The following is a 230,686-nucleotide window of genomic DNA, read 5'->3' as shown; positions in this document are numbered from 1 at the left end:
GCCGCGTCATCTCGTCGGGGCCGAAGGTGAGCGGACGGTTGGCGCCCATCTTCACGCCGGTCCAGCCATTGTCGTTATGCGAAGCGGTGACCATGGCGACGCAGGGCACGTCGAGGTCGAACTGCGCGAAATAGGCCATCGGCGTCACCGCGAGCCCGATGTCGTGCACCTTGCAGCCCGCCGCCATCAGGCCCGAGATCAGCGCGTATTTGATCGAGGCGGAATAGCCGCGGAAATCGTGGCCGGTGACAATCTCCTGTTTGACGCCGAGTTCCGCGATCAGCGCGCCGAGCCCCATGCCCAGCGCCTGCACGCCCATCAAATTGATCTCCTTGTTGAACAGCCAGCGCGCGTCGTATTCGCGAAACCCGGTCGGCTTCACCATCGGCTCGGATTCGAAGGCATAGGTGTTCGGGACCAGCGCGGATTTCGGCTTGGGAAACATGGGTCGGCCTTATGGTCGCATGCAGAAAGACATCACCGCAGCCTTAGCGAATGCGCAGGCCGGGCGAAAGGTGGGACCGGGGCTGGTGGCCGACAATTACGGCGAAAATCGCGGCGGATAGCGAGACAGGCACAGGCCTATCCGATCAGAGCGCGATCTCGTGCTCGATCACTACTCTCAGCGGCGGCAATGCCTGCTCAACCGTCTCCCATACTAACTGCGCTGCAACATCCTCATAGTCGTGCCGATACACGTTGCCGGCCCCGGCCATCTGTTTCCACGCAATCCCAGGATGCCGCGCCTTGAGGTCGGCTGGGAGACGCCGCGATGCCTCCGAAATGATCTCGAGGCAGCGCGTTACAGCATAGACAGAGCGAATATCGGCCTTGAACTTTTCGCGATCGAGGCCTTCGACAAACCGCATCGCCATATCGATGTGATACAGGATATCACGGAGCGCGCCGTCTACGCGATCAGAAGGCATAGATCGCGTCGGCCGTTGCGGCAGGACGGACATAGGGCTTCAGGGCATCACGATTGACCACATCGACGGGCCCTTCGAATAATCCCGAAATATACTCCTTGATGTCCATGTAGTCGAAAACCGTCAGGCGTGCGCCCGGATCGATTTCGATCATGATATCGATATCGCTATCAGCGCGGTGGTCGCCCCGTGCAACCGAGCCAAACAGAGCCGCATGCATCACCCCACGCCCGCGCAAAGCCCGCTCGGAACGCCGCAACGTATCGATCGCATCGAACCTGTTCATCGGATCAATATAGCACCGCGCAGCCGCGACCGGGAGGGGGCACCAAGCGGCCGGACTTATTGCTCCAGCAACAATTTGCCGTTGGCGTATTCGAAGCGCTTCAGCTTGGACAGGAAGGACAGGCCGAGCAGGTTTTCAGACAGCGCCTCGTCCGGCAGCACGAGCGCATCGACGTCGCGCACGGTGAGGCCACCGATCTCGACCATGGCGAGGCGAGCCCGTGCCGCCTTGATGGTGCCATTGGCGGTGGTGACACGCGAGGTGTAATCGCCCGGTACCGGACGCAGGCCGAAGCGCGCGGCGGAGGTCTCGTTCAGGGCCACCACGGAGGCGCCGGTGTCGACCATGAAGTTGATGCGCTGGCCGTCGATCCGGCCGTCGGTCGCGAAGTGACCGCGCGGATCGGGCGCAATGCTGAGCGTGCGGGCGCTGGCCTGCGCCACCGTGACGGCGGGGGCCATGGTCTGCTTGGCGGTGGTCGCGGCGGCGGGCGACATCTTGCTGGCCATCTGGGCCATGAAGGTGCCCAGCCCGATCAGGATGGCCGCGAAAATCATCAGGTTACGCATGACACCATACTCGGAAAACCGAACACGCAATTTCACCACGCCAGCCGCCCCGCCGCGAGCGAGGGCGGCAGCGCGAGGCTGCCATTTTGGCGAAAAGGATGAGCGAAGAGTTAATGCGACCGCGCTGAGGCGGCCGAATGTCATCGGCCGCCTCCTCTAGAGGGAATTTGCCGGTCCCCAGATGGTCCCTAAGGCATGATGAGATTAGGTTTGATCTGTAGCGGCGGCGGAAGTTCACCTCTCCCTTGGGAGAGGTCGGCGCGTAGCGCCGGGTGAGGGGTTACGCTCTCTCGTTGGAGCCGCGGCCCCTCACCCGATTTGCTGCGCAAATCGACCTCTCCCCAATGGGGAGAGGTAAACCCAGTCTGCGGACCCTGTTCAACCCAGACTCATCTTGCTTTAGGCCGCCTTTCAGGCGACCTGCCCTCAGGCAGTCTTCGCGACCGGGCTCGGCATCGCAACGCGCAGCGCGTAGTAGACCGCGCCTGCGATGGCGACGCCGAAAAACCAGCCATAGACCGCCCACCAGGCCGGCAGGATCGAGGTGAAGTTCGGCAGCACCGACGAGAACAGGGCGCCGATCGCGGCCGCGATCAGCGCGCTGACGTTCCAGCCGTTCTGGAAGCGATACTCGCCATCTTCCTGGTACAGCGCCGGCACGTTCACGCGACCTTTGGCGATCAAATAATAGTCGACCATCATGATCCCGAAGATCGGCCCCATGGTCGCGCCGATCAGCCCGACGAACGAGGCGGCGCTGCCCTCCCAGGGCGCGAACGGATAAAGCGCCAGCGCGATCAGCGCCGCGATGTAGCCGCCCTTCTTGAAGTCGATATGCCGTGGAAACACGTTCGAGAAGTCGAACGCCGGCGAGACGAAATTGGCCACCACATTGATACCGAGCGTTGCCACCGCGAAGGTGACCGCGGCGAGCAGCGCCAGGAACCAGCTGTCGAACTTCGCCGAGATCTGGTCGGGATGCAGCAGCACCTCGTGATAGACGTTGAACGCTGCGATCGTGGTGACGCCGGCGACCAGCGAGAACAGGATCAGATTGACCGGCAGGCCCCAGATATTGCCCTTGCGCAGCGCCTTGGCGTCGGGCGCGTAGCGCGAGAAGTCGCAGAAATTGAGATAGAGTGCCGCGAAATAGGTGATCCAGGTCGCGGCGACGGCGCACAACGCCGGGAAGGTGCCGGGTTCGCCGGGCACGCCGGCATCCTTGGTCTTCTCCAGCAGCACATCCTGCGGGATCGGCGCGGTGAGCGAGATGCCGCCGGCCGCGATGCAGAGATAGATCGCGAGGATCAGCATCATCAACCACACCGCCGGCCCCGCCCAGTCCTGGAAGCGGCGCACCGTCTCCATGCCGCGCTGGATGATCAGGAGCTGCAGCGCCCAGATCACGACGAAGCAGATCACCTCGAGCCCGGAATGGCCGAGCACATGGCTGGACTGGTGGAACGCCTTGAAGCTGTCGATACGCGTCAGCAGCGCGACGATCGCGCCCGAGGCCGCCGCGGTCTGCGCGCCGTACCAGAAGCAGGCGACGATGGCGCGCACCAGCGCCGGAATGTTGGCGCCCCAGATTCCGAACGAGGCCCGCGCCAGCACCGGATAGGGCACGCCGGTCTTCACGCCGGCATTGCCGATCAGGCTCATCAGCACGAAGATCACCAGCGAACCGGCGCCGATCGCGAGGATGAAGTTGACGAAGCTGCCGCAGAGCAGGAACAGGCTGGCGGCGAGGTAATAGCCCCAGAGGCTGTGAACGTCCGAGGTCCAGACGTTGAAGATGCTGAAGGCGCCCCAGTTGCGTTCTTTGGCCGGCGCCAGGTCTTCGTTGTACAGCGACGGCGATGCGTTCTTGATCTCCAGGTTCTTGAAGTCCATGGCGGCCTCCCCAAAGTGCGAGCCCGTGATCCCATCCCAGCATCCAAATCTAACCACCGTTTGCCGGCGCTCGCCAGCGCAACCGGTCAGCATGATCGGGAAAAGTGGGGACCGGATTGCGCGCGCGACAACCGCTGCGCGTTTGCGCTGATATTAGGTGCCGCGCGGTTTCACGCGCCTGGTCGGCATCGCGCTGGCGGGATCTTCCGGCCAGGGATGGCGCGGATAGCGGCCGCGCAGGTCAGAACGCACCGCCGCGTAACTGCCGCGCCAAAAACCCGGCAGATCGCGCGTCACCTGCACCGGCCGCTGTGCGGGCGACTGCAGTTCCAGCACCAGCGGCACCGCGCCCTTGGCGATCGAGGGATGGGTGTTGAGCCCGAACAGCTCCTGCAGCCGCACCGCGATGGTCGGGCCCTGCTCAGCCTCGTAATCGATCGCAAGCTGCGTTCCGGTCGGCGCCTCGAAATGCGTCGGTGCCTCGCGATCGAGCCGCGCGCGCAGGTCCCACGGCAACAGCGCCGTCAACGCGTCCGACAGGTCGCCGGCGGACAGATCCTTCAGCGCGGTCTTGTCGTAGAGCGCGGGCACCAGCCAGTCGTCGGCCCGCGCTGCGAGTGCAGTGTCCGACAGATCGGGCCAGCTGTCGTCCTCGGCCTTGCGCAGGAACATGACGCGGTCGCGCCACTGTTTCGAATGCTTCGACCACGGCAGCCGGTCGAGACCCACAGCGATCAAGCCGTCGGCGAACACGCGCGCGGTCTCAGCCGACGGCTTGAGCGGCATCGGCGCTTCCGACAGCGTGATCGCGTGCAGCGAACGCCGGCGGCGCGCGCGCAGCGCCATCGCGCCGCGGTCGAACGCCACCTCTTCGATGTTTTCGATCTGGTCGGCGAAACGCTGCTCGATCTCCTCCTGGGTGATCGGCGCTGCCAGCAGGATGCGGCCGCTCGCCGCCGTGCCGGTCAGTTCGGCAACCGTGATAGTGGGCAGCCGCGCCAGCGCCGCGGTCTGCTCCACGGCGGCGCCGCGGCCATTGGCCAGCACGAAGCTGCCATTGCCGCGGTTCTTGGCAACGCGATCCGGAAACGCGAAGGCCAGCATGACGCCGGTCGAGAGATCCTTCTGCTCGCTCACCGCCGCCTTCACCTGCGAGGCCCAGCGCGCGGCCATGCTCCGCGCGCTCGATGCCCGCTGCGAGCGGTCGCGGCGGAACTGGTCGAGCCTGTGGTCGAGATCGACGCTGTCGCCGCCGAGCCCGCGCTCGCTCAGCACGGCGGCAATCTCGGCCGCCTCCTCGCCCGCACCGAAGCGCGCGGAGTCCACGATCATGCGCGCCAGCCGCGGCGGCAGCGCCAGCGCGCGCAGGCTCTTGCCCTCCTCGGTGATGCGGCCGTCATCGTCGAGCGCACCGAGTTCGCCGAGCAGCGATCTCGCTTCCTTCAGCGCGGGCCCGGGCGGCGGATCGAGGAAGGCAAGGCTTGCGGGATCGTTGACGCCCCATTGCGCGAGGTCGAGCACCAGCGAGGACAGATCGGCGGAGAGGATCTCGGGCGCGGTAAAGGCCGGGAGCGATGCGGTCTGCGGCTCGTCCCAGAGCCGGTAGCAGACGCCGGGCTCGGTACGGCCGGCGCGGCCGCGCCGCTGATCGACCGCGGCGCGCGAGGCCCGCACCGTCTCGAGCCGGGTCAAGGCAATGTCCGGCTCGTAGCGCGGCACCCGCGCCAGGCCGCAATCCACCACGATGCGCACGCCCTCGATGGTCAGCGAGGTCTCGGCGATCGAGGTCGCCAGCACCACCTTGCGGATCCCCTTCGGCGCCGGCGCGATGGCGCGATCCTGCACGGCGGCATCGAGCGCGCCGAACAGCGGCACGATCTCGACCGAGGCGTCATGCACGCGCTCGGCGAGGAAGGTCTGGGTGCGGCGGATCTCGGCCGCACCCGGCAGGAAGGCCAGCACCGAGCCGGCATCCGCGCGCAGCGCGGTCGCGATCGTCTCGGCCATCTGCCGCTCCAGCGGCGCGTCGACCTTGCGGCCGACGTAACGGGTCTCGACCGGGAAGGCGCGGCCCTCGCTCGCGACAACAGGCGCGTCGCCGAGCAGCCTTGCGACGCGCGCGCCATCGAGCGTTGCCGACATCACGAGGATGCGCAGGTCCTCGCGCAGGCCGGTTTGCGCGTCGCGCGCCAGCGCCAGCCCGAGATCGGCGTCGAGCGAGCGCTCGTGGAATTCGTCGAACAGCACCGCGGCGACGCCGTTGAGCTCCGGATCGTCGAGGATCTGGCGCGAGAAGATGCCCTCAGTCACGACCTCGATCCGCGTCGCGCGCGACACCTTTGAGCCGAAGCGCACCCGATAGCCGACGGTCTCTCCGGGCCGTTCGCCGAGCGTCTTCGCCATCCGCTCGGCGCTGGCGCGCGCGGCGATGCGGCGCGGCTCCAGCACGATGATCTTCTTCCCCTTGGCCCACGGCGCATCGAGCAACGCCAGCGGCACGCGCGTGGTCTTGCCGGCGCCCGGCGGCGCGACCAGCACGGCGGCATTGTGGCGATCGAGCGTGCGGTCGAGTTCATCGAGCACGGCGTCGATCGGCAGCGGGCTATCGAAATGGTGCGGCAAGGAGTCTCATCGCGGCAGCGGCCCTCGGCCGACCTGCGTCCTGTGGTTAACAAAACACGGCTTCTTCTAGGATTTCAGGGCCTCTTAGACCATTCGCCCGGTCCAGGGAACCGGGGAAAGGTCCCCGGGTTCGGCGGCACATCCTTTGTATGGATAAAGGAGAAAGCAACCGATCGGGCCGATGATGAGCCCGATCACGCCGGAACGGGACAAGGATGACCACAAACGGCACACAGGCTGCGACAGATCGTTCCGCCGAGAACGCGGCCGCACGCGTCGATTGGGTCGACTATGCCAAGGGCATTTGCATCGTCATGGTCGTGATGATGCATTCGGTGCTGGGGGTCGAGAAGGCCGCCGAGCAGACCGGCTTCATGCATTATGTCGTGATGTTCGCGAAACCGTTCCGGATGCCGGACTTCTTCCTGATCTCGGGGCTGTTCCTGTCGGTCGTGATCGATCGCGATTGGCGCACCTATCTCGACCGCAAGGTGATGCACTTCGCCTATTTCTACGTGCTGTGGGTGACGATCCAGTTCGGCTTCAAGGCACCGTCGCTGGCCGCTGAGGCAGGCTGGGCCGCGGTCGGGCTGCAATATCTCGAGGCCTTCATCGAGCCGTTCGGCACGCTGTGGTTCATCTATCTGCTGCCGATCTTCTTCGTCGTCACCAAGCTCACGCGCAATGTCCACCCGCTCGCGATCTGGCTCGTCGCCGCGGCGCTGGAGAGCGCGCATGTCGTGACCGGCTGGACCGTGATCGACGAATTCTGCGCCCGCTTCGTCTACTTCTTCACCGGCTACGTGCTCGCTGCTTACGTGTTCGCGCTGTCGGACCGCGCGCGCGCGCGGCCCGCATTTGCGCTGCTCGGGCTTGGGCTCTGGGCGCTCGTCAATGGCAGCCTGGTCGCGCTCGACATCAGTGAGTGGTCGGTCGTCTCGCTGGCACTCGGCCTGGCCGGCGCCTGCGCGATCATCGTGACCGGCACGCTGCTGGCGCGCGCGCACTGGCTCGGCTTCCTGCGCTTCTGCGGCGAGCACTCGATCGTGATCTACCTCGCCTTCTTCCTGCCGATGGCCGCGACGCGCACCCTTCTGCTGCGGTCCGATGTCATCCACGACATCGGCCTGGTCGCGCTGATCGTCACCGCGGTCGGCGTCGCCGGCGCGCTCCTGATCTGGCGGCTGGCGCTGGCGGCCCGCGCCAATTTCCTGTTCGAGCGGCCCGATGCGTTCTGGATTGCCCCGAAAAAGGCAGCGCCCGCGCTGCAGCCGGCCGAATAGTGCGCGGGTAGTGCCGGAAGTCATGGGCCGGATTCGTTCCAACAGCGGCGAATCCAGCCATTCCAATTTTCCGTATGTTGAAATGACTGGCTTTTTGGTCCCGAATGTTTCGTCGCCGGGGCCGCGACGAAACAATTCTCCCGGTCACGAAACCATTTTCCGCCTTTCGCGCAGACATCCGGAAACGGGCGCTAACTAACAATTCTCCCAACGAACCGCCGCCCAACGGCGAACTGGGAGCCTGTCATGCCGAACGTCATCGCCATCAACTCTGCAGCCAAGAAGCACATCGACGCTGCACGCGCGACCTCGGATGAAACGCTGCTCGCGCATATCGCCAAGAATGACCGCACCTCGATGCACACGCTCTATGCCCGTCACAACGTCCGGGTTTACCGCTTCGTGCTCCGCATGGTGCGCGACACCACAATGGCCGAGGACCTGGTGAGCCAGGTGTTCCTGGACGTCTGGCGCACCGCGGCCCAGTTCGAGGGCCGCTCGCAGGTCTCGACCTGGCTGCTGTCGATCGCCCGCTTCAAGGCGCTGACCGCGCTGCGTCAGCGCAGGCATGAGGACATCGACCAGGACGACGTGCTGGAGATCGCCGACGGCGCCGACACGCCGGAAACCTCGCTCGATCGCGCCACCACCAGCGAGATCCTGCGCGCCTGCGTGGCCAAGCTGTCGCCGGCCCACCGCGAGATCATCAATCTGGTCTACTACCATGAGAAGTCGGTCGAGGAGGCCGGCCAGATCATCGGTATCCCGCAGAGCACGGTGAAGACCCGTATGTTCTATGCCCGCAAGCAGCTCGCCGACCTCCTGAGGGGCGCCGGCGTGGACAGCGTCGCGGCCTAAAGTAAAGCAAATCCAGCTATTTAGGAGGAGATCAAGCAACCCGGGCAATTGTCCACGAAGCCAAAAAAGGTCGGCGACGAAACAATTGAAACAATCGACGACATCACCCGGAAAAACGCGATCTCTATACCAATATCCAACGACGCAACCCCAACCCCAATTCACTGACCCAGGTTTCGATACCTCGCTAGTTCTAACCTCCCAAGTAACCTCCAACGACCCGGCCGGGATGCCCCCCAGCCGGGTCGCTCTGTTTTTGGCGCGCGGTCGTGAGGCCGAACGCAGTTCGTCTCACACGGACGTGACGTCGTCCGCGGCCAACTCTCCGTAACGGCCACGCCGTCCTGGCGAAGAACATCAGGCGTACCCGGCACGGCCCTCTGGCGCGCTGGGACTTCTGATGGACGGACGACGATGCTCAGCCTTGCCCTTGCCCTGCTTGCCGGTGTCGCCACCGTCGCCGCCCCTTGCACCCTGCCGATGCTGCCGATCCTGCTCGGGGTATCGATAGGCCAGACCGGCAAGGCGCGGCCCGCGATGATCGCGCTCGGCTTCGTGATGTCATTCTCCGCCGTGGCATTGCTGCTGAGTGCGATCACGCGTGCCTTCGATTTCGATCCGAATCTGCTGCGGACCGGCGCGGCCATCCTGCTCGCAGGCTTCGGCCTGTTGATGATCTGGCCGGCGCCGTTCGAATGGCTGTCGACCCGGTTGACCGGCGCCACCGGCAGCCTCAGTCAGGCCGGGCCGTCACCGAGCCTGTTCGGCGGCTTCGTGCTCGGCTCTACGCTCGGCCTGGTCTGGACACCGTGCGCCGGTCCCGTGCTCGGCTCGATCCTGACCATCGTCGCGACCTCGAAGGACACGGCGTGGGCGAGCCTGCAGCTCGTCACCTACGCGATCGGCGCCGCGATCCCGATGCTGGCCATTGCCTATGGCGGGCAGGCCGTCACCACCCGCGTGCGCAGCATGGCGCGGATCGCGCCGCGCCTGCAGCAAGGCTTCGGCGTCGTGATCATCGCCTTCGCCGCGCTGTCCTACCTGCAATACGACACGCTGATCGTGGCGTGGCTGACCCAGTTCTATCCCAACGGCCAGATCGGCCTGTGAGCTCATAAGGAGAGATCGATGTCCCTGCGCTTGATTGCTGTATCCGCTCTGGTGGCGGGCCTTGGCCTCGGCGGCGCCGTCATCCCCGGCCTCTGCACCGAGTCGAACGCGCCGGCCGTGCCCGTTCCAATGGCCACCGCGATGACCACCGCGCAGAGCCAGGCCGCGCCCGAATTCGCAGGGATCAGCAACTGGTTCAATTCGCAGCCGCTGAAGCTCGCCGATTTGCGCGGCAAGGTCGTGCTGGTGGATTTCTGGACCTATGGCTGCGTCAACTGCGTCAACACGCTGCCGCACGTCACCCAACTTTATTCAAAGTACCGGGATCGCGGCCTCGTCGTGATCGGGGTCCACACGCCAGAATTCCCGTTCGAGCATTCGGCCTCCAACGTGCAGGCGGCGCTGAAGCGGCACGGCATCCTCTATCCGGTGGCGCAGGACAACAATTCGCAGACCTGGAACGCCTACGGCAACCAGTACTGGCCGGCGCAATACATCATCGACCAGAACGGCAAGATCGTGTTCCAGCACGCCGGCGAGGGCCAGTACGACGAGATCGACCGCACCGTCGCCCGGCTGCTCAACGCCAATAGCTGATTGGACAATTTGTCAGCTAATTGGACAATCCGCCGTCATTCCCGGCATGATAGGCTCAACGCCGGGAATGCGCGATCCCGAACGTGATCGCGCCCGAAATTGACGACGGACGGTGCGTGATGTTCGAAGGCTGGGATGCGGTCGTACTCGCCCGCGCGCAATTCGCTTTCACGATGTCGTTCCACATCGTGTTTCCCGCATTCTCGATCGGGCTGGCGAGCTATCTCGCCGTGCTCGAAGCGCTGTGGCTGGCCACCGGGCGCGAGGTCTACATCAACCTGTTCAATTACTGGCTGAAGATCTTCGCGGTCGCGTTCGGCATGGGCGTGGTCTCGGGCATCGTGATGTCCTACCAGTTCGGCACCAACTGGTCGTCCTTTGCCGACAAGACCGGGCCGGTGATCGGCCCGATGATGGCCTATGAGGTCTTGACCGCATTCTTCCTCGAGGCGGGCTTTCTCGGCGTGATGCTGTTCGGGCTCGAACGCGTCGGCCCCAGGCTGCACTTCGTGGCGACGTTGATGGTCGCGATCGGCACGCTGATCTCCGCGTTCTGGATTCTGTCGGCGAATTCCTGGATGCAGACGCCGACCGGCTATGCCGTCAATGCCGACGGCCAGTTCGTCGCCGCCGACTGGCTGAAGGCGATCTTCAATCCCTCCTTCCCCTATCGCCTCGTGCACATGGTGCTGGCGGCGTACCTCACCACTTCGCTGGTGGTCGGCGGGGTCGGCGCCTGGCATCTGCTGCGCGACCAGCATCTGGCCGGTCCGCGCGTGATGTTCTCGATGGCGATGTGGATGGCAACCTTGGTGGCGCCGATCCAGATCCTCGCCGGCGACCAGCACGGCCTCAACACGCTGGAGCACCAGCCGGCCAAGGTGATGGCGATGGAAGGCCACTACCAGAGCCACAAGGACGGCGCGCCGTTGATCCTGTTCGGTTGGCCGGACCAGGCCGATGCGAAAGTTAAATATGCGATCGAGGTGCCGAAGCTGTCGTCGCTGATCCTGAAGCATTCGCTCGACGCGCCGCTCGCCGGCCTCGACACCGTGCCACGTGAAAACTGGCCGCCGGTGCCGATCACCTTCTGGTCGTTCCGCATCATGGTCGGGCTCGGCTTCCTGATCATGGGGCTCGGCCTGTTCAGCCTCCTGATGCGCTGGCGCGGAATGATGTACCAGTCACCGCTGCTGCATCGCTTCGCGGTCCTGATGGGCCCGGCCGGCTTCATCGCGGTGCTCGCCGGCTGGATCACCACCGAGACCGGGCGGCAACCGTTCACCGTCTACGGCCTGCTGCGCACCACCGATTCGGCATCGCCGCTGGCAGCGCCGGCCGTGGGCTCCTCGCTGATCGCCTTCATCATCGTCTATTTCGCCGTGTTCACCGCGGGCGTGATCTATATCCTGCGGCTGATGGCGCAGCCGCCGCATCCCGGCGAGCAAGGCCCGACAAAGGACCTTCCCGCCCGTGCGGCCGGCATCACGCCGGCAGCAGGTGCAGCCGTGGAGGGCGTGCGATGAGCATCCCCATCGACCTCGCCACGATCTGGGCCTTCATCATCGCCTTCGCCGTGTTCGTCTACGTCGTGATGGACGGCTTCGATCTCGGCCTCGGCATCCTGTTTCCGCTGTTTCCGCAGAAGGCCGACCGCGACGTCATCATGAACACGGTGGCGCCGGTGTGGGACGGCAACGAGACCTGGCTGGTGCTCGGCGGCGGCGGCATGATGGCGGCGTTTCCGCTGGCCTATGCGGTGCTGATGCCGGCGCTCTATACGCCGATGATCGCGATGTTGCTCGGCCTCGTGTTCCGCGGCGTCGCCTTCGAATTCCGCTGGCGGACCCAGAAGGCGCGCAACAAATGGGACCTCGCCTTCGCCGGCGGCTCGCTGGTCACGACGCTGGCGCAGGGCATCGCACTCGGCGCCATCCTGCAGGGCATCCATGTCGACGGGCGCCACTATGGCGGCGGCTGGTGGGACTGGCTGACGCTGTTCAGCGTCCTGACCGGCATTGCACTCGTGATCGGCTATGCGCTGCTGGGGGCGACCTGGCTGGTGATGAAGACCGAAGGCGAGCTGCGCGAGCGCGCCTATCATCTGAGCTGGATGTTGTTGGTCGCGATGCTCTGCGCGATCGGCGCCGTCAGCATCGCAACCCCGTTCCTGAGCGTGCAGTACACCCAGCGCTGGTTCGCCTGGCCCAACATCATCCTCACCGCGCCGGTGCCGATCGCGGTCGCCGCCGTCACCGCGCTGTTGCTGCGCGCGCTCGGCAACAAGAACGACCACCAGCCGTTCTTCCTGACCCTCGGGCTGTTCGCACTGTCCTATGCCGGGCTCGGCATCAGCATGTATCCGTACATCGTGCCGCAGAGCATCACGATCTGGCAGGCGGCAGCGCCCGCCAACAGCCAGATATTCATGCTGGTCGGGGTCTCGATCCTGGTGCCGCTGATCCTCGGCTACACCGCCTGGGCCTATTGGGTGTTCCGCGGCAAGGTGCGCCCCGGCCACGGATACCACTGATGCTACCAGAGCGTTTTCCAGCGAAGTGGATCCCGGTTCGCGTCAAGAAAACGCGTCAAAAAGAGAATCGAGAGCCTCGTTCCGATTCCATCGGAACGGAAATGGCTCTGGTGCCGAATCAGCGGCCGCTCGGCCAGCGTCTGTTGTGGTTTGCAGCGCTCTGGCTCGGCGGCGTCGGCACGGTGACCCTGGTCTCCTTTGCGCTGCGACTCTGGATTGCGCCGAAATAAGGCCGCCCACGCGGCGTGCCACGGGTCCAATGACAAAAAACAAAAGCATTACAGTGATATAGTGTGACGCCCGCCCTAAACTTGCCATCAAGCTGCCGCTGAGATTTGATGCTCCTGCGATTTGGGTGGAGCAACCATTGGCCGCTGCGCCACAAGGAGAGCTTTGCATGACGAAACTTCGTCACCTGGTCTGGATGTTGATCGCCACGGGCGCGCTCGTGCTGTCGACATCGCAAGGCTTTGCCCAGAGCCGCCCCGATGCCGACGAGCCGGGCCTGGTCGCCGACGACAGCTACGAGCTCGATCCGGAATGGCAGAAGCAGGTTGTCTACTACCGGACCAACGAGGCGCCGGGCACCATCATTGTCTCCACCGCCGAGCGCCATCTCTACCTCGTGCAAGGCAACGGCCGCGCGCTCCGCTACGGCATCGGCGTCGGCCGTGACGGCTTCCAGTGGCAGGGGCTGGTGACCATCACCCGCAAGGCCGAGTGGCCGGATTGGACCCCGCCGCCGGAAATGATCGCCCGCCAGCCCTATCTGCCGCGCTTCATGGCGGGCGGCCCGGGCAATCCGCTCGGCGCGCGCGCGATGTATCTCGGCACCACGGTGTACCGCATCCACGGCACCAACCGGCCCGACACCATCGGCACCGCGATCTCGTCCGGCTGCTTCCGCCTGGTCAACGCCGACGTCGCCGATCTCTACAATCGCGTTCCCGTCGGCACCAAGGTGATCATCCGGCAGAAGCCCGAACTGTAATCTCGACCCACCCGCCTTCGATATCCGACCTGTTTTTCCCCGATCATTCGCGAGAGAGAACCCATGCGTACATTTCGAGGCGGCCTGACGATCGGGCTCGCGGTCGCCGCGCTGGTTGCGGCCGCCGCCATCACTTATGAGCGCTACGACACCCGCACGCTGAAGCGCACCGTCCGCCGCGGCGACGTGCTGTGCGGCGTCAACAAGGGCCTGCCGGGCTTCTCGATCCCGGACGACAAGGGCAACTGGACCGGCTTCGACGTCGACTTCTGCCGCGCCGTGGCCTCGGCGATCTTCGACGATCCGTCGAAGGCAAAGTTCGTTCCGCTCGACGCCAGCGAACGCTTCAAGGAGCTGCAGAACCGCAAGGTCGACATCCTCTCGCGCAACTCCACCTGGAGCATGTCGCGCGAGACCAATTACGACCTCTATTTCCCGGCGGTCGCCTATTATGACGGCCAGGGCTTCATGCTGCCGCGCTCGCGCAACATCGATTCCGCGCTCGACCTGAACGGCAGCAAGGTCTGCGTGCAGGCCAACACCACGACGCAGCTCAACCTCGCCGACTATTTCCGTGCCAACAACATGAAGTACACGGAGATGAAGTTCGACAAGCTGGAGGACGTCGTGAAGGCCTATGACACCGGCCAGTGCGATACGCTGACGTCGGACGCCTCGCAGCTCTATGCGCTGCGGCTCAACCTCTCCAAGCCGAGCGACCACACCATCCTGGCCGACATCATCTCCAAGGAGCCGCTGGCGCCGGTGGTCCGGCTGCGCGACGACGACTGGATGATGATCGTGAAGTGGACGCTCTACGCCATGATCAACGCCGAAGAGCTCGGCATCACCTCGAAGAATATCGACGAGGCGCTGAAGTCGAAGAAGCCGGAGGTGATGCGGCTGGTCGGTACCGAGGGTTCCTATGGCGAGGATCTCGGCCTGACCAAGGACTGGGCCGTGCGCATCATCCGCCATGTCGGCAATTACGGCGAGGTGTACGACCGCAACGTCGGCGCCGATTCCAGGCTGAAGATTCCGCGCGGCATGAACCAGCTCTGGAACGCCGGCGGCGTCCAATACGCGCCGCCGATTCGCTAGACTCTTTCCATCGTCATTGCGAGGAGCGAAGCGACGAAGCAATCCATTTCTCCGCACGTGGAAAGATGGATTGCTTCGCGTCGCTCGCAATGACGAGCCTATTCCGATCCACCTCACCGCTGTCATCACCCGCGAACGCGGGTGATCCAGTACGCCGCGGCTTCTCCGCTCAAATACGACTGTCTCTGGAATACTGGATCGCCCGGGCGAGCCGGGCGATGACAGCCTGTTGTGTGGCGACAGCGCGTTGCGCGGCGCCGTCGCCCGCGCTCAGTAGCCCTTGCCGCTCGCCAGCTGGTCGGTGTGAAAATTGCTGTCGCCGAACAGCTCCTGGCAGACGCGGGCGCGCTTCATGAAGAAGCCGATGTCGAATTGGTCGGTCATGCCCATGCCGCCATGCATCTGCACACCCTCCTGGACGGCCAGCGTCGCGGTGGTGCCGGCGCGCGCCTTGGCCACCGCGACCGCATTGCCCGCCTTGCCCAGATCGGCATCGAGCGCCTGCAGCGCCTTCAGAACGGCGGCGCGGGTGATCTCGATATCGATGTAGAGCTCGGCGGCGCGGTGCTGCAGCGCCTGGAATTCGCCGATCGCCTTGCCGAACTGCTTGCGTTCCTTAAGATAAGTCACGGTGCGGCCGAACACCTCTTCGGAAAGACCGACCATTTCGGACGCGACCGCGCCGCGGCCGATATTGAGCACGCCCTCGAGCAGCCCGCCCCCCTGATCGACCTCGCCGAGCACGCTGTCGGCATTGACCTCGACATTGTCGAACACGATGCGCGCCGCGTTGTGCGAATCGACCATCGCGGTGCGCTCGACCGCGAGGCCCTTCGCCTTCGGATCGACCAGGAACAGCGTCAAGCCGTTCTTGTCGCCGGCGCCGCCGGCCGTGCGCGCCGCGACGATCAGCAGATCGGCGGTATGGCCGTCGACCACGAAGGCCTTGTCGCCGGACAGCCTGAAGCCGTTGCCGGAGCGTGTCGCCTGCAATTTCGTCTGCAAGGGGCGATGCTTCGCACCTTCATCGATCGCCAGCGCCGCGAGCAGCGAGCCGTTGGCGATCTTTGGCAGATGCTGCGCCTTCTGCGCCTCGCTGCCGCCGCGCGACAGCGCTGAGGCCGCAAGCACCGAGGTGGCAAGGAATGGCGACGGCATCAAGGTGCGGCCGATCTCCTCCATGACAATGCCGGCCTCGACGCAGCCAAGCCCGCTGCCGCCGAAGGTGTCCGGCACTAGGAGGCCGGAGAAGCCCATCTCGGCAAAGGTCTTCCAGAGCTCGCGCGAGAAGCCGGTGGTGTCCTTGCTGTCGCGCAAGGAGCGCAGATGCGCCACCGGCGCCTTGTCGCTGATGAGACCGCGCGCACTGTCGCGCAGCATGGATTGTTCTTCGGTGAGGACGAGGGCCATGGGTGGATCCGGTAACTCTGTGTTGGTCGTTTGTTCAGTTGAATTCCAAGATGTCGTCATGCCCGGCCTTGAGCCTGGCATCCACGTTTTGAGCCTGCCGCCACAAAGGCGTGGATGGCCGGGTCAAGCCCGGCCATGACGGCGGAGAGTTTACGCGCCCGGCAGGTCGAGGATGCGCTTGGCGACGATGCCGAGCATCACCTCCGAGGTGCCGCCCTCGATCGAGTTGGCCTTGGTGCGCAGCCAGGCGCGCGGACGGGCGCCGCCCCGGGAGCGGTCGCTCTCCCATTCCAGCGCGTCGATGCCGCCCGCCGACATCAGGATCTCGTAGCGCCGCTTGTTGAGCTCGGTGCCGTAATATTTCATCGCCGACGAGAACGCCGGATGCGACTGCCCGGCCTTGGCGAGATCGACCGCGCGCTCCGCCGCCGCGGCGAGCGCGGCCTCGTCGACCTCGAAGCTCGCGATCTGGCTGCGCAGCTGGGCGTCGTCGAGCTTCCCTTGCGCGTCCGCGCCGACCGAGTCGGCCGCGATCTGGCCGAGCGGACGGCCGACGCCACGCTCGCCCATGCCCGAGATCATCGCGCGCTCGTGCTGCAACAGATACTTCGCGACATCCCAGCCGCGATTGACGGTGCCCACGACGTGCGACTTCGGCACGCGGACATTGTCGAAGAAGGTTTCGCAGAACGGCGAGTAGCCCGAGATCAAAAGGATCGGCTTGGTCGATACGCCCTTCGAGGTCATGTCGAAGAGAATGAAACTGATGCCGTCGTGCTTCTTGGCCGCGGGATCGGTGCGCACCAGGCAGAAGATCCAGTCGGCATAGTTGGCGTAGGACGTCCAGATCTTCTGGCCGTTGATGATGTAGTCGTCGCCGTCGCCCACCGCGCGGGTCTGCAGCGAGGCGAGGTCGGAGCCGGCGTTCGGCTCGGAATAGCCCTGGCACCAGCGGATCAGGCCCGCAGTGATCTTCGGCAGATGCTCCTTCTTCTGCTCCTCGGTGCCGTATTTCAGCAGCGCCGGTCCGAGCATCGAGATGCCGAACGAGGTCAGCGGCTGGCGCGCGCCGATCGCCGCCATCTCCTGGCGCACGATCTTGGCTTCCTCGCCGTCGAGGCCGCCGCCGCCATATTCCTTCGGCCAATGCGGCACGGTCCAACCCTTGTCGCGCATCCGCTCGAACCAGGCCCGCTGCGCGTCCGACGAGAATTTCGTGTTGCGGCCACCCCAGAAGGTGTCGCCATCGGAGGTCATCGGCTTGCGCATCTCCGCCGGGCAGTGCTGCTCCAGCCAGGCGCGGGTCTCAGCGCGGAATTTCTCGAGGTCAGCCATGGTGCGTTTCCAGTCAAAGTCGTCGAATTGGAATCGACCTTAGCCCCGCGCGGCCGCCGAGTTCAATATGCCTCGCAGCCGCGCCATGCTCTGGCGTCGCTACTCACCTCACGCGATCGGGTGTATCGCCGAGACGGGGTAACGATTGAAAAACAAGAGGAAACGGACATGCGGCTGAAGCTGCTTTCGCCTAGCGAAATGAACCCCGCCCAGAAAGAAACCTACGACGAGTCGATCTCGGGCAAGCGCGGCGCGCCACCGGCACCGATGATGGCCTGGCTCAACAGCCCGGAGATGGCGCGGCATGCCACGCGGCTCGGCGAGGTGCTGCGCTTCGACACGGTCTTCCCGCCGAAGCTGTCGGAGATTGCGATCCTCGTCACCGCCCGGCACTGGACCGCGCATTACGAATGGTATGCCCACAAGCGCCTCGCGCTGAAGGGTGGCCTCGATCCGAAGATCATCGAGGACATTCGGGTGCGCCGGACGCCGAGCTTCGACGATCCCAAGGCCAAGATGATCTACGACGTCGCCAAGGCGCTGCATGAAGGTCACGGCCTGCCGAAGGGACTGTATGACGAGGCGGTCGAGGTGCTGAGCCTGCGCGGCCTGGTCGAGGTGATCGGCCTCTGCGGCTACTACACCATGGTGTCGATGACGCTGAACACATTCGAGTTCCAGCTGCCGGGCGGCGAGTTGTCGGAGCTCTGCTAGGCTCAGCCGGCCGTGGCGCCGTTCGGAAACGCTGCGTTTCAGCATGGATTGCTCCGGCGCCGGCAAATCCGGACTATATCAGGCGGCGAAGCCTTGCACCTGACGGCACGGCATTGATGCCAACGGAGCCAGCTCATGCCAGAAAATCCCCCAATCATCGCGGGCACGCGGATCGGGCATGTGCACCTCAAGGTCGCTGATCTCGAGCGGGCGCTCGGCTTCTACTGCGGCGTGCTCGGCTTCGAGTTGCAGCAGCGCATGGGCGCGGACGCGGCCTTCATCTCGGCCGGCGGCTATCACCACCACATCGGCCTCAACACCTGGGAGAGCAAGGGCGGCCATCCACCGCCGCACGGCACCACCGGCCTGTTCCACACCGCCATCCTTTATCCGACCCGCCCGGCGCTCGCCGATGCGCTGCATCGGGTGCTGTCGGCCGGCATCCAGCTCGATGGCGCCAGCGACCACGGCGTCAGCCAGGCGCTCTACCTGCGCGACCCCGACGAGAACGGCGTCGAGCTCTATTGGGACCGGCCCGAAGCCGAATGGCCGCGCAGCGCGGACGGCAAGCTTTCGATGTTCACGCGACGGCTGGACCTGGAGGATCTGCTGAAGCAGCGGGCGGCATAATTCCGCAACGCGGAAGGAACGCGGTTCTACTTCGCCTTCATCATGATCGTCACCGCCGCGATCAGCTCCAGGCCGATGCAGCCGTAGAACGGCAGCGTGTAGCTGCCCGAGAGGTCGTGCAGCAGCCCGATCACGCCGGGGCCGAAAGCGTAAGTGATCTGGTTGATCGCGGTGATCAGGCTGACCAGCACCCCGAACGCGCGCGGATCGAATTCGCGCTGCACGATCAGCGCCGGCAGCGTGATCAGATTGCCGACGGAGAAGCCGAACAGCGCGCAAGCGGCGATCTGCGCGACGTCGTTGCGCACATTGATGATGATGACGAGCGCGATCGCCTGGCTGACAAAGGACAGCGCCGACGCCAGCCGCTGGTTGAGCCGGTCGATCACGAAGGAAAACGAGACGCGGCCGACCACCGCCATCGCGGTCAAGAGCGCCATCGCCACCGTCGCGCGCTCGCGCCCGATCACCTGATCGAGATAGGCGATCAGATGCACGATGAAGCCGACCTGGGCGAACAGCACCAGCGCGAAGGCGATCGACACTGAGAGGAACCGGATGTCGCGCAGAGCCCGGGCGCGCACCTGGGTCGCCGACGGCGCATCGGCCGCCGCTGAAGTCACCGCATGCAGATGCACCGGTGGCGGCCCGACGAAGATCAGGATGACCGGCACCATCACCACGACGAGCAGCACGGCGGCCGCGATCATCGCGCCGGAGAAGCCGAAAGCGCCGATCCCCGCCACCAGCAGCGGCACGCCGACAATGCCGCCGAAGCTGGCGCCGTTCAGCGCCAGGCTGATCGCCATGCCGCGCTTCCTGTCGAACCACAGACCGAGCGTGTTGGTGATGATGCCGAGGCTGGTGCCGGCCCAGCCGAACGCCAATAGCGCGTCGGCGAGATAGAGCTGCCAGGGCTCACGCACCTCGCCGATCGCAATCGCCGCAACCGCCATCGCGAGGGTGCCCGCGATCAGGCAGCTGCGCGCACCGAACGCCTTGATCGCCTCGCTGACGAAGGCCACCAGCGCGGCGCCGAACAAATAGAAGAAGGTCGTGCCCGACGAGATCAGCGACGCCGGCCAGCCGTGCAGCCGTTGCAGCTCGGCGACGTAGACGCTCTGTCCATAGAAGCCCAATCCCCAGCCGAAGGTGGCAAGCAGGAAGCAGACGACGACGATGCGCCAGCCTTCGTAGCCGAGCGAGGATTCGTCATGCAGCGTGGGCGATGATGCGTCCATTTCTTGCTCTTGCTTCTCACATCGTCAGGACCGGACCAATCCGTTCCCACGATGTGAGCAGCCTTGCAAGCCGATCATTTCGAAGTCGATCGAAGTGTCAGCAATTGGCAGCAGGAGCATGATCCGGAAAAGTGCGAAGCGATTTTCCGAAAAGATCATGCTCAAACAACAAGGTGGAGCGCGATGACGATTCAACCGGTTGTCATCGCGCCTCAGATGCTGGGGTCTGGAATCTCGTCCACCGCGCGCAATTTCGCCCGCCGCTTGGCGAATGACGCCAGCGACAACACGGCAAGGCCAAGCAGCACCGGCGGAAACACCACCATATTGACGGCGTTCCAGCCGTAATGCGCGAGCAGCTGGCCCGACGAGAACGAACCGATCGCCATCATGCCGAACACCAGGAAATCGTTGAACGCCTGCACCTTGTTGCGCTCCTGCGGCCGGTGCGTTTCCAGCACCAGCGCGGAGGCGCCGACGAATGCGAAGTTCCAGCCGATGCCGAGCACGAACAGCGTCGCCCAGAAGTGCGGTGCCGTGATGCCGGACAGGCCGATCATCGCGGCGACCGCCTCCAGCGCCAGCCCTAGCGCGACGATGACGGGCGCGCCGAAGCGGGCGATCAGCGAGCCCGTGAAGAAGCTCGGGCCGTACATCGCCACGATGTGCCACTGGATGCCGAAATTGGAATCGCTGACCGACAGCCCGCACATCTTCATCGCGAGCGGCGCCGAGGTCATCACCAGATTCATCATCGGATAGGCGATCACGCCGCACAGCGCGGCGGCAATGAAGCGCGGCTGCCTGGCGATCTCGCGCAGAGGGCGGCCACCATGCAGATCCGCCGCCGCGGGCTTCGGCGCGTCGACACCCGACAGCACCGCCATCGCCACCAGCGCGACCAGCGCCTGCATCACGAAGGAGAACGCGAACAGATAAGGCGGCCAGATGTCCATGGTCCATTGCACGAGCTGCGGCCCGAGTACCCCGGCGAACACGCCGCCGGCCATCACCCACGACACCGCCTTGGGCCGGAACGCGACACTGGCGCCGTCGGCGGCGGCAAAGCGATAGGACTGCGCGACGGCGCCATAGAGCCCGCCGAGGAAGGTCGCGCCGCAGAACAGCCAGAACGACGAGTGCAGGATCGCCCAGGCGCCGAGCGCACCGGTGAGCGTGCCGCAGAAGGTGCCGACGATGAAGGCGACCCGCCTGCCATAGGCGCGCGAGATCGCGCCGGTCGGCAGCGTGCCGGCGGCAAGCCCGAGCACATACATCGAGAGCGGCACCGTCGCGAGCGAGATGTCGGGTGCCAGCGTCGCACCGACGATCGAGCCGGTGGCGAAGATCACGGCCGAATTGGCGCCGGTCAGCGCCTGCGCCGCCGCAAGCCGCCACACATTGCTACGCGCCCGCGCGTCATCGCTGATTTCGTCCGCAGCCGTCACGTCGATCATCGGTCGTCCCGCCTTGAAGCCCCAGCGGGAGCCTCCAATCGCGCGCACTATGGAGAGCAGGTGCAGGCCGATCAACCGGCGCAAACGGACGTAGGCCATGCGGGAGGCGCACGAGGGTTGGCCTGGTCGAATACTCACACCCGGCGTCGTCCTGGCGAAAGCCAGGACCATAACCACCGAGTTTTGTCGTGAGAGGAATCGCGGCCCCAGCTACGCGCAACAACCAGCATTTGGGGTAATGGGTCCTGGCTTTCGCCAGGACGACGTCACGCGTGTTACATCGCGCGTCACCTACCGCGCAGGCTTCTTGCCCGGCCGCTTCTCGGCGCGCAGCGCGCCGGTCTTGTGCACCTTGGAGCGCGGCGCGATCGGGGCGCCGCGCGGATATCCGCCCGGCCATTCGAGCGCGAGCGAGCTCGCAAAGCCGAAGAAGCTCGAACGGCTCATGCCGAGCTCGGCGGCGCGCTTGTCGATGCGCGCAATCAGGCTTTTCGGCAGATAGACGTTGACGCGCTCGGATGGATCGGGCGGATCGACGCCAACCATGAAGAAGGCGGCGACGTCGGAGCCCTTGGGCGGCACGATCCGCTCGATCGGCGTCGGCTCCGGCAACCCGTGGCCCTGCTCGACCCAGCCGTCGACCGCCTGCGCCAGCGCCCGCTCGGCCCGCTCGATCGCCTCTTCCTGCGACTTGCCGCCGGCAACGCAGCCGGGAAAGTCGGGAAACCACGCCCCGAACGCGCCGCGCGGCCCGCGCTCCAGCACAGCCGGATAAAGTCGCCTCGTCATTCTGGCCTCCGTCGTCCGAGTATGCTATTTCACACACTACCGGTGTGTCAAATGACACATCTTGGATCAACGAGGAAAGCCTGGCGATCGACGACGGCGGCTGACAAAGGTGAAGCAGCAGTGCCGGGATTGCCGACGAACGTTGCCGGCTGCGCGGGGACTGATGGTGCCCGGGTTATAGCTAAGCCAATATTGGTCTTGCAGGGCGAGCTAGCGAAGCATAACCCGCCATCGTTCGCGGCACGTCACAATGGTGGATTACGCCTTCCGCCTTCGGACGCTGCGCTACGGCGGACGCAGTCGGCTAATCCCTCTACGATTGAGCCGCATCCTTCCGGACGAACATCAGGATCATGTTGTTGGCCGGCATCTCGAAGGTACCGTCGAGCTTCAGGCCGACACTCTCCGCAAGAGTCTCGACATCGGCGATGTCGCGCACGCCCCACTCGGCGTCGCGTTCGCGCAGCGACGTGTCGAACACCGCATTGCTGAGCGCGGTGTGCTTGCCGCCGCGCTTGAACGGGCCGTAGAGGAACAGCCGGCCGTCGGCGCGCAAATGCCGTGCGGCGCCGGCGAACAGGCCCTCGGCGACGCGCCACGGCGCGATGTGGATCACATTGGCGCAGAAGATCGCGAGCAGTTTGTCCGGACCCTTGCCGTCCAGCGGCGCCGGCGACCAGGCGGGGTCGGACAGATCGATCGGTTGCGGCGGCTGGATGTTTGGCAGGCCGGCATGCACGCGCCAGGCTTCGATGCTGCGCAGATGCGCCGCATGGAGGTCGCTCGGCCACCAGATGATGTCGGGCGTTCGACCGGCGAAATAGACGACGTGCTGGCCGGTGCCGCTGCCGGCTTCCAGCACGTCGCCGGATCGGCCCGCGAGGTAGTCCTTCAGGACCGCCCAGATCGGCTGGTGATTGCGGTGGAATGCCGCCGCGTCGAGCCGCCCGTCCGCCTCGACCGGCCTGCCGTCCTTGCCGAACTCCACCACAAACTCCGCCACAGCGCCTTCTCCTGTTAGAACAGCCACTCGTAAATCGTGCACATCCATCCGCAAAAGCGGAACCCGCATCGCATACAGCCCAACCCGTCATCGCCGCGCAAAGGCTTTGCCGTTGCGCTGGGGTGACGGGTCTGATCTCGTCTAGGCTGACCACCTCTCCGGCATTAACCCCGTCGCAACGCGCCTATTCTCCGAGTTGCCAGCCGATGGCCTTTGTGCTTTCCACTCTTATATTGCGATGGGATCATCGAGATTGAAGCCCGGGAAACGTCCTTGATCGCCACTTTCTCCAAGCCAGCCCTTGTCCTGGCGCTGCTGGCCGGCACCGCCATGGCCGCGCCCGCGCAGGCCCAATCCGCCGCCGAGGGCCAGAAGCTCGCCTTCGACCGCGGCAAGGGCAATTGCCTGACCTGCCATGTCATCAAGGGCGGCGAGCTGCCCGGCACGATCGGCCCCGAATTGACCGGCCTCAAGGCGAAATACAGCCGCGACGAGTTGATCGCGATCGTGACCGATGAGACCAAGCGCAACCCGCAAACAGTGATGCCGCCGTTCGGCCGAAACCGGATTTTGAGCGAGAAGGAAATCGGCGCGGTGGTGGACTTCCTGCAGACGCTGTGACGCGGCGACATCAGCTTGAGGAGATTTTTTCGATGAACATCACGACCAGCGAATTTTTTAGGGACCGCCGCCTGGTGTTGAAGGGCGCGGGCGTCGCCGCGCTGATCGGCCTCGGCGTCATTCCGTTCGACGTGCCGCAGGCGCTCGCCGCCGCCAACGACAAATATCCGCAAGAGGCGTTCAAGCAGAAGAACGAGGCCGATGCGATCAAGGCGCTGTACGGCAAGACCGCCGAGCCCTCGGATAAGGTCAAGATGGACGCACCCGAGATCGCCGAGAACGGCGCCGTGGTGCCGATCTCCGCCACCACGACGCTGGCCGACGTCACCTCGATCTCGTTCCTGGTGAGCGAGAACCCGATCTCGCTGATCGCCTCGTACAGGATTCCGGCCGGCACGCTGCCGAGCGTCGCCAACCGCATCAAGATGGCCAAGACCAGCAACGTCACCGTGATCGTCGAGGCCGGCGGCAAGCTCTACAGCGCGAGCAAGGAAATCAAGGTCACCGTCGGCGGCTGCGGCGGCTAGTGCACATGATGAGCATCGATCGAACCCGCAAACTCGCTGCGCTCCCTCTCCCGCTTGCGGGGGAGGGTCGGGGTGGGGGTTTTGCCACGATAGATGCTCTTCGTTTGGAGAGAGCCCCCACCCGGATCGCATCTTGCGATGCGATCCGACCTCCCCCGCAAGCGGGAGAGGTGAAGCGAACCCGCGGACGGGCCGTTGCGATAACAGAGGAATAAACCAGATGGCATCGAGCATTCGCGTGCGCGCCACGTCAAACGGCGACACCACCGAGGTGCAGGCGCTGATCCAGCATCCGATGGATTCCGGCTTCGTCAAGGACGCCAAGGGCGAGATCATCCCGCCGCATTTCATCCAGGTGCTGACCTTCGAGTATGACGGCAAGCCGGTGTTCGTCGCCGACTGGGGCGGCGGCGTCTCCAAGGACCCCTATGTCAAATTCGCCTTCAAGGGCGGCAAGAAGGGCGACGATCTGAAGGTCAGCTGGGTCGACAACAAGGGCGCGACCGACACCACCACGGCGAAGATTCAATGACGCGGCGCCTCGCAATCCGCGCGGCAGTCGCGACGCTTGCACTCGGCGTGCTGGCCTGCGTGCCGGCGCGCGCGGCCAGCGCCATCGATCCCGCCGCCGACAAGGTCGCGTTCCAGAAATTCTTCACCAGCAAATTCCCCAAGCTGAAGCCCGAGGATTTCGTCAACGGTCCCTATTCGATGAATGAGGATCTGCACAAGCAGTGGGAAGAGAAGGAACAGTTTCCGCCCTACGAGTTCTCGCTCGAGGCCGGCAAGGAAATGTTCTCGAAGCCGTTCAAGAACGGCAAGACCTACGCCGACTGCTTCCCGAACCAGGGCATCGGCATCCGCCAGAACTATCCTTATTTCGACGAAAAGGAAGGCAAGGTCGTCACGCTCGAGCTCGCGCTCAACCGCTGCCGCGAGGCCAATGGCGAGGCGCCGTTCTCCTATGTGAAGGACGACATGGCGGCGCTCACTGCCTACATGGCCTTCACCTCGCGCGGCAAGCCGATGGACATCAAGATTCCGGACGATCCGCGCGCGCTGGAGGCCTATCAGAACGGCAAGGAGTATTTCTACACCCGCCGCGGCCAGCTCAATTTCTCCTGCGCCACCTGCCACATCCAGAGCCCGGGCGAGCGCATCCGCGCCGAGGTGCTGGCGCCGGCGCTCGGCATCCTGAACGCGATGCCGATCTACCGCTCGGAATGGTCAGGCATGGGCACGACCAGCCGCCGCTTCACCACCTGCAACAGCCAGATTCGCGGCGTGCCGCTCAATCCGCAGGACGACGAGTACCGCAACCTCGAATACTACCTGTCCTATGTCAGCAATGGCCTGCCGATTTCGGGTCCGGGAGCAAGGCCATGAGTGCGGCCATCAGAGCCATCTTCGCGGCATCGGCCCTGCTGATCGCGACGGCAACCGCAGCCCTCGCCGCCTCCGAAGCCGACTACAGGGCGGCCTACGCCGCGGCTGAGGCCGCCAACAAGGAAGCAGGCCTGCTGCGCAACCAGTGGACCACGACAGCCTCGACGCTATCCGCCGCAAAAAAGGCCGGTGAGGCTGGTGATTTCGACACCGCAGTCACCCAGGCCAAGGAGGCCGAGGCGCTGGCAAAGGCATCGATCTTCCAGGCGACCAGCGAAAAGGAACGCTGGAAGGACATGGAAGTTCGTTGATGAGTTTGGGATGAGGTTGACCCGCGAGCTCCCTGCGCCCCCTCTCCCGCTTGCGGGGGAGGGTTGGGGTGGGGGTTTCGCAGCGATTCACCCCGTTCATTGTGTGGAAAGAGCCCCCACCCGTATCGCATCTGCGATGCGATACGACCTCCCCCGCAAGCGGGAGAGGTGAAGAGGGGCGCGGAGAGAGTGATGATGATCCGCCGCCGCGATTTCCTGAGCGCTTCGGCCGCCGCAACGCTTGTGGCCGGCCTGCCCCGACTCGCGCGCAGTGCCGATACCGCCAGCGTCTACGACTTCGAACGCTTCGGCAACGCCCGCATCCTGCACATGACCGACACGCATGCGCAGCTCAAGCCGGTGTTCTTCCGCGAGCCCGGCGTCAATATCGGCGTCGGCGCGATGGCCGGCCAGCCGCCGCATCTGGTCGGCAAGGCGTTCCTCGACCGCTTCGGCATCCGGCCCGACAGTGCCGATGCCTATGCCTTTACCTGTGTCGAGTTCGAGAAGGCCGCCGTCCGCTTCGGCCGGCTCGGCGGCTTTGCGCATCTGAAGACGCTGATCGACAAGCTGCGCGCCGATGTCGGCGAGAAGCGTTCGATCCTGCTCGACGGCGGCGACCTCTGGCAGGGCACCGGGCTTGCCAACGCCATGAACGGCGCCGACATGGTGGAGGCCGCCAATCTGCTCGGCATCGAGGCGATGACCGGGCATTGGGAGTTCACCTATGGCGAGCAGGTGCTGCGCGACAATCTCTCCCGCTTCAAGGGCGAGTTCCTGGCGCAGAACGTATTCCTGACCGAGGAGGCCGCGTTCAACGACGCCAAGGCGTTCGATCCGGCCTCGGGTCGGGTGTTCAAGCCGTCTGTCATCAAGGAGATCGGCGGCCATCGCGTCGCGATCATCGGCCAGGCCTTTCCTTACGTGCCGATCGCCCACCCCAAGCGCTTCACGCCGGACTGGAAGTTCGGCATCCGCGACGAGGAGCTGCAAAAGCTCGTCGACGGCCATCGCAACAACGACAAGGTCGAGGCGGTGATTTTGCTGTCGCACAACGGCATGGACGTCGACCTCAAGCTCGCCAGCCGCGTCACCGGCATCGACGTCATCCTCGGCGGCCATACCCATGACGCGATCCCGATCCCGATCACGGTGACCAATGCTGGCGGCGTCACACTGGTCACCAATGCCGGCTCCAACGGCAAGTTCATCGGCGTGCTCGATCTCGACCTCACGAAGGGCAAGGTCGCCAATCTCCGCTACCGCCTGCTGCCGGTGTTTGCCGAGCTCTTGAAGCCCGATCCGGCGATGCAGACGCTGATCGACAAGATGCGCGATCCGCATGCCGACGAATGGAGCGACAAGCTCGGCACGGCCGACCGCCTGCTCTACCGCCGCGGCAATTTCTCCGGCACCATCGACCAGCTGATCTGCGATGCGCTGCTGAACGAGCTCAACGCCGAAATCGCGCTGTCGCCCGGCTTCCGCTGGGGCCTCACCACACTCGCCGGCCAGCCGCTGACCATGGAAGACGTGCTGTCGGAAACCGCGATCACCTATCCCGAGACCTACGTCGCCACGATGACCGGCAGCCAGATCAAGGATGTGCTGGAAGACGTCTGCGACAACCTGTTCAACGTCGATCCCTATTATCAGCAGGGCGGTGACATGGTCCGCGTCGGCGGCCTCGCCTACACCTGCACGCCGGGCGAGACCGTCGGCAAGCGCATTTCCGAGCTGAAGCTCGGCAACGGCAAGCATCTCGAAGCCGGCAAGCATTACAAGGTCGCGGGCTGGGCCTCGGTCAACCAGCAGAACGGCGCACCGATATGGGATGTCATGGCCAGGCATCTGCGCTCCGGCCGGCCGCCGAACCGCGACGAACCCGGCGTGACGCTGAAAGGCGTCGAGGACAACCCGGGCATTGCGAGGCACGGATGACGCGGCGCGCGCTCATCGCGGCGCTCGGCCTTACGGCCGTCGCGCTGGCAACGCCGCCGGCCCGCGCCCAGCTCGCGCCGCTGCAGGACAAGCCGTTCGCCGAGCACAAGGTCGTGCTGCAGCTCTCCGACAACGATCCGAAGAAGCAGGGCCTCGTCATCAGCGTCGCGAGCAATCTGATGAAGCACTACGACCCCGACAAGGTCGCGGTCGAGATCGTCGCCTTCGGCCCGGGCACCGAGCTGCTCAAGCCTGACAATGCCAACCGCAAGCTGGTCGAGAGCCTAGTCGCGCAGGGCGCGCGGGTCGACATCTGCCTCAACACCGTCGACACGATCGAGCGCGACACCGGCAAGCGGCCGGACTACATCGCAGCCGCCACCCCGTGCAGGTCGGCGTCGCACAGATCCTGCTTCTCACCGAGAACGGATACACACTGGTCCGTCCTTAACACCGCCGTCGCCTGAACGCGCATAACCCCTCCCGCAGAAGGAGCCGGGCCGTTCACCCTTCGAGACGCCGCTAGGCGGCTCTCAGGAGGACGGGGATGGGCTTAGTTGGGGGATGGATTTGCTTTGAATCGACCCTATCTATGGAATAATATCCTCCATGTGACTCGACCCGGAGAACAGGTAAGCCGTCATGATCTTTCGCCAGCTCTTTGACAGCGTGTCCGGCACTTACAGCTATCTGCTCGCGAGCCGCGCCGGCGGCGAGGCGCTGATCCTCGATCCCGTGCTGGAGAAGGTCGACCGCTACTGCAAGCTGCTGCAGGAACTCGACCTCCGACTGGTCAAGGCCGTCGATACGCACCTGCATGCCGATCACATCACCGGCCTCGGCGAGCTGCGCGACCGCACCCAGTGCATCACCATCATGGGCGAGCAGAGCAAGGCCGACGTGGTGTCGATGCGCGTCTCCGACGGCGACAAGGTGACGATCGAGGGCCTCTGCCTCGAAGCGCTGTACACGCCTGGCCACACCGACGATTCCTATAGCTATCGGATGGGCGACCGCGTCTTCACCGGCGACACGCTCTTGATCCGCGGCACCGGCCGCACCGATTTCCAGAACGGCAGCGCGCGGGCGCAGTACGATTCGATCTTCAACCGCCTGCTCAAGCTGCCGGAGGAAACCCTGGTGTTCCCCGCGCATGACTACAAGGGCGACACCGTCTCCACGATCGGCGAGGAGAAGCGCTACAATCCGCGGCTGCAGGTGAAATCGATCGACGACTATGTCGAGCTGATGAACAACCTTCATCTCCCGAATCCAAAGATGATGGACGTCGCGGTACCCGCCAACATGCATGTCGGCCTGCACCAGGACGAGCTTGTCAGGGAAGGCCTCTCCCTCAGCGCGCGCGATGCCATCGCGAGTCTCGGCCGGCCCGATATCCTGCTGGTCGATTTGCGCGAGAGCGGCGAGCGGGCCAAGCACGGCATGCTGCCCGGCGCCCTGCACGCGCCCTATCCCGGGATTTGCGCCACATTGCAGCCCGGCGGCATGCTGCGCGAAGTCGCGGCCGCGACCGGCCGCCGCGTCGTGTTCTTCTGCGCCTTCGGTGAGCGCTCGGCGATGGCCGTTGCCGCCGCGAAGAAGGCGGGATTGGCGAACACCGCCCATATCGAAGGCGGCATCGACGCCTGGAAGAAGGCCGGCGGGCCGGTGGTGCAAGGGTAGGTCACTTCCCGTCATTGCGAGGAGCGAAGCGACGAAGCAATCCATGCTGCAGCAAGCGGAAGGATGGATTGCTTCGCTTCGCTCGCAATGACGATAGAGATTCCTACCGCGTCACCCGCTTGAGCTCCTCCGTCAGCCGATCCAGCGCATCGGCCAGCATCACGCCGCCGCACACGGTCAGCCGCTCCGGCAGCACGATCCGCTTGTCGGCCGGATAGAATCGCTCCAGCGCCGGATGCAGCAGGAAGGCGCGGCCCTCGTCTTCGGCACGATCGCCGGCCTCCGACACCAGGATGAAATCCGGCCGCAGTTTTACGATTGCCTCCAGCGAAGCAAATCCGCCCGCGTCGAGCCCGAGTTCGCCGGCCACGTTGCTCAGGCCGGTTGCCGCCAGCAGCGAGCTGATCAGGCTGCTGCGACCTGCGACAAAGCCGCGGCGCTCCACCGGCAGCACGCGATAGTGATGACCATCAGCCGCCGCCCGGGCCCGCGCGATCGCCGCATCGAGCCGCGCGATCTCGGCCCGCGCGCGATCCGGATGCTGCAACACGTCGCCCATCGCGCGGATCTGGTCCCTCACCTCATCCAGCGTGCGCGGCACCGTGAATTCGATCAGGTGCAACCCGTTGGCCTTCAAGAGATCGCGCGTCGCGCGCTTGTCGAACAGGCTGACCACGACAAGGTCGGGCTTGACCAGCAGCACATCCTCGGCCTCACCGGACAGAAGCGGATAGTTTCGCGCCTGCTCGGCGGCCCAGGATTGCCAGGCATCACGCGAAAAGCGGCTGAGGCCGAGGATCTGGTCCGGGTCGGCCAGCGACAGCACGAGCTGGTCGCTGCAGACATTCATCGAGACGATGCGCGGGCCGGCGGCGGACGCGGCTGCACACGGCATCAGCCATGCCGCTGCGGCCACCGCTGCGAGACGCCGCATCCTCACCACACGTCCGCCCACGGCACGATAACGGCCTCGCGCTGAAATTCGGCGCGATAGGCGCTGACCCGGAACACGCGGGCCAGAACATTCTCGGACAACGCCTCAGCGGGCGCACCTTGCGCCGCCAGCCGCCCGTCCGACAGCACCAGCACGTGATCGGCAAAGCGCGCGGCGAGCCCGAGATCGTGCGTCACCACGACGACCAGCACGCCGGTATCGGCGACGTTGCGCAGCTTCTGCATCACGTCGATCTGGTGGCGCGGATCGAGCGAGGCGGTCGGCTCGTCGGCGAGGATCACCGGCGCCTCCACCGCCAGCACCCGGGCCAGTGCGACGCGGCTGCGCTCGCCGCCGGACAGCTCGGTGACGCGGCGGTCGCTGAATTCAGTGACGTCGACCGCCTGCATTGCCCGCAGCACGGCCTCGATATCCTTCGGCGACAGCCGCGCGGGATCGGTCGCGCCATGCGGATAGCGGCCGAGCGCGACGATATCGCGCGCCGGCAGCGGCCAGTGCACCATGTGCCCCTGTGGCAAATAGGCGAAACGCTTCGCCCGCTCGCGCAGCGCAAGCGACGCCAGCGCGTCGCCGCCAATCCGGATCTCGCCGTCGGATGGAATCAGCCCGGCGAGTGCGCGCAGCAGCGTGGTCTTGCCGGCACCGTTGGGGCCGACCAGCGCGACCAGATGGCCCGCTTCCAGCGACAGCGAGACATCGTGCAACACCTTGCGGCTGCCGAGCGAGGCATTGAGCGCGGTGGCGGACAGCAGCGTCATGCCACGCCTCCGCCGAGCGCGCGGCGTTCGCGCATGATCAGATAGAGGAAGAACGGCACGCCGATGATCGAGGTCAGCACGCCGACCTTGATGTCCGACGTCGAAGGGATGATGCGCACCGCGATATCGGCCGCGAGCAGCAGCGCCGAACCGGTGAGCGCGCTCGGCACCAGCAGCCGCGCCGGATCGTGACCGATCAGAGGGCGCATCAGATGCGGCGCGACGAGGCCAATGAAGCCGATCGTGCCGGTGACCGCGACCGCGCCGCCGACGCCGAGCGCGACGCCCGTGATCACGAGGAGCCGCAGTCGTCCGACATCGACGCCGAGGCTCTGTGCGGCCTCCTCGCCGAGCGTCAGCGCGCGGAACGCGTTCGCCTGGCTGAGCAGGATGGCCGCACCCGCGATGATGAAGGGCAGCGCCAGCGCCACGTGCTGGAAGCTGCGGTCCTCCAGCGAGCCGAGCAGCCAGAACGCGATCTCCAGCACCACGAACGGATTGCTCGAGAGGTTCATCACCAGCGCGGTCGCAGCTCCGGCAAAGCTCGAGATCGCGAGTCCCGCGAGGATCAGGATCAACAGCCCGGCATTGCGGCCGGCAATCACCAGCAGCGCGAACACCGAGCCGAACGCGGCGATGATCGCCACCACCGGCAGCGCGTAGGAACGCACATCGGCGAGGCCAAGCGCGATCACCAGCACGGCACCGAATGCCGCCGATTGCGGCGCGCCGAACAGCGACGGCGAGGCCAGCGGATTGCGCAGCAATCCCTGCAGCGCCGCGCCCGATAGCCCGAGAATACCGCCGATCGCGAATGCCAAAATGGTGCGCGGCAGCCGAATCTCGCGCACGATCACCTGCGCCACGTCGCTGCCGCCGCCGAACAGCGCCTCGATCACCGCAGGCGGCGACAGCCGCACCGGCCCGATGCCGAGCGAGAGCACCAGCAGCACGACCACGAGCGCGAGCAGCGCCGCGGTGGCGCCCCACCGGCGCCGCGCCGCGACCTCGGCCGCCAAGGCAAAATCCTGCACGCTCATTGGATCCATGCTCTTACAGCGATCGCCGTGGCAGACAAGCGACACCCGACAAAAACCGTGGCCAGCTGGCGGCCGCCCCACCTCCGCCGGATTGACTTTGCTGCCCGGCCGAACCCTAGATGAACATGACGGTTCTTTCATGAGATGAAAAGGGAATGCGGTGCGGGGAAACTTCCCCAACGCCGCGGCTGCCCCCGCAACTGTATGCGGTGAATCCTTCGTCACAGGCCACTGGGAATCTCGGTCCTGGGAAGGCGACGAAGGGTAACGACCCGCGAGCCAGGAGACCTGCCGTCAGCCGTGGTCACACGCGAAGATGCCGGTCGGGGAGTACAGGCATGAGCTTCACTTGAGGCTGCAAGCAGCTGGGCCTGCGAGCACGATGGTGAGACTGGTTCGCGGTGACGTGCCACTGACGTTACCGAGGTCTCACTTAGATGTTCTCCAACTCTTCCTCCCGGCGCCGCCGCGTGCTTCTGCTCGCGTCGACGATGATCGTGCCGACCATCATCATCTCGACCGCACGGGCGCAGCAGGCGCCCGCTCCCGAGCAACTTCCGGCGATCGAAATCACCAAGCCGGGCGACCAGAATGTCACGCGCGCCAGGCCGGCCGCTGACGAAGCGCCGGCCCCGCGCCGCCCGGCGCCGGGCACAGGACAGGGCAGCGGGAGCGGATCGGGCTCGACAGGGACCGGATCGGCCACCGGAACGGGCGGCACAGGTGGCCGCCAGTTCGCGGGCATTGTCGGCTCTTCCTCGACCGTGATCACCGCCGACGACATCGCGCATTCGCCGGTGCAGTCGCTGCCGGAGATTCTCGCGCAGGTACCGGGCGTGCAGTTGCAATCGCTTTATGGCGGACCGAACGGCGCCAAGACCGCGGTCGACCTGCGCGGTTTCGGCGCATTCGCCTCCGACAACACCCTGTTCCTGCTCAACGGCCGCCGCCTCAACGACTTCGACAAGGCCGGCTTCGATCTCACCACGATCCCGCTCGATTCGATCGAACGCATCGAGATCACGCGCGGCAACAGCGGTGCGGTGCTCTACGGCGACAACGCGGTGGGCGGCGTGGTCAACATCATCACCAAGACCGGCGCCGGCGGCCCGCCGGCCACGATCCGGGCCGAAGGCGGCTTCGGTTCGTTCAACACCCGCATGGCCGCGGTCTCCGCGGCGCTCAATTCCGGCCCGTGGTCGACCTCGTTCTACGGCAACGGCATCAAGTCCGACGGCTACCGCGTCAACAATGCGCTCAACCAGCGCAACGCCGTCGGCAACGTCAACTACACGACATCCGATTTCACGGCCTTCCTCACCGTCACCGGCAGCGACCAGAAGCTCGGCCTGCCCGGCGGACGGCTGGTCGATCCGTCGATCGGCGTCAACGAGCTGTTCACCGATCGCAGAGGAGCAGCGACGCCATTCGACTATGCCAACCAGCAAACCGCCAGCGTCACCACCGGCTTCACCAAGACGCTGATGAATGGCGTCGACCTCATCGTCGACGGCGGCTGGCGGCAGCGCGAGACGCAAAGCGGCTTCTTCGGCACCGCGCCGACCATCAGCTTCGCCTCGACCTATAATGATGCCGCGCTACAGACCTGGTCGATCACGCCGCGGCTCAGCGTCAAGAACGTGATGTTGGGGATGCCGTCCACGGTCCTGACCGGCATCGACTATTACGATTCGACGTTCCGTGAGGCACGCGGCGCCTATCAAGGCGTCGATCCCTACCACATCTACAATATCGAGCAGCAGACCGTGGCCGGCTACTGGCAGCATACACTGGGCGTGCTGCCGACCACCGATTTCTCCTACGGCGCGCGCGTCCAGAATACCAGCGTGTCGGCACGCGATCGCTACGATCCGAATGCACCGTTCGCCTTCGACACGCAGGCGGCGCCGCTCGACAGCAACGAGACGCAATACGCGCTGCATGTCGGCGCCGAGCATCGCTTCACCGACACCTTCTCGGTGTTCGGCCGCGCCGCGCGCGCATTCCGCACGCCTGATGTCGACGAGCGCGTCGCCTCGGGTCCGTCATTCGATCCGCTGACCTTCGCCCCGATCCCGCAGAACTTCCAGCTCAAGACCCAGACATCGCAGGACGTCGAGGGTGGCTTCCGCGTCAAGACCAACCTGTTTCAGGTCCAGAGCAGCGTCTATCTGATGGATCTCGAGAACGAGATCCATTTCAACCCGGTGCTGTTCTACAACGTCAACCTCGATCCCACCCGCCGCTATGGCTCAGAGACCAGCGCCTCGCTCAAGGTCAGCGACAGCGTCACCCTGCGCGGCGGCATGGCGATCACCCGCGCCGTCTTCCGCGAAGGAATGTGGGCCGGCAACGACGTGCCGCTGGTGTCGCGCTACACCGGCAATCTCGGCGTGACCTGGAATATCTGGCAGAACTATCTGGTGTTCGATGCCACGGTGCGGGCCTGGAGCTCGCGCATCATGGACAACGACCAGGCCAACACCCAGAACCGCATTCCCGGCAACGCCACCGCCGATCTCAAGCTCAGCGGGCGGGTTGACCGCTTCTTCTGGTCGCTCAGCGTGAACAATCTGTTCAACGCGCTCTATTACGACTACGCCATCGCGAGCTCGTTCACGGCCGGCCGCTTCTCGGCCTATCCGCTGCCCGGCCGCACCTACATGGTCAAGGCGGGCGCGACGTTTTGAGCTATCGGCGCGGCGGGTGTGACCGGCCGCGCCCATCTCCTTACGTTACAAGCACCGGCGAACTGGGGTAGAATTCCGGCTGCTGATTTGACCCGCGCAGGGGAAACGGATGGCCAAGGCCGGAAAGAAGAGCAAGGGCGGCGGCAAGATCGACGACAAGACCGACGACAAGTCGAAAAAGCCTGCGCCGCCCGCGGCGCCACAGGACGACGACTATTATGAGGACGGCGACATCGCCACGCCGAAGCTCGATCGCTACGGCAATGATGACGAGCCGTTGTAGGGGTTGACCGAAATCCATCCCAGGTCGTCCCGGGCAAGCGAAGCGCGACCCGGGACCCATAACCACAGGATTGGATTGTCTCGCAATGCTGGGGCCACAGCCTTCCTCGACAATTCAATCCTGTGGTTATGGGTCCCGGCCTTCGCCGGGACGACGTGTTGAGAGATCGCGCAGAAAATGCTTCCCCTCGATCTTCTCGATACTCGTGCGATCGAGCAGATGCGCACCGAAGCCGCCGCGCGCCAGCGATGCGGCGATCGGCGGCGATGCCAGCAGCAGCGCTGTGGTCATCGCCAGCGGCACGGCACTGAGCCAATCGAGCCGCACCGGCGTCAGCTCTTCGCTGCTGCCCCGATAAAGGCCTTCGCCCGCGGCGATGCGGCCGCATTCCCGGATCAGGTCTCGCCGCGTGCCGTCGCGCGATGCGCTGCCGAGCAGCGCCTGCATCGCGAGATGCGTTCGTACCCCGCTGCGGCTCTCGGAAAGCGGCGCCGGCGTCTCGCCAAGCGAGACGCGCAGCAGCAGGTCGACCAGATCAGTGCCGGCGCGATACGCGTTGACAGGCTCGACCAGCCGCGGATTGCAGTCGATCAACAGCGGCGTTGCGCTGTCGAGCGGCATGATGACGTCGACCGAGAGCGCGCCGTGCCAGCCGAGATGCGCGCCGATGGTCTCGAGCGCGGCACGGATCGCCGGCCGGCTCACGCTCTCCTTGATCGCCTCGCCGCCGCCGACGCCGGCCGCGATCTGCCGGTAGGCGTGAAAGCCGACTAGCGCGCCGCGGCAGAACACCGACTGGGCCTTCTCAACGGTGCCGGTGATGAGATCCTGCGTCAGCACCTCGCCGGCAAAATCGCCGGCGGATACGAGATCGTAGAGCGCGCGGTTGAGATCGCCGGCATCGCGCACGAACCAGACGCCGCGGCTGGCGGTGCCGACCGACGTCTTGACCACGGATGGAAACCGCACCACCTCGCGCAGCTCGTCGGCCGAGTTCACGATCCGGGTCGGCGGCTGCGGCAGGCCGAGCCGGTCCAGCAGGCGGCTGAAGCCGGCCTTGCTGTGCACCGCGCGATAGCTGGCGAAATCCGGCAGCGCCAGGCCGGTGCGCGACGTCAGCCGCGCCGCGGCGCGGGCGAACAGGAAGCCCTCCTCGTGGGTCGGCAGCAGTACGTCGAAATGCCGCGACGCCAGCAGCCGCTCGACGAAACCCAAGAAGCCGGCCGGATCCGACCGCAGCGGCGGACAATGGTGGTATGTGCGGACAAAGCGGGAATAGCGCGCCAGGCACCAGCGCGAGGGGTCGCAGACCTCGACGTGATGGCCGGCCAGCCCCAGGATCGTGATCGCCTCGCGGCCGGAGGTGCTGGAGCCCTCTGACACAAGCACGCGGAGCGGCTTTTTGGCGTCGATCATGGCCGATCATCACCGCAGGACCACACTTTGTCGCCGCCTTTAATGCCGCATGTGTCGATCCGGCACGCCCGCGCCGGGGGCAGCCATGCAGGCGCGTTCATGGACAATTAGCGCCCAGCCTTTATTTTCTGCCCGCCCTGCCGGGCATTTTTTTGACGCGTTTTCTTCACGCGAACCGCGACCCACTTCGCTCGAAAACGCTATGGAATTAGGGTTTCACTGACATGGTCGACATTCTGGCCGCACCGCAGCAAGCGAAAGCCGACAGCGCGCTGCGCACGCTGACGGGGATTTCGGTCGCCCATTGGGTCAGCCACTTCCATATCTTCGTGCTGCCGATGCTGTTCCCGTTCCTGAAGCAGCAGCTCGGCGTCGGCTATGTCGAGCTCGGTTTCGCGCTGACGGTGTTTGCGGCGGTCTCCGGCCTGACCCAGGCGCCGATCGGCTACCTCGCCGACCATATCGGGGCGCGCAAGATCCTGCTGATCGGGCTGACCATCGGCGGCTGTGCGCTGATCGGGCTCGGCCTGCATCTGAGCTATACTTCGCTGATCGTCTGTGCGGTGGCGCTCGGCCTCGCCAACAGCGTCTACCATCCGGCCGACTACGCGATCCTCTCGGCCCATATGGACGAGGCGCGGATGGGCCGCGCCTTCTCGATCCACACCTTCGCCGGCTTCCTCGGCGGCGCGGTGGCGCCTGCGATCATGGCAGCACTGGTCGCCTCGATCGGCGGGCTCGGCGCGCTGATCGTTGCCGGCGCGGTCGGCCCGCTGGTGGCGCTGTTCCTGATCGTGCTCGGCATTCCCGATGCCGGCGCCAACAAGAGCAAGTCGAAGGACGACGCGGCGCCGAAGGCGAGCGTGATCACGCCGGCGCTGATGGTTCTGACCGCCTTCTTCACGCTGCTCAGCCTGTCGACCTCGGGCATCAACAATTTCGGCGTGGTCGCGCTGATGGGCGGCTACGGCGCGTCGTTCTCGACCGCCAACGTCGCACTCACCGCCTTCCTCGGCGCCAGCGCCGCGGGCGTGCTCGCCGGCGGCTATCTCGCCGACTGGACCCATCGCCACAGCCAGCTTGCCGCGGCCTGCTTCGCGGTCAATGCCGTTCTGGTGCTGCTGATCGCGCTGATGAACCTGCCGCCGGTGGCGCTCACGCTCGCGATGGGGCTTGCCGGATTCCTCGGCGGCGTGATCGCGCCCTCCCGCGACATGATGGTGCGCAACGCCGCGCCTCCCGGCGCCGCCGGCCGCGCCTTCGGCATCGTCTCCACCGGCTTCAACTTCGGCGGCATCGTCAGCCCGCTGCTGTTCGGCTGGATCATGGACCAGCACATGTCGCATTGGGTGTTCGGCGCCTCGGTGGTGTTCATGGTGCTGACCGTGCTGCTTGCACTGGTGACCGAGCGCAAGCCGCAGGCCTCCGCAGTTGTAATGCAGGCGCAGTCCCGCTAGGGCATCCCGCTCTCACCGCGCATCGAGCCGTCGTCGACGAGAGGCGCGGCCAATACTTGCCGCCGCCAAACTCATCGGCCCCAGAATGCAGGCGTCGTCTTGAACCGCCGCCAACTCTTGCGCAGCGCTTTCGTCACCGCGATCTGATCACGGGCCAGCCAGCCGGTTATCGCGCCGATGCCGAGATGAAGCGCGGGCTGGTCGTCCTGCCGGATCGTATGGAGCAGCACGCGCGTGCTTCCGATGTCGCACACCCGCCCCAGACTGGTCTGCAACCCGGCGAGCCGCTTCACGTAGCGCTTCGCCGGCGCGTGGGACGCATAGAGCGGCAGGAAGAACTCCGCCGCATAGCGCAACTTCTTGAGGTTGATCCTGAGATTGTGCTGCGCGTGGATATCGAGCCGCCGGAAGCCCGCACCCCGCTTCAACGTCTTGCGATGCAATCGTTCCAGAATCTTGTCGGCGAGCACCGGCATCGGTTGCGACAGGACAGCCAGCGCTTCGCTGTCGATCTCGTTACGCCAGCCGCGACGTTCCACCAGATGCCCGAGCGAGAGCAGGAAGCGGCTGCACCGGGGATCGGCCAGGACGTTCTGCAAGGTGCCGTAACTCGACTTCCGTTGCTGCTGAACCGCCCGGCGAAGGCCATCCAGGTCGATATCCGGAACCGCGCTGACCAAGCGGGTGATCGTCGTTTCGGCGAAGACGTCCCAATCCCGGGCCTGGCCGAGCTGCCGCATCAGCCATTTTGCTTCGCTGTTGACCGCCAGAAATGCCGGCGATGGAATGTCGCGCCGGAACAGCGCGCAGATCGTCCGCAAGCGTCGCAAGGCCACGCGCATCTGGTGCACGCCTTCGGGGTCCGATCCCTGCTCGGCCACCGCGTGATTTTTCAACAGATGATGCCAGCAGGAGCCCACCAGCAACGCGATGACGTCGTCGACCACGAGCTCCGCGGTGATGCCTGACAACTCGGCCTTCGCTGCCGATGGCACGACATCGAACGCGAGCGCATAGCCGCGTTCCGCCTTGCTGCGCGTGCCGATCTGGAGCGGCGCCGCATCGAGCAACTGCGTTCCGAGATCGAACAGGACGCCGGCATTGCCGCTCTTCAGTTCAAGCTCGATTTCCGACAGGACCTCCTGGCGCGCATCGGCCTCGATCGTCCCCTCGTCGAATGCGATTTCAACCGACGCATCGGGCAGGTCGAGCTGCCGCGCGTGCCGGCGTACCTTTGTCGCGAAGACCGACACCAGCGCATCGTTGCTCAGCGCCGCCACGGGATCGCCGACCTCGTCGGCGGGCAATCGCGCCAGATCAGGGGCGATGCTCTCAAGCGGCACCTCCCATTGGCGCCGCCTCAGAGGCTGCGAGCCATTGGGTGAAAGCTTCAGCGTTTGGATGAACGTGTTGCCGCTGCGTCGCACGCGCAGTGACATGCCATGCCGAAACAACAGCCGCTCCGGCGTGTCGTAATAGACGGTTTCCAGCCGGTGAAATGCGCCGCGGTTGCGCGCATGCTGCACGATGCAGGCTGCCTCGCGCAGCTTTTCGAGGCTTCCTTGCGGTGCAAGCAGCTTGAGTTCGATTTCCGCCTGATCGCCATGCCTGACGGCAATGGCAGTCCCCGCCTCGGTCACGACCGGCCGCCGTCCATCTACTGATATCGCCCCCAGCATGGTCTATGAAGGTTTCGTGACAATGACAAGGCATATCGTTGCATCGCAGCGTGCATTAAAATCCAAGTTTTACATGCTCAAGTTGTAGGTAACGACACCGCCAGTCCCGGGCGATGGACGCCGGTTGCGTCCAGCGTCGTGCACGCTGCGCATTCATTCCGATCGCCGCGACAGCACCTGCTTCAAGAGCGGCTCGATCCGCGACAGCTCATCGAGATGAACCGCAGACAGTTCGGCGAGATGATCGGCCGCGAGGCCGGTTAGCTTCAGCAGCACCCGCCGCTGGTCGGCGGGGTCGAGCACGCGCTCGACCAGGCCCGCCTCGGACAGCCGGTCGACCAGTTCGACGGTGGTGTGATGACGAAGCCGCAGCCGCTCGGCCAGATCGCCGATCGTGACCGGCCCGCCGCCCGGATAGCCCCTGATCGCCAGCAAGGCCTGATGCTGCCGGGGCGTCAGGCCCTTGGCTTTCGCGGCATCCTGGCTGAATTCCAGAAAGCGTCGGATCAGATAGCGAAATTGCGACAGCGCCTCGTAATCGGCCTGGCTAGGAACCCGTTTTCGGGCCTTGTTCGGTGCTTTGGCCTGCGATTTCGGCGGACCTTTCAACGCTGCCATTCGATGTCTCCGGCTTGTAATTATATCGCAATGCGATATGACGCCCACGTCCACTTCACCGAGCCTTACGCCACCAATGAGCGTCATTTCCACCAAATCGAGCACCTCCGCCAAAACCAGCGCCAAGATCGGCGACAAGGCCAGTCACCTGCTGAGCGACTTCACCACCGATCCGCGCGTCGTGGTGATCTCGGCGATCGCCGTGTTTGTCTCCGCCGCCGGCGTGCTGGCCGGTGCAGGACTTCTGCAGCTGATCAAGCTTGCCACCAACATCGCCTATTTCGGCCAGTTCAGCTTCGCCGACCTGAAATTGCAGGATTCGCCGCTTGGCCTCTGGACCGTGCTGGTTCCGGTCGCGGGCTCGCTGATCATCGGCCTGATGGCACGCTTCGGCAGCGAGAAGATCCGCGGTCACGGCATTCCGGAGGCGATCGAGGCAATCCTCCTTGGCCGTTCCCGGCTCGACCCCAAGGTGGCGATCCTGAAGCCATTGTCGTCGGCGGTGTCGATCGGCACCGGCGGTCCGTTCGGCGCCGAGGGCCCGATCATCATGACGGGCGGCGCGATCGGCTCGCTGATCGCGCAGATGCTTCCGGTGACGGACAACGAGCGCAAGACCTTGCTGGTGGCCGGCGCCGCCGCCGGCATGACCACCGTGTTCGGAACGCCGATCGCTGCGATCATGCTCGCCGTCGAACTCCTGCTGTTCGAATGGACGCCGCGCAGCTTCATTCCCGTCACCGTCGCTGCCGTGGTGGCCGCGGTCGGCCGCACCTTCCTGCACATGCCCGCGCCACTGTTTCCGTTCACGGGCGGCGTCGACATCTCCGTGCTCCAGCTCGGCGCCTGGATCCTGATCGGAATCCTCTCCGGGCTGCTGTCGGGCGTGCTCACCCAGCTGGTCTATGGCTGCGAGGACATCTTCCTGAAGCTGCCGATCCACTGGATGTGGTGGCCGCTGATCGGCGGCCTGGTCGTGGGCCTCGGCGGGCTGATCGAACCGCAGGCGCTCGGTGTCGGCTATGACAACCTTGCTTCGATGCTGAACGGCGAGGTGGTGCTGAAAGCCGCGCTGCTGCTGCTGGTGGTGAAGGCCGTGATCTGGTCGGTTGCGCTCGGCTCCGGCACGTCGGGCGGCGTGCTGGCGCCGCTGCTCATCATGGGCGGTGCGATGGGAACGGCGCTGAGCGGCTATCTGCCGGCGGCGAGCCCCGGCTTCTGGGCGCTGCTGGCGATGGCGGCGACGATGGGTGGCACGATGCGCTCGCCGCTGACCGCGACCTTCTTCGCGGTCGAGCTCACCGGCAACACCCATGTACTGCTGCCATTGATCGCAGCCTGCGGCACCGCGCACGGCGTCACGGTGCTGCTGATGCGGCGCTCGATCCTGACCGAGAAGGTCGCGCGGCGCGGCCATCACCTGGTGCGCGAGTACCGGGTCGATCCCTTCGCGCTGACGCGCGTGCGTGACGTGATGACCAAGGCGGTCGAGACCGTCTCCGACAGCATGACGCTGCACGGCGCCGCGGCCTTCCTGACCAACCCGAAGACCGGTCATCCGAGCTTCCCCGTCGTCGACGCTAACCGTCACGTGCTCGGCGTGATCGATCCGCCCTCCGTGCTGCGCTGGCGCCGCGCCGGCAAGCATCGCACCGCGACGCTCGGCCAACTGCTAACGGGCAGCAAGATCACGGTCGCCTACCCGGATGAATATCTCGACCGGCTCGCCGACCGCCTGATGCAGGTCAACGTCTCGCATCTGCCGGTCATCTCGCGCGAAGACCAGCGCCTCGTCGGCTACATCGGCTGGAAGGACCTGATGCGGGTGCGCGCCCGGCTGCAGGCCGAGGAGACCCAGAAGACGGCCTTCTTCGGCGCGCGATAGTCCGCGGAAGCTTGCCTGGCGGAACAAATTTCCGCCGGGCGGCAACGATTGGTTCTCGCTGGCAAATCATCGCCAGTGCATCCCAGGGCTTCATCGGCGCTGGTTGACAGCATCAGGGGCTCACCCATGATGCCGGCAACCAAGAACAGCCACGGGATGAAACGCCATGACCTCGACCCCAGACCTCGTGATCCGCGGCGGCAACATCGCCGACGGCAAGGGCGGCGACCTCTATGAAGCCGATGTCGCGATCACCGGCGGCAAGATCACCGACGTCGGCAAGGTCGCCGCAAAAGGCAAGGAAGAGATCGACGCCCGCGGCAGACTGGTGGCGCCCGGCTTCGTCGATGTCCACACCCATTACGACGGCCAGGTGACCTGGAGCCAGGACATCACGCCGTCATCGCAGAACGGCGTCACCACCGCCATCATGGGCAATTGCGGCGTCGGCTTCGCGCCGTGCCGGCCGAGCGACCACGGCAGGCTGATCCAGCTGATGGAAGGCGTCGAGGACATTCCGGAGCCGGTGCTGAGCGCCGGCATTCCCTGGGCGTGGGAGAGCTTCCCCGACTACATGGAGTGGCTGTCGAAGCGCAGCTTCGACATGGACATCGGCGCGCAACTGCCGCACGCGGCGCTGCGCGTCTATGTGATGGGCGAGCGCGGCGCGCGCCGCGATCCCGCCACGCCCGAGGACAATAAGGCGATGGCGGCGCTCGCCGGCGATGCGGTGCGATCGGGCGCGCTGGGTTTCTCGACCTCGCGCACGCTCAATCACCGCACCTCGACCGGCGACTACACGCCGACACTGAAAGCAGGCGAGGATGAATTGACCGCGATCGCCGGCGCGATGCACGGCGTCGGCCGCAGCGTGCTGCAATTCGTGCTCGACCAGAGCACCGTTCACGAAGACCTGCCGATGATGCTGCGGGTCGCCGAGAACACAAGATGCCCGATTTCGTTCTCGGTCGCTCAGGCCGACAAGGCGCCGCGGCGCTGGCGGCAGACCATGGACACCATCAATGAAGCCGCCGCGCGCGGCCTGTCGATCACGACCCAGATCGCGGCGCGGCCGGTCGGGCTGCTGCTTGGACTGGAATTGTCGCGCAACCCGTTCCAGACCCATCCGAGCTATCGCGAAATCGCAAAGCTGCCGCTGGCGGAGCGGCTGACGCATCTGCGCCGGCCCGAGGTGCGCGCGGCGATCCTGGGCGAGAGCGCGACGGCAACCGACGATCCGCTGTTCTTCCGGCCGAACTACGACAAGATGTATCTACTGGGTAATCCGCCGGACTATGAGCAGCCGCCGGAGAACGCGCTCGGCCCGCAGGCGCGCCGCCAGGGCCGCCAGCCGGAAGAGCTCGCCTATGACGCGATGCTGACCGACGAGGGCCGCGGCATGCTCTATGTGCCGTTCCTGAATTATGCCGACGGCAATCTCGATGCCGTGCATGAGATGCTGCGCGAACCCAGCGCCGTGCCCGGCCTGTCCGACGGCGGCGCGCATTGCGGCATCATCTGCGATGCCAGCTTCCCGACCTATCTCTTGACGCACTGGACGCGCGACCGCAGCCGCGGCGAGAAGCTCTCGATCCCGTTCGTGATTGCGGCGCAGTCGCGCAAGACCGCGCTGTCGGTTGGGCTCACTGATCGCGGCGTGATCGCGCCGGGCTTCAAGGCCGACGTCAACGTGATCGACTACGACCGGCTGCACCTGCATCCGCCGAAGGTGCATTACGACCTGCCGGTCGGCGGCCGCCGCCTCTTGCAACAGGTCGACGGCTACGACGCCACCATCGTCTCCGGCGTCGTCACCCAGCTCAAGGGCAAGGCCACCGGCGCGCGGCCGGGCAGGCTCGTCCGCGGCGCGCAGGGGGTGATGAACTAAGGTAGCTTGCAGCCCGGATGAAGCGAAGCGCAATTCGGGGCAGCTCTATCCGCGGATAGCAAGGCCCCGGATTTCGCTGCGCTTCATCCGGGCTCCAGAGAGTCCGGGCTACAGAGAGCTCGACATTGACGCGAACCGCGGCCGCCGCGTCACCCTCCCCTGGAGGGGGAGGGTCGCTGGGCATGTAGCGAAGCGGAATGCGCAGCGGGGTGGGGTGACGGTCTCTCCACACGGATGCTGCCCGTGTTGAGAGATCACCCCACCCCGTCTCACATTTCGCTGCGCTCAACGTAATCCGACCCTCCCCCTCCAGGGGAGGGTGGAAGGCACGCCCCTACGTCGGCGACATCGCGCCCTTGATGGTGCCCGCCGGCTGCGACGCGCCGGTCAGCCGCGCACGCTCGGTGTTCGGCCACAGCAACAGCAAGCCGAGCAGGCCGGAGCCGGCCATGATCGCGGCGTTGATGGTGAAGCCGCTCATGTAGCCGGCCATCGGCGTGGCGGCGTGCTGGATCACACTGCCCATCACCATCGGCGCCAGGATGCCCGAGATGGTGTAGAGCGCACCGTAGATCGCGATGATCGCGCCACGCTGCGACACCGGCGTGAACTCGCCGAGCATCGGCGGGCACACCACATAGATCGAGCCGCACAGGCCGGAGCCGATCACCAGCAGTGCGATCATCAGCGCGCCCGGCGGCGCATAGGGCAGCGCAGCGAGGATGCAGCCGCCGGCGATCAACGGCACCGAGCCGAGCACGCCGCGCGCGCCGCGGGTGGTGAAGCCGCGCGCCAGCATCAGCTGCGAGATCCAGCCGGTCAGGATCACGATCGTCGCACCGAAGATCCAGGGCAGGATCGAGACGAAGCCGGCTTGCTGCTGCGAGAAGCCGAGCCCCTCGATGATGAACGACGTGAACCAGGTCAGGCCCAACGACAGCGCCCAATAGGCGCCGAAGGTCGCGACCACGCAGCCAACGAAGGTGCGCGACGTCAGCAGCTTCCAGTAGGGAATCCGTGGTTCATCGGCAACAACGGCAGCCGTCGACACCAGCGGCCCTTCCTTGCCGAGCGCGAACCAGGCGACGGTCCAGAGCAGACCGACGATTCCAAGCGCGCCGAAGGCGTGATGCCAGCTGTGATTGACGATGATCCAGTTCAGCGCGGGCACCGCGAGGATCACGCCAAACGCCGAACCCTGCGACAGGATCGCGGTCGGCAGCGTGCGCTTCTCATCCGGAAACCATTTGTAGATCGCGTGCGCGGCGACAGAGAAGGCCGGTCCCTCGCCGGCGCCGAGGATGATGCGGCAGATCGTGAGCGTCGTGAGGCTGACGGTGCCGATCATCGGAAATTGCGTCAGCGACCAGATCACCGCCAGGATCAGCAGCACCCAACGCGTGTCGACGCGGTTGACGATGAAGCCGACCACGATCGCCGAGATCGAGAACAGATAGAAGAAGGATGAGCCGAGATCGCCGAACTGCTCCGGGGTGAGACCCATCTCCTTCCGGATCGGCACGCCGGCAAGCCCGACCACGATCTTGTCCGCAAAGTTCACCACCATGTACAGGAACAGAAGGAAGGTGATTTGCCAGGCGCCTTTGGGCGTCCCCTTCGACATCCCTTTGGGCGTCGGTTGCGTTGTCATGTCTGGCTCCCCGTCGTTTCGTTTTTTGGCTTCGTAAGATCGGCCTCGGCAGGATGCTAGCCACGCCTCGCCGCGCAACGCAACCCGCATTTCCTCGGGTTCTGTGGCCGGCGCGACACGATGGCCGGGCAAGCGCGCCCCGATCACGATCGCGTCGTCGCGGCCAGTGAAGCGGTGATCTGTCATCGGCCGGCTGCTATGCTCGGGGCAACGAAAAGCCGAGGTTATTGAAGGTTGGGTTATTTCATGAACAGATCGATCCTTCGCGCGGCCGCCTGTCTTGCACTTGTATCCGCCGCACTGCTCGCCGTGCCTTCTGCCCGCGCCGACGACGCGGCAAGCCCAGACTACGCGGCGATCGTCGCCGCGCCCGATCGCAGCGATGCGGATCGCCAGGTCGACCAGCGCCGCCAGCCGGCAAAGATGCTCGCCTTTGCCGGCGTCAAGCCCGGCATGACCGTTCTCGACATGGCGGCGAGCGCCGGCTACAGCACCGAACTGTTGGCGCGCACGGTCGCCCCTTCGGGCAAGGTCTACGCGCAGGATTCGGCTGCCGTGCTCGAGCGCTTCGTCAAGGACAAGTTCGACACCCGCGCCAAGGCACCGGCGATGAAGAACGTCGTCCATCTGGTGCGCGACTATGACGACCCGATCCCGCCCGAGGTGAACAACCTCGACATGATCACCTTGTTCTTTTTCTATCACGACATCAGCTATCTGCCGGTCGATCGCGCCGCGATGAACAAGAAGATGTTCGCCGCGCTGAAGCCGGGCGGCTTCCTGGTCATCGCGGACCACTCGGCCAAGGTGGGCGAAGGCACAAGCGTCGCCAAGACGCTGCACCGGATCGAGGAGAGCACCCTGAAGCAGGAGATCGAGGCGGCCGGCTTCAAGCTGGTGGCCGAGGCCGATTTCCTGCATCATGCGGAGGACCCGAAGGACATTCCCGTCTTCAAGGCGCCGGTGCCGATCGACGAGTTCGTCCTGAAATACCAGAAGCCTTGAATGAGGCACGGCCATCGCTTCACCTGACCAGACCGCCGCGGTGCTTCGCGTCACCGGCCTGACCAAGAGTTACCGCTCTGCCGGTGAAGACGTCGCGGTGCTGCGCGGCGTCGATCTCACTGTCACGACCGGCGAGAGCGTGGCGCTGTCAGGCGAATCCGGCAGCGGCAAGAGCACGCTGCTGCATTTGATCGCGGGGCTCGATGCCGCCGACAGCGGCGAGATCAGGCTCGCCGACATCACCGTTTCCGGTCTCAACGACGCCGGCCGCGCCGAGCTGCGCCGCGACCGGCTCGGCCTCGTGTTCCAGCAGTTCAACCTGATCCCGAGTCTCACGGTTGCGGACAATCTCGTGTTCCAGTCGCGCATCGCCGGCCGCCACGATGCGGCCTGGCATGACGAACTGGTCGAGCGCCTCGGGCTCAAGCAGCTCCTGAAGCGCTATCCCGAGCAATTGTCCGGCGGCCAGCAGCAGCGCGTCGCGATCGGCCGCGCGCTGGCGCCGAAGCCGCTGTTGCTGCTTGCCGACGAGCCGACCGGCAATCTCGACGAGGACACCGCCGACGAGGTGCTGCTTCTGGCGCGCGATCTGGTTGCTCGCACCGGCTGCGGCTTCCTGATGGTCACCCACAGCGCGCGGCTCGCCGCGACGCTCGACCGCCAGGTCACCCTGCATGCCGGGGTCATCGCATGAGGCGGGCGCTCTGGATCCTCGCCGTGCTGCTCAGCCATTGGCGACGGCATCCGATGCAGCTCGCAACCCTGCTGATCGGGCTGATCTCGGCCACCGCGCTGTGGAGCGGCGTGCAGGCGCTGAACCAGCAGGCGCGCATCGCCTATGACCGCGCCGCCGCGACCTTCGGCGGCGCGCGCACCGCCATGCTGGTGAGCCGCGACAGCGCGACTTTCCCGCAAAACCTGTTCGTCGATCTGCGCCGCGCCGGCTGGCCGGTGTCGCCGATGCTGGAGGGCCGGGTCCAGATCGACGGGCGCAGCTTGCGCCTGCTCGGTGTCGAGCCGGTGACGCTGCCGTCCGAGGTGGGCAACGCACCGGCGGTCGGGCGCGGCAGCCTGTTATCCTTTGTCACGCCGCCGGGCGAGATGCTGGTGGCGGGCGAGACGCTGCGCGATCTCGGCCTCAAGGAGGGCGAACGGCCGCAGGCCAACGGCACGAGTTTGCCGCCGCTGCGCGTGCAGGCGGAGCTCGCGCCCGGCGCGCTCGTCGTCGATATCGGCATCGCGCAGGACATCCTGAAGATGCCCGGCCTGGTGTCGCGCCTGCTGGTCGGCAAATCGAAAACGCCGCGCGCGACGCTTGAAAGCGTGGCAGGCGAAAAACTTCGGCTGGTGGAGCCGAGCGCCGAGAGCGACCTCGAGCGGCTAACCGACAGTTTCCATCTCAACCTCACCGCATTCGGCCTGCTGTCGTTCTTCGTCGGCCTGTTCATCGTCAACTCCGCGATCGGCCTCGCTTTCGAGCAGCGGCTGCCGATGCTGCGCACCTTGCGCGCCTGCGGCGTCTCGGCGCGGCTACTCAACACCGTGCTGGTGATCGAGCTGGTGTCGCTGGCGCTGGTCGCCGGCCTGATCGGCCTCGTCTGCGGCTATTTCATCGCGGCAGCCTTGCTGCCCGATGTCGCGGCCTCCCTGCGCGGGCTCTATGGCGCGCAGATCCCGGGACAGCTTTCGCTCAAGCCCGTCTGGTGGTTCGCCGGCATCGCTATCAGCATCCTGGGCGCGCTCGCAGCCGCCGCCGCGAGCCTTGCCAAGGCGATCCGGATGCCGGTGCTGGCGACGGCGCAGCCGCAGGCCTGGCAGCAGGCGCAACGGCGCTGGCTCATGTTCCAGAGTGCCGCGGCGCTCGCGGTGTTTGCGGTCGCAGCGGCTCTTATTCAGTTCGGCGATTCCCTGATCGCGGGTTTTGCGGTGCTGGCCGCGCTGATGCTCGGCGCGGCGTTGATCCTGCCGATGGTGCTGCAAATCGCGCTCGCATTCGGCCAGCGCAGCGCACGGGCGCCGGTCGGCATCTGGTTCTGGGCCGACAGCCGCCAGCAGCTCTCGGGCCTGTCGCTGGCGCTGATGGCGCTGTTGCTCGCGCTCGCGGTCAATGTCGGCGTCAGCACCATGGTGGAAAGCTTTAGCCGCACCTTCCTGGTCTGGCTCGACGGCCGCCTCGCCGCCGACGTCTACATCAGCGCCGCCAGCGATCAGCAGGCAAAGGAGATCAAGGCGTGGCTGCGCGATCGGCCCGAAGTCGCGGCGATCCTGCCCGGCGGCCGCGCCGATACCCAGCTTGGCGGCGCGCCGATCGAGGTGCTGGGCCTGCCGGACCACGCCACCTATCGCGACAACTGGCCGTTGCTGGAGAGCACGGCGAATGCCTGGGTGCGCTTGCGTCCCGGCGACACTTGTCTGGTCAGCGAGCAGCTGTCGCGGCGGATGAAGCTTGCGATTGGCGATCATATCGAGGTGCCGGCCCCGGGCGGCAACTGGCCGCTCGAGATCGTCGGCATCTATGCCGATTACGGCAACCCCAAGGGCCAAATCGCCGTCAACTTCGCTGCGCTGACCCGGCGTTTCCCGCAGACGCCGCAGACCCGGATCGGACTCCGCGTCGCGCCAGATCACATCGCGCCGGTGATCGCGGCGTTGCAGGAGAAGTTCGGCCTCGACGACCGCAACATCGCCGACCAGGCGACGATGAAGCGGGAATCCAAACGGGTGTTCAACCGCACCTTCTCGGTGACCGCGGCGCTCAACGCCTTCACGCTCGGCGTCGCCGGCATCGCGCTCCTGACCAGCCTGCTCACGCTGGCCAATTCGCGGCTGCCGCAGCTTGCGCCGCTGTGGGCGATCGGCCTGACGCGGCGGCGGCTCGCGGCGCTCGAACTGTTGAAGACCATGGCGGTCGCATTGATCACCGCGCTGTTCGCGCTGCCGCTCGGCCTTCTGGTCGCCTGGTGCCTGCTTGCGATCGTCAATGTGAAGGCGTTCGGCTGGCGGCTGCCGTTCCAGGTCTTCCCGTTGCAGCTGATCGAGCTGCTCGCGGTGGCGCTCGTTGCCGCCTTCTGTGCGGCGGCGCTGCCGGTCGCTAGACTGGCGCGCATGCAGCCAGCCAGCCTGATCAGGATCTTCGTCAATGAGCGCTGAGACGCGATGAGGGCAATCAGCGACCGCAAGGAAACTCTATTCCCTCTCCCGCTTGCGGGGGAGGGTCAGGGTCGGGGTATCTCCGCGAGTCGCATTGCGGAAAGAGCCCCCACCCGTATCGCATCTTCGATGCGATACGACCTCCCCCGCAAGCGGGAGAGGTGACATGAGGTTGCGGATGCGCCGGTCCATACGACGTACAGTCGCCGCTCGCGCGATCATCACGCGCCGCACCTTTGCCGGCGGTGCGCTGGCGCTCGCGCTCGGCGGCAAGAGCCTTGCGCAGGGCTTTGCCGGGCTCGGCGAGAATGCCGAAGGTTTTGCCGCCGTCACGCCGGGCAAGCCATTCGCATTCCCGATCGATCACGGCCCGCATCCGGAGTTCCGGATCGAGTGGTGGTACGTCACGGCGAATCTCTCCGACGCGAATGGTGCGGCCTATGGCGCGCAATGGACGCTGTTCCGCCAGGCGATGAAGCCGGGCGGCCCCAGCGAGGGCTGGGCCAATCAGCAGGTCTGGATGGGCCACGCTGCCGTGACCAGCGCCACCACGCATCGCTTCAGCGAAACCTTTGCGCGCGGCGGCGTCGGTCAGGCCGGCGTCGAGGCCACGCCGTTCCGTGCCTGGATCGACGCCTGGGAGATGCACGGGCTCGACCCGTTCGATGCGCAGCGCGCCGCACCGCTCGAGCTAACGGCCTCGGCTGCCGACTTCAGCACCGCGCTCCACCTCGACGCCAATCGCCCGCTGGTGCTGCAAGGCGACCATGGCTACAGCCGCAAGTCGGATCGCGGACAGGCCTCCTATTATTACAGCCAGCCGTTCTACAACACATCCGGCCGCATCGTGATCGACGACAGACCGGTCGACGTCACGGGTATGGCCTGGATGGATCGCGAATGGAGCAGCCAGCCATTGGCGGCGGATCAGACCGGCTGGGACTGGTTCTCGCTGCATCTGCCCGGCGACGAGAAGCTGATGCTGTACCGGCTGCGCCAGAAGGATGGCCGCGAGAACCTGTTCGGCAACTGGCTCACGCCGGACGGCCGCTCGGCCGAGATCGCTGGCCCCGGCAACAGCATCACGCCGGTTGCGACCACCGAGATCGACGGCCGCAAGCTGCCGACATCATGGCGCGTCGCCCTTCCGGCGCACGGCCTTGCCATCGAGACCACGCCGGTCAATCCGAAGGCCTGGATGGGGACGAGCTTCCCCTATTGGGAAGGCCCGATCCGCTTTGCGGGCAGCCACGCGGGAATCGGCTATCTTGAGATGACCGGGTACTGAAACGCCGACAGAAGATCGGCGCGCCCAAAATCGTCCAGCCTGTCACACCGGTCGCTGCCGCCCCGTCATGACATCGGGGCCAATGAAACAAGAGGACACGCCTGACATGTATCACTACACGACCATCGTCACCTGCCTTGCGGTCGCGTTCTATTTCTTCACCTCGACACAGGTCGCGCGCGCCCGCGTCGCCTATGGCGTCAAGTTGCCGGCGATTTCGGGCAATCCGGATTTCGAGCGCATCTTCCGCATCCAGATGAACACGCTGGAATGGATGCCGATCTTCCTGCCGTCGCTGTGGCTGTTCGCTATCTATGTCGGCGATGCCGCGGCCGCAGCCGTCGGTGCACTCTGGGTGATCGGCCGCATCGTCTACTTCATCGGTTATCGCGAGGCGGTGGCGAAGCGCAGCCGAGGTTTTGCCATCCAGGCCGCAGCGTGCATCATCCTGTGGATCGGCGCGCTCGGCGGCGCGGTGTGGCGGCTGGTGCATTGAGGGCGCGATCGCGCCACACACTCCGCTGTCGTCCCGGGGCTTGACCCGGGACCCATAACCACAGGGTCGAGTTTTGCGATGGCTGGGGCCCCAGCCTGATCTCACAACCAAGTTCGGTGGTTATGGGTCCCTGCTCCAGTGCGCAATTGCGCACAAGGCAGGGACGACGGTGATGTTGTGTCGCGAGCTGCGTGATACGTCAGCTGCGCGTCACTTCGTCAGCGGGCAGCCGCTGTCCTTGGCGCTGAAGAACGCCTTGTCGCCCGGCACCACGGCGAGCTGCTTGTAATAGTCCCACGGCTTCTTCGATTCCGACGGCTTCTTGACCTCGAACAGGTAGAGGTCGTGGACCATGCGGCCGTTGGCGAGCACCTTGCCCTTGGCAAAGGCGTCGTCGACCGGCAGCTCCTTCAGCTTCGCGGCGACCGCTTCGCTGTCCTTGGTGCCGGCGGCCTTCACCGCCTTCAAATAGCTCAGCGTCGCCGAATAGGTGCCGGCATGGATCATGCTCGGCATGTGGCCGGTGCGCTTGATGAAGCGCTCGCTGAAAGCGCGCGAGGCGTCGTCGTGATCCCAGTAGAACCCTTCGGTGAGGACAAGACCCTGGGCTGCCTCCAACCCGAGACCGTGCACCTCCGACAGCGTCATCAGCAGGCCGGCGAGTTTCTGGCCGCCCCTGACGATGCCGAACTCGGCGGCCTGCTTGATCGAGTTGGTGGTGTCGAGCCCGGCATTGGCAAGCCCGATGATCTTGGCCTTCGAGCTCTGCGCCTGCAGCAGGAAGGACGAGAAGTCCGACGAGTTGAGCGGCACGCGGACCGAGCCGACCACCTTGCCGCCCTTCGAGGCGACGATGTCGCTGGTGTCCTTTTCCAGCGCGTACCCGAAGGCGTAGTCGGCGGTCAGAAAGAACCACGTGTCGCCGCCCGCTTCCGTCAGCGCCCCGCCGGTGCCGACCGCCAGCGCGCGGGTGTCGTAGGCCCAGTGGAAGCTGTAGGGCGTACAGGCATCGCCTGAAATGCGCGAGGTCGCCGCACCCACCACGATGTCGATCTTCTTCTTTTCCTTGGACAGCTCCTGCACCGCGAGCGCGACCGACGAAGTGGTGAGCTCGGTGATCATGTCGACGTTCTCGACCTCGTACCAGCGCCGCGCGATTGCGGTCGCGAGGTCCGGCTTGTTCTGATGGTCGGCGGTGACGATCTCGATCTTCTGGCCCAGCACCTCGCCGCCGAAATCCTCGACCGCCATCCGCGCCGCCTCGAGCGAATACTTTCCGCCGTAGTCGGCGTAGACGCCGGACTGATCGTTCAGGATGCCGATCTTGACACCTTGTGCCGCCGCCGGCGCCGCAAGCATCAGGCTGCAAGCCGCGACCGCAGCCAAAAATCCCGACTTCATTTTTGTGCTCTCCCAGCAGTCTCTCATCAGGAAAAATCGGCGCGACATTATTTTATAACCCCGCGCCTGCCCATCGATTTCCGCCTCGGTCCGATCAGCCAAAAGTATGGGCTGGCGTCGTCGCGCGCCTATAGCTCCCCGTCACCCTGAGGAGCGCGGAACGCGCGTCTCGAAGGGTCGATGGCCCGGCAGGGGCCGTGCATCCTTCGAGGCTCGCAAGAGCTCGCACCTCAGGATGACGGGGAAAGACTTGCAGCCGCGGAACGTCAGGTCGCGCTACCCCACCACAGCCGCGGGTTCCTTCGGTTTGCCCTCGTTCTTTCCTTCCGCGAGGTTGCGCACCACCATGTAGAAGATCGGCGTGAAGACCAGGCCGAACAGGGTGACGCCGAGCATGCCGAAGAACACGGCGACACCGACCGCCTGGCGCATCTCCGAGCCCGAGCCGGTCGACAGCACCAGCGGCAGCACGCCGAGGATGAAGGCGAACGACGTCATCAGGATCGGCCGCAGGCGAAGCCGGCAGGCCTCGATGACCGCCTCCAGCCGTGGCCTGCCCTCGAGCTCGATATCGCGCGCGAACTCGACGATCAGGATCGCGTTCTTGGCGGCGAGGCCCACCAGCACCACGAAGCCGATCTGGGTCAGGATGTTGACGTCCTGGCCCATGATGCGCACGCCGATCGTGGCCGCGAACAGGCACATCGGCACGATCAGGATCACCGCGAACGGCAGTGTCCAGCTGCCATATTGCGCGGCCAGCACCAGATAGACGAACAGCACGCAGATCGGGAACACGTAGAGGCCGGCGTTGGCGCCGTTGATCTGCTGGTAGGACAGATCGGTCCATTCGAACGAGAAGCCGCTCGGCAGGGTTTCGTCGGCGAGCTTCTTGATGGCGTTGAGCGCCGTCGTCGAGCTGACGCCCGGCGCCGGCTCACCCTGCAGTTCGGATGCCGAGTAGAGATTGTAGCGTGCGACACGGTCGGGACCCGAGATGTCCTTGAAGTCCACGACACTGCCGAGCATCACCATGTCGCCGGCGGCGTTGCGGGTGCGCAGCCGCGAAAGATCGGTGGTCTCCTTGCGGAACGGCAGATCAGCCTGCGCCGTGACGTGATAGGTGCGCCCGAACAGGTTGAAGTCGTTGACATAGGTCGAACCGAAATAGGTCTCGATCGTGTCGGTGATGTTGGCGATGGGAACGCCGAGCTTCTGCGCCTTGACGCGATCTATATCGACGAACAATTGCGGGGTGTTCGCGGAATAGGGCGAGAACACCGAGGTCAGGCTCGGCGACTTGCGCGCGGCCAACACCAGTTCGTCGGTCGCGGACGCCAGCAATTCGGGCCCGCGCCCCTGTCGATCCTGGACGCGGATGGTGAAACCACCGCCGGTGCCGATACCGGGCACGGCCGGCGGCGGAATGACGATGATGAAGGCGCCCTGGATCACCGACAGGCGCTTGCGCAGGTCGGCCGTGATCGCGGTCGCCGTCAGTCCCTTCTTCAGGCGTGCCTCCGGCTCGTCGAACACCGGGAACAGCGCCGCGGCATTACCCGCCTGCGTGCGCGTCGCGCCGGAGAAGCCGGCGAAGGCCGCGACGCGAACGATACCGGGCGTATCCAGCGCAATCCGCTCGATCTCGCGCACGACAGCCGTGGTCCGCGCCAGCGACGCGGCGCCCGGCAGTTGCGCCGAGATGATGACGTAGCCGCGATCCTGCGCCGGAATGAAGCCCTGCGAGGTGGTCGCGAGCAGCCAGCCGGCGCTGCCGATCAACACGAGGTAGATCGCGACCATCACCACGGTGTGCCGGATCACGAAGTCGGCGACCGCCGCATAGCCATGCGCCAGCCGGTCGAATACGCGGTTGAACAGCGCGGTGAAGCTGTCCCAGCCGCGCGCGATGATGTTCCAGCGTGCCGGCGGGCGTTTCTCCTCGTGCGGGACCAGGATCTGCGAGGCCAGCGCCGGCGACAGCGTCAGCGAGCAGAAGCAGGAGATCGCGGTCGCGACCGCAATCGTCACGGCGAATTGCTGGAAGAACTGCCCGGAGATGCCGCCGAGGAAGGCGGTCGGCACGAACACCGCGCACAGCACCAGCGCGATCGAGACCAGCGCGCCGCCGACCTCCTCCATGGTCTTGAGCGCAGCCTCGCGCCGGCTCATGCCGTGCTCGAGATGCCGCTCGACATTCTCGACCACCACGATGGCGTCGTCGACCACGATGCCGACCGCGAGAACCAGGCCGAACAGCGTCAGATTGTTGATCGAGAAGCCGAGCGCGGCCATCACCGCGAAGGTGCCGACCAGCGACACCGGTATCGCGATGATCGGGATGATCGCAGGCCGCCATCCCTGCAGGAACACCAGCACCACGATGACGACGAGCGCCATCGCCTCGTAGATCGTCTTGATCAGCTCATGAACCGATTGGGCGATGAACTCGGTCGGGTTGTAGCCGATGTTGTAGTCGAGCCCCTTCGGGAAACCCGCCTTCATCCGCTCCATCGTGTCGGAGATGCTCTTGGCGGTGGCGAGCGCGTTCGATCCCGGCCGTTGCGTCACCAGCAGGGCGACCGCCGATTTGCGCAGCAGGAAGCTGTTGGTGGCGTAGGACAGCGCACCGAGCTCGACGCGGGCGACGTCGCGCAGCCGCACGGTCCGGCCGTCGGAGCCGGCCTTCACCACGATGTCCTCGAACTGCCTGATGTCCTTGAGGCGGCCGGTGAACACGAGGTTCGGCTGGAAGGCGCGATCGGCGATCGGCGGCTCCGCGATCTGGCCGCCCGCGATCTGCAGGTTCTGCGCCCGGATCGCCGCCAGCACCTCGGCCGAGGTCAGGCCGAGATTGGCGATCCGGTCGGGATCGAGCCACAGCCGCATCGAGTAATCGCGCGCGCCGAACATCTGGATGTCGCCGACGCCGTCGAGCCGCAGCAGCTGGTCGCGGACCTGCAGCAGCGCGTAGTTGGAGATGTAGAGCTGGTCGAACGTGTCGTCGGGCGACAGCATGAACACGACCATCAGGATGTCAGGCGAGTTCTTGCGGGTGACGACGCCGTTGCGCTGGACTTCTTCGGGCAGCCGCGGCTGCGCGATCGCGACGCGGTTCTGCACCAGCACCTGGGCCTTGTCGAGGTCGGTGCCGAGCTTGAAGGTCGCGGTGATGGTGAGCTGGCCGTTCGAAGTCGCCTGGCTGTAGAGATACAGCATGTCCTCGACGCCGTTGATCTCCTGCTCGATCGGAGCGGCGACGGTGTCGGACACGGTCTGCGCCGAGGCACCCGGATACTGCGTGGTCACCGTGACGGTCGGCGGCACGACCTGCGGATATTCCGAGACCGGCAGCGTAGGATAGGCGATCGCGCCGACGATCAGCAGCACGATCGACAGCACCATCGCGAGGATGGGCTGGTTGATGGAGAGCCTGCCGAGATTCATGGCTTGGCACCTGCCGCCGGCTTGTCTCCAGCCGGGGGCTTGTCTCCTGCCGCGGGCTTGGCAGCTTCCGCGGGCTTGTCGCCGGCCGCCGGCTTATCGCCTGCCGGGAGCTTGGCTTCGGCCGGAGCCTGGGCCATCTTCGGCGTCACCTTGGCGCCGACGCGGGCGCGTTGCAGCCCGTCGACGATCACATGGTCCTCCGGCTTGAGGCCTTCGCGGATCACGCGCAAGCCCTCATCCAGCGGTCCGAGCGTGACCGCTCGTGCTTCCACCGTGTTGTCGTCCTTGACCACGAACACGATCTTGCGCGACTGGTCGGTGGCGATGGCGGTATCCGGGATCAGCAGCGCCTCATAGGGCGAGGAGCCGATCAGGCGGACGCGGCCGAACTGGCCGGGCAGGATCGAGAGGTCCTTGTTCGGGATCACCGCGCGGCTGCGCAGCGTTGCGGTCGAGACGTCGAGGCGGTTGTCGAGGAAATCCATCTTGCCCTCATGCGAGGGCTTGGTCTCGCCGGTCAGGGTCACCTGCACCGGGTTCGCCGTATCGCGCGAGCTCGGCCGCCGGCCTTCGAACCACAGCTTGCTGTTGCGCTGATAGGTCGCCTCGTCGACGTCGAAATAGATGTAGATCGGATCGAGCGACACGATCGAGGTGAGCAGCGTCGCTCCGCTCTCGCTGCCCTGCACCAGGTTGCCCGGGGTCACCAGATGCCGGCTGACGCGGCCGGTGATCGGCGCCAGCACATGGCTGAATTCGACGTTGAGCTGCGCGGCCTTCAGCGTGCCCTCGGCCTGTGTCTCGGCGGCGCGCGCGGCCTGCAATGCCTGGCGGCGCTGGTCGACGACCTGCTCCGAGACCGCGCTGGTCTGCACCAGATTGAGCCCGCGCTCGAGATCGCGCTTGGCAAGCTCCCCCTTGGCGCGCGCGTCGGCGAGCTGACCTTCGGCCTGCAGCACGACCGCCTCGAACGGCCGCGGATCGATGATGTAAAGCAGATCGCCGGTGTGGACGATCGCACCGTCCTTGAACTCGACACTGTTGACGAAGCCGCCGACGCGGGCGCGGACCTGAACCTCCTCGATCGCCTCGAAGCGACCGGTGAATTCATCCCAGTCGGTAACGGTGCGCTTGACCGGCTGCGCGACGGTCACGGGCGGCGCCGGAGGCGCGGCCTGCGATTGCGCGCTCTTGTCGCCGCAGCCGCCGAGCGCCAGCGCGGCCAACAGCCCGATCGGCGCGAGGCCGCGCCGGCACGCCCTGACAAATCCCTGGCGGCGAAGCGAATGACGCTCGACGCCGGTTACCGGAGCCGGATGCTCCGTTCTGTCAATCGAACTCAATTCGCTCTCCCCAAAAGACCACGAAGCACGCCGACCAAATCAGGGCTACGAAAGTCGCAATTGAACTTGCGGTGATTCAACACGGCTGGACCACCGCAATGTCGCGGCAGCGGACGTCACAGATGTAGCCGCGCCCCAGTCTGTTCAAGATGGCCGCCGGATCAAGCGAATAGTTGCGCAATCTGAAAGCCTTACGACACGCTCGCGAAACCGTGACGACGAAAAGGGGCAGTTTAGCTGGCCTATCGAGGGTGCAAGGTCACAGACAGATCGTCTCGAATCAATCACAACGCGAGTTCGTTTCACAGATTCGTCACACCGCCCCGATTCTACCTTTGGCGCAGGAACCTTTCGTCACGACCAGCCAGGTTCCCACACTCTACCTCCCGCTGCACGGCGAAATCGTCGTTAACGGCGCGGTTGTCATCCGGACACACATTGACACCCGGTAGTATCGCCAATACGGTCATGGTTGCCAAAGCATGAATATTCTTGGCCGGCCGCATTTTTCTCGAACATTCATAGTGTTTTGTCGCGGCGCGAGTGTGTGAAAGCGACTACGTAAATGGCAAGCGCATTTGATCTCGCTGATGCTGCGGCTCCGCGAACATCGCGGCTTTCTCGAATTGCAGGCGGCTTGGCGCGATCGCCGGCCGCGGGCGATCAACTTCAACGTGTGAACGGCTTCACACGTCATCGTCCCCAACAATTGTAAATATTGATCGGCTTCCACGCCGGTCGCAGGAGTGCTCATGACGACCATACCTGCCTATACAATCGGTGGTTTAACGCGCCCCGAACTTCACCTCGATCCGACCGGACATATCATTCTTGATCCGGCCGCGCAGGCGTTCGCCGACACGTATGGTCTGCAGTATCTCTACCTCGGCTGCCCTCCCGGTACGCTCTGGCCGCCGATCCAGGGCTTCCTGGCGCCGCCGGCCGATGCCAATTCCAGCACCAACACGGTCGTTGAAGGCGCGGCAGCCAACACCTCGGTCGGCATCACCGCGCAGTCGAGCAGCCTGATCGGCCTTCCGGTCACCTATTCGCTGACATCCGATTCCTCCCATGGCGGCTTCAAGGTCGATCCGAACACCGGCGTGATCTCGGTCGCCGATCCCACCAAGGTCGACTTCGAGAGCTCCGGCGGCAGCTACATCGTCAATGTGCAGGCAACCGACGGCATCTTCGCCTCGTCGCAGAGCTTCACGATCGCGGTCAGCAACGCGCCGCCATCGACACCGGTCGACAGCAACGCCGCCGCCAACGCCGTCAACGAGGGCGCCGCCGTCAATACCTTGGTCGGGATCACCGCATCGTCGGCCGATGTCAACGGCCCCGGCGTCACCTATTCGCTGACCGGCGATACGTCCGGCGGCGGCTTCAAGATCGATCCCAACACCGGCGTCGTCACCGTCGCCGATTCCACCAAACTCGACTTCGAGACCGCGCCGAGCCACGCCTACACCATCACCGTGCAGGCCAGCGACGGCCATGGCGGCTTTAGCTCGCAGAGCTTCACGATCAACGTCAACGACGTTCCGGTCTCTACGCCGGTCGACACCAATCCCGCCGCCAACAGCGTCGTCGAAGGCGCCGCCGTCAACACGCTGGTCGGCATCACGGCGTCCGCGGTCGATCCGAACGGTCCCGCAAGCACCTACTCGCTGACCGGCGACACCTCCGGCGGCGGCTTCAAGATCGATCCCAATACCGGCGTCGTCACGGTCGCCGATCCGACCAAGCTCGACTATGAGAGCGCGCCCGGCCACGCCTACACCATCACCGTGCACGCGACCGCCGGCGCGACCTCGTCGACCCAGACCTTCACCATCGGCGTCACCGACGCACCGCCGTCGGCGCCCACCGATACCGACGTCACGGCCAATTCAGTGGTCGAAGGCGCGGCCATCGGTACCGCGGTCGGGATCACTGCCCACGCCACCGACATCAATGGCGGCGCCGTGACCTATTCGCTGGTCGGCGATGCGCACGGCTTCACCATCGACGCTGCGACCGGCATCGTCACCGTCGCCGATCCGACCAAGATCGATTTCGAAACCGCCCCCGGCCACGCCTACACCATCACCGCGCAGGCCAGTGACGGCACGCTGACCAGCACGCAGAATTTCACCATCAACGTCACCGACGTGGCGCCATCGACCCCGGTCGACAGCAACGCCGCAGCCAACACCGTCGTCGAAGGCGCAACCGCCGGCACCGCGGTCGGCATCACCGCGCATGCGGTCGACATCAACGGCCCGGCCGTGACCTATTCGCTGACCGGCGATACCTCCGGCGGCGGCTTCGCGATCGATGCGGCGACCGGCATCATCACCGTCGCCGACCCGACCAAGATCAACTATGAAAGCGCGCCCGGCCACGCCTACACCGTGACGGCGACCGCCAGCGACGGCACGCTCGCGAGTTCGCAGACCTTCACCATCGGCGTCACCAACGCGCCGCCGTCGGCCTCGGTCGACGCCGACGCCAACCCCAATTCGATCGCCGAAGGCGCGGCCAACGGCTCGACGGTCGGCGTCACCGCGTCGGCGATCGACGTCAACGGCCCGCCCGTCACTTACTCGCTGGTCGGCGACACCTCCGGCGGCGGCTTCACCATCGACGCGACGACGGGTGTCGTCACCGTCGCCGACGGCACCAAGATCGATTACGAAAGCGCGCCCGGCCACGCCTACACCATCACCGCGCAGGCCAGCGACGGCCAGGGCGGCACCAGCACGCAGAGCTTCACCATCGCTGTCACGGACGTTGCGCCATCGACCCCGGTCGATAGCGACGTCGGCGCCAACACGGTCGTCGAAGGCGCCGCCGCCGGCAGCACGGTCGGCATCACCGCGTCGGCGATCGACGTCAACGGCCCGGCCGTGACCTATTCGCTGACCGGCGACACCTCGGGTGGCGGCTTCACCATCAACGCGACGACCGGCGTCGTCACCGTCGCCGATCCCACCAAGATCGATTACGAAACCAGCGGCGCGGCTCACAGCTATACCATTACCGCACAGGCGAGCGACGGCACGCTGGCGAGTTCGCAGACCTTCACCATCGCCGTTACTGACGTTGCGCCGTCGACCCCGGTCGACAGCAACGTCGCCGCCAACAGTGTCGTCGAAGGCGCCGCCGCCGGCAGCACGGTCGGCGTCACCGCGTCATCGACCGACGTCAATGGCCCGGCCGTCACCTATTCGCTGGTCGGCGACACCTCGGGCGGCGGCTTCACCATCAACGCGACAACGGGTGTCATCACCGTCGCCGACCCCACCAAGATCGACTACGAAAGCAGCGGCCCAACCCATTCCTACGCGGTGACCGCGCAAGCCAGCGACGGCACGCTCACGAGCTCGCAGACCTTCACCATCGCCGTCAACGACGCCCCGCCGTCGACCCCGGTCGATGCCGACGCCACTCCCAATTCGATCGCCGAAGGCGCGGCCAACGGTTCGACCGTCGGCATCACCGCATCGTCGGTCGACGTCAACGGCCCGGCCGTGACCTATTCGCTGATTGGCGACACCTCCGGCGGCGGCTTCACCATCAACGCGGCTACGGGCGTCATCACCGTCGCGGACTCGACCAAGATCGACTACGAAAGCGCGGCCGGGCACGCCTATACCGTCACCGCCCAGGCGAGCGACGGTACGCTCGCGAGTTCGCAGACCTTCACCATCGCCGTCAACGACGTCGCGCCATCGACCCCGGTCGACAGCGACGGCGCCATTAACCGCGTCGCAGTCGGCGCACCGGTCGGTTCGGGAACCGGCGTGACGGCATCCTCGACCGACGTCAACGGCCCGGCCGTGACCTATTCGCTGGTCGGCGATACCTCCGGCGGCGCCTTCACCATCAATGCGGCAACCGGCAAGGTCACGGTCGCCGACCCCACCAAGATCCACGCCGCCGATCCGTCCTACGACGTCACGGTCGATTCCTCCGACGGCACGCTGCACAGCCAGCAGACCTTCACCATCGGCGTCGTCATCGACGCAGCCCCGGTCGTCACCGCCGGCCACACCCTGAACTACACGGAAAACCAGGTTGCGACCGCGATCGATTCGGCGATCACCGTCACCGATTCCGACAACGCCACGCTCGACCACGCGACGGTCCAGATCACCGACCACTATGTGAGCGGCGAGGACGTCCTCGGCTTCGTCAACACCGCCACGATCACCGGCACGTTCGATGCCGCGACCGGAACGCTGACGCTGACCGGCATCGATTCTGTCGCCAACTACCAGGCCGCGCTGGCGTCCGTGACCTATTTCAACACCAGCGACAATCCGTCTGGGCTGGCGCGCACCGTGACGATCACGGCCAATGACGGTACGCTCGACAGCACGCCAGTCACCGACACCATCAACGTCACCCCGGTCAACGACCCGCCCGTGGTCACCGCCGGCCACGCGCTGAACTACACCGAGAACCAGGTCGCGACCGCGTTCGACCCGGCGATCACGGTCACCGACGTCGACAACACCACGCTGGCCGGCGCTACCGTGCAGATCACCGGCAACTATGCCAACGGCCAGGATGTCCTGGGCTTCACCACCATCGGCAACATCACCGGCACGTTCGATGCCGCGACCGGCAAACTGACGTTGACCGGCACCGACACGGTCGCTAACTACCAGGCCGCGCTGGCCTCGGTGACCTATTTCAACACCAGCGACAACCCGTCGGGCCTGGCGCGCACGGTGACGATAACAGCCAATGACGGCGCCGCGAATTCCACGGCAGTCACCGACACCATCAACGTCACGCCGGTCAACGATCCGCCGGTCACGTCAGCCGGCGGCACGCTGAACTACATCGAGAACCAGGCCGCGACCGCGATCGACACGTCGGTCAACGTGTCCGACGTCGACAGCGCCAACATGGCCAGCGCCACGGTTGCTATTACCGGCGGCTTCGCCGCGGGCCAGGACGTGCTCGGCTTCATCAACCAAAACGGCATCAACGGATCGTACAACGCCGCGACCGGCGTTTTGACGTTGACCGGCTCCTCCAGCGTCGCGAACTACAAGGCCGCGCTCGACTCCATCACCTATTTCAACACCAGCGACAATCCGTCCGGGGCGGATCGTACCGTCAGCTTTACGGTCAATGACGGCTCGCTGGACAGCAACACATCGACCTCGACCATCCATGTCACACCGGTCAACGACGCGCCGGTGATCAGCTTCGGCGCCATCGCCGGATTCACCGAACCGCCGAATGGCACGCCGGCAGCGAACTCGACGCCGGTGACGATCACGCCAAACCTGACGATATCAGACGCCGAAGGCAACAACCTGACCGATGCGACCTTCGTGCTGAACGATCTGAAGCCGTCGGACGCGCTCTCAATCGCGGGGCACGCCGGCACCAGCGGCGACATCGGCGGGATCCACTTTGACATCAGCAGCACCGCCGGAACGGAAACGATCAGCTTCACCGGCACCGACACGCTGGCGCACTATAATGCGGCGCTCGACCTGATCCAGTTCAACAACACCAGCGAAAACCCCGATACCACCGCGCGTTCCTATACCCTGACCGTGCACGATGACGGCGGCACCGCCAACGGCGGCAACAACACCGGGACAGCATCGACGACGGGAAGCGTGACCGCCGTCAACGATGCGCCCACCGCGACGGTGCCGGCGGACAATTCGATCGGCACCGCCTTCTCGCACACCAATCTCACGATCTCCGGCCTGTCGGTCGCCGACGTCGACGCCGGCAGTGGGAACGTCACGGCGACGATCGCCTCAAGCCACGCGGCCCTGAGCTTCGACACCACGGGGCTCGCTAGCTTCACCAACAACGCCAGCCACACCGTCACGCTCACCGGCACCATCGCGCAGGTCAATACCGCGCTGGCGACGCTGACCTACAACAGCGACGACGGCTTCACCGGCTCGGATACCGTCACGCTCAACGTCAACGACAACGGCAACACCGGCACACCCGGCGCGCAAACCTCCGGCCCGCAGACCTTCCATGTCGGCGTCGTGCCGCAGGTGTTCTACATCGACAACTCGACGACAGGCACCAGCCTCAACCTCGGTACCCAGCACGATCCCTACACCTCGATCGCGGCCTTCAACGCGGCGAATCCGGCCGGCTCCGGCGACTATGTCGTGCTCGAGCACGGCACCGGCACCTACAGCGAAGCCAACGGCATCAACCTCGCCAGCGGCGTCAACCTGATCGGCGGCAGCCATACCCTGACGTTCACCAATCCGGTGACCAACGCCACGGTGACCGCGAATGTCGGCTCCGGCACCGATCCGGTCATCCATGTCACCGGCGCCGACAACGGCATCGACCTGCTCGGCACGTCGGGCCACACCATCACCGGCGTCAGCATCGACACCTCGGCCTCGACCGGCATCGGCATCAGCGACGACGGCAACAATGTCGGCACCGTCACGATGTCCGACATCACGGTCAAGACGGCCAGCGGTGCCGGCTTGAGCTTCACCCATGGCGGCACCATCACCGTCACAGGCAGCAACAACACCATCACGTCGACGACTGGCACCGCCCTCGATGTCGAGCACACCAACATCGGCGCCGGCAATCTCACCTTCAAGAGCATTTCGGCGACAGGCTCGTCGGGCAATGCCGGCATCATCCTCGACACGACGGGAACGGCCGGCGGGCTCACGGTCACCGGGACCGGCTCCGCGGGATCCGGTGGCACGATCAACAACAAGACCGGCGGCGATATCCTGAGCGGCACCGACGCCGGCGGGCAAACCACATCGGGCGACGGCGGTACCGGCATTTTCCTGCACAACACCGCCAACGTGTCGCTGACTGACATGACGCTGCACGACTTCAGCAACTTCGCGATCTACGGCAATGGCGTCACCAATTTCACGCTCGCCAACAGCGCGATCAGCGGCACCAACGGCACCACCAATGCCGGTGACCGCGAGGAAAGCAGCATCCGGTTCGACAATCTGCTCGGCACCGCGTCGATCACGGGATCGAGCATTTCGGGCGGCTTCACCCAGAATGTCGATCTCTACAACACCAGCGGCACGCTGAACCGCCTGACCATGGACAGCGACACGTTCGGCCTGATCGGCTCGAGCGGCAACGACAACGTCCTCGGCCAAGTCTACAACTCCGCGACCGCCAACTACACGGTGACCAACAGCACGTTTTCCGGCACGCGGTCCGACTTCATCGCGTTCGCCGCCAACAACAATTCGTCGATGGACGCCGTAGTGCGGAGCAACACCTTCCACAACGGCCAAGCGATCGTTCCCGGCGGCGGCACGGCGGTCGACATCAGGAGCGGCTCCGGCGGCAATGTCTCCGCCGCGACCACCACGTTCGACATCTCGCACAACATCCTGACCGACGGCGGCGCCAACGCCTTCGACACGGTCGGCATTTTCGTAGCGAAGGGCCAGGACAACGGCACCATGTCCGGCACCATCGCCAGCAACGATATCGGCCCGGCGAAGGTGGGATCCAACTCCGACGGCATCTTCGTCCGCGACGCAGGCGCCGGCAGCCTGACGACGCTGATCCAGAACAACACCATCACCGGCGTCGGCGACGCCGGCATCGCGCTGCAGAATAACGACGGCAGCTCGACCCTCAACGCCACGCTCTACGGCAACTCGGTGTCGTCTCCGACCTCCAACAGTCCGTTCGCGGCGCTCGACGTCGAGAACGGCGCGACGGCGACCGACACCAGTACGACGAATGTCGTCATCGGCATGGGTGCCGGCGGCACGGGCAGCAAGAATACGCTGAACCATAGCACGCTCTACGCCACCGACGTCGAGTTGAGCAATTTCGGCGCCAGCACCCATCTGAACCTCTCGAAGAACGGTTCAACATCGGGGACCGCCGCAGGCGTGATCACCGACGACAACACCAGCACCACGGGCGGCATCACCGTCGACACCACGGGCGGCAACGGCACGACGACGCTGGTCGGCACGCTGCCTGCACTGCCCGCGGTGGTCGCGCCGCTGCTTGCCGAAGCGGGCGGCGTTCAGGCGTCGACCCCGAGCACCGGCGAGATGCACCTGACGCAGGCCGAGCTCAATTCGGTGGTGTCGGCGGCGATCGCCGAATGGGCGAGTGCGGGCGCCAACGCGACGCAGCTCGCCCTCCTGCATGCCGCGACCTTCAGCATCGCCGACCTCGCCGGCCAGATTGTCGGTCAGGAAGGCGCCTTGCATATCACGATCGACGCCGATGCCGCCGGCCATGGCTGGTTCATCGACCCGACCCCGTCGGACAATTTCGAATTCACCCACGCCGTCAACGCCGCCGGCACCGATCTCTTGACCGATCCGTCGACGGCGGCTGCGGGTCATCTCGATCTGCTGACCACCGTGGTCCACGAACTGGGTCACGTGCTCGGCCTCCCCGACTCCGTTTCGCCATCCGATGCCAACAGCCTGATGTATATCGGCATCGCCGACGGCGAGCGCCGGCTTGCCACTACCTCGGATGTCGCCCAATCCAATGCGGCCCTGCAAAAGGCGATGCCCACGCAAGGCACCTCAACCTCGAACCAGCAAACCGCCACTTTGCAGACCACCGGTCTGCTCAAGGTGACCAACGGCGACAGCTTCGACTTCTCGTCATTGACCCAGACGCAGTCGCAGACCAACACAAACCACGTGGATGTGGCCACGAACACGCAGACTTTATCTGATCTGTTCAGCGGGCAGTCCAGTGCCGCGACGCCATGGTGGGTCGGCCACGAGGCGGCCTACGCCGCCATGGGCGGCAACCCGACCGATCATCTCCAGACCCATCACGATCTGGTGGTTTGATCGAACGGCGCGAGCAGCGCCTGCCGGAACGATCCGGCAGGCGTCGCGATTCGGTCGCGCCGCATTCGCATCGGTCGTTGTGGCGAAGCGAACGTCATCGGAACGACATCTGCGCGTCACGCAGCCAGACAAAAAATCACGAAACTTCGGCAATCGTTTAGGTTGCACTTCGCGTAGAACACGCTATCGTGCATTCGTAATCGCGCGACCGCATTTGCCTTGCATTTTCATTAATTGAGTCACTGACGAGACGGATCGTCTGACGGAGGATCGATGTCCCTACCGTTTCTCTCTGAAATCAGGATGATGTCGTTCAACTTTCCGCCGAAAGGCTGGGCCTTTTGCAATGGCCAGTTGCTGCCGATCAATCAGAACCAGGCGCTGTTCTCGTTGCTCGGCACGATCTATGGCGGCAATGGCCAGACGACCTTCGCGCTGCCCAACCTGCAGGGAAAAGTGCCGTTGCATGCGGGGTCGGGATTCACAATCGGGCAGACTGGCGGTGAAACATCCCACACACTATCGATCGCCGAGATGCCACAGCATCCGCATACGTTTCAGGGCACGACCAACGGCGCAGACAACGCCGCGGTCACCAACAATCTGATGGCGACGTCGGCCAATCTCTACACCGCTCCCGCCAATTTGACGACGCTGGACCCGAGCACCGTCGGCAATGCCGGGGGCTCGCAGCCTCACGAGAACATGCAGCCGTATCTCACGCTGAGCTTCTGCATCGCATTGCAGGGCATCTTCCCCTCCCGGAATTGAAGGACGCGCGCCATGGGCCAGCCTTATGTTGGCGAGATCCGCATGTTCGCCGGCAATTTTGCACCGGCCGGCTGGATGCTCTGCCAGGGACAGATCCTGCCGATCGACCAATACGACACGCTGTTCAATTTGATCGGAACCACCTATGGCGGTGACGGCCAGCAGACATTCGCGCTGCCGAACCTGCAAGGTCGGCTGCCGCTGCACCAGACCAGCGGCTTTGTCATCGGGCAGACCGGGGGCTCCGAGCAGGTGACGCTGATCACCCAGCAACTGCCCGTTCACAACCACTCGATGGCAGCGTCCCTGAACAACGCGACCGGCAACACGGTGACCGGCAATGTCGTGGGCGCGGTGGGAGCGACCCAGATCTACCGCGAGGTCGCAGCCGCCTCGCCGATGGCGAGCCAGGCGTGCTCGCTCGTCGGCGGCAACCAGCCGCACGACAACATGCAACCCTACCTCTGCTACAACTTCATCATTTCACTGTTCGGCGTTTACCCGAGCCAGAACTAGGACAGGACCATGTCTGATCAATTCCTGGCCGAGATCCGCATTTTTCCGTTCGACTTTGCGCCGACGGGGTGGGCTCTCTGCAACGGCCAGCTCATGCCGATCTCGCAGAACACCGCGCTTTTCTCGCTGCTCGGCACCTACTATGGCGGCGACGGCAAGAGCACTTTTGCGTTGCCCAACCTGCAAGGCAGCGCGCCGATGCAGCAGGGGCAGAGCTCCTCCGGCACTTTCTACGACATCGGGCAGTCCGCCGGTACGACGACGGTGACGCTGCTGCAAAGCCAGATGCCCCAGCACAACCACGGGGTTCTGGGCAATATCAATCAGTCTCAGCTTGCCACGCCCAGTCCGGCACGATCCCTTGCACGGGCAAACCCGGGACAGGCCTACACGGCGACGCTGACCAACGTTTCGCCTTTCTCGGCAACCAGTTCAATTCTGCCGAATGGCGGCAGCCAGCCCCACAACAACCTGATGCCCTATCTCACGTTGAATTTCTGCATCGCGTTGCAGGGCATTTTCCCGCCGCGCAGCTAGATCGGCCATGACGGATGGTTTGAGCACTGATGCGGCTGCCGCGGCGTTCGGATGGACGCGCGCCGCGGATGCGGGCCTGAGCTTCCGTCGTATCGCCGATGCCGATTTGCCCTTCCTGTCGCGGCTCTATGCTTCGACGCGCACCGATGAACTGGCAGTGACATCGTGGAGCGCGGAGCAGAAGGCCGCTTTTCTGGCGATGCAGTTCCAGGCGCAGCATGCGCATTACCAGCAGCACTATCCGACGGCCGACTGGTTGGTGACGATGCGCGATAGAGAGGATATCGGCCGCCTCTATGTCGACCGCTGGCCGAGCGAGCATTGCGTCATCGATATCGCCTTCCTGCCCGAACATCGCGGATCGGGTCTCGGCGGCGCGCTGATGCGCGACCTGCTCGACGAGGCCGCCGGCGCAGGCAAGGCGATGTCAATCCATGTCGAGAAGTTCAATCCGGCGATGCGGCTCTACCGCCGGCTCGGTTTCGTCACCGAGGAAGACAAGGGCGTCTACGACCTGATGCGCTGGTGCGGGACCGCAGCTTCCGGCCATCAGGTGAAGACCGCCTGATAGCCGTTGCCGTCTCCGAGCGGGCCGATCGGCACCAGGAAGATCTCGATCAGGCCCAGCGCCGGATGCCGCACCGGATAGATCGCCTGCGGCAACCATGCTCCCTTCGGCCCCGCGAACAGCAGCGAGAAGGCGCCGCCCGGCCGGCCGCTGTTGCCCGCGGGCTCGACCTTGGTGAGCCTCAGCGCCACGACGCCTTCCGCCGTCTGCATCTCGAACTCCGCGCCCTGATGCAGCGTGAAGTCGTCAATATGCAGTTTCGCCAGATCGACGGTGGATGACATGCGCACGCCTCTGTTGCCTTCGAGGTGTAACACACGCTGCGATGTTGCCGTCAAGATTTCTGCCGGCCATCCGCGGTCTGAACCAAAGCTCCTCGTCATTCCGGGGCGCCGGGGAATGACGGGTGGATGGAGCCGTGCCTCTCCTGCCGCACCGGCTTTCCCTGCGCTCTCTGCTCAAGTGGAGGGCAAGTAAACGCAGGACTCGGGCGCCGCGCGCCGCGAGGATGTAGATGTATGACTCACAAGCCGCGCAACATACTCGGTGTCGTCCCGGCGGAGGCCGGGACCCATAACCCCAAATGCAAGTCGTTGCGCGATGCCGGAATCACGAGTCCCGTTCATTGCATCTGCTGCGGCGTATGGGTCCCGGCCTTCGCCGGGACGACTGCGGTGAACGGAGCCTCCGACCGCGCAAGCCCTGATGACGGCCCCGATTTCCTCCGCTAACCTCCCGGCAAAGGGCCGCCGGCAAGGCGAGCCATCTTGAGGGAGGACAGCCGCGTGCATCGAGGCCGTGTCGTATTCGGCGCCATGGACGAGGTCGTGTTCGGGCGGCCCGCCCGTGAGGCCATCGTCGAGCAACTGGACCGGCTGGGCGCCCAGCGCGCCTTCCTGATGGTGTCAGGTACGCTGAACCGCGAAACCGACGAGATCGAAAAGGTCCGTCAGGCGCTCGGCGCCCGCTGTGTCGGCACGTTCGACCAGATGCCGGCGCACACGCCGCGCGCCGCGGTGATCGCGGCGACGGCACAGGCGCGTGATGCCAAGGCCGATCTGATCGTCACCATCGGCGGCGGTTCGATCACCGACGGCGCCAAGGCGGTGCAGCTTTGCCTTGCCAACAATGTCACGACATCCGACGGCATCGACACGATCCGCACCCGTGGCGGCGTCTCGCCCGAGATGAATCCTCCGACCGTGCGCCAGATCAGCGTGCCGACCACGATCGCCGGCGGCGAGTTCTCGTCGATCGCCGGCGTCACCAACGAGGCCAAGCGGCAGAAGGAGATGCTGCGCCATCCCCTGGTGATACCGCGCGCCACCATCCTCGATCCGGAACTCTCGGTGCACACGCCGGACTGGCTGTTCCTGTCGACCGGCATCCGCGCGGTCGATCATTGCGTCGAGGGCATCTGCTCGCGCGAGGCGCATCCTTACGGCGATGCGCAGGCGCTGAAGGGGCTGGAGATGCTGGCGCAGGGCCTGCCGCGGGTGAAGGCCGATCCGAAGGACATCCCGGCGCGGATGGATTGCCAGATCGGCACCTGGCTGTCGACCGGCCCGCTCGCCTCCGGCGTGCCGATGGGCGCGAGCCACGGCATCGGCTACGTGCTCGGCGCCGAGTTCGACGTGCCGCACGGCTACACCTCATGCGTGATGCTGCCGGCGGTGATGCGCTGGAACAAGCGCGACAATGCCGACCGGCAGGCGCTGGTCGCGGCCGCGATGGGCCATCCGGGCGCCGACGCCGGCGACGTGCTCGACCGCTTCATCCGCGATCTCGGCATGCCGCGCAGCCTGAGGGAGGTCAACGTCGGCCCTGAGCATTTCGACCGCATCGCGGCGGGTGCGATGCGCACGCCCTGGGTGCCGCGCAATCCGCGCAAGATCGACGGTCCATCCCAGGTCCGCGAGATTCTGATGATGGCCGCTTAAGGCATGATCCGGAAAAGTGCGAAGCGGTTCTCCGACAAGATCATGCTCAAACAGGAAACAAAGTAACATTGAGGGGAGATCTGAGCTTCGATGTACACCGGCAAGCATGCTTACCTGCGCCCGCTGCAACCGGCCTTCATCATGGCCGGGACCGGCGAGATCGTCACCTATCGCGAGCTCGAGGCACGCAGCAACCGTCTCGCGCATCTGTTTCGCAACCGCGGCATGAAGCGGCTCGACCACTATTCGATCTTCATGGAGAACAACAACCGCTACCTCGAGGCCTGCGGCGCCGGTGAACGTTCCGGCCTCTACTTCACCTGCGTCAATTCCTACCTCACGGCCGGCGAGCTCGCCTACATCCTGACCAACAGCCAGTCACGGATCCTGATCACCTCGAAGCTGAAGCTCGACATCGCGCGCGAGGCGCTGAAGGAGTGCCCGCAGGTCGAGCTCTGCATCGTGGTCGACGGCGACAGTGAGAGCGATCGCATCGTCGGACTGCAACAGGCGACCGCGGGGCTGCCGGCGACGCCGATCGCCGACGAATATGCGGGCACCGCGATGCTCTATTCGTCCGGCACGACCGGCCGGCCGAAGGGCATCGTGCGGCCGCTGCCCGAGCAGCCGCCGTCGCAAAACCTTCCGCTGTTCGATTTCCTGACCAAGCTCTGGCACTACCGCGAGGGCATGGTCTATCTGTCGCCGGCGCCGCTCTATCACTCGGCGCCGCAGGCCGCGGTCAATCTCACCATCCGGATGGGCGGCACCGTCGTCATCATGGAGAGCTTCGATCCCGAGCGCTATCTCCAGCTGGTCGAAAAATGGGGCATCACCCATAGCCAACTGGTGCCGACGATGTTCTCGCGCCTGCTGAAGCTGCCCGAGGAGGTTCGCGCCCGCTACGATCTGTCGACGCTCGAGATCGCGATCCATGCCGCAGCGCCCTGCCCGGCGCTGGTCAAGGACGACATGATCAAATGGTGGGGCCCGATCATCCACGAATATTACGGCGCGACCGAGGGCCTCGGCTTCACCGCCTGCAACAGCGAGGAGTGGCTCGCCCATCGCGGCACCGTCGGCAAGGTGCTGCTCGGCGACCTGCATATCCTCGACGAGAACATGCAGCCCTGCCCGAAGGGCACGCCGGGCACCGTGTGGTTCAAGACCGCGACGCCGTTCGAATATTTCAACGATCCGGCCAAGACCAGCGAGGCCCGCTCGGCGGACGGCAGCATGAGCACGGTCGGCGACGTCGGCTATGTCGACGACGACAACTTCCTCTATCTGACCGACCGCGCCACCTTCATGATCATCTCCGGCGGCGTGAACATCTACCCGCAGGAATGCGAGAACCTCCTGATCACTCATCCCAAGGTCGCCGACGCCGCGGTGTTCGGCGTGCCCAATGTCGATCTCGGCGAGGAGGTGAAGGCGGTGGTGCAGCCGGTCGACGGCATCGCGCCGGGGCCGGAACTCGCCGAGGAGCTGATCGCCTTCTGCGCAAGCTCGCTGTCGCGCCAGAAGGTGCCGCGCTCGGTCGATTTCGAGGCCGAGCTGCCGCGGCTGCCGACCGGAAAACTCTACAAGCGCCTGCTGCGCGATCGCTACTGGGGCAACAAGACCTCGCGGATCGTATGAACAGGCGATGCGGCGGGCCGGGCCCTCGCAGCCGGGGACGTCGGGCGGCGTAACGGACTCACCCCTCGCGCGGATTTCGCGCTATGCTCCGGGATCGCAAGCCAGCTTCGCCGGAGGCCGCCATGCCGTCGCCCCAACCGCGCGAGCCCGAGCCGGTACAGGCCGGAAGGCTCGAATTCACCGCCGCCGAGATCGGTGCGCTCGCCCATCTCTATCGTGGCGAGGTCTACCGCAGCACGGTCTGGCGCACCCGCCTCGACAGCTCGACCAACTGGGCGGTGGTCACGACCGGCATCGCGCTGTCGGCGACCTACAGCAGCGCGGAGGCTTCGCCTTTGCCGATGGTGCTGGTCGGGTTGCTGGTCACGGTGTTTCTGTTGTTCGAGGCGCGGCGTTATCGCTACTTCAACGTCTGGCGCGCCCGCGCGCGGTTGCTCGAAACCGATTTCTACGCGCCGATGATCCGCGGCGAAGGTCCCTCGCCGGGCTCGGCCTGGACCGAGCTGCTCGCCAACGACTACCGCCGCCCGAGCTATCACATCAGCCTTGCCCGGGCGATCGGCCGACGGCTGCGCCGGACCTATGGCTGGATCTTCGCGATCCAGGCCATCGCCTATTACGGCAAGCTGGCGATCCACCCCCTGCCGCTTACCACGGTGAGCGAGATCTGGGACCGCGCCTCGATCGGCCCGATTCCCGGAGCCATCGTGGTTCTGGCCGGCGTCGCCTTCCATTCCAGCTGGGCGCTGTTCGCCTTCGTCACGCATCGCATGGAGGTCGCCGACCGGCGGACGCGGCACAAACTGATCGCGATGGGGTGAGGCGGCGCGAGCCGCGTTGCCGCTGGCCGGCTTTTCCCCTAACCTCGCCTCAATAAGAAACGTCAGGGAGGATTTGCCGATGGAAGTGATCCCACTGCGCGAGGGATTCGGAGCCGAACTGCGCGGCGTCACGCTTTCTGATGTTGCCGCCAGCGATGCCGCCTATGCCGCGGTGCGCGCGGCATTCGAGGAACACTCGGTGCTGGTGTTCCGCGGCCAGGAGGTCAGCGACGACATCCAGCTCGCCTTCTCGCGCCGCTTCGGTCCGCCTGAGACGACCAAGGTCGGTTCGATGGGCACCGGCTCGCATTTCGTGATCCTCTCGACCTTCGGACCTGACGGCAAGGTGGTTCCGTCCGACCATCGGCAGCAGCTGCGCGCCAAGGCCAACCAGCTCTGGCACACCGACTCCTCGTTCAAGCGCGTGCCGGCGCTGACCTCGATCCTGTCCGCGCGCATCATCCCCGAACATGGCGGCGAGACCGAATTCGTCTCGATGCGGCTGGCCTTCGAGCGGCTCGACAAGGATGTGGCCAAGCGGCTGGAGAACTCCTTCGCCTGGCACTCCTACGCGCATTCGCGCAGCAAGGTGGCCACCGGGCTCGCGACGTCGGAGGAAGTCGACGCGCTGCCGCCGGTGTGCTGGCGCATGGTCTGGCGCAATCCCGTCAACGGTCGCGGCGCGCTGTATCTGGCCTCCCACGCCTATGGCGTCGAGGGCATGGATGCCGATGCCGGCAAGGCCCTGATCGAGCAGCTGACCGAAGCCGCCACCGCGCCCGGCGTCAGCTATCTGCATCAATGGAAGCAGGGCGACGTCGTGATGTGGGACAACCGCGCCACCATGCATCGCGGCCGCCCCTGGCCGGCGCACGAGGGCCGCCTGATGATCCGCACCACGATCTCGGCGACCGAGGCGGACGGCGTCGCGAACATGCAGCCGCCCTCAACGCAGGCGGCGGAGTGAGGTGATGTGGCGCCGGTCATACCGTCATCCAGAGGAGCCGCGAAGCGGCGTCTCGAAGGATGAATGGCCCGGCTCGTGGCCGTGCATCCTTCGCGGCTCGCCCAGCGGCGCAATTGCGCCGCAAGGCTCGCACCTCAGGATGACGGTGAGAAGCATCGCGATTGGATCGGCGACAAACTGTCGCTCATTGTAGGACGCTTCACGCCTCGAATTCGAACGGAGAGGCGTCACCGCATAGCAAAACAACCAGAGTTCCCCGCACAATCACAGCCATTATTCCCCGTTCGTGGAAATTTTAATCCTGCCACGTCATCCGAATTGCCAATCCCCGCACGGCCCTCGCCGGTTGCCCGACGGCCTCACCGTGGTATCGTCGATGCCAATCGGCCATTGAGACCGAAATTCGTGGAGGGGACCATGCGGAGCGTGCAAGCGCTGGCCGTCGCGGTGTTGTCTGTGCTGACCATCGGCGACGTTTCACGCGCAGCCGAGCCGAAATCCGGCGGCATCTTCAGGATCTATCACCGCGACAGCCCCGGCAGCGCCTCGATCCACGAGGGCGCGACCTATTCGGTGAACATTCCGTTCATGCCGATCTTCAACAACCTCGTCATTTTCGATCAGCACATCGCCCAGAACAGCGCCAGCACGATCCGGCCCGAGCTTGCGGAGAGCTGGGCCTGGAGCGGCGACAACAAGACGCTGACCTTCAAGCTGCGCAAGGACGTGAAGTGGCATGACGGCAAGCCGTTCACCGCGGCTGACGTCAAATGCACCTTCGACATGCTGATGGGCAAGTCGCAGCAGAAGTTCCGGCAGAACCCGCGCAAGTCCTGGTACGACCAGGTCGACGAGGTCACTACCAACGGCGACTATGAAGCATCGTTCAAGCTGAAGCGGCCGCAGCCCGCGCTCTTGTCGCTGCTCGCCTCGGGCTATTCGCCGGTCTATCCCTGCCATGTGTCGCCGGCGGAGATGCGCACCAAGCCTGTCGGCACCGGCCCGTTCAAGTTCGTCGAGTTCAAGGCCAACGAATCGATCAAGCTCACCAAGAACCCCGATTACTTCAAGAAGGGCCTGCCCTATCTCGACGGCATCGAGTTCACCATTATCACCAACCGCTCGACGGCGATCCTCGGTTTCGTCTCGGGCAAGTTCGACATGACGTTCCCGACCGAGGTCTCGATCCCGCTGCTCAAGGACGTCAAGTCACAGGACTCCAAGGCGGTCTGTGTGGTGGAACCGAACAATGTCTCCACCAACATCATCATCAATTCGAGCGGACCGCCGTTCGACAATCTCGACATCCGTCGCGCGCTGGCGCTGGCGCTCGATCGCAAGGCGTTCATCCAGATCATGTTCGAAGGCCAGGGCGACATCGGCGGCACCATGGAGCCGGCACCCGACGGCCTGTGGGCGATGCCGAAGGAGATGCTGGAATCGATTCCCGGCTACGGTCCCGACATCGAGAAGAACCGCGAGGAAGCCCGCAAGCTGATGCAGAAGGCGGGCTATGGCCCGGACAAGCACCTGCAGATCAAGGTGTCGACCCGCAACATCGCGGTTTACCGCGATCCCGCGATCATCCTGATCGACCAGATCAAGAGCATCTACATCGACGCCGAACTCGACGTCGTCGACACCGCGCAATGGTTCCCGAAGATCGCACGCAAGGACTATTCGCTCGGCCTCAACCTCACCGGCAACGCCGTCGACGAGCCTGACCAGTCCTTCTACGAGAACTATGCCTGCGGCTCGGAGCGCAACTACACCAACTACTGCAACAAGGACATCGAGAAGCTGTTCGACCAGCAATCCGAGGAGACCGACCTCGACAAGCGCAGGAAGCTGGTCTGGGAGATCGACAAGAAGCTGCAGGAAGACGTCGCGCGCCCGATCATCTTCCATGCCCGGACCGGCACCTGCTGGAAGCCTTACGTGAAGAATGTCACGATCATGTCCAACAGCTCCTATAACGGCTATCGCTACGAAGACGTCTGGCTGGACAAGTAGGCAAAGCGTTTTCGAGCGAGGTGGACACCGGTTCGCGTCGAGAAAACGCATCAAGAGAAGATTCGGGATTAGGGAGAGAGCCAGGGTGTTTGCCTATATCGTGCGGCGGGTGTTCCTGATGCTCGTGACCCTGTTCGGGATCTCGGTCATCATCTTCGTGCTGCTGCGCGTCGTGCCCGGCAACATCGTTGACATCCTGTTCGACGCCGCGGGCTTCGTCGATCCCGCCGACAAGGCCAATCTCGAGCGCGAGCTCGGCCTCAACCAGCCGATCGTGATCCAGTACCTGCACTGGATCGGCGGCCTGCTGCACGGCGACCTCGGCTATTCCTACGTCTCCGAGAAGCCGGCGCTGGAGGAGATCCTGCCGCGGATTCCGATTACCGCACGGCTTGCGGGGCTGGCGCTGCTGTTCTCCGCCTCGATCGGCATTCCGCTCGGCGTCATCAGCGCCGTGCACCAGGGCTCGAAGCTCGATTATGCGCTGCGCGTCGTCAGCCTCAGCGGCCTGTCGCTGCCGTCATTCTGGCTCGGCCTCTTGATCCTGATGGCCTCGGTCTCGCTGTTCGGTACCATGCCGATCTTCAATCCGAACCCGAAGACCTGGCTCGAGGCGTTGACCATCTATGCGGTGCCGGCGATGGCGGTCGGCTTCCGCAGCGCGGCGCTGACCATGCGCATCACCCGCTCCTCGATGCTGGAGATCCTGCGCCAGGACTACATCCGCACCGCGCGCGCCAAGGGCGCTTCCGAGGCCTCCGTGAACTATCACCACGCACTGAAGAACGCGGTGCTGCCGGTCATCACCGTGATCGGCATCGAGGCCGCATTCCTGATCGGCGGACTTATCGTCACCGAGACCGTGTTCAACATTCCCGGCATCGCCCGCTTCCTGGTCGAGGCGCTGCGCTGGCGCGATTACCCGATCGTGCAGAACCTCGTGATGTTCATCGCGGTCGTCGTCGTGGTCGTGAATTTCATCGTCGACATGCTCTACGCGGCGATCGATCCGCGCATCCGGTTCGGAGACTGAACGCGTGGCAACAATCAATTTCGACAGCGAACTGCGCCGCGCCGGAGCCAACGCCACGACCGGCTGGGGACGGTTCGCGTTCCTCGCGCAGCGCCATGTGCTCGGCACAATCGGCCTGATCATCATGCTGTCGTTCGTGCTGACCGCGATATCAGCCGATCTGATCAGCCGCTACGATCCGCTCACCGTCGATTCCGCGCACCGGCTGGCCGCCCCCTCCACGCTGCACTGGTTCGGTACCGACTCCTTCGGCCGCGACGTCTGGAGCCGCATCGTCCATGGCGCGCGGATCTCGCTTGCGGTCGGCATCGGCTCCACGACGCTCGGCGCCATGCTCGGCGTCATCGTGGGTCTCACCTCCGGCTATCTCTCCGGCTGGGTCGACCTCGTGTTCCAACGAGTGACCGACATCCTGCAATCGCTGCCGCTCTTGGTGCTCGCGCTTGTGATGACCGCGGCACTCGGTCCCTCGCTGCCGAACGTGATCCTTGCCATCGCCATTCCCTTGATCCCGACGGTTGCCCGCGTGGTCCGCGCCAACACGCTGGCGCTGCGCGAGCAGCCATTCGTGGAAGCCGCCAAATCGATCGGCATGAGCGAGACGCGCATCGCGCTGCGCCACGTGCTGCCGAACACGATCGCACCGCTGATCGTGCTGGCCACCGCGCAGCTCGGCTCAACCATCCTCACCGAAGCGTCGTTGTCGTTCCTCGGCCTCGGCATTCCCGAGCCTTATCCGTCCTGGGGCCGCATGCTGTCGGAATCCGCCGCTGAATATGTCCGCACCGCGCCGTGGCTGGTGATCTTCCCCGGCATCGCGATCAGTCTCGCGGTGTTCGGCACCAATCTGTTCGGCGACGCGCTGCGCGACATCCTCGATCCGAGGCAGCGCGGCTGATGAGCGACGCTATTGCGGCAGAGACGGTTCTCGAGGTGAAGAACCTGCAGACGGTGTTCTTCACCAACTCCGGCCTGTTCCGCGCGGTCGACGACGTCTCGTTCTCGGTCCGCCGCGGCGAAACGCTGGCGATCGTCGGCGAATCCGGCTGCGGCAAGAGCGTCAGCGCGCTCTCGATCATGCGTCTGGTGCCCGATCCGCCCGGCCGCATCGTCGGCGGCTCCGTGACGCTCGAGGGCACCGACCTCCTGAAGCTCGACGATGCCGCGATGCGCGCCATCCGGGGCAACCGCATCTCCATGATCTTCCAGGAGCCGATGACCTCGCTCAATCCGGTGATGCGGATCGGCGACCAGATCACCGAGGCCGTGCGCCTGCATCGGAAGATGAGTAGCAAGGAGGCATGGGCGCAGGCGGTCGACATGCTGCGGCTGGTGCGCATCCCGGAGCCGGAGCGCCGCGCGCAGGAATATCCGCACCAGCTCTCCGGCGGCATGCGTCAGCGCGCCATGATCGCGATGGCGCTGGCCTGCCGGCCGGCGCTCCTGATCGCGGACGAGCCGACCACCGCGCTCGACGTCACCATCCAGGCGCAGATCCTCGCGCTGATCGTCGATTTGCAGCAGCGGCTCGGCACCGGGCTGATCCTGATCACCCATGACCTTGGCGTCGTCGCGCAGACCGCGCAGCGCGTGATCGTGATGTATGCCGGCAAGAAGGTCGAGGAGGCGACAGTTGAATCCTTGTTCGAAACGCCGCTGCATCCCTATACGCGCGGGCTGATGGCCTCGATGCCGGCGGTGATCGCGCTGGGCGCGAAGACCGATGCGCGGCTGACCGAAATTCCCGGCATGGTGCCGTCGCTGACCAATCTGCCGCCCGGCTGCGCCTTCGCGCCGCGCTGCAAGTTCGCGATCGACCGCTGCCTCAAGGAGTATCCGCCGCTCGACGAGGTCAAGAGCGATCACTGGGCGGCATGCTGGCGCGCCGGCGAGATGCTGGAGGCGTCATGACCGAGCAACGCCCGCTCCTCGAGGTGACCGATCTCGTCAAGCACTACGCGGTGCGCGGCGGCGTGCTGCGCCGGCAGGTCGGCACCGTTCACGCGGTCGACGGCGTCAGCTTTTCGCTCGGCGCCGGCGAGACGCTCGGCCTGGTCGGCGAATCCGGCTGCGGCAAGTCGACGGTGGCGCGCACGGTGCTGCGGCTGGTCGAGCCGACCAGCGGCGCCATCAAGCTGGATGGCGAGGACATCGCACCGCTCAGCAAGAGCGCGCTGCGGCCGTATCGGCGCTCGATGCAGATCGTGTTCCAGGACCCGTTCGCCTCGCTCAATCCACGCATGACGGCCGGCGACATCGTCGGTGAGCCCCTGATCGTGCATGGGCTCGCGACCGGCGCGAAGAAGCAGGAGCGCGTCGCGGAGCTGTTCCAGCAGGTCGGTCTCCGGCCCGATCAGATGAAGAACTTTCCGCATCAATTCTCCGGCGGGCAGCGTCAGCGCATCTGCATCGCCCGCGCGCTGTCGCTCGGCCCGCGGCTGATCGTTTGCGACGAGCCGGTATCCGCGCTCGACGTCTCGATCCAGGCGCAGGTGATCAATCTGCTGATCGACCTGCAGCGCAAGCAGAACTTCTCCTACCTGTTCATCGCGCACGACCTCGCGGTGGTCGCCCATATCAGCCACCGCGTCGCCGTGATGTATCTCGGCCGCATTGTCGAGATCGCCGACAAGCGCGAGCTGTTCGCCAATCCGCGCCACCCCTACACCCAGGCCTTGCTCGCCTCGGTGCCGATCGCCGACCCCAAGGCCAGGCGGCTCACGCCGCTGATCGACGGCGACGTGCCGAGCCCGATCAACCCGCCGTCTGGCTGCGCATTCCACACCCGCTGCCGCTACGCGATCGATCGCTGCAAGACCGAACGCCCGGCGCTGCAGGCGGCGGGCACCGGGCATCAGGTCGCCTGCTGGCTGAATGACGGGACGGGGCGGGACGAGTGACTCCACTGTAGTCCCTGCAAAAGCAGGGACCCAACCACCGTTGCTCGTTGTTGCACCGAGCTGTGGCCACGGTCTGTTCCAACAACATCGATCGGTGGTTATGGGTCCCGGCTCGCGCGGAGCCTGTCATCGGGCGGCGCTTCGCGCCGACCCGTTGGCTTGCCCGGGACGACAGTAGCTATGCCGCCGCCTCGATCTCCACCACGATCTTCCCCGTCGTCACCTGCTCGCCCTCGGCAACGTCGATCGACGACACCGTGCCCGCGACACCCGCCGTATGCACGTGCTCCATCTTCATCGCCTCCAGCGTCAGCACCGGCTGGCCGGCCGCGACCTTGTCGCCGGCCTTCACCAGCACCGCGACGACCCGGCCGTTCATCGCCGCACGGACCTTGCCGTCGCCACCGGCGGCCGCAGCGCTCTCCGGCGGCGCGAGCGTCAGATCGCGCGCCACCAGAGTGACGCCACGATGCAGGATATGGAGCCGATCGCCGTCGCGCAGGAACCTGGCCTGCTCCATCAAACCATCGTGGTGGAAACGGATGTTGTCCTGATCGAGTTCGTCGATCTCGAAGCTGAAGCGATCGCCGTTGCGAGCCGCGCGGTAGCTGCCGTCGCGCTCACGGACAATCTCGATCTCCTGCACGCCGTGACCGAGATCGATCCGCAAGCCGAGCGGGAATGTCGCCGACAGCGAGCGGCCGCGCTGCCATGGCGGCGCGTGCCGATTGGTGACGTAGAGCAGCAGCGCCGCGAGCGCGAGGTCGCTGCCGCGATCGGGCCGGGACGCCAGCAGGGTATCGCGATTGTTGCCGATGAAGGCCGTGGTCGCCTCGCCCTTGGCAAAGACCGGATGACGCAGGCAGTCGATCAGGAAACCCTGATTGGTGGTGACGCCGAAGGCCGTGACCTGCTCCAGCGCGCAGATCAGCTTGCCGCGCGATTCATCACGGATTGCGCCGTGGCTGATCACCTTGGCGATCATCGAATCGTAGAACGGCGGAATCTCCGAGCCGGACTGCAATGCGTGCTCGACGCGGATGCCTTCAGGCATCTGCCACCGCGCCATCGTGCCGGATTGCGGCATGAAATCATGCCCGGCATCCTCCGAGCAGAGCCGCACCTCGATGGCATGACCGGAGAAGGTGATGTCCTCCTGCCTCAGGCCGAGCCGCTCGCCGCTGGCGACGCGGAGCTGCAACTCGACCAGATCGAGCCCGGTGATCGCCTCGGTGACGGGATGCTCGACCTGCAGCCGCGTGTTCATCTCCATGAAGTAGAAATTGCCGGCGCGATCGAGCAGGAATTCCAGCGTGCCGGCCCCCTCGTAGCCGATCGCCTTGACCGCCTGGACTGCGACCGCGCCCATCCGCGCGCGCAGCTCCGGCGTCACCGCCGGCGACGGTGCCTCCTCGATCAGCTTCTGGTGCCTGCGCTGCACCGAGCAATCGCGCTCGCCGAGATGGACGGCGTTGCCATAGCGATCGCCGAATACCTGGATCTCGATGTGGCGGGGATCGACGATCGCGCGCTCGAGGATGACGGTGGGATCGCCGAACGCGCCCTGCGCCTCCGACCGCGCGCTGCGCAACGCATCCGGAAACGCCGCAGCATCCGCGACCAGCCGCATGCCGCGGCCGCCGCCACCGGCGACCGCCTTGATCATGACCGGAAAACCAATTGCCTTGGCTTCCGCCAGCATCACGGCATCGCTCTGGTCGACGCCCTGATAGCCGGGCACGCAGGGCACGCCAGCCTTCTGCATGATCTCCTTGGCGCCGGCCTTGTTGCCCATCGCGAGGATCGCCTCCGGCGACGGGCCGATAAACACCAGCCCCGCATCGCGGCAGGCCTGCGCAAAGTCCTCGTTCTCGGCCAGGAAGCCGTAGCCGGGATGCACGGCGCCGGCACCGCTCGCCTTGGCGGCTGCGATGATCGCGTCGATCTTCAGATAGGATTGCGCGGGCAGCGCCTCGCCGATCCGTACCGCCTGATCGGCTTCGCGCACATGCAGTGCGTCGCGGTCGGCATCCGAATAAACTGCGACGACGCCATGGCCGAGCCGCCGCGCCGATCGCATGATGCGCAGCGCGATCTCCCCGCGATTGGCGATCAGGATCTTGAAGAACGGTGTCCGCTTCACGATTACCCCGCTCATGGCCGCGCCACCGAGAACTGCATGCGCTGCGGGCTGCGCGCCTCGGCCTCGCGGCAGATCGCCAGCACCTCGGCGAGCACGCTCCGCGTATCGCGCGGATCGATCACGCCGTCGTCGAGCACCCGGGCGCTGGTCGAGAACACGTCCATCTGGCCATCGAACACACCGGTTATCTGCGCCTTCATCGCGTCCAGCTTCTCCTTCTCGATCGGCTTGCCGCGCCGCGCGGCCGCCGCCTCGGTCACGATCGCCATGGTTTCGGCAGCCTGCTCGCCGCCCATCACGGCGGTCTTGGCGTTCGGCCAGGAGAAGCAGAAGCGTGGATGGAAGCCGCGGCCGCACATGCCGTAATTGCCGGCGCCGAACGAGGCGCCGCAATACAGCGTGATCTGCGGCACCGTCGCCGAGGTCACGGCCTGGATCATCTTCGAGCCGTGCTTGATCATGCCGGCCTCTTCATAGGCGCGGCCGACCATGTAGCCGGTGGTGTTGTTCATGTAGAGGATCGGCGTGCGCGACTGGCAGCAGGCCTGGATGAAATGCGTCGCCTTGTTGGCGCCGGGCACATCGAGCGGCCCGTTGTTGGTGATGATGCCGATCGCCTGCCCTTCGATACGCGCATGACCGCACACCGTCGCCGGGCCGTAATTGGCGCCGAACTCGGTGAAATCGGAATCGTCAATGAAGCGCGCGATCGCCTGGCGCATATCGACGGGACGCTTGTGGTCCATCGGCATGATGCCGAGCAGCTCCTCCGCGTCATAGCGCGGCGGCTTGAATGCGGCTGGCTCCGGCGCCGGCCGGTCCCACGGCAGCTTGGCCATGATGTCGCGCGCGATACGGAGCGCATCGCGATCGTCCTCGGCGAGATAATCGCCAAGCCCGGATACCTGCGTATGCATCTCGGCGCCGCCGAGCTCCTCCTCGGTCGCGATCTCGCCGGTGGCGGCCTTGAGCAGAGGCGGCCCGGCGAGGAACGCGCGGGTACGGCCGCGCACCATCACGATGTAATCGGAGAGGCCTGTCTGGTAGGCGCCGCCCGCGGTCGAGGAACCATGGGTGACGGTGACAACGGGAAGCCCCGTCGCAGATAGCCGCGCCAGATTGCGGAAGATGTTGCCGCCGCGGACGAAGTCCTCGACCCGGTAGCGCAGCAGATTGGCGCCGGCGCTCTCGACCAGCTGCACATAGGGCAGCTTGTTCTCCAGCGCGAGCTCCTGCACCCGCAGCGTCTTGTCGAGGCCGTAGGGTTGCAGCGCGCCGGCGTCGATGCCGGCGTCATTGGCGCTAACCATGCAGCGGATGCCGGAGACGAAGCCGATGCCGGCGACCAGGCCGCCACCGGGCACGCTCTTGTCCGAATCCGCCACATCGAACATGTAGCCGGCGAGCGTCGAGAGTTCGAGGAACGGCGAGCCGGGATCGAGCACCAGCGCGACGCGCTCGCGCGGCAAGAGCTGACCGCGCTTGTGAAAGCGGTCCTTGGCCGCGGCGGATGCGGCGCGCGTCCGCTCTTCCAGCCCCCGCATCCGGGCGATCAGCGCCAGCATGCCGTCGCGATTGCTGTGGAACGCGGCGCTGCCGGTGGAAATGGTGTTCTCGATGATGGCCACTAGGCGCGCTCCACAAAATGCCCGCTGTACTGCTGGCGTAGCTCGACCTTGCGCAGCTTGCCGGTCGCGGTCATCGGCATCTCGTCGAGGATACGCACCAGCTTCGGCACCTGGAAGCCGCCGAGATGCTTTCTGCAATGCGCCTCGATGCCGGCCTCGTCGGCCATCGCGCCGGGCTTCAGCTTGACGAAGGCTGAGACCGCCTCGCCCCATTGCGGGTGCGGCAGGCCCACCACCGCGGCATTCTGCACGGCGGGGTGCGCCAGCAGCGTCTCCTCGATCTTGACGGAAGCGACGTTCTCGCCGCCCGACTTGATCATGTCCTTCTTGCGATCGAGGAACAGCACCTCGCCGTTGGCGTCGATCAGGGCAAGATCGCCGGTATGGTGCCAACCGAACTTGCGCGCCTCCTCGGTCGACTTCGGGTCCTTGTAATAGCCCATCATCACGTTGGGTCCGCGATGCACCAGCTCGCCGATCTCGCCACGCGGCAACAGGTTGCCGTTGTCGTCCATGATCGCGGTCTCGTTGACGATCAGCGACTCGCCCCAGTAATTGCCGAAGCGGTCGAGCTGTACCTCGGGCCTCGACATCGTCGTCGCCGGGTACATTTCGGTCTGGCCGCTGGTCAGCACGAAGTTCGGACAGAGATCGGCGATCGCACGCTCCAGCAGCGGCTTGCCCATCGGCGCCATGGTGTAGATGCAGCAGCGCAGGCCCGACAGATCATATTCGCGCCGGCGCGGATGATCCAGGATCGCCTGGTACATCAGCGACAGGCCGACAAACACGGTGAGCCTATCACGAACGATCGCCTCCATGCAGACGACCGGATCGAAGCCGCGCATCAGCGCCATGCGGCCGCCGACCGAGAGATAGCTCAGCAGCAATACGTGGCCGGCGCAGTGAAACAACGGAAACTGCCCGGTGATCCCGTCATCGCGCGAAAGCTGCATCTCGATGCAGTTGCTCATCACGGCCATGACCACGGCGAGGTGGCAATGCATCGCCCCCTTCGGCCGCGAGGTCGTGCCTGACGTATAGATGACCATCGCGAGATCGCGGTCGTTGATCTCGATGTCAGGCTCGATATCGGATTGCCCCTCGAGGAGACCGTTAAACTCCTGCAAGCCGGTCTTGCCGGCATTGCCGGTCAGGTCGACCGCGATCATCTCCATGCCGCGCGCTTCCAGCGCTGCGCGCCGGTCGGCCTGACCGTGGAGATTGTCGTCGATGACGGCAAAGCGCACCTCGGCATGGCCGAGGATGTAGTCCATGTCCGACGGCCCGAGCATGGTGTTGATCGGGACCCAGACCAGGCCGGCGCGATGGATGCCGAACAGCGCTTTGACGAACTCGACGGAGTTGTTGCAGATCGTCGAGATCTTCTCGCCAGGCTTCAACCCGCGCTGCACCAGATGATTGGCGAAGCGATTGGCGTCGCGCTCGAGCTCGGTGAAGGTGACCTGCCGGCCGCCATCGGTCAGCGCGACGCGATCCGGGAATCGCCGTGCGGCGCGCTTGAGGAGATCGCCGATCGCGACCCGTCCGATGCGGCCCGGCCCGGTGACGCCGCCGGTTGCTGCGAGATTGTCCATGTGCTCTCTCCTGCCTCGTCATTGCGAGGAGCGAAGCGACGAAGCAATCCACCCAATCTTCGAGTGGCTAGATGGATTGCTTCGCTTCGCTCGCAATGACGGCCGGGTTGACGTCAGTGCCTGACCCCAAAAATCTGCCGCGCTTCCGCAGGACTCGCGATGTCGCGGCCGGCACGGCGTGCACAGGCGGCGAGTCCTTCGACGAGCTGCCCGTTCGACGTCACCTTGGTGCCGTCGCCGAGATAGAACGTGTCCTCCAGGCCGCTGCGCAGATGACCACCGAGGTCGGCGGCGCGCTGGTGCAGCGGCCAGATCTCGGCGCGGCCGATCGCGGTGACCTGCCAATGCGCTTCCGGCACTTTCAGCTTCAAGAGGATCGGCAACAGCTCCGGATCGGCCGGCATCCCCGAGGCGACGCCCATCACGAAATTGTACTCGAGCGGGCCGGAATACATGCCGGTCTGCCGGTACATGCCGACGCAGCGCACGATGCCGACATCGAAGCACTCGAATTCGGGGATGGTGCCGGCCACCTTCATCACATCGAGATAGTCCTGCACTTTCTCGACCGCGTTATCGAACATCATCGGCGGCCAGGCCCAGGTGTTGTCGGCCTTGACCTTCAGATAGTTCAGCGATCCGGCATTGCAGGCCGCGATCTCGGGTTTTGTCTCGCGCACGCAGTCGAGCGCGCCCTGGTAGTTCGGGCCCGAGGTGCCGGTGGTGTGGTTGATGATCACGCCGGGGCAGGCCTCACGAATCGCCTGCTGGATTTCCTTGCTGACGCCGACCTCCCACGACGGCAGGTGGCCCTTGTTCGGCTCCTGCTGGCGCAGATGGATGTGCATGATGCTGGCGCCGGCGTTGAACGCGGCCCTGGCCTCGCGCGCCATCTCTTCCGGCGTCACCGGAACGTTGTGCTGTTTCGGGTCGGTAAGCACGCCGTTCAGCGCGCAGGTGATGACGGCCTTGTCGCTCATGGGTCTCTCGTCCGGGTTGCGGCGCACCTGCGCGGCTGATTTTCCCATGATGAGAAATTTGTCTGTGCGCCATCTTGCGTTGACTGGCTAAGTGGATGCGCGCACGTCGGAATCCGCGGTCAGCCGGTTAACACAAGACGCGACACCCACGCGGCGCGTAGAGTCGCTGTAAGCAGAAGCGGCGCAACAAGCCGGCATCACGGGGAGAAAATCATGGTCTCGATCAACCGGCGCAGATGGCTCACCGGCGCCGCAGGCGCGGGGCTTGCCGCGGTCGCGGGCCTCAAGCCCTCACTTGCCGAAGATACGCCCGGCGTCACCGCGACCGAGATCAGGATCGGCAGCACCACCTCGCTCAGCGGCCCGGTGTCCGCGCTCGGCGTGCAGGCGCGCTGCCAGGAAGCCTATTTCAAGATGCTGAACGAGCAGGGCGGCATCGCCGGCCGGCAGATCAAATACATCTACTACGACGATGCGTTCAATCCGGCAAAGACCGTCGAGCAGGTGCGCCGCCTGATCGAGAGCGACAATGTCGCCTTCCTGTTCAACATGCTCGGCACCGCGCCGAACTCGTCGGTCGTCAAGTACATCAACGCCGCCAAGGTGCCGCATCTGTTCCTGTCGGTGAACGGCGACAAATGGGGCGACTACAAGACCTATCCCTGGACCATGGGCTTTGCGCCGAGCGCGCGCACCGAAGCGCAGGTATTCGTCAAATATGCGCTGAGCCAGAACAAGAACGCGAAGTTCGCGGTACTCTACCAGAACGACGATCTCGGCAAGGATTTCGTCGCCGGCACCAAGGATGTGCTGGGTGAGCGGTTCGTGACGTCGGCCGTGGTGGCCTCGCACGAGGTCACCGATCCGACGATCGATTCCCAGATCGTCGCGCTGCGCGGCGCCAATCCCGACGTGCTGATCTCGGGCACGACGGCGAAATTCTGCGCGCAGTCGATCCGCAAGATCTACGAGCTCGGCTGGAAGCCGATGCATTTCATTGCGAGCGGCGCGGCCTCGATCTCCTCGACCATTGCGCCCGTCGGTCTCGACAAGTCGCAGGGCACGATCTCGTCGGCCTATGTGAAGGACGTCGCCGATCCGGCTTGGGCCAACGACCCGGGCGTCAAGGATTTCCTCGCCTTCATGGGAAAATACTTCCCCGACGGCAACCCAAAGGAAGGTTACAGCCTCTACGCCTACACGGTGGCGCAGGTGCTCAAGATCGTGCTCGAGCAGTGCAATGGCAATTTCACCCGCGACAACATCATGGCGCAGGCGAACAATTTGAAAGATGTCGAGGTCCCGACGCTGTTACCCGGCATTCGCGTCAACACCAGCCCGACCAATCACCACCCACTGCAGCAGCTTCAGCTGCAACGGATCGAAGGGCCTGGCTGGCTCCGATTCGGTGAGGTGATCCAGGGCGCGAATCTGTAGCGGAGGAGAATCCTAAGTGTCGTCCCGGCGAAGGCCGGGACCCATACCGCGTGATCTATCCGTGATGCGGGATGGCAGAGGCCCTTTTGAAACAATAACCGGCTGTGGTTGATGGTGTGGACGGCCCCCTACGGCATCAGTGTGCCAGAATGAGGTTGTTGTAAATCTCAGACAAGGAGACCGTCCGTGAGAGAGATTATCCGTATTGGGATGGATACGTCGAAGCATATTTTTGTGCTGCATGGAGTTGACGCGGCGGAACAGCCGGTGTTGCGCAAGAAGCTGTCGCGCAAGCAGGTGCTTGAGTTTTTTGCCAAGCTTCCGCCGACCGTGATCGGGATGGAGGCCTGCGGGGCGGCTCATTACTGGGGGCGCGAGCTTGGCAAGCTTGGCCATGAGGTGAAGCTGATAGCGCCGCAGTTGGTGAAGCCTTATGTGCTGCGGAACAAGAACGACGGGCGAGATGCGGATGGGGTGTGCGAAGCGATGGGCCGACCGCGGATGCGGTTTGTGCCGGTGAAGAGCGCCGAACAGCAGGCCGCGCTGATGCTTGCAGGTGTCCGCGATGGGCTGATCGGCCGCCGTACCCAGCTCAGCAATGCGATCCGCGGCTACGCGGCGGAGTTTGGCCTGATCGCGCCGAAGGGGTTGGACAAGATCGAGCCGCTGTTGGCCCGGATCACGCAGGACGAGAGCGTTCCCGCTATGGCGCGCGAGCTGTTCGCCATGCAGGGCCGTGACTATGCGCAGTTGCAGGGTGAGCTGAAGGCGGTCGAGGCCAGGCTGCTGGCCTGGCACCAGGCCAACGCCACAAGCCGTCGTCTGGCCCAGATCCCCTCGGTCGGTCCGATCATCGCGACCTCGCTTGTGATGAAGACGCCGGACCCGCACGCCTTCCGCTCCGGCCGCTTGTTCGCGGCCTGGCTCGGCCTGACGCCCAAGGACCATTCCACCGCCGGCAAAACCAGGCTCGGCAAGATCACCCGCGCTGGCGACGAGACCCTGCGTCGCCTGCTCGTGGCCGGGGCGACCGCGGTGATCCGGCAGGCAAGGCTCGGGCGCGGCCACCCCTCGCGCTGGCTCGTGGCGTTGCTCAGGCGCAAGCCGCCGAAGCTTGCGGCCGTGGCGCTCGCCAACAAGGTGGCCCGCATCGCCTGGAAGCTGATGGCGACCGGCGAGAGCTATGATGCCGCACGCATGAACGCTGTCACCTAACAGGTCGGCCGGCCGGACGTAGCGCTCGCCGGACGAACCGGAGCTGCAAGAGCAGATGGAATGATCGATCGATCCAGAACGCGAGACAAGCCGCGGGACCCATTGGCCTTCACAAGGTCGCCAGGTTGTTTGGCACTCGCGTCGCGGAAACCATCTTGGCCCAGCGATCAACACGATCGCATCAAACAGGCCGGACATATGGATGACAGCGATCCGACCAATCCCAGAAAGCTCTTGTGCCACGGGGGCCGTCCACATATGGGTCCCGGCTTTCGCCGGGACAACGGATGGTTTACGTCAACGCGCGCTCTTGCCCAGTGCGATAAATCGCAAGATCCCGTGAGCCGGAGAAGATCGCGCGCGGCTTCAAGCCATAGAAGCGGCGGATCGAGTGGCTGAAATGCGTGCTATCGGGATAGCCGATATCCTGCGCGAGATGCGCGAGATTGATGTCCTGGTTGGCGAAATGCAGCAGATGCCGCGCGCGCTTCCAGGCGCGGAAGGAGCGGAACGAGATTCCGGTCTCCTCCTTGAACAGATGCAGGAAGCGCGAGGGCGATAGCCCGGCCTCGGTGGCGCAGCCAGCCGCGGTCACCGGCTCGCCGGAGAACTGCCCGATGCGGCCGATCGCGCGCACGACCCGCGGATCGAGCACACGCTGCGGCAGCGCGTCGCCGAAGCACATGGTGTCGAACTCGGCATTCGCGATCGCGTCGCGATGCTGCATCTCGGCAAGCGTCGCATAAGCGTTGCGAATCCGGTTCGCGAACAAGTGAGAGTCGGGTCCTTGCAGGCGGCGCGCGACGGCTTCGAGCGTGCCATCAGGCACGCTCTCCGGCTCGATCGCAACGCAGATCGCGGATCGATATTCGCTGGTGATGGTGTGGCGCAGGTTCGGCATCGTCACCGCGAGCTCGCCGTGGGATTCGCGGCCTTCGCTGGTCGACAGATGCAGGCCCTCGCGGATCGCGACATAGACATGGAATGCGCCGGGACAGCGTTCGCGCGGGCGGCCGAGCAGCCCCGCATAGAACACCCGTTCCGGCGTGATCAACATCCGGTGGCCGGACGGCTGGCCGGAGTTCTGGCACTTCGCGTCCACGATCGCGTCCATGGCGGTTCCTCCTCGCGCGGCTCTTTAGGCCGCTGCGGCGAAGCTACCATAGCGCAAATTCGCAAAAGCGATACGTCGTCATTCCGGGGCGATGCGACGCATCGAACCCCAATGCTGTGCATTGCCCCGGCACGACGGGGAAGTTACGGCCGCGCCCGCGGCGCAACGTTCTGTTCCTGCCCGGCTTTTTGCTCCGACGCCACCGCGCGCTTGTAACCTTCGCGCTGCTGCAGCCGCGCCCAATAGGCCGCGACATTCGGCCCGAAATCCTTGGCGAGGCCGATATTGCTGGCGAGCCGGAGCGCATAACCGTTGGCGATGTCGGCGGCGGTGAAGCGTTCCGCGCAGAGGAATTCAGAATTCGCCGCGGCGGCCTCCACTGCGCGCAGGCGACCCAGGAACCATTTTGCATAATCGCCCGCGACCTGCGGGTTGCGCCGCTCCTCCGGCTCGAGCTGGCTGTAGCGAAGCACCAGCGTCTGCGGGAAGGTCAGCGTCGCATCGGAAAAATACATCCAGTTCAGGAACGCGCCATAGGCCGGCTCGTCAGGACCTACGATCAGCGGCGTCGGGCCGTACTTGGTGCCGAGGTAGTAGCAGATGCCCGAGGACTCCGTCATCTTCGTCTCGCCATCGACCATGAACGGGATGGTGCCGAGCGGATTGATGCCGAGATATTCCTTGGCGAACACGCGCGGCGGGAACGGCAGCATCTTCAGCTCATAGGGCAGCCCGAGCTCCTCCAGCATCCACAGCGGACGGAACGAGCGCGCGGCATCGCAGTGATAGAGCGTGATCATCAGGCGTTTCCCATGTTCTTGATCGCCGCCACCATGGAGCGCCGGCGAGGTGACTGCAACATTGTCATGCGCGGTGCATTCATCGCGCACGCTTCTCCTTCAGGCATTGCCGTATTTGCGCAGCTCGAGCCGCGCGATCTGGTTGCGATGGACCTCGTCCGGGCCGTCGGCGAGACGCAGCAGCCGGGCCGTCGCGTAGGCCGCCGCGAGCCCGAAATCGTTGCTGGTACCGCCGCCGCCATGCGCCTGGATCGCCCAGTCGATGACCTGGCAGGCCATGTTGGGCACAGCGACCTTGATCATGGCGATCTCGGCCTTGGCCACCCTGTTGCCTACCGTGTCCATCATGTGGGCCGCGTTGAGCGTCAAGAGGCGAGCCTGCTCGATCATGATGCGCGATTCCGCGATCCGCTCTTGCGTGACGGTCTGCTCTGCGACCGGCTTGCCGAACGCGACCCGGCTCCTGGTCCTGACGCACATCTTCTCCAGCGTGCGCTCGGCGAGTCCGATCAGCCGCATGCAGTGATGGATGCGGCCCGGGCCGAGCCGCCCCTGCGCGATCTCGAAGCCGCGGCCCTCGCCGAGCAGCATGTTGCTTGCGGGCACCCGCACATTGGTGAACACGACCTCCGAGGCACGGTCCGGCACACCGTAGAAGCCGAACACCGGCAGCGGCCGTAGCACTTCGATCCCCTGCGTATCCATCGGCACCAGGATCATCGACTGCTGGCGATGCCGGTCCGGATTATTGGGATCGGTCTTGCCCATGAAGATGCAGATCTTGCAGCGCGGATCGGTGGCGTTGGTGGTGTACCATTTGCGGCCATTGATGACGTAGTCATCGCCGTCGCGCACGATCGAGCTCTCGATGTTGGTCGCGTCGCTGGAGGCAACGGCCGGCTCGGTCATCGCGAAACAGGACCGTATCTCGCCCGCGAGCAGCGGCTTCAGCCATCGCTCCTGATGCTCCCTGGTGCCGTAACGCGCCAGCACCTCCATATTGCCGGTGTCGGGCGCCGAGCAATTGAAGAGTTCGGGCGCAAGATGCGACCGGCCCATGATCTCGCACAACGGCGCATATTCGAGATTGGAGAGACCTGCGCCGTGCTCGCTCTCGGGCAGGAACAGATTCCACAGCCCCTCGTCCCTGGCTTTCGGCTTCAGCTCCTCGACGACCGGAAAGACCTTCCATGGGCCGAGCTCTTCCGCCTCGCGGTAGAACCGGGCCTCGTTCGGATAGACATGGCGATCCATGAACGACTGAAGCCGATGCTTCAGCTCCGCGACTTTCTGGCTCTCCTGATAGAGCATATCGGCCTCCATCCCTGCGGTCGTACCGGCGGCGCGTGCGATCCGCCGGACGGCTTCGCGCTAGTTCTTCTTCATCCCGGGCAGCGTGCCCATCATCTTGCACAACACCATCAGCATTACCTCGTCGGCGCCGCCGCCGATCGAGGTCAGGCGGCTGTCGCGATAGGCGCGGCTGACCGGCGTCTCGTTGGTAAAACCCATGCCGCCCCAATACTGCAGGCAGGCGTCGGTGAGCTCGCGGCCGAGCCGGCCGGCTTTCAGCTTGGCCATGGTCGCAAGCCGCGTCACGTCCTCGCCGGCGACCAGCGCCTCGCCGGCACGATAGATCAGCGAGCGCAGCAGCTCGACCTCGGTCTGCATCTCCGCGAGCTTGAAGTGCACCACCTGGTTGTCGAGGATCGAGCCGCCGAACGCCTTGCGGTTGCGCGTGTAGTCGATGGTCTCGTTGATGATGAATTCATGCGCCTTCAGGCAGGCGGCCGCGCCCCACAGCCGCTCCTCCTGGAACTGGATCATCTGGTAGGTGAAGCCCTGTCCTTCTTCGCCAATCCGGTTGCGCTTCGGCACCCGGACATTGTCGAAGAAGATCTGCGCGGTGTCGGAGGAGCGCATGCCGAGCTTGTCGAGCTTGCGTGCGACCTCCACACCCTTGGTCTTCATCGGCACGCAGATCAGCGACTTGTTGCGATGGACCTGGCCGTCGCTGGTGTTGGCGAGCAGGCAGATCCAGTCGGCCTGGGTGCCGTTGGTGATCCACATCTTGCCGCCATTGATGACGTAGTCGTCGCCGTCGGAGCGCGCATTGGTCTTGATCGAGGCGACGTCGGAACCGGCGCCGGGCTCGGAGACGCCGATGCAGGCGACCTGGTCGCCTGCAATCGCAGGCACCAGGAATTCGCGCCGCACCTCGTCGGAGCCGAACCGCGCCAGCGCGGGCGTTGCCATGTCGGTCTGCACCCCGATCGCCATCGGCACGCCGCCGCAGGTGATGGCCCCGAGTTCCTCGGCCATCATCAGCGCGTAGGAATAATCCAGCCCCTGGCCGCCGAATTCGACCGGCTTGTTGAGGCCGAGGAATCCGAGATTGCCGAGCTTCTTGAACAGCTCATGCGCCGGGAAGATGTCGGCCTTCTCCCATTCATCGACATGGGGATTGATCTCGGCCGCGATGAACTTTTGTAGAGCGCGGCGCGGTTCGTCGTGATCGGCGGTGAAGAGCATGTTTCCTTGATCCTCGTCACTCCGGGGCGATGCGAAGCATCGAACCCGGAATCCATTTCACATCAAATTTGCCGCTCGATGGATTCCGGGCTCGCGCTACGCGCGCCCTCAGGTGCGCAATTGCGCACCGGGGAATGACGGAGCAAATTCATTACAACCCCATCTGCCGTGACGCGAGATCCTTCATGATCTCCTCGGTGCCGCCGCCGATGGCGTTGACCTTGACCTCGCGATAGATGCGCTCGACCTTGATGCCGCGCATGAAGCCGGCGCCGCCGAAGATCTGCACCGCCTCGGAGGCGCAATGCGCCATGGTCTGCGTCGCCTGGTTCTTCATCATGCAGATCTCGGCGACCGGGCTTTCGCCCTGGCCGAGCCGCCACGCCAGCATTTCCAGCATCGCCTGCGAGGCCGCGACCTTCTGCGCCATGTCGACGATCTTGTGCCTGATCACCTGATGCTGGGCGATCGGCTTGCCGAACGTCTTGCGCTCCTTGGCATAGGCGACCGCCTCGTCGAGGCAGACGCGCGCATAGGCGGTGCAGCCCGCCGCCATGCCCATGCGCTCGCTGTTGAAGTTCTGCATGATGATCTTGAAGCCCTGGCCTTCCTCGCCGATCAGGTTCTCGACCGGCACGCGGCATTCGTCGAAATGAAGTGTCGCGGTATCAGACGCCCACCAGCCCATCTTCTTCAGCCTGGTGCGGGAGAGGCCCGGCGTATTGCCCTCGATCAGGAGCAGGCTGACGCCGCCCGGCCCCTCGCCGCCGGTGCGCACCGCGACCGTCAGATAGTCGGCGCGCATGCCCGAGGTGATGAAGGTCTTCTCGCCAGAGACGACGTAATGGTCGCCGTCGCGCCGTGCCTTGGTGCGCAGGTTCGCGACATCGGAGCCGCCGCTCGGCTCGGTGATCGCGAGCGCGGAGATCTTCTTGCCCGCCAGCACCTCCGGCAGCACCCGCGCCTTGACCTTGGGCCGCGCGGCGCGGGCGATCGGCGGCGAGCCGATGGTGTGGCTCATCAGGCTCGCGGAAACGCCGCCGGCGCCGGCGCGCGCCAGCTCCTGCGAGGCCACGATCTTCATGAACTGGTCGGCGGCGATCCCGCCATATTCTTCCGGGAAACCGAGGCCGAGCAGCCCGATTTCGGACGCCTTGGCATAGAGCGCGCGGGGAAACTCGGCCTCCTCGTCCCATTGATGGGCATAAGGCTCGATTTCCTTGGCCACAAAGCGCCGCATCACCTCGCGAAAGGCCTCATGCTCGCTGGTGTAGAATGGGTTTGCCATCCGCGTGCTCCGTTGATTCCCGCCTCCGACGATGTCCGGATTTTTCTCTGTTCACTTGCGTCGAGTGGCTGTTCGCCGGATCGGGTTTCCATCTGGCCTCCCACCAGCCACTAAACGCAAGACAGTATCCCGATACGTCCCCTCCATTGCCAATTCATGGCATCAATTGAGCCAAGAACAGGCGGCGCAAGACTGCCGTTCCAGAGGAGGAACATTTGCCGGTTCGTTATTACGACTGGATTGCGCATCATCGCCGGCGCACGCCGGACAAGATGGCGCTCGTCGATCTCGCAAGCGGTCGCCGCTTCAGCTATGCGGAACTCGACGCCCGCGTGTCGCGGCTCGCGGGCTATCTGCGCGACGAGCTCAAGGTCGCCAGTGGCGACCGGGTCGCGGTGCTGGCGCAGAACACCACGGATACGCTGGAGGTGCAGTTCGCCTGCTTCCGGATCGGGGCGGTCTTCCTGCCGCTCAACACCCGCCTCACCGTTCCCGAGCTGCGCTACATCACCGGCGACGCCTCACCGAAGGTGATGATCCATGACGACGATCTCGCCGAGACCGCGCTCGCGGTCGCCAAGCTCTGCGATGTCGCTTCGACCGTGCGGCTCGGCCCGGACGGGGCCTATGAGGCCGGCATCGCGGCGGCGAAACCGCTCGAACGATTCGAGGAGGTCACGCTCGATGACATCTCGACCATCATGTACACCTCGGGAACCACCGGCCAGCCCAAGGGCGCGATCATCACGCATGGGATGACGTTCTGGAATTGCGTCAATCTCGGCGGCCCCGCCTACATCTCGCCGGCCTCGGTGCTGCTGACCGTGCTGCCGCTGTTCCACACCGGCGGCCTGAATTGCTACACCAACCCGGTGCTGCATGCCGGCGGCACGGTGCTGATCATGCGCGCGTTCGATCCCGGCGAGGCGCTGAAACTGATCGGCGATCCCTTGCAGGGCATCAACGTGTTCTTCGGCGTGCCCGCCATCTACCAGTTCATGGCGCAGCATCCGGCCTTCGCGTCAGCGGATTTCAGCCGCCTGACGATCGGCGGCGTCGGCGGCGCACCGATGCCGGTACCGCTGCTGAAAACCTGCGAGGCGCGCGGCGTCGCGCTGCAGCAGGGCTACGGCATGACCGAAACCTCGCCCGCGGTGATGGTGCTCGACCGCGAGGATGCTGCGCGCAAGGCCGGCTCGTCCGGCAAGCCGGTGCTGCACACCGAGGTCCGGATCGTGCGGCCCGACGGCAGCGATGCCGCGGTCGGCGAACTCGGCGAGCTCTGGGTCAAGGGCCCGAACATCACGCCGGGCTACTGGAACCGGCCGGACGCCAACGCCTCCTCCTTCACCGACGGCTGGCTGCATACCGGCGACGCCACGCGGATCGACGAGGAAGGCTTCTACTACATCGTCGACCGCTGGAAGGACATGTACATCTCCGGCGGCGAGAACGTCTATCCGGCCGAGGTCGAAAGCGTGCTGCATCAATTGGCCGCCGTCGCCGAGGCCGCCGTCATCGGCATCCCGAACGAGCAATGGGGCGAGGTCGGGATGGCCGTGATCGCGGTGAAGCTGGGCCATACGCTGACGCCGGCCGAGATCCATGCGCATTGCCAGGCCAATCTGGCCCGGTTCAAGTGCCCGCGCCTGATCGAATTCATCGATGCCCTGCCGCGGAATGCGACAGGCAAAATTCATAAGCCGACGCTCCGGCAGCAATTCAGCCAGCCGAAGCCAACCGATACTGCCGCATGAGCCTGGGGACGCGTCTCGCGTCTCCTTGGCCATGTCGAGAGAAGTGTTGCCCGCAACCGTCTGCCGGGACCGGCTGCGGGTTCGTTGCGTAAGTCCCCAACCAGAATCAATCGAGGAAATTGCTTTTATGAAAACCACACAATTGTCGCTGCTGGCCGCTGCCGCAGCGCTCTGCCTGCTCTCCACTCAGGCCGCCTTTGCACAAAAAAAGTATGACACCGGCGCCTCCGATACCGAGATCAAGATCGGCAATGTCGAGGCCTATAGCGGTCCCGCCTCCGCCTACGGCGTCATCGGCAAGACCGAAGAAGCCTATTTCAAGATGATCAACGATCAGGGCGGCATCAACGGCCGCAAGATCAACTGGATCTCCTATGACGACGGCTACTCGCCGCCGAAGACCGTGGAGCAGATCCGCAAGCTGATCGAGAGCGACGAGGTCTTCCTGGTGTTCAACGCGCTGGGCACGCCGACCCAGACCGCGGTGCAGAAGTATCACAACGCCAAGAAGGTGCCGCAGCTCTTCCTCGCCACCGGCGCCAGCAAGTGGAACGATCCGAAGGATTTCCCGTGGACGATGGGCTTCCAGCCGAGCTACCGCGTCGAGGCGCGGATCTTCGGCAAGTACATCCTCAAGGCCAAGCCGGATGCCAAGGTCGTGATCTTCTATGCCAATGACGATTTCGGCAAGGACTACCTGGTGGGCCTCAAGGAGGTGCTCGACAAAACGAGCGTCAAGATCGTCGCCGAGGAAAGCTACGAGACCACCGAGCCCTCGATCGATTCCCACATCGTCAAGCTGAAGGACACCGGCGCCGACGTGTTCGTCAATATCTCGACGCCGAAATTCGCCGCGCAGGCGATCAAGAAGATCGCCGAGCTTGGCTGGAAGCCGATGCATGTGATGACCGACGTCTCGATCTCGATCGGCGCGGTCATGAAGCCCGCCGGCCTCGAAGCGTCCGAAGGCGTGCTGTCGGCCGGCTATCTCAAGGACGCGTCCGACCCGCAGTGGAAGAATGACGAGGGCATGAAGAAGTTCATGGCGTTCGCCGAGAAATACATGCCGGGCGCCAATTTGTCCGACGCCAATCTGGTCTATGGCTACGCCGCGGCGCAGACCATGGTTCAGGTGCTGAAGCAGGCCGGCGACAACCTGACGCGTGAGAACGTGATGAAGCAGGCCGCCAGCCTGAAGGACTTCACGCCCGACACGCTGATCCCCGGTATCCGGATCAACACCAGCGCGACCGACTTCGCTCCGGTCGAGCAGCTCAAGATGATGCAGTTCAAGAACGGACAGTGGGAGCTGTTCGGCGACATCATCAGCGCGGAGACCGGCGGCTAGCGCTACGCGCACCGCGACCAAACATCAGCCATCGCGAAGCCGCCCATCCGGGCGGCTTCGTTGTTCTTGCGGAGTGCTTTGTATGAAGCGAGAGGCCAGATTGAACCAGCCGGTGGCACACCACTCTCTCACCGTCACCCTGAGGAGCGCGCTCTTGCGCGCATCTCGAAGGGTCGACGGCTCCGATGGTGGCCGTGCATCCTTCGAGGCTCGCTCCGCTCGCACCTCAGGATGACGGGGCTAGCATCGGAGTGTACCGACGACGTCCTTGTTGCCGCGTAACCTGCGACTATCCCGGCAGGAAGATCGCGAACGGCTCGTCGATCGTGCGGCGCAGATGCTCGCGATAGAGGGCGTAGTTCGCATCGTCGGCCGACACCCGGCCGAGGCTCGGCTTCGACACGTTCTTCACCGGCAGGAATGCGATCGGCGCGGCGACCGGCGTCAGCAGCGAGCCACGGCCGGCGAGCAGCGTCGTGATGATGCCGTACATTTCACCGGAATTGCGCGGGCGCGAGACCGTGATCACGCGGTGTTGGCCATGCCGGTTGGTCACGAGATAGACGAAGCCTGATTCATTGGGCACCGCCACCTCGCCATACTGAGTGTAATCGGCATCCTGCCGCTCGCCCTCTCGAAAGCCGAGCGATGACGCCGCATCGTCCCAGGCGATCTCCGTCCGATAGGCATAGACCGCGCCCTGCTCGCCGAACGATGGGCGCACCGTGATGTAAGTCCCTTCGATCCGCGCCACCGAGCGGCGCGAATAGGATCCGAGGCTGTCGGGCGCGATCCCGCCATTGGCAGGCGCCGCCACCGTGATCGTCTCCGGCAGCTTACGCAAGGACACGCCGAGCGCCTGCTCGAGCCGCACGGTGGTCGCCAGCGTGAACGGGCGGCGGCCGCCGAGCACCTTCTCCAGCGTCGACAGGCTGAGCTTCGCCTGCTCGGCCAGGGTCTGCCGCGAGATGCGGCGGCGCGCGATCTCCTCGCGGATGGTCTCCGCGACCTGCTGGCTCAGCTCGGCGGAAAGCTGCTTGTCAGGCGTCGGCATCGTGATTCCTGCCCGGTTCCCCTTGATTCCGCGCACTCTAGCAGACCGGACAATCCATCACAAAACCGCACAAACCCGCCTCGGACGGCGGCGGCCCGCGCTGGACGGCGGCCAATCATTGCCGATCATTCTGCTCGCGCCAAAACCGCCGTTCTCCATGATTGCGAGGCAGCGAAAGTCTCGCTCGGAGTGACGAAAATGATGATTTACGATGCATGTGAGAGCGGCCCGCAGATCCGGATGTCGCGCCGGATGCGCATTGCGCTATTCTTCCTGGTGGAAGGCGTCGCCGCGCTGGCGATCGGCTTCGCGGCGCTGTTTGTGAGCTTTGATCCGGTGTGGTCGGCCGAGTTGCCGCAACAGGCGGTGCTGCGGCCATCAGATGCGCGCTCCGGCTCGCTGCTGTTCAAGACCGACAACGGCTATGCCGACGCAACCAGGCTCGGCATCGATGTCGATCTCACCGTGTCCGGTCCGACCGTCCGTGCCCGCGTCACGCAAATCTTCCGCAATCCGACCAAGGACTGGGTGGAAGCGACCTATGTCTATCCGCTGCCGGCAGGCGGCGCGGTCGACACGCTGAAGATGGTGGTCGGCGACCGCATCGTGGTCGGCGACATCAAGGAGCGGCAGCAGGCCCGCGCCATCTACGAGCAGGCCAAGCAGAACGGCCAGAAGGCAGCGCTCACGGAGCAGGAACGGCCGAACATCTTCACCAACTCGGTCGCCAATATCGGTCCCGGCGAAACCGTGCTGGTGCAGATCGAATATCAGGAGCCGGTGCAGCAGAACGGCAACGAATTCTCGCTGCGGGTGCCGATGGTGGTCGGCCCGCGCTACAATCCGCGTCCGGTGGTGCAGAGCGTCGACCTCCGCGCCGATGGCAGCGGCTGGGGCGCCACCACGACCGATCCGGTGCCGGACCGCGATCGCATCACCTCCGAAGTGCTCGATCCCGCGACGAATGCTCCGGTCAACCCAACCAACATCACCGTTCACCTCAACGCAGGCTTCGCGCTCGGCGAGGTGAAGAGCCATTTCCACCAGGTCAGGATCGAGAGCCCCGACAGCACCACGCGCGTCGTCAAGCTCGCCGAAGGCCCGGTGCCGGCCGACCGCGATTTCGAGCTGAGCTGGAAGCCGACCGCCGGGAAGGCGCCGTCGGTCGGGCTGTTCCGCGAGCATGTCGGCAATTCTGACTATCTGCTGGCCTTCGTCACCCCGCCATCGGTCGAGCAGGCGCAACAGAAGCCCCTGCCGCGCGAAGTGATCTTCGTGATCGACAATTCCGGCTCGATGGGCGGCACCTCGATCATCCAGGCCAAGGCGAGCCTCATCTACGCGCTCGGCCGCTTGCAGCCGGCCGACCGCTTTAACGTGATCCGCTTCGACGACACCATGGACACGCTGTTCCCGGCGCCGGTTGCGGCCAACAGCGCCAATATCGGCAACGCGACGTCGTTCGTCAGCGCGTTGCAGGCGCGCGGCGGCACCGAGATGGTGCCGGCAATGCGCGCGGCGCTCTCCGACACCAATCATGATGACGCCGACCATGTCCGCCAGGTCGTGTTCCTGACCGACGGCGCCATCGGCAACGAGCAGCAATTGTTCGAAACCATCAGCGCGCTGCGCGGCCGCTCACGCGTCTTCATGGTCGGAATCGGCTCAGCGCCGAACACCTACCTGATGACGCGCGCCGCCGAGCTCGGCCGCGGCACCTTCACCCATATCGGCTCGGTCGAGCAGGTCGACGAGCGGATGCGCGACCTGTTCGCCAAGCTGGAGAATCCCGCGGTGACGAACCTCGCCGCAAAGTTCTCCGATGCAACGGCCGACTTGACGCCGTCCGCACTCCCCGACGTCTATCGCGACGAGCCGCTGGTGCTGGCCGCGAAGCTCGACAAGCTTGCCGGCTCGGTCGAGATCAAGGGCCGCATCGGCGACCGTCCGTGGAGCGTGACACTCCCGCTCGCGAACGCGGCCGAAGGCAAGGGCCTCTCCAAGCTGTGGGCACGCCGCAAGATCGCGGATGCCGAGGTTGCGCGCACCACGCGGCAGATGAGCTCCGAGGACGCCGACAAGACCATCCTTGCGCTCGCGCTGGAGCATCAGCTCGTGACGCGGCTGACCAGCCTCGTTGCGGTCGACAAGACGCCGAGCCGTCCCGAAGGCGAGCCGCTGAAGCTTGCTGAACTGCCGCTCAACCTGCCCGCAGGCTGGGATTTCGCAAAGGTATTCGGCGAGCGTCCGCGCCTGCCGGCCGCACCGACCGGACGCCGCGCTGAAGCCGGCGACGGCAAGGTGCAGCTCGCCGCGCTGAAGCGGTCACCGGTCGCCACGCAAGGACCCGGCACGATCCAGCTGCCGAAGACCGCGACCGATGCCGAACTGAAGATGATTGCGGGTGTGATCCTGCTCACGGTCAGCCTTCTGCTTCTGGTGTTCAACCGGCGTCAGACGTCGTCCCACTGACGTCGGATGAAAGGAGGAGGCCCCCCCGACCTCCTCTTTCAAGAGCGCGCGCGGCCTTCTCACCCGTCCCCAAAGGGCCGCGCGCGCCACTTCTCTCGCTAAGCGTCATTGCGAGGAGCGAAGCGACGACGCAATCCATGGCTCCCCATATGCCGCATGATGGATTGCTTCGCTTCGCTCGCAATGACGGGAGCAAGATAGCAATGCGCCGCTTCATCCTCCCGCTCGCCTTCGCCCTCATCGGCCTGATCCTGTTCGGCCAGGGCGCCTATATCCACGCCAAGGCGCTGCTCGCGCAGCTGCTGCTGGAGCGCGCCTTCGCACAGAGCATCGCGACCGGACATCCGGTGAAGCCGTGGCGCTGGGCCGATACCTGGCCGGTCGCCCGGATCGAGGTGAAGCGCCTGCACGCGTCCGCAATTGCGCTTGCCGGCAGCAGCGGCCAGGCGCTGGCGTTCGGCCCCGGCCATGTCGAACAGACCGTCGATGCCGGCGAGCCGGGCGTTGCGGTCTATTCCGCGCATCGCGACACCCATTTCCGCTTTCTGAAGGATGTCACAATCGGTGACGAGATCGACGTCACGAGAAGCGACGGCAAGATTTTTCGCTACCGGGCTGATCGCAGCGCGGTCGTCCGCTTCGACCAGTCCGGCATCGATCCGCTCACCAACCGGTATGAGCTGGTGCTGTCGACCTGCTGGCCATTCGACGCGCTGACATCGGGGCCCGAGCGCTATCTGCTGCACGCGACCATGATCGACCCGGATTCGAACCCGTTCGAGACGGATTCGAGCCGACCCGAATCAGGTTCCTGATCGGCATCGATTTTGCGCCTGCCGGGATATTGCAAGCGATGCCCTGACTTGCAGCAGCGTGAGTTGCTACCCCCTTCCATCAGCCATAAAAACAATGAAAAATCGCGTTCTGCGGTGATCCGCCGTGGGCCAGAGGAAACGAACAGAACAAGGATAAGGCAGGCTCCATGGAAGCTTTCGCAGGCACCACGTCACATCCGTCCCGCAAATGGGCGCCGCCCGCCGACGCGAGCGATATCGTCAAGAGCATCCATGCGATGCTGCACCCGCGCAACATCGTGCTGGTCGGCGCCACCGACAAGCCCGGCAACTACGCCGAACGGATCTGGAACAATCTGATCAAATACGAGTATGCCGGCGGGCTGTTTCCGATCAACACCAAGCGCGAAACCATCTGGGGCGTCACCTGCTACAAGGATTTCGCCAGCCTTCCTGAAAAGCCCGACCATGTGCTGGTGCTGGTACCGGCCCGCTTTGCCGTGCAGGTGATCCGCGACGCGGCCGCTGCCGGCGCGCGCTCGGCGACCATCGTCACCTCCGGCTTCAGCGAGTTGCAGGACGAGGAGAGCCAGCGGCTCGCGGTCGAGCTGAAGCAGGCGATCAAGGAGACCGGACTTGCGGTCACCGGGCCGAATTGCCTGGGCAATCTCAGCGCCGGCGAGAACCTGTTCACCAATATCGACGACCGCATCGTCACCATGGAGCCGGGCGCGGTCGCGATCGCCGGCCAATCCGGGGCGATCGTGATGGCGATCCGCCAGGCGCTCGAGGATCGCGGCGTCGGCGTCGGCTACATGGTCACGACCGGTAACGAATCCGGCCTCGAGACCCCGGACCTGATGAGCTATTTCGCCGCCGATCCGAGCATCCGCGTCATCGTGGTCTATCTCGAAGGCGTCAGGAACACAAAGGTGTTCCGCGAAGCCTGCAAGGCCGCGCGCGCCGCCGGCAAGCCGGTGATCGCGCTCAAGCTTGGCGCCTCCGAAGGCGGCCGCGCCGCCGCGATGGCGCATACCGGCGCGCTCGCCGGCTCGATCGAGACATTCGATGCGATCTCGACCCGCGAAGGCGTGATCCGCGTGCGCGGGCTGGATGAATTGATCGAGACCACCGAGTGTTTCGTCCACGCCGATCCGCCGAAGGGCAACCGCCTCGCGGCGGTGTCGCTGTCCGGCGGCAAGCGCGGGCTGCTGATCGACGCGTTCCATTCCGCCGGCCTGAATTTCGCAGCGCTGAGCCCGAACGCGACGGAGCAGCTGGCGAAGATGCTCGGGCCCGGCAGCATCGTCGGCAATCCACTCGATGCCGGCTTTGCGGCGGTGGTCGATCCCTCCGTCTACATGAAGTCGATCAAGATCATGATCGACGATCCCGACACCGACATCGTCATCATCGATGCCGAGCTGCCGAAGGCGCCGCATGAGCTGCGCGAGCGCAATCTGCGTATCGTCAACGAGATGGCGGGCCAGGCCAACAAGCCGGTGATCTATATCAGCGCGATGTCGATCGGCTTCACCGAATTCACCAAGGGACTACGCAAGTCGCTACCCGATATCGCGGTCATGCAGGGACTCGACCGCGCGGTCGGCGCGATCAAGTCGCTGATCGAATATGCCGGTCTGCGCAAGGAGGTGCCCGACATCGTGTCAAGCTCGAAGGCATCCGCGCGCGCGGTGCTGGAGAAGACGCTGAAGGCGGCCAACGGCGCCGCCGCGCTCGACGAGGTTGCCTCGAAGCAGCTGCTCAAGGCCTATGGCATCCCGATCTCCAAGGAAGACGTCGCGCAGACTGCGGCGGAGGCGGTGAAGATCGCCAAGGCGATCGGCTTCCCGGTGGTCGCGAAAGTTGTCAGCCCCGACATCCTGCACAAGTCGGACATCGGCGGCGTGGTGCTAAACCTTGCCAATGCCGCCGAGGTGAAGAAGGCGTTCAACGACATCACCGCGCGGGTGAAGAAGCTGAAGGGCAAGCCGAAGCTCGAGGGCATCCTGATTGCGCAGCAGGTCAAGGCCGACCTCGAGCTCGTGGTCGGCGCCTCGCTCGATGCCGAGATGGGCCCCGTGGTGCTGTTCGGCACCGGCGGCGTCGATATCGAGCTGCTGAAGGACGTCGCCCTTGCCGGCGCGCCGCTCGATGCCGCCGAGGCGAAAGAGCTGATCGCCAAGACCAAGGCCGGGGTCAAGATGAAGGGCTATCGCGGCAAGCCCGCGCTGCACGAGCCGTCGGCGGTGAAGGCGCTGGTCGGGCTCTCCAACCTGATGGCCGACGCCAACGGCCGCATCGCCTCAATCGACGTCAATCCGTTCCTGATCAACAGCAAGCTCGGCGTCGCCGTCGACGGCCTGATCGTGCTGAACAACGCCGCCGCGAACAAGGCGGCGGGGCATTAACGCTCTCATCTCCCTCTCCCCGTTCTTACGGGGAGAGGGTTGGGGTGAGGGGCTGTCTCCGCATACACAATGGCAAGCAGATTCGCGGAGACTCCCCCTCACCCGGATCGCATCTCTCGATGCGATCCGACCTCTCCCCGCAAGCGGCTATCGCATTCACACATCTGGGTTGCGATTAGCGGTAAAGCGGGATTCTCTATCGGTAGGCAAGCCGGTGGAGGTTTTGATGGCCGGGGTGGCATATGGACGGGGACGATTTGGCGATCGTCGCCTGGAAAAAGGGGGGCGCGGCTGCATGCGGCGCTGGTGGCCCGGCCTGGCTCGTGCATCCGCCGCCTCGGTGAGGACCGTGCGGGCGAGATGCAGTTTCGCCGGCTTCTTCACAATCCGTCGGTGACGGCCGCAGAGATGTCACGGCATGCCGGAGACCTCACCGGGCAGCGAGCGGCTGGTCGGCATGTTGTTGTCGCACAGGACACGTCGGAATTGATCTTGGGCGGCCGGCGGTCGCGACAATGCTACGGACCGGTCGCCAAAGGCAATGCCGCGGGTTTGTTGCTGCATGTGGCACTGGCGGTAGAGGCCGAGACGCAAGGGTTGCTCGGTCTGGTCTCGATGCAGGTCTGGAACCGTAACCGAGAGGAGTTGGCACCACGGCGCAAGCGGGCGACGGCGGCTAAGGAATCGCAACGATGGATCGAGAGCAGCGAACGGGCGGGTGAGGTACTGGCTGCGGCGGCCAGCGTCACGATGGTATCGGACCGCGAAAGCGACTTTTACGAACTGTTCGTGAAGCGTCCGCAAAACGTCGAATTGGTTGTGAGGGCCTGCCAGAATCGGCGGATCGAGGGGTCCGAAGAAGACCCGGATTTGCTGTTCACCTTCATCGACGCCCAGGCCGAACAAGGGCGCGTTGCCATGACGGTCCCCGCCGCACCAGGACGGCGCGCGCGCGATACCGAGTTCGCAGTGCGCTTCGCGCCGGTGGCCGTATGCCGGCCGCTCCATGGAGCCGATCCGACGTTGCCCGAGACGGTTCACCTGACGCTGGTCGATGTCCGCGAGGTATCGGAGCCGAAAGACGGTAGCGCACCTGTGCATTGGCGGCTTTTGACTACCCACGCTGTCGCTACATTGAACGACGCGCGTCAAGTGGTCGGCTTCTACCGGACGCGTTGGGTGATCGAGGAGTTCTTCCGTACGCTCAAGACGGCAGGCTTCGATATAGAGGAAGCCGATATCGGCGACCCGCAGGCCATGATCAACTTCGTCGCTGCTGCAGCCGTTGCGGCCATCACCATCAAGCAACTCGTCCAGGCCCGCGACGGCAACACGGATCAGCTCCTGAGCGATGCCTTCGAGCCGGACGACCAACCCATCCTCGAAGCCGTCTCCGCCCGGCTCGAAGGCAAGACCGAGCGGCAACGCAATCCGCACCCGAAGGGATCCCTGGCCTTTGTCGCTTGGGTCATCGCACGCCTCGGCGGCTGGACCGGCTACTACGGCAAGCCGGGTCCCAAAGTCATCCGCATCGGCCTTGCCAAGTTCCACGCCATCAAATACGGCGCCAATCTAAGGCTTCAGAATGTGTGAATCTGATAGCCGCAAGCGGGGCGAGGTAACTTCAGAAGCTCGCACCCCACTGGCGCGCGGTCTGCATCACCCAGTCGCGATAGAGCGTGAGCGGCGTCACCCCGGTGATGCCGCCGCAGCCGGCGGTGCCGCTCGGGCCGGTGGACCAGCTCACCACACCGACGATGACAGGCCCGCCTGGTTTGTCCTCGAACACGGGCGCACCGGAATCGCCGGTGCAGGCGCCGAGCCCGTCGCGCACGCCCTGCCCGACCGGATCGACCAGACGAATCTGCAGGGTGCCGGGCTTGCCGCTCGCGATCAGGCCGGCGACGCGAATGCTGCCGCCGCTCTTGCCGTCGCCGCGCGCGGTGACACCGACGCCCGCGACCGTGAAACGGCCGCCGACCTGGATCGGAATGTTGGGCATGCCGAGCACGGCTGGCGCCTTGCCTGCGGCTGGGTCCGCAAGCTGCAGCAGCGCGATATCGGCGGTCGCGACATGATTGGTCATCGCCTGCATCCGAAAGCCGGGATGGATCGCGACCGTTTTGACGTTCTGCAGCTTCGGCTGCCGGTCCGGCCCATAATCGACGATCTTGTAGTCGGCACCGGGCTGCACGCAATGCGCCGCGGTCAGCACCACCTTCGGCGCGATCAGCGCGCCGGTGCAGAAATTGCCACGCGAGCCGACGATGGTGACGACGGCGCGCGCGACGCCATCGGTCGACGACGCGCCACCACCGACGATCGCGAAGGCCGGCGTTGCCGTCAACAGGGTCAGAAAGGCTGTCGCTCGAATCACGCTCGTCATGGAATCCTGTCGATCTGCATCTGGATTGAGCACATCCGAGGCGCGGCATTGCGTCGCTCACACTCGGCCGAAGAACACGTAATCTTGTACAGAGCACCCGCACCCACACGCGTCAATTATCTAAATATCTAGGCGTCGATGACTACCGCGTTGAAGTCACCACGAGATTCCTGCAGCCCCACGGTACACACGCGCTGCGTGTCGCCACCTTGCCGCGCTCTCCATCACTTCGTATCCTGCGTCGTGCTGCCGGCACGACGCTCGAATGTGAACTGTATCTCTTGATCCCGCGCGTATCAGAGCCGTAATTTCGACCTGATAATATAATACAACCTCTGGCAGCATACCGCATACTTACCTTCATGACTTTCTGGATGCCGGTGCCGTCGACCTGCAGACGGCTTTTCATCCGCCATTTCGTTGAGTTTCGGGCGCGACGTGGTCCGCTGCGGCCGAGCCGGGTTCAGCGGCTACATTTCCCGGAATGCCAGCTTCGACGAGCTGTGCCGCGCACTGTCGGACGTGGCATCGGGGCGGCTTGCCTGCAGCGCCGAGATTTCCGGCGGACTGCTGCGCGCGTTGTTTTGCATGGAACGTCAGGCGGATACGATCGATACCGACCAGGGCCTGACGCGCCGCGAAGGCGAGGTCCTCAAGCTCATCGGGCAGGGCATGTCGAACAAGGAGATCGCACGCGATCTCAATCTCAGTCTTGCCACCGTCAAGCATCACGTCCATCACGTGCTGCAAAAGCTCGGCCTGCCGCGCCGGGCGCAGGCGATGCGGCGGGTTCGCGAAGCGCCATGGATCGCATCATCTGCGCCGGCTCTCGATCGTCGCCGCGAGCTCGACTGACACCAGCGACCTGAATTCCGTATTCGACTGACCGCAGCGCGTGCACGCATTGGTGCGCAGATGCGGCGCGGCTTTGCACGCATGCGCGCCGCATCACGCCGTGAGACCGATCCCGACTAAACCCTTTGATCGATCTTTCGAGGCGCGGGATCGATCTCACGGATCGGTTGATCCGTATCATCGGCTCGATCCTTTCTGATCCACCGCGGCGAATAGGCCTTTCGCGGCACACCTGCCACAACAGCACCAACGCAGCGACATGCCGCTCTTTTCGTTCGCTGCGCGGTTGCAGATTGCCGTGGAAGACGGATCGGCTGCACGAATTCGCAGCAGATCGGCCAGGATCGATTTCATGAATCCAGTTGCCGACATCGCTGGTCTAGCTGCCTTGTGGCAGAGAACGTCGGGTGGCGACCCCGCGGTGAAGATCGCGATCATCGACGGTCCCGTCGCTCTCAATCATCCCTCGCTCAGGCAGGCCCGTGTCGCCATGGGCGGCGAATTCGTCGCGCCGTCTTCATCGATCATCCAGTCCGAGCACGGCACGCATGTCACGAGCGTGCTGATGGGGACACCCGGCAGCCCGGTGCTCGGCGTCGCGCCGAACTGCAGCGCAACCGTGTTCTCGATCTATCGCGAGAATGCCGCCGGGCAGATCGAGCCGTCCTCGCAAAGCACATTGGCGCTCGCGATCAACCAGGCGTTAGCGATGGGCGCCGACATCATCAACATCAGCAGCGGTCAGCAATCCGCGACGGGACAGGCCGATCGCATTCTGGTCGACGCGGTGCGCGCCTGCGAACGCGCCGGCAAGCTGATCGTCGCCGCCGCCGGCAATGATGGCTGCCGCTGCGTCCAGGTGCCGGGCAGCCTCGCTTCGGTGCTTGCGGTCGGCGCATGCGATCTGGCCGGCAACCCGCTGCCGTTCAGCAATTTCGGCGACGCCTATCTCGAAAACGGCATCCTGGCACCGGGCGAGAACATCGCCGGCGCCTCGCCGGTCCGCAACGTCAGCCTCCGTTCCGGAACGAGCTACGCGGCGCCGATCGTCACCGGTGTCGTCGCGCTGCTGCTCTCATGCCTGCGCCAGAACGGACGCAAGGCCGATCCGCAAGCCGTCCATGCTGCGCTGCTCGAAAGCGCGGTGCCCTGCCGCAACGACGGCAGCGCCTCGCGCTGTCTCGCCGGACGGCTCGATATTCCCGCGGCTGTCGCCGCCCTGCTTGGCGAGCAGGCGGACGCCGTCATGCCGTCGGGTGCCACGGCCGCGCCTCCCCGCTTCTGGGGAGTGTCCGCGCGCCCTTTCGTCCAACCGTCATCCGCCGCTCAGCCAACTGCAACCAGAGAGGGTTCCATGGGAGATCTATCAGCAATGTCTGCACCATCGGCTCCACGCATATTCGGGCCGGACGGCTCGGTCCTGCGAAGCAACGCCGGGATCATGCCAAGCGAGGCGCAGCCTGCCGCGCCGGCGGCACCTGCGGCCATGGCCGTCCCCGTTGATCACGGCGTCGTCGCCGCGCCGATCGCCGCACCCGCGCCTTATCCGTATCACGCCCCCATGCGGGCGGCGACATGGTCTGGATGCCGGCACCGGCACCCCAGATGGTGATGCCGCCGATGATGATGCCGCAGATGGCGATGCCAACGGCCGGCATGATGCCGCAGCAAACCTGGCTGCAACCGCAGCAGCTGCACGCGCTGATGCCGAGCAATGCGCTTCCCGTCGCAATGCCCCAGGCGCTGCCGATGTACGAAGCCCCCGCGGTTCGAACCAGCGAGAAGAGCTGCGGCTGTGGCGGCGGCATGCGTCCGCGGGGCGCTACGGCAGAGTCCACCGGACAGCTCGCCTTCCCGATCGGCCGGCTGTTCTACGATTTCGGCAAGGAAGCGCGCCTCGACTACTTCGTGCAGGCGATCGCCAACTGGCGCGACAGCCTGATCGGCCGCGGCGATCCGGCCTTCGGGCCCGAGCGCGACCACTCCGGCGATACCTCGGCGCCATACAATCCGGCGATCATGGCGCGCTATCTGCTGAATCAGGCCGAAGGCGAGACCGCGACGCCGGCCGGGGCCGGCAACAACTTCCCGGACGCCGACGCCATCACCTGGACGATGACGATCGATTCGATCCCGATCTATGCGATCAAGCCGCTCGACGTGTTCGGTCTCGGGTTCTTCGCCGCGCTGATCCTGGCACTGTGGCATCAGGAAGTTTCGCACGACGATCCCGCGACGACCCGCACCGTGGCGATCGCGACGATGTCGGCCCCCGCCGGCGGCGAGCCACCAGCGACGCGCCCGGCATTCCCGCCGCCCGGCGGCGTTGCGCGGGTCTCGATGGCTGGCTGGGTCGACAGCACCAACACGACCAAGCTGCTCAATGGCACCGTCGTGCCGACGCTGGTGACCGATTGGCGCGGCTTCTACCAGTGGGATCTCTACACGCTGTTCGGGCCGCTCCCCTGGCCGGACGGCGCAGAAGGCTTCCTCGAGCGGATCTACAACGAGTTCCGCAATGTCGGTCTCTCCCCGCAGGACCGCGCGCTGAACTATTCCGCGATGAATGCCTACAACACGCGGAAGATCTTCATTGACGCTGCCAAGAAGGGCCTGCGGCTCGACACCGTCGAAGTCGACCAGAGCGTCATCTGCCGGCCGGACTCGGAATGCCACGACGTGACCTACCGCTTCTTCAACCCGACGCAGGTCCTGACCCAAGCGCGCGAAGTCTATCAGTACACGATCGACGTGAGCGACGTGGTGCCGGTGGCGGTCGGGCCGCTGCGGCAGTGGCAGGTCTATTGACGCGATTGCTCCTCTGCGTCCGGAGGAGATCAGAACGTGGCGCGAATTAGCGTCACGTGGTCCAGGGGATCGACGCGATGAGCGATCCCTTGGGCGACGTCCAGCGACGGCTGCCCCGGTCGGTGCCCACCTCCCGTAGTTGCCGTCAATTCAAACCGAAAGAAGGAGCTGAACATGTACGCAAGGAACGACTTTGAGACCTTCGGCAGCGTGCGTAGCCCGATCCAGTGTGAGGGCATCGAGCGCGGTCCGAAGCGGATTGCCGAAGTGGCGACCAACGGGTCGGTCAACCCGCAGGGTTGGCAGGACATCCTCGGTACGGCCGTGCAGGCGCTGCCGGGCGTCCTCGGTGCTTTCGGCATCTGATCGCCAAACTCGGGGCCCGGCGCTGTCGGGCCCCACCCCTGCCCTCGAGGAGGCCGACATGATGCAGAAATCCACCGCCAGGAGCCCACAGCAACAGCAGCAGAACGGTCGCCGGATGGAGCCGTCCGGAAAGATCGTCGTGTCGTCAGTCGTGAGCCACGCCTCGCTGCTCGCCGCGATCAGCGACCGCAACCCGATCATCGCCAAACGCACCACATCCGACGAAGACAAATCCTGACGTCGTCGTCATCACCGAACCTATGGAGCCGATGCCATGGCAAAACCGCCCCGCAAATCCGGATCCGACAGCGCCGCCTCTCCGCCGCCCGCGGAAGCATCCGCAGCGTCAAGCCTCGCCGACGCGCGGCGCCCGTTGGAGGCGGCCGTTGTTGCCCGTCCGAAGATCGCCACCACGCCCGCCCCGCCGACAACGTCGGCCTACATGGCGCCGCCGCAGGGCCCCGGTGCTCCGCAGCAGATGCGCCATGACGGCTCGCCGCGTTCGGAGGCGCGGCTCAACACCGCGATGAAGATCCTGCTCGATCCAACGGCCCGCGCGCTGCCGAGCAAGGTCTATTCCGGACAGGCACGAAACTGGACCCGCAGACCGTAATCAGGTCCACGCATTGAACGGCGCTTCGATCCGTTACCCGGACATGCAACGGCCCGCCCGGTCCGGCGGCGCGGCCGTTGCCGCTCGTCGGAGAGAGACATGAACCAGAACGGCAATCCTCCTCGCATCAATCTGCGCCGCGCCGCATGCACGTTTGTGGGCCTTGGGACGCTCCTGTTTCTAGCGGCCGGCACCATGCGATGGGCCGGCGCCTGGATGTTCCTGCTCGAGATCACGATCGGCGGACTGATCACGGAGGCATGGCTCGCAAGACATGATCCGGGGCTACTGGCGGAGCGCCGCACCGCGCGCGGCCAGGCCGGGTGGGATCGCGTCATCACGACGATCATGCCGCTGTTGTGGCTGACATGGCTGCCGCTGATGGCGCTCGACGCGGTGCGCTACCGGACATCGTTCGTCCCGTTCTGGCTGCAATGCGCCGGCGCGGTGATGATCGCCGCATCGTTCTACATCGTCTATCGGACCTACCGCGAAAACAGCTACGCCGCCCCCGTCGTGAAGATCCAGCGCGAGCGCGGGCATGCTGCGGTGACCACGGGGCCGTACGCCTATGTGCGCCACCCGATCTATGCCAGCGGCCTGTTGACCTATGTCGGCACGCCGCTGCTGCTCGGATCCTGGTGGGGCCTTGGCATCGTGCCGGTCATGGCGGCGCTGCTCGGCCTGAGATCCATGATGGAGGAGCGGATGCTCACTGCCGAGCTCGACGGCTATGCCGAATATCTCGGGCGCGTGCGTTACCGCCTGGTTCCGATGGTCTGGTGAGCCCGTTCCGCGTGGCGGAGTTTGCCGCGAACTGGCGGCTTGCCTGATTGGCGGCAATTCCAATAAAGAAGGCTGAACGCGCGTTTCCCTGTCTTCGGCCAAAACGGCCGGACGACCCGAGGCGAAGCCGCCGCTTTGCAACGGGCAGGACATTGATGATCGAGGCAGTGATCTGGGATTTCGGCGGTGTCTTGACCACCTCGCCGTTCGAGGCCTTCGCGCGCTACGAGACTGAGCGCGGCCTGCCGATCGACATCATCCGCCGCACCAACGCCGCCAACCATCTGGAAAACGCGTGGGCCAAGTTCGAACGCGCCGAGATCGGTATCGATGCATTCGACGAGCTGTTCGCCGCGGAATCGAAGGCGCTCGGCGCCGAGGTGCGCGGCAAGGACGTGCTGCCGCTGCTCTCCGGCGACCTGCGCCCGGAAATGGTCGAGGCGCTGAAGCGCATCAAGGCGGAATTCAAGACCGGCTGCATCACCAACAATCTGCCGTCGAACGCAATCGGCAGCCACAGCGGACGCACGCTCTACGTTGCCGAGGTGATGTCGCTGTTCGACCACGTCATCGAGTCCGCGAAGATCGGCCTGCGCAAGCCGAACCCCCGCATCTACCAGATGATGGTGGAGACGCTGCTGGTGAACCCGAAGCACTGCGTCTATCTCGACGATCTCGGCGTCAACCTGAAGCCGGCGCGCGAGATGGGCATGACCACGATCAAGGTCGCGAACGCCGCGCAGGCGATCTCCGAGCTCGAAGCTGCGACCGGCCTCACGCTGAGGTGAAGCGGCCCTGCCGCATATTCACTCCGCATTCAGGCGGCAGTCGCTAGTTCTCAGCCTCCCCTTGGGTCACGGCGCGACCGTGAAATCGCATCGTGATCCCATTCCTGGTCTGAGCATGACGTTTCCGGAAAGCCGACGTTCACTTCTCCGGATCATGCCCGCGGAGGCACACCCCATGAAACGTCTCGTCGTCGCCATGGTCTCGGCTGGTTCGCTGCTGGTCGCGGTCGCAGCGTTCGCGCAATCAACCTCACCCCCCGCACCGGCAGCAGCGCCGGCGGCGGCTCCCGCGCAAGAGAGCACGTCGGCGGCGGTGCCCGTGCCTGGCGCGAAGCGCGCGGCCTGCCAGAGCGCGGCGAAGGCGCTGAAGGGTCAAGACCGGCACGACCAGATGCAGCTCTGCATGGCGCAGGCGCATCTCGACTGCCTGAAGCAGGCGATCGACCAGAAGATCGTCGGCCCGCAGCGCAAGGATTTCGTGAAGAGCTGCGCGGGCTAAAAGCTGCCGCCTCCTCCGTATTGCGCTCGGCGGAATACCCCGGAACCATGCGCTAAGCCCATGCCTTTGCGGGCCAAACGAGCCTTGTGCTTTGCCCGCAACGGGAGCAGAACAGGTCCGAGTTCAAGGCAAATTCGGAGCTGATCCTCGTGGCTGACACCAGGCCAACCGCCTCGATCGAGGCCGTGGAAAGCGGCCTCGCCGCGCAAGGCTATATTGCGAGCCGGCAGATCGCGACTGCGGTCTACCTGTCGCAGCAGATCGAGAAACCGATCCTGGTCGAGGGCCCTGCCGGCGTCGGCAAGACCGAGCTTGCGAAGGCGATCGCCGCCTGGCGCGGCCTGAAGATGATCCGTCTGCAGTGCTATGAGGGCCTCGACGAGGCCAAGGCGCTGTATGAGTGGAAATATGCCAAGCAGCTGCTCTACACCCAGATCCTGAAGGACAAGCTCGGCGAGGTGCTCGGCGGCGCGCAGACGCTGGCTGCCGCGCTCGACCAGCTCCACACCTTCGGCGACGTGTTCTTCTCCAAGGAATTCGTCGAGCCGCGACCGCTGTTGCAGGCGCTGGAGCAGCCCGCCGGCTGCGTGCTCCTGATCGACGAGATCGACAAGTCGGACGCCGAATTCGAATCGCTGCTGCTGGAGATCCTCTCGGACTTCCAGGTCACGATCCCCGAGCTCGGCACCGTCTCCGCGGTGGCGCCGCCGACCGTGATCCTGACCTCGAACAGCGAGCGCGATCTCGGCGATGCCTTGAAGCGGCGCTGCCTGCATCTGCATATCGGCTTTCCCGAGCAGAAGCTGGAAGAGCGCATCGTCGAGAGCCGGGTGCCCGGCATCTCGCAGACGCTGCGCAAGCAGATGGTCGGCTTCATCCACGAGATCCGCTCGCTGGACCTGAAGAAGCTGCCCTCGGTCAGCGAGGCAATCGACTGGGCGCGCGTGCTGGTGCTGCTGCAAGCCAGCGAGCTCGACACCGAGATCGTCAAGGACACGCTCAACGTGCTCCTGAAATACGAGGCCGACATCGAGGCCGCGACGCCGCAGATTTCGTCCTTCATCGCCAAGGCGTCGCGCCAAGGCGTGTTCAGCTAGACCAAGATGCGCGAGAACCTGCATCGCTTCTTTCGTGCGGCGCGGGGAGCCGGGGTCCGGGTCTCGCCCGCGGAAAGCATCGATGCGATGCGGGCGGTCGCCCAGGTCGGCTTTGCCGACCGCGACATCCTGCGCGACACCTTTCTGCTGACGCTTGCCAAGACCCAGGACGAGAAGCGCTCGCTCGGCGAATGCTTTGATCTGTTCTTCAGCCAGCCCGAGCCGCAGCAGGAGACCGCCGAGCAGAACAAGACCGACGACAGCAGCGAATCCGGCGCCAACCCGCCGGCCGACGAGCATGGCGATGCGGCGGGCGACGCCGCCAGCGAGAATGTCGGACCGCTGGCGCAGATGCTGCTATCGCAGGATCGCGCCGCGATATCGACGGCGATCGCCAATGCCTCCGGCGCCGCCTCGCTGCCCGACATCCGCTACTTCACCCAGCGCGGCATCTTCCAGACCCGCATCCTCGATGCGATGGGCATCCAGCGCCTGCGCGACGATATCGACGAGCAGACCACGCGCAATCCGGCGCTCGCCGAGCGGCTGCAGGAGGCGCTCAACGGCCTGCGTGGCACGGTTCGCGACACGGTCTCGCAAGCTCTGCTGCTCTACGGGCGCGAAGAGACCGAAAATTTGCGCAACGAGATCCTGCGCAACGCCCCGCTGGCACGGATCGAGCCGCGCCAGGTCGAGCAGATGCGCGCACTGATCCGCCAGATCGCGCGCCGGCTGCGCGAGCGCTATTCCAAGCCGCGCAAGCGTCAGCGCCGCGGCCATCTCGACGTCCGCCGCACGCTGCGCCGGAACGCGGCCTGGGGCGGCGTGCCGTTCCTCACCGCGTGGAAGCGCAAGCATCGCGACCGGCCGAAGATCGTCGCCTTGTGCGACGTCTCCGGCTCCGTCGCCCGCGTCTCGGACTTCTTCCTGCTCCTGATCCACAGCCTGCACGAGGTCGTCGACGACGTCCGCTCCTTCGCCTTCTCGGGCCATTTGATCGAGGTCAGCGACATCCTGGAATCGAAATCGCCGGAAGAGGCGATGAAGGAGATCATGTCCAGGGTCGGTTTCGGCTCGTCCGACTACGGCAATTCCTTGGCCGATTTCGAGGACAATTGGATGAGCGCGATCACGCCGCAGACCACGGTGATCGTGCTCGGCGACGCCCGCAGCAACAATCTCGATCCGCGCGCCGACATCTTGCGCCGCATCGGCGAGCGTTCAAAGCGGTTGGTATGGCTCAACCCCGAAGGCCGCATGGTCTGGGGTTTTGGCGATTCCGAGATGCCGCGCTACGCAACCTTCTGCACCGTGGTGCGACAGTGCGCGACCGCGCAGCAGCTCGAGCGCGCCGTCTCCGACATCGTGGCGACCTATCAGTAGACCGCCAGCGCTTCAGAGCGTTTTCGAGCGAAGTGGACACCGGTTCGCGTGAGGAAAACGCGTCAAACAAAAATCTAGAGCTTCGGTTCTGATTCAATCAGAACCGAAGCTTTAGAGGCGAAGCGAGTCGCTGTGAAATTGCCATCCGACGAACGCAACCAGCGTCAGCGCGATCGAGGCAAAGATGCTGACGAGCTTGATCGTCGTGATCGCCTTCAGGATCGAGACGGAACGTGCCGCCGCATGCGGGTCGCCGTGCAGCAACAACCAGGCCAGCAAGCAATCCTCGATCAGGTCGCTGAGCAGATACACCGCCGGCACGACCAGGCCGAGCCACGCTGCAGTCGGATAGATCGGGTTGAGCCAGTATGATGACGCCGCGCCCATCGCGCCCGCCAGCGCCAGCATGACGATAAGATCGAGCGGGAACAGAATCGGGAAGACATATTTCATCCGGAGATCGGATTGCACCAGCTCGCCGAGCTGATCGCCGGTGTAACTCAGCGTCTTCTCCGGAAAGCGGGTCCGAAATCTGTTGGCGAATACGCGATCGGAGTAGCTGCCGACCCACCAGAACAGTCCGAACGCTATCACCACCAATCCCGCGAGAATGACCGTCACGAGAGCTTGGTGGCTCATTCCGATCCATTCCCGTCCAGGCTGAGGAAGCTGCGGAAAGCAGCAGGCAAGATGATCGCGCGCACCGGCGAAATCCTGAAGGGGAGAAAAATATCGACGCAATATCGCAATGTCTGGCGATGAGATTCCCACCTTTTCCAGAGTGTTGCAATTGAATTCTGCTGACCGCTGTGGAGTGCGCGCACGCGCGCCCGATGCCGGCCGCAGACTCCAGAAGGACGGTCGGCGGTCACACCGCGTACACAGAACCGTCTTCAATTGGAGATTGAATCGTCCCCGTGTTCTGCCGTACATTGAGGTCGCGAATTTTCACGGCGGCCGCGGGGGCAACGGATGCCGAAGGATATTGTGATTTGTTGCGACGGCACCGGCAACGAGATCGGCGCCAATATTTCCAACGTCCTGAAGCTGTTTCGCGTCGCCGACAAGGATGACCGGCAGCGGATCTACTATCATCCGGGTCTCGGCACGATCGGCCTGCAGAACAGCTGGGGCCACTTCAAGCAGGAGGTGCGCGGCCTTTTCGGGCTGGCCTTTGGCGCCGGTCTCGACGAGGACACGCTTGGCGCCTACCGGTTTTTGTGCCGGCTCTGGGAGCCCGGCGACCGGGTCTGGATGTTCGGTTTCAGCCGCGGCGCCTATACCGTGCGCACGCTGGCGGCCTTCGTCCATGTGATGGGCCTGTTGCCGGTCGACCAGCTCGACCTCGCCGGCTACGCCTTCGGCACCTACAAGAAGGCCAGCTCCGATGCCCAGAAGTCCGACGGGACGTTTGACCCTGCCCCGTTGAAGGAAGTCTGGCACTTCAGCCAGATCGCCGGCGGACGCAACATCGACATCGAGTTCGTCGGAGTCTGGGACACCGTGGCCTCGATCATCGTGCCGCGGCAGGACAACTTCCTGTTCGACATCCAGACGCTGCTGTTCACCCGCACCAATTCCAGTGTCAGGCGATTTCGCCAGGCGATCTCGATCGACGAACGCAGGCGCATGTTCCGCCTCAACCGCTGGATTGAGCCGCAGAAGTTCCGTTCCGATCCGTTCAATCCGGCGACGGAGGTGGAACAGGACATTCGCCAGGTCTGGTTCGCCGGCGTGCACTCAGACGTCGGCGGCGGCTATCCCGAGGACCAGAGCGGGCCGTCAAAATTTCCGCTGATCTGGATGCTCGCGCAGGCCGGGGCCGCCGGGCTGCACATGGATCAGGCGCTGATCGACCATCTCGCCTGGGGGATGCCGCTGCCGCCGCACAAGCACGACTATGTGCCGCCGAGCGCGACGGCCCCGCTGCACAATTCGCTTACCGCCGCCTGGGAAATCCTGGAATGGATTCCGAAGAGCGACAAATGGAAGGAATGGCCGGAGCGGAAATCCTTCCTCGGCTTCTATCTGCCGCGCGGCGAGCCGCGGCCGATACCGGAAGGGGCGGCCATCCACGCCTCGGTACTGGAGCGCATGGAGAAGGATTCGGCCTACCGGCCGATCAACCTGCCGAAGACCTACAAGGTCGAGCCAATGACGCCGCCACCGGCGCCGCCCGCTCCGACGGCCTGACGGCGTCGGAGTTCCCTATCTTGAGGCGCTTTTCTTCACGGGAAGCGGCATCCACTTCGCTCGAAAGCGCTTTGCGCATCGATCGGCAAGCTTGATCTGCGTGCGGTTGAGCTCAGCCGACCGCATCGGCGCGCGCGATGGCCGGCAGCCATTGCCTCAATTGAGTTTATCGCAGGACGGTGTATTAACACGTTTCGTTCCGGAATCGTTCGATCCGGGAACCCGAATCGCCCTCTCAGGGATCATGACCGCCCAACCAGCCCTCGATCATGCATCCGCTTCGCCTCGCGACGCGCGGTCCGTGCTCAGTTCCGTATTCGGCCTGTCGGGCTTCCGCGGCGCGCAGGAAAAGATCGTCCGCCACGTCACCAATGGCGGCAATTGCCTGGTGCTGATGCCGACCGGCGGTGGCAAGTCGTTGTGCTACCAGCTGCCGTCGCTGCTGCGCGACGGCTGCGGCATCGTGGTGTCGCCCTTGATTGCGCTGATGCGTGACCAGGTCGCGGGCCTCTCCGAGGCCGGCGTCAACGCCGCGGTGCTGAACTCGACGCTGTCCTATCAGGAAGCCTCCGAGGTCGAGCGCCGGCTGCTCGCTGGCGATCTCGATTTGCTCTATGTCGCGCCGGAACGGCTTCTGACGCCGCGCTGCCTCAATCTGCTCGGCCAGGCGCAGATCGCGCTGTTTGCGATCGACGAGGCGCATTGCGTCTCGCAATGGGGCCATGACTTCCGCCCGGAATATATCGGCCTGTCCGCACTCGCCGAGCGCTTCCCGAAAGTGCCGCGCATCGCGCTGACGGCAACCGCGGACGCGTTGACGCGAAAGGAGATCGCCGAGCGGCTGTCACTCACCGACGCGCCGGAGTTCGTCGCAAGCTTCGACCGCCCCAACATCCGCTACGAGATCGTCGACAAGCAGAACGCCACCACGCAGCTGAAATCCTTCATCAAGGAGCGGCATGCCGGCGACGCCGGCGTAGTCTATTGCCTGTCGCGCGCCAAGGTCGAGGATGTCGCGGCATCGCTGAGCGAGGCCGGCATTCCCGCGCTGCCCTATCACGCCGGGCTCGACGCCAGCGTGCGGGCCCGGCATCAGGACCGCTTCCTCAATGAGGACGGCATCGTGATCGTCGCCACGATTGCGTTCGGCATGGGCATCGACAAGCCCGACGTGCGCTTCGTTGCGCATCTCGATTTGCCGAAGAGCATCGAGGCCTATTACCAGGAGACCGGACGCGCCGGCCGCGACGGCAAGCCGTCGGCCGCGTGGATGGCCTATGGCCTCTCCGACATCGTGCAGCAGCGCCGCATGATCGACGAATCGACCGGCTCCGACGCCTTCAAGCGCGTCTCGATCGGCAAGCTTGACGCGCTGGTTGCGCTCGCCGAGACCGTGCATTGCCGGCGGCAGCGCCTGCTCGGCTATTTCGGCGAGACCCGCTCGGATGAAAGCTGCGGCAATTGTGACAACTGCCTGACGCCGCCGCGTGTCCGCGACGGCAAAGTGCCGGCGCAGAAGCTATTGTCCTGCGTCTATCGCACCGGGCAGCGCTTTGGCGCCATGCACCTGATCGACGTGCTGATCGGGCGGCTGACCGAACGCGTCAAGCAGTTCAACCACGACCAATTGTCGGTGTTCGGCATCGGCCGCGAGCTCAACGAGAAGCAATGGCGCGCGGTGCTGCGCCAGTTGGTGGCGATGGGCCATCTCCGCGCCGACAGCGACGCCTTCGGCGCGCTGAAGCTGACCGACAGCGCCCGCGGCGTGCTGAAGGGCGAGACCGCGGTGATGCTGCGTGAGCAACCGGAAGGCGCGCGCAACCGCGCGGTCCGCGGCAAGTCGCGCCGCGGCGAACTCGCGCCCGCGGCCGACAGTCCCGGCGGGGCCGTCAGCCCGGCGTTGCATGCCGCCCTGCGCGCCTGGCGCTCGGAAGTCGCACGCCAGCGCGGCGTGCCGGCCTATGTGGTGCTGCACGATTCGACCATCGACGGCATCGCCGCGATGCGTCCGGACACGCTGGGCGAACTGCGCAACATCGCCGGGATCGGCGACAAGAAGCTCGAGCATTACGGCGACGAGCTGATCCGGATCGTGAAGGCCAACGACGGCTGAACTTCGCGCCTAGCCTTAAATCAGTATAAGCGTACTGCATTGACTACGGTCGCAAGCTCCGCAGGGGCCGAGCACCTCCACGCAATCCTCGGCTGCATCGTCCCAACCTGCTCCGGATACCGCAGCGATCGGCGCCCAGGCATAGGAGCCATACCCGGCGGGGCAATGCATGCGCTTGCGGGCAGCGCCGCCCTCGCCCTAATCTTTCGGTCGTCGCGTCCAACGAGGCGCGGCCGAGACTTAACGACAAGATATAGGGAAGAGACGGGCCATGGCTCAGGAGAGCACCGCGCGCAAGGCTGCGCGTCCTGCCGAAAGTGGAACGTTCGACGCCGTCGTGATCGGCGCAGGGTTCGCCGGCATGTACATGCTGCATCGGCTGCGTGGGCTCGGGTTCACCGCGCGGGTCTATGAGGCCGGCGGCGGCGTCGGCGGCACCTGGTACTGGAATCGCTATCCTGGCGCGCGCTGCGACGTCGAAAGCCTGCAATACTCCTTCTCGTTCTCCGAGGAACTCGATCAGGACTGGAGCTGGTCGGAGAAATATTCTCCGCAGCCCGAAATTCTTGCTTACGCCAACCACGTCGCCGACCGCTTCGACCTGCGCAGCCAGATCGTGTTCGACACCCGCGTCACCGCGGCGACCTTCGACGAGCAGGCAGGCAACTGGCTGATCGAAACCGACCGCGGCGACCGGGTCACCGCCAAGTTCTGCATCATGGCGGTGGGCTGCCTGTCGGCGCCGAACCGACCCGCTTTCCCCGGGATGGCAGATTTCCGCGGGCCGATCTATCACACTGGCGAATGGCCGCATGAGGGTGTCGACTTCACCGGCTTGCGCGTCGGCGTCATCGGCACCGGCTCGTCCGCGATCCAGTCGATCCCGATCATCGCGCAGCAGGCGTCGGAGCTCACCGTGTTCCAGCGCACCGCGACCTGGTCGGTCCCGGCATGGAACGAACGGCTGTCGGCGGAGTATCTGAAGGAAGCCAAGGCGCATTATCCGGAGCTGCGCGCGAAAGCGCGAGCGCGCCCGACCGGCTTCTACTTTCAGTTCAACGCCCAGCCCGCCTTGCAGGCGAGCGAGCACGAGCGCGAGCGGCTCTATGAGGAAGCCTGGCAGCGCGGCGGCCTGCCCTTCCTCGGCGCGTTCGGCGACCTCCTGTTCGAGAAGGCCGCCAACGACACCATCGCCGATTTCGCGCGCGAGAAGATCCGCGGCATCGTCAAGGATCCCGCCACCGCCGAGCTGCTGTGCCCTCGAAACGTTTTCGGCTGCAAGCGGCTCTGCGTCGATACCAACTACTTCGAGACCTACAACCTGCCGCATGTGAAACTGGTCGACGTGTCGAACACACCGATCGAGCGCTTCACCACCGACGGCATCGTGGTCGACGGCACCGAACACAAATTCGACGCGATCGTCTCCGCCACCGGCTTTGCCGCCATGACGGGCTCGTTCGACAAGATCGCGATCACCGGCCGCGGCGGGCGGACGCTGGCCGAAAAATGGCGCGCTGGCCCGCGCGCCTATCTCGGCCTCGCCTCGGAGGGATTTCCGAACCTGTTCATGATCACTGGGCCCGGCAGCCCATCGGTGCTCGCGAGCATGATCCAGGCGATCGAGCAGCATGTCGACTGGCTGGCCGATTGCCTCGGTCACATGCGCGACATCGGCGCCGGCACGATCGAGGCGGTGCGCGACGACGAGGACGCCTGGGTCGCCCATGTCAACGACGTCTCCACGGTCTCGCTGCGCTCGACCTGCAGCTCCTGGTATGTCGGCGCCAACATTCCGGGCCGTCCCCGCGTATTCATGCCCTATATCGGCGGCTTCCCGATCTATGTGCAGAAATGCAATGAGGTGATGAATTCGGGCTATGACGGCTTCGTGCTGCAGGGTGGGCGCAAAGGCAACGCGCCGCCGCAGGTCCGCTTCACCGATCGCTGGCAGGTGCCGCTCGACATCGAGGTGATCTCGCCGGCAGCGGTCGCCGCCAAGCGCGTCCCCGTGGTCTGAACCTCAGCCGTATCGCCGCCGGGATTGCGCATGATAGTGTCGTTGCCGCCCCGCGTTTCGCATCGCGGGCCGCACGGGGGACGATGGCCGACACGGCATTGCAGGGATTGGTCGAGCGGATCGGCGCGGATCACGTCGTGCGCCGGCTTGGAATCGAGGCCGCGCATGAGAGGCAGCTGTTCGGCCAGGGCACACTCGTGTTCAACGTCGAGAACTGGAAGCTGGCGCCATGGGTCGTCGAGACTGCGCTCAAGCTGGCCGGCCTCCATGGCCGCGCGCGCCGCAACGCCGACCGGGTCGAGATCCGGCGCAATCTGGTGACATCGACGCGTCTGCCGGCGGCGTTTGACGGCTTCACCATCCTTCAGCTCAGCGATCTCCACGCCGACATCAGCCAAGGTGCGATGCGGCATCTGGCGGACATCGTCCGCTATGTCGCCTGCGACATCTGCGTCCTGACCGGCGATTATCGCGGCAAGACGTCTGGCCCGTTCGAGACCAGCCTCGCGCTGATGAAAGATCTCTGCGCGCGGATCAAGCTGCCGCTCTACGGCATCCTCGGCAATCATGACAGCATCCGCATGACGCCGGCGCTGGAAGCGATGGGCATCAGAATGCTGTTCAACGAGCAGGAGCCGATCACGCGCGATGGCGCGACGATCCATCTCGCCGGCATCGACGATGCGCATTTCTATCGCACCGACGACATTGCAAAGTCTGCCGCGGCGATCCCGCGCGATGCGTTCTCGATCCTGCTCGCGCATACGCCGGAATCCTATCGCGCGGCGGCCGCCGCCGGCTTCGACCTGATGCTGAGCGGCCATACCCATGGCGGCCAGCTCTGCCTGCCCGGCGGCATCGCCATCAAGCTCGAGGCGCGGCTGCCGCGCAGGATGGGCCGGGGCGCCTGGCGGTTCGGTGAACTTGCCGGCTACACATCGGCCGGCGCCGGCACCAGCCTTGCGCCGGTGCGGCTGAACTGCCCGGCCGAGATCACGGTGCATACGCTGCGCCGGCTCGGCTGATACGCGCCCGTACGTCGCAGGCGCGCACGGCCAAAATATCGAAAACAACCCCATGCAAAGTAGCCGGCGGCTGCCCAGACTTTCGCAGGGAATGACGTGTGGCCGATATGCGATCGCCCTGCCGTAAGGATGGGGAGAGGGAGTAGCGGAGGTCTCAATTGCCCTTCTTCGCGCTCGCGCTCTGCTCGTTCACCGTGCAGGTGATCAACAGGGTGTAGCCGCGCGCATCCTTGGCGATATCGGATGTCTCCTTCTTGGTCCCGTCGCGCCATTCGGCGGTCCGGTACATCACCGCGCTGTTGTCAAGGAAGTCGCGCAGCGCGCCGGTCTTGATGGCGAAGTTGATGTTTTCCGGGATCGATCCCGTGGCCCGCGCCATCCTGACCGCGTCGAGCTTCGCGGCCACCACGCCGACCACGGCGCCGCCGAGATCGAACAGCGGCCCACCGCTGTTGCCGGGCTGTACCGCGGCGCTGATCTGCAGATGACGCGTGTCGTTGAGGATGCCGCTCAGCGACGAAACGATGCCCGTGGTCACGGTGAAATCGGATGTCAGCAGGCCATGATAGGGGTAGCCGATCGCCACGACTCCGTCGCCAACCCTAATCGAGTTCTGCCGGATGCTCGCGACATCCTTGAACGGGGACGGCGCCTGCAGCAGCGCGAGATCGTTGGTCTCGTCGTCGGACACTAACCGCAATTTGACCGCCGCCGCACCGCTCAGATTGCCCGTGATCTCGCTGCAACCATCGACGACATGATGGTTGGTGACGACGTGGCCGCTATCGCTGACGACGAAGCCGGTGCCGGTGCCTGATCTCGCCTGCTTCGCGGGCGGCGCGTTGGGTGCAGCAGCCTGCTGCGGCGGCGCAGCCGCAGGCTTTGTCGCGACCGCGAACTCGCCGGCGTTGGAGACGCCGTTCTTCTTCACAGAGACCACGCAGTTGAGCAGCGCCGGCAGCAATTGCGCGGTCTGATTGAGATTGAACTGAAACAGTTGCCCCTGCGCGAACGCCGTCATCTGGCGCGCCTTGCGGAACTGATTGATCAGCGCCGAATTCACCGGCATCTCGACATTCACGAGCTTCTCGCCGAGCGGCATGCCGTAGACATTGAACGCGGGCTGGCCGTCAAAGGTCAGCGCAAGCGGAAAGGCTTCGCCCGGCGTCAGGCGCCAGCTCTCATGGGCAAAGCCGAGCCGCCAGCTGCCGTTGTTGCCGATCGCCACCATGAAGAAGATGCCGCTCTGGTATGTGCTCCCCGCCGAGCAATGCGTGAACGCACCGCTCTTGTCGTCGGTAAAGGCGCCGCCCTTCCAATTGCCGACCGTGATCGAACCGTAGGGACCGCGGGCGCTCGATGGAGTTGCGGACGCAAACAGCCATACGGCCACAACGGCCGCCCAGATCGCAACTCTCATGACATCCACTCCCCAGCCACAACCCCTTATAGGAGGCGGAGAAATTCATCCGCAAGTGGTGCGCGGCTTGGCCTTTGCTCCAGCGGCCACGCAATACCGCCGCGGATGAGGCGATCGCCACACCCTCAGGTTACAGATGGAATGTTCCTATTATGTTCCGAAGATGTCAACCTGGACATAGCCCAGCCGACGTGCCAGGCGGACGCTATTGCGGCTCCCGAACCGAGGACTCCGCCGGCGGATTTGGATTGCTGAACCAGTAGCGGGATGCGAAGGCATGCACGCCGACGCCGATCAGGAAGATGCCGGCATAGAGCTCGATCTCGCTGTTCATCGCCAGCAGGCGAGAGTGCGGCGCATGACCATGGCTCTGGTAAACCCAAAACCAATGCCCCACCGCGACGATGCCGACGCCGAGCGCGGCGATGGCTCGGCTGGCCGCATTCATCATCCTCACGCGAAGGTCTCCCGACTCGCCCGGCCTGGACAGGATATCGGGAGAAGCTGACGCCGACCTGACGCAGGACGGGCGGGACCTGTAGCCCGGATGCAGGGGTTCCATCCGGGCTACGAAATCGAAAACTCTGGTCGCCTCAGCCATTCCTGAATGCGTAGGCGTAGCCGTTGAGCGCCGGCGCGCCGCCGAGATGGGCGTAGAGCACCTTCGACCCGGCCGGGAAGAAACCCTTCTGCACCAGATCGATCATGCCCTGCATCGATTTCCCCTCGTAGACGGGGTCGGTGATCATGCCTTCCAGCCGTGCGCTGAGCCGGATCGCCGCCTTGGTCTCCTCCGACGGCACGCCATAGGCGGGATAGGCGTAGTCCTCGATCAGCACGACATCATCCTCGACGATGTCGCGGCCGAGTTCGACCAGCTTCGCGGTGTTCTGCGCGATCGACAGCACCTGTGCCTTGGTCTGCGCCGGCGTGAACGAACCATCGATGCCGATCACGTTGCGCGCGCGCCCGTCGGCGGCGAAGCCGACCAGCATGCCGGCATGGGTCGAGCCGGTCACCGTGCAGACGATGATGTAGTCGAACTTGACGCCGAGCTGACGCTCCTGCGCGCGCACCTCTTCGGCGAAGCCGACATAGCCGAGCCCGCCATATTTGTGCACGGAGGCGCCGGCCGGGATCGCGTAGGGCTTGCCGCCCGCCGCCTTCACTTCCTCGAGCGCCTGCTCCCAGCTCTTGCGAATGCCGATGTCAAAACCTTCGTCGACCAGGCGCACATCCGCGCCCATCACGCGGGAGAGCAGGATGTTGCCGACGCGGTCATAGACTGCGTCCTCATGCGGCACCCAGCTTTCCTGCACCAGCCGGCACTTCATGCCGATCTTGGCCGCGACCGCTGCTACCATGCGGGTGTGGTTGGATTGCACGCCGCCGATCGAGACCAGCGTGTCGGCGTTGGAGGCGATCGCGTCGGGGATGATGTATTCGAGCTTGCGCAGCTTGTTGCCGCCAAAGGCGAGCCCGGAATTGCAATCTTCGCGCTTGGCATAGAGCTCGACCTTGCCGCCGAGGTGCTTTGACAACCGATCGAGCTTCTCGATGGCGGTCGGCCCGAAGGTGAGCGGGTAGCGTGCGAACTTCTCCAGCATACTGGCATCCTCTTTGGTGGTCTGGAACGGCGGCCAGAACTATCACTACAGCCGCGAAAGGTGCTCTCTAAGTCAGGCCGCCTGATCGTCGAAGATTGCCGAATTCGCACCAGATGATATGTTTTCTCTCACATTACCGGCTAGCAATGAGAGATTCTTCCATGTCCGCCCGGCTCGACCGCATCGACCTCAAGATATTGAGATTGCTGCAAAAGAACGGCCGGCTCAGCAACGCCGAGCTGGCCGATCAGGTCGGCGTCAGCCCCGCCACCTGCCATCGCCGGACCCAGGTACTGTTCGACGAGGGCTTTCTCAGCGGCGTCCGCGCCATGGTGGCGCCGCGCAAGGTCGGCAAGGGCGCGCTGGTGATGGTCGGCGTCGTGCTCGACCGCTCGACGCCGGAGAGCTTTGCGAGCTTCGAGCAGGCGGTGGCGAAGCTGAAGTTCGTGCTCGACTGTCACCTCGTCGCCGGCGACTTCGATTATTTCCTCAAGATCCGCGTCGGCGACATGGAGGACTTCAACCGCATCCATGGCGACCAGCTGATCGCGCTGCCCGGTGTGCGGCAGACCCGCACCTTCTTCGTGATGAAGGAGGTGGTAGACAATGCGGAGCTCGAATTCTGAGCTGCGGCTCCGCTCGGCACCTACTTCGAAGCTTTGGCAATCTTGTGCGCGAGATGGCCGGTCTGATGGTCTCTGCGGAGTTGGCTCAGCGAGGTCTCGTTCAACGCAGCCAGGACATCGCTCAGCTTCTCGGTTTCGGGATAACCCGCCGCGAAACCTGGCCCGTAAACCTTACGCAAGGTGCGGAGCAGCGTGTTTCCGTGCTTGCCGCTGATTTCGCCATCCTTGTTGGGATGCCGGTGGTCGAGACCTGCCTTGCTCATGTTGCTCTCCCTTGTACCATTGGCTGGCAGCATCTGCCTGCGGAGATCAAATGGCAATTGAGGCCGCAAACGGCCGGGAACCCACCCAGCGCTCTCACCCATCCTTGGTCGAAGGCGAGTATTCGGTGGCTATTTGCGGCGTATTCGGTCAATGTAGCCAACGTGCTCCTGCGGACTCCGGAGAGGCCTGACGCGGCCATCGAAGCAGCAAGTCGCGTCCATACGGGAAGCCACAGCTCCATTGCGTCACAGCACAGTCCTGCGTGAGAGCACCCCCAACTGCAGAGGTGGACAGATGTCATATGCCTACAAGCTGAATGAAGACGTTCACCACCGGGCCCAGGGGCCGCAAGGTCGTGCCGAGGCCGATGAGCCGGCGGTCTACACTATCATTCAACGCATGCCGATTGAAGCCGACGGGCGGCTTCGGTACCGGATCAGAAGCAAGGCAGGCAATATCGAGCGCGTGGTGACGGAAGAACAGCTGTCGTATTCGCAATAGGCAACGGCGCCGCCGTCGAAGATCGGCGCAGGCCATCTGCCGCGGACCGCGAGCGAGCGTCCAGCGAAGATTTACCTGTAAGTCTGAGCAGGAAATCAACCCGGCCACGGTTGTTGCGCGCGCACCGGTGGCGGACCATGCGGCGCCGGAGTTCTGAGCCAGACGCGATCCCCAACAGCTGCTGCGTCGGCCAGCCTGCCCGAGAGGAGTAGTCCTTTCATTCGGCTTGATGGGCCGCGCAAATCGGCGCAGTCTCTCCTGGACTCCCCACAGGGCCGCAGGGTCGCGCGCGGATGCGCGGGTCGATTCATCCGGGGATGACAGTCATGAACGTCACGGCGATGAGACTGGCCATACCGTTGCTGGCACTTGCGGCCGGCGGCACAGCTGCGTTCATCTTCGGCATCCACCAAACCCAGCAGATCCTGGGCGTGAACACGCGCTTGATGGCGCCAGCGGCTCCCGCGCAGGACCAGGACAAGACTGCGCTGGCAAAGGCGCAGACCGAGACCGCGGCGCTGGCCAACGTGTTGGCAGGACCGTCGCCAACGCCGGGCGGCAACGCGGTGCCGGAGTTCGACGTCGTCAACATCGAGCCGACCGGCGAGACCGTTGTCGCCGGCCGGGCGCTCCCTGGCGCGACGGTGGAATTGCTGCGCAATGGCGAGGTGCACGATCGCGCCGTCGCAGACAAGTCCGGCCAGTTCGTCATGGTGCCGCGCCCGCTTCCGCCGGGAAACTATGACCTCACCCTGCGCATCACGCATGACGGCAAGCCAGTGACCTCCAAGCAGAGCGTGGCAGTGGCGCTCGACGCTGCGGCCAGCGAGCGGCCGATGGTGGCGCTGATGGCGCCGGACAGGCCGATCCGCGTGCTGTCGCAACCTGCGGCGGCGACGCACGGGAAGGTGGCTGTCGAGGCCGTCGAGACCGATCCGGGCGGCAAGCTCCATGTCAGCGCTCAGGCAACTCCCGGCGCGACGGTCAAGCTCTATCTCAACGACAGCTTGATCACATCCGCGACGGCCGACGCGGCGGGGCACCTCTCGGTCACGATCAACAAGGGCGTAATGACCGGCGACTATCGGATCCGGCTTGACGACGTCGACCTTGGCTCCGGCAAGGTCCGCGCGCGCGCCGAGGTGCCGTTCAACGTTCCGGACACCACGACGACCGCATCGATCACGACATCTGCGGCGGCGTCCGGCCGTACGGGTGTGACCACGCCGCAACTCGCGGCGGCAACCACCACCGCATTGAGCTCACCTTCCGCGGTGGTCGTGCCGAAGATCACCACGACCACCGTGGCCCGCGGCGACAGCCTGTGGCGGATCAGCCAGCGCGCATTGGGTGCCGGGCAGCGCTACGCGGTGATCTATCGCGCCAACATGCAGCAGATCCGCAATCCCAATTTGATCTATCCCGGCCAGGTGTTCGTCCTGCCGGCTCGTTGAGGCCGGCATTCCGCCAACGCTCACTTGCCGGAGGGTTTCAGGAAGGCCACGATCTTGGCGCGATCCTCCGCCGAGCGAACGCCGGTATACGGCTTCATGCCGTTGCCGGACACCACGGCTTCCGGATCCTCGATGAAGTGCAGCAGCGTGCGCTCATCCCAGACGATGTCGGATGATTTCATCGCCTCCGAATACGGAAAGTTCGCGACCGATCCGGCCTTGCGGCCGATGATGTTGTGCAGGTTCGGGCCGACGCGGTTATCGCCGTCCTTGACGGTGTGGCAGGTGCGGCAGGAATTGTTGAATGCCTGCTCGCCGGACACGCCCGCATCCTGGCCATGGGACGGTGACAGCGGCAGGGACATCAGCCCGCAAACGACGACAATGAATCCCGGCCGCATCAGTCTCTTCCTCGGCAATTGCGCTAAGCAAGACAGTTTGCAACACCCTGCCCCGGCCGCCATGCCGTCAACGCAGAGGCCACGCGAAAGGTCCTCATCTGGCAGGCCCCACATCTGGCGCAGGCATGCCCGCCACACTAGATGTGCTGCCATGCAGCACCCCGCCCTTGAGGATTTCGTCACCGGTCACCAGCGCCTGTTTGTCCTGACCGGGGCCGGCTGCAGCACCAATTCCGGCATTCCCGACTATCGCGACAGCGACGGCAACTGGAAGCGGACGCGGCCGGTCACGATCCAGGCATTCCTGGGTGAGGCGGCGACGCGGCAGCGCTACTGGGCGCGCAGCATGGTCGGCTGGCGGCGGTTCGGCCGCGCGGCGCCAAACGGCGCGCATCGCGCACTGGCGAAGCTCGAACAACAAGGCCGCTGCGAGCTGCTCTTGACGCAGAATGTCGACCGGCTGCACCAGGCCGCAGGCAGCCAGCGCGTGATCGACCTGCACGGCCGGCTCGATGTGGTGCGCTGCCTCGGCTGCGGCGCGACGACGCCCCGCGAGCAGTTTCAGAGCGAGCTGGCGCGGCTGAATCCCGCCTGGCTCACGCTCGATGCCGGCGATGCCCCTGACGGCGATGCCGATCTCGAGCAGGATTTTTCGTCGTTCGTGGTGCCGGCCTGCGAGGCCTGCGGCGGCGTGCTGAAACCCGACGTGGTGTTCTTCGGCGAGAACGTGCCGCGCGATACCGTCGCGTCGGCGCAGGCGCATCTCGAACAGGCCGACGCTCTGTTGATCGTCGGCTCCTCGCTGATGGTCTATTCCGGCTTTCGCTTCGTCCGGATGGCGGAGCAGCGCGGCTTGCCGATCGCCGCCGTCAATCTCGGCCGCACCCGCGCCGACGAGTTGCTCACGCTCAAGATCGAGGACCAGTGCGAGGCGGCGCTGGCGTTTTTGCTGTAGGGCGCCGCACGCTCCACGTCATTGCGAGGAGCGACAGCGACGAAGCAACCCATCGTTCCGCATATGCGGAGAAATAGATTGCTTCGCTTCGCTCGCAATGACGACGGGATAAACTATCCCGTCACGCGCGATGGCGCTGCGACTTGGCCATCGGCATGTTGGCGTTCCAGTGCGTCCAGGTGACGCTGGCGAGGCTACCCCGGTCCGTTGCCAACGGACGACGCGTGCGGCGCTCGTACTCCGCGATGCAGCGCCCGGATTCGCCGATCTTGCGCTGCAATTCGTCGATCGTCATCTGCGTCGCGCGGCCGCAATTGGCCTTGCCGAGCTGATCGACCTCGATCGCCTTCAACGCCGCACGCAGCTTCTTCAGCTGCGCGCGCTGCCAGGCAATGTGACTGTTGCTGTCTGCTGTCATGTGGCCGCCACCATCTTTGATCGTTGCACGCCGTTGGGAACCTCGATGTCGACTTCCAGCATCGAGACGAACTTGCCCCGGTCCATCCGGACCACGACCTTGTCGGGATCGACGTCGATATGCTTGGAGACCACGCCCAGGATTTCCGAGCGGAGCATCTCCAGAAGGTCCGGCGTGCCGGTCCGGCCGCGCTCATGCGAAAGCAGGATCTGCAACCGCTCCCGCGCGACGGGCGCCGATGCAGAGCGGCCGCCGAACAGCCGCATTACGTTCATCATGCCGCCCTCCGTCGCAGCAACCGGTCCATCAGCCCCTTGCGCTCGACCGGCACGGTCATCTCCACCGCTTCGCCCATCAGGCGCCGCACCGCGTCGGTATAGGCCCGCGCCGGCGCGCTGCTCGCAGCGTTCAGCGTGACCGGGCAGCCGACATTGGAGGCGCGCAACACGTCCTGGCTTTCCGGGACGATGCCGAGCAGCGGTGTGGCAAGGATTTCCAGGATATCGTCGATCGACAGCATCTCGCCGCGCGCGGCACGCGCGCTGTCGTAGCGGGTGACCAGCAGATGCTTCTCGACCCGCTCGCCACGCTCGGCGCGGGCGGTCTTGGAATCCAGCATGCCGATGATGCGGTCGGAATCGCGTACCGACGAAACTTCCGGATTGGTGACGATGATGGCCTCGTCGGCGTAGCGCATCGCGAGCGTCGCGCCGCGTTCGATGCCGGCCGGGCTGTCGCACAGGATCCAGTCGAACTTGGTCTTGAGGTCGGCGATCACGCGCTTGACGCCTTCCTCGGTCAGCGCGTCCTTGTCGCGGGTCTGCGACGCCGGCAGCAGCCAGAGATTTTCCAGCCGCTTGTCGCGGATCAGCGCCTGCGGCAGCTTGGCGACGCCCTGCACCACATTGATGAGGTCGAACACGACCCGCCGCTCCGCGCCCATCACCAAATCGAGGTTACGCAGGCCGACGTCGAAATCGATGACGACGACGTTCTGGCCCATTTGCGCGAGCGCCGCGCCAAGCGCGGCGGTGGAGGTCGTCTTGCCGACCCCGCCCTTCCCAGACGTCACGACCAATACCTTGGCCATTCTCTCTCTCCTTGTGGTCGATCAGTTCAAAGCTGTGATGCGCAGCATTTCGCCCTCGAGCCACGCCTGGGCGGGCCGGTTGCGCAAGCTGTCGGCGATTTCATCTGCGGTCTGGTAGTAGCCGTCGATGGCGAGCAGTTCGGCCTCGATCTTCTGGCAGAAGATCCGCGCCGCCGAATTGCCGTTGATGCCGGCCATCGCGCGGCCGCGCAGCGTGCCGTAGACATGGATCGAGCCGCCGGCGACGATCTCGGCGCCGGAGCCGACCGAGCCGAGCACGGTGACATCGCCCTCGGCGAACACGATCGACTGGCCGGAACGCACCGGGCTCTCCAGCAGCAGCGACGGCAGCTTGGTCTTGTCCTTGTCTTTGTTCTCTTCCTGCGCCGGCGGCGTCTTCGGCTCGACATGAGTAATTGCGCAGGCCCGGCCGCCGGTCAGAAGCGGCGGCAGGTTGGCGCCGAGCTTGGATTCGTCGACACCTTCGATGCCGAGAATGCGGATATTGCGCTCAGCGAGGCTGCCGACCAGATGCGCGATCGCGGCCTGGCTGAGGTCGACCGCCGAGAGGTCGAGCACCACAGGCTTGCCGGCGAAGAAGCCCGGCGACTTCCCCAGCGTCGCGTCGATCTCGGCGAGCCAGGACACCACGGGCACGACGGGCGAGAAAACGAACGCAACATAGGAACGGCCGCGCATGCGGACCTGCTGACGTGCCACCTGTTGAGTTGCGTCCATCGCCTCTGACTCGGTTCTCTTGTCGAATGGTTAACAATCGGACCGCATGGTTAATCAAAGGTTAACGGAAGGAGGTGTTTTCACGGATTTGCGAGGACTGCTCCTCCGGCAACCGCTGTTGGCTGCGACCTGTTGCCTGGACGCATGATTCTGGGACCGGCGGCGCGGATCACCGCCGCGACGACGGCGATCGCTCGGCCTGCACCGATGCATCGAACACCGCGCGGCATGATGGGCTGAGCTGCTCGACCTGCGCCGCCATGCAATCCCTGATCCGGCCGCGATCCGGAATGTAGGCGCCGCACAGGCGGACCGCGTCACCCATGCAGGCTTGACGCTGCATCGATTCGTTCAGTCCGGACTGGGCCAACGCGGGCGCGATGGTTGCGCCGAGAAGCACGAGGGCAAGACGAAGTTTCATGGTTCACTCTCTCACTGACAGTTTGAAGTGTTGGTCGAGACTGGATGTCACGACAGCGGCGTGAGGCCGTTGCCGGCGGCGGGTTCGGCGTCGGCTTGCGACGGCGGAAGATGCAGAAGCGTTGCGATCGTCGTATCGAGCAGCTGCGTCCGCGCTGTCTCGGGATCGATCTCGGGCGCAAACCGGCCGAGCAGCATCGGAAACGCCGGCGGCTGGTTGAGCGCCGCGTTGAGCAACGCAAAGAACAGCGCCGGATGGCTGCTGCGGATGATGCCCGCCGCGATGCCGGCCTCGAAGAGCTCGCGCGCGCTCTCATAGGCCGGACGCAGCAGCTTTTCGGTCACCATTGCGGAGCGCTCCGGCGCTTCCGCGCCGTGGCGAACCACGAAGTCCCTCACTTGCGGATGCGCGGCATAGAACGTGGCGACGCGGATGATGAGATCGCGCAGCCGGTCAGCCAGCGAACGGCGCGTGTCCGTGGCGATGGTGTGCACCTCGGCCATCACAGGCTCCGCAAGTGTAACGATGCGGTCGAGGCAGGCCTCCCACAGCGCGGCCTTGTTGCCGAAATGGACGCGCACGAGATTCGGCGCGACACCCGCCGCCGCCGCGACGCTGCGCAGGTCGGCGCCGTCGAAACCGAGACTCGCAAAGGCCTCGGTCGCCGCGATCAGCAGCGCCTGGCGGCCGTCGGGCATGTCCTTGCTGCGACGTCCCTTGGGCCGGGAGGCCTGCGCCGCCACCAATTTACTCGGATCAGTCATCGTCGCTCTTATATGTACGAGTGAACATATAGGAGTATGGACCATCTTTTCAAGGCAACGAGCTCGGATCGGGGCCGGTCAAAAACACTTTTTGAATCAGATGATTGCGTCTATTCCGCCTTGATGTTGGCCGACTTGACGATCGGCCACCATTTCTCGACCTCGGCGGCCTGATGGTCGCGCAGCGCGGCGGGGGTCTGCTTGTCCGGTGACGGGATCTCCTGCCCGAGCTCGGCGAAGCGTTGCCGAACGACGGGCTCGGCGAGCGCCGACATCACCGCCTTCGACAGCGTCGAAACGATATCGGGGCCCGTGCCCTTCGGCGCCCAGATGCCGTGCCAATAGGCGATATAGAGTCCCAGCAGTCCGGCCTCGTCGACGGTCGGAATCTCGGGTGCCGATGCGAGCCGCGATGATGCGGTCACCGCAAAAGCCTTCACGGTTCCGCTCTTCACCTGCGGCAGCGAGTTGGAGGCCTGATCGAACATGATGTCGATATGCCCGGCCATCAGATCGTTCAGCGCAGGGCCGGCGCCGCGATACGGCACGAATGAGAAGTGGGTAGCCGTCAGCTGCTGGAAGAACACGCCCGCGACATGCGCGCCCGAACCCGGGCCCGCGGTGCCGGCGGTCGCCTTGTCGCCATTGGTCTTGAGCCAGGCGATCAGCTCCTTCAGATTCTTCGCCGGCAGATCGGGCCGTCCGATGATGAGCTGCGGTCCGCTCGCGAGCAGCGCAATCGGCGCGAATTCGCGCACGTCATATTGCAGCTGATAGATCGCGCCATTGAGGCAATGCGTGCCCCAATGCCCGATCGTGATCGTGGTGCCGTCCGGCGCCGCGCGCGAGGCGCGCAGGCCCGCGACAGTGCCGGAGGCGCCCGTGACATTCTCGATAATGACGGGATGGCCGAGCGAATTGCGCATATATTCGGTGAGGATCCGCGCCAGCACGTCGGTCGGCCCACCGGCGGCGAACGGCACGATCATCGTGATGGGGCGCGCAAGCGTTTCCGCGCGCGTGCCGCGGGAAGCAACCGGCAGCGTCGCCGCGCCGAGCGCGAGTTGCAGGAATGGCCGGCGAGACATGTTGGGCATGCGCGTTCCCCCTCATGCTCTCATAGAGCCGGCAGTGTCGCGCAGTCCAGCGTAAGACGTCAGAGACGCGATGTCCGCGTTTGAACGGCAAAGCTTGCCGTTGCGCGGCGTCGCCCGGCCGGAGCGTCGCCCAGATTGGGCCAATCCTGCAATCATCGGATGCCGGTCAGCCCCGACCACGGTCATCGAACTCGCATGAAAGCGTCATGCCGCCGTCAATTGACCGCGACAAGTTGTCGCGGCCAGCGCAGGCGATTCCAAACTCACCGAAATCAAAGAGGGGCGAACTCATGAGTGGCTTTCGTGACTATTTCTTGTCAACGGCCGCGATAGCGGCAGCCATGCTGGCTTGCGGCGTCGCCGTCGCGCAAGCGGACGACGACAATGACCATTCGCAGCGACATGGCTACAAGCACGTCCTGCTGATCAGCGTCGACGGCATGCACGCCGTCGATTTGAAGCGTTGGGTCGAAAGCCGCCCCGGCGGCAACTTCGCCCAGCTCACCGGAAAGGGCGTGGTCTATCCGAACGCCTATACCACCGCGCCATCCGACAGCTTTCCCGGCATGCTCGCGCAGGTCACGGGCGCCACGCCGAAGGGCGGCGGCCTGTTCTATGACGACAGCTATGACCGCACCGAATATCCGGCGAAGGCCTTCTACACCAGCCAGGGTCTTGCGGACCCCGGCTGCGTGGGCCCGGCAGGAACCGAACTCACCAACTTCGAAGCGCTCGACAGGACCTACAATTACTCCAGCGGGCTGGTCGCCGATTACACCGCCGGCGGCACGCTGGGTCAGGTCTACACCCAGCTCGATCCGGATCACATGCAGCGCAAGCTCGTGAACGGCCAGTGCGTGCCGGTCTATCCGCATGATTACGTGCGCACCAACACGATCTTCGAAGTCATCAAGGAGGCCGGAATGCGCACGGCCTGGTCCGACAAGCATCCAGCCTATGAGGACCTTGCGGGCCCGTCGGGCAAGGGCCTCGACGAGCTCTTCACGCCGGAAATCAATTCGCAGGACACCATCGACGCCGGCGCCCAGCCCGGCGACGACTACACCACGAGCTACACCGGCGTCCGCTCCTACGACTCGCTGAAAGTGAAGGCGGTGTTGAACTGGATCGACGGCTATGACGGCACGCGCAGCCAGCGTCAGCCGGTGCCCGCGATCTTCGGCATGAACTTCCAGGCGGTCAGCGTCGGCCAGAAGCTCGCCAAGGCCGGCCATGCCGATGCCGACAAGTCGCTCGTCGGCGGCTATGCCGACGGCAAGGCAACGCCCGGCAATGCGCTCACGCTGCAATTCCAGTTCGTGGACGACGCGCTCGGCAAGTTCGTCAATGAACTCAAGGCGCAAAACCTCTACGATTCGACGCTGATCATCGTCAGCGCCAAGCACGGCCAGTCACCAATCGACGTCAAGGACCGCGTGGCGATCTCCGATGCGCTGTACAGCAAGGCGCCCGGCTTCGGCACCAACGGCTTCGAGATCTGCGATGACGAGGCGCTGGTCTGGTTGTCGCCGGAGCTGCAGCAAGCGACCAATCCGGCGACCGGCCATCCCTACTACGCAGATGCCAAGGCTTACATCCTCGCCCACGCCGCCGATCTGCATATCCAGAAGCTGCTCGACCGCGACGAACTGACCAAGCTCTATGAGGATCCGTTCCACAACAGCCGGGTGCCGGACTTCATCGCCATCACCGATCATGGCGTCATCTGCACCGGCGGCAGCAAGCTCGCCGAGCACGGCGGCTTCTCCAACGACGATCGCAACGTGCTGCTGCTGGTCTCTTCGCCGCGCATCAAGCATGCGAGGGTCGTCGATGAGACGACCTTCACCACCCAGATCGCGCCGACGATCCTCCATGCGCTCGACCTCAACCCGCGCAGCCTCCAGGCGGTTCGTGACGAAGGTGTCGAGGCCTTGAAGCTGAAGTAAAGCGCAAAGGGAGCAACGCACCGAATGGCCTATTTATCGGCGCCCCGGGCACGGGGCGCCGATATCTTTGCGGCGCGCCTCAAGAGGCGAACTTTCAGGCCGGGAAGCAGGCCGCGGCCGTCAGCGTGAACGGCGCCAGATTGAGGATCTGGGGAAACTGGAATTGATAGTTTGCGCTCACCTGGCTGCCGCACGCTGCGGCACTGTAGGTGAATGTCGAGGACGGCAAGCTCAGTCCAAACGCCTGCTGGGTTGCGTAGGTGGCGATCGCGCTCGGGTTGCCGGTCGGACAAAGCGTGGCGTTGACGCTGGCGCATCGCGCCGTGACCGCCACTGCGTGCTGCATTCCCACCTGCGTCCACATCAACAGCCCGAACTCGATGACGCCGAACAGGAACGCGAAGAAGAACGGCGCGATCAGGCCGAATTCGAGTGCCGACGCCCCGCTCCGGTCGGGCCAGAATGCGCGTTTCACTGCAGCCTCGCCGTCGACTGGGTGCTGATGACATAGCTGTTCGGAACGACCTGATAGTTGATGATGGTCGAGTAGCTGCCTTGCGCGGAGACGATGGTGTACGTGCCCGCCGTTCCACCTCCGGGACACGTTGCGCCGCAGGTCATGCTGCTGACGCCCGAGGCGGTCGCACACCCGCAAAATTTGATCGGAGCCGGCGAAGCGCTGATCACATTGGAATTCGTCGCAGCTGCCACGGCGGTCGAAATCGCATTGGCGTCGAAGCCATGTGCGATGGCATATTCGACGCCTGCCTGCGACGAACCCTCCACCTGCATCTTGCGGTAGATCGCAAGGCCGATATCGGTCACCGAAACGACCATCAGCGAAAGCAGCGGAACCAGGACGCCGAATTCAATCGCGGCGACACCGCGCGTGTCATTTCCGAACCTGCGACGGAAAAGGATGCAGCGTCGTCGAGAACGGCGCTCACTACCTATCGTGCCCGTTTCCATCTCATTCCTCCAGCTTACTCGACAAGCTGCGCTGTCGCCGTACCGATGGCATTGCCGCCCATCGCAGCGCAATTGACCTGGACATTGGAATTTCCGACGATCGAGATCGTGTCGGCGATGATTTGCGTACATGTCGTGCTCGTGCCATTGCCGCCACTGAAGCTCAGCGCCCCTTTCGGGAGGTAGACCGCTCCCTGCAGATTCTGTGTACCGCCGCCCGTCAAGTTGAAGCTGGTACCCACCGGCATCCTCCGGTCGCCATAGATTGCGATTCCAGCGGTCGTTCCGCTCGTCGGCGCCGTGAGGCTGACATTGGCGTTGCTCCCGATCGTCGCCGAGCCCCAGTTGCCGCCCGAGCCGGTAAACACCAAGGTGACGCCCGTTCCCGTGATCGTAGCGTTGCCGGCCACCGACAGGTTCGCGCCGTTGAAATAGTAAATTCCCGGATTGAATGTCAGCGTGGCACCCGCGGCCACCGAAATGTCACCGCAATAGCTCCCCGGACTGAGGGTCGTCGTCCCCTTCACGTTGAACTTGTTCGAGTAGTCGCACCATGTCGGCATCGTGGGCGTGACATTGGCATAGGGATCCGCGATCGCCCTGATGCCGGTCCGAATGCCGTTGGTCGCCGTGATGCTGCTCGTGCCGGAAACCCCGCCGACGACGCCAACCATGGCTGCGGATATCGTTGCCGTCCCGCTGACATTGAGCGCCGAGCCGCCGTTGGAGTTGTCATAGAGGTTGCAGTTGATCAGGTTGAGCTGGGTGTTGCCCTTCACCGTCACGGCGGGATTGGCGGTCGGGTCGAGCGCCAGCACGCAACCTGTGCCGACATTGCCCAGTGCGACGGCACGGGCCGTGACTGGCACCGCTCCCGAGCCAAACAACGCCGACATGAGCCGCGCTTGCGGCTGGGTGATGATGACTTCGACCGCCTGGGAGCTGGAAGTGAAGCTTCCCGTGGACGGCGGCTGGTTCACGGTGACGGTGACGTTGCCGATCCCGTTCGCGTAGCCGTAGAACGTCGTGATGGCGTTGGCTTCGGTCGCAAAATTGGTGCCGGCGGTGGCTGCACTGACCGCCGCGGAGTCGGCCGCGCTCATCATATTCTTGTGCTTGTAGAACCACCACGCGACCTCGGTACCGAGTCCTGCGGTTCCCACCAGGACTGGCATCAGCAAGGCGATGATAATCGCGTAGCTGCCGGACTGGTCGCGCGCAAAGCGCTTCAGGAGACCATCCGGGCACGCTTGGCACTCATCCGGTGCCGACCTCATTTGCGAGGATATTCCAACTTCCGCCTTCCAAGTGATGAAGGCCGTCATGTTGTCCTCACGCCGCTTGTGGCAAGCTTCTCCGATTCCTACAGCATGACAATTTAATGTCAGTTCTGCGCGATCGACGAAAATCGGACATGGCTCTTAACACTCCTTTAGCCAATCCGGGCTGTCCGATCCTCTGTCGTACCGCAGCAAACATGACCGTAGAAGTTGGCCACGCGCAGTTCTACGCGCGCTCAGGAGCCGAGCTTCGCCCGCAGCATGGGGCCAAGGAGATTCGAGTAGTCGTCCGTCCAGAGTGCGCTGGCCGGATCCGGCGACGTGGCGGCCCAATGCCGGGCCGCCTTGCCGACATCGTCAGGCGTGCGCGCAAGCATCACCACCCGGGACGCCGTCCTCAGCGTGGTCATGACGTCGCCGACGGGATGTCCTTCCTTGAAGAGTGCGATCAACCCCTGGGACTGCGCGATATTCGCCATGATCGGCGCGAGATCGAGATGACGGTTGGAGATGTGCACGAGGATGACCCCGTGCGGCGCCAGCTTCGACACATAGCCGGCGATCGCTTCACGCGTCAGCAGGTGGACCGGAATGCTATCGGACGAGAAGGCGTCCAGCACGATCAGGTCGTAGCGATCAAGTGAGGCCTGCAGTGTGAGACGCGCATCGCCGAGCACGAGGCTGGCCTTCGGCGCGCAGCGCGACAGGAACGTGAAGAGGGTTGGATTGCTCGCGATCCGGATCACCTCGGGATCGATCTCGAAGAACGTCCAGTTCTCGGCGCCGCGACGGAGGCAAGCGAGCGTGCCGGTACCGAGACCGACGACCGCAACCCGTCCGAAGCCGCTCCGGGCGCTGCGTATCGCCGCAACCCCTTCGGCTAGCGGGCTGCCCAGATAGTAGTAGCTCTGAGGCTGAGGCGCTCCCTCGACCGGCGTGCCGTCGTCGTTGCGCAACCGCTCTGCGCCATGCATCGTGTTGCCGTGGAACAGCAGCCGCGCGCGGCCATCTGCGAGGTCGACCACGGTATGGATCCCGAAGAAGCTGCGCGCGGTCTCGATCGGGGCCATGCCCGGACGCCAGAACGTCGTCAGCATCAGGCCGGCGATCGCCAATCCGGCGAATGACACCGGCCGCTGGCGCAAAAATATCATGCCGGCCGCCAGCAGGACCAGCAAGGCCCGGAACGGCAGCTCGAAGGAGGCCGGAAGCTGCAGTTGGGTCACGTACCAGACCGTGGCAAGCGCGATCGCCACCGCCAGCCATGGCGACGCCTTCATCAGCGCCTGGCGCGCACCGCCTGCGAACATGCCGGGCAGTGCCAGCAATGCGAGTGCGATCAGGATCGGATATTCGTAATTGCCGGAAAATATCTGCGGCGCCAGCAGCCCCGCGAAGGCGCCGCCCAGCACACCGCCGAGCGAGGTGCACAGGAAGAACTCCGTCAGCCGCTGCGGGTGCGGGCGCCGGGCATAAAGCTCGCCATGACAGAGCAGCGCCAACAGCGCGAACACGACGAGATGGAGCACGATCGTCGTGAACCAGAACATCTTGGCGCCAACCAGACTGATCGCAAGCGGGGCCACGGCGAACGGAACGAGGCGCACCACGGTCGCGTGGCTGATCCACGGCCGGTCGCGGAACACGACAACGAAGGTGAACAGATAGAGCGCCAGCGGAATAACCCAGAGAAAGGGCGCGGCCGCGACGTCGGTCGTCAGATACCCGGTCACCGCGATGACCAACCCGGACGGAATGGCCGCAAGCGCGATCCATTGCAGCCTGTCGGCCGCGCTGATGACCGATGTCTCCGGCGACGGCGTCGCCTTCACGGCGCCATTGCCTCGTCCGAGCACGAAGGCAACCGCCGCGACGAGCAGCGCGAGGACCGCAAAGCCGAACGACCAGATGCTCGCCTGCATATTCAGCGCCAGCAGTGGCTCGACAACGACAGGATAGGCAAACAGAGCCGCGAACGAGCCAAGATTCGACGCGGCATAGAGCACGTAGGGATTGCTGGCATCGCGATGGCCGCTTCCGGCGAACCAGCTCTGCAGCAAGGGGGCGCTGGCCGACAACGCGAAGAACGGCAGGCCGATTGACGCAGCGAACAGCCCGAACAGCTAGAGCGCGGTCCCATCGGCGGGTGGCGCACCCCAATTGGGCGCGATCGCGATTGGCAAGGTCATGGCCGTGACCACGAGCAGGAGCAGATGGACGAGGCCCGCGCGCTGCGGCCCGAACAACCGGCCGAGCAGATGCGCATAGGCATAGCCGGCGAGCAGGACGGCCTGGAAGAACACCATCGCCACCGACCAGACCGAGGGCGCGCCGCCAAGCTTCGGCAGCACCATTTTCGCGAACATCGGCTGAATCAGGAACAGCAGCAGCGCGGATACGAACAGCGTCGCCACGCTGAGGACCGGCAGCAGGCGCGTATCATCGGCAGAACACGATACCTCCGGAAGCGTGCGATCCGGCGCGTTCTCAAAAAGTGACATTCGTTGGTCCTTGCAATCTTTGCTTGCAAGGCAGTTAGCCACGCCTAAGCAAGGGTTAATCGCAGTTCAGGGAGCGCATATCGGCGGCGTAGAAAGGGCTCGGCAAGCTCGTTGAAAGACAACGCAATTGTCGAGCTGCCGGGAACCCACCATTTGAGCCATTGCCGGAAATACAGTTTTACCTACCGACAGGATCCTCCGCCAATGGCCCTTCACTTCTTGTCCAGCGCGCCTTCAACGCCGGCGCCAAATCGCACCCAGTTCCGCCCATCGAACTTCTGTAGTTGCATTCGTTCGATCGGATAGTGGTCGCTTGGCGATGTCGTCAACGCGATATCCGGAAGCAGCATGTCGAGGTGCGCCCCGTTCAAAGCCTCGGCCTGCCTCATGACGTTGGCGCGCGTCAGGTCATCCCCGCATTGCCTGAGCACCTCAACCAGCGCCTGCGCGGCGTTGTATCCATAGACCACGTAGGAATTGTCTCGATCCTCGCCCGGCATGTGCTCGGCCATGAAATCGGAGAATCTCTTCAAGCCGGGGTCATCCTTGCAGGCCGCATCCGCGGGGTCCTTGCTGTAACTTGCGGTGATGATGTCCCTGGCGTTCTCGAGGCCGGCGGGCTTCAGCACGGCGCAGTAATGCATCGGTTTTCGACGAGCAGATTCCCTATCCTCCGAATGGGCCATGATCGTGTTCCGCAAAACACGAACAACGAGTCAAGCGATGAAGGAGCCGTGTGGATCGCCCTGAAGAATGGCCCTTCCGCCCAATGAATGAGGCCGCGCTCGACAGTCAGAAGAAGCGGGGCACGCTACTTGCACACGCGACGACTTGGACGAACTCGCACGCGCCCCCTTAATTGAGAAAGCGATATCATGACCAAGAACGTGAACCTCGTCAGCCATCCCCTCGTCCAGCACAAGCTCTCGCTGATGCGCGACAAGGATCGTTCCACCAAAGGGTTTCGCGAGCTACTGAACGAGATTGGAATGCTTCTCTGCTATGAGGTCACCCGGGATTTACCCCTGGAGATGGTCGACATCGATACGCCGCTCGCTGCAATGAGGACACCCAAAATTGCGGGCAAGAAACTCACATTCGCTCCGATCTTGCGGGCGGGTGTCGGGTTTCTCGACGGAATGTTGGCGCTCGTCCCATCAGCACGCGTCGCGCACATCGGCCTTTACCGGAATCCGGAAACACTTCAAGCCGTCGAGTACTTCTTCAAGGCGCCGCAGGATGTTTCGGAGCGCATCGTGATCTTGCTGGATCCAATGCTTGCTACGGGAAATTCGGCCAGCGCGGCGGCCCGCCTGCTCAAATCGCGAGGCGCGCAAGACATTCGGTTCGTCTGCCTGCTCGCAGCCCCCGAAGGAATTGCCCGATTCCAGGATGAGTGTCCGGACGTTCCGATCTGGACCGCTGCTATCGACGAAAGACTGAATGATCACAGGTATATCGTGCCAGGCTTGGGCGATGCAGGAGACAGAATGTTCGGCACAAGGTGAGCCGTCGGCGGCGCTTTCGTGCTGAAGCGTGAACAGATGCCGTTCGCAACGGCACACGACGCCCGATGCTCAGTCGGACCCATTTGCCAACAGTCGAGCGATTACGGCAACCGGCCCGCCACCTGGGGGTCCCTGATGTTCGGCTCCACCCGAAACATACACAGCGCTGGTTCCCGACAAGCCGCTGATCAATCCGCCGACAGCAGCGCGAGCGTGCCGGGTTGAGCTGATGTCAGTATCCTCAAGCATGATGTGACGAAATCCGCGGATGCTCCCGTTCGGCGCGGCTTCCGCCTTGGCAAAGATATTGACGAGCTGCCGCGACGCCGTCGGCGGCTTGGAGGCGTCGTCGATGTGCAGCCCCACGCTTTTCAACGCATCGATCACCGCTGTCGAATCAATGGCGTCGTTCATCACGGCGTGTCCGATCTCGAATGGAGCCGACGACGACGTCGTATTGCCCAGCACAATGACCACGTTATGCATCAGTTCGATGCCCGCCGACGTGGAGGCGACCGACGAAAACAGATCGAACCGCCGGAGAACGTGTTCGTCGTCAATCTCGCTTTCAACCTCGCCAAGCGCGACGGCCACGCCCAGCGCCGACGCGCCACGTGAATACGCCATCGAACCGTATGCGCTGTTGGTCACGGTCTCATGACCCCGCGCCACCGCTGCCTCGATGCGGTCGCTGGTCAGAAGCGGGCACTTGATCTGCACAAAATGGACGTCCTGCGGATCGACGATCCCAGCGTCGGCCATGGCGGCAGCCACCGCCCTTGCGGTTTCCCTGATCTGCACGTCGCGACCGATCTCCTCGGGCAGAAAATCCCGCGTCTGTGCCATCCCGATGCTAAGGCGTTTCCCTGAGATACCTGAATCGTGATTGGCGGCACCGTCACGCGTAAACACGGTGATATGTGGACTAAGCACACCTTCCGTCCCACCCGACATCACGAACGCAATCCGTTGCTCAACGCGATGCGGCGGCAGATCTAGATAAGGCGCCAGGGTCGTACGGAGAGCTGAAACGGCGAACTCACGCGTGAAATCGTTGACGCCTCCATTGCCCTCAGTCTTCCCCAAGATCGCAACGATCGACTTTGGATCGATCCTGCCTTGCTCGATCAGGCTCAGCAGACCAGAGACGTCACCGGGGCCCTTGGTGGAAATACGAACGACGTCGACCGATTTTGTGCGCATGCTCTTCCCCTCGGATATCTTCGGGCTCGCAAAAAGATATGGCAAGCCAAAACGTCTCCCGGCGCCCGCGGGCACGGTACCGGTTTTGATCGGATCGAGATGGCTTTGGCAAAGCCATCTACCTTCAACATCGCCTCGATCGCCTACGTCCGGAACTCAAGCTTCGCAGACAGCGTACCTGGCAACTGACCTCCGATCTCGGTCGCAGCGGCGCGGCCGACCTCGTCGGCCGGCGGAATCTGCCCAATTTTTGTCTGGTCTGTCGCAAGATTTGGCACATCTGTTGCATCGAACTCCGGATCGCGGGCCGGGGCGACAGTGTTGCTCAAGATCCCTGGCAAGACTATGCGGAATGGTGCGGATGACGACGACGGCGGCGCTCGAACTCGTACAGTTGACCAAGATGTACGGTGGCGTCACCGCCGTTGACGCGATCAACCTCAAGATTCCCCCCGGCTCCTATTGCTGCCTGCTCGGGCCGTCCGGCTGCGGCAAGACATCGACGCTGCGCATGGTGGCCGGCCACGAATCGGTCACTTCAGGCGACATCCTGGTCGGGCCGAAGAATGTAACCGACCTGCCCCCTGCCGATCGAAGCACGGCGATGATGTTCCAGTCTTACGCCCTGTTCCCTCATCTCTCGGTCATCGACAACGTTGCGTTCGCCTTGAAAATGAAAGGCGTCGGCAAGGCTGCACGCCATGCCGAGGCCAACAAGTTGCTGGAGCTCGTCGACATGCAGCCCTATGCGGCAAGGCTGCCAGGCCAGCTTTCCGGAGGCCAGCAGCAGCGAGTCGCGCTCGCGCGCGCGCTGATCACCTCTCCTCAAATCCTGCTCCTCGACGAGCCGCTGTCGGCGCTCGATCCGTTCTTGCGGCTGCGGATGAGAGCCGAGTTGAAGAAGCTGCAGCGCGAGCTCGGGCTTACCTTCATCCATGTGACGCATGGCCAGGACGAGGCGATGGCTCTGGCTGATATCGTGGTTCTCATGAACGCGGGCCGGATCGAGCAGCAGGGTTCGCCGCGTGAACTCTTCAACCACCCTCGAACCGAATTCACGGCGAAATTCATCGGCGGCCACAATGTTATTGCTGTGGGTCCCGAGACCTTCGCCGTTCGGGTTGACCGGCTGATGCTGAAGCGACCGAGCGAAGCTGTCGCTGGTCCATCCGTTGCAGGCACCATCAGCGAGGTCGAATACCAGGGAACCTATGTCCGCGTTGTCATTGCCGCCGAGGGTGGCTCCGAGATCTCGGCCCAAGTCACGGAAACCCAATTCGACGCGGCCAGGCACACCGTAGGCGAGCGCGTTCTCGCCACATGGGACCCGACGCTGGCCAGCCTTCTTAAAACCACGAGTCCTGTAATCGCCCGGTCGCCCGAAAGGGCGGCGTGACACCCAAGGAGACAATCATGAGCAAATCCTCGAAATTCGATCGTCGCGTCAGCCGTCGCACCATGCTGAAGGGCGCGGCCGGAGCGGTCGGCCTTGCGGCGGGTTCGGGCGCAATTACCGGATTTCCCTACGTCCATTCAGCCGATCCGAAGGTTCTGCGTTATCTCGGAACGGCGGTGAACGAAGGTGACGAGATCTCAAAGAAGTGTCTGGAAGATACCGGAATCAAGATCGAATACATCACGGCAACCACCGACGACGTGACCAAACGCGTGATCACCCAACCGAACTCGTTTGATGTGCTCGATACCGAATATTTCTCGCTGAGGAAGCTGGTGCCGTCGGGTAATATTTTTGCGCTGGACGCCAAGAAGATCAAGGAATTCGACAACATCACCCCGGTGTTCACCAAGGGTCAGCTGCCGAACGGCAAGAAGATCGGCGATCAGGGCACCGCGCCGTGGAAAGTGCTTTATCTTGAGGGTGCAAACTCCAAGACGTTCTCAAAAACGCCGACCGAATTCGTGACGCTGATCCCGACGGTCTACAATGCCGATACGCTCGGCATCCGGCCGGATCTGATCAAACGGCCAATTTCATCGTGGACCGAATTGCTCAATCCCGAATTCAAGGGCAAAGCCTCGATTCTCAACATTCCGTCGATCGGAATCATGGATGCCGCGATGGTGGTCGAAGCCAGCGGTCAGCACACCTATGCCGACAAGGGCAACATGACGAAGGCCGAGATTGATCTCACCATGAAGATCATGACGGAAGCCAAGAAGGCCGGCCAGTTCCGCGCGTTCTGGAAGGATTTCAACGAATCCGTCAACCTGATGGCCTCGGGTGAAACCGTCATCCAGTCGATGTGGTCACCTGCGGTCACCAAGGTGCGCTCGATGGGGATCGCCTGCACATTCCAGCCGCTCAAGGAAGGCTATCGCTCATGGGCGTCGGGGTTCTGCGTATCGAAGGCGGTTACGGGGCCAAAGCTCGACTGGGCCTATGAATTCGTGAACTGGTACTTGTCGGGTTGGGCCGGCGCCTATCTCAACCGCCAGGGTTACTATTCGGCTGTGCTGTCCACTGCGAAGGCCAACATGACGGCGGACGAGTGGGGCTACTGGATGGAAGGCAAGGTCGCCGTCAGCGACATCAAGGCACCCGACGGCACGATTCTCGAGAAGGCCGGCACCAGGCGCGACGGGGGATCCTACGAAGACCGTATGGGCGCGGTCGCCTGCTGGAACGCCGTTATGGACGAGAACGATTACATGGTGCGCAAGTGGAATGAATTCATCGCCGCCTGATGCAATCCAAAGGAGGACAAGGCGTTTGACAAGTCCTGCTGCGCCATCACCGCGATTCACCGTTCGATGATGCAAGACCGCAAGACCTTCGTTGCCTGGCTTCAGGCTGCACCGATGATGCTCGTTTTCTCGGTGTTCTTCCTCTTGCCGCTGCTTCTTGTGACGATTGTCAGCGCGTGGGACTACAACGAGTATGAAATGATCCCGGCCTTTAGCCTGCGTGGCTACAGCGACACGTTCGAGGGATGCATCGCCGATCTGCCCAACCTCTGCACCATCTTGAAGACCTATCTGAAGACGCTGAAACTGTGTCTGCTGACCTGGAGCCTGACCCTTCTGATCGGCTTCACCGTCGCCTATTTTCTCGCGTTCCACGTCCGGTCCAAAACCTGGCAGATCGTACTTACCTTGCTTTGCACCATCCCGTTCTGGACGTCGAATGTGATCCGCATGATCGCATGGATTCCGCTGCTTGGCCGGAACGGGTTGGTCAACAGGGGGCTCGAGGGCGTGGGATTGATCCGGCAACCGCTGGAGTGGCTCTTGTTCTCAGAGTTCTCCGTCGTACTTGCCCTCGTTCACCTCTTCACATTCTTCATGGTGGTGCCGATCTTCAACTCGATGATTCGCATCGACAAGCGTCTGATCGAAGCCGCCTATGACGCCGGAGCCACCGGATGGCAGACCCTGGTCAATGTCGTTATTCCGCTGGCAAAACCCGGAATCGTCATTGGGTCGATCTTCGTGATCACGATCGTAATGGGCGATTTTGTCACGATAGGCGTGATGGGCGGCCAACAGATTGCATCTGCAGGCAAGATCATCGAGACGCGCCTGAATGCGCTGCAATTCCCGGCCGCTGCGGCCAATGCGGTCATCCTGCTCGGCATCACGATCCTGATCATTTCGGCGCTGACCCGAATCGTCGATGTTCGCAAGGAGCTGTGAGATGAACGAGAAGCGATCGCGATCCTTCTATCTTCTCGCCGCATTCTTCACCGCTTACGTCCTGTTTTTATACGGCCCGATGTTCGCGATCTACATCCTGTCGTTTCAGGGGCCGGATGGCGGCCTGACATTCCCCATGAATGGGGTGTCCCTGGTGTGGTTCGGCAAGGTGTTCTCCGGCTCAGGCATCGTCGACATCGCCGCGGCTTTCAAGCGGTCGCTTCAGCTCGGCCTCGTCGTCATGGTGCTTACGGTCGTCCTCTCGGTTTCGGCAGGCCTGGCCTTCCGCAGATCGTTCCGCGGCGCGACCTTGCTATTCTACGTGGCCATTGCCAGCCTGATCATGCCATCGATTATTACCTCGCTCGGCATCGCCCTGGAATTCCGGCTGCTTGACGACTTCATCATCAAAAGCGGCGCCACGGATTGGACAACGGCAATGGGGCTTTTTACATCGGGCCTTGGTGCACATCTGACCTGGACCTTGCCTTTTGGTCTCCTGATCATGTTTGCGATCTTCAACAGGTTCGATAGCCGGCTTGAAGAAGCGGCACGCGACCTGGGCGCCACGCCGTGGCAGACATTTCGGCATGTTGTGCTGCCGATCATATTGCCATCGGTCGTCGGTATCGGCCTGTTTGGGTTCACCTTGTCCTGGGACGAACTCGCGCGCTCGAGCCAGACCATCGGCCCTGTCAATACACTGCCCCTTGACCTGCAGGGCCTGACGACCACCGTCACGAAGCCAGATATCTATGCGCTCGGAACATTGACGAGCGCCGTTTCCTTTCTCGTCATCTTTCTGGCGCTGGTTGTCATTCTTGTGCTTCAGGCCCGGCAGAGACGTCATGGATCGGACGCGGGCAAGGGACTGGTGTAAAATCCCTCACACGCATCCGGATCGTCGCACGGCACCGCCGCCTTGACCGGGAGAGAATGGCCGGGCCAGTGGCCATTGCAGCCGTGAGAGCCGAGATTGCCGTCATCACGATTTCGGGCAAGGAAGGCGCCGGCCGGCAATTCGTAGCCGCCGCGCAGATGTGACTGGCAAGGAGATCGTTCATGAGCGACGCGAACAACTCGAACCACCTGCTCGACGACGAGAGCTTTCTGCGGCACTCGTTCGCGGTTGCGCGCCGCGCGATCAGCCATGGCAATCATCCCTTCGGCGCCGTTCTCGTGAATCGCGAAGGCAGCGTCCTGCTTGAGGTCGAGAACGGCTTCATGCCGTCGCGCGACAGCACGGCCCACGCCGAGCGACTACTGGCGACCATGGCATGCACGACGCTGTCCGCGGAAGTGCTGGCGGCTGCGACGCTCTATTCATCCGCCGAGCCCTGCGCGATGTGCGCCGGCGCGATCTATTGGGCGGGCATCGGCCGCGTGGTCTACGGACTGAGCGAACACCGCTTGCGCGAACTGACAGGCAATCACCCCGAGAATCCGACGCTCGATCTGCCCTGCCGCAATGTGTTCGATAGCGGTCAACGGAAGACAATGGTGGTCGGCCCGTTGCTTGAAGACGAGGCCACGGTCGTGCACGAGGGTATCTGGGCGCGATAGTCGCGCGGTGACCCCTCAGCTGAATGCCTCTGCGCGCGGACGTGAAAGTGGCGCCGCGGTGTGTCGCGGCGCCACCAGGAGCCACCCGTGGAACGGATCGGGTGGATCAGAACTTCACGGAGATACCGGAGTAGAGCGATTCTTCGGTACAGGAATTGTTGCTGACGCCGGGCGAGACATTGCAGACGACGCTCTTGGCGTGATCGAGGCCGAACTTGTTCTGCCAATACCGGTAGGCCACCCAGACGTCCACGAAATGTGAATACTTCGGACCCCAGAGCGCCTTGCTCGCGTCAAAGGTCAGACGGATCGGTTCGGAGTTGAGCTCGACCGCCGTACTGATGTTGGTGACCGGATTGAACGCCATCGGTTCGTTCTCGGTGCCTTTCTTGCCGTACCAGCCGGCGCGACCACTGATCGAGAAATACTGCATGCTCTCGGGCAGGAAGCCGAGATCCATGTAGTAGTTTACTTCGACGGCCCAGGTCGGGTTGAACTTTGTATTGCCGTCGGTGAGGCAGGTCACCCCGGGCACGCCCGGGCCGAACAGCCCGCACTGGTCGAACGCGTTGTGATTGGAGAACTCGTAGTACATCAACGGCGACACGTTGATGTAACCCTTGTAGGGAAGGTTGAACTCGAACTGGAGACCGGCGACGACGTCCCGCTTGGCGGGCGCCAGGAAGTTGTTTTCCGTGTTGGCGTCCATGCCGACTTGGAACGAGATGTTGTTCAGCGGCCCCATGCTGAACGCTTTCGTGTTGAAGATCTGATTCCAGCCGAAGGTCGAGCGGAACAGGCCGTAGATCTCGGTCGCGCCGGCGCAGGTTGCTGGAGCTCCCGTGATGGTCACACCGACATTCGAGCACGGTGATGCCGGGTCGTTATGATCCGACTTGTACATCGAGATCGTGAAGAAGTTCTGGCCATAGGCCCAGATATCGAAGTGCGTGAACGAGTAGACCTGCTTGGCGGTCTTTCCGTTGATGCTGCCGTCAGGGCGGACGGAGAATACGCCCGGATCCGTGCCGGAGAAAATGTAGGAGTAGGTCACGCGGTCGTCGATGACCAGGAAGAATGGCAGATCAGCTGCCGGCTTGGGTGCCTTGACTGGCAGATCTGCGGCGCTTGCAAGGTTAGCGACCGGCATCAACCCCAATGATAGTGCCGCGGCCGACAAGGTTCGGCGGATGTTGAACATTGTGAAAGACCCCCAGGAGTGAACGCAACGAATTCGTGCTGATGCGGGAGCGTGGCGCAGCTTCGGGGCGAACGGGAAGCCCGAAGTTTCTCCACGCGCTGACGCGTGTTTGATCAGCAACCTCAGCGAGATCAGTTTGGTTGGGCCAGTCCTGTAGCGGTTGACGGCCGCAAAATTCGCTTCGACGGAATTCGGGATTTTTCAAATTATGCCCATCATTGCTCGACTTCCGCGACATTTGCGCACAGCGCGGGGACGTACCGCCGGGGCGCGGGAAATCGGCTGGAATCATGCAGCGACACGCTGCTCAACTTTGCGTCATCGTTGACCGCTCCACTTTCGAATTGGATCGACAGTCACATTTCTGCAACAACTTCCGCGGACGCCGAAGCGAGGCCGAGTGACAGCCGCCCCCCAAATTTACGGAACGATTCGATCCTGCCGAAGCCTTGAGCAAGCAATGGCGCTTTTTCCCTACTTACGCGTGCGTGAAAACTGGCCCACTATTGCGGCTCCTCTCTCCACGCATGCGATATCCCGGGATGCCAGACACGACATCTGCCGTGCAGCACACAGGTGCCACGCCGCTTCTGCAGACGGTCGGCTTGACCAAGCGCTACGGTTCGTTTCTCGCCAACGACAAGATCGATCTCGATATTCGGCCGCAAGAGATCCATGCGTTGCTCGGCGAGAACGGCGCCGGAAAATCCACCCTGGTCAAGACGATCTACGGCCTGATCCAGCCGAGCGAGGGCGAGATCCGCTGGCAGGGCAGGACGATCGTGCTGTCTGGGCCATCGGATGCGCGCGCACATGGAATCGGCATGGTGTTCCAGCATTTCTCGCTGTTCGACAATCTGACGGTCGCCGAGAATGTTGCGCTCGGCCTCGACGGCAAGGAGCCGTTCAAGGACATGTCGGCGCGTCTCGAGCAGGTGTCGCGTACATACGGACTTCCACTCGATCCGAAGCGGGAGGTCTGGCAGCTTTCGGTTGGCGAGCGGCAGCGTATCGAGATCGTGCGCGCGCTGATGCAGAATCCACAATTCCTGATCCTCGACGAGCCGACAGCCGTGCTGACACCTCAGGAGGCCGATCAGCTCTTCATCGTGCTCAATCGCCTCAAGGCCGAAGGCCGCGCGATTCTCTACATCAGCCACAAGCTGGACGAAGTGAAGCGGCTCTGCGACACCGCAACGATCCTGCGCGGCGGACGGAAGGTCGAGACCTGCAATCCCAGGGCTGAGACCGCGGCATCACTTGCGCGCATGATGGTCGGCGGCGAGATCATGGAAGTGAAGGCTGCGGCGAGCCGGCAGATCACCGTGCCTCGCCTGCTGGTCAACGATCTCAGCCTCACACCCGACGATCCACACGGCGTACGGCTCGAGCACATCTCGTTCGAGCTCCGGGGTGGTGAAATTCTAGGCATCGCGGGTGTCGCCGGTAACGGGCAGGACGAACTGTTCGCAGCCCTTTCCGGCGAGCGGCTGGCGAAAGACCCGGGCACGATCGTGATCGACGGACACGCGGCGGGGCACCTGTCGATCACCAAGCGCCGCAAGCTGGGTGCGGCCTTCATCCCGGAGGAAAGGCTCGGCCACGGCACGGCGCCGCGCATGCGGCTCTCGGAAAACGCCCTCCTGACCGGCCACGCCATCGGCAATATGGTGCTTCATGGCTTCGTGAACACGGCCGCAACCCTGAAGACCGTCGACCGCACGACCGAGACTTTCGACGTGCGCAAAGCCAAGCGCGACCCGGAGGCGGCGAGCCTGTCGGGCGGCAACCTGCAGAAATTCATCGTCGGCCGCGAAATCCTCCGCGATCCCGTCGTGCTGATCGTGAACCAGCCGACCTGGGGCGTCGACGCGGGTGCGGCCGCCGTGATCCGGCAGGCCCTGCTCGATCTTGCCGCAGGCGGCGCCGCGGTGCTGGTGACGAGCCAGGACCTCGACGAACTTGCCGAAATCACCGACCGCATCGCCGTGATGTTCCATGGCCGGCTGTCGGCCCCCGTGCCAACCGCCGAAGCCAGCCGCGAGACACTCGGCCTGCTGATGGGCGGCAGCAGCATCGAAGCTCCGGAGGCACCTCATGCAACTCGTGCTTGAGAAGCGCGCCGAGCGCTCGGCCACGATCGCGCTCATCTCGCCGCTGATCGCAATCGGACTCACGATCGCCACCTTGTGCATCGTGTTCACATTGCTCGGCAAGAATCCGATTGCCGCGCTCGCCGTCTACTTCATCGATCCTCTGACCGACGGCTACTCCCTGCAGGAAATCGCGGTCAAAGCGACGCCGCTGGTCATGATCGCGATCGGCCTGTCGTTGTGCTATCTCGCCAACGCCTGGAATATCGGTGCCGAAGGCCAATTCCTGATCGGCGCGGTGGCCGGGAGTTGGCTCGCGGTGAAGAGCCAGGGCACCGATGCCGGCCACTGGGTGCTGCCGGCGATGCTCGTGCTCGGCGCGGCCGCGGGCGCGCTCTACGCACTGATTCCGGCGATCTGCAAGGTGCGGTTCGGCGCCAGCGAGATCCTGACCTCGCTGATGCTGGTCTATGTCGCCGACCTCCTGCTGGACTATCTCGTGCGCGGTCCCTGGCGTGATCCGCAAGGCTTCAACTTTCCGACCACGGCTGAGTTCGATCCGGTGGCGACCGTGCCGACGCTGATCGAAGGCGGCCGGCTGCATCTTGGCTCGATCATCGCACTGTTCGTGGTGGCCGCCGGCGCGGTGCTGCTCGGCAGGACCATCAAAGGCTTCGAGATCCGGGTCGTCGGCGCCGCGCCGCGGGCAGCGCGGTTCGGCGGGTTCAACGCCAATCAGTTGGTGCTGCTGACCTTTGCAATCTCCGGCGCGCTGGCCGGGCTCGCCGGCATCATCGAGGTGGCCGGCCCGGTCGGCCATCTGCAGCCCGGCATTTCGCCAGGTTATGGCTTCACTGCGATCATCGTCGCCTTCCTCGGGCGACTGAACCCGATTGGAATATTAATTGCAGGACTGTTCCTCGCATTGACCTTTATCGGCGGCGAGCAGGCCCAGATCGCGATGAAAATCCCGTTGGACGTCACCAAGGTGTTCCAGGGCATCCTGCTGTTCTACGTGCTCGCCTGCGATTCCCTGATCCTCTACCGCTTTCGGCTTATTTCGTCATCGCCAAAGGTGCAAAGTGGGGCTCATTGAGGCCATCATCCTGTCGGTGCTGGCGGCTTCCACGCCGCTGTTGCTCGCAGCCACCGGCGAACTCGTGACCGAGCGCTCAGGCGTGCTCAACCTCGGCGTCGAAGGCATGATGATCGTCGGCGCCGCCTGCGGCTTCGGCGGCGCGTGGCTCTCCGGTTCGATCGTCGTCGGCGCGCTCTGCGGCATGGTCGCCGGCACCCTGATGTCGCTGATCTTTGCGCTGATGGCGCTCGGGCTCGCGGTCAACCAGGTCGCGACCGGCCTCGCGCTGACCATCCTCGGAATCGGATTGTCCGGCCTGATCGGCGCCGGCTTCGTCGGCGAACGCATCACGCCGGCGCCGCATCTCCGCATTCCGGACCTCAGCGACATTCCGCTGGCGGGGCGCATCCTGTTTGGAGAGGACGGATTTGTCTATCTCTCGATCGCCCTGGTGGTCGGCGTCTGGTGGTTCCTGTATCGGACGCGGGCCGGGCTGATCTTGCGCGCCTGCGGCGACAACCACGTCTCCGCCCATGCGTTGGGATATCCGGTGCTCCGGATCCGGCTCTATGCGGTGATGTTCGGCGGTGCCTGCGCCGGGCTCGCCGGCGCCTATCTGCCGCTCGCCTACACGCCCTTCTTCATTCCCGGCATGACGGCGGGCCGCGGCTGGATCGCACTGGCGCTGACCGTTTTCGCGAGCTGGCGGCCGGCCCGGCTGGTCGTCGGAGCTTACCTGTTCGGCGCCGTCACCATTCTTCAGCTCCACGCGCAAGGCGCCGGCATCGGAATTCCATCTCAGTTCATGTCGTCGCTGCCCTATCTCGCGACCATCATCGTTCTGGTTCTGCTCTCGCGCGCGCGCACCGGCGGCTCGACGGCGCCCGCTGCGCTCGGAACCGTATTCGTGCCGGACCGCTAGCTTGATGTCGGTACGTGCCGCGATGGGGCGCCCACGTTCCGTACTATGGTTTCCCCGTTTGGAGATTGAGATGAAGAGAACATTGTTTGCGGCGGCAGCGATTCTCCTGGCCGGATGCATCAACAGCGGCGCCTGGGCCGCCGACAAGCTGAAGGTTGGCTTTATCTATCTCGGACCGGTCGGCGACCTCGGCTGGACCTATCAGCACGAACTGGCGCGCCAGGCTCTTGTGAAGGAACTTGGCGACAAGATCGAAACGACATTCCTCGAGAACGTGCCGGAAGGACCGGACGCCGAACGCGCGATCGAACAGCTCGTGCGCGCCGGCAACAAACTGATCTTCACCACATCCTTCGGCTACATGGATCCGACGCTGAAGGTTGCGAAGAAATATCCCAATGTGCACTTCGAACATTGCTCGGGATACAAGCGTGACAAGAACATGTCGACCTATTCGGCGCGCTGGTACCAGGGCCGCTACATCCAGGGTCAGATCGCGGCCAAGATGTCGAGGGCCGGCGTGCTCGGCTACATCGGCTCCTTCCCGATTCCGGAGGTCGTGTCAGGCATCAACGCGACGATGCTGGGCGCCCAGACCATCAACCCGAACATCAAGGTCAAGATCATCTGGGTGAACTCATGGTTCGATCCCGGCAAGGAAGCCGACGCCGCCAAGGCCCTGCTCGACCAGGGCGCAGATATGATCATGCAGCACACCGACAGCCCGGCTGCAATGCAGGTGTCAAGCGAACGCGGCAAGCTCGCATTCGGCCAGGACTCTGAAATGATCAAGTTTGGTCCCAAGGCGCAGCTGACCTCGATCCTCGACACCTGGGCGCCCTACTACATTGAGCGCGTCAAGGCCGAGCTCGCCGGCACCTGGAAATCCGAAGACACTTGGGGCGGCCTCGAAAGCAAGATGTTCGAGATGGCTCCCTACACCAACATGCCCGACGACGTGAAGAAGATGGCGGAGGACACTCAGGCCGCTATCGCCTCCGGCAAGCTGCATCCATTCAAGTGCCCCGTCGTCACGCAGGACGGTAAGGACGTCGAATGCAAGGGCGGCGATCACCTCGAGGACACTCAGATCCTGGGCATGAATTTCTACGTCAAAGGGATCGACGACAAGCTCCCCGGGAAATAGACCCGATCACGACCAGGCTCGGGCTCGGGTGATCCGGCCCGAGTCTCCTTGCGCGCTATCCCGCGTGCATCGCATTCGCAGCTGCGCTGTGACGTCGGATGAGGTCCGGGACATCGAGCCCGGGAATGGCTCCGTCGATCACGACCCATCTCCCTCCGACCATGACCCGATCTGCACGATGTGCGCCGCAAAGCACCAACGCGGCAAGTGGGTCGCCAGAGCCGGAGAAGCGCAGCTCATCAAGCTTGAACAGCGCAAGATCAGCCGCCTTGCCGACGGCGATCTCGCCCAGTTCCGGGCGGCCGACGCAGGCGGCCGAGCCCCTGGTCGCCCATCGCAACGCATCCTTGTGGCTGACCTTCGTTACGCCGTAACGGGCACGCTGCAGCAGGAACGCGGCGCGGACTTCCTGCATCAGGTTGGATCCGTCGTTCGACGCCGAGCCGTCGACACCGAGCCCGATCACCACGCCAGCCTCCTCCATCTCGCAGACCGGACAGCAACCGGACGCCAGGATCTGGTTGCTGCAGGCGCAATGGCTGATGGTCGTTCCGGCCCGGGCCAGCCGCTTCATCTCCTGTGCATCGAAGAAGACGCCGTGAGCCAGCCAGGTCCGGGCATTCAGCCATCCGCACTGCTCGAGGTAATCGAGCGGGCGGCAGCCATACATCTGCTGACAAAACCTGCTCTCGTCTTCGGTCTCGGCAAGATGCGTGTGCAGCCGGACATCGAGCCTATCGGCGAGATCGGCAGTTGCGCGCATCAACGACGTCGTCACCGAAAATGGCGAACACGGCGCCAGGGCGATCTGCACCATCGCGTCCAGGCCGCGCTCATGATGCTTCGATACCAGCCGTGCGCTGTCGGCAAGGATCGCATCCTCGTCTTGCACCACACTGTCTGGCGGCAATCCACCGTCACGCTGCGAGAGGTTCATCGAACCGCGCGTGAGCAGCACCCGGACACCCAGCCGTCTTGCCACTGCAACCTCGATGTCGATCGCCTCCTCGAGGCCCGCCGGAAACACGTAGTGGTGATCGGTGGTCGTGGTACAACCAGACAGCAGCAACTCGGACATCGCGACGCTGACGCCGAGTTCGAGCGATTGCGGGGTCAGTCGCGCCCACACCGGATACAGCGCCCGCAGCCAGGGAAACAGCTCGCGATCCATCGCAGCCGGCAGCGCCCGCGTCAGCGTCTGATAGAAATGATGGTGGGTATTGATCAGCCCGGGCAGCACGACATGAGCGCTCGCATCGTAGACCGCAACATTCGCCGTCGTCGGCTGATGCCCGGCGCCCACGCACTCGACGATCTTGCCGCCATGGACCACAACGCCGCGTTCGGCTCCGTTGGCCAGAATCGACAGGGGATCCTTGATCCAGATTGCCTGCATTTGATTCATCATTTCGTCTCCCGAGCCGGCGAACGCCATTCCTGACCTGCAAGGACCGTCCCACGTCCCGCGAGACTTGGCGTTGCTCTTGCAGGACTTCATAGTCAATGATGCAACTGGTTGAAAGCGCTGGCGTATCCATGGACCTGAACACCATTACCGAGGTCGTCCGTCCGCTGTCGCGGGCGCAATTGCCCGTTTGGGCGGCAGGCGATGCCTGGCTCGCGGGCGGGACCTGGCTGTTCTCGGAGCCCCAGGTGCATCTGATCCGCCTGATCGATCTCGTTGAGCTGAATTGGCCGGCCCTCACGATTGATGACACGCATCTGAGCATTGCGGCGACCTGTACGGTCGCGCAGCTCGATGCCTTGGCCTGCCCGCCGGACTGGATGGCCGCGCCGCTGATCAACCAGTGCTGCCGTGCTTTTCTCGCTTCGTTCAAGATCTGGAAGACCGCGACCGTCGGCGGCAACATCTGCATGTCGCTCCCGGCGGGACCGATGATTTCACTGACCTCGGCGCTCGATGGCGTGTGCACGATCTGGCCAGCCCGCGGCGGCGAGCGAACCATCCCGGTCATGGACTTCGTGACCGGCGATCATGCAAACGTGCTGGCCCCCGGTGACCTGCTGCGGCAAATCGATATCCCGATCGCTGCCCTGAAGCGGCGCTCGGCATTCCGCCAGATTTCGCTGACGCCGGTCGGCCGCTCAGCCGCGCTGCTGATCGGCAGCGTCGACAACAACGGCAGCTTCACACTGACCGTCACCGCCTCGACGGTGCGGCCGGTGCAATTGTCGTTTCCTGCCATGCCTCGTGCCGACCAACTCCGCGACACGATCCAGCGGCGCATTGCGGAAGGCCTCTACCACGCCGACGTCCACGGCAGGCCGCTGTGGCGCAAGCACATGACGTTGCGGCTTGCCGAGGAGATCCGCGACGAATTGCAGGCGCACCCATGACGTTCGAGATCAACGGCAAGACGTTCTCGACCCACCCGCGTGCCGGACAATGCCTGCGCACGTTCCTGCGCGAGCTCGGCCATTTCGGCGTCAAGAAGGGCTGCGATGCCGGCGACTGCGGCGCCTGCACGGTGCTGCTCGACGGCGAGCCGGTCCATAGCTGCCTGATCCCGGCATTCCGCGCCGACGGCCATGCGATAACCACCATCGAGGGCTTTGCCGGCATCACCGGCACGCATCCGCTGCAGCAGGCGTTTCTCGATGCGCAGGGATTTCAGTGCGGCTTCTGCACTGCCGGCATGATCCTGACCTGTGCCTCGCTGAACCAGGCACAACGGCAGGACCTGGACGCGGCGTTGAAGGGCAATATCTGCCGCTGTACCGGCTACCGTTCGATCCAGGACGCGCTCGACGGCAAGACCAACATAGAGGATGCCACGGCCGGCACGGCCTTTGGCCGCAGCCTGCCCGCCCCCGCGGGCCCCCTGATCGTGCGCGGTGCAGCGCCCTACACCTTCGACACGACGATCGACGGCCTGCTGCACATCAAGCTCCTGCGTTCTCCTCATGCCCACGCGAGAATAGTCGCGATCGACAAGACGGATGCGCTGAAGGCCGCCGGCGTCCACGCGGTGCTGACGCATGAGGACGCGCCTGATTGCCTGTTCTCGACCGCGCGCCACGAGCGCGACTGGATGGATCCCGATGACACCAGGGTGCTCGACACGACCGTCCGCTTCATCGGTCAGAAGGTCGCAGCTGTCGTGGCGGACAGCGAAGCCGCCGCGGAAAATGCCTGCCGGCTGATCAAGGTCGCGTATGAGATACTTCCCGCCGTGTTCGATCCGACCGAATCTATCGCCGCAGGCGCTCCGGCCATTCATGCCGACAAGACGACCGCGCATCGCGTCGCCAATGCCGCGCGCAACATTGTCGCCGAAACGCATGGCGAATTTGGCGACGTCACACGCGGATTCGCCGAGGCGGCTGTCACCTATGAGGGTACCTTCACGACCCGGCGCGTCCAGCACGCCGCACTGGAGACCCATGGCGGGCTGGCATGGCTTGACGCCTCGGGCGTGCTCAACGTCCGTTCCAGCACGCAGGTCCCATTCCTGACCCGCCGCGCGTTGGCCAGCCTTTTCAAGCTGCCGACCGACAAGGTCCGGGTATTCTGCGAGCGTGTCGGCGGCGGCTTCGGCGGCAAGCAGGAGATGCTCGTCGAGGACATCCTGGCGCTCGCTGCGCTCCGCACGGGGCGGCCGGTCAAGCTCGAATTCACACGCGAAGAGCAATTCACGGCGACCTCGACGCGGCATCCAATGCAGGTGACAGTCAAGGCGGGGGCAGACAAGGACGGCAATCTGACAGCCCTGCAGCTCGACGTGCTCTCGAACACGGGTGCCTATGGCAATCACGCAGGCCCCGTGCTCTTCCACGCGGTCAGCGAATGTATCAGCGTCTACAACTGCCCGAACAAGAAGGTTGATGCGATTGCCTGCTACACGAACACGCTGCCGGCCGGCGCCTTCCGCGGCTATGGTCTGCCGCAGACGCTGATCGCCGTCGAGGCGGCCATCGACGAACTCGCCAAACAGCTCGGCATCTCGCCGTTCGATATGCGCCGTCGCAATGTGGTCAGGCCAGGCGACCCGATGCTCTCGCCACCCGGCTCCGAATATCACGACGTGACGTACGGCTCCTACGGCCTCGACCAGTGTCTCGACCTGGTTGAGCGCGCGATGTCAGCGGAAACCCCGACACCGCAGCTCTCCGCCGACTGGCTGGTCGGCGACGGCATCGCGCTGACCATGATCGATACCGTACCACCCGCCGGCCACATCGCGGATTGCAGGATTAGGCTCTGCGACGACGGGCATTTCGAGCTGACCGTCGGCACCGCGGAATTCGGTAACGGCACCAGCACGGTGCATCGCCAGATCGCGGCCACCGTGCTCGCCACATCAGTCGATCGTATCCGCCTGAGACAATCCGACACCGCGCATGGCGGCCACGACACCGGCGCCTATGGCAGCGCGGGGATTTTCGTGGCCGGAAGCGCGACTCAGGCCGCGGCCGAGAATCTGGCGGGCGACCTGAAGGCGCTGGCCTGCCGTCTGGCTGGAGGTGATCCTGGCACCTGCGTGCTGGAGGCAGAACACGCTGTCTGCGGCAGGCAGCAACTGTCCTATGTCGAGCTTGCGCGCTCGGCGCGCGGCAGCGGCCAGGTCCTGCAAGCCAGCGGTACGTCGGAGGGAACGCCGCGGTCGGTCGCATTCAACGTGCAGGGGTTTCGCGTCGCAGTGAACAAGGGCACCGGCGCGCTGAAGATCCTGAGGAGCGTGCAGGCCGCCGATGCCGGCCGTATCGCCAACCCGATGCAGTGCCGCGGTCAGGTCGAGGGCGGCGTGGCGCAATCGCTGGGCGCGGCACTCTACGAGGAGTTGGTGATCGACAGCGGCGGCCGCGTGATCAATCCAAGTTTCCGGGACTATCACTTGCCATCTTTCGCAGACGTGCCGCGCACCGACGTCTATTTTGCCGACACATCCGACAGCGTCGGCCCGATGGGAGCGAAATCGATGAGCGAGAGCCCCTACAACCCCGTCGCCGCCGCGCTCGGCAACGCCATCGCCAACGCCACCGGCATCCGCTTTACCGACGTTCCCTTCAAGCCTGACCGGCTGTTTCCGGAACTGCTGAAGAAATTCGGCTAATGTCTCGGGCAGCCCCTATCTCCGCCCCACCGTACACTCGATCTGGCCATGCGGCTCGTCGGTGGGGAGGAACACGTCGTTGTTGTTGTCCAGTCCGAAAGGCGAAAGATTCATCGGGATGAAGTGCATGTTCGGGCAAGCCATGCTGATCTCGGATATCTCGGGTACTGCTGCGAGTGCCGCCTCTCCCATGCGGTATAGACTGTCCTGCACGCTCTTGCTGTAGGTTGTCGAAAAGACCTTCAGCAAGATATCGAGGATATGTGAATTCACTGCCGGATAGCTTTCGGGCTTTGCGGACCATGCCCACGACGCGACCATGCTGGTCGCGCAGATGCGATCTGCGGTCTCCGGGATCGTGGTGTAGCGATCCTTGACATAGTTCTCCCAGCCCGACTGGGTCGACTTCATGAATGCGAACCCATCGATACCCGAAGCCAGCGCCGGCCCGCCGGTGCGCGTCATCGTGACTTCAACCGTCGGACGACCGTTGGCGTCGAGCACGAAACTGTGCGGGTGTGGCTTGCCGTCAAAACTCAGGCGGGTCCATCTGGTCTCGTGCGAAGTAATCGCGACGGATGAAATCTGCTGATAGGTGTCGAGATATTTTCTCGCCAACACCTGGCAGAACTCCTCGGCACAAAGGCCGGTGTTTTCGCGCGCCACGATGTTGACGATGTTCTTGATGGTGTCGGTCGAGACCGTCATCCTGTTGTCGGCGTGGGTAAAGGTGGGAGCGAAATCGCCTTCGAGCATCGCCCTGATGCTCAATTGACTGACCTCCTGCCGCTCTCCGTCACGGTGAATCCGCATCACGCGGACCCGGCCCTTGCCATATCGGTTCTTGATCAGCGACACGTCAAAGTCTCCAGCAATGGCACCAGGCCGGCAACGCCCGCCGCCTCTCGCAGCCAGTATCGAGCAACGTTCGTGCCATCGGCAAGCCCATGCCACGCACTCTGGACGGATAAAGAATGCCGATCACCGGATTGAGCTGCTCCGCAGCTCGGCTATCGCTGCCGGAATCTTCACCATGCTTGCCGAACCTTTCAGCAACCGTCCACCGCTTCCGCACCCTGGGCCGCTTCGGTGGAATCAAGGCGGGGGTCCGGATTCCGGTTGACGCGTTTTCTTTTTACCAACCCAAGCTCACTTCGCTCGAAACACTAGCTGCCACGATAGGTCGCGTAGCTCCATGGCGTCACGAGCAGCGGCACATGGAGATGCCCTTCGGGTTCGCTGACGGAAAAGCGCAGGGGTATCCTGTCAAGGAACGGTGGATCAGACAACGGCACGCCGCGCCGGGCGAAATAGTCGCCGACGCTGAACAGCAGCTCGTATGTCCCGGCCGGAACGGGACGGCCGCCAATCAAGGGCTGGTCCGTCCGGCCGTCGGCGTTGGTCAAGGTGCGCGTCACCAGGCGGCTCGTGCCCAGCCCTGCGAGTTCGATCAGTTCGACCGCAATCCCGGCAGCGGGCTTGCCGCTGTGGGTATCGAGCACGTGGGTCGAGAGACGCCCGTGAACGGCCAGCCGGTCGTCAACCATCACGATCTGGTCGAGCCTCAGGGCCGCGATGCGACAGATCTCCTCCACCGAGGTCTGCATTTCGACCGCGATGTCATTCGGCAGGCGTCGCTCGAAATCACGTAGAATGGAGTCCTTGGTGTGGCGGCGCACGCAGACGATGTAAGGAAATCCGAACTTGGCGCGGTAGGCATTGTTGACGCGCTGAAACGCATCGTATTCCGCACCCGACAGCCGATCGAGCCCGGCGCTATTTTGCTCGGCGAAGGAATCATCGGTGAGACCCGCTGCACGCTGCGTCTTGTCAGCGAGGTCGGGATGCATCTTGATCAGTGCCAGTCGCAATTCGGACGGTGCCTGCTCGACCGCCGCCTTCATCGCCATGAACAATTGAGCGATACCGGCATACGGCCGCTTCATCGCAACCTGTTCGGCAACCCACGGCGAATGTTCGAAGACATTGGCGAGGGCCGCGACAAAGTCGTCTCGGCTCGCATTGTTGAGATCGATCAACGTCGCCATGAATTCGTCCGCTGGTCCATTCGATGGATGGCTCTTCGACATGCGGCGCGCCGGACGGTCATTCCGCGCGATGCGCCGCACGCTGCAATGCACTAGTCCCCCGGTTTCCGCCGGTCGTAGGACAAACCGAATAATCCGGTCCGCTGCGTTTCCGGTTCGGGCGGCGGCGCAGCTTCCTTGGACTCGGCCGCTGGCGCTGCAGCGACCGGCACGTCCTGGCATTTCATCGAATAGACCAGCTCGCCTTTCGCAGTCCGGCCGATCGGCGCGCAAATGTCTGCTGGTACGGTCGCAGCTTTCGGAACGGCTTTGGGCGCCGGCCGCGTCTCGGCCGCCGCCGGCGAAGCGGCCAACAGCATGACTAACAAGATTTTCGTCTTCATCGGCTGTGTGTTCTCGGATGGTGTGTGCGCGCGTGATTGGAGCCCGCCAACGATAGACCCTGCCAAAAATTTAGTCGCGCCCAATTATTTTGCGCACCGCTTCGTGATCGCCGCCGGGCTAAGCAACGCTGCCGCAAGCACTATTTGCGGAAAACCAGGCCGAGCGATTCCTCCGGCCAGGAGCCCAAGGGAGAACCCAATGAAGAAAAACACTCGCGTTGTTTGCGCCGTTACAGCCGGTCTGCTGCTCGGATCGACCTTGCAAAGCGCCATGGCCTCAGAGCGCCACCACAAGCCACAGGCTGCACCGGTTCAGCAATCGCAGTCCCGTCCGACCGACGCCTATGCGGCTTGGCAGCAACCCAGGGTAAACAGCCCCGTTTCCTCTTATTACACCGGCGGCTATTCGGCTCCGGCCGGACACTAGACTAATTCCAGACTCTGGCGCGCCCAGACAACTTCGGCCTGATGCCTGCCCGTCCGGCCGAAGTCGCGCCCGCAACGGCTCGCTGCGCGAACCGATCCTCGCCGGCGCTATCTGCCGGCTGACCAGACCGCCGACGGCGAGCAGCGCCAGCAGGTACGGCAGCATGATCAGCAAGGCATTCGGAATGCCGATGCCGAACGCCGACAGCTGGAATTGCAGCGCGGTGGCTGCGCCGAACAGGGAGCATGCCATGATGCGCGACCGCATCGCGAACCCAACTCCCGATGCCTGGCCGTTATCGCGACCCCACCCCGACGCGCTTGCATAAATGGCCGCACGATTGAATATTCGTTGCACTGTTTGCAATGATCAGGACCATGCTGATGAGCGCCAAGCTGGAGCCGCGTCGACTGCACTATTTCATGGAGGTGCTCAATAGCGGCTCCGTGCGCGGCGCCGCCGGTGCGCTTGGCATGGATGCCTCGGCGGTCAGCCGGGCACTCGGCCTGCTCGAGAAGGAGTATGGCGCGCGCCTGCTCGAACGGCGAGGCCGCGGCGTTGCGCCGACTGACGCGGGCCAGCTGCTGGCCACCTACCTGCACCGCCAGCTGGGTGAACGACAGGCGCTGCTCGCGCAGATGGACAGCATCCGCAAGGTCGAGTCGGGTCATATCGATCTGGTGACGGGCGAAGGTTATGTCGACTGGCTGGCCAGGAGCTGCCTGTGCCGCTTCATGCAAACCCACCCGAAGATCACGATCAGCCTCGACATCGGGAGCACCGACGAGATCGTGCAGCAAGTCGTCGGAGAACGTGCACATATCGGTGTCCTGTTCAATCCGCCTCGCGACGATCGACTGCGCTCGCATCATTCGCAGCCGCATCCGATCAGGGCCGTGGTGCCGTGCGGGCATCCGCTGACCCAGCTCGGTCGGCCGCTCAAGCTCGCCGACCTCGCGCCCTACCCGGGCGCCGCAATGCATCCGAATTTCGGCTTGCGGCAGCATGTCCAGGCCGCCGAGATCAGCGAAGGCGTCCGCCTCAATTTCGCGTTTACGACTGCCTCGTTCGATGCGCTCGCCCATTACGTGACTGCCGGACTTGGCTATGCGCTGGCATCGCGCCTTGCGATGACGGAGGCCGATGCCGCCAAGGTGGTGGCGCTGCCGATGAAGAACGCGCTGCTGCATCGTGGCCGCACCCACGTGGTCTCGCGTCACGGGCGTACGTTGCCGCCCGCCGCGATGCAGCTGCTGCGGATGATGGTCGGCGAGATGCGATCACCGGGAAGCCGTGCGCGGTAGACTGAGGCAGGCCGCGCCTTCGCGACCTCAATCGCGACGCGTCGTTGCCGGAAACCAGATCGCGACCTGCGGAGGCGGTCGAAACGGCTTCCAGCTGCCCGTCGGCTGGGCGAGGCGATCGGCAATCACCCACAGCGCCGGCGCGTGAAAGCCAAGCCCTATATGCGTCGTGTTCACTTCGACGTTTTCGCGCTCCCCACCCTCCTGCTCCAGGCAGGCGCGCCACGCCACCACACCATCGGTGCGGGTATAGATCGATGTTGTCGGCACGGGAATCGGTTGCGCGAGGCGACTGATCCGCTCGGCGGTCGGCGGCTCATATTTCTGGCCGGTCAGAAGCCGCCAGATCGCGCGGACATTGCTCGCACCCGGAGCCGCGAACGGACTGCCGAGCGTGATGACCATCCGCACCGCCGCGGGGATCTGCCGCGCAACCTCGCGCGCAATGATGCCGCCGCGGCTCCAGCCGACCAGACTGACCTTCGAGCCGCCCTGCTTTTCGAGTTCGATGACCCGAGCCGCTACGGCGGAGAGGTCCGCGTCCGGCGCGCGCACATTGCGGCCGCGGCCCCATCCATGAACGTGATAACCGAGGAACTCGAGGAATGAGCGTATCGCCAATGTCGACCGATCATCGGCGCCCAACCCGGGCAGAACCATGACCGGATGCCGCTGCCCGCGCGGCGCAGTCGCCAGAAGCGGCGCCGCCACGGCAAGAAGCGCCGGGATATCGAGAATGCCGCGCCCTTCCGCGGCAAGCAGCGCGAGCGAGGGTGGTTCGACGGTCTGCTCGTCACGTCCCATGAGTAACGTCCCTTGTTGATGGTCAAGAACAGCCCTGCAACCGTGCATCGCCCGGCGAGCACGAGACGTCAGTTCGGCGGTGCGGCCTTTCCGAATACCCCGCCGATGGCACGCAACAGCCAACTCGGCTGATACTTGATCCATTGGACCGCCAGTTCGTTGGCAAGTCCTGCGACATGTACCGGCTTTCCCGCCATGCAGGCGCGGTAGCCCTCCTGCGCGACGGTCTTCGCATCCATGATCATCATGCTCGGCATGTTGCCGAGATTGGTGCCATGGACCATTCCGGTGTCCGTCACTCCAGGACACAACGTCGTCAGCGTAATCTTGCTGCCGCTCAACTCCTGGGACAATGCCTCGCCGAACGACAGCACATAGGCCTTTGACGCGGCATAGACCGCAAGGTTTGGCACCGGCATGAACGCCGCGACTGACGCAACGTTCAGGATCCGTCCACTGTTGCGCTCGAGCATCGGGGCGAGGAAGAGACGAGTCAATGCCGTCATGGCTACGACATTGACCTGCAGCAGCCGCAACTGGTCATCGAGGCCGATTGCGGCGACGCGTCCTTCGAGCAAAAGGCCGGCATTGTTCGCAAGCAGGTCGACCCGCACGCCGGCGTCCTCCAGCGAATCGAACACCGCCTGCGGCGCCGCCGGCTCGCTCAGATCGGCGGCAACGATGGTCACCTTGGTGCCATGATCGGCCTTGAGCTCGCGGGCGAGCTCCTGCAGCTTGTCGCGGCTGCGCGCGAGCAGCACGAGGCTGAAGCGATTGGCCGCGAGCACGCGCGCGAGCTCGAGCCCAATGCCGCCCGATGCGCCGGTCACCAGCGCGCATTGGCCTTCATCTCCGCTCACCGACATGAGGCGCCTCCCTTCGCTGCCAGAACGGTTCTGCGCAATCCACGAACGGCGCGCGCAACAAGCCGACCCCGCGCCAGCCGACGTTCGTCGCGCTGCGCCAGCCCGGCAGGCGTGCCGGCGCACTTCCGGTCGGCAGCATATGTGCGGGAGAACCGTTCGATCGCCCGCAGCAGCGCCTGGGCCTGCTCGAATTGATCGGCCGTTTCCTTCACCTCGCCAAGCGACCTGCGCAACGGCTCCAGCACCTCGATCCGGTCGACATGGCCCGACAGTCGGGCCTGCGGATCGCGGCTTTGCGTGGCCGGCATCACGTCACCGAACGATCTTGGCCGATCGCCCTGACGACGTCGAGGGCGACGGCCTCGACTGGCTGCAGCCCGTCGACGGTTCTGAGGATGTTCCGCGATCGATAGTAGTCGACCAGCGGCGCGGTCTGCTCGTTGTAGGCGTCGATGCGCAGCTTGAGCGTTTTGTGATTGTCGTCGGCGCGCACCGCGCCGCCCTGCTCTCGCGCCTCGCGGGCCCGCGCCTCGATCCGGTCCAGCAACGCCGTCTCGTCGGCCTGGAGCTCAACGACGTGGTCGATCGCAAGACCTTCGGTATCGAGCAGATCGTCGAATCTGACCGCCTGTGCCATCGTCCGCGGGAAACCGTCGAGCACAAAGCCACGCTCGGCATCCGCTTGCGAGATGCGTTCGATCACCGCGGCGATCACGAGCTGATCCGGAACGAGCCCGCCACTCACCATGATATCCTTGACCTTCCGTCCGATGCCGGTGTCCGCGTCGACCGCAGCACGCAGCATGTCGCCTGTCGAAAGGTGCGGTATGTCGTACTCCTCGACCAGGCGCCTCGCCTGCGTTCCCTTGCCCGCACCGGGCGGCCCCAGCAGAACGATCCTCATCGCATGTGTCCCGATATTCGCTTGATCACCGGCAGCTTTCCGACGGAGCGTCGAGCGACCCGGCTCCGTACGAACCAGGCCGCTCGAATTGTCGTCACGCCATCGCGAGCCGCGCACTGGGAGCAGTGCCGCATCGACAGCAGCAACAGCAATCCCGACAACACGTAGAGCGCCATCACGAAGTACATGCTGTAGATGTTGTCGCCGGTGCCTCGCACGATCAGTCCATTGATCGAAGGGCTGATCGCCGGGCCGAGGTTGCCGAGACTGCTGATCAGCGCAAGCCCTCCGGCGGCGGCGCCGGTGGAAAGATATTCGCTGGTCAGCGCGAAGAACAGCGGCGTCGCCGACGCAATTCCGATCACCGCAAAGGACAGCGCAAGGATTGATCCGACGAGGTTGCCTTGCAGCATCGTCGTGCTGAACAGGCCGAAAGCGGCGATCGCGACGCAGGCGGCGTAGTGCCAGCGACGCTCGTGCCACTTGTCGGAGTGTCGGCCGATCAGGATCATGCCAATGACGCCGGCGGCATTCGGGATCGCAGCATAGACGCCGACAAGGAACAGATCCTTGACACCCCAACTCTGGATCAGGGTCGGCATCCAGAACACCATCGTATAGGTCGCGCCGAGCAGGAGCAGATAGACGAACGACAGCACATAGACCTTGGGGTCCTTCAGCATCTGCCCGAACGTTCCCGAGGGTTCGCTCGCGATGTCTTTCTCATCGCGCCGGAAGGCGTCTTCGAGCAAGGCTTTCTCGTCCTTCGAGAGCCACGCGGCCCGCTCGGGCTTGTCCTCGAGCAAGGCGTAAACCAGGATGCCAAGAATCAGCGCCGGCAGGCCCTGGACGAGGAACAGCCACTGCCAGCCATGAAGGCCGCCGGCACCGTCGAGGTATTTCAGGATCGAGCCACACAGCGGGCCGGCGATCACAGACACGATCGTCGTCGCCGACATGAAGGTGGCGATCACCTGTCCCCGCCGCGCCGACGGATACCAATAGGTGAAGTACAGGATCACGCCGGGAAAGAAGCCGGCCTCGAATACACCGAGCAGGAACCGGACGAGATAGAACTGGAACGGCGTCGACACGAACATCATGGCGGCTGCCGCGAGCCCCCATAGCACCATGATGCGCAGCAGGGTCTTGCGCGCGCCGATCCGCTCCAGGAGCAGGTTGCTCGGCACCTCGAACAGAAAATATCCGACGAAAAAGATGCCTGCGCCGAGACCGTAGACCGCATCGTCGAACGGCAGCGTCTGCTTCATCTGCAGCTGTGCGTAGCCGATATTGATGCGGTCGAGATAGGCGATCATATAGGCGATCAACAAAAGCGGGATCAGGCGCCAATCGATCTTCGAGAACAGGGATTTGTGCGCCGGGCTTTCCAATACCGGCAGAGATCCCTTTGCGGCGGGTGGGTGCATCCTGGTGTCCTCCAAATGTTCTTTTGATTCCGACGCCGAGCGGGGGACCGCGGTGGCGTCCCCGCTCCGGCGATGTGAAGCGTCGAGGGCCCGGGCGCCTAGCTGGCCCGGCTCGCCTTGTCGTTTGCGGCAGCCGGCGGCACCTCGTCTGCCTGGATGACCGTCACCGACGCCGCGACCGCCGATGCCGCCTTCGATTGAGCCGCAGCCTGCGTTGTCAACTCGACGATCTCGGCCTCGACCGGCGGCAGGGCTTCGATCGCGCGCAAGGCCGCCCGGAGATGCTCGATCATCTCGTAGGACTCGTCCTGCGTGAGTACACGCCGGCATGCGGTCAGACCGAATTCGAGCAGGCCCGCATAGCTGTGCACCGTGATGTTCAGCGCGCTGCCGTGATAGGGAATCGAGACCGGGAAGTAATGCACCATCCGTGCGCCGGCCATGTAGAGATGCTGCCCCGGTCCCGGTACATTGGAGATCAGCACGTTGCCCGCTGCCGGCATGCGGCTGGCGAGGTTGGAGCGCCCAAGCAGTGAGGCGAGCCCAGTCATCAGCCACGGCGAACCTGTGATCGGCACATCGACACCGAGCACCGGCTTGAGTTCGCGCACAACCGCCTTGGCCGCTTCGGATGATGCGTGGATCGCCTTGAAGCGGGTCGGCAGATCATCGATATCGGTCGCCAGGTCGACGCGTACCGCGGAGACCTGGTTGTTCATCGCCTTGTCGCCTTCGGCACGCAGGCTAACCGGCACCATCGCGATCAGGGCCTCCTTAGGCAGCAGGCCACGCTCGGCGAGGAAGCGTTGCAGCGCGATGCTGCACATCGCCATAACGATGGTATTGACGGTGCCGCCGACACGCTTGCCCAGGACCTTGATGTCGGCAAGCGGCAACGACATCGTACTGTAGGAGCGCTGATTGGTGATGGAGTCGTTGAACACCGTCTTCGGGGCCAACCCAAGGCTGAGCGAGCGCTCCCCCTTTTGCGACCGCTGGCTGGCCACCACGCTCGCGGCCGTGCCGAGCGCCTTGGCCGCCGTCGGCAGGAGCTCCGCGAGCTTGCGATATTGCTGGGCCGCGTTGTTGGCCGCCGCCTGCAATAGCTCGGTCACGCCGAGCTGGTATTGCACGGCGGCGTGCTTGCGCCGTGGCGGCGGCACCTCGCGCATCTTGGGCGAGACATCATAGAGCACCTTGGCGAGTTCGACACCGGCCTTGCCGTCGACGCCGCTGTGATGCGCCTTGGTGTAGAACGCGACCTGGCCGTTCTCGAGGCCATCGATGACATACATCTCCCACAGCGGACGGCTGCGGTCGAGCAGCGAAGCGTGCAGCCGCGCAACGAGTTGCTCGAGCTGCGCCATGGTGCCTGGCCGCCGCAAGGTGACGGTCCGCACATGATAATCGAGTTCGATATCATCGTCCTCGATCCAGACCGGTTCCGCGAGCTGGAAGGGCATCTGCGCCAGTTTGCGGTTCAGCAATGCCGAGAGATGGAGACGCTTGCCGAGCATCTCCTTGACATCCTCGTAGTAATCGCCGTGATGGCCCTCTGGGAGATCGAAGATCATGAGGCTGCCGACATGCATCGGCGTCTCCGGGGTTTCGAGATGCAGGAACGATGCATCCATGCTGCTGAGTTGATCCATTCTTCCCTCCCATGACGTTGTGGCGGCGACCGCCGTCTTGATGACCGTATGCCGATATCTCGCGCGTCGCGGTCACTGCATTGCGGTCGGGCCTGACACCTCTCCGCCGCTGCCGATCCGGTTCACGCAGGCGCTCTCAGGCCTGCGCCCGGGCCGCGCGCTCTTCCTCGTCGTACAGCTCCTTCTTAGAAAGCTTGCCGACCGCGGTCTTCGGCAGTTCGGCGCGGATCTCGAGCGCCTGCACCATCTCGTGCTTGCCGAGCTTGTCCTTCAGGAACGCCTGCAGCTCTTCGAGCTTGAACGGCTTGAAGCCGGTGCCCGCCAGCGCCACGGACGATCGAACCTGTTGCCTGCCGAGCTCGGCGATGATGGCAGCAATCAACTGCGCCGAATACACATGCTGGTCGAAATCCGGCGGCAATTGACATTCCGGCACGGCGTCTCGCAGACGCCTTCCAGCGCTCATGGTCGTATTCCTCCCTAGGCTTGGAGTCTTGCTTAAATCGAAATCATTCGCAATGCTGGCGGCAGCCGGCCGGCTACCCCTATCCCCAGCAACGGGCAGCGCGCACGCGGACCGCATCCGGTGATGCCGAATTCGGTCGCGAGGTATTTCGTCGGCGCCGCCGTGCTTCTGGTCAGCACTCCACAACATTCACCGCGAGCCCGCCCAGCGACGTCTCCTTGTATTTGGACTTCATGTCTTCGCCGGTCTGCAACATCGTCTTGATGACGGCATCAAGCGAGACATAGTGCTTGCCGTCGCCACGCAGCGCCAGTCGGGCGGCGTTGATGGCCTTGACGGCCCCCATCGCATTGCGCTCGATGCAAGGGATTTGCACGAGGCCCCCAACCGGATCGCAAGTGAGACCGAGATTGTGCTCCATCCCGATCTCGGCGGCGTTCTCGACCTGGGCCGGCGCACCGCCGAGCACGGCCGTCAGGCCGCCTGCGGCCATCGAGCAAGCGACGCCGACCTCGCCCTGACACCCGACTTCCGCGCCGGAGATCGAGGCATTCGCCTTGTAGAGCATGCCGATTGCGGCCGCGGTGAGCAGGAAGGTAACGACGCCGTCATCGGTCGCGCCCGGACAGAACTTGACGTAGTAGTGCAGCACCGCCGGGATCACGCCGGCGGCGCCGTTGGTCGGCGCGGTCACGATCCGTCCGCGCGCGGCATTCTCCTCGTTTACCGCCATCGCGAAGGCGTTGACCCAATCCATCGCAGCCAGCGGGTCGACGCTCTCGGTGTCGCTGTTGCGGGCCGACAGTTCGCGATAGAGAGCCGGCGCGCGACGGCGAATGTTCAGCGGCCCAGGCAGCGGTTCAGCCGCGCCCGCATTGCCGATCCCGAAGCCGCGGTCGACGCATTGCTTCATCGTCTCCCAGATCTTCAGGAGGCCGGCACGGACGTCAGCGTCGGTGCGATGCACGCACTCATTGCCCAGCACCATGTCGGCGATCGAGCGCCCGCTCGACTGCGCGCGTGCGACCAGCTCGGCGCCGGTTCCGAACGGATACGGCCAAACCGGGAGCTCGCCGCCTGCGCCGCCAGCCACGTCGCCCAAGCCACGTTCGATCACGAACCCGCCGCCGATCGAGAAGTAATAGCGTTCCGCCAGCAGACTGCCATCGGCCGTGAACGCCACAAGACGAATCCCGTTGGGGTGTTCCGGCAACGCGCTGTCGGGCTGGAAGATGATATCGCGCCCGCGCCGGAACGGGACCGGGTGAACATTGAGCAGCCGCAACTCGCCGGAGCGCCGGATCTCCGCAAGCTGCGGCGCCACCTGGGCCGGATCGACCGTATCGGGCTTTTCGCCGAGCAGGCCGAGGATCACGCCGAGATCGGTCGCATGCCCTCGCCCGGTCGCGCCCAGCGAGCCATAGAGGTCGGCGCGGACCTGCGCCGTGCTCGAAAGAAGGCCATCGCGCTCGAGCGCGCGGACGAATTGCCCGGCCGCGCGCATCGGCCCCACCGTATGCGAACTCGAAGGGCCGATGCCGATCTTGAATATGTCGAAGACCGAGAGCATCAGGCAGCAGGCAGTTGTTGCTTTACCAGCTCGACCCAATAGGCGGCGCCGAGCGGCAGGATGGCGTCATTGAAATCGTAGTATGGATTGTGCAACGGCGGATCATTGGCGGTCTCGCCCGCACCGATGCAGATGTAAGCGCCCGGGCGCTCTTGCAGCATGAAGGCGAAATCCTCCGATCCCATCGCCGGCTTGATGTCGGTTTGCACCTGTTCGACGCCGACGAGGTTTGCGGCTGCCGACGCGGCGGCATCGGTTTCCGCGGGCGTGTTGATCACCCCCGGATAACCTCGCATGTAGCTCAGATCGATCTTTGCGCCATGGGTTTGCGCCACGCCGGCGCAGACCTGCTTCATGGCGGCCCCGACTTGATTCTGTATCTCGGCGTCCAGCGTTCTCACCGTGCCACGCAATGTAACGGTTTCGGGCACCACGTTCCAGGTGTCGCCGCCATGGATCTGGGTAACGCTCACGACAGCGGCGTCCATTGCGCCGATGCGGCGGCTCACGATGCCTTGTAGAGCGGAGACGAGATCGGCCGAAACCAGGATCGGGTCGATGCCCTTCTCCGGCGTCGCGGCATGACAACCGCTCCCGGTCACCACGATCTCAAAGGTATCGAGAAAGGCCGTCGCAATGCCGGTCCGGATCGCGAATTTTCCGCGCGGGATATTCGGGACGTTGTGCATCCCGTAGACCGCGTCGGCGGGAAACATCTTGAACAAGCCCTCCTCGACCATCTTCTTGCCGCCGCCTTCATTCTCCTCGGCGGGCTGGAAAACGAAATGGACAGTGCCGCGGAACGGCCGGTGACGGGCGAGCTGCACGGCAGCCCCAAGCAGCATTGTGGTGTGGCCATCATGGCCACAGCCGTGCATCTTGCCGGCGCGGGTTGACTTGTGGACGCGGTCCCCGAGTTCCTGGAGATCAAGCGCATCCATATCGGCGCGCAGCGCGATCGTCGGGCCTTCGCCATTCTTCAGCGTTCCGACCACGCCGGTTCCGCCGAGGCCGCGATGGAGCGGGATCTGCATCTCCATCAGCGCATCGGCCACGAGCTGGGCCGTGCGGTGCTCCTGGAACGCGGTTTCCGGGTTGGCGTGGATATCATGACGCCAATCCAGCATCCGGGCACAGATATCGTCGGCGATTCCAAACTTCTTTGACATGCGTTGGTCCACCTGTCGTTGGTTAGCGATGGAAGAATTCGGCGATCAATGTCGCACCGAGGAATGTGCCCGAAGCGGCCGTCAGCGAGACCACCACGATACGCCAGCTCAGCTTCCTGAAGATCGGAAGATCCTTGGCGACGGAGAAGCCGGCGAGCGTCAGCACGGGGGTCGTGAAAGCCAGGAAGTTCAGCTTGTCGACCGAGCCGATCATCGCGTTGGAGAACGGCAGCAGGCCGGGAATACCGAGCACGGTGGTGACCACGACCAGGATCAGGATGTGCGGCACTTTCGACAGCAGACGGGCAAGGAGGTCGACCAGCAGCACGACCGCGAGCACGACCAGGAGGCCTGCGCCCGATTCCAGCAGCGGAACCTTGTAGGTGAGCGAATTGCCGATCAGGACGCCGCTCGCAACGGCAATCCAGGCGAGCAGCGAGTCGGAGAAGCCGAACGTTGCGTGCTTTGTCTCGCCGGCGCTGGCGATCGAGGGCCCGAGGTTTCCCGACGAGAAGTTCGAGAACCGGCCGAGCACGGGCTCCAGCCTGTCATACAGCCAGGAGCACACCGGCAGCGAGAAGAACAAGGCGAAGTAGAAGCCGAGAACGGCGGTCATCAGGTTCGCCGCCGAGGCGATCGCAATCAGCTCCTTCGCCATCTCGGGCGGACTGTGGCCGTTGATGGTGCCGATCGCGGCCGCCATCATGCTGCCCGAGCCGACGCCGGCGCCCATCGCGAGCGACCGCGGATCGAAGATGTGCAAACTGGCGACAAAGCCGGCCAGCAGCGCGATGAACAGCGCGCCGAGCACGGTGCCGGTGATGTACTCGGCCAGCACGCCGCGCCCTTCGGCGGAGTTCATGCCGTATTTCTCGCCGATGATCACCATGTTGCCTTCACGGCCGATCGAGAAGGTCGCGCCGACCGCTTCGCGCTTGACCCCGAGCAGGAGCGCAATCGGCAGGCCGAGGACGAGCGTGCCAAAGGTGTGCCCGAGCTCCTGGAAGATTAACGCCCAGCCGGCCTTCTGCACCTCCGGCAGCGCGCCGCTTACAGTGAAAGCCATCTTGATCACGAACAGCAGCAGGCCCGCGTTGAGCAGTTGTCCCGCATAGGTCTGCAGGCCGGGCCCGATCCGCGCGGCGGCAGGCAGATAACGCGCTGAGAGGCCCCATGCGGCCGCGATCAGCAGCGCCCACACCATCGGTTGAAGGAGCACCTTGCCCGGTCCGATCTGGAACTGGACGATCCCGACCGTCTCGGCGACGGCAACGATGATCAGAACGGCAACGAACAGCGTGAGCTTGCCTGTGCTTGCGGGATTGACCGCCGGGGCGGCCAGGTCTGCGGAAGGCGAAGAGGTCGACGTCATGATGCTGGACACCTCCAGAAAATGATTGCGGGGCAATGCGGTGAACGGTGAACCAACTTGCCCGCGCAGCATCGGGGAGAAAGCATCTTGCATCAATGATCGTGTCGTCCAGTTTCTGTTGCATTTTTTGCAACACTGGCGGAACGAAGATCCAGCCCGCGAAAGCCGGCATGACCGCGACGTTACCGTTATCGATGCGAACGGCGCGAGGACGGCGAAGCCGTTCCTCGGCCAGTCCCCCGTGCTAGTCGATCGCTCCGGACGAGCCGCCCGGTTCGAGCTTCTGCACATCCGCCACGTTGACGCCAAGCACCACGATGTCGTGCGTCTTGCCCTGAAGGTCTTTCACCTGGTCGCGCAACAGGGCCTCGGCGCGGAAGCCGAGTGCTTCGAAAATCGCGATCGCGCGGGTCTGGTCAGACGTCATCTGTACGGTCAGGCGTTCAAGGCCCATCGACAGCGCGAGGTCAAACGCCTCATTGGAAAGAGCCCGCCCGATGCCGGTGCCGCGCACATGCGAGGAGATCACGGTCCTGATCTCACCGACATGAGCCGACCACGACATGGGGTCCCGCACGATCGTGCCGCACCCCACCACGATGTCGTCCTTGACCACCAGCAGGCTGACGATCGAGCCGCGCTCGATCTCCTTGATCCATGCCGAGAGCACCTTCGGCTCGCGGATATTCCGCGGCAGGAACAGCATGTCGTGCACGGCAAGCGCGTTGGCAAACTCCAGAACGGCGGCCTCGTCGGCAGGCCCCATCAACCGAAACTCGACGTCCCCGCTCTCGAAGTTGACGCGACGCGGATAGGATCGCATCTTGGTGTTCCTCGTGCAGATCGTTCACTCAATCCGAAGTCCAGACTTCGCCACAACCACCTTGCGGGGATCGCAGCGCGTTTTCCGCCTGTCCTGCACGCAGGAGCCAAATCAGGCAAGCCGGGCGTACCGATGTCCCAATATAACTCCTGAAACGGCCCGTTTGCACCTTTCCGTCCCGATATGAGCACATGAACCTGGCGACAATGACCATGGGCGCTTCCAACGACAACCTCGAACAACCGCTGCACGAAATGCTGCGGAGGCATGCCCCGAGGCGCCATAGTGGAGCACGCGCTCCTTGAACTGGGCGGCATCTTCTGATTCTACCTCTTGGTATCGCTCACTCGGTGCAATTCCCCGCGCCAGCTTCACAGTCGCCTCGTTAGCGGCTTTCGCCGGCAGATCACGACCGAGTATCCCTTTATCTTGAAGCCCCGCAAAAGACAGGCCTCCGTTTAAGCTGTCCCGGCAATCGTCCATTCCACCTAGTGAAAGTCGGACCTTTAATGCTCGCGTCAGCGCGGCTATAGGCATCCCCAAGCATGAAAAACTTAGGGGGACGCCGCTAAATGGCAAAATTATCAGCACTTATCGCGAGAAGCATGACCTCGGTCGCCGCCGTGTTGATGTTGGTGAGCACAGCCCGCGCGGCAGACCTCAAAGTCCTGACCACCGGTATTCTGAAGGGCTCGTTCAAGGAGATCGCCACTCGCTTCGAACAAGAGACCGGCCGTAAGGTCATCATGTCGTGGGGACCATCATCCGGCAATTCGCCCGAAGCCAGCCAAGTCCGCGTGAAGAGTGGTGAACATGTAGACGTGCTGATCATGGTCAACACCGGCATGGACGAACTAGTCAAGGGCGGATACTTCACTCCCGTCGAGCGAAAGGACGTCGCGGTCTCCAAGATCGGTGTTGCGGTGAAGACCGGACACAAGATGCCGGACATTTCGACGGAAGCAGCACTACGCCAGACACTTTTGGACGCCACCTCGATCGGCTATTCCGAGGGAGCCAGCGGAACGTATGTTGCCACCGTTCTTCTCAAGAAATTAGGCATCGTCGATCAGGTCGCAGGCAAGAGCCACGTTGTTCTGGGCCGGAAATTTGTTGGCGAAGCGATCGCCAGCGGTGAGGTCGAACTCGGGCTCCAACAGATCAGCGAGTTGCGCCTGGAGCCGGGAATCACCGTAGTCGGCCCGTTGCCCGAAGAGTTGCAGAAGAAAAGCGTAGTTTCTGCCGCCGTCTCTTCCGAGGCAACCGATATGGAAGCTGCGATGCAGTTTCTGGCGTATCTGACGTCGCCCGCGTCAGCGGAATCGATGAAGAAGAGCGGCTTGGACCTACCGGACGCAAAACCATAGCCCCACATGAACGACCCGCATTGTCCAAAAGCGCCAACCACCGAACTTCGCTTGGCAAGCGAGGTTCGGTTCAACCGATACTTGAATGGAGCGACGAGTTCTTCAACAAGGAGGCGCTGACGTTTTGAGCAGCTCCTATTTCGCGTTTTCCTTTAACCAAGCGGCCAGTGCCGCCGCCACTTCGAGATTGTTGAGCTCCAGCATCACCATGTGCACGTTCCCATGGATACCACTGTCCTCCAGTCGCATGGTCTGAACCGATACGCCGGCGCGGTAAAACTCCGCAGAGCCCCGTCAACGTTTGAGTGCCAAGCCGAACAACCACGAGCGGGCTGATCGACCAAATAGACCGCGTAACCCTGCTCGAGGAAATACTCTGCCCAGCCCTTCCGACCATCCGGTGTCATCATCCAGTTGGTCGCCGTCTGCATCGCGCCGTGAATCAATATCAGCGGATACTTCTGCGTGATTGTCTCCGGCGCCAGATACTCCACATACATCTGGCCATGCATAAGCTCCTTACCGGGTTCGCCAACGCAGCGTCCGCCGACGTAAGAGAATGCTCGCTCGGCGGCCACGGTCGGGAGCCTGATCGAGGTTTGGGCCAGCGCGAACGGCGCGCACGCGACCGACCACGAGATGGTGACGATCAGCAAAATCTTTCTCAAGCTGAATTCCTTTTTTGTGCAGCTCGGTGCGAGCTACAGATCGTAGACCGGCTAGAGATCATGGACTGCCGGGCTCCAGCCCATGCTTCTTCAAGACAACCGCCGCATTCGGCCCCGAGAGAAAGATGAGCAAGGCCCGAGCCGGCTCAGGCGATGCCGACGGCTTCAGCAGGCCCGCTGAGAAAGCCGTGACCGACTGAATCTCGGCTGGGAGAGGCCCGACATAGGAAATGCCCTTGATGGCGAGCAACTCGCTGATCTGCGTGAAGCCGATATCCCCGTGGCCCTCCGCAAGAGCCTCTCCAACCGACAGGCCGGGAGCCAGTTGCAGGATCTTCCCCTCAATCTCGCCGGCAACACCCAATCTTTCGAAGAGAGCACGCATATGCTCACTGCTGGGCCCCGACGAAATGACGATTGTCCGGCAATCGCGTAGTGCGCGAGAGAGAGCCTCCGCGGTTGCTATATTTGGCCGTGGGCGGTCGACCCTCACCGCGACACCGATGGCGGACGCCGCCAAATCCGTTCGTTTCACGGCAATGCCGCGCGTGATCAAACTGTCGACGCGCCCCGCAGGCACGACCACAACATCAATATTCTCCCCCGCGCCTGCGCGCCGGAGAATATCGACCGTTCCACCCCATTCGACGGAAACATGATGTCCGGTTTCTTTCTCGAAGGCGGGCAGCAACTCGCTATATGCCTCGCGAACGGCATTCGATGCCAGAATTCGGATCTCGTCGGCCACGACGACCCGAGGAAACCCGGCCAGGAGCGCAGCCACCACGCCGACGACATACCACCAAGGGCAGCGCGTTCTCCTCCGATCCATGCGCGCTCTCCCGTTCACTTCCAGAGACCCACGAGCGGCCAGTAGGTGAACATGAACAGCACGATGACGCCGTACATGACCGTCGCGAGCGGCAGCCCCAGACGCATCATGTCCCGCGTCGTGAAGCCGCCGGCGCCGTATGCGATCATGGCGGGGGCGGACGTCACCGGAATGATCGACAAACATTGGGCAATGAGAGCCACGCCAAGTACGATTCCGACGATCGGCAGGTCCGGATTGTGCAGGGAGACCAGAAAACCGATGATCGCTGGCGTGATCGCGGTCAGGCAGGACGTGATGCTGGTGAAGCAGAAGCGTACGAAGAACACGACAACGAAGATCATGATCGCCAGTGCCGTGACCGACAGGCGTCCCATCCCGGACTCGACGAACGCCACCTTCGACAGCCACGCCGCCCCACCGGTCCTGGTCAGCATCTCCGCCATCGAAATTCCCGCGCCAAACAGCAGAACCGAATTCCAGTCAATTCGCTTGTAGAGATCATTGCAGGTGATGATCCCGACACCCGGCATCACGAGCAGCAGCACGCAAAGCACCGAAATGGCGGATGCCTCGACATGGTGGATCTTGTCGGTCGCCCAGAGGAGGATCGTTAGCACCATGATGAACGACGCCCGCTTCTCGGTCGCGGACATCGGCCCCAATTCCGCGAGGCGTGCGGTGATGTACTCGCTTCCCCCAGGCAATTCTGCAAATTCAAATCTGAAGAGCCGGGTCGCGAGAAAATAGAGGCCGATGGAAAAAAGGACAGTGTAGGGAAGCAAATAGACCAGCCAGTCGACATAGCCGAGTTGGGCTTGGCCTGCTCCTGTCAGGAAACTGACAATCACCGGATTGGGCGCGGCTCCCGTGAGCACTCCCACGCCGGTCACCGATGGCAGAATGCCCGCAAGAAGGAGCATGGCCTTGCCAATCTGGCTGCTGCGCGGAAGGCCAAATGCCTCGATCAGTCCGATCACGATCGGAACGAGCGTCGCCGCTCGCGCGATCACCGAGGGAATGAAGAAGGTCAACGCGAAGGCGGTCAGGATGATGCCGAACATGATCGCATGGGTGTTGGTGCCGACCAGCTTGAGGATCAGATAGGCCACCCGCTTCTCGAGCCCGGTGCTCGTGATCGAAGCCGCCATGGCGAGGCCCGCCGCGACAAACAGCCAGCCGCTGTTCGAGAAGCCGCTGAGCGCGAGCGGGATAGCCTTTGCGGTTCCAAGAATCGTGCCTGGGTCGTTCCCGGCGGGCGAGAAACCGAGCGCCAAGATCAAGAGGAATATGAGCGCGACCGCGCTTACTCCGTAGGGAATTGCTTCGGTGATCCACATCAGCACCACGAAGGTCATCACGGCGATGACGCGCTGTCCCGCCGGCGACAGACCAGCCGGCGATGGCGCCATGATGATTGCGATCATGATCCCCAGCGCAATCAGCACGGTCAGGAATTTCCTCGTGCTCACTCCGGTTGAATCGGACGCAGCATGAACCAGCGTCGACATGCGTATCCTCCGTTTTGATTTTGGCGACCGGCGAAATGCCGATGCTTTTCTATGTTCGTTGCGGCCAGACCTTCGTCAGACCGTTCGATGATGCCTATGCCGGACCGAGCGGAGCCTGCTCAGTCGGCGGCCGCTCCCAGCACCACGACGCCATCCGCGGCGCGCACGCCTTGACCGGCCGGCAAGACGACGACGGGATTGATCTCGGCCTCGATCAGGCGCTCGCCGAGCTGTGCCGCCATCAGCGAGAAGGCCACGATCGTGGACACCAGCGCCTCGACGTCCGCCTTCGGCCGTCCGCGAAATCCGTCCAGCAACGGCCAGGTGATCAGGTCATGCAGCATCGAGAGCGCGTCATCGCGGCTGAGGCCACCCTGCGGCGGCAGGAGACGCATGGTTGTATCCTTGAAGAGTTCCGCGGTGACGCCGCCCATGCCGAGCAGAATCGCTGTGCCGAGCGCATCGCGGTGCATGCCCAGGATCAACTCGGTGCCGCCCGCGACCATCTCCTGAACCAGGAAGCGTTGCGGACGCTCGCCGGTCGCCTTCTCTACATCATTCGCCATGGTGATAAGCCGTCCGCCGATCGTATCCGGCGTCAGATTGATCGCGACGCCACCCACATCGCTCTTGTGCGTGATCCTGCCGGACAGGACCTTCAGGACCACTTTCTCGCCAAGGCCGTGCGCCGCGGCTTCCGCTTCCGCCGATGTCTCGACGATCCGCTCGGCCACCGCGCGAATGCCGAACCGGGTGAAGAGTGCCTTGGCCTGGGCCTCGTCGAGTGAGCCCTTGGAAAATTCGCTGATGTCGACCTGCCGTTCGACCGACAAAGCAACTTCGCGCTGCGAACACTGGGCCGCCAGGAGCAAGCCAGCGAATGCAGACGCGCAGCTTTCGGCTGACGTGTAGGCCGGCACGCCGCGCGCCGTGAGAACCGCGCCGACGTCCGGCGCGTACGGGCTGACATAAGCGATGACCGGCTTGTCGGAGTCCGGCAGGCAGTCGCGAACAGCATCTGCAAGAAGCGCCGGAGATCCGACGGCAGACGACCCTGCAATTATCACCAGGGCATCATAAGACGGGCTGGCAAGCAGAGCGCGGATCGCACCCCGCAGGATGTCCGGATGCAGGCCGGCCAGCGTCAGGTCGACCGGATTGCGGTCGAGGTTGGCATGGGAGCCGGATTGCAGCAACGCAAGACGAGCCGCGGTCTCGGCATCCGGCGTGGGCGTCTCGAAACCGGCGACGCCGAGACTGTCGGAAACGATTGTTCCGGCGCCTCCAGTAGAAGTGAGGATCGCCACGCGCTTTCCGCAAAGCTTCCGCCCCGCAGCGAGAGCGGCCGGAATGTCGAGCAGGTCCTCGAATGTCTTCGCCCGGATCACACCGAGCTGCCTGAACAGCGCATCGTACATGCGATCCGAGCCGGCGAGCGCGCCGGTATGCGAGACGGCTGCCTTGGCTCCGGCCTCCGAACGGCCGATCTTGAAAGCCACCACCGGCTTGCCGGCCAACCGCGCTTTTCGGACTGCTTCGCGGAAACGGACCGGATGCCGGATCGCCTCGACGTACAGCGCAATCACCTTGGTGGCTTCGTCCGCTGCAAGAAATTCGATGAAGTCCGAAAGCTCGAGGTCGGCTTCGTTGCTCGTGGACACGAGCTTCGACAACCCGATGCCACGCGCTGCCGCGCGGGAGAGCAGTGCCCCAAGGATTCCGCCGCTCTGCGACACGAGCCCGATTGGGCCTGCGGGGAAGTGATCCATCGCCAGTGCGCCCGAGGCCGACAGCACGATATTGTCCGTCAGGTTGACGAGGCCAATCGTGTTGGGGCCAAGGATCCGCATCGAACCGGCAGCTTCCAGAAGCTGCCTCTGGCGCAAAGCCCCCTCCTCGCCGGTTTCGGTATAGCCGCTCGCAAGGACGATCGCTGCGGCGGCGCCGCGTTTCGACAACTCCCGCACCGCGAGATGCGCGCGCTCCGCGCCCAGGAGGACGATCCCAACATCGGGCACCGCCGGTAGCGCCCCAACATCGGGATAGCAGGTGAGTTCACCGATGCGTTCGACCTTCGGGTTGACCGGATAAATCGTGCCCGAGAAGCCGTGCTTTTGCAGGAATGCCACCGGCCGTCCAGAGGTCTTGTCTGGATCGGCGGAAGCGCCGATGACGGCGACACTCCGCGGTCGAACGAGGCGTGCGATGGCGTTCATGGCATCACTCCTTCGAGGACGACTTTGCGAGGAACGCCATCACCGCTTCGCGGTGCTCGGCGCTGGTGTAGCAGATGGCTTGCGCCTGACTGCCAAGATCAAAGATCTCGTGTGCCGAATGCTCGAAGGTCTGGTTCAGGATTTTCTTACCCAGTGCGAGCGCGGTCGGTGATCCCTGCGCGAGTTCGACGGCCCATGCCTGCGCGGCCGAAAGAAGCTCGCCGGAGGTCACCTTGCGATCGAGAATGCCGAGCGCGAGAGCCTCGTCGGCCTCGACCATACGCCCGGTGAGGATCAGCTCCTTTGCCTTGGGAAGTCCGACACGTCGTGGAAGATAGTAGGAGCCGCCACCATCGGAAATCAGTCCGCGCTTGATGTAGGACCAGCTGAATTTCGAACGCTCCGAGCCAATCAGAAAATCGCAAGCGAGCGCGGTATCGGCGCCGAGACCGGCCGCGGCACCGTTCACCGCGGCGATGGTCGGCTTAGGCAGGTTGAGCAGCATGGATTGAACCCGATGCACGCCCTGCTGCCTGCTCCAGCCGTTGAATGCGACTTCGCCTTGCGGAGCTTCCAGGCGCCGCTTCATGCCGCTGATATCGCCGCCCGCGCAGAACGCACTGCCGCGCCCCGTCAAAACCAGCGCCCGGATCGACTTGTCGCCCGTGACCGCCTGGAGCGCGTCCACAAATTCCGAGCGCATGTCGTCGCTCATGGCATTTCGACGGTCGGGCCTGTTGAGGGCGATGGTGGCGACGCCGGCATCGACTGAGAACTCGATCAGCTTATAGGTCATGTGCATACCTTCGATTGTGGTTTGGCACTTGCGCAGATTTTCATCGCGGAAGACGCATCACTCCGGCCGCGCCGGCGGATGCCGACCCGGACATCTCGGCGCGCCTGCGCCGAGGGACCAACGATGTATCGATTTCAAGCCGGCGCCCGTCGCGTCCAAGTCGACGAACCGGACCACGCCGGACTATTACCCAATAGGAATGTTAGACATTGCGTTTCATGCTCCCGAGATGCTTTGCGCTTTGTTTTATTGCTTGCTTGTATACTGAGTTGTCATAAAAGCGGATATCCTCCATTTCCATTTAGTGGAATGGGTCGGACGGAGCGCGGCATGGCTTCAGCGCGGCAATATTCTGGTGGCGCAAATGGAAACCGGTCGCTGGAGCGGGGCATCGAGATCCTGCGTGCCTTCCGGCCCGGCGTCGATACGCTCGGCAACGGCGAGATCGCCGAGCGCACCGGCCTGGCTCGCTCTACCGTCAGCCGACTGACCAAGACCTTGGTCGAGTTCGGCATGCTCGACGAAGTCCGGACCGAGCGAAACTATCGGCTTGCCGCCGCCGTACTCAGCCTCGGCCACGCCGTCCGCATGGGATCGCCGGTGCTCAAGGTGCTCAGCCCGCTGATGCGGGCTGAATCCACGCGGCGCCGGCTGAACGTCGGTCTCGCAACGGCGGATCGTACAATGATGGTCTACCTGGAATCCATTCGCTACAGCCCGCGCCCGACGCTGCGCAGCATTGTGGCCGGTCAACAGGTACCGATGGAATTGACCTCGCTTGGGCGCGCCTATCTCGCGGGGATCCCGGACGCGGCCCGCGACACGCTGCTCGTGCAATTCCGGCGACGTAATGCCGCCGCCACCAAGGCGCTGATCGCCGAGGTGCAGAAATCAATCCGCTCCGTCAGGCGCGACGGCTACTGTGCGGTCTCCTGGCAGCCCGGCGTACTCGCCGTCGCCACTCCGATCGTCCTCGACGGTCTGCCGATTTACGCGCTCAACATGAGCCTGCAAGACATCGAACCCACCGAAGCCCTTGGCAGAGAGATCGGCGAGTACCTCATGGTATTCGCCGCACGATGCGAGGAAACACTCTCTGTATCGAGATAACGCCTGAAGCAAGACTGGACGGCACGGCTACGATCTAAGGCCGGGCCGACGTAGCGGTGCGATTATTAACTCCTGGACAAATGGGCCCGCGCAAGGATCGAGGGCCTAACAGCGCGCTGCGCGCGAAATAGTTCGAAATCGTAGTTTGGCGTACAAAATCTTGCAAATGGCGGAGGGAGAGAATCTAGAAAAAGAATTGCTCGTCTGCTGCAGCTCAGATCTTCTCGCTAGGGGAGAATTCCCGATCTCCAGGGCTCTCCGTATTACGTAGGCCATGCAAACTGGCCCGAACCCGCCCACCTGAGGGTTAGTCGCTCGACCCTAAAGCCTCTGGAAGTCGTAGAACTGCTCTTCCCGTCCTGTGGACTTCGGCGGCCATCTCCTAGAATTCAATTTGGATATCCGTTGAATTTTGCTGCGACGATTGGCCGCTCGCAAACTTGGGCGAACCTACTTTCCGGCCCGAAACTTGGGAGCAGTCGATGTCATTGACGCTCTCCTCTCAAGATCAATCAGTTGCTCAAGGCTGGCCGAGCGCTGCCCATTACGTTCAGAAGGAAAGAGCACACTTCAATATTGTGTTTACAACATAACCCGCTATCGCGCTCACAGAATGGAACCGTTTTTGACTTGCCATGCTACAATATTACAATTTTTGATTGTGATATTGACAAAGGTGCTCTATCCTCGCTCGGGTTTGATCGCCGTTTTGAGCTAACGATAAGTCTTTAGGCGGGCTCGATCCCGCACATCGAAGTTGCTGATCAGCTTTTTAGTCGTTCTTTCCGTTCTGCGCCGCCACTTTGCCGCAGAAAGACAAGGGAGAGCAACGTGACAAAATTCCGCGTAAAAGCTTTCTTCATGCACGAGCGAGAGCGCGCGGCCGCAGCGCAGGCTGCTAGTGTAGGGACGATCGCCAACATCGAATGGACTGACGGCTATCTGATTGGAATAGTCGAGGAAGCGAAGATACCCGAACTGATGAACGACGGATTGGTAATCACGCCGATCGAAATGCTGGAGCAGACAGATGATCCTAAACTGCCGCCATCCCGCTCAGTGCGTTCGGCCTCATTGTTAGCACGAAAACAGGGAACAAGGCCGCTCGGGACGTCCAGTGTCGATAAAAGTCTGGCTGCCAAAATCCGATCCGTCATCACGCAGTCTCCACAATTTTACGTTGTGCGTCTCAATGGACCCCTGACCGAAATGCGACGTGACGCCCTCAGGGACACGGGGGTATCCTTGCTCGAACGTCTCAGCAACAACAAGTACACCGCCCGCCTTGCGAAGGACGAGGTGGAAAAGCTTGCCAGCCAACCATTTGTCGATTCGATCCGCCTCTATTCCGAGGAGGACACGCTATCGGCAACTAACAATAAGTCTGTCGGTGTGAGCCGTAGCACAGCCGCAAACGGCGTAAATTTCACCGTCGTCCACGCTGTCCGACTCCATCGCGCGGAGGACATCGCTACTGTGGTAGTCTGGCTACGCCGGATCAACGTGAGCCCGCTTTGGGAGAAAGGCGATGTGATTGGCGTTGCTCTTTCTCAGGGCGGATCGGAAGTCGCCGAACTCGCTAAACTTCCAGAAGTGGCGAGCATCGAAGAGATCTTCCCCGCACGGCCACTTGACAGTCTGGCACGCGGCATTCTGCGTCTTGAGGACAAGGGTCAATCGCTCGGCTTTGAGGGCGAAGGCCAAATCATCGGTATCGCCGATACGGGATTGGACGAACGCCACCCGGACTTCGAGGGCCGAATTGTTCAAATTGTCGCGAAAGGCCGGATCGGGCCACCAGCGGACACCAGCGATCCGGAAGGCCACGGCACGCATGTGGCCGGCTGTGCGCTGGGCGATGGCCGAAATTCGAACGGCGAGGTGAAGGGGGCAGCTCCAAAGGCCAAGCTGTTCTTTCAGTCCATCCTTGATGAGAACGGAGGCCTAGGCGGCCTACCGTTGGATCTAGGCCAGCTCTTTGATGAGGCCTATCAGGCCGGCGTACGCGTACACAACAACAGCTGGGGAGCGTTCGGTTACGCCCGCTATTCGGCAACGTCACTCGACGTCGACCGTTTTGCTGCCGCTCACCCTGATATGCTGATCGTTATCGCTGCGGGCAACGACGGGCTCTCAACGCCACGCGTTCGTGGTACAAAAACCAATTCAAAGGCCGGCTTCGTGGATTGGCCCAGTGTTGCAGCACCCGCCACGGCAAAGAACGGCCTGACGGTCGGAGCGAGCCGAAGCTGCCGCTCGGAAGGGGGGTATGCGAAGCTAACGTTCGGTCAAGCCTGGAACGATCGATACCCGAATGCGCCGACCGCTGACGACTTCGTTTCGGGCAATCCAGATTGCTTAGCGGCCTTCAGCAGCCGGGGTCCATCGGACGATCAGCGGATCAAGCCAGACGTGGTGGCTCCCGGTACCGATATCGCGGCAGCACGTTCGAGCACAGCTCCGTTGTATAAGTTCTGGGGTCCGTACCCGAATAATTCCAAGTACGCATACATGGGCGGCACTAGCATGGCCGCCCCATACGTCGCCGGCTGCGCGGCACTCCTTCGTGAATATTTTATCAAGCAAGCCGGCTGGGCCACACCCAGCGCAGCGCTGCTAAAGGCGACGCTGATAAACGGCACGAAGCGGCTGGCCGGCTATGACGCCGTTGCGGCACTGAACGGTGAGCCAAATTTCCACCAGGGCTTTGGCAGAGTCGACATGGCGAATAGCATTCCAAGTCCGTTGTCGCCGGATCTCAAGCTCGTCTATGTTGATAGTTGGAAGACACCACAAATTTTCGGAAAGACCGGGCAACGGTTCCGTTGGCAGATCAAGGCTGGCGACAAGCTGCCCCTTCGGGCCTGCCTCGCGTGGACTGATGTCCCTCTGCGCGGTTTACAGAACCAGTTGTTCTTGTTGCTGGATGACGAGAACGGTAAGAAGTTCAGCGGCAACAGCAATGCTGCAGCCACCCTCAAGATTTCCGGCATGATCGCCGATCCGAACAACAACGTTCAAATCATCCGAGTGGACAAGGTTAGCCCTGGGACCTTCACGATCGTCGTTACGGCAACCAACCTGCTGCAGCCGCCGCAGGCCTTTGCACTAGTCGTAACAGGCGATCTCCAATCCTCGTTGTCGCCTGTTCCTTGAGCCTCGTACATGTTCAAACTCCATGTCATTCAAGCGCAATTCGGTGATAGCCTCCTTCTTGAGTTTGGCAGCGCCGGCAAACCTCGCTATATCCTGATCGACGGAGGACCGCCGGGCAATTACGAAGCCGACTTGCGCGCCGCGCTCGAGCACATTGTTGGCATCGGCGGCAAGCTCGATCTGCTTGTAATGAGCCATATCGACAATGATCACATTGTGGGCGTTCTGGATTTGCTGGCTGATCTCGAATACGATCAGGTTAGTGACCGTCAAGCGCGTCTTCGGATCGACCAACTTTGGCACAATTCGTTTGAAAAGACACTCGATCCAGACGGCGCGATCACGCAACAATTGCAGGCAATCATGAGCATGGCCAGCGCCGCGAACTTCGCGATGCCACTCGCCACAGACGCCTTTCTTGGAGTCCGCGAGGGCAACCGCCTGCGACTGGCCGCGCAAAAACTCAAGATCGAGCGGAACAGGGGCTTCAAGAACGACCTCATCATGGTCGACACCGCGTTGGAGCCCATCCTCTTCGGACCGCTAAGCTTGAGGATCGCGGGGCCCAGTCAAGCCAACCTTAGGGCACTTCGTAAGAAATGGTTGGAATGGCTTGCGGAGACCTCGCGGCGAGTAGCGACGCAGCCAAGCACCGCCGCCATGATGGACCGCAGTGTTCCAAATCTTAGCAGCGTCGTCCTCCTGGCGACGTGCAACAAAAAAACGGTTTTGCTTACTGGCGACGCGCGTGGTGATCATATTTTAGCGGGCCTAACTAAAGCCGGCCTCGCGCAGAAGGGCACAATTCACGTCAACGTACTGAAAGTCCAACATCATGGAAGCAGCCGCAACGTGGACGAGAAGTTTTTCCGCGCAATTACCGCGGATACCTATGTGATTTCGGCCAACGGAAAGTACGACAATCCGGACCTCGAAACGCTACAGTGGATCGTGTCGGCTGCAAGAGACCGCCAAGAGCCGATCACTCTGGTGGTCACCAACGAAACCAAGAGCACACGACTGCTTGTCGACAAGTTCGATCCCACAACATCCGGCTATACGCTCACAATCCTGAAGCCGGGAATGCATGAGCATGTCGTTACGCTGGCGGACTGACGTTTGCTGCGAGCCGCGTCGCTTTCTTCAGGCTACCTGGGAACGATGGGCCGAAAGCTTAAGTACACCCTCGACCTGCAGCCAATCCATGGGCTGCGCAATCAGAACGGGCGATGCCCAAATCGGATCCCCCTTGTCGTGCTCAACAAACAGCGACTTTCGCGCCTTGCTCGTGGCACGGCACACTCTGAGGTCATTCTCCAGCAATTCCCTGTAGAATTCCTTCGCAAATACGGGGGCCTTGCTGTCATCAAGGTCCCAATGAAATCCGATCGTCATCGGGATATCGTTGCGCGAGAATTCTAGAGCTGCAGCAGATGCGCTACTGCGGCAGCAGCTGAGATAGACAAGTTGGACATTCGCTTCCTTGAGCAACGGAGCGACGGCTGCGATCGGTACTGCTCGTGGGTTCGGGAAGCCTGAAAAGATTAGATAACCCCTTTCGTCTCCATCGATACCATCGGCAAACAGGGCGTGTCCGGCAAAATGGACCACATCATAGCGTCTACTTCCATTCGTCAGATGCTCCTTGAGTTCATCCACCAACGACCAGGCCTCGCCCGCCGCAGCGTCCTTTTTGGGGAGTACCGTAACATTGATCTTGATTGTCGCTCTGCTCTCGTTTTTCTGCTTCGACTTTTCAAGTTTCCGGATCTCGTCAACTTCCTGGTCCAGATGAGGAAGCGCGGGCAAGACCCCATTATAGCTCTTCCAATACTTTCTCCACAGCCCATCATTCGGTCCGTCCGGCACGGAACCCGCCGGCACGTGCGATCGCAGAACAAGTACGTTGAGATTGCCGTCGTCCGTCTCAATCTGTCCGTCGCGACTGCCAAAGGCGTCGATCTTATTTGGCAACAGATATCTACGTGCGACGGTATTATCGAGTATCAAGTGTCGGCCGTCCTGCTCGTCGGCGATCGCCTCCCAAAGACCGTCAAACCACGGCTGTTCCAGGTTGAAGCGCAATCTGACGTGCCCCTGCGGCGCAACATCCTTGTCGCGCGTCGCTTCCTGAGCAAAATCATAGTATCTGTTGAACGCCCTGCTACCCCAAAGCATCCGACTCACGCGCTCGCCGAGCTGACGATATTCGGCATGCCATTTTGTGTAGTGCCCCCTTCTGCTGGCATTCTGGTGCCATTTGGCCAAGTTCTTTTTGAGGTTCTTGCTATCCCTTATGAATTCGACGAGTTCATCTTCCTTCAGCACCAGAGGCTCAGGCTCTCGACGAAGTACGCCGGTCGGCTTGTGAATGTTGAGATGCACCCGGCTGTAAATGATGTCGCGTCGCAAATCGACTTCCAATATCGCAAAGCTAGGCTCCTTCCTTGGTCCCGAGGTCTCAGCGATCGCGCTGTGCGTTGTTCGAAATGCATCATCCTCGAAGCGCACTTCGCGGGACTCGTCCTGAATGACGTCGAGCCGTCGCGCGAGAATAACGCACTGCCGAACGTAATCTGTCGTACAGTCGACGACGAGAAGTTCGCATCGCTTGATCGGCTGAACCGACAGCAGAAGCTCGAGGCGGCCAACCAAGATACAGGCGGGCGACGACGGCTTTGACGCGAGTGACTTGATCAGGTCGAGCCCAGGATCCGTTTCGACAGTACCGGTCCAGGAAGATGCAATGACGAGCAACGCGGTCTCCCGATCGATCCTTTTTCGGGCATCCTGCATTGACGCCACGGACCGTATAGTTACCGGGACCCGCGGTCGCATCTGCTGACCGACCAGCGTCGCGCCGCTTTCCAGCAGTTCCAATTGACCGGCATCGCCGCTCGCGACAACGATATTCATGATCGTCTCCTCATCACAGCCGGCGCCTTGAGCCGCAAGGTTAGACGCTCGCGCCCCTTCTTCTCGCGCTGAAGCTTGAAATCACCACTCATCTCCCTGGCGATCCGGTCCAAGAGGTTCTCTCCGAGCGCAATCTCAGCTCGGGTTGCCTCGATCACCGCCGCCAGTTCGTGCGTCTCGATCGCTTTGGGTACCACGGCGGCCATCGAGATCGTGACTACACCACCTCGGGTTGCCGTCGATATTTCGATGGGCTCCGTGCCGGCTCGAGAGCGCAGCAGATAAGACAGCATAGAACTCAGCGCGAAAAACACGCGATAGGGGTCAGCGAAGACGGACAAGGAGGACGAGCCGTGCATCACACTGACCGCGTCATACTCTCGCTTCGGCAGTTCGTCGAGGATGAACCGCAATGCTTCCTTTATATCGACCGTTACAGCCCGCTTCGCGGGGAGAGCTTGCGTCTCATACGCCGCGAGCACGCGATCGTAGGTCAATTCGATGCGTCCGAGCTGGCGCGCCGCCTTCTTAGCCAAATCGCGCAATCGGTCATCACGCGCTTCCTGGTCGATCAGGTGAACGTAGCTTGAAACGAGCGATACTGGTACACGTACCTGTGCGGTCGTCTCGGCCAACGCGGCTCGCAACGTTTCGACCTTGGCTGTCCACTCCATGTCCGCGATATTCTGCAGCATGAAAACTGCGTGATCGTACTCTTCCTCCAACGTATGCTTCGAGGCGAAGACCTCAGTCTTCCTGCCCTGCTTGCCAAAGAGCTTCACCGCGACCGGCTCACCGGTGAGCGCCGCGGGCGACACATCGAGGAACTCCTGGAGATTATCATCAAGAGAGGGAGAAGCCTTCTGCATTAGGAGCTGCGCTAGCCGATTCGAACGAACAATACGAAACTTCTGATCGGTGACGATTATCGCCGCCGGGCATACGTCGAGGAGCTTGACGAGAATGAGGCCTTGGAAGACCCGCTCTAGGGTCGCTTGCATTTGCTGGATGAGGCTCTGAAGCTTACCGATCTCGACTGGCGAGAACGTGTCAGCTAGGCCATCTTCAAAATTCAAAATCCATAAGATACGACCGAATAACCTTATCGGGATGCACAATTCGGACCGCGTTTCCTTTGCTACTTGGAGAAAGGCCTGCGCTTCTTTGCTCCCGTCGTCTTTGTCCTTCAGGATCACGCAATTTCTACGACGAAGGCAAAGGCCGAGAACGCCCTCATCCACCGATTGCGAGTGCCCGCTCGGCATCGGCGTGCCACCGTGCTTTCCGACCGCTTGCGCCAATAGCTGGATTTGCCCGCGCAACGCGTTGATTTTGAAGATCGATACATTCTCATACTTGTAGAACTCTGCTAGGCCTCGCACCACGCGCTCAGCAACGAGTTGCATGTCTTCTAGACGGGCGATATCCTGGACTAGCTCGCTGACAAATTCACGTTCCAGACCTTCAACGATGCCGAACAAAGGCAGTAGCGCTTGTTCGAGATTGAGGTCCTCCAAAATACCCCGCGAAGCGGCGTTGTAGGTCTGCTTGCTCTTCGACGCCAAGCAGAAGCCCCCAATGATTCGCTTACCCGACCGAATAGGCAGGCAGACCAATGCCTTCATTCCTGCCCTGATGGCTGCTTGGGTATCAACGCGCTCAAGATACTCGGGCGCGGTCGTCGACATCTGCTCCTCCAAGTCGTCCATCCAGGTGACTGGCTGTTTGAGCCAGTCGACATAACCGTTCGGCGTTGTGAACCAACGCGAGACGAAATCGATCGGTTCGCCACGTGTCAGGATGATGCGCGAATAGTCGCGCTTCGGCGAATAAATGAACAGATTCGCCCAATCGAACTCGATAAAGTTTCTCAGGACCTTTAGGATCCCGTCGTAGATGTCATTGTGGTCCGAGACGGTCGCGATCAGCGTGCCAAGTTGCTTCCTAGCGAGATCGAACCCGATCGGCTGGACTTGCAAGATTGATCCAGAAAATGCACCACTCTGATCAAAGCTGGGTGTGCTCGTTACGCGAAGCTCAATTACCTGATCAGTTCGCGTTCTGATATTGATGTTGAAATCGCCGCCAACACCACGTTGACGCTGGACACTCTGCCGTCGGACTGTTTCTCGGCTTTTCTTGTCGGCAAGGAATTCGCGAGCGCTTCGGCCAATCAGTTCCTCGCGCGTCAACCCAAGAAGGTTCACCGCCTTTTGCGTGGCGAAGAGAATGCGCAAATGTGCGTCGAGCTTAAGCATTCCAAAGGGAGCGGCCTCAAGAGCTTTGTGCTCCGCATCCACGATATTGGACATGTCTACCAAAAGAGCATAGCCGCTGCCCTTGGCACCGCTCTCGACTTCGCCAAATTCGGCCAGGACCGGCACTGCTCCACTCGACACTTCGAGGTCAAGATCGTAAAGCTGACGCGGTCGTTCAGCAATGGCCCGCCGCACTTCAGCTGTAAGCGCGAATTTCTCCGCACCTTTTGCTTTTGAGAGTCCTGATGCATGAGGTGTCCACCAAAATAGGTGGACACCTTGTGATGAGCGACGATGATCAGAAACTGCGGGTCAGGCTTGTCGGCCGGAACGGTCGCCGGCGCTACGAGGCGGCATCGAAAGAGCGTCTTGTCGCGGCCTGCCTTGAGCCTGGGGTTTCGGTATCGAGGCTTGCACTCGAACATGGGGTCAACGCGAACCTCCTTCGGAAGTGGATCAAGAAGCACAGCGCGACCAGGTCGCTGCCGCCGTCCTCACGCCCGGCGTTCATCCCGGTTCAGCTTGAGGGGAAGTCCGAGCGGGACCTGTCGCGAAAAGACAGCGTGGCGACGGTTGATTTGCCGGCTTACGATGAAGTGCGTGGTTCGGAACCCAAAGGGACTCCAGCTTTTTGTTCTCCGGCCAAAGTGTCAATCGGCGTTCGACTGGGACCCCCTATCGGCATCCAAAAGGGACCCCTTTGATCGGCGTGCTCTGCTGGTAGCGCTCGGGTCGTCGGAGCTGGTCGGGGTTGCGGAGACGGCGCGAGCGCGGGTTGTTTGAACATCGTCGCGGCTTTTGAATCGCCAGCTGTCGTTGCCGGTCTCGACGATGTCGCAGTGATGGGTCAATCGGTCGAGTAGCGCGGTGGTCATTTTGGCATCACCGAACACACTGGGCCATTCGCCGAACGCAAGATTGGTGGTGACAATGATGGAGGTGCGCTCGTAGAGCCGGCTGATGAGATGGAACAGGAGCTGACCGCCGGATTGCGCGAACGGCAGATAGCCCAGCTCGTCGAGAACGATGAAGTCCATGCGGGTCAGATGCTCGGCGAGCCGTCCCTGCCGACCGTTGCGGGTCTCGGTCTCGAGCCGGTTGACGAGGTCGACTACGTTGTAGAAGCGTCCTCTGGCGCCATCGCGGATGCAACTTCTGGCGATGGCAATGGCCAGGTGGGTTTTGCCTGTACCGGTGCCGCCAACCAGCACGACGTTGCGTTGTTGGGCGATGAAGCCGCCGCCAGCGAGATCATTGACGAGAGTCTGATTGATCGGCGTGCCGTCGAACTGGAAGTCGGCGATGTCCTTGGCGAGCGGCAGCTTGGCAATGGTGAGCTGGTATTTGATCGACCTGGCTTGCTTCTCGTTGATCTCGGCGTTGAGCAGGTCGCCGACAATGCGTTGAGGCTCGTGCTGGCGCTTGACGGCAGTTGCCATGATCTCGTCGAAGGCAGCCTTCATGCCGTAGAGCTTAAGTTCGCCCATGAGGTCGAAGATTTGGGTTCGTTCCATCAGATGGTCCTCCGGAGGTTGTCGTAGCGGGCACAATCGGCGATCGGTGCATGACGGAGCGTCAGTGCGGCCGGCGTCATGATGTTGGCCGGTGGGGCGGGTTCACGTTGACGGGCCAGGATATTGAGAACGACATCGGCGGAATGGACGCTGTGACTGAGCGCTTCGGCACAAGCCGCTTCCACCGCGGACAGACCGTCAGTCAGCACCGCGGTGAGGATGTCGACCATCTGCCGATTGCCATCGTCGGTGCTGGCCAGCTTGCGCCGGATCCGCTCGATCGCGGCCGGCAGCACCCAGTCTTTGAAGGGAGCACCGTTGCGCAAGGCGCCGGGTTTGCGGGCGAGCACCGGCACATAATGCCAGGGGTCGTAGACGGTATCGCCGCGGCCAAAGGATCGCGGGTGCTCGGCAACGATACGTCCATCCTGACGGATCACGATGCGATCGGCATAGGCTTGAACCTCGACCGGTCGTCCGACTGCACTGGCTGCGACCGAGTACTTGTTGTTGTCGAAGCGCACCAGGCAGGTCTTCGAGACCGATGCTGTCACCGCATGGAAGCCGTCGAAGCGGCCGGCATAGGGAACGAGTTTGGGGCGTTCGGCTTCGAACACGTCCCAGATCGTCTGATCGACCAGCTCCGGATGGCGATGAGCCTTGGCGTAGGCGATGCACTTGTCGAGCAGCCAGGCGTTTAACTCGTCGAGGTTTTTGAACCGCAGCCGCGGCGTGAAGAAGCGCTCCCGGACCAGCCCGACCTGGTTCTCGACCTGCCCCTTCTCCCAGCCCGACGCTGGCGTACAGGCGACCGGATCGACCAGATAGTGGCTGCACATCTGCAGGAAGCGGCGATTGTAGAGACGGCCTTTACCGACAAAGATCGTCTCCACCGCGGTCTTCATGTTGTCGTAGATGCCGCGGGTGCAGGTGCCTTTGAACAGGGCGAATGCCCGGTCGTGGGCGTCGAACACCATCTCCTGCGTCTCCCGCGGATAGGCCCGCACGAACAGCATGCGACTGTGACAGAGCCGAACATGAGCAGCCTTCACCATCACCGTGGTGCCGCTCAGCAGGACCACCTCGTGGCTCCAGTCGAACTGGTAGGCTTCGCCTGGTGCAAAGCTCAGCGGCACATAAGCCGACGCTGTCGAGGTGCCGCGTTCCTTGGTCCACCGTCGGGCGTATCGACGAACCGCATCATAGCCGCCGGCATAACCCAGGCCGCGGAGTTCCTCGAATAGCCGGATCAGCGTCAGCCGTTCCCGCGCCGCCTTGCTCTCATTCCCTGCCAGCAACCGATCAAGCTCGGCACTCCAGGCACCCATCTTCGGGAGCGGCTGCGTCTCGCGCTCGTACCGGAACTCCGTCGCTTGAGAACGAATGACCTTGCGAACCACCTTCCGCGATACGCCAAGTTCTCGGCAGATCGCCTTGATCGGACGACCATCAACAAAGTAGGCGCGACGGATCTTACCAATCGTCTCCACCACCAGCATCCCAACCTCGGCTTCCATGACTCGATGGAAGCCACTGTGGACCCTTATCCCGGGGTCCCGATTGGATGCCGATCACCCCGAAACGGGGGTCCTTATTCCATGCCGAAACACACGCAATCGCCGAAGAAGCGCGTCTTCAAGCCGAGAATACGCTGTTCCTTGACTATCTCGGCGTTCATCTCGAGCAGCGCACACCGCATCTGTTGTTTGAGGCTAAAGCTTGGGAAAAGCCGCCCCCGCGCGCCAAGAATGCCCGCGACGGCGGGGTGCCGGCCGAACAACTCATCGCAAAATCCCTTGGCTGCATAAAAGCCAAACGCCCGGAGAACGCGCCGATCCTGGCCGAGTGGACCGAATGGCTGCAGAAGCTCGTCGACTACGTCCAGACCTTAAAGAAACAAAGTGGCGCGCTCGTCGGCAAGGTCGCCATATCGTCAGGCCAGTGGCTCGTTATCTTCACCGACCCGGCCGACGCCTTCATCACCGCCGCCGACGTTAATTCCCGCAATATTCTCGTCTTCGAAATCGACAACTACGTCGCGCAGTCGGATCAGATCTACGGCCAGCTCTCTCATTCTCAGCTTTCGGACCACATACCTTTTCCGCTGCGACCGTCTCAGATCACGACCTATGCTCCGGCCAAGACAATCCGGCACATGTTTCACGCCCTCTTGGTTCGTTGGGAGTCGTCGGGTTCTCCAACGTTGTTGGATACGTTCCCCCGCATCCTGCTCTATCCCGCCTTCGTAATCGAACGGTCCGATGCGAAGCTCTTGGTGTTCGCTGAAGGGAGCCTCGGTCATAGCGTTGTACCAACCAAAGTGGGGGAGTTGCCCGAGCATCGCGACGAAGTGCAATCGTGCAGCGAACGGCTGCGCGACGACATCCTGTCGTGCCTGGGACAGCAGCGAAGCGTTTCGCCGCTGTCGGCATTTCGAGGCTTCCCTCCGATCGTCATTCGTGGATCGCTTAGCTCACTTGCGCCAAAAGACGCACCGGACAGACCCTCATATGTAAAGACGGTTGACGAGCGCCCAGGCGAATTCGTGATCGTCACCGGCGAGCATACGCACTTTATTTTGGCCGACTCTGAGTTTCCACACTGCCCCGGACATGATTGGATGACATGCCATGCCACGGGTAAGCAAGTCCTCGCGCCGGCGGTCTTGAATTCCAGTGTCGACCCTAAGTCCTATTTTGTATCGGGATCAACTCACCACTGCGCCCATATCGACATACACGATTTACGCGCAGAAAAATGCCTTATTGAAGCGTTTGAAACCTATCTGTGCTGCAAGGCCTGCGTTTTTCAGCCGGTCTGCTGGCCTGCATCAGGAGCACCCCCATTGCCGTGCGCGCCCCGGTGGCGCAGAAACTTCGGTCCACAGCCTCGTCTCCTAAGGCTCGCTGACGGCATGTCTACGGCGGGCAGCAGACCACTCCGTCCAAGGGTCGCTAAGCGGGCGTCGCTAGTTCTTTGCTCGTTTTGACGATCTCATCGTACCATTCAAGATGCATTCCGACACGTCGCTGCGAAATGGGGCTCAGCTCCTGCAAGCGCTTAGTCAAGGCGGCATGCACCGCAACGATCCACGGCTTTTCCTCTTTCAACTGCTGATCCAGCCGACCGTACTCGTAACGACCTTTGAGCGCCATCATGACGACGCGCTGTTCGCTGGGGTGAAGAGCAAGATAAGCATTTACGAAATCATCAACCGGCATTTTGGCAAGGACGGGAGAACGAACGTATTTACTCGCGTCCGCATGGCTCAGCGAGACCTGCCGATAGAAGGCATCTACCTCGGATATCATGAGTGATAGAAGCTGTTTTGCCCGATCAGGGTAACTGTCCACGACCGACTGCTGTATCGTTGAAATCAGATGCTTGAAGATCGCTTTGTATTCCGCCGTGTCACTCTCACAAATACCAAGACCGCCCCATCCCTGAAATCTTATCTCGCGGGGATCGTCGGCGGCGCCCGTCTCCAATTTCTTCGCTGCATAAAGATCATCAACGTATTGCTTGCATTCCGCAACGACGTCCGCTTTCGATAGTTTCAATATTCCCTTGTCGGCAAGGAAAAGCCGAAGGCCACAAACGTGGAGTATCTCGCCGTCGATCGTGAAGGCACGCTGCTTGAATTGCGTCTCCATCTTAGCGAGAGCGGCGTCAAATTCTGCATCCGAACGCTCATACCAGTGCCACACGGTGCGCCAGGCCGGTTCATTGGCAACGCTTACGAAAAACCGGCTCGCGTTCAGCTCCTCGCGAATGGCGTCTGCGTCAACGACGCCTCGGACAAGGTAATCTACGAGAAGCTCATTGGAGAGCACGTTGTCGTCGATATCAACCATCGGATACCGCTCACCCGCAACGGCAAGCGGCCTCCGTGGCGCTTCCTTATCAAACTGGTCCATGATCGCCGCCGTCATGCCGCGGCCCGTGAGGATGTCCTCTTCGGAGGCGCGCGCCCCCTTGAATTCAAAGGACAACACAAAAAGGAGCCGCAAAAGCGTCGTCACGGCCTCCTTGTTAGCCGTGTGCTCCGGCAAAAGCGCCGCGAAGAAGCGCTCAAAATCCCACATCGTCTGCTGCAAGATACGCAAGTTATCAAGATCGGCCTGGCCATAGATGGTCGCGATGTCACTGGCCGCCACTTCGATGAATCCGCGCGCTCCCGCATGGTCAATGTTCGAGACGAAATGCTTAAACGCTTCGTCGAAGACCGACCTGACTTGTAGGGTCTTTCCAATGAGCTTTTCCCGGCGCCGGGCATAATCCTCGTCGGCGCCGATTTCTTGCTCGTTCGCAAGAATGATGACTTTCGCGCCGCCGTGTTCGACAAATTGGTTGATGTATCCGAGCACCTTGTTGATCGGCGCCTCACACCGCTCAAGGTCATCGAAGACATAAACCTTCGCCCTGAACTTGTTCAGGAATTCCTTGATGTTCCAGTCACCCGGCTCGACCTTGAGAAACTTCAGACCCGCTTTGGCAATCCGGCCAGCAACCTTTGCGGCCGTTCCGGTCATCACGGGAAATGCGGCCTGAAACAGCGCGTCATCGATCTCCTCGATGCTCGAAAGCCCATAGAGGCTCACATAGACATAGTTGGCGGCATCTTCATCGAACGTCACCTTCAGAAAGTCTTTCAGAAGATACGTTTTTCCGACGCCCCATCGCCCCGAAACCAACACCGCAAATCCTGGAGCATGGGCGAGGTCGATGTAGTAGGTTAGGTAGTCCCATACCTGCTTGTTGCTCTCGGTTGGCACGGTTTGTCCGCTCTTGGAGTGGTGCGAATAACGTAATCGATGCGGCGACAAGTGAACGCAGCCCATCACCCTCCAACGCGCTGAAGGTGTATCGCCTGGAGCGATGCTGTCTATAACGAAAAACCTACGGCCCGCCCAGCCTTCGGAAATGTAGGCGGCGGAGATTGACCAAACCGAAGGTCTTGTCCTTGATTCTGCGCGTGATTGTACGTCATTTGCCAGTAACGCCACATGCCTTGCCTAGGGGAAGTGCGTGTGCGCCTTTGGACTGATCAGCTTCGCTTGAACCAGCGCAAGCGCACCGCGGTGCTACACGCAGGGGCCGATCGAACCCGCAATTCAGAGCCCGTCGTTCGAATAGGAAGAACTCGTTGCCATCGGTTGAGCGAGAGAGATTCAAAACCGGCCGCCATGAGGACCTTGTTTTTCGCCGAAATGCCGTACTGTACCGATTCCCGACGTTCTAGGATTCGGAGAAAAACGCGTTCTCCAGCCCCATTCGGCGATCGTTTGTAGTACGGCCGGCATTCTCCAGGGCAGAAAATTTCACGAAAACGGCCGAGTTTTCGAGCCTGTCTCCGTTAGAAGTACGAAATTTCGGGGCAAAGTGGCGGAGAGAGTGGGATTCGAACCCACGGTACGGTTTCCCGCACACACGCTTTCCAAGCGTGCGCCTTAAGCCACTCGGCCATCTCTCCGGGAGGCCTCTCTTGAAGGGCTGAGGCGGATTTTGCAAGGGAGCGCGGGGCCGGACCGCGAAATTTCCCCAATGGATTGAAAATATTGGATAAATTGGCGGCGTCCGCAGCCCCGTCCAGCGGCCTTGCTTGCAACGGCGCGCGATTTTGGCCGGAGGCTGGTCCGGGACCGGTGCAAATCACCGGACGCACTGATCGGGCCGCCCTCCGGTTATGCCGCGGCACGCGAAACATCAGGCGCGGAATGCACCTCACCACGGTGTTGCGGCCTGATGGATTCGGGCTCGCGCCAGGAGATGCGCCGGGGAATGACGGCGAGCGAGGCGCGACAAAACAACCCGACGGGCAACTCAGTAAAACCTGTCAATCCTCATATTTCGCTTTATCCGAAATGCAACTCGGTGTATGGTTTGCCCGTCTCACCCGGTCGAGGGGCGCTTCGCGGTCGTCAAAACCGCCATCAGGGCGCTACCTTTCATTCGCCGAACGAGAGGAGATCGCGATCTTGCGTGCACAGGGCCAGGGGGGTACGAGCCATCGCTCGTCAGCTCGGTCGCCCTCCCTGCACGATCTCTCGTGAACTTCAGCGCAACGTGGCGCGCCGCCACGGCGCTCCAGAATACCGAGCTACGGCGGCACAATGGCACGCTGATCAATCCGCCCGGCGGCCAAGGCCGGCGAAGTTGGCGCAGAATCCTACTCTGCGAGATTATGTGCAGGCCAGGCTTGCCGGTATGATCGCTACCGTGGACGGGGCGTCCCTCGCCGGCCCGAAGGTCGTGTGGAAGGGGCGCCGGGGCCGTGCATCGACAGAATCGGCGCTGGGCGACGGCGTGGAACCCGGAACAGATTTCTCGCCGTCTTCGGCTCGACTTTCCCGGGGATGAGACGATGCGCATTAGTCACGAGGCCATCTATCAGGCACTTTATGTGCAAGGTCGTGGAGCTTTGCGCCGCGAACTGACGGCTTGCCTGCGCACTGGGCGGGCGCTGCGGATGCCGAGAGCGCGCATACTTAAAGGCAGGAGCTTCATTCCTTCCGAGATCATGATCAGCCAACGCCCGGCGGAGGTAGCCGATCGAGCCGTGCCGGGCCACTGGGAAGGCGATCTCATTCTGGGCCTTGGCAGTTCGGCGATCGGCACCTTGGTGGAACGCACGACACGCTTCACCATTCTGCTGCATCTGCCGCGCCTGGCGGAAGGAGTTCATGTGAAGAAAGGATCTGCGCTCGCCGGTCATGGTGCTGAGGCCGTGCGCGACGCGATTACCCGCGCGATCTTCACCTTGCCTGAACAATTGCGGCGGTCGCTGACATGGGATCAAGGGGCTGAACTGGCTCAGCACGCACGATTGAAGATCGATGCGGGCGTGCAGGTCTACTTTTGCGATCCTCACAGCCCATGGCAACACGGCACCAACGAGAACACCAATGGATTGCTGCGCCGGTACTTCCCAAAAGGCACCGATCTCGGCATACATAATGCCGACGACCTTGAGGCCGTGGCTCTCGCACTCAACGCCAGGCCTCGAAAAACCCTCGGCTGGAAAACGCCGGCCGAAACTCTCAACGAACTGCTCAGTGCGAGCAAAAGTGTTGCGACGACCGGTTGAAACCGCCCAGTACGCCGCGGCCTATCAGATTGGACTCGGCGTCTCTGGAATACTGGATCACTCGCATGCGCGGGTGATGACCCCGAGGGGCTGTTTTGACAGGTGAATCGGAAGACAACGATGCACGAGGACGGGCAAAGCAGGCGTGCCCATCCTGCTATGCGATGCGACTAGTGATATCGCGCGGCAAGATCCGCCGTGCGGCGCGGCCACAGGCTTGGTGGCTCCGGCAGCGCCGCGTTTCCCGCACTGTGCGTATCCTGCAGCGCCTCGATGAAATCGGCGAACCATTGCTGGATGGTGCCGCTGTTGAGCTTCTCCATCATGGCTTCCCAGCGCATCCGCCGCTCGGTCAGCGGCATCGCGAGCGCCGTCGCCAAGGTGCGCGCCATGCCGTCGATGTCGTGCGGATTGACCAGCAACGCGGCGTCGAGCTCGTTCGCCGCACCGGCGAATTTCGACAGCACCAGCACGCCGGGGTCGGCCGGGTTCTGGGCCGCGACGTATTCCTTGGCGACAAGATTCATGCCGTCCTGCAGCGGCGTCACCACGCCGACCTGCGCGGTGCGGTAGAGCCCTGCGAGCACGCCCTGGCCGAAGCCCTTGTTGAGGTAGCGGATCGGCGTCCAGTCGACCTCGCCATGCACGCCGTTCACGTCGGTGACGAGCTTCGCCACCTCGCTTGCGAGATTGCCGTAGGCCTCGATCGCGCCGCGCGACGGCGTTGCGATCTGCAGCAGCGATACTGAACGCTTCAGGTTCGGATGCAGCGTCCACATCTTGTCGAACGCCTTGATGCGGTTGACGAGACCCTTGGAATAATCGAGCCGGTCGACGCCGATCGCGAGCTTCTCGCCGTTGAGGCTACGCCGCAGCCGCGTCACGTCGGGATGCATCATCGCCTTGGTCGCCTGCTGCGCGAACTTCCCGGGATCGATCCCGATCGGAAACACCGCAGCGCGGGTGCGGCCGAACGACGAATTGATCACGCCGTTGCGCACTGCAAAATCGAGATCATTCTGCACGTAGCTCAGGAAGTTCTCGCAGTCCTCATCGGTCTGGAAGCCGATCAGATCATAGGACAGCATCGCCTCGATCAGCTCGCGATGATTGGGCACACCCGCGATCACCGCGCGCGCCGGCCACGGCGTGTGCAGGAAGAAGCCGATCGGCTGCGTCACGCCGAGATCGCGCAGCTCGGCGCCGAGCGCGAGAAAATGATAGTCCTGGATCCAGAACACGGAATCAGGCTTGCGGAAGCGCAGCAGCGCGCGCGCCATGAACGCATTCACTTCGCGATAGCTCGCGTAGTCCTCGTGCGACGCACGAATCAGATCGGCGCGCGAATGCATCGCGGGCCACAGCGCCGAGTTGGCAAAGCCCTCGTAGTAGCCGCCATAGTGCGCGGCCGGCAGATCGAGCATCGCCAGCGCGCCCGCACCGAGAGCTTCGACCTCTGCAAAAGGTTCCTTCAAGTTCCCGTCGCGGACGCGTCCGCTGGAACCAACCCAGATTGCCCCTGTTTTTTCCACTACCGGCAACAATGCCGCAGCCAGCCCCCCCGTCATGGGTTCATTGGGTTTTCCGCGCGAGACGCGGTTCGATACGACGACGAGGTTCACCCGGTCCCCTCCTGTTGGTCAACTCGCGTATTAACAACCATTCATCAAGATGGTTCCGGATCAAAGAATCTCCCAATTGAAACCAAATTCTGGCGGAGCGCGAAGGAACTCGCGGGAACTCGCGAAAAGAAAAATTCATGCGAGATCGCTCACACGACGCAAAAGCACCGCATTCGAATCGGTCGCGATGAATCTGACTCGTTAGGACAGGCTGCCGTCCCTATCGTCGTCGAGCAGTTGCGCGAGAAACTCGCGCACATCGCTCGGCCCGTCGAAATGTCCGGCGACGCCGGTGGCGCGGCGGCCGACGGAGAACGCGAGACCGTTGAAACCCGGCATGATCGCGAACACGGTCTCGTCGGTGACGTCGTCGCCAATGAAGAACGGGCGGCGTCCCTTGAAGGGCTCATGCGTCATCAGCTCGCGCACGCCGGTTGCCTTGGTGAAGCCGGAATGCTTGATCTCGCAGACGCTCTTGCCCGGCAGCACCTCGATCGGCGCATTCGGCAGCTCGGCGCGGATCAGCGACACCGCCTCATAGATCGCCCTCTCCGCCTGCGGCGCCAGCCGATAGTGCAGCGCCAGGGAATAGCCCTTGTCCTCGAGCAGAATGCCGGGGCTGAGCTTGGCGATCGCGGCGAGGCGGCGCTTCAATTCCTTGTCCAGCGGCGGCGCGTGCGCCGCGACCGCCTCGCTGTCCGGCTGCAGCCGCATCTCGGCGCCATGGCCGCCGACCGCGGGAAACTGCTCCGGCGCGAAGATCAGGTCGATGTCGTTGAGCGAACGGCCGCTGACCAGCGCCAGCGCGCCGTTGGTGCGATCATGCAATTGCTTCAGCGTGGTCGCGAGTTCCGGCGGCACCCAGACCTCGCGCGGCGTCGGTGCGAAATCGAGCAACGTGCCGTCGATGTCGAGCAGCACCGCGGTGCGATCCAGCGGCGGAATCAGCGATGCCGGCGCCGGCATGCTGCCGGTCGTAGCATTGGGGGCGATGTCATCATCCAGGGGCATTTCGGCCAATTCATGCTTCGTCATAGTCTACTCCACAAATGCCAACGGTCGCGCGACAGATTCGAGCGATTTTCGCTCGGCCGCGATGGCATAGCGCCATGCAACGGCTGCGGCGATCATCATGAGTGCCGACCCCAGAAGGTAGCCGGCGAAAACGCTGTTGCGCGATCCGGTGTCGATCAGCACGCCGAACAACGCCGGTCCAATCACGCCGCCGATGCCGGTGCCGACAGCATAGAAGACCGCGATCGCAAGCGCGCGGACCTCCAACGGAAACGTCTCGCTGACGGTGAGGTAGGCGGCGCTCGCCGCCGGCGAGGCGAAGAAGAAGATCACCATCCAGGCGATGGTCTGGGTCTGCGCGCTGAGCGCGCCGATCGAGAACAGATAGCCGGACAGCGCCAGCAGCACGCCCGAGACGCCATAGGTCAACGCGATCATGGTGCGGCGGCCCAGCGTGTCGAACAGGCGGCCGAGCAGCAGCGGCCCGAGGAAGTTGCCGGCGGCGAACGGCAGGATGTACCAACCGACAATGCTGGCGGCGATGCCGAAGAAATCGGTCAGGATCAGCGCGAAGGTGAAGAAGATCGCGTTGTAGAAGAATGCCTGCGCGGCCATCAGCGCGAGCCCGACCAGCGAGCGCTGCCGGTAGGTGGAGAACAAGGTCACCGCGACCTCGCGCAGCGGCGTATGATGGCGCATTCGCAGTTTGATCTTCTCGAAGCTCTCGCTCGGCTGTTCGTGACCGAGCACGGAGGTCTCGATATCGGCAACGATCTTGTGGGCTTCTTCGGGGCGTCCATGGATCATCAGCCAGCGCGGGCTTTCCGGAATCCACATCCGCATCAACAGCACGACGAGGCCGAGCACCGCGCCGGTGAAATAGGCGATCCGCCAGCCGTGATCCGGCGCAAGCAACGCAGGATCGAGCAGGACGATCGCGCTCACCGCACCGATCGCGGCGCCGATCCAGAAGCTGCCGTTGATGACAAGATCGGTCCAGCCGCGATAGCGCGCCGGCACCAGCTCCTGGATGGTCGAATTGATCGCGGTGTATTCGCCGCCGATGCCGGCGCCGGTGAGGAAGCGAAACAGCGCGTAGCTCGCGACATTCCACGACAGCGCGGTCGCGGCCGTCGCCGAGAGATAGAGCGCGAGCGTGATGAAGAACAGCTTCTTGCGGCCGATCCGGTCGGTGAGCCAGCCGAAACCGAGCGCGCCAAGCACGGCGCCGGCGAGATAGGCGCTGCTGGCGAGCCCGACATCGGCGTTGGAAAAGCTCATCGTCGGGCTCTCCTTCAGCGCGCCCGACAGCGCACCGGCGAGCGTCACTTCGAGCCCGTCGAGAATCCAGGTGATGCCGAGCGCCAGCACGACGCGGGTGTGGAAGCCGCTCCAGCTGAGATTGTCGAGCCGAACCGGGATCGAGGTCTCGATGATGCGGTCGTCATTTGGCGCGACTGGAGCAGCCGCCTCGTGCGTGGTCGCAGAGCTCAACTGTGTCCGCTGCAGCGTCATCAGAATCGACCAACGAGAAAGACCCCGGAACGGTGTGTTCCAAGGCTCTCTTTCCCAGGATTGCGGCAAACGGAGTGCCCGCCACGCGATGTCAACGCCGCAGTCGGGCAAGGGTTCCCGCAATGCGGCATAGGAACCACGATTGCGGCGGACGGTTTTCGGCTCGACAGCCACGGAGGCATTGATGGCCGCACACAAGAAAACCACGCGCAAGACGGCAAGAAAATCAACGGGAAAACCAGCAAGGAGATCGGCCGCACGATCCGCCAGCATGGCACGCCGCAAGCGCGGAGCGAGCAAGACGACGACGAAGCGCTGGTCGCAGCGGGTCACGAGGGAGAGCGATGCGCTCGACCTCAAGCGCGGCGTGTTCAAACAGACGAGCGCGAAGAAGATTGCATCATCGCTGAAAACATCCGCCGAGCAAAGCACGCGCCGCAAGAGCGGCGCCTATCGTTCCGCGTTGTCGATGCTCACCTTCTATATCAACCGCGCCGGCAAGACGCTGCCCAAGACCGAGCGCTCACGGCTGGAGCGCGCCAAGGTCGAATTGAAGCACCAGTTCGGACGGGATTAGCCCCGCCGTCTCGTCGACTAACGGCGTCGTCCCGGCGCAGGCTGGGACTCATACGCCGCGGCCATCGGAAAGGGCAAGCGGCGAGTTATCCGCACGCCAACGAACGCTGGTGGTTATGGGCCCCGGCCGGCGCCGGGACGGCACTTGTGGGTCTACGCCGCGCGGATGTTCGCCATGAAGCGGTCAAGCTCCTCGCGCAGCCGCGAACTCTCGACCGACAGCGAGCGGGCCGAGTTCAGCACCTCTTCGGAAGCGACTCCGGTCTCGGTGGCGCCGCGGTTGACCTGGGTAACGCTGGAAGCGGCTTCCTGGGTGCCTTGCGCGACGTTCTGCACGCTGCGCGCGATCTCCTGCGTTGCCGCGCTCTGCTGCTCGACCGAGCTCGCGATGTTGGTCGCGATCCCGGAGATCTGCCCGATCGTGCCGCCGATCTCCTTGATCGCGGCAACCGATTCCTGCGTCGCTGCCTGCATGCCTGAGATGTGGGTCGAGATCTCGTCGGTGGCTCTCGCGGTCTGGCTCGCCAGCGACTTCACCTCGGCGGCGACCACCGCGAAGCCGCGGCCCGCATCGCCGGCGCGCGCAGCCTCGATGGTGGCGTTCAGCGCCAAGAGATTGGTCTGCTCGGCGATCGCCGTGATCAGCTTGACCACGTCGCCGATCTCCTGCGCGGCGCGCGAGAGCTTGCCGATCCGGGCGTCAGTCTGCTCGGCCTGACGCACGGCGGAATCGGCGATCTGGCTGGATTCCTTGGCGCGGCGGCCGATCTCGTCGACCGACGCCGACAGCTCCTCGGTCGCGGAAGCAACCGACTGCATGTTGCTGGAGGCTTCCTCGGAGGCGCCTGCGACCTGGCTCGACAGGTTCTGCGTGGTCTCGGCAGTGCGGGTCAGCGTGCCTGCCGCGGATTCGAGCTGCACGGCGGAAGCCGACACATTGGAGACGATCGAGCCGACGGCGGATTCGAATTCGTCGGCGAAGCGAATCAACTCGGTGCGCCGAGCGGCCGCGCTCGCCTTGTTCTGCGCTTCCTGGGTCGCGGCATCGCGCTCGGCCTTGGCGACCGCCTGGACCTTGAACTCCTCCACGGCGCCGGCCATCTCGCCGAGCTCGTCGCGCCGGCCGAGGCCCGGCAGCACCACGTCGAAATTGCCGGCTGCCAGCTCACGCATCGCCGCACACATCGCCGCGATCGGGCGCGAAATGCCCTTGCCGAGCAGGAATGCCCACACCAGCCCGAGCACGAAGCTGCCCGCGGCAAGCATCAGGATCAGCTGCTCGGTTTCGCCGATCATGGAATGCGATTCGTTCTCGAGCCGCTTCTGGTCGGCGAGCAGGTCGGACTTCATCGCCGCCGCACCCTGGCTGATGGCGGCCGCGGATTCCGTCATCTCGACGGTCAATTCGTCGATCGACTTCGCATTCGCGATCAGCTTGGCCAGCGCCTCGCGGTACTCTTCAAGCAGGGCGGTAATGTCCTTCACGCCCTGGGCGATCCGCTCGTTCTTCGAGGTGACCCCCTTCACGAGATTGTCGGCGAATTTCAGCCGGGCGAGCGCGCTGGAGGCGACCGTCTTGTCGCCGTTGACGACGAACGTGTTGACGGCGCCGGTGATCGACTGCAGCTGGTCGGCGACCTTCTTGGCGCCGAACTGGATCGATTGCAGCTCGGAATCGTCGGCATTGCTCGGCAGATCGTCGAGCTTGTAGCGCATCGAGGTCGCACTGCGGACCAGCCTGTTCTGCGCGGTCTGCGCGCTCTCGTCCTTGATGCGGACGATCTCGGCAAAAATCTTCGTGAAGGTGCGGAATTCGCGCTCCAGCTTGGTGACCTGCTCGAGGCGGGCCGGATTGCTGGTGCCCTTCATCGACGCAACGATGGCGTCCTTCAGGCTGGCCTCGGCGGCGAGCCCGGCCTTGGCGTCGTCCTCCTTGCCGGTGGCGACGTAGTAGCGCGCCAGCGAACGGTAGGAGATCAATTCGCGATCGATGTTGCGGGCGAGGTCGGCTTCCGCGACACTCTGGCGGTAGGAGCCGACACCGGCGGAGACCCGCTCGAAGCCCATATAGGCAAAGCCCATGGTGGCCGCCGACAGCGCCAGCGTGACGGCAAAGCCGAGCATGATCTTGGCTTGAAATCTGAGGGTTGGGAATCTGATCGACAGCGATCGCTTGAGTCCCGGCATTCCAACCCCCGTCTTCATTCTGAAAACCACGCGGGGTCCGGCAGCAACCCGCCCCAGCCCCCGGAGGGCAAAACTAAGGCAGAATCAATAAGGCCCGGTAAATGGGCAGCGCCGCGCCCGTATCGGCCCGGTACTACCTTGGTCTGCCCAGGGGGGTGGGCAAGGTGATTGACGCGCGGGTCCGGCCCGATAGTTTAGAACCGATCAAACCTGTCCCTGCCCGGGCCAGGAGAACACATCGGGAGGTGTCCCATGTCATCGCGTCGGTCGGCGCCGCTGGCGCTTGCGGCGAGCGTAGCTGCCGGCGAAGCCGCGCGGCCCATGACATCCCCCTCACGACCTAGAGTATAAAGACAGGGCGGACCGCGAACCATCGCGGCTTGGCCCGGATGCCCTTACGGCCCGCGCGGCTTCAACCGGCCGCGCCAAGAAAAGCAAAAAATTCTGGTCAGGGAGAACGCCTTTGGCGAAGCAGAACGGCAGCGCCACCGACAGTATTGTCGTGGTGCAGGCAAAGACCAACGGGCCGCAGGAAGCCGCCGACGAGATCGCGCGCCAGTTGGCGGCGGCTGATCTCGCCATGCTCGTGGTGTTCGTGTCGCCGTTCTATGACCCGAAGGAATTCATTGCCGAACTGTCGAGGCAGATGCCCGACGTTCCGATCTTCGGCTGCACCACGGCGGGCGAATTGTCGCCCGGCGGCTGGGATGAGGACAGCGTCGTCGCGATGGGCTTCAACGCCGCCGATTTCGTCATCGCGGCCCGGCCGCTGTTCGATCTCGCGACGTTCCGGGTCGATCACGGCCGCTCGATGTGCACCGAGTTGCAGAACGAATTCGCGCAACGCACCGAGCATTGCGATCACACCGACGATTCCTTCGGGCTGCTCTTCATCGACGGCATGTGCCAGCGCGAGGAAACCATCATGTCGGCGATCTACGCGTCGCTCGGCGACATTCCGGTGGTCGGCGGCTCCGCCGGCGACGGCCTGCGCTTCGAGAAGTCGTGGATCTTCTACGGCGGCGAAGCCTTTACCGACGCTGCCGTCCTGATCCTGATCCGGACGCGGCTGCCGTTCCGCACCTTCAAATGCGACCATTTCGAGCCGACCTCGACCAAGATGGTGGTGACCGAGGCCGACATCGAGCACCGTATCGTCAAGGAATTGAATGCGGAGCCCGCCGCGCTGGAATATTCCCGTGCCGTCGGCCTCAGCGACAGCAAGCTCGAACTGTTCTCGTTCGCCGCGCATCCGGTCCTGGTGCGCGTCGGCGGCGCCTATTACGCGCGGTCGATCCAGCGCACCAATCCGGACGGGTCGCTCCAATTCTTCTGCGCCATCGACGAGGGCATGGTGCTGACGGTGGCGCGCGAACGTGATCCGATCGACGTGACGAGCCGCCTGCTCCAGGAGCTGACCGAGGATCTCGGCGAGGTCTCGATGTTCATCGGCTTCGAATGCGTGCTGCGCCGGCTCGACGTCGAGCAACGCCAGCTGTCGCGGGAGATGTCGGAGCTCTATCGCCGCAACAAAGTGATTGGCTTTCAGACCTATGGCGAGCAGTATCGCTCCATGCATGTCAACCAGACGCTGACCGGCATCGCCATCGGCAAGCGGGCTGTCGCCCCGCAATGACCGACAGCACGACCACGCGCATTGCGGCCCTTGAACGCGAAGCCGAGAAGCTGCGCAAGATCAACGCGGCGCTGATGTCGCGCGTCGAACGTTCGACCGACCAGCAGCTCAATGCCTTCTCGCTGTTCGAGACGGCCATCGCGCTGGACCAGCAGGTGCGTGACCGCACCCAGCAGCTCAAGCAGGCGCTGCAATCGCTGGAAAAGACCAACGGACGCCTGCTGCAGGCCAAGCAGCAGGCCGAGGCGGCAAGCTCGCTGAAATCATCGGTGCTGGTTTCGGTGACGCACGACCTGTTGCAGCCGCTCAATGCAGCGCGGCTGACGCTGTCCGCACTGACCGAGATGGCCAGCGAGCCCAAGAGCGTCGCGCTGACCGACCAGATCGACCGTTCGCTGGCGACGCTCGAGGACATGCTGCGCACGCTGCTCGACATCTCGAAGCTCGACGCCGGCGTGCTCAGGCCCGAATTCGGTCCAGTCGCAATCGCCTCGCTGTTCGAGCCGCTGGAGCAGGAATTTGTGGCGACCGCCGCCAAGCGCAACCTCGGCTTCAAGATCATGCCGTCGTCCGCGGTGGTTCGCTCCGACCCGCTGATGCTGCGCCGGATCCTGCAAAACCTCGTGGCCAACGCGCTGCGCTACACCCAGCGCGGCACGGTGCTGATGGGATGCCGCCTCAAGGGCGACGACATCTGCATCGAGGTGCATGACACCGGGCCGGGCATCCCGGAAGCCCAGCGCGAAGCCATCTTCGTCGAGTTTCAGCGCGGGGACGCCGGCGCAAGCGACAAGGCCGGCATCGGGCTTGGCCTTTCGATCGTGCGCCGGTTTGCCGACCTGCTCGGTCATGACATCAGGCTGAGTTCACGCGCCGGCAAGGGCTCGCTGTTCTCGGTCACCGTGCCGCGCACCCTCGATCCGGTTGCGATCCCCGTGCGCGAGCAGGCCAGCGTCGACTATCGCTATGGCGGCATGGAGGGCGCGAAGATCCTGCTGATCGAGAACGACCTCTCGAGCGCCGAGGGCCTCGCCCATCTGCTGGAGAAATGGGGCTGCGACGTCGCCGTGACGATCTCCAAGACCGAGGCGCTCGAGCGCATCCACGCACTGGACGGCATCCCCGACGCCATCATCGCCGACCTGCACCTCGACAATGGCGAGACCGGCATCCAGGCCGTCGACGTGATCCGCGGCGAGATCAACGCCAAGGTTCCGGCGATCATCGTGACCGCCGACTACTCGGCCAAGGCCGCCTCCGACGTCTCGGCCTTCGGCCACGAATTGCTGAAGAAGCCGATCAAGCCCGCCGAGATGCGCTCGCTGCTGTCGTTCCTGCTGGCGGCGGAGCAGTCGAGCGCGCGGCTATGATCAGAGCGCTTTCGAGCGAAGTGGATACCGGTTCGCGTGAAGAAAACGCGTCAAGACAAGAACCTGGAGCCCCGTTCCGATTCCATCGGAACGGGAAAGGCTCTAGTCGCCATGCGACGGCGGCGAGACCGTCACCGGCGCATGATCGTGCTTGCCGAAATCCAGTTTCGACAGCGCGATGATGGCCTCGGTCCGGCTGCGCACGCCGAGCTTCCGCAGGATCTCGGAGACGTGCACCTTCACGGTGGTGACCGAGATATCGAGCTGATAGGCGATGTGCTTGTTCTGCAGCCCGCGGCAGATCATGTCGAGCACGCGAAGCTGCTGCGCGGTGAACTGGCCGAGCTGCTGCACCAGTTGCTTGGTGTCGGCCTGGCCCTTCCGTGCGGCAGCCGAATCGCGGAAACGCGTCGGCAGGCACACCTCGCCTTCGAGAATGCCGCGCAGCAGGCGCGCCAGCTCGACCTTCGCCGTCGACTTCGGAATGAATCCGGAAATGCCGAGCGCGATCGCGCTGCCGATGATCCGGGAATCGTCATGCGCCGACACGATCACGAGCGCGCTACGCGGCGCCGCGGCCCGCACCCGGTAGGCTCCGAGCAGGCCCGTGGTTCCCGGCATCGACAGATCGAGCAGGATCAGATCGAGGCCGTCGCGCGCGACGATCACGTCGAGCGCGCCATCGATCGAGGTCGCTTGCAGCACCTCGGCGTCGGGAAACTCGGCCCCGATCACGCCGATCAGGGCGGCACGGAACAGCGGGTGGTCCTCGACGATCAGCAGTCGAGGCGCACCCGCCTTATCGAGCGGCGGCTCGTCCGCCAGGGGCGCGGTCGTGGTCAATGCTGCGCCGTCCTCCCTCGGATCGCTGATGACAGCCATTGTTCGGACGACGTTATCTCAAAGCCGGGCGGCAGCCTATAGGTAGCACCCCGGATGCGTTCGCCTTGCAGCGCAGCAAACCTAGGGCGCCTTCTCTGCCTTCGCACCCGAGCTGGCTTCAAGGACGGGAAGCGGAATCTTGCCGAGCTCGATGATCGCCTTGTTGCGGCTGAACAGCTTCAGCTTGCGCAGGATCTCGGTGACATGCGCCTTCACGGTGGATTCCGCGAGCTTGAGCTCGGCGGCGATTTCGCGGTTCTGCAGGCCGCGGATGATCAAGTGAAGCACGCGGATTTGCTGCGGCGTCAGCTTCTGGATCCGCTCGCGCAGCGTCCGCGCCGTCTCGGACTGTTCCAGCGCGCCGACCGCGACGAAGTCCCGCGGCGCCGAGACCGATCCGCTCAGCACGCGCGCGATCGCCTGCGAGAGCTCGCCGAGCGAGGTCGATTTGGGCAGATAGCCGACCGCACCCATTTCCAGCGCCTCGCGGATGGTGTGCTTGTCCTCCTCGCTCGAGACGATGGCGATTGGCAGCCGCGGATAGCGATCCCTGATCTTCTGAAAGCCGGAGAAGCCGACCACGTCGGGCAGCAGCAGATCGAGCAGCGCGAGGTCGATATTCGGCTCGCTGGCGAGGATGCCAAGGGCCCCCTTGATCGAGGTGGCCTCATAAATCCGGGCATCGGGATGCGAGATGCGGATGGCGTTGCCAAGCGCCTCCCCAAACAGGGGGTGATCGTCGATGATCAGGAACCCCATCATGAGGAACCTCGCACTGCTCGAGCCGTTTCCGTTCCGATTGAATCGGAACGGGGCTCTCGATTCATGTTCTGATGCGTTTTCTTCACGCGAACCGGTATCCACTTCGCTCGGAAACGCTTCTATTGCGGATCGCGGCAGCTAGTTCGACCCGCCGGTATCCTGCACACTCTGCAGATAGGCATATACGTTTCTGAGCTCGTCGTCGCTGAAGACGTCCTTCCAGGCCGGCATGCCCTTGGCTGGCCGCCCGTCATGGACCGTCTTCCAGAAGGTCGATTCCATGTCATCAGCATAGCGCTTCTTGAGCAACCTGAGATCGATCTTTCGCTCGGCCTGCACCGCGTCCGGACCGTGGCAATGGGCGCAGGTGCCGTTGAAGACCTCCCGCCCCGCCGTGGCGTCTCCCTTGGCATCTCCGGCGGTCGCAGCGGTCTGGACCGGTTTCTCCGCCGAAGCCGCCTGCCCGACCGTGACCGGTTCGCTGGCTCCGGCAGACGACGTCGTCGCCCGGTTTGCCTCGCCGAACTTCACCGGAGCGCCGTTCGGCACGCCGTATTTGGCAAACAGGGCGGAAATCTCCGGCTGCAGCGACGGCAGCACCCCGTCGACCTCATCGCGCAGCGCGCCGGACGCCTTGGCGAAGCCGATCGCGGTCGCCCAGAGCAGGCCGTCGCCCTCGGCCGACACGATCTGGTACTTGTCGCCATAAGTGGTCTTGTTGAGCCACCCCGCCACCGGCGCCCAGATGAAGGCGATATCGACTTTGCCCTGTTCGAGGGCCGCCATGCCCTCCGCCGGGCTGAGCACGGTGACCTTCTCGATGTCGTCACGCAGCGCCAATAGATTTTGCGGCGTCGACTGATACTGCACCGCAACCCGCAATCCCTTGAGGTCGTCGATGCCGGCCAGTTTGCGATCCCTGGCGCCGACCAGCGCATAGCCTTCATGGGCGATCGGCTTCGAGAAGATCACAGCCGGGCCCATGAAATCGTCGACCAGCGGCAGGCCGATCATGGCGTCGCACTGCTTGCTGAGCAGCGTCTCCCGCACGGTGCGCTTGCCGAAATAGGACTTGTACCAGTTGGTGCTCACCGTGCGGCCGAGCTTTTGCGCCACCGCCTGGCCGATCTCGAGATAGAGGCCGGGCTTGCCCGGGTCGTCGCTCGAGAACGGCAGGTTGGTCGGGTCGGCGCAGAGCCGCAGCGGCGGCTTTGTCTCGTCGGCGCCGGCCGCCAGGGCCGGCACCATAAGCAGGGCGGAGAGCAGCACGGTCCGGATTGCATGTTCCAACCGCGTGTTGCGCGAGGGGGTGCGCAGTTCGTTTCGGGCGATGCAGGACACGGACAATGCTGCCTCCTTGACGATCGTTATTGCAGGGCGAACACGAACAGCGAGCCGCCTTCCGGCGCCGCGGCGACCATCTTCTTGCCGATGTCACCGAGGAAGGCCGGCAGCGCCGCGGTGCGTCCGACCACGATCGCGACATACTGCTTGCCGTCGACCGAATAGGTCACGGGACCGGCGCCGATGCCGCTGCCGAGGTTCTTGCTCCACAGCACCTTGCCGTTCTTGGCATCGATGGCGCGGAAGTCGCCATGCAGGTTGCCGGAGAACACCAGATTGCCGCCGGTCGTCAGCGTACCGCCGTTGAAGGGCAGGTCTTCCTTGATGCTCCACACCTTCTTATTGGCGATCGGATCCCAGGCCACGAGTTCGCCGAGGAAGCCGCCGGGGCCCGGCTTGGTGGGGAATTCGGCGCCGAGATAGAACACGCCGCGCTTGTAGTTCACGTCAGAGACCGACCAGTCCATGCACACATTGTTGCTCGGGATGTAGACGAGGCCGGTCTGCGGGTTGAACGACATCGGCTGCCAGTTCTTGCCGCCGATCAGGTTCGGGCAGATGTCCTTGGCGGGATGGCCGGGGCCGGGACGCTTGTCCGGATCCTCTTCCGCCCGCATCGTGTTGATGTCCCACTTCTTGGCCCAGTTGGCGAAGACGTATTTCTCGGCCGAGATCATCTTGCCGGTCTCGCGGTTGGCCACGAAGAAAAAGCCGTTACGATCCGCCTTCATCAGGACCGGCGTCTCGGCGCCCTTGATCTTGAGGTCGGCGAGCAAGAGCTCGTTGACGCCGTCATAATCCCAGGCGTCGGCCGGCGTGCCCTGGATGTGCCACTTGATCTTGCCGGTGTTGGGATCGATCGCCAGCGTCGAGGCCGTGTAGAGGTTGGTCAGCTTGCCGAAATTGCCGTCGCCGGTGGAGCGCACGCCGGTATTCCACGGTCCCGGATTGCTGGTACCCCAGTAGACCGTGTCGGACTTGGCATCGTAGGAGCCGACCAGCCAGGCGGCGCCGCCGCCATGCAGTCCGGTGTCGCCCTTCCAGGTGTCGCTGCCGGGTTCGCCCGGCGCCGGCACCGTGTAGGTCTGCCAGAGCAGCTTGCCGTCCTTGAGTGAGAAGGCCTGCAACGAGCCGCGGACGCCATATTCGCCGCCGCCGAAGCCGGTGATCACCTTGTCGCGGACGATGAGCGGCGGCGAGGTGATGACCGAGCCCTGCTTGTAGTCCACGACGGTCGAGGTCCAGAGCTCCTTGCCGCTCTCGGCATCGAGCGCGGTCAGCTTGCCGTCGAGCCGGCCGACGAAGAGCTTGCCGTCGGCATAGGACACGCCGCGATTATTGACGTCGCAGCAGGCATATTGCAGCACATCATCGGGAATATCGGGCTGCCAGGTCCATTTGCGCGCGCCGGTCGCGGCATCGACTGCATAGACGTATTTCGGCCCCCACGACGTCGACACATACAGCGTCTTGCCGATCACCAGCGGCGACGACTCGTTGGAGCGCAGCGAGGCCAGCGACAGCGAATAGACCAGCTGCAGCTTGCCCGCATTCTCGGAATTGATCTGCTTCAGCGGGCTGAAGCGCGTATTGCCGTAGTCGTGGCCGGCGATTGCCCATCCGTTCGGATCGGACGCCGCCTTCACGACGGAATCATTCGCTTTCGACGCGCCAATGCTTGCCATCACCATGGCGACCAGCGACACACCGGCAAAGAAAATCCCGCTCCTCAGCTTCATTGGCTTCCTCCAATATGGTTTCGTTGCCGCGATGGATGCATCGCGCGCGCGGATCGATACGCAATTTCATGAACCAGCGATCTTCTGTCGCTGCGTCGGCGATGAAAATGACAGCAACGCTATTGCGCCGTTATAGGCGGAAGGTAGTAGCACTCGCGGCGGCGATTTTGACGCGCCGCAGGCGCCATTGATCTGCGGAAAACCGCTTGCACTGCGGGGTGATTTCATCGCGCCGGAGCGTGCTCCCGGCAGCTTGCAAATTGCTCATTGAACGGCTGCCTGCTAGGATCGAAAGTACAGCCCGGCGCCTTCACGACAGGGCCGCACCTACGACTTTGATCGCGGTTACGTCCCATATGAAGCGTGGTCTACTGGGCCCATAACGAAGCTATTGGGAGAAACGCGTGTCTACAGTCAAACTGACGGTAAACGGCAGGGCGGTTTCGGTCGACGTCGAGGACCGGACCCTCCTCGTGCATCTCTTGCGCGAAAACCTCAACCTCACCGGCACCCATGTCGGCTGCGATACCAGCCAGTGCGGCGCCTGCGTCGTCCATGTCGATGGGCGGGCGGTCAAATCCTGCACCATGCTGGCCGGCCAGGCCGCGGGCTCCAACGTCACCACGATCGAAGGCCTCGCCAAGGGCGACGAGCTGCACCCGATGCAGGCGGCGTTCCGCGACAATCACGGCCTGCAGTGCGGCTATTGCACCCCCGGCATGATCATGTCCGCGGTCGATATCGTGCACCGCCATGGCGGCAAGCTCGACGAGGAAACGGTTCGCCACGAGCTCGAAGGCAACATCTGCCGCTGCACCGGCTACCATAACATCGTCAAGGCGGTGCTCGATGCAGCCGGCCGCATGAAGGTCGCGCAGGCCGCCGAATAGCCGGCCCACGCAGTACACACGATCAAGCTCATCACCGCCGGTCTCGATGGAAACGGCGGCAAATCGAATCTCCGTCGGGAGGACTAGACTATGGGTGTTGAAGGAATTGGCGCACGCGTCGTGCGCAAGGAAGATCGCCGGTTCATTACCGGCCAGGGACGTTATGTCGACGACGTCAAAATGGTGGGCATGAGCTACGCTCACTTCATCCGCAGCCCGCATGCACATGCCAAGGTCAAGGGCATCAACTCCGCCGAGGCCATGAAGATGCCCGGCGTGATCGCGGTGCTGACCGGACAACAGATCGTCGACGACAAGGTCGGCAATCTGATCTGCGGCTGGGCCATCACCTCGAAGGACGGCTCACCGATGAAAATGGGCGCGTGGCCGGCGATGGCGCCGGAGACCGTGCGCTTCGTCGGACAGGCCGTCGCGGTCGTGATCGCCGAGACCAAGAACCTGGCCAAGGACGCGGCGGAAGCCGTCGTCGTCGACTACGAAGAACTTCCAGCGGTGGCCGACGTCAGGGCCGCGATCAAGTCGGGCGCGCCGCAACTGCATCCCGAAGCCCCCGGCAACATCGTCTATGACTGGCACATCGGCGACGAAGCCGCGGTCGGCGACGCCTTCAGCAAGGCCGCCAACGTGGTGACGCTCGAGCTCACCAACAACCGCCTGGTGCCGAATGCGATGGAGCCGCGCGCGGCGATCGCACAATATGACCAGGCTGAAGAGCACTACACGCTCTACACCACCTCGCAGAACCCGCACGTCGCCCGCCTCGTGCTGTCGGCGTTCTACAACATCGCGCCCGAGCACAAGCTGCGCGTGATCGCACCCGACGTCGGCGGCGGCTTCGGCTCCAAGATCTACATCTATCCGGAAGAGATGGTGGCGCTGTGGGCCTCGAAGAAGGTCAACCGCCCAGTGAAGTGGACCGGTGACCGCTCAGAAGCCTTCCTCACCGACGCGCATGGCCGCGACCACGTGTCGAAGGCGGAGATGGCGTTCGACAAGGACAACAAGATCATTGGCCTGCGGGTGAAGACCCACGCCAATTTCGGCGCCTATATGTCGCTATTCTCCTCGGCGGTGCCGACATATCTCTACGCGACTCTGCTGTCGGGCCAGTATGTGATCCCGGCGATCTATGCCGAGGTGATCGGCGTCTACACCAACACCACGCCGGTCGACGCCTATCGCGGCGCGGGCCGTCCCGAGGCGAGCTATCTGCTCGAGCGGATGATGGAGACCGCGGCGCGGCAGCTGAAGGTCGACCCGACCGAGCTGCGCAAGAAGAACTTCATCAACCAGTTCCCGTATCAGACGCCTGTGATCATGGCGTATGATGTCGGCGACTTCCACGCCTCGATCGATGCCGCGATGAAGGCGATCGACTATGCCGGCTTCCCGGCCCGCAAGGCCAAGGCGAAAGCCAGTGGCAAGCTGCGCGGCATCGGCGTCTCCTGCTACATCGAGGCCTGCGGCATCGCGCCGTCGAAGGCGGTCGGCAGCTTAGGGGCCGGCGTCGGCCTGTGGGAATCAGCGGAAATCCGCGTCAATCCGGTCGGCACCATCGAGGTGCTCACCGGCTCGCACAGCCACGGCCAGGGCCACGAAACGACGTTCTGCCAGATCATCGCGGAGCGGCTCGGCGTGCCGATCAGCCAGGTGTCGATCGTCCACGGCGACACCGACAAGGTGCAGTTCGGCATGGGCACCTACGGCTCGCGCTCGATCGCGGTCGGCGGTGCGGCGATCGTGAAGGCGATGGAGAAGGTGGAAGCCAAGGCCAAGAAGATCGCGGCGCATGCGCTCGAGGCTTCCGAGAGCGACATCGTGATCGAGAACGGCGAGTTCAAGGTCACCGGCACCGACAAGGCGATCGCGCTGCCGATGGTCGCACTCGCGGCCTACACCGCGCACAACCTGCCCGACGGCATGGAGCCCGGCCTGAAGGAGACGGCGTTCTACGACCCGACCAACTTCACCTTCCCCGCCGGCGCCTATATCTGCGAGCTCGAGGTCGATCCAGGCACCGGCAAGACCACCTTCGTCGACTTCGTGGCGGCGGACGATTTCGGCCGGCTGATCAACCCGATGATTGTCGAAGGCCAGGTCCATGGCGGCCTTGCGCAGGGCATCGGCCAGGCGCTGCTCGAGGGCGCGGTCTATGACGACACCGGTCAGCTCGTGACCGCGTCGTTCATGGACTACACCATGCCGCGCGCCGACGACCTGCCGTCGTTCCAGCTCTCCCACACCACGACGCTGTGTCCGGGCAACCCGCTCGGCGTCAAGGGCTGCGGCGAAGCCGGCGCGATCGGCGCCTCTGCTGCCGTGATCAACGCGATCACGGACGCCATCGGCAACAACAAGCTGGAAATGCCGGCGACGCCCGATCGCGTCTGGCACGCCATTCACGGTTGAGGGAGGAAGAGCCATGTACGAGACAAATTATCACCGCGCTTCCTCGGTCGCCGACGCCGCAGCCACGTTTGCCAAGGGCACGGAATCAAAATTCCTTGCCGGCGGACAAACCCTGCTCCCCGTGATGAAGCAGCGTCTCGCCGCCCCGTCCGACGTGATCGACCTTTCCAAGGTGCAGGAGATGATCGGCATCGAGGTTTCGAGCGACACCGTCACCATCAAGGCCGCAACGCCGCATTACGATGTGGCGCAAAGCGATGCGGTCAGGAAGGCGATCCCGGCGCTCGCCAATCTGGCGTCGATGATCGGCGATCCCGCCGTGCGCTATCGCGGCACGATCGGCGGCTCGCTCGCCAACAACGACCCGGCGGCGGATTATCCGGCGGCGGTGCTGGCGCTCGGCGCGACGGTCAAGACCAACAAGCGCTCGATCCCGGCGGATGACTTCTTCAAGGGCCTGTTCACGACGGCGCTTGAGGATGGCGAGATCATCACGCAGGTCACGTTCCCGATCCCGGCCAAGGCGGGTTATGCCAAGTTTCCGAACCCGGCCTCGCGCTTCGCCCTGACTGGCGTGTTTGTCGCCAAGACCAAGTCGGGTGACGTCCGCGTCACCGCGACCGGTGCATCGCAAAGCGGCGTCATGCGGGTGGGGCCGATCGAACAGGCGCTGAAGGCGAACTGGGCGGCCTCGGCGCTCGATAGCGTCACGATCGCGGCGAGCGGCCTGCTCGCCGACATCCACGGCTCGGCGGACTACCGCGCGAATCTGGTGAAGGTGATGGGACAGCGGGCGGTGACTGCCGCCGGCTGATAGCGCCTAAACACAAGTCGAGCGGCGGCGCGCAGCGATGCGCGCCGTTCGCGTTCTACCGGCGCCTCGTTTTACCGGCACGTCGGGGCAAAAGACGCTTGCCTCATCGCGCGTTCGGCGAGACAATTTAGCTAATCAGCTAATTAAAAATACCGTCCCACGGACGGCTGGGAGAAGGCATGACATTCGGCACCAAGCCAGCCGCAAACACCTCAGCCGCTTAACGCCCCACAACGAACGGATAACAACGTGCTCGATAAACCTGCCTCCCAAACCGCCGCTCGCATTTCGGGCCCGCTCGCCGGCTTCCGCATCGTCGAATTCGCCGGCATCGGCCCCGGCCCGTTCGCCTGCATGCTGCTCGCCGACATGGGCGCCGAGGTCATCACCCTCGATCGGGTCGGCGCCGGCAAGAATTTGAAGGCGGTGGCAACCCGTGGCCGCAAAGTCATCGAGCTCGACCTCAAGAACAAGGCGGCGATTGCTGAAGTGCTCGACCTGCTCAGCCATGCCGATGCACTGATTGAAGGCTTCCGTCCCGGCGTGATGGAGCGTCTCGGTCTCGGCCCCGACGTCGTGCTCGCGCGCAATCCGAAGCTGGTCTTCGGCCGCATGACCGGCTGGGGCCAGGAAGGCCCGCTGGCGAACGCCGCCGGCCACGACATCAACTACATCTCGATCACCGGCGCACTCGCTGCGATCGGACCTAAGGAGAAGCCGGTGCCGCCGCTCAACCTGGTCGGCGATTTCGGCGGCGGCGCGCTTTACCTTGTAGTCGGCGTGCTCGCAGCGCTCCTGGAAGCGCAGAAGTCCGGCAAGGGCCAGGTGGTCGATACCGCGATGTGCGACGGCGCGGCCTCGCTGATGTCGATGTTCTACGACATGCGCGCGCAGGGCCGCTGGAGCGGCGGCCGCGACCAGAACTTCCTGGACGGCGGCGCGCATTTCTACGGCGTCTACGAATGCTCCTGCGGCAACTTCATCTCGATCGGCTCGATCGAACCGCAGTTCTATGCGCTGTTGCGCAAGCATGCCGACCTGACCGACGCCGACTTCGACGCCCAGATGGACCGCAAGGCCTGGCCGGCGCTGAAGGAGAAGCTGACCAAGGTGTTCAAGAGCAAGTCGCGCGCCGACTGGTGCACAATCATGGAAGGCACCGACATCTGCTTCGCGCCGATCCTGACCATGGAAGAGGCCCCGAAGCATCCGCACATGGCGGCCCGCCAGGTGTTCGTCGAGCGCCACGGCGTCATCCAGCCCGCCCCCGCGCCGCGCTTCTCGCGCACGCCGTCGGCGATCCGCGAGCCGGAGCTGGCCAGCATCGGTGACGTGACGAACGCGTGGAAGGCGGGAAAATAGCCTCGCTGTCGTCCCGGCGAAAGCCCGGACCCATAACCACTGAATGAAGTTGTTGCGCCCGCCCCTACCGCGGGACGATCACCTGACACACGCGATAGATTCCGCGGTATGGGTCCCGGCTTTCGCCGGGACGACACCTTCGACCTTGCGCCGGCGAACTCCCCTTGCGCTACTCAAGCCGCGTGATCGACCTTCAGCACGCCGCGGCGGATCTGGTCTTCCTCGATCGATTCGAACAGCGCCTTGAAGTTGCCTTCGCCGAAACCGTCGTCGCCCTTGCGCTGGATGAATTCGAAGAAGATCGGCCCGATCGCATTCGCCGAGAAGATTTGCAGCAGCACCTTGGTCTGGCCGCCGGCGACCACGCCCTCGCCGTCGATCAGGATGCCGTTGCTCTTGAGCCGCGCGAGGTCCTCGCCATGTTTGGGCAGGCGGGCGTCGATCCGCTCGAAATAGGTGTCGGGCGGCGACGGCATGAACGGCAGGCCGTCCGCGCGCAGCGTCTCGACGGTCGAATAGATGTCGCTCGCGCCACAGGCGATGTGCTGGATGCCCTCGCCTTGATAGGTGTTGAGATATTCCTCGATCTGCCCGGAATCGCCGGCATCCTCGTTGATCGGGATCCGGATCTTGCCGTCCGGGCTGGTCAGCGCGCGCGAGAACAGGCCGGACGCGCGGCCCTCAATGTCGAAGAAGCGGATCTGGCGGAAGTTGAACAGCTTGGCATAGAAGCCGGTCCAAACATCCATGCGGCCGCGATGGACGTTATGGGTGAGATGATCGATGTAATAAAGGCCTGAGCCTGCGGGACGCGGATTGTTCTCTCCGAGCCACTCGAACTCGGCATCATAGGCCGAACCCTTGGCGCCGTAGCGGTCGACGAAATACAGCAGGCTGCCGCCGATGCCCTTGATCGCAGGCACATCGAGCGTCTTCTCCGCGGACGACACATCCGCCGGCTCCGCGCCGAGCGCGATCGCGCGCTCATAGGCGTGCTTCGCGTCGACCACGCGGAACGCCATCGACGGCGCACAGGGGCCGTGCGCGGCAACGAAGTTGCAGCCGTGAGTACCCGGCTCTTCGTTGACGAGATAGTTGATGTCGCCCTGGCGATAGACCGTGATGGTCTTGGTCTTGTGGCGGGCCACCGCGACAAAGCCCATCAGCTTGAACAATGCGTGTAGCTCGCCGGGACTGGGGTGGGCATATTCGACGAACTCGAAACCGTCGGTGCCCATCGGGTTCTCGATGCTGATTTCGGCCGGCGGCGCATCGTGCGGAAACGGACCCATGACGGTAACTCCTTGATTTGTCTGGAGATCAGTTTCCGTCACCTGCTGCGCAACGTGCGTGCAAAATGACCCCTGATTTGCTATAATCGCGCACGATCTGTGCATGAAATGGACCATCCGCGCATGTCTGACGTTGACGCTTTCGACCTCAAGATGCTCGCCGCGTTGCAGGACGACGGGCGGTTGACCAACCAGCAGCTCGCCGACCTGGTCGGGCTCTCCGCCTCGCAATGCTCGCGGCGGCGGATGCGGCTGGAGGAGGAGAAGGTGATTTCCGGCTATCACGCCGACCTCGCCGGCGAGGCGCTCGGCTTCGGCCTGATCGCCTTCATCCACATTACGCTCGCGACCCATTCGCCCGACAACGCCAAGCGGTTTCGCGAACTGGTCAACCGCGTCGACGACATCCAGGAGGCCTATGCACTGACCGGCGATGCCGATTACGTGCTGAAGGTGATGCTGCGCGACCTGAAGAGCCTGTCCGACATCGTCAACAACGTGCTGATGCCGCACCAGAGCGTGGCGCATGTGCGCTCCTCGATCGTGCTCGACCGCCTGAAGGAGAGCACCAAGCTGCCGCTGAAGGCGTTACCGACCTAACCTGGCGCAAATCGAGGGAATTCCGTCATTCGCTTTCCCGGCCCGATTTGCGATCATTCGCATGAATTGGCTCGATGCCGCGGCATCGGCGGTGGGCTCCCTCTCCCCTTGCGCGAGACGTGCAGCGGTGTACGCGGCATCCAAGAATCAGAGGAAAGCCATGGCGCTGCAGCTGCGACCGAACTGCGAGTATTGCGACAAGGACCTGCCACCCAGCGCGCTGGAGGCGCGGATCTGCTCGTACGAATGCACGTTCTGTGCGGATTGCGCGGAGAACAAGCTCGGCAATGTTTGCCCGAACTGCGGCGGCGGTTTTGCACCGCGGCCGATCCGCCCGGCCAAGCCGTGGCGGGCGGGTGTCTGCACCGTGAACCAGCCGCCGTCGGACAAGCGGGTGCATCTGAAATACAGCCTCGAGGACTGCGCGGCGAATACGGCGCGGCTGAGGGATGTCAGGCCGGAGGAGCGGTGAGGCTGCACGGCTTGTCGGGCTCCTTCCCCCTGAAAGGGGGAAGGTGGGATGGGGGGTCAAGCCGCGAGCGCTGGCGTTGGTGGAGAGAGCAGATCCGCACCCGGCTTGCTGCGCAAACCGACCTCCCCTTTTCAAGGGGAGGTGGAGCAGCGCAAGACGGCCAACAGCTACTCCGCCGCGACGATCGTACCCTCGACCTCGCCAAAGCCTATGCGATAGCCGTCGCCCTGGCACCAGCCGCGCATGACGAGTGAATCGCCGTCCTCCAGGAACGAGCGCGTGACGCCGCTGGCAAGCTCGACCGGCTCGGTGCCGTTCCAGCTGATTTCCAGGAGGCTGCCGCGCTGATGCTTTTCGGGACCGGAGATCGTGCCGCTGCCGAGGAGGTCGCCGACATTCATCGCGCAGCCGCTGGAAGCATGGTGCACGAGCTGCTGCACCGACGACCAGTACATGTATTTGAAGTTGGTGCTGCAGATCGTCTTCGCTTCGTTCATCGCTCCGGCGCGCAGCGCGACGTCGAGCTGCAAGTCGTAATTGTTCGGCTGCGCCTGCTTGAGATAAGCGAGCGGCTCCGGCTGCTGCGCCGGGCCCTGCATGCGGAACGGCTCGAGCGCCTCGCGCGTCACCACCCACGGGCTGATCGAGGTCGCGAACGCTTTGGCCTGGAACGGGCCGAGCGGCACATACTCCCATTGCTGGATGTCGCGCGCGCTCCAATCGTTGAGGATGACGAAGCCGAAGATCATCTCTTCGGCCTGCTTCTCGGTGAGCATCTCGCCCATCGGCGAGGCCTGGCCAACCACGACGCCCATCTCGAGCTCGAAGTCGAGCCGCTTGCAGGCGCCGAAGCTCGGCACGTCTGCGGTCAGCGGCTTCAGCTGCCCGCGCGGCCGCCGCACCTTGGTGCCGCCAACCACCACGGTCGAGGCGCGGCCGTTGTAGCCGATCGGCATGTGCAGCCAGTTCGGCTGCAGCGCATTGTCCTTGCCGCGGAACATGACGCCGACATTGGTGGCGTGCTCCTTCGACGAATAGAAATCGGTATAGCCCGAGACGGCGAAAGGCATGTGCAGCCGGACGTCCGCCATCGGCACCAGCGCCCGCGCCCGCAATTCCCTGTTGTCGCGCAGCTCGGGATGATCGGCGCGCAACAGCTCGCTGATCCGCACCCGCGTCGCCGACCAGACCTTCGGCCCGAGCGCCATGAAGGCATTGAGCGACGGCTGCGAGAACACGCCGAGTGGCCCGACATCGAGCCGCGCGTCCTGTTCGAGCTCCCAGAGGTCGAGCACATAGTCGCCGATCGCGACGCCGACGCGTGGCGCAAGGCCGTCCTTCGACGAAAACACGCCGTAGGGCAGGTTCTGGATCGGGAAGTCCGAAGTGGGCGCGATGTCGATGAAGGAGCGGAGCTTTGGGTCGTTGGGGTGGGGCATGGGGGTTCCGATGTGCAATCAAGTGCAACAGCTGATCTTCTTTACCCTCCCCTGGAGGGGGAGGGTCGACGCGAATGAAATGAGCGGCGGGGTGGGGTGACGGTCTATCCGCGAACACATCGCCCGGTTGAGAGATCACCCCACCCCCGTTTCGCATTCCGCTTCGCTGCATGCGAACCGACCCTCCCCCTCCAGGGGAGGGTGGAGGCGTCACGGCTTGTTCGGGTCGAACTTCTTCTCCAACCCCTTCCAGCAATCCGCGTAGTCGTCCTGCAGCGTCGTCGAGGTCGCGGCATGCTGCGTGACCCGCTGTGGGTAGCGCGTCTCGAACATGAAGGCCATGGTGCCGGTCAGCTTCACGGGCTTGAGCTCGCCATTGCTGGCATGCTCGAAGGCTTCACGATCAGGGCCATGCGGCAGCATCATGTTGTGCAGCGAGATGCCGCCGGGCACGAAGCCTTGCGGCTTGGCGTCGTAGACGCCGTAGATCAGACCCATGAACTCGGACATGATGTTCATGTGGTACCACGGCGGACGGAAGGTGTTGTCGGCCACCATCCAGCGTTCCGGGAAGATCACGAAGTCGATGTTCGCGGTGCCGGCCGTCTCCGACGGCGAGGTCAGCACCGTGAAGATCGACGGATCCGGATGATCGAACGCGATCGCGCCGACCGGCGAGAAAGTGCGCAAATCGTATTTGTACGGCGCATAATTGCCGTGCCAGGCGACGACGTCGATCGGCGAATGCGGCAACGTGGTCTTGAACAGCGCGCCGCCCCACTTCACGTAGAGCTCGGTCGGGGTGTCTTTGTCCTCGTAGCTAGCCACCGGCGTCAGGAAGTCGCGCGAATTGGCCAGGCAATTGGCGCCGATCGGGCCGCGCTCCGGCAGCGTGAAGGCGCCGCCGTAGTTCTCGCAGAGATAGCCGCGCGCCGGGCCATTCGGAATCTCGACGCGGAATTTGACGCCGCGCGGGATCACCACGATCTCGCCCGGTTCGGCATCGATGCGGCCGAACTCGGTGACGAGGCGCAGATTGCCCTGCTGCAGCACGAACATCATCTCGCCATCGGCATTGTAGAAATGCTGATCGACCATCGATTTGGTGATCAGATAGATGTGCGCCGCCATGCCGGCTTGCGTATTGGCATCACCGGCCGTGGTCATGGTCTGCACGCCCTGCAGGAAGGTCATGTCCTGCTTCGGGATCGGCGCCGGGTCCCAGCGCAGCTGCGCGATCGGCATGTCGTATTCGTGACACGGCGCGGTGCGCCACAGCCCGGCATCCGCCTTGGCGAAGCGGCCGGAATGCCGCACCGACGGACGGATGCGGTAGAGCCAGGAGCGTTCATTGGTGCCGCGCGGCGCCGTGAACGGCGAGCCGGAAAGCTGTTCGGCATAGAGCCCGTAGGCGCAGCGCTGCGGCGAGTTGCGCCCCATCGGCAGCGCGCCGGGGAGTGCCTCGGTCTCGAAACTGTTGCCGAAGCCGGACATGTAGCCCGGCGTGACTTGCCCCGAGCTGCGAACGATCTGATCAGGCGAGGTATTGATGTTCATCATGATCCTCCTTGCAGGGCGGCCCACATTTCCTGGTCGCGCTTGTCGGTCCAGATCACGGGATCGTCGATCCCGGACGCCTCGTCGTAGGCACGCGAAACGTTGAACGGCAGGCAGTGTTCGTAGATCGCAAACTTCGAGAATTTCGGGTCCATCACCTCGCGCGTCGCCGCCATCGATTCCTTCAAGCTGCGGCCCTTGGCAACAGACGATTCGGCGGCGCCATAGAGCGTGGTGACGAAATCGCGGGTCATCGCGATCGCATCGCGTCCGGTCTCGAAACCCTTCAGCGCATCGCCGCGGCCCGGCGCGATCGCCTTCGGATTGAAGGCGCGGATTTCGTTCAAGGTCATCGGCCATTCGCGCAAATGCGCATCGCCGCAATAGCAGGCCGAGTGATACTCGATCAGGTCGCCGGAGAACATCACCTCGGCATCCGGCACCCAGGCGACGATATCGCCCGAGGTGTGGCCGGCGCCGAGCTGCATCAGCCGCACCTCGCGCTTGCCGAGATAGATCGACATTTCGCCTTCGAAGGTCAGCGTCGGCCAGGTCAGGCCGGGAATGCTCGCGGCATCCTGAAACAGCCGTGGGAAGCGGCCATATTCGGAATCCCAGTCCTGCTGGCCGCGCTCCTGGATCAGGCGATAGGTCTCCTGCGAGGCGACGATGCCCTGTGCGTGATAGGCCGAGGCGCCAAGCACGCGCACCGCATGATAGTGCGACAGCACGACATATTTGATCGGCTTGTCGGTCACGGCCTTGACCCGCTCGATCACCTTGTTCGCCATCGCCGGCGTCGCCTGCGCGTCGAACACCAGGCAGCCATCGTCACCGACGATGACAGCGGTGTTGGGATCGCCCTCGGCGGTGAAGGCGTAGAGATCGGTGCCGATCTCGGAGAAGGTGACCTTCTTCTCCGCGAGATCCGTGGTCGATGCAAAACCTTTGGCCATCAGTTCAATCCTGTCCGTTTGATCAGTGCTATTGTTGTTGCTGTTGTTGCTGCTGGCTCGCATCCAGCGTGCGCAGCTTCGCCAGCGCGATCGCCTCCCGCAGCACGTCGAGATCGCCGATATGGTTGGCGAGCACCAGCACCAGGGCGGCATCGAGATCGGCGCTCTGCGACTCTGTGAGGCCGCGATGCGCCTCGACGATGGCGCGGAAGGCGTCGTCGGGACTGACGAAGTTCGAACTCGTCGACAGAGCCATGACCGCTCCTCAGTTCAGGCCGGCTGCGCGCGCCAGCGCCGCATCGAGTGCCGGCCGCGTGACGTTGCGGAAGCGTGCCGCGACATAGCCGTCCGGCCGCAGCAGATAGGCGGTACCGGGCTCGGCATCGTAGCGCTTGCCGGCAAGGCCTTGCGCGTCGACCAGCCCGCCCTCGCCACCGACCCGGATCGTGCCGACGCCGTCAGGCACATCGGCAGCCGCGCCATTGCCAAACTCCAGCAGCGTGAAACGCGTTCCCTGCCTGATGAAAACGTCGGTCAGATAGCTGGAACCGCCCTGCTCGGTCACCGGCGCATCCAGCATCGAGGCGCCCGGCCGCGGGCCGCCGCGCCAGTCGTCGCGATCGCTGGTCGACAGCGGCGTGTCGTAGACCGACGGCACCGACAGCCGGCCGCCATTGACCATGCGTTTGCCGAACTCGGTATCCTTGGCGAGCGACAGCACCGCCTGGCGCAGCCGCGCCTCCTGTTTCGTCACCGGCGCCATGAAATCGGTCGAGCGGGTGGATTCGCGGATGTTCTCATCCGCCGCCGCACTGCGCTCGATGTGATAGGTCTCGAGCAGGCCTTCCGGCGACAGCCGGCGCAACACGCGATCGAGCTTCCACGCCAGATTCTCGGCATCCTCGAGCCCGGAATTGGCGCCGCGCGCACCGAACGGCGAGACCTGGTGCGCGGAATCGCCGGCAAAGATCACGCGGCCATGGATAAACCTGGCCATCCGGCGGCACTGGAACTTGTAGAGCGAGATCCATTCGAACTCGAACTTGTCGTGCCCGAGCATGCGCTCGATCCGCGGCCGGACATTCTCGGGCTGCTTCTCGGCCACCGGATCGGCATCCGGATTGAGCTGCAGGTCGATCCGCCAGATGTCGTCCGGCTGCTTGTGCAGCAGCGCCGAGCGTCCAGCGTGGAACGGCGGATCGAACCAGAACCAGCGCTCGGTCGGGAATGCCGCGGTCATCTTGACGTCGGCGATCAGGAACTGGTCCTCGAACACCTGCCCCGCAAAGTCCGCACCGACCATCTGCCGCAGCGAGGACCGGGCGCCGTCGCAGGCGACGACAAACGACGCGTGCACCTGATACGTGCCTTCCGGGG

The 230,686-nt window shown here is 63.9% G+C and carries 194 protein-coding genes, 1 tRNA gene, 2 pseudogenes and 1 riboswitch (2 of these 198 cut by a window edge); of the genes and pseudogenes, 101 read left to right on the top strand and 96 right to left on the bottom strand.

Features of this window, described 5'->3' with window-relative positions; translation table 11 throughout:
• The 6 genes from HU230_RS36100 to hrpB form a co-directional block, all read right to left on the bottom strand.
• Positions 1–445 carry the beginning of a phosphomannomutase/phosphoglucomutase gene (locus tag HU230_RS36100; RefSeq protein WP_176534107.1) on the bottom strand. It extends 1,055 nt beyond the left edge of the window, so the window shows 445 of its 1,500 coding nt (coding positions 1–445); the start codon lies at positions 443–445; its stop codon lies beyond the left edge, outside the window.
• 145 nt (positions 446–590) lie between these two features.
• Positions 591–929: a HepT-like ribonuclease domain-containing protein gene (locus HU230_RS36095; RefSeq protein ID WP_176534108.1), complete on the bottom strand. Its 339-nt coding sequence runs from the start codon at positions 927–929 to the stop codon at positions 591–593.
• Complete coding sequence (locus tag HU230_RS36090; protein ID WP_176534109.1) at positions 919–1,215, bottom strand: nucleotidyltransferase family protein; 297 nt, start codon at positions 1,213–1,215, stop codon at positions 919–921. Before HU230_RS36090 ends, HU230_RS36095 begins: the two co-directional genes overlap by 11 nt.
• A gap of 56 nt (positions 1,216–1,271) precedes the next feature.
• Positions 1,272–1,772 carry a TIGR02281 family clan AA aspartic protease gene (locus tag HU230_RS36085; RefSeq protein ID WP_176535263.1) on the bottom strand — a complete coding sequence of 167 codons (501 nt, stop codon included), beginning with the start codon at positions 1,770–1,772 and terminating at the stop codon, positions 1,272–1,274.
• 438 nt (positions 1,773–2,210) lie between these two features.
• Positions 2,211–3,677 carry an NCS1 family nucleobase:cation symporter-1 gene (locus HU230_RS36080; protein WP_176534110.1) on the bottom strand — a complete coding sequence of 489 codons (1,467 nt, stop codon included), beginning with the start codon at positions 3,675–3,677 and terminating at the stop codon, positions 2,211–2,213.
• Between the two features lie 153 nt (positions 3,678–3,830).
• A complete protein-coding gene (gene hrpB, locus HU230_RS36075) occupies positions 3,831–6,299 on the bottom strand; it encodes an ATP-dependent helicase HrpB (protein WP_176534111.1) in 2,469 nt (822 codons plus the stop codon).
• A gap of 215 nt (positions 6,300–6,514) precedes the next feature.
• Between hrpB and HU230_RS36070 the strand changes: the two genes are divergently transcribed.
• From HU230_RS36070 to HU230_RS36030, 9 genes are all read left to right on the top strand, one after another.
• Positions 6,515–7,582, top strand: coding sequence for an acyltransferase family protein (locus tag HU230_RS36070; protein ID WP_176534112.1), 1,068 nt, complete (start codon positions 6,515–6,517; stop codon positions 7,580–7,582).
• Between the two features lie 246 nt (positions 7,583–7,828).
• A complete protein-coding gene (locus HU230_RS36065) occupies positions 7,829–8,440 on the top strand; it encodes a sigma-70 family RNA polymerase sigma factor (protein WP_176534113.1) in 612 nt (203 codons plus the stop codon).
• Positions 8,441–8,854: 414 nt separating this feature from the next.
• Entirely contained in the window at positions 8,855–9,550 is a 696-nt protein-coding gene (locus HU230_RS36060) for a cytochrome c biogenesis CcdA family protein (protein ID WP_176534114.1), read from the top strand.
• Between the two features lie 18 nt (positions 9,551–9,568).
• Positions 9,569–10,147 (top strand): thioredoxin family protein, encoded by a 579-nt coding sequence (locus HU230_RS36055; RefSeq protein WP_173639353.1) that lies wholly within the window; start codon positions 9,569–9,571, stop codon positions 10,145–10,147.
• A gap of 119 nt (positions 10,148–10,266) precedes the next feature.
• Complete coding sequence (locus HU230_RS36050; protein WP_176534115.1) at positions 10,267–11,673, top strand: cytochrome ubiquinol oxidase subunit I; 1,407 nt, start codon at positions 10,267–10,269, stop codon at positions 11,671–11,673.
• Positions 11,670–12,680, top strand: coding sequence for a cytochrome d ubiquinol oxidase subunit II (gene cydB, locus HU230_RS36045; RefSeq protein ID WP_176534116.1), 1,011 nt, complete (start codon positions 11,670–11,672; stop codon positions 12,678–12,680). The genes HU230_RS36050 and cydB overlap by 4 nt, the downstream gene beginning before the upstream one ends.
• Before the next feature lie 101 nt (positions 12,681–12,781).
• On the top strand, positions 12,782–12,910 hold the full coding sequence (locus HU230_RS36040; protein WP_092122578.1) for a DUF2474 domain-containing protein: 129 nt from the start codon (positions 12,782–12,784) through the stop codon (positions 12,908–12,910).
• 167 nt (positions 12,911–13,077) lie between these two features.
• Complete coding sequence (locus HU230_RS36035) at positions 13,078–13,671, top strand: L,D-transpeptidase (RefSeq protein WP_176534117.1); 594 nt, start codon at positions 13,078–13,080, stop codon at positions 13,669–13,671.
• A 63-nt stretch (positions 13,672–13,734) separates the two neighbouring features.
• Complete coding sequence (locus HU230_RS36030) at positions 13,735–14,772, top strand: amino acid ABC transporter substrate-binding protein (RefSeq protein WP_092122571.1); 1,038 nt, start codon at positions 13,735–13,737, stop codon at positions 14,770–14,772.
• 270 nt (positions 14,773–15,042) lie between these two features.
• On the opposite strand, the gene HU230_RS36025 is transcribed toward HU230_RS36030, so the two are convergent.
• Positions 15,043–16,182, bottom strand: coding sequence for an acyl-CoA dehydrogenase family protein (locus HU230_RS36025; RefSeq protein ID WP_176534118.1), 1,140 nt, complete (start codon positions 16,180–16,182; stop codon positions 15,043–15,045).
• 150 nt (positions 16,183–16,332) lie between these two features.
• Positions 16,333–17,517 carry an acyl-CoA dehydrogenase family protein gene (locus HU230_RS36020; RefSeq protein ID WP_176534119.1) on the bottom strand — a complete coding sequence of 395 codons (1,185 nt, stop codon included), beginning with the start codon at positions 17,515–17,517 and terminating at the stop codon, positions 16,333–16,335.
• 168 nt (positions 17,518–17,685) lie between these two features.
• Here HU230_RS36020 and HU230_RS36015 point away from each other — a divergent pair, with 168 nt between their 5' ends.
• Complete coding sequence (locus tag HU230_RS36015; protein WP_176534120.1) at positions 17,686–18,231, top strand: carboxymuconolactone decarboxylase family protein; 546 nt, start codon at positions 17,686–17,688, stop codon at positions 18,229–18,231.
• Between the two features lie 135 nt (positions 18,232–18,366).
• The gene (locus tag HU230_RS36010; protein ID WP_176534121.1) at positions 18,367–18,861 is read left to right on the top strand and encodes a VOC family protein; all 495 of its coding nucleotides are present in this window, start codon (positions 18,367–18,369) and stop codon (positions 18,859–18,861) included.
• 26 nt (positions 18,862–18,887) lie between these two features.
• Here HU230_RS36010 and HU230_RS36005 read toward each other — a convergent pair whose 3' ends face one another.
• The 4 genes from HU230_RS36005 to HU230_RS35990 form a co-directional block, all read right to left on the bottom strand.
• Positions 18,888–20,102, bottom strand: coding sequence for an MFS transporter (locus HU230_RS36005; protein ID WP_176534122.1), 1,215 nt, complete (start codon positions 20,100–20,102; stop codon positions 18,888–18,890).
• A 212-nt stretch (positions 20,103–20,314) separates the two neighbouring features.
• Positions 20,315–21,559, bottom strand: coding sequence for an MFS transporter (locus HU230_RS36000; RefSeq protein WP_176535264.1), 1,245 nt, complete (start codon positions 21,557–21,559; stop codon positions 20,315–20,317).
• 291 nt (positions 21,560–21,850) lie between these two features.
• The gene (locus tag HU230_RS35995) at positions 21,851–22,348 is read right to left on the bottom strand and encodes a type II toxin-antitoxin system HicB family antitoxin (protein WP_176534123.1); all 498 of its coding nucleotides are present in this window, start codon (positions 22,346–22,348) and stop codon (positions 21,851–21,853) included.
• A gap of 313 nt (positions 22,349–22,661) precedes the next feature.
• Positions 22,662–23,351, bottom strand: coding sequence for a DUF938 domain-containing protein (locus tag HU230_RS35990; protein WP_176534124.1), 690 nt, complete (start codon positions 23,349–23,351; stop codon positions 22,662–22,664).
• A 330-nt stretch (positions 23,352–23,681) separates the two neighbouring features.
• Between HU230_RS35990 and soxX the strand changes: the two genes are divergently transcribed.
• The 8 genes and pseudogenes from soxX to HU230_RS35950 all read left to right on the top strand — a co-directional run bounded on the left by soxX (position 23,682) and on the right by HU230_RS35950 (position 29,820).
• Positions 23,682–23,972, top strand: coding sequence for a sulfur oxidation c-type cytochrome SoxX (gene soxX, locus HU230_RS35985; RefSeq protein ID WP_092126535.1), 291 nt, complete (start codon positions 23,682–23,684; stop codon positions 23,970–23,972).
• Positions 23,973–24,004: 32 nt separating this feature from the next.
• Positions 24,005–24,499 carry a thiosulfate oxidation carrier protein SoxY gene (soxY, locus tag HU230_RS35980; protein WP_176534125.1) on the top strand — a complete coding sequence of 165 codons (495 nt, stop codon included), beginning with the start codon at positions 24,005–24,007 and terminating at the stop codon, positions 24,497–24,499.
• Between the two features lie 220 nt (positions 24,500–24,719).
• Positions 24,720–25,031: a thiosulfate oxidation carrier complex protein SoxZ gene (gene soxZ / locus HU230_RS35975; protein WP_050419904.1), complete on the top strand. Its 312-nt coding sequence runs from the start codon at positions 24,720–24,722 to the stop codon at positions 25,029–25,031.
• Positions 25,028–25,885: a sulfur oxidation c-type cytochrome SoxA gene (soxA, locus tag HU230_RS35970; RefSeq protein WP_176534126.1), complete on the top strand. Its 858-nt coding sequence runs from the start codon at positions 25,028–25,030 to the stop codon at positions 25,883–25,885. The genes soxZ and soxA overlap by 4 nt, the downstream gene beginning before the upstream one ends.
• Positions 25,882–26,196, top strand: coding sequence for a hypothetical protein (locus HU230_RS35965; RefSeq protein ID WP_176534127.1), 315 nt, complete (start codon positions 25,882–25,884; stop codon positions 26,194–26,196). The genes soxA and HU230_RS35965 overlap by 4 nt, the downstream gene beginning before the upstream one ends.
• 192 nt (positions 26,197–26,388) lie before the next feature.
• Complete coding sequence (soxB, locus tag HU230_RS35960) at positions 26,389–28,137, top strand: thiosulfohydrolase SoxB (RefSeq protein ID WP_176534128.1); 1,749 nt, start codon at positions 26,389–26,391, stop codon at positions 28,135–28,137.
• Positions 28,134–28,588: pseudogene (locus tag HU230_RS35955) on the top strand (DsrE family protein). Before soxB ends, HU230_RS35955 begins: the two are co-directional and overlap by 4 nt.
• Before the next feature lie 191 nt (positions 28,589–28,779).
• On the top strand, positions 28,780–29,820 hold the full coding sequence (locus tag HU230_RS35950) for an MBL fold metallo-hydrolase (protein ID WP_176534130.1): 1,041 nt from the start codon (positions 28,780–28,782) through the stop codon (positions 29,818–29,820).
• A 103-nt stretch (positions 29,821–29,923) separates the two neighbouring features.
• Here HU230_RS35950 and HU230_RS35945 read toward each other — a convergent pair whose 3' ends face one another.
• From HU230_RS35945 to HU230_RS35935, 3 genes are read right to left on the bottom strand one after another with little or no spacing between them, the layout of a single operon-like run.
• Positions 29,924–30,754: an ABC transporter substrate-binding protein gene (locus HU230_RS35945; RefSeq protein ID WP_176534131.1), complete on the bottom strand. Its 831-nt coding sequence runs from the start codon at positions 30,752–30,754 to the stop codon at positions 29,924–29,926.
• Positions 30,755–30,756: 2 nt separating this feature from the next.
• Positions 30,757–31,533, bottom strand: a complete 777-nt coding sequence (locus HU230_RS35940) for an ABC transporter ATP-binding protein (protein WP_176534132.1) — start codon at positions 31,531–31,533, stop codon at positions 30,757–30,759.
• Entirely contained in the window at positions 31,530–32,573 is a 1,044-nt protein-coding gene (locus tag HU230_RS35935) for a FecCD family ABC transporter permease (protein WP_176534133.1), read from the bottom strand. Before HU230_RS35935 ends, HU230_RS35940 begins: the two co-directional genes overlap by 4 nt.
• A gap of 112 nt (positions 32,574–32,685) precedes the next feature.
• Positions 32,686–32,883, top strand: a riboswitch (cobalamin riboswitch).
• Between the two features lie 127 nt (positions 32,884–33,010).
• On the opposite strand from HU230_RS35935, the gene HU230_RS35930 reads away from it, so the two are divergent.
• Complete coding sequence (locus tag HU230_RS35930; RefSeq protein WP_420840819.1) at positions 33,011–35,263, top strand: TonB-dependent receptor; 2,253 nt, start codon at positions 33,011–33,013, stop codon at positions 35,261–35,263.
• Positions 35,264–35,372: 109 nt separating this feature from the next.
• On the top strand, positions 35,373–35,546 hold the full coding sequence (locus tag HU230_RS35925; protein WP_176534134.1) for a hypothetical protein: 174 nt from the start codon (positions 35,373–35,375) through the stop codon (positions 35,544–35,546).
• A 126-nt stretch (positions 35,547–35,672) separates the two neighbouring features.
• On the opposite strand, the gene HU230_RS35920 is transcribed toward HU230_RS35925, so the two are convergent.
• Positions 35,673–36,962: an ATP-grasp domain-containing protein gene (locus tag HU230_RS35920; RefSeq protein WP_176534135.1), complete on the bottom strand. Its 1,290-nt coding sequence runs from the start codon at positions 36,960–36,962 to the stop codon at positions 35,673–35,675.
• Between the two features lie 224 nt (positions 36,963–37,186).
• Here HU230_RS35920 and HU230_RS35915 point away from each other — a divergent pair, with 224 nt between their 5' ends.
• On the top strand, positions 37,187–38,419 hold the full coding sequence (locus HU230_RS35915) for an MFS transporter (RefSeq protein WP_176534136.1): 1,233 nt from the start codon (positions 37,187–37,189) through the stop codon (positions 38,417–38,419).
• A 71-nt stretch (positions 38,420–38,490) separates the two neighbouring features.
• Here HU230_RS35915 and HU230_RS35910 read toward each other — a convergent pair whose 3' ends face one another.
• Complete coding sequence (locus HU230_RS35910; protein ID WP_176534137.1) at positions 38,491–40,059, bottom strand: CYTH and CHAD domain-containing protein; 1,569 nt, start codon at positions 40,057–40,059, stop codon at positions 38,491–38,493.
• A gap of 192 nt (positions 40,060–40,251) precedes the next feature.
• Positions 40,252–40,716, bottom strand: coding sequence for a MarR family winged helix-turn-helix transcriptional regulator (locus HU230_RS35905; RefSeq protein ID WP_176534138.1), 465 nt, complete (start codon positions 40,714–40,716; stop codon positions 40,252–40,254).
• A gap of 76 nt (positions 40,717–40,792) precedes the next feature.
• On the opposite strand from HU230_RS35905, the gene HU230_RS35900 reads away from it, so the two are divergent.
• On the top strand, positions 40,793–42,601 hold the full coding sequence (locus HU230_RS35900) for a chloride channel protein (protein ID WP_176534139.1): 1,809 nt from the start codon (positions 40,793–40,795) through the stop codon (positions 42,599–42,601).
• A gap of 166 nt (positions 42,602–42,767) precedes the next feature.
• Positions 42,768–44,489, top strand: a complete 1,722-nt coding sequence (locus HU230_RS35895; protein WP_176534140.1) for an N-acyl-D-amino-acid deacylase family protein — start codon at positions 42,768–42,770, stop codon at positions 44,487–44,489.
• 334 nt (positions 44,490–44,823) lie between these two features.
• Here the strand turns inward: HU230_RS35895 and HU230_RS35890 are convergent, their stop codons facing one another.
• Positions 44,824–46,140: an MFS transporter gene (locus tag HU230_RS35890; protein ID WP_176534141.1), complete on the bottom strand. Its 1,317-nt coding sequence runs from the start codon at positions 46,138–46,140 to the stop codon at positions 44,824–44,826.
• Positions 46,141–46,386: 246 nt separating this feature from the next.
• Between HU230_RS35890 and HU230_RS35885 the strand changes: the two genes are divergently transcribed.
• From HU230_RS35885 to HU230_RS35865, 5 genes are all read left to right on the top strand, one after another.
• Positions 46,387–47,145 (top strand): class I SAM-dependent methyltransferase, encoded by a 759-nt coding sequence (locus HU230_RS35885; protein WP_176534142.1) that lies wholly within the window; start codon positions 46,387–46,389, stop codon positions 47,143–47,145.
• A 40-nt stretch (positions 47,146–47,185) separates the two neighbouring features.
• On the top strand, positions 47,186–47,839 hold the full coding sequence (locus tag HU230_RS35880) for an ABC transporter ATP-binding protein (RefSeq protein WP_176534143.1): 654 nt from the start codon (positions 47,186–47,188) through the stop codon (positions 47,837–47,839).
• On the top strand, positions 47,836–50,295 hold the full coding sequence (locus HU230_RS35875) for an ABC transporter permease (protein ID WP_176534144.1): 2,460 nt from the start codon (positions 47,836–47,838) through the stop codon (positions 50,293–50,295). The genes HU230_RS35880 and HU230_RS35875 overlap by 4 nt, the downstream gene beginning before the upstream one ends.
• Before the next feature lie 178 nt (positions 50,296–50,473).
• Positions 50,474–51,583, top strand: coding sequence for a lipocalin-like domain-containing protein (locus HU230_RS35870; RefSeq protein ID WP_176534145.1), 1,110 nt, complete (start codon positions 50,474–50,476; stop codon positions 51,581–51,583).
• Between the two features lie 106 nt (positions 51,584–51,689).
• Positions 51,690–52,079, top strand: a complete 390-nt coding sequence (locus tag HU230_RS35865; RefSeq protein ID WP_176535266.1) for an MAPEG family protein — start codon at positions 51,690–51,692, stop codon at positions 52,077–52,079.
• Positions 52,080–52,289: 210 nt separating this feature from the next.
• Here HU230_RS35865 and HU230_RS35860 read toward each other — a convergent pair whose 3' ends face one another.
• From HU230_RS35860 to HU230_RS35850, 3 genes are all read right to left on the bottom strand, one after another.
• On the bottom strand, positions 52,290–53,480 hold the full coding sequence (locus HU230_RS35860) for an ABC transporter substrate-binding protein (RefSeq protein ID WP_176534146.1): 1,191 nt from the start codon (positions 53,478–53,480) through the stop codon (positions 52,290–52,292).
• 276 nt (positions 53,481–53,756) lie between these two features.
• Positions 53,757–56,927: an efflux RND transporter permease subunit gene (locus HU230_RS35855; RefSeq protein ID WP_176534147.1), complete on the bottom strand. Its 3,171-nt coding sequence runs from the start codon at positions 56,925–56,927 to the stop codon at positions 53,757–53,759.
• Positions 56,924–58,162 (bottom strand): efflux RND transporter periplasmic adaptor subunit, encoded by a 1,239-nt coding sequence (locus tag HU230_RS35850; protein ID WP_224944265.1) that lies wholly within the window; start codon positions 58,160–58,162, stop codon positions 56,924–56,926. Before HU230_RS35850 ends, HU230_RS35855 begins: the two co-directional genes overlap by 4 nt.
• Before the next feature lie 860 nt (positions 58,163–59,022).
• Here HU230_RS35850 and HU230_RS35845 point away from each other — a divergent pair.
• The 5 genes from HU230_RS35845 to HU230_RS35825 all read left to right on the top strand — a co-directional run bounded on the left by HU230_RS35845 (position 59,023) and on the right by HU230_RS35825 (position 69,484).
• On the top strand, positions 59,023–67,092 hold the full coding sequence (locus HU230_RS35845) for a beta strand repeat-containing protein (protein ID WP_176534148.1): 8,070 nt from the start codon (positions 59,023–59,025) through the stop codon (positions 67,090–67,092).
• Between the two features lie 273 nt (positions 67,093–67,365).
• Positions 67,366–67,863, top strand: coding sequence for a phage tail protein (locus HU230_RS35840; RefSeq protein WP_176534149.1), 498 nt, complete (start codon positions 67,366–67,368; stop codon positions 67,861–67,863).
• A 12-nt stretch (positions 67,864–67,875) separates the two neighbouring features.
• Positions 67,876–68,379, top strand: coding sequence for a phage tail protein (locus HU230_RS35835; RefSeq protein ID WP_176534150.1), 504 nt, complete (start codon positions 67,876–67,878; stop codon positions 68,377–68,379).
• A gap of 9 nt (positions 68,380–68,388) precedes the next feature.
• The gene (locus HU230_RS35830; protein ID WP_176534151.1) at positions 68,389–68,916 is read left to right on the top strand and encodes a phage tail protein; all 528 of its coding nucleotides are present in this window, start codon (positions 68,389–68,391) and stop codon (positions 68,914–68,916) included.
• Positions 68,917–68,923: 7 nt separating this feature from the next.
• On the top strand, positions 68,924–69,484 hold the full coding sequence (locus HU230_RS35825) for a GNAT family N-acetyltransferase (protein ID WP_176534152.1): 561 nt from the start codon (positions 68,924–68,926) through the stop codon (positions 69,482–69,484).
• Here the strand turns inward: HU230_RS35825 and HU230_RS35820 are convergent.
• Positions 69,466–69,768, bottom strand: coding sequence for a DUF6916 family protein (locus tag HU230_RS35820; RefSeq protein ID WP_210284334.1), 303 nt, complete (start codon positions 69,766–69,768; stop codon positions 69,466–69,468). The genes HU230_RS35825 and HU230_RS35820 overlap by 19 nt on opposite strands.
• Positions 69,769–70,269: 501 nt before the next feature.
• Here HU230_RS35820 and HU230_RS35815 point away from each other — a divergent pair.
• The 9 genes from HU230_RS35815 (at position 70,270) to HU230_RS35775 (ending at position 80,799) form a co-directional block, all read left to right on the top strand.
• A complete protein-coding gene (locus tag HU230_RS35815; protein ID WP_176534154.1) occupies positions 70,270–71,424 on the top strand; it encodes an iron-containing alcohol dehydrogenase in 1,155 nt (384 codons plus the stop codon).
• A gap of 90 nt (positions 71,425–71,514) precedes the next feature.
• Positions 71,515–73,065 (top strand): AMP-binding protein, encoded by a 1,551-nt coding sequence (locus tag HU230_RS35810; RefSeq protein WP_176534155.1) that lies wholly within the window; start codon positions 71,515–71,517, stop codon positions 73,063–73,065.
• A gap of 122 nt (positions 73,066–73,187) precedes the next feature.
• Positions 73,188–73,886 (top strand): DUF2270 domain-containing protein, encoded by a 699-nt coding sequence (locus HU230_RS35805; RefSeq protein WP_420831851.1) that lies wholly within the window; start codon positions 73,188–73,190, stop codon positions 73,884–73,886.
• Positions 73,887–73,965: 79 nt separating this feature from the next.
• A complete protein-coding gene (locus HU230_RS35800) occupies positions 73,966–74,853 on the top strand; it encodes a TauD/TfdA dioxygenase family protein (RefSeq protein ID WP_176534157.1) in 888 nt (295 codons plus the stop codon).
• A 417-nt stretch (positions 74,854–75,270) separates the two neighbouring features.
• On the top strand, positions 75,271–76,866 hold the full coding sequence (locus tag HU230_RS35795) for an ABC transporter substrate-binding protein (protein WP_176534158.1): 1,596 nt from the start codon (positions 75,271–75,273) through the stop codon (positions 76,864–76,866).
• An 85-nt stretch (positions 76,867–76,951) separates the two neighbouring features.
• Positions 76,952–77,899: an ABC transporter permease gene (locus HU230_RS35790; RefSeq protein ID WP_176534159.1), complete on the top strand. Its 948-nt coding sequence runs from the start codon at positions 76,952–76,954 to the stop codon at positions 77,897–77,899.
• Between the two features lie 4 nt (positions 77,900–77,903).
• Positions 77,904–78,797, top strand: a complete 894-nt coding sequence (locus tag HU230_RS35785; protein WP_176534160.1) for an ABC transporter permease — start codon at positions 77,904–77,906, stop codon at positions 78,795–78,797.
• Positions 78,797–79,810: an ABC transporter ATP-binding protein gene (locus tag HU230_RS35780; RefSeq protein ID WP_176534161.1), complete on the top strand. Its 1,014-nt coding sequence runs from the start codon at positions 78,797–78,799 to the stop codon at positions 79,808–79,810. Before HU230_RS35785 ends, HU230_RS35780 begins: the two co-directional genes overlap by 1 nt.
• Positions 79,807–80,799 carry an ABC transporter ATP-binding protein gene (locus HU230_RS35775; RefSeq protein WP_176534162.1) on the top strand — a complete coding sequence of 331 codons (993 nt, stop codon included), beginning with the start codon at positions 79,807–79,809 and terminating at the stop codon, positions 80,797–80,799. The genes HU230_RS35780 and HU230_RS35775 overlap by 4 nt, the downstream gene beginning before the upstream one ends.
• A gap of 178 nt (positions 80,800–80,977) precedes the next feature.
• Here the strand turns inward: HU230_RS35775 and HU230_RS35770 are convergent, their stop codons facing one another.
• The 4 genes from HU230_RS35770 to HU230_RS35755 all read right to left on the bottom strand — a co-directional run bounded on the left by HU230_RS35770 (position 80,978) and on the right by HU230_RS35755 (position 87,148).
• Positions 80,978–82,957, bottom strand: coding sequence for an acetyl/propionyl/methylcrotonyl-CoA carboxylase subunit alpha (locus HU230_RS35770; protein WP_176534163.1), 1,980 nt, complete (start codon positions 82,955–82,957; stop codon positions 80,978–80,980).
• Positions 82,954–84,570, bottom strand: a complete 1,617-nt coding sequence (locus HU230_RS35765; RefSeq protein WP_176534164.1) for an acyl-CoA carboxylase subunit beta — start codon at positions 84,568–84,570, stop codon at positions 82,954–82,956. The genes HU230_RS35770 and HU230_RS35765 overlap by 4 nt, the downstream gene beginning before the upstream one ends.
• Positions 84,570–86,168: an AMP-binding protein gene (locus HU230_RS35760; protein WP_176534165.1), complete on the bottom strand. Its 1,599-nt coding sequence runs from the start codon at positions 86,166–86,168 to the stop codon at positions 84,570–84,572. Before HU230_RS35760 ends, HU230_RS35765 begins: the two co-directional genes overlap by 1 nt.
• Before the next feature lie 113 nt (positions 86,169–86,281).
• Complete coding sequence (locus tag HU230_RS35755) at positions 86,282–87,148, bottom strand: beta-keto acid cleavage family enzyme (protein ID WP_176534166.1); 867 nt, start codon at positions 87,146–87,148, stop codon at positions 86,282–86,284.
• 213 nt (positions 87,149–87,361) lie between these two features.
• On the opposite strand from HU230_RS35755, the gene HU230_RS35750 reads away from it, so the two are divergent.
• A complete protein-coding gene (locus HU230_RS35750; RefSeq protein WP_176534167.1) occupies positions 87,362–88,585 on the top strand; it encodes an ABC transporter substrate-binding protein in 1,224 nt (407 codons plus the stop codon).
• Between the two features lie 186 nt (positions 88,586–88,771).
• Entirely contained in the window at positions 88,772–89,800 is a 1,029-nt protein-coding gene (locus tag HU230_RS35745) for an IS110 family RNA-guided transposase (protein ID WP_176528479.1), read from the top strand.
• Positions 89,801–90,092: 292 nt separating this feature from the next.
• On the opposite strand, the gene HU230_RS35740 is transcribed toward HU230_RS35745, so the two are convergent.
• The 5 genes from HU230_RS35740 to HU230_RS35720 all read right to left on the bottom strand — a co-directional run bounded on the left by HU230_RS35740 (position 90,093) and on the right by HU230_RS35720 (position 95,534).
• Positions 90,093–90,914 carry a helix-turn-helix domain-containing protein gene (locus HU230_RS35740; RefSeq protein ID WP_176534168.1) on the bottom strand — a complete coding sequence of 274 codons (822 nt, stop codon included), beginning with the start codon at positions 90,912–90,914 and terminating at the stop codon, positions 90,093–90,095.
• 143 nt (positions 90,915–91,057) lie between these two features.
• On the bottom strand, positions 91,058–91,714 hold the full coding sequence (locus tag HU230_RS35735) for a glutathione S-transferase family protein (protein WP_176534169.1): 657 nt from the start codon (positions 91,712–91,714) through the stop codon (positions 91,058–91,060).
• Between the two features lie 99 nt (positions 91,715–91,813).
• On the bottom strand, positions 91,814–93,025 hold the full coding sequence (locus HU230_RS35730; RefSeq protein ID WP_176534170.1) for an acyl-CoA dehydrogenase family protein: 1,212 nt from the start codon (positions 93,023–93,025) through the stop codon (positions 91,814–91,816).
• Positions 93,026–93,085: 60 nt separating this feature from the next.
• Complete coding sequence (locus tag HU230_RS35725; RefSeq protein WP_176534171.1) at positions 93,086–94,246, bottom strand: acyl-CoA dehydrogenase family protein; 1,161 nt, start codon at positions 94,244–94,246, stop codon at positions 93,086–93,088.
• 151 nt (positions 94,247–94,397) lie between these two features.
• Positions 94,398–95,534 (bottom strand): acyl-CoA dehydrogenase family protein, encoded by a 1,137-nt coding sequence (locus HU230_RS35720; RefSeq protein ID WP_176534172.1) that lies wholly within the window; start codon positions 95,532–95,534, stop codon positions 94,398–94,400.
• Positions 95,535–95,749: 215 nt separating this feature from the next.
• On the opposite strand from HU230_RS35720, the gene HU230_RS35715 reads away from it, so the two are divergent.
• Complete coding sequence (locus HU230_RS35715; protein ID WP_176534173.1) at positions 95,750–97,291, top strand: acyl-CoA synthetase; 1,542 nt, start codon at positions 95,750–95,752, stop codon at positions 97,289–97,291.
• Between the two features lie 127 nt (positions 97,292–97,418).
• Entirely contained in the window at positions 97,419–98,639 is a 1,221-nt protein-coding gene (locus HU230_RS35710; protein WP_176534174.1) for an ABC transporter substrate-binding protein, read from the top strand.
• 289 nt (positions 98,640–98,928) lie between these two features.
• Here HU230_RS35710 and HU230_RS35705 read toward each other — a convergent pair whose 3' ends face one another.
• Positions 98,929–99,693 (bottom strand): helix-turn-helix domain-containing protein, encoded by a 765-nt coding sequence (locus HU230_RS35705; protein ID WP_176534175.1) that lies wholly within the window; start codon positions 99,691–99,693, stop codon positions 98,929–98,931.
• Positions 99,694–99,945: 252 nt separating this feature from the next.
• Here HU230_RS35705 and HU230_RS35700 point away from each other — a divergent pair, with 252 nt between their 5' ends.
• The 4 genes from HU230_RS35700 to HU230_RS35685 all read left to right on the top strand — a co-directional run bounded on the left by HU230_RS35700 (position 99,946) and on the right by HU230_RS35685 (position 106,963).
• A complete protein-coding gene (locus HU230_RS35700; protein ID WP_420840911.1) occupies positions 99,946–102,165 on the top strand; it encodes a marine proteobacterial sortase target protein in 2,220 nt (739 codons plus the stop codon).
• Positions 102,166–102,368: 203 nt separating this feature from the next.
• Positions 102,369–102,980, top strand: coding sequence for a class GN sortase (locus HU230_RS35695; protein WP_176534177.1), 612 nt, complete (start codon positions 102,369–102,371; stop codon positions 102,978–102,980).
• A 167-nt stretch (positions 102,981–103,147) separates the two neighbouring features.
• Positions 103,148–105,370 (top strand): acetate--CoA ligase family protein, encoded by a 2,223-nt coding sequence (locus HU230_RS35690; protein WP_176534178.1) that lies wholly within the window; start codon positions 103,148–103,150, stop codon positions 105,368–105,370.
• A gap of 306 nt (positions 105,371–105,676) precedes the next feature.
• Complete coding sequence (locus tag HU230_RS35685) at positions 105,677–106,963, top strand: IS4 family transposase (RefSeq protein WP_224943361.1); 1,287 nt, start codon at positions 105,677–105,679, stop codon at positions 106,961–106,963.
• A 31-nt stretch (positions 106,964–106,994) separates the two neighbouring features.
• Here the strand turns inward: HU230_RS35685 and HU230_RS35680 are convergent, their stop codons facing one another.
• Entirely contained in the window at positions 106,995–107,756 is a 762-nt protein-coding gene (locus HU230_RS35680; RefSeq protein WP_176534179.1) for a S1 family peptidase, read from the bottom strand.
• 420 nt (positions 107,757–108,176) lie between these two features.
• Between HU230_RS35680 and HU230_RS35675 the strand changes: the two genes are divergently transcribed.
• The 11 genes from HU230_RS35675 (at position 108,177) to HU230_RS35625 (ending at position 116,951) form a co-directional block, all read left to right on the top strand.
• On the top strand, positions 108,177–108,611 hold the full coding sequence (locus HU230_RS35675) for a LuxR C-terminal-related transcriptional regulator (RefSeq protein ID WP_224943935.1): 435 nt from the start codon (positions 108,177–108,179) through the stop codon (positions 108,609–108,611).
• 352 nt (positions 108,612–108,963) lie between these two features.
• Positions 108,964–110,223 (top strand): S8 family serine peptidase, encoded by a 1,260-nt coding sequence (locus HU230_RS35670; RefSeq protein WP_224943932.1) that lies wholly within the window; start codon positions 108,964–108,966, stop codon positions 110,221–110,223.
• Positions 110,187–111,419 carry a cyanobactin maturation protease PatG family protein gene (locus HU230_RS35665; RefSeq protein ID WP_224943925.1) on the top strand — a complete coding sequence of 411 codons (1,233 nt, stop codon included), beginning with the start codon at positions 110,187–110,189 and terminating at the stop codon, positions 111,417–111,419. The genes HU230_RS35670 and HU230_RS35665 overlap by 37 nt, the downstream gene beginning before the upstream one ends.
• A 174-nt stretch (positions 111,420–111,593) precedes the next feature.
• Positions 111,594–111,785 (top strand): hypothetical protein, encoded by a 192-nt coding sequence (locus tag HU230_RS35660; protein WP_029080476.1) that lies wholly within the window; start codon positions 111,594–111,596, stop codon positions 111,783–111,785.
• A 58-nt stretch (positions 111,786–111,843) separates the two neighbouring features.
• Entirely contained in the window at positions 111,844–112,023 is a 180-nt protein-coding gene (locus tag HU230_RS35655; protein ID WP_176534180.1) for a hypothetical protein, read from the top strand.
• A gap of 36 nt (positions 112,024–112,059) precedes the next feature.
• On the top strand, positions 112,060–112,398 hold the full coding sequence (locus HU230_RS35650) for a hypothetical protein (RefSeq protein WP_173639421.1): 339 nt from the start codon (positions 112,060–112,062) through the stop codon (positions 112,396–112,398).
• 99 nt (positions 112,399–112,497) lie between these two features.
• A complete protein-coding gene (locus tag HU230_RS35645) occupies positions 112,498–113,184 on the top strand; it encodes a methyltransferase family protein (RefSeq protein ID WP_176534181.1) in 687 nt (228 codons plus the stop codon).
• Positions 113,185–113,339: 155 nt separating this feature from the next.
• Positions 113,340–113,972, top strand: a complete 633-nt coding sequence (locus tag HU230_RS35640; RefSeq protein ID WP_176534182.1) for an HAD-IA family hydrolase — start codon at positions 113,340–113,342, stop codon at positions 113,970–113,972.
• 175 nt (positions 113,973–114,147) lie between these two features.
• Positions 114,148–114,471 carry a hypothetical protein gene (locus HU230_RS35635; RefSeq protein ID WP_176534183.1) on the top strand — a complete coding sequence of 108 codons (324 nt, stop codon included), beginning with the start codon at positions 114,148–114,150 and terminating at the stop codon, positions 114,469–114,471.
• A gap of 149 nt (positions 114,472–114,620) precedes the next feature.
• Positions 114,621–115,568: an AAA family ATPase gene (locus HU230_RS35630; RefSeq protein ID WP_173639425.1), complete on the top strand. Its 948-nt coding sequence runs from the start codon at positions 114,621–114,623 to the stop codon at positions 115,566–115,568.
• A 6-nt stretch (positions 115,569–115,574) separates the two neighbouring features.
• On the top strand, positions 115,575–116,951 hold the full coding sequence (locus HU230_RS35625) for a vWA domain-containing protein (RefSeq protein ID WP_176534184.1): 1,377 nt from the start codon (positions 115,575–115,577) through the stop codon (positions 116,949–116,951).
• Between the two features lie 111 nt (positions 116,952–117,062).
• On the opposite strand, the gene HU230_RS35620 is transcribed toward HU230_RS35625, so the two are convergent.
• On the bottom strand, positions 117,063–117,590 hold the full coding sequence (locus tag HU230_RS35620) for a hypothetical protein (protein WP_210284335.1): 528 nt from the start codon (positions 117,588–117,590) through the stop codon (positions 117,063–117,065).
• Positions 117,591–117,923: 333 nt separating this feature from the next.
• Between HU230_RS35620 and HU230_RS35615 the strand changes: the two genes are divergently transcribed.
• The 4 genes from HU230_RS35615 to HU230_RS35600 all read left to right on the top strand — a co-directional run bounded on the left by HU230_RS35615 (position 117,924) and on the right by HU230_RS35600 (position 124,302).
• Positions 117,924–119,144 (top strand): T6SS phospholipase effector Tle1-like catalytic domain-containing protein, encoded by a 1,221-nt coding sequence (locus HU230_RS35615; RefSeq protein WP_176534185.1) that lies wholly within the window; start codon positions 117,924–117,926, stop codon positions 119,142–119,144.
• 244 nt (positions 119,145–119,388) lie between these two features.
• The gene (gene recQ, locus HU230_RS35610; protein WP_176534186.1) at positions 119,389–121,257 is read left to right on the top strand and encodes a DNA helicase RecQ; all 1,869 of its coding nucleotides are present in this window, start codon (positions 119,389–119,391) and stop codon (positions 121,255–121,257) included.
• A gap of 271 nt (positions 121,258–121,528) precedes the next feature.
• Positions 121,529–123,277: a flavin-containing monooxygenase gene (locus HU230_RS35605; protein WP_176534187.1), complete on the top strand. Its 1,749-nt coding sequence runs from the start codon at positions 121,529–121,531 to the stop codon at positions 123,275–123,277.
• A gap of 83 nt (positions 123,278–123,360) precedes the next feature.
• Positions 123,361–124,302 carry a metallophosphoesterase gene (locus HU230_RS35600; protein ID WP_176534188.1) on the top strand — a complete coding sequence of 314 codons (942 nt, stop codon included), beginning with the start codon at positions 123,361–123,363 and terminating at the stop codon, positions 124,300–124,302.
• Positions 124,303–124,456: 154 nt separating this feature from the next.
• On the opposite strand, the gene HU230_RS35595 is transcribed toward HU230_RS35600, so the two are convergent.
• The 3 genes from HU230_RS35595 to HU230_RS35585 form a co-directional block, all read right to left on the bottom strand.
• On the bottom strand, positions 124,457–125,722 hold the full coding sequence (locus tag HU230_RS35595; protein WP_176534189.1) for a S1C family serine protease: 1,266 nt from the start codon (positions 125,720–125,722) through the stop codon (positions 124,457–124,459).
• 205 nt (positions 125,723–125,927) lie between these two features.
• On the bottom strand, positions 125,928–126,173 hold the full coding sequence (locus HU230_RS35590; protein ID WP_224944263.1) for a hypothetical protein: 246 nt from the start codon (positions 126,171–126,173) through the stop codon (positions 125,928–125,930).
• A 142-nt stretch (positions 126,174–126,315) separates the two neighbouring features.
• A complete protein-coding gene (locus HU230_RS35585) occupies positions 126,316–127,329 on the bottom strand; it encodes a 1-aminocyclopropane-1-carboxylate deaminase (protein WP_176534190.1) in 1,014 nt (337 codons plus the stop codon).
• Positions 127,330–127,490: 161 nt separating this feature from the next.
• On the opposite strand from HU230_RS35585, the gene HU230_RS35580 reads away from it, so the two are divergent.
• Positions 127,491–127,955: an Lrp/AsnC family transcriptional regulator gene (locus HU230_RS35580; protein WP_176534191.1), complete on the top strand. Its 465-nt coding sequence runs from the start codon at positions 127,491–127,493 to the stop codon at positions 127,953–127,955.
• A gap of 20 nt (positions 127,956–127,975) precedes the next feature.
• Here HU230_RS35580 and HU230_RS35575 read toward each other — a convergent pair whose 3' ends face one another.
• On the bottom strand, positions 127,976–128,218 hold the full coding sequence (locus HU230_RS35575) for a hypothetical protein (RefSeq protein WP_176534192.1): 243 nt from the start codon (positions 128,216–128,218) through the stop codon (positions 127,976–127,978).
• 295 nt (positions 128,219–128,513) lie between these two features.
• On the opposite strand from HU230_RS35575, the gene HU230_RS35570 reads away from it, so the two are divergent.
• Together HU230_RS35570 and HU230_RS35565 are read left to right on the top strand one after the other, a co-directional pair.
• Positions 128,514–128,720 carry a hypothetical protein gene (locus HU230_RS35570; RefSeq protein WP_176534193.1) on the top strand — a complete coding sequence of 69 codons (207 nt, stop codon included), beginning with the start codon at positions 128,514–128,516 and terminating at the stop codon, positions 128,718–128,720.
• A 326-nt stretch (positions 128,721–129,046) separates the two neighbouring features.
• Positions 129,047–130,174: a LysM peptidoglycan-binding domain-containing protein gene (locus HU230_RS35565; protein WP_224943923.1), complete on the top strand. Its 1,128-nt coding sequence runs from the start codon at positions 129,047–129,049 to the stop codon at positions 130,172–130,174.
• A gap of 20 nt (positions 130,175–130,194) precedes the next feature.
• On the opposite strand, the gene HU230_RS35560 is transcribed toward HU230_RS35565, so the two are convergent.
• Positions 130,195–130,575 (bottom strand): c-type cytochrome, encoded by a 381-nt coding sequence (locus HU230_RS35560; protein ID WP_224943921.1) that lies wholly within the window; start codon positions 130,573–130,575, stop codon positions 130,195–130,197.
• A gap of 151 nt (positions 130,576–130,726) precedes the next feature.
• Between HU230_RS35560 and HU230_RS35555 the strand changes: the two genes are divergently transcribed.
• On the top strand, positions 130,727–131,530 hold the full coding sequence (locus HU230_RS35555) for an NAD-dependent protein deacetylase (RefSeq protein WP_176534195.1): 804 nt from the start codon (positions 130,727–130,729) through the stop codon (positions 131,528–131,530).
• Between the two features lie 121 nt (positions 131,531–131,651).
• On the opposite strand, the gene HU230_RS35550 is transcribed toward HU230_RS35555, so the two are convergent.
• From HU230_RS35550 to HU230_RS35520, 7 genes are all read right to left on the bottom strand, one after another.
• Entirely contained in the window at positions 131,652–131,948 is a 297-nt protein-coding gene (locus HU230_RS35550) for a hypothetical protein (protein WP_176534196.1), read from the bottom strand.
• A complete protein-coding gene (gene minE, locus HU230_RS35545; RefSeq protein WP_171948207.1) occupies positions 131,945–132,223 on the bottom strand; it encodes a cell division topological specificity factor MinE in 279 nt (92 codons plus the stop codon). Before minE ends, HU230_RS35550 begins: the two co-directional genes overlap by 4 nt.
• Entirely contained in the window at positions 132,223–133,038 is an 816-nt protein-coding gene (minD, locus tag HU230_RS35540; RefSeq protein ID WP_092122315.1) for a septum site-determining protein MinD, read from the bottom strand. The genes minE and minD overlap by 1 nt, the downstream gene beginning before the upstream one ends.
• Positions 133,039–133,059: 21 nt before the next feature.
• Entirely contained in the window at positions 133,060–133,776 is a 717-nt protein-coding gene (gene minC / locus HU230_RS35535; RefSeq protein WP_176534197.1) for a septum site-determining protein MinC, read from the bottom strand.
• Between the two features lie 169 nt (positions 133,777–133,945).
• Positions 133,946–134,197: a hypothetical protein gene (locus tag HU230_RS35530; RefSeq protein WP_176534198.1), complete on the bottom strand. Its 252-nt coding sequence runs from the start codon at positions 134,195–134,197 to the stop codon at positions 133,946–133,948.
• 47 nt (positions 134,198–134,244) lie between these two features.
• Positions 134,245–134,961: a TetR/AcrR family transcriptional regulator gene (locus HU230_RS35525; RefSeq protein ID WP_224943919.1), complete on the bottom strand. Its 717-nt coding sequence runs from the start codon at positions 134,959–134,961 to the stop codon at positions 134,245–134,247.
• Between the two features lie 110 nt (positions 134,962–135,071).
• Positions 135,072–136,058: a tripartite tricarboxylate transporter substrate-binding protein gene (locus HU230_RS35520; protein ID WP_176534199.1), complete on the bottom strand. Its 987-nt coding sequence runs from the start codon at positions 136,056–136,058 to the stop codon at positions 135,072–135,074.
• Positions 136,059–136,348: 290 nt separating this feature from the next.
• Here HU230_RS35520 and HU230_RS35515 point away from each other — a divergent pair, with 290 nt between their 5' ends.
• Entirely contained in the window at positions 136,349–138,007 is a 1,659-nt protein-coding gene (locus HU230_RS35515; protein ID WP_224943917.1) for an alkaline phosphatase family protein, read from the top strand.
• A gap of 94 nt (positions 138,008–138,101) precedes the next feature.
• Here HU230_RS35515 and HU230_RS35510 read toward each other — a convergent pair whose 3' ends face one another.
• The 6 genes from HU230_RS35510 to HU230_RS35485 all read right to left on the bottom strand — a co-directional run bounded on the left by HU230_RS35510 (position 138,102) and on the right by HU230_RS35485 (position 143,443).
• Positions 138,102–138,482, bottom strand: a complete 381-nt coding sequence (locus tag HU230_RS35510; RefSeq protein ID WP_176534200.1) for a TadE/TadG family type IV pilus assembly protein — start codon at positions 138,480–138,482, stop codon at positions 138,102–138,104.
• Positions 138,479–138,976 (bottom strand): TadE/TadG family type IV pilus assembly protein, encoded by a 498-nt coding sequence (locus HU230_RS35505; protein ID WP_221345257.1) that lies wholly within the window; start codon positions 138,974–138,976, stop codon positions 138,479–138,481. The genes HU230_RS35510 and HU230_RS35505 overlap by 4 nt, the downstream gene beginning before the upstream one ends.
• A gap of 14 nt (positions 138,977–138,990) precedes the next feature.
• On the bottom strand, positions 138,991–140,253 hold the full coding sequence (locus tag HU230_RS35500; RefSeq protein ID WP_176534201.1) for a TadE/TadG family type IV pilus assembly protein: 1,263 nt from the start codon (positions 140,251–140,253) through the stop codon (positions 138,991–138,993).
• A 239-nt stretch (positions 140,254–140,492) separates the two neighbouring features.
• Positions 140,493–142,316 carry a fused MFS/spermidine synthase gene (locus tag HU230_RS35495; RefSeq protein ID WP_176534202.1) on the bottom strand — a complete coding sequence of 608 codons (1,824 nt, stop codon included), beginning with the start codon at positions 142,314–142,316 and terminating at the stop codon, positions 140,493–140,495.
• 63 nt (positions 142,317–142,379) lie between these two features.
• Positions 142,380–142,757 carry a hypothetical protein gene (locus tag HU230_RS35490; protein WP_176534203.1) on the bottom strand — a complete coding sequence of 126 codons (378 nt, stop codon included), beginning with the start codon at positions 142,755–142,757 and terminating at the stop codon, positions 142,380–142,382.
• Positions 142,758–142,969: 212 nt separating this feature from the next.
• The gene (locus HU230_RS35485) at positions 142,970–143,443 is read right to left on the bottom strand and encodes an ABC transporter substrate-binding protein (RefSeq protein WP_176534204.1); all 474 of its coding nucleotides are present in this window, start codon (positions 143,441–143,443) and stop codon (positions 142,970–142,972) included.
• 189 nt (positions 143,444–143,632) lie between these two features.
• On the opposite strand from HU230_RS35485, the gene upp reads away from it, so the two are divergent.
• Positions 143,633–144,265 (top strand): uracil phosphoribosyltransferase, encoded by a 633-nt coding sequence (gene upp, locus HU230_RS35480; RefSeq protein ID WP_210284336.1) that lies wholly within the window; start codon positions 143,633–143,635, stop codon positions 144,263–144,265.
• A gap of 69 nt (positions 144,266–144,334) precedes the next feature.
• Here the strand turns inward: upp and atzD are convergent, their stop codons facing one another.
• Complete coding sequence (gene atzD, locus HU230_RS35475; RefSeq protein ID WP_176534205.1) at positions 144,335–145,468, bottom strand: cyanuric acid amidohydrolase; 1,134 nt, start codon at positions 145,466–145,468, stop codon at positions 144,335–144,337.
• Between the two features lie 361 nt (positions 145,469–145,829).
• Between atzD and HU230_RS35470 the strand changes: the two genes are divergently transcribed.
• From HU230_RS35470 to HU230_RS35450, 5 genes are all read left to right on the top strand, one after another.
• On the top strand, positions 145,830–146,864 hold the full coding sequence (locus HU230_RS35470; protein WP_176534206.1) for an ABC transporter ATP-binding protein: 1,035 nt from the start codon (positions 145,830–145,832) through the stop codon (positions 146,862–146,864).
• A 17-nt stretch (positions 146,865–146,881) separates the two neighbouring features.
• On the top strand, positions 146,882–148,174 hold the full coding sequence (locus HU230_RS35465) for an ABC transporter substrate-binding protein (RefSeq protein ID WP_176534207.1): 1,293 nt from the start codon (positions 146,882–146,884) through the stop codon (positions 148,172–148,174).
• Positions 148,175–148,240: 66 nt separating this feature from the next.
• Positions 148,241–149,122 carry an ABC transporter permease gene (locus tag HU230_RS35460; RefSeq protein WP_092122254.1) on the top strand — a complete coding sequence of 294 codons (882 nt, stop codon included), beginning with the start codon at positions 148,241–148,243 and terminating at the stop codon, positions 149,120–149,122.
• A gap of 1 nt (position 149,123) precedes the next feature.
• The gene (locus tag HU230_RS35455) at positions 149,124–150,002 is read left to right on the top strand and encodes an ABC transporter permease (protein ID WP_092122251.1); all 879 of its coding nucleotides are present in this window, start codon (positions 149,124–149,126) and stop codon (positions 150,000–150,002) included.
• Between the two features lie 182 nt (positions 150,003–150,184).
• Positions 150,185–150,685 carry a nucleoside deaminase gene (locus HU230_RS35450; protein ID WP_176534208.1) on the top strand — a complete coding sequence of 167 codons (501 nt, stop codon included), beginning with the start codon at positions 150,185–150,187 and terminating at the stop codon, positions 150,683–150,685.
• Between the two features lie 106 nt (positions 150,686–150,791).
• Here the strand turns inward: HU230_RS35450 and HU230_RS35445 are convergent, their stop codons facing one another.
• Complete coding sequence (locus HU230_RS35445) at positions 150,792–151,835, bottom strand: hypothetical protein (protein WP_224943905.1); 1,044 nt, start codon at positions 151,833–151,835, stop codon at positions 150,792–150,794.
• 593 nt (positions 151,836–152,428) lie between these two features.
• On the opposite strand from HU230_RS35445, the gene HU230_RS35440 reads away from it, so the two are divergent.
• The 4 genes from HU230_RS35440 (at position 152,429) to HU230_RS35425 (ending at position 157,126) form a co-directional block, all read left to right on the top strand.
• Positions 152,429–154,000 carry an ABC transporter ATP-binding protein gene (locus HU230_RS35440; RefSeq protein ID WP_176534210.1) on the top strand — a complete coding sequence of 524 codons (1,572 nt, stop codon included), beginning with the start codon at positions 152,429–152,431 and terminating at the stop codon, positions 153,998–154,000.
• A complete protein-coding gene (locus HU230_RS35435) occupies positions 153,984–155,075 on the top strand; it encodes an ABC transporter permease (RefSeq protein ID WP_176534211.1) in 1,092 nt (363 codons plus the stop codon). Before HU230_RS35440 ends, HU230_RS35435 begins: the two co-directional genes overlap by 17 nt.
• Complete coding sequence (locus HU230_RS35430; protein ID WP_176534212.1) at positions 155,062–155,979, top strand: ABC transporter permease; 918 nt, start codon at positions 155,062–155,064, stop codon at positions 155,977–155,979. Before HU230_RS35435 ends, HU230_RS35430 begins: the two co-directional genes overlap by 14 nt.
• 70 nt (positions 155,980–156,049) lie before the next feature.
• Entirely contained in the window at positions 156,050–157,126 is a 1,077-nt protein-coding gene (locus HU230_RS35425; protein ID WP_176534213.1) for a BMP family ABC transporter substrate-binding protein, read from the top strand.
• Positions 157,127–157,181: 55 nt separating this feature from the next.
• Here HU230_RS35425 and HU230_RS35420 read toward each other — a convergent pair whose 3' ends face one another.
• Entirely contained in the window at positions 157,182–158,531 is a 1,350-nt protein-coding gene (locus tag HU230_RS35420; protein WP_176534214.1) for an 8-oxoguanine deaminase, read from the bottom strand.
• A 131-nt stretch (positions 158,532–158,662) separates the two neighbouring features.
• Between HU230_RS35420 and HU230_RS35415 the strand changes: the two genes are divergently transcribed.
• Both HU230_RS35415 and HU230_RS35410 read left to right on the top strand, forming a co-directional pair.
• Positions 158,663–159,484 carry an FAD binding domain-containing protein gene (locus HU230_RS35415; protein WP_176534215.1) on the top strand — a complete coding sequence of 274 codons (822 nt, stop codon included), beginning with the start codon at positions 158,663–158,665 and terminating at the stop codon, positions 159,482–159,484.
• The gene (locus HU230_RS35410) at positions 159,481–162,201 is read left to right on the top strand and encodes a molybdopterin-dependent oxidoreductase (RefSeq protein ID WP_176534216.1); all 2,721 of its coding nucleotides are present in this window, start codon (positions 159,481–159,483) and stop codon (positions 162,199–162,201) included. The genes HU230_RS35415 and HU230_RS35410 overlap by 4 nt, the downstream gene beginning before the upstream one ends.
• A gap of 15 nt (positions 162,202–162,216) precedes the next feature.
• On the opposite strand, the gene pucL is transcribed toward HU230_RS35410, so the two are convergent.
• From pucL to HU230_RS35390, 4 genes are all read right to left on the bottom strand, one after another.
• On the bottom strand, positions 162,217–163,059 hold the full coding sequence (gene pucL, locus HU230_RS35405; RefSeq protein WP_176534217.1) for a factor-independent urate hydroxylase: 843 nt from the start codon (positions 163,057–163,059) through the stop codon (positions 162,217–162,219).
• Positions 163,060–163,367: 308 nt separating this feature from the next.
• On the bottom strand, positions 163,368–164,249 hold the full coding sequence (gene uraD / locus HU230_RS35400; protein WP_176534218.1) for a 2-oxo-4-hydroxy-4-carboxy-5-ureidoimidazoline decarboxylase: 882 nt from the start codon (positions 164,247–164,249) through the stop codon (positions 163,368–163,370).
• 92 nt (positions 164,250–164,341) lie between these two features.
• Positions 164,342–164,632, bottom strand: coding sequence for a hypothetical protein (locus tag HU230_RS35395; protein ID WP_176534219.1), 291 nt, complete (start codon positions 164,630–164,632; stop codon positions 164,342–164,344).
• 277 nt (positions 164,633–164,909) lie between these two features.
• Positions 164,910–165,326, bottom strand: a complete 417-nt coding sequence (locus tag HU230_RS35390; RefSeq protein ID WP_224924714.1) for a hypothetical protein — start codon at positions 165,324–165,326, stop codon at positions 164,910–164,912.
• Between the two features lie 116 nt (positions 165,327–165,442).
• On the opposite strand from HU230_RS35390, the gene HU230_RS35385 reads away from it, so the two are divergent.
• Positions 165,443–166,363: a LysR family transcriptional regulator gene (locus tag HU230_RS35385; protein WP_176534220.1), complete on the top strand. Its 921-nt coding sequence runs from the start codon at positions 165,443–165,445 to the stop codon at positions 166,361–166,363.
• Positions 166,364–166,390: 27 nt separating this feature from the next.
• On the opposite strand, the gene HU230_RS35380 is transcribed toward HU230_RS35385, so the two are convergent.
• From HU230_RS35380 to HU230_RS35330, 11 genes are all read right to left on the bottom strand, one after another.
• Entirely contained in the window at positions 166,391–167,290 is a 900-nt protein-coding gene (locus tag HU230_RS35380) for an esterase/lipase family protein (protein WP_224943904.1), read from the bottom strand.
• Entirely contained in the window at positions 167,236–168,033 is a 798-nt protein-coding gene (locus tag HU230_RS35375) for an SDR family NAD(P)-dependent oxidoreductase (RefSeq protein WP_176534221.1), read from the bottom strand. The genes HU230_RS35380 and HU230_RS35375 overlap by 55 nt, the downstream gene beginning before the upstream one ends.
• Complete coding sequence (locus HU230_RS35370; protein WP_176534222.1) at positions 168,024–168,341, bottom strand: hypothetical protein; 318 nt, start codon at positions 168,339–168,341, stop codon at positions 168,024–168,026. Before HU230_RS35370 ends, HU230_RS35375 begins: the two co-directional genes overlap by 10 nt.
• Entirely contained in the window at positions 168,341–168,937 is a 597-nt protein-coding gene (locus HU230_RS35365; RefSeq protein WP_176534223.1) for an adenylate kinase, read from the bottom strand. The genes HU230_RS35370 and HU230_RS35365 overlap by 1 nt, the downstream gene beginning before the upstream one ends.
• Positions 168,934–170,367: an MFS transporter gene (locus HU230_RS35360; protein WP_176534224.1), complete on the bottom strand. Its 1,434-nt coding sequence runs from the start codon at positions 170,365–170,367 to the stop codon at positions 168,934–168,936. Before HU230_RS35360 ends, HU230_RS35365 begins: the two co-directional genes overlap by 4 nt.
• A gap of 98 nt (positions 170,368–170,465) precedes the next feature.
• Positions 170,466–172,019, bottom strand: a complete 1,554-nt coding sequence (locus HU230_RS35355; RefSeq protein WP_176534225.1) for a WS/DGAT/MGAT family O-acyltransferase — start codon at positions 172,017–172,019, stop codon at positions 170,466–170,468.
• A 136-nt stretch (positions 172,020–172,155) separates the two neighbouring features.
• On the bottom strand, positions 172,156–172,485 hold the full coding sequence (locus HU230_RS35350) for a hypothetical protein (RefSeq protein WP_176528450.1): 330 nt from the start codon (positions 172,483–172,485) through the stop codon (positions 172,156–172,158).
• A 172-nt stretch (positions 172,486–172,657) separates the two neighbouring features.
• Positions 172,658–174,058 (bottom strand): L-serine ammonia-lyase, encoded by a 1,401-nt coding sequence (locus tag HU230_RS35345; RefSeq protein WP_176535276.1) that lies wholly within the window; start codon positions 174,056–174,058, stop codon positions 172,658–172,660.
• Positions 174,055–175,224: a M20 aminoacylase family protein gene (locus HU230_RS35340; protein ID WP_176534226.1), complete on the bottom strand. Its 1,170-nt coding sequence runs from the start codon at positions 175,222–175,224 to the stop codon at positions 174,055–174,057. Before HU230_RS35340 ends, HU230_RS35345 begins: the two co-directional genes overlap by 4 nt.
• Before the next feature lie 22 nt (positions 175,225–175,246).
• The gene (locus tag HU230_RS35335; RefSeq protein ID WP_176534227.1) at positions 175,247–176,596 is read right to left on the bottom strand and encodes a DUF3100 domain-containing protein; all 1,350 of its coding nucleotides are present in this window, start codon (positions 176,594–176,596) and stop codon (positions 175,247–175,249) included.
• 244 nt (positions 176,597–176,840) lie between these two features.
• Positions 176,841–177,419, bottom strand: coding sequence for a GNAT family N-acetyltransferase (locus HU230_RS35330; protein ID WP_176534228.1), 579 nt, complete (start codon positions 177,417–177,419; stop codon positions 176,841–176,843).
• A 605-nt stretch (positions 177,420–178,024) separates the two neighbouring features.
• Here HU230_RS35330 and HU230_RS35325 point away from each other — a divergent pair.
• Entirely contained in the window at positions 178,025–178,786 is a 762-nt protein-coding gene (locus HU230_RS35325) for a molybdate ABC transporter substrate-binding protein (RefSeq protein WP_176534229.1), read from the top strand.
• 203 nt (positions 178,787–178,989) lie between these two features.
• On the opposite strand, the gene HU230_RS35320 is transcribed toward HU230_RS35325, so the two are convergent.
• From HU230_RS35320 to HU230_RS35300, 5 genes are all read right to left on the bottom strand, one after another.
• On the bottom strand, positions 178,990–179,454 hold the full coding sequence (locus HU230_RS35320; protein ID WP_176534230.1) for an alpha/beta hydrolase family protein: 465 nt from the start codon (positions 179,452–179,454) through the stop codon (positions 178,990–178,992).
• A 58-nt stretch (positions 179,455–179,512) separates the two neighbouring features.
• Positions 179,513–180,286, bottom strand: a complete 774-nt coding sequence (locus HU230_RS35315; RefSeq protein ID WP_176534231.1) for a molybdate ABC transporter substrate-binding protein — start codon at positions 180,284–180,286, stop codon at positions 179,513–179,515.
• Positions 180,287–180,300: 14 nt separating this feature from the next.
• Complete coding sequence (locus HU230_RS35310; RefSeq protein ID WP_176534232.1) at positions 180,301–181,797, bottom strand: SLC13 family permease; 1,497 nt, start codon at positions 181,795–181,797, stop codon at positions 180,301–180,303.
• A 119-nt stretch (positions 181,798–181,916) separates the two neighbouring features.
• On the bottom strand, positions 181,917–184,013 hold the full coding sequence (locus HU230_RS35305) for an acetate--CoA ligase family protein (protein WP_176534233.1): 2,097 nt from the start codon (positions 184,011–184,013) through the stop codon (positions 181,917–181,919).
• Between the two features lie 4 nt (positions 184,014–184,017).
• Positions 184,018–184,809, bottom strand: a complete 792-nt coding sequence (locus HU230_RS35300) for an enoyl-CoA hydratase/isomerase family protein (RefSeq protein ID WP_176534234.1) — start codon at positions 184,807–184,809, stop codon at positions 184,018–184,020.
• A gap of 330 nt (positions 184,810–185,139) precedes the next feature.
• Between HU230_RS35300 and HU230_RS35295 the strand changes: the two genes are divergently transcribed.
• The 3 genes from HU230_RS35295 to HU230_RS35285 all read left to right on the top strand — a co-directional run bounded on the left by HU230_RS35295 (position 185,140) and on the right by HU230_RS35285 (position 190,191).
• On the top strand, positions 185,140–185,919 hold the full coding sequence (locus HU230_RS35295) for an IclR family transcriptional regulator (protein ID WP_176534235.1): 780 nt from the start codon (positions 185,140–185,142) through the stop codon (positions 185,917–185,919).
• Positions 185,920–186,750: 831 nt separating this feature from the next.
• Positions 186,751–189,075: a S8 family serine peptidase gene (locus tag HU230_RS35290; RefSeq protein ID WP_176534236.1), complete on the top strand. Its 2,325-nt coding sequence runs from the start codon at positions 186,751–186,753 to the stop codon at positions 189,073–189,075.
• Positions 189,076–189,084: 9 nt separating this feature from the next.
• The gene (locus HU230_RS35285; protein ID WP_176534237.1) at positions 189,085–190,191 is read left to right on the top strand and encodes a ComEC/Rec2 family competence protein; all 1,107 of its coding nucleotides are present in this window, start codon (positions 189,085–189,087) and stop codon (positions 190,189–190,191) included.
• A 27-nt stretch (positions 190,192–190,218) separates the two neighbouring features.
• Here the strand turns inward: HU230_RS35285 and HU230_RS35280 are convergent, their stop codons facing one another.
• Together HU230_RS35280 and HU230_RS35275 are read right to left on the bottom strand one after the other, a co-directional pair.
• Positions 190,219–191,991 (bottom strand): CHAT domain-containing protein, encoded by a 1,773-nt coding sequence (locus HU230_RS35280; RefSeq protein WP_176534238.1) that lies wholly within the window; start codon positions 191,989–191,991, stop codon positions 190,219–190,221.
• Positions 191,988–194,375 carry a PAS domain-containing protein gene (locus HU230_RS35275; protein WP_176534239.1) on the bottom strand — a complete coding sequence of 796 codons (2,388 nt, stop codon included), beginning with the start codon at positions 194,373–194,375 and terminating at the stop codon, positions 191,988–191,990. The genes HU230_RS35280 and HU230_RS35275 overlap by 4 nt, the downstream gene beginning before the upstream one ends.
• A 119-nt stretch (positions 194,376–194,494) precedes the next feature.
• Between HU230_RS35275 and tnpA the strand changes: the two genes are divergently transcribed.
• The gene (gene tnpA / locus HU230_RS35270) at positions 194,495–194,953 is read left to right on the top strand and encodes an IS66-like element accessory protein TnpA (RefSeq protein WP_420840818.1); all 459 of its coding nucleotides are present in this window, start codon (positions 194,495–194,497) and stop codon (positions 194,951–194,953) included.
• Here the strand turns inward: tnpA and istB are convergent.
• Both istB and istA read right to left on the bottom strand, forming a co-directional pair.
• Positions 194,900–195,763: an IS21-like element helper ATPase IstB gene (istB, locus tag HU230_RS35265; protein WP_166107168.1), complete on the bottom strand. Its 864-nt coding sequence runs from the start codon at positions 195,761–195,763 to the stop codon at positions 194,900–194,902. The genes tnpA and istB overlap by 54 nt on opposite strands.
• A complete protein-coding gene (gene istA, locus HU230_RS35260) occupies positions 195,763–197,262 on the bottom strand; it encodes an IS21 family transposase (RefSeq protein ID WP_166309211.1) in 1,500 nt (499 codons plus the stop codon). Before istA ends, istB begins: the two co-directional genes overlap by 1 nt.
• Before the next feature lie 65 nt (positions 197,263–197,327).
• Between istA and HU230_RS35255 the strand changes: the two genes are divergently transcribed.
• A complete protein-coding gene (locus HU230_RS35255; RefSeq protein ID WP_176534240.1) occupies positions 197,328–198,752 on the top strand; it encodes a hypothetical protein in 1,425 nt (474 codons plus the stop codon).
• On the opposite strand, the gene HU230_RS35250 is transcribed toward HU230_RS35255, so the two are convergent.
• Positions 198,718–200,538 carry a P-loop NTPase fold protein gene (locus HU230_RS35250; protein ID WP_176534241.1) on the bottom strand — a complete coding sequence of 607 codons (1,821 nt, stop codon included), beginning with the start codon at positions 200,536–200,538 and terminating at the stop codon, positions 198,718–198,720. The two genes, HU230_RS35255 and HU230_RS35250, sit on opposite strands and share 35 nt — an antisense overlap.
• A gap of 608 nt (positions 200,539–201,146) precedes the next feature.
• Positions 201,147–201,236: transfer RNA gene (locus HU230_RS35245), tRNA-Ser, on the bottom strand.
• 457 nt (positions 201,237–201,693) lie between these two features.
• Here HU230_RS35245 and HU230_RS35240 point away from each other — a divergent pair.
• Positions 201,694–202,850: pseudogene (locus HU230_RS35240) on the top strand (IS30 family transposase); the annotation flags it as partial.
• A 170-nt stretch (positions 202,851–203,020) separates the two neighbouring features.
• Here the strand turns inward: HU230_RS35240 and HU230_RS35235 are convergent.
• The 3 genes from HU230_RS35235 to HU230_RS35225 form a co-directional block, all read right to left on the bottom strand.
• Positions 203,021–204,472, bottom strand: coding sequence for a trehalose-6-phosphate synthase (locus tag HU230_RS35235; protein ID WP_176534242.1), 1,452 nt, complete (start codon positions 204,470–204,472; stop codon positions 203,021–203,023).
• A 201-nt stretch (positions 204,473–204,673) separates the two neighbouring features.
• The gene (otsB, locus tag HU230_RS35230) at positions 204,674–205,507 is read right to left on the bottom strand and encodes a trehalose-phosphatase (RefSeq protein WP_176534243.1); all 834 of its coding nucleotides are present in this window, start codon (positions 205,505–205,507) and stop codon (positions 204,674–204,676) included.
• Positions 205,508–205,510: 3 nt separating this feature from the next.
• Positions 205,511–207,001, bottom strand: a complete 1,491-nt coding sequence (locus HU230_RS35225; protein WP_420840817.1) for an MFS transporter — start codon at positions 206,999–207,001, stop codon at positions 205,511–205,513.
• A 184-nt stretch (positions 207,002–207,185) separates the two neighbouring features.
• Here HU230_RS35225 and HU230_RS35220 point away from each other — a divergent pair, with 184 nt between their 5' ends.
• Positions 207,186–207,578 carry a DUF3175 domain-containing protein gene (locus tag HU230_RS35220; RefSeq protein WP_176534244.1) on the top strand — a complete coding sequence of 131 codons (393 nt, stop codon included), beginning with the start codon at positions 207,186–207,188 and terminating at the stop codon, positions 207,576–207,578.
• A 152-nt stretch (positions 207,579–207,730) separates the two neighbouring features.
• Here HU230_RS35220 and HU230_RS35215 read toward each other — a convergent pair whose 3' ends face one another.
• Positions 207,731–209,764 carry a methyl-accepting chemotaxis protein gene (locus tag HU230_RS35215; protein WP_176534245.1) on the bottom strand — a complete coding sequence of 678 codons (2,034 nt, stop codon included), beginning with the start codon at positions 209,762–209,764 and terminating at the stop codon, positions 207,731–207,733.
• A gap of 463 nt (positions 209,765–210,227) precedes the next feature.
• Here HU230_RS35215 and HU230_RS35210 point away from each other — a divergent pair, with 463 nt between their 5' ends.
• Entirely contained in the window at positions 210,228–211,400 is a 1,173-nt protein-coding gene (locus tag HU230_RS35210; protein ID WP_176534246.1) for an FIST N-terminal domain-containing protein, read from the top strand.
• Positions 211,397–212,770, top strand: a complete 1,374-nt coding sequence (locus tag HU230_RS35205; RefSeq protein WP_176534247.1) for an ATP-binding response regulator — start codon at positions 211,397–211,399, stop codon at positions 212,768–212,770. Before HU230_RS35210 ends, HU230_RS35205 begins: the two co-directional genes overlap by 4 nt.
• A 102-nt stretch (positions 212,771–212,872) precedes the next feature.
• On the opposite strand, the gene HU230_RS35200 is transcribed toward HU230_RS35205, so the two are convergent.
• The 4 genes from HU230_RS35200 to HU230_RS35185 form a co-directional block, all read right to left on the bottom strand.
• Entirely contained in the window at positions 212,873–213,652 is a 780-nt protein-coding gene (locus HU230_RS35200; protein WP_224943903.1) for a LuxR C-terminal-related transcriptional regulator, read from the bottom strand.
• Positions 213,653–213,733: 81 nt separating this feature from the next.
• Positions 213,734–214,414 carry a response regulator gene (locus HU230_RS35195; RefSeq protein WP_176534248.1) on the bottom strand — a complete coding sequence of 227 codons (681 nt, stop codon included), beginning with the start codon at positions 214,412–214,414 and terminating at the stop codon, positions 213,734–213,736.
• 138 nt (positions 214,415–214,552) lie between these two features.
• Positions 214,553–215,755, bottom strand: coding sequence for a c-type cytochrome (locus HU230_RS35190; protein WP_338077480.1), 1,203 nt, complete (start codon positions 215,753–215,755; stop codon positions 214,553–214,555).
• A gap of 26 nt (positions 215,756–215,781) precedes the next feature.
• Positions 215,782–217,449, bottom strand: a complete 1,668-nt coding sequence (locus tag HU230_RS35185; RefSeq protein ID WP_176534250.1) for a PQQ-dependent dehydrogenase, methanol/ethanol family — start codon at positions 217,447–217,449, stop codon at positions 215,782–215,784.
• Between HU230_RS35185 and HU230_RS35180 the strand changes: the two genes are divergently transcribed.
• The 5 genes from HU230_RS35180 (at position 217,433) to HU230_RS35160 (ending at position 222,993) form a co-directional block, all read left to right on the top strand.
• Complete coding sequence (locus HU230_RS35180; RefSeq protein WP_224943900.1) at positions 217,433–217,633, top strand: hypothetical protein; 201 nt, start codon at positions 217,433–217,435, stop codon at positions 217,631–217,633. The two genes, HU230_RS35185 and HU230_RS35180, sit on opposite strands and share 17 nt — an antisense overlap.
• Positions 217,634–217,901: 268 nt before the next feature.
• Entirely contained in the window at positions 217,902–218,387 is a 486-nt protein-coding gene (locus tag HU230_RS35175) for a (2Fe-2S)-binding protein (protein ID WP_097675807.1), read from the top strand.
• Between the two features lie 90 nt (positions 218,388–218,477).
• Complete coding sequence (locus HU230_RS35170; protein ID WP_176534251.1) at positions 218,478–220,817, top strand: xanthine dehydrogenase family protein molybdopterin-binding subunit; 2,340 nt, start codon at positions 218,478–218,480, stop codon at positions 220,815–220,817.
• 13 nt (positions 220,818–220,830) lie between these two features.
• Entirely contained in the window at positions 220,831–221,631 is an 801-nt protein-coding gene (locus tag HU230_RS35165; protein WP_176534252.1) for an FAD binding domain-containing protein, read from the top strand.
• Positions 221,632–221,880: 249 nt separating this feature from the next.
• On the top strand, positions 221,881–222,993 hold the full coding sequence (locus HU230_RS35160) for a CaiB/BaiF CoA transferase family protein (RefSeq protein ID WP_176534253.1): 1,113 nt from the start codon (positions 221,881–221,883) through the stop codon (positions 222,991–222,993).
• 173 nt (positions 222,994–223,166) lie between these two features.
• On the opposite strand, the gene hppD is transcribed toward HU230_RS35160, so the two are convergent.
• A complete protein-coding gene (gene hppD, locus HU230_RS35155; protein ID WP_176534254.1) occupies positions 223,167–224,285 on the bottom strand; it encodes a 4-hydroxyphenylpyruvate dioxygenase in 1,119 nt (372 codons plus the stop codon).
• Positions 224,286–224,408: 123 nt separating this feature from the next.
• Between hppD and HU230_RS35150 the strand changes: the two genes are divergently transcribed.
• Both HU230_RS35150 and HU230_RS35145 read left to right on the top strand, forming a co-directional pair.
• Entirely contained in the window at positions 224,409–224,885 is a 477-nt protein-coding gene (locus tag HU230_RS35150) for an Lrp/AsnC family transcriptional regulator (RefSeq protein WP_176534255.1), read from the top strand.
• A 160-nt stretch (positions 224,886–225,045) separates the two neighbouring features.
• Positions 225,046–225,357 carry a DUF1272 domain-containing protein gene (locus HU230_RS35145; RefSeq protein WP_176534256.1) on the top strand — a complete coding sequence of 104 codons (312 nt, stop codon included), beginning with the start codon at positions 225,046–225,048 and terminating at the stop codon, positions 225,355–225,357.
• Between the two features lie 167 nt (positions 225,358–225,524).
• Here the strand turns inward: HU230_RS35145 and fahA are convergent, their stop codons facing one another.
• The 5 genes from fahA to HU230_RS35120 form a co-directional block, all read right to left on the bottom strand.
• Complete coding sequence (gene fahA / locus HU230_RS35140) at positions 225,525–226,796, bottom strand: fumarylacetoacetase (protein WP_176534257.1); 1,272 nt, start codon at positions 226,794–226,796, stop codon at positions 225,525–225,527.
• Positions 226,797–227,006: 210 nt separating this feature from the next.
• The gene (hmgA, locus tag HU230_RS35135; RefSeq protein ID WP_176534258.1) at positions 227,007–228,353 is read right to left on the bottom strand and encodes a homogentisate 1,2-dioxygenase; all 1,347 of its coding nucleotides are present in this window, start codon (positions 228,351–228,353) and stop codon (positions 227,007–227,009) included.
• Complete coding sequence (locus HU230_RS35130) at positions 228,353–229,309, bottom strand: MBL fold metallo-hydrolase (RefSeq protein ID WP_176534259.1); 957 nt, start codon at positions 229,307–229,309, stop codon at positions 228,353–228,355. The genes hmgA and HU230_RS35130 overlap by 1 nt, the downstream gene beginning before the upstream one ends.
• A 28-nt stretch (positions 229,310–229,337) precedes the next feature.
• Complete coding sequence (locus HU230_RS35125; RefSeq protein WP_176534260.1) at positions 229,338–229,565, bottom strand: DUF2783 domain-containing protein; 228 nt, start codon at positions 229,563–229,565, stop codon at positions 229,338–229,340.
• A gap of 9 nt (positions 229,566–229,574) precedes the next feature.
• Positions 229,575–230,686 carry the 3' portion of an FAD-dependent oxidoreductase gene (locus tag HU230_RS35120; protein ID WP_176534261.1) on the bottom strand. Its footprint extends 514 nt past the window's final position, so only the last 1,112 of its 1,626 coding nucleotides appear in the window; its start codon lies off the right edge, out of view — the gene reads right to left on this strand; the stop codon is at positions 229,575–229,577.

This window comes from Bradyrhizobium quebecense (genome assembly GCF_013373795.3).
Lineage (GTDB): Bacteria > Pseudomonadota > Alphaproteobacteria > Rhizobiales > Xanthobacteraceae > Bradyrhizobium > Bradyrhizobium quebecense.
The sequence above is the reverse complement of the archived record's forward strand: the minus strand, read 5'-3'. Positions and strand labels throughout refer to the sequence as shown.

Coding starts and splice junctions, on each gene's coding strand:
- HU230_RS36095 (WP_176534108.1), bottom strand. CDS start 929: ATGCCTTCTGATCGCGTAGACGGCGCGCTCCGTGATATCCTGTATCAC.
- HU230_RS36090 (WP_176534109.1), bottom strand. CDS start 1,215: ATGAACAGGTTCGATGCGATCGATACGTTGCGGCGTTCCGAGCGGGCT.
- HU230_RS36085 (WP_176535263.1), bottom strand. CDS start 1,772: ATGATTTTCGCGGCCATCCTGATCGGGCTGGGCACCTTCATGGCCCAG.
- HU230_RS36080 (WP_176534110.1), bottom strand. CDS start 3,677: ATGGACTTCAAGAACCTGGAGATCAAGAACGCATCGCCGTCGCTGTAC.
- HU230_RS36070 (WP_176534112.1), top strand. CDS start 6,515: ATGACCACAAACGGCACACAGGCTGCGACAGATCGTTCCGCCGAGAAC.
- HU230_RS36065 (WP_176534113.1), top strand. CDS start 7,829: ATGCCGAACGTCATCGCCATCAACTCTGCAGCCAAGAAGCACATCGAC.
- HU230_RS36060 (WP_176534114.1), top strand. CDS start 8,855: ATGCTCAGCCTTGCCCTTGCCCTGCTTGCCGGTGTCGCCACCGTCGCC.
- HU230_RS36055 (WP_173639353.1), top strand. CDS start 9,569: ATGTCCCTGCGCTTGATTGCTGTATCCGCTCTGGTGGCGGGCCTTGGC.
- HU230_RS36050 (WP_176534115.1), top strand. CDS start 10,267: ATGTTCGAAGGCTGGGATGCGGTCGTACTCGCCCGCGCGCAATTCGCT.
- cydB (WP_176534116.1), top strand. CDS start 11,670: ATGAGCATCCCCATCGACCTCGCCACGATCTGGGCCTTCATCATCGCC.
- HU230_RS36040 (WP_092122578.1), top strand. CDS start 12,782: ATGGCTCTGGTGCCGAATCAGCGGCCGCTCGGCCAGCGTCTGTTGTGG.
- HU230_RS36035 (WP_176534117.1), top strand. CDS start 13,078: ATGACGAAACTTCGTCACCTGGTCTGGATGTTGATCGCCACGGGCGCG.
- HU230_RS36030 (WP_092122571.1), top strand. CDS start 13,735: ATGCGTACATTTCGAGGCGGCCTGACGATCGGGCTCGCGGTCGCCGCG.
- HU230_RS36025 (WP_176534118.1), bottom strand. CDS start 16,182: ATGGCCCTCGTCCTCACCGAAGAACAATCCATGCTGCGCGACAGTGCG.
- HU230_RS36020 (WP_176534119.1), bottom strand. CDS start 17,517: ATGGCTGACCTCGAGAAATTCCGCGCTGAGACCCGCGCCTGGCTGGAG.
- HU230_RS36015 (WP_176534120.1), top strand. CDS start 17,686: ATGCGGCTGAAGCTGCTTTCGCCTAGCGAAATGAACCCCGCCCAGAAA.
- HU230_RS36010 (WP_176534121.1), top strand. CDS start 18,367: ATGCCAGAAAATCCCCCAATCATCGCGGGCACGCGGATCGGGCATGTG.
- HU230_RS36005 (WP_176534122.1), bottom strand. CDS start 20,102: ATGGACGCATCATCGCCCACGCTGCATGACGAATCCTCGCTCGGCTAC.
- HU230_RS36000 (WP_176535264.1), bottom strand. CDS start 21,559: ATGATCGACGTGACGGCTGCGGACGAAATCAGCGATGACGCGCGGGCG.
- HU230_RS35995 (WP_176534123.1), bottom strand. CDS start 22,348: ATGACGAGGCGACTTTATCCGGCTGTGCTGGAGCGCGGGCCGCGCGGC.
- soxX (WP_092126535.1), top strand. CDS start 23,682: ATGGCCGCGCCCGCGCAGGCCCAATCCGCCGCCGAGGGCCAGAAGCTC.
- soxY (WP_176534125.1), top strand. CDS start 24,005: ATGAACATCACGACCAGCGAATTTTTTAGGGACCGCCGCCTGGTGTTG.
- soxZ (WP_050419904.1), top strand. CDS start 24,720: ATGGCATCGAGCATTCGCGTGCGCGCCACGTCAAACGGCGACACCACC.
- soxA (WP_176534126.1), top strand. CDS start 25,028: ATGACGCGGCGCCTCGCAATCCGCGCGGCAGTCGCGACGCTTGCACTC.
- HU230_RS35965 (WP_176534127.1), top strand. CDS start 25,882: ATGAGTGCGGCCATCAGAGCCATCTTCGCGGCATCGGCCCTGCTGATC.
- soxB (WP_176534128.1), top strand. CDS start 26,389: ATGATGATCCGCCGCCGCGATTTCCTGAGCGCTTCGGCCGCCGCAACG.
- HU230_RS35950 (WP_176534130.1), top strand. CDS start 28,780: ATGATCTTTCGCCAGCTCTTTGACAGCGTGTCCGGCACTTACAGCTAT.
- HU230_RS35945 (WP_176534131.1), bottom strand. CDS start 30,754: ATGCGGCGTCTCGCAGCGGTGGCCGCAGCGGCATGGCTGATGCCGTGT.
- HU230_RS35940 (WP_176534132.1), bottom strand. CDS start 31,533: ATGACGCTGCTGTCCGCCACCGCGCTCAATGCCTCGCTCGGCAGCCGC.
- HU230_RS35935 (WP_176534133.1), bottom strand. CDS start 32,573: ATGAGCGTGCAGGATTTTGCCTTGGCGGCCGAGGTCGCGGCGCGGCGC.
- HU230_RS35930 (WP_420840819.1), top strand. CDS start 33,011: ATGTTCTCCAACTCTTCCTCCCGGCGCCGCCGCGTGCTTCTGCTCGCG.
- HU230_RS35925 (WP_176534134.1), top strand. CDS start 35,373: ATGGCCAAGGCCGGAAAGAAGAGCAAGGGCGGCGGCAAGATCGACGAC.
- HU230_RS35920 (WP_176534135.1), bottom strand. CDS start 36,962: ATGATCGACGCCAAAAAGCCGCTCCGCGTGCTTGTGTCAGAGGGCTCC.
- HU230_RS35915 (WP_176534136.1), top strand. CDS start 37,187: ATGGTCGACATTCTGGCCGCACCGCAGCAAGCGAAAGCCGACAGCGCG.
- HU230_RS35905 (WP_176534138.1), bottom strand. CDS start 40,716: ATGGCAGCGTTGAAAGGTCCGCCGAAATCGCAGGCCAAAGCACCGAAC.
- HU230_RS35900 (WP_176534139.1), top strand. CDS start 40,793: ATGAGCGTCATTTCCACCAAATCGAGCACCTCCGCCAAAACCAGCGCC.
- HU230_RS35895 (WP_176534140.1), top strand. CDS start 42,768: ATGACCTCGACCCCAGACCTCGTGATCCGCGGCGGCAACATCGCCGAC.
- HU230_RS35890 (WP_176534141.1), bottom strand. CDS start 46,140: ATGACAACGCAACCGACGCCCAAAGGGATGTCGAAGGGGACGCCCAAA.
- HU230_RS35885 (WP_176534142.1), top strand. CDS start 46,387: ATGAACAGATCGATCCTTCGCGCGGCCGCCTGTCTTGCACTTGTATCC.
- HU230_RS35875 (WP_176534144.1), top strand. CDS start 47,836: ATGAGGCGGGCGCTCTGGATCCTCGCCGTGCTGCTCAGCCATTGGCGA.
- HU230_RS35870 (WP_176534145.1), top strand. CDS start 50,474: ATGCGCCGGTCCATACGACGTACAGTCGCCGCTCGCGCGATCATCACG.
- HU230_RS35865 (WP_176535266.1), top strand. CDS start 51,690: ATGTATCACTACACGACCATCGTCACCTGCCTTGCGGTCGCGTTCTAT.
- HU230_RS35860 (WP_176534146.1), bottom strand. CDS start 53,480: ATGAAGTCGGGATTTTTGGCTGCGGTCGCGGCTTGCAGCCTGATGCTT.
- HU230_RS35855 (WP_176534147.1), bottom strand. CDS start 56,927: ATGAATCTCGGCAGGCTCTCCATCAACCAGCCCATCCTCGCGATGGTG.
- HU230_RS35845 (WP_176534148.1), top strand. CDS start 59,023: ATGACGACCATACCTGCCTATACAATCGGTGGTTTAACGCGCCCCGAA.
- HU230_RS35840 (WP_176534149.1), top strand. CDS start 67,366: ATGTCCCTACCGTTTCTCTCTGAAATCAGGATGATGTCGTTCAACTTT.
- HU230_RS35835 (WP_176534150.1), top strand. CDS start 67,876: ATGGGCCAGCCTTATGTTGGCGAGATCCGCATGTTCGCCGGCAATTTT.
- HU230_RS35830 (WP_176534151.1), top strand. CDS start 68,389: ATGTCTGATCAATTCCTGGCCGAGATCCGCATTTTTCCGTTCGACTTT.
- HU230_RS35825 (WP_176534152.1), top strand. CDS start 68,924: ATGACGGATGGTTTGAGCACTGATGCGGCTGCCGCGGCGTTCGGATGG.
- HU230_RS35820 (WP_210284334.1), bottom strand. CDS start 69,768: ATGTCATCCACCGTCGATCTGGCGAAACTGCATATTGACGACTTCACG.
- HU230_RS35810 (WP_176534155.1), top strand. CDS start 71,515: ATGTACACCGGCAAGCATGCTTACCTGCGCCCGCTGCAACCGGCCTTC.
- HU230_RS35805 (WP_420831851.1), top strand. CDS start 73,188: ATGCCGTCGCCCCAACCGCGCGAGCCCGAGCCGGTACAGGCCGGAAGG.
- HU230_RS35800 (WP_176534157.1), top strand. CDS start 73,966: ATGGAAGTGATCCCACTGCGCGAGGGATTCGGAGCCGAACTGCGCGGC.
- HU230_RS35795 (WP_176534158.1), top strand. CDS start 75,271: ATGCGGAGCGTGCAAGCGCTGGCCGTCGCGGTGTTGTCTGTGCTGACC.
- HU230_RS35780 (WP_176534161.1), top strand. CDS start 78,797: ATGAGCGACGCTATTGCGGCAGAGACGGTTCTCGAGGTGAAGAACCTG.
- HU230_RS35775 (WP_176534162.1), top strand. CDS start 79,807: ATGACCGAGCAACGCCCGCTCCTCGAGGTGACCGATCTCGTCAAGCAC.
- HU230_RS35770 (WP_176534163.1), bottom strand. CDS start 82,957: ATGAGCGGGGTAATCGTGAAGCGGACACCGTTCTTCAAGATCCTGATC.
- HU230_RS35760 (WP_176534165.1), bottom strand. CDS start 86,168: ATGGACAATCTCGCAGCAACCGGCGGCGTCACCGGGCCGGGCCGCATC.
- HU230_RS35755 (WP_176534166.1), bottom strand. CDS start 87,148: ATGAGCGACAAGGCCGTCATCACCTGCGCGCTGAACGGCGTGCTTACC.
- HU230_RS35750 (WP_176534167.1), top strand. CDS start 87,362: ATGGTCTCGATCAACCGGCGCAGATGGCTCACCGGCGCCGCAGGCGCG.
- HU230_RS35740 (WP_176534168.1), bottom strand. CDS start 90,914: ATGGACGCGATCGTGGACGCGAAGTGCCAGAACTCCGGCCAGCCGTCC.
- HU230_RS35735 (WP_176534169.1), bottom strand. CDS start 91,714: ATGATCACGCTCTATCACTGCGATGCCGCGCGCTCGTTCCGTCCGCTG.
- HU230_RS35730 (WP_176534170.1), bottom strand. CDS start 93,025: ATGCTCTATCAGGAGAGCCAGAAAGTCGCGGAGCTGAAGCATCGGCTT.
- HU230_RS35725 (WP_176534171.1), bottom strand. CDS start 94,246: ATGCTCTTCACCGCCGATCACGACGAACCGCGCCGCGCTCTACAAAAG.
- HU230_RS35720 (WP_176534172.1), bottom strand. CDS start 95,534: ATGGCAAACCCATTCTACACCAGCGAGCATGAGGCCTTTCGCGAGGTG.
- HU230_RS35710 (WP_176534174.1), top strand. CDS start 97,419: ATGAAAACCACACAATTGTCGCTGCTGGCCGCTGCCGCAGCGCTCTGC.
- HU230_RS35705 (WP_176534175.1), bottom strand. CDS start 99,693: ATGCCGACGCCTGACAAGCAGCTTTCCGCCGAGCTGAGCCAGCAGGTC.
- HU230_RS35700 (WP_420840911.1), top strand. CDS start 99,946: ATGCGCATTGCGCTATTCTTCCTGGTGGAAGGCGTCGCCGCGCTGGCG.
- HU230_RS35695 (WP_176534177.1), top strand. CDS start 102,369: ATGCGCCGCTTCATCCTCCCGCTCGCCTTCGCCCTCATCGGCCTGATC.
- HU230_RS35690 (WP_176534178.1), top strand. CDS start 103,148: ATGGAAGCTTTCGCAGGCACCACGTCACATCCGTCCCGCAAATGGGCG.
- HU230_RS35680 (WP_176534179.1), bottom strand. CDS start 107,756: ATGACGAGCGTGATTCGAGCGACAGCCTTTCTGACCCTGTTGACGGCA.
- HU230_RS35670 (WP_224943932.1), top strand. CDS start 108,964: ATGAATCCAGTTGCCGACATCGCTGGTCTAGCTGCCTTGTGGCAGAGA.
- HU230_RS35665 (WP_224943925.1), top strand. CDS start 110,187: ATGGTCTGGATGCCGGCACCGGCACCCCAGATGGTGATGCCGCCGATG.
- HU230_RS35660 (WP_029080476.1), top strand. CDS start 111,594: ATGTACGCAAGGAACGACTTTGAGACCTTCGGCAGCGTGCGTAGCCCG.
- HU230_RS35655 (WP_176534180.1), top strand. CDS start 111,844: ATGATGCAGAAATCCACCGCCAGGAGCCCACAGCAACAGCAGCAGAAC.
- HU230_RS35650 (WP_173639421.1), top strand. CDS start 112,060: ATGGCAAAACCGCCCCGCAAATCCGGATCCGACAGCGCCGCCTCTCCG.
- HU230_RS35645 (WP_176534181.1), top strand. CDS start 112,498: ATGAACCAGAACGGCAATCCTCCTCGCATCAATCTGCGCCGCGCCGCA.
- HU230_RS35640 (WP_176534182.1), top strand. CDS start 113,340: ATGATCGAGGCAGTGATCTGGGATTTCGGCGGTGTCTTGACCACCTCG.
- HU230_RS35635 (WP_176534183.1), top strand. CDS start 114,148: ATGAAACGTCTCGTCGTCGCCATGGTCTCGGCTGGTTCGCTGCTGGTC.
- HU230_RS35625 (WP_176534184.1), top strand. CDS start 115,575: ATGCGCGAGAACCTGCATCGCTTCTTTCGTGCGGCGCGGGGAGCCGGG.
- HU230_RS35620 (WP_210284335.1), bottom strand. CDS start 117,590: ATGAGCCACCAAGCTCTCGTGACGGTCATTCTCGCGGGATTGGTGGTG.
- HU230_RS35615 (WP_176534185.1), top strand. CDS start 117,924: ATGCCGAAGGATATTGTGATTTGTTGCGACGGCACCGGCAACGAGATC.
- recQ (WP_176534186.1), top strand. CDS start 119,389: ATGACCGCCCAACCAGCCCTCGATCATGCATCCGCTTCGCCTCGCGAC.
- HU230_RS35605 (WP_176534187.1), top strand. CDS start 121,529: ATGGCTCAGGAGAGCACCGCGCGCAAGGCTGCGCGTCCTGCCGAAAGT.
- HU230_RS35600 (WP_176534188.1), top strand. CDS start 123,361: ATGGCCGACACGGCATTGCAGGGATTGGTCGAGCGGATCGGCGCGGAT.
- HU230_RS35595 (WP_176534189.1), bottom strand. CDS start 125,722: ATGAGAGTTGCGATCTGGGCGGCCGTTGTGGCCGTATGGCTGTTTGCG.
- HU230_RS35590 (WP_224944263.1), bottom strand. CDS start 126,173: ATGATGAATGCGGCCAGCCGAGCCATCGCCGCGCTCGGCGTCGGCATC.
- HU230_RS35585 (WP_176534190.1), bottom strand. CDS start 127,329: ATGCTGGAGAAGTTCGCACGCTACCCGCTCACCTTCGGGCCGACCGCC.
- HU230_RS35580 (WP_176534191.1), top strand. CDS start 127,491: ATGTCCGCCCGGCTCGACCGCATCGACCTCAAGATATTGAGATTGCTG.
- HU230_RS35575 (WP_176534192.1), bottom strand. CDS start 128,218: ATGAGCAAGGCAGGTCTCGACCACCGGCATCCCAACAAGGATGGCGAA.
- HU230_RS35570 (WP_176534193.1), top strand. CDS start 128,514: ATGTCATATGCCTACAAGCTGAATGAAGACGTTCACCACCGGGCCCAG.
- HU230_RS35565 (WP_224943923.1), top strand. CDS start 129,047: ATGAACGTCACGGCGATGAGACTGGCCATACCGTTGCTGGCACTTGCG.
- HU230_RS35560 (WP_224943921.1), bottom strand. CDS start 130,575: ATGCGGCCGGGATTCATTGTCGTCGTTTGCGGGCTGATGTCCCTGCCG.
- HU230_RS35555 (WP_176534195.1), top strand. CDS start 130,727: ATGCAGCACCCCGCCCTTGAGGATTTCGTCACCGGTCACCAGCGCCTG.
- HU230_RS35550 (WP_176534196.1), bottom strand. CDS start 131,948: ATGACAGCAGACAGCAACAGTCACATTGCCTGGCAGCGCGCGCAGCTG.
- minE (WP_171948207.1), bottom strand. CDS start 132,223: ATGAACGTAATGCGGCTGTTCGGCGGCCGCTCTGCATCGGCGCCCGTC.
- minD (WP_092122315.1), bottom strand. CDS start 133,038: ATGGCCAAGGTATTGGTCGTGACGTCTGGGAAGGGCGGGGTCGGCAAG.
- minC (WP_176534197.1), bottom strand. CDS start 133,776: ATGGACGCAACTCAACAGGTGGCACGTCAGCAGGTCCGCATGCGCGGC.
- HU230_RS35530 (WP_176534198.1), bottom strand. CDS start 134,197: ATGAAACTTCGTCTTGCCCTCGTGCTTCTCGGCGCAACCATCGCGCCC.
- HU230_RS35525 (WP_224943919.1), bottom strand. CDS start 134,961: ATGACTGATCCGAGTAAATTGGTGGCGGCGCAGGCCTCCCGGCCCAAG.
- HU230_RS35520 (WP_176534199.1), bottom strand. CDS start 136,058: ATGCCCAACATGTCTCGCCGGCCATTCCTGCAACTCGCGCTCGGCGCG.
- HU230_RS35515 (WP_224943917.1), top strand. CDS start 136,349: ATGAGTGGCTTTCGTGACTATTTCTTGTCAACGGCCGCGATAGCGGCA.
- HU230_RS35505 (WP_221345257.1), bottom strand. CDS start 138,976: ATGGAAACGGGCACGATAGGTAGTGAGCGCCGTTCTCGACGACGCTGC.
- HU230_RS35500 (WP_176534201.1), bottom strand. CDS start 140,253: ATGAGGTCGGCACCGGATGAGTGCCAAGCGTGCCCGGATGGTCTCCTG.
- HU230_RS35490 (WP_176534203.1), bottom strand. CDS start 142,757: ATGTCACTTTTTGAGAACGCGCCGGATCGCACGCTTCCGGAGGTATCG.
- HU230_RS35485 (WP_176534204.1), bottom strand. CDS start 143,443: ATGGCCCATTCGGAGGATAGGGAATCTGCTCGTCGAAAACCGATGCAT.
- upp (WP_210284336.1), top strand. CDS start 143,633: ATGACCAAGAACGTGAACCTCGTCAGCCATCCCCTCGTCCAGCACAAG.
- atzD (WP_176534205.1), bottom strand. CDS start 145,468: ATGCGCACAAAATCGGTCGACGTCGTTCGTATTTCCACCAAGGGCCCC.
- HU230_RS35470 (WP_176534206.1), top strand. CDS start 145,830: ATGACGACGACGGCGGCGCTCGAACTCGTACAGTTGACCAAGATGTAC.
- HU230_RS35465 (WP_176534207.1), top strand. CDS start 146,882: ATGAGCAAATCCTCGAAATTCGATCGTCGCGTCAGCCGTCGCACCATG.
- HU230_RS35460 (WP_092122254.1), top strand. CDS start 148,241: ATGATGCAAGACCGCAAGACCTTCGTTGCCTGGCTTCAGGCTGCACCG.
- HU230_RS35455 (WP_092122251.1), top strand. CDS start 149,124: ATGAACGAGAAGCGATCGCGATCCTTCTATCTTCTCGCCGCATTCTTC.
- HU230_RS35450 (WP_176534208.1), top strand. CDS start 150,185: ATGAGCGACGCGAACAACTCGAACCACCTGCTCGACGACGAGAGCTTT.
- HU230_RS35445 (WP_224943905.1), bottom strand. CDS start 151,835: ATGCCGGTCGCTAACCTTGCAAGCGCCGCAGATCTGCCAGTCAAGGCA.
- HU230_RS35440 (WP_176534210.1), top strand. CDS start 152,429: ATGCCAGACACGACATCTGCCGTGCAGCACACAGGTGCCACGCCGCTT.
- HU230_RS35435 (WP_176534211.1), top strand. CDS start 153,984: ATGCAACTCGTGCTTGAGAAGCGCGCCGAGCGCTCGGCCACGATCGCG.
- HU230_RS35425 (WP_176534213.1), top strand. CDS start 156,050: ATGAAGAGAACATTGTTTGCGGCGGCAGCGATTCTCCTGGCCGGATGC.
- HU230_RS35420 (WP_176534214.1), bottom strand. CDS start 158,531: ATGAATCAAATGCAGGCAATCTGGATCAAGGATCCCCTGTCGATTCTG.
- HU230_RS35415 (WP_176534215.1), top strand. CDS start 158,663: ATGGACCTGAACACCATTACCGAGGTCGTCCGTCCGCTGTCGCGGGCG.
- HU230_RS35410 (WP_176534216.1), top strand. CDS start 159,481: ATGACGTTCGAGATCAACGGCAAGACGTTCTCGACCCACCCGCGTGCC.
- uraD (WP_176534218.1), bottom strand. CDS start 164,249: ATGGCGACGTTGATCGATCTCAACAATGCGAGCCGAGACGACTTTGTC.
- HU230_RS35395 (WP_176534219.1), bottom strand. CDS start 164,632: ATGAAGACGAAAATCTTGTTAGTCATGCTGTTGGCCGCTTCGCCGGCG.
- HU230_RS35390 (WP_224924714.1), bottom strand. CDS start 165,326: ATGCGGTCGCGCATCATGGCATGCTCCCTGTTCGGCGCAGCCACCGCG.
- HU230_RS35385 (WP_176534220.1), top strand. CDS start 165,443: ATGAGCGCCAAGCTGGAGCCGCGTCGACTGCACTATTTCATGGAGGTG.
- HU230_RS35375 (WP_176534221.1), bottom strand. CDS start 168,033: ATGTCGGTGAGCGGAGATGAAGGCCAATGCGCGCTGGTGACCGGCGCA.
- HU230_RS35370 (WP_176534222.1), bottom strand. CDS start 168,341: ATGCCGGCCACGCAAAGCCGCGATCCGCAGGCCCGACTGTCGGGCCAT.
- HU230_RS35365 (WP_176534223.1), bottom strand. CDS start 168,937: ATGAGGATCGTTCTGCTGGGGCCGCCCGGTGCGGGCAAGGGAACGCAG.
- HU230_RS35360 (WP_176534224.1), bottom strand. CDS start 170,367: ATGCACCCACCCGCCGCAAAGGGATCTCTGCCGGTATTGGAAAGCCCG.
- HU230_RS35355 (WP_176534225.1), bottom strand. CDS start 172,019: ATGGATCAACTCAGCAGCATGGATGCATCGTTCCTGCATCTCGAAACC.
- HU230_RS35350 (WP_176528450.1), bottom strand. CDS start 172,485: ATGAGCGCTGGAAGGCGTCTGCGAGACGCCGTGCCGGAATGTCAATTG.
- HU230_RS35340 (WP_176534226.1), bottom strand. CDS start 175,224: ATGTCAAAGAAGTTTGGAATCGCCGACGATATCTGTGCCCGGATGCTG.
- HU230_RS35335 (WP_176534227.1), bottom strand. CDS start 176,596: ATGACGTCGACCTCTTCGCCTTCCGCAGACCTGGCCGCCCCGGCGGTC.
- HU230_RS35330 (WP_176534228.1), bottom strand. CDS start 177,419: ATGCGATCCTATCCGCGTCGCGTCAACTTCGAGAGCGGGGACGTCGAG.
- HU230_RS35325 (WP_176534229.1), top strand. CDS start 178,025: ATGACCTCGGTCGCCGCCGTGTTGATGTTGGTGAGCACAGCCCGCGCG.
- HU230_RS35315 (WP_176534231.1), bottom strand. CDS start 180,286: ATGGATCGGAGGAGAACGCGCTGCCCTTGGTGGTATGTCGTCGGCGTG.
- HU230_RS35310 (WP_176534232.1), bottom strand. CDS start 181,797: ATGTCGACGCTGGTTCATGCTGCGTCCGATTCAACCGGAGTGAGCACG.
- HU230_RS35305 (WP_176534233.1), bottom strand. CDS start 184,013: ATGAACGCCATCGCACGCCTCGTTCGACCGCGGAGTGTCGCCGTCATC.
- HU230_RS35300 (WP_176534234.1), bottom strand. CDS start 184,809: ATGACCTATAAGCTGATCGAGTTCTCAGTCGATGCCGGCGTCGCCACC.
- HU230_RS35295 (WP_176534235.1), top strand. CDS start 185,140: ATGGCTTCAGCGCGGCAATATTCTGGTGGCGCAAATGGAAACCGGTCG.
- HU230_RS35285 (WP_176534237.1), top strand. CDS start 189,085: ATGTTCAAACTCCATGTCATTCAAGCGCAATTCGGTGATAGCCTCCTT.
- HU230_RS35280 (WP_176534238.1), bottom strand. CDS start 191,991: ATGAATATCGTTGTCGCGAGCGGCGATGCCGGTCAATTGGAACTGCTG.
- tnpA (WP_420840818.1), top strand. CDS start 194,495: ATGCATGAGGTGTCCACCAAAATAGGTGGACACCTTGTGATGAGCGAC.
- istB (WP_166107168.1), bottom strand. CDS start 195,763: ATGGAACGAACCCAAATCTTCGACCTCATGGGCGAACTTAAGCTCTAC.
- istA (WP_166309211.1), bottom strand. CDS start 197,262: ATGCTGGTGGTGGAGACGATTGGTAAGATCCGTCGCGCCTACTTTGTT.
- HU230_RS35255 (WP_176534240.1), top strand. CDS start 197,328: ATGCCGATCACCCCGAAACGGGGGTCCTTATTCCATGCCGAAACACAC.
- otsB (WP_176534243.1), bottom strand. CDS start 205,507: ATGACGAAGCATGAATTGGCCGAAATGCCCCTGGATGATGACATCGCC.
- HU230_RS35225 (WP_420840817.1), bottom strand. CDS start 207,001: ATGACGCTGCAGCGGACACAGTTGAGCTCTGCGACCACGCACGAGGCG.
- HU230_RS35220 (WP_176534244.1), top strand. CDS start 207,186: ATGGCCGCACACAAGAAAACCACGCGCAAGACGGCAAGAAAATCAACG.
- HU230_RS35215 (WP_176534245.1), bottom strand. CDS start 209,764: ATGCCGGGACTCAAGCGATCGCTGTCGATCAGATTCCCAACCCTCAGA.
- HU230_RS35205 (WP_176534247.1), top strand. CDS start 211,397: ATGACCGACAGCACGACCACGCGCATTGCGGCCCTTGAACGCGAAGCC.
- HU230_RS35200 (WP_224943903.1), bottom strand. CDS start 213,652: ATGGCTGTCATCAGCGATCCGAGGGAGGACGGCGCAGCATTGACCACG.
- HU230_RS35195 (WP_176534248.1), bottom strand. CDS start 214,414: ATGATGGGGTTCCTGATCATCGACGATCACCCCCTGTTTGGGGAGGCG.
- HU230_RS35180 (WP_224943900.1), top strand. CDS start 217,433: ATGCTTGCCATCACCATGGCGACCAGCGACACACCGGCAAAGAAAATC.
- HU230_RS35185 (WP_176534250.1), bottom strand. CDS start 217,449: ATGGTGATGGCAAGCATTGGCGCGTCGAAAGCGAATGATTCCGTCGTG.
- HU230_RS35170 (WP_176534251.1), top strand. CDS start 218,478: ATGGGTGTTGAAGGAATTGGCGCACGCGTCGTGCGCAAGGAAGATCGC.
- HU230_RS35165 (WP_176534252.1), top strand. CDS start 220,831: ATGTACGAGACAAATTATCACCGCGCTTCCTCGGTCGCCGACGCCGCA.
- hppD (WP_176534254.1), bottom strand. CDS start 224,285: ATGGGTCCGTTTCCGCACGATGCGCCGCCGGCCGAAATCAGCATCGAG.
- HU230_RS35150 (WP_176534255.1), top strand. CDS start 224,409: ATGTCTGACGTTGACGCTTTCGACCTCAAGATGCTCGCCGCGTTGCAG.
- HU230_RS35145 (WP_176534256.1), top strand. CDS start 225,046: ATGGCGCTGCAGCTGCGACCGAACTGCGAGTATTGCGACAAGGACCTG.
- fahA (WP_176534257.1), bottom strand. CDS start 226,796: ATGCCCCACCCCAACGACCCAAAGCTCCGCTCCTTCATCGACATCGCG.
- hmgA (WP_176534258.1), bottom strand. CDS start 228,353: ATGAACATCAATACCTCGCCTGATCAGATCGTTCGCAGCTCGGGGCAA.
- HU230_RS35130 (WP_176534259.1), bottom strand. CDS start 229,309: ATGGCCAAAGGTTTTGCATCGACCACGGATCTCGCGGAGAAGAAGGTC.
- HU230_RS35125 (WP_176534260.1), bottom strand. CDS start 229,565: ATGGCTCTGTCGACGAGTTCGAACTTCGTCAGTCCCGACGACGCCTTC.